Here is a 230,686-nt window from a genome sequence, read left to right as displayed (position 1 = left end):
GAACAAATGAAGAAACAGATGAAAGAGGATTCAAACAAAATGTATTGGATTGGCAAGCAAGATATGGCGGATCCATTTAAGAAAATTAAGCCGGATCAAAATTTCTATATCAATTCAAAAGGGAAGCTTGTGATTTCCTTTAATGAATATGATGTGGCGCCTGGCTACATGGGTGTTGTTGAATTTACGATTCCAACAAGCGTGCTAAAGGATATTCTCGTTAGTGATACGTACATTCATTAAAAAGAAGACAGACAAAAAAGACTGCTGAATGATTCAGCAGTCTTGTCGTGTTTTATTAAGAAAGTGCGTCTGTCAATGCAGGTACGACTTGTTTCTTTCTTGATACAACACCTTTTAGTAAAGCTGTGTTGTTTTCAAGCGTGACGTTAAATGCTTTTTCTACTTTTGCTGCTTCTGCACCGAGTGCAAGAGCAAGGGAGTCATTTTCTAAAATGTCTGTGATGACTAAAACAAATAGATCAAGACCTTTTGCTGCAATGACTTCATTGATTTTCGCTTCAATGTCAGCCTGTCTTGCTGTCACTTCAGCGATATCTACTGTATTGACTTGCGCAATTTCCACTTTGCTTTTGCCTAGTGCGAATTCTTTTGCATCAAGTGTAATTAATTCTTGAACTGTTTTTTGGCTTAGATCAGCGCCTGCTTTCAGCATGTCTAGGCCATAAACTTCTGGATCTACCCCTGCGATTTTTGCAAGCTCATGCGCAGCATCAATATCTTGCTGTGTGCATGTTGGGGATTTGAATAGTAAGGAATCAGAAATGATCGCAGATAAAAGCAAACCAGCGATTTCCTTTTCAATCGTCACTTGGTTTTCTTTATACATTTTGTTTAAGATCGTTGCTGTACAGCCTACAGGCTCAGCACGATAGTAAAGAGGTTCACTTGTTTCAAAGTTGGCAATACGGTGATGGTCAATGACCTCAGTTACTTGTACTTGATCAATATCGCTTACACTTTGCTGGAATTCGTTATGATCGACAAGAATGACTTGCTTTGTTTCATTTGCAGCCGTTTCAATGAAACGAGGTGCTTCTTGTTTAAAGAAATCTAATGCGTATTGTGTTTCTCCATTGATTTCTCCAAGTCTGACGGCTTCTGCCTCAGTGCCGATTTTGTTTTTCAAATCAGCGTAAGCAATAGCAGAACAAATCGTGTCTGTGTCAGGATTTTTGTGTCCGAATACGAGTGTTTTTCCCATGTGAATTCTCCTTCTTACTTTTATTGATGATGTTTCTATTCTAACAGCTTTTGACCTTGAATTCAGGGTTTATAGCTAAGAATTATCTTAAAAATTGTAACATGCTGTTTGAAAACTTGCATGTACGATTCCATATCGGTGTTCCACGTGAAACGCTCCCAGAATAGCCTGCATTTTACTTGAGATTTGCCGCTATGGTAAAATAAAGGTTGGGGCAAGACATGATGGAGCTTACATCGTACGTATACATAGAAGTACACATTGAGCAAGATATAGACAAAAGGATTGGATAGAGGTGAAGGTGTGAAACAAACAAAAGCGTTAGTAGAGGGCGCAATCATGATGAGTATTTTCTCGGTCATGATGCTGTTTTATTTGTATGTGCCGCTATTATCCATTATTTTCTTTCTAGCTGCTCCGATTCCGATCATCCTCTATACAATCAGGCACGGCTTGAAAAAAGGAATTGCTGCTGGCGCTATTGGCATAGTGATCAGCTTTTTAATTGGGTCTATGGCTGGACTCATGAGTGCACCTATTCTGATTGCTGTCGGATTAGGCATGGGTTCTTTCTACAGCAGAAGGCAGCCTAGGAATGCCATCATTACAGGTGCGCTGATTTATTTATTCAGTTTTCTCATCTCCTTTGTTGTCAGTGTTCAGCTCTTTCAAATCGATATCATGAATATGGCGAAAGAGTCGATTGAGCAAATGATGCCGATGGTAGAGAGTGTTTTAAAGCAATCCGGGGCTTCTGAAAAGGACATAGCCAAACAGCTCAAACAGTTTAAAGAGATGCAGGATATGGCATTAAGTGCTTTACCTGTAGCGCTTTTGATCGCTGTTACTTTGATGGCTTTTGTGAATCATTGGTTCGTGCGGCCTTTGCTCAAACGGTTTGTTTCAGACATGCCGGCTTTGAAGAAATTTAAGGATATGCGGCTGCCAAAAAGCATGGTATGGTATTATTTACTCACATTGCTTTTGATGCTGATTCAGACGGAAAAAGGCAGCTTTTTATGGCTCGTTCAAACGAGTGCGTTTCAAATTTTATTTATACTGGTGCTTATTCAGGGATTTTCTTTTCTCTTTTATTATTGCCACGAAAAAAACATCTCAAAAGCGGTACCCATTTTCGCTGTCGTGTTAACGGTTTTCTTTCCGCCGGTCGGTGTGATTGTGCGAATTATAGGGATTGCTGACATAGGCTTTGATTTAAGAGAAAAAGTAAAAAACAAATAATTCACTCTGAATGTTGAGGAGTTGATATCAGTGCCAAGCTTCTATAGAAAACCTGTCATCAAGTATCCGATCATCGCGTTAATTGTCCTTGCGGTGGTCACAGTCCTCCTCAACCTTTATTTTAATTGGATCATAGGAGCGGTTGGTCTTTTCGTCCTTGCAGGTGTGCTCTACTTCTTAAAGTGGGCAGATACGCAAGTGCAGAAAGAGATTGATTCATATATTTCAACATTATCCTATCGAGTCAAAAAGGTTGGAGAAGAAGCATTAATGGAGATGCCGATTGGTATTATGCTGTTTAATGACCAGTATTATATCGAATGGACGAATCCATTTCTCGCTTCGTGCTTTCATGAAAGCACACTTGTCGGCAGATCCTTGTACGATACATTTGAGTCCATTGTGCCTCTTATTAAACAAGAGGTAGAGACCGAAAATGTAACGCTGAATGACCGGAAATTCAAAGTCATTATTAAACGATCAGAGCGCCTTTTATATTTCTTTGATGTCACGGAACAGGTGCAGATTGAACGACAGTACGAAAATGAACGAACGGTTTTATCTTATATCTTTTTAGACAACTACGACGATGTCACGCAGGGCCTTGATGATCAAGTGCGTAGCGCGATTAATAGTGAAGTGACGTCTCTTTTAAACAATTGGGCACAAGAATACGGAATTTTCCTGAAGAGAATTTCGTCTGAACGATTTATGGCGGTCCTAAATGAGAGCATTTTAGCTGAGCTTGAGGCGTCGAAATTCTCCATTTTAGACGAGGTCCGTGAGAAAACAGGGGCACATAGTGCTACGCTTACTTTGAGTATCGGGATTGGTGCGTCCGTTCCTTCTTTGAAAGAGCTTGGAGCACTTGCGCAGTCGAGTCTTGACCTTGCCCTCGGACGAGGCGGGGATCAGGTCGCCATTAAACAGCCGAATGGAAAAGTGAAATTCTACGGTGGAAAAACGAACCCAATGGAGAAACGGACACGCGTACGCGCACGGGTCATTTCTCATGCTTTAAAGGAAATTGTATCTGAAAGCGGTAATGTCATGATCATGGGTCATAAGTTCCCAGACATGGACTCAATCGGTGCATCCATCGGGATTTTAAAGGTCGCTCAGGCCAATGGAAAAGAAGGCTATATTGTCATTGATGCCAACCAGATTGGCGACAGTGTTCAACGCTTAATTAGTGAAATTAAAAATTATGAAGAGCTTTGGTCACGTTTTATCACGCCAGAGGAAGCAATGGAGCTTGCAAAGGATGACACATTGCTTGTCGTCGTGGATACACATAAACCGTCTCTCGTCATGGAGGAACGACTACTGAATAAGATTGAAAACGTCGTGGTCATTGACCATCATAGACGAGGCGAGGAATTTATCCGTGATCCTTTACTTGTTTATATGGAGCCGTATGCTTCATCTACAGCAGAGCTTGTGACAGAGCTCTTAGAGTATCAGCCGAAGAAATTGCGGATTAACATGATTGAGGCGACTGCGCTTCTTGCTGGGATCATCGTGGATACGAAGAGTTTCTCTCTGAGAACGGGGTCAAGAACGTTCGATGCAGCATCCTACCTTCGTGCAAAGGGAGCAGATCCTGTCCTTGTGCAAAAGTTTTTAAAAGAAACAGTCGATCATTACATCAAACGGGCAAAACTCATTCAGCATACAGAGCTGTATCAAAATCAGGTAGCCATTGCTTCATTACCGTCTGATAGGTCGGAGTATTATGATCAAATAACGATTGCCCAGACGGCTGATTCACTGTTGTCAATGAGTGAGGTAGAAGCGTCATTTGCTGTCGCTAGACGAGATGACGATACGGTATGCATTAGTGCCAGATCATTAGGGGATATCAACGTTCAAATTATTATGGAAGCACTAGACGGCGGCGGTCATTTAACTAACGCTGCTACCCAGATTTATGGTATAACCATTGAAGAAGCGGTAGGGAAGTTAAAGGCTGCCATAGACGAATATTTCGAAGGAGGGGTTCAAAGATGAAAGTCATCTTTCTAAAAGACGTAAAAGGCAAAGGGAAAAAAGGCGAAGTCAAGAATGTAGCTGACGGATACGCTCACAACTTTCTCATCAAACAAGGGTTAGCTGTTGAAGCAACTCCAACGAACCTAAGTGCATTGGAAGGGCAGAAAAACAAAGAGAAAAAGAATGCCATCCAAGAGCTTGAACAAGCAAAACAACTAAAAGAAACACTTGAGGCGTTAACAGTGGAACTCACTGCAAAATCAGGTGAAGGCGGCCGTTTGTTTGGCTCGATTACCAGCAAACAAATCGCTGATAAATTGCAAAAAGATCATCAAATTAAACTCGATAAGCGCAAAATCGAGCTGAATGACGCCATCCGTGCGTTAGGTTACACAAATGTACCGGTGAAGCTTCATCCAGAGGTACAAGCAACGTTAAAGGTACATGTGACAGAGCAGGCATAAGCAGAAAAGAACCCGTCTCACGAGAGGCGGGTTCTTTTTTTATGAAGGATCTGAAATATAGACACTGCGTCCGGCACGCATACCGGATAAAAACATGAAAAATAGGATGATGATAAAGATGATAATTGCTGGTGTCCATGTCTGTGTGGAATCAAAAAGAATACCAATCATGAACGGCCCAACGGCAGCTAATAAATAACCGAGAGACTGCGCCATTCCAGAGAGGGCAGCTGCTTGTTCCATATTGGTTGTACGTAATCCGATAAATGTGAGGGCAAGACTGATACTGGCCCCTTGTCCAATGCCGATCAATAGAACAGAGATGACAAGGATAGGCGTCGATCCTCCGAGAAGAAGTCCAATCATGCCGAGTAAATACACAAGGACAAGGCCGGCGACAAGCGGTCTTTGTGTTTTTAATTTTTCTGCAAAAACGGGCGTTAAGAAGGTGGATGGCAGCCCAGCAAACTGCATAATGGACAGCATCCAGCCAGCTGTCGACAGGTTCATTCCATGTGATGTTAAGATATCAGGAAACCAAGCGATACTGCTATAAAAAAGGAATGATTGCAGGCCCATAAAAAAGGTCACTTGCCATGCGACACGTGAACGCCATATCGGCTGCTCTGTGAGCGAGATGCTTTTGACGGCCACTGTATTCTGATGAAGAAGCTGCGGCGCCCAAACCATCATGGCGAGAAGGGCAAGTCCAGCCCATACAAGGAATGATGTATTCCAGCCGCCAGGCATTGTATGACTGAGCGGAACACTGACACCTGATGCAAGTGCAGCAAAGACGGACATTGAAGTCGTATAAACACTTGTCATCAATCCAGCATGTGCAGGAAATTTATGCTTCACAAGCCCCGGTAAGAGCACATTACAGATCGCAATTCCAACGCCGACTAGTGCCGTTCCAATCATTAAGAAGGTGATGGTGCCAAATGAGCGAATCACAATCCCAAAGAGAAGGACAGCAAGTCCAAGCCAGAGGGTTCGTTCATTGCCAAGTCGTTTTCCGATTTTAGGTGCAATTGGAGAAAGCAATGCGAATGAAAGCAGTGGTAATGTCGTGAGAAAACCTGCCAGTCCATTTGAAAGCTGTAAATCGGAACGAATCGCGCCGATCACAGGGCCAACGGATGTAATGGCAGGCCGAAGATTAAATGCAATGAGCAAAATCCCAGCAATCAGCAGGATGGTTTGTCCTGTACTGCGAGGATGTAATGTTGATTTTTCTAGTTGTTGTTCCATGAATGTAAACTCCTTTATTTCTTTAAGAAGAACGATCTTTTTTCTGTTCAAGCTCCGCTAATTTAGCTAATAAGATATGCTGCGGCATATGCATAATTTGTTCTAACGGTACATTGAGTGATGCAGCAAGCTTTTGTGCGGTATCGGCTGAGATTTGTAAAGGTCTCATGCGCAAATCCCTCCTCTTTCAATCTATACGTTCCAATATATCATATCGGCTTTGTGCCATGCTGATAAAAAATTAGCGTTCTCTTTTATAAAACCATTTTAGGGCGGATAAGAAATTTTTTTGAAATTGTTTCAGATGATGGCCCTCCCCTTGTTCGATGTGATATTGCAGCTGCCTTTCTTGCATCCCTTTCTGTAATAAAAGGTCATGTAGTTGTTTGGTGAATAAAGGCATGTGCTGTTGAGCAGATGTTTTGCCTTTCCCTTCTTCACTGCCTACAGACAAATAAATAAAATGATCTACACACTGAATGCTTTGTTGTTTAGCAAACGGTAGAAAATCTTCATACCAAAATGACCCTGAGATCGATGCGATGTTTTTAAAAAGATCAGGGTGCATGAATAAAGTATAAATAGCAAATAGCCCGCCTAATGAAGCACCTACGTGGCTATGCTCATGACAGGTCTCTTGAACTGGGTATTCTCTTTTGATATATGGGAGCAAGTCATTCGCTAAAAATGACACATACGTCTGTGCCTCGCCTTTAAAGTCAGGAAACCCAGATTGCAGTGATGACGCCTTCCATGGTGTATATTCGTCAAGACGATTGAAGGGGTGTATGCCGACAATGATGATTGGTGAGATGGTTTTGGTTTCGATCATTCTTTCGATCTCTAGCAGGTGTGTTCTAAACAAAGAAGAGCCATCTTGTACAAAGACAGCTGGAACATGAATAGAGGTGTCCGGTGGTAGGTAAATATCAAGCTGACGCCCGTTAAACTCGTCATATAGAAACGTTCCGTTCATGTGTCATCTCTCCTCCAAGTTTTCAAGCTCCGCTGAAAAGAAGACAAAGGGCTAAAAATAAAGATCATTTTAGCCCTTTGTCATTCGTCACATCTTTTTTAGTTGTTTTGATCTAACCATTTGACGGCCTTATCAAGGAAGGTTGTTTTGCTTAGTGCTGTTCCTCCTTGAAGCATAGGATCAACGGCATTTTCATTGATGTGCCCATTTTTCACAGCTTTTAGGCTTGTCCAAATTTTATTTTTCTCTAAGTCCTTCAATGCGTTCGGATTCGATGAGTTTTCCTCTTTAGAGAACTGAACAAAAATATAGTCAGGATTGAGTTCTCCTAGGCGCTCCAATGAAATCAATGCCTGTGCTTTGGCTTTTTTGATATCACTTGGTGCTGTAAAACCTAAGTCTCCATATAAGGTAGAGTTGAAGTATACGTCTTCAGGGTACACGTACAAGTCGCCCTGTCTAATGCGTAAAATGACAGCTGTTTTGTTGTTGCTTTTGTCTTTCAGGGTTTCTTTCGCTTGTTTGAGATCTTTCTGATAATCAGAGATGATGTTTTTGGCTTCTTTACTTTTTCCAGTCAGTTCGCCGAGTAATAATAGATTGCTTTCCCAGTCAGAAGAGACATGGGATACTGGGATCGTTGTTTTGACTTTATCTAGTTTTTTAATTGTTGCAGGCGGGAACTTGGTTGATCCGAGTATCACGTCTGGTTTTAGTTTTAGGATTTTTTCTAGGTTCGGTTCTGTTTTTTCCCCGATGCCTTCTGTTTTCGCTGTGATGTCTTTAAATAATTCAGGGAAAGTGCCGCCTACAGTAGAAGCACCAATAGGCTCGATACCAAGTAATTTTGCATCTTCCATTGATTCTAGGCTTCCAGCAATGACGATTCGTTTCACTGGTGTTTTGAGTTTGTACGTTTGATCTAAGTATTTGATGTTTGTTTCAGCTGCTTCAGCTGACTTGCCTTTGGTTGTGTTTGAAGCAGGTTTATTTTCTGCAGCACCACAGGCTGATGCGATGATCGTCATGATACAAAGGATAAGCAATGCGAACCATTTTTTCATTTGTTTTCTCCTTTAACTGATAATTGTTCTCAATTAAAGATTGTAGTAGTCTTTCGTCCTTTTATCCATAGACAATGATCTGTCATATGATGGACTTTTTACGGAAAAAAAGATAAAAGGTCCTGAATGACTCGTTGATGACTGGCTGCTGTGTATTCACGCCAAGGGTCAGACGTAAGTGGATAGACTGCTTGCTGCGTCACAGCCTTGAGATTTTGCCAAGCCTCCTGCTGCTTTAATTTTTGATAAAAAGCAATGGTTTTTGGCTCCTTATGCAGGAAAAGGAAGATGGTGTCTGGATCTAGCTGTTGTATAGATCGAATGCTGATTTCTTTTTCTATTAGCTGGCCGTCATTCTGAAAAGCTGGCTGAAGACCAATGTCTTGAAAAATCACTTCTGACATGGTGCGATTCACAGACAAATAGAGCTGATCTTGAAAGATACGAAGAGGCAGGACGGTTTTTGGTGGATGATCAAAAAGGCATGCCTTTTTCGCTTGAATGACGAGTTCCTCGTAATGAATCAGCCATTCTTCTGCTTCCTTCGCTTCGTTTAGGAACATAGCTGTTTGTCTGAATTGAGTGCGCCAATCCAATTGTGTGAATGGAACAAAGTGAACAGGACAGATGGTTTTTAACACTTGTTTTTCTTCCTCTGTCACATGATCATTGACAATGATCAGCTCAGGTTTTGTTTCCTTTAATAGCTGTAAATTGGCTTCAGCGTGCTCGTTGATCCGATGTGCACTCAGGTGAATCGGAATTTCTTCTGCATAATGCTCAAAATCATGTGCTGTCCATTTAGGGTGAAGAGGGGCAGCATATGGGATGATATGAATGGGTGTGAGCTGGCCGAGTATGGAATGGCCATAGGCTGCAATTTTCCGATGCCGGCTTCTCATATAAGTAGAAGGGGTCATTCCCGTTTTTTTCTTAAAGATGCGGCTGAAGTAATACGGATCTTGATAGCCGATTTCAAGTGCAATGTCTTTGAGTTTTGCGCTGCCTTTTGCCATTAATTGTTTCGCTCTAGCCATCCTTTTCTTGGTGATATAATCAGTCACACTCACATCAAAATGCTTTTTAAATAGCTCACTGTAATGATTAGAGCTGATGCCAGCCATATGAGATAGACTTGTCAGGCTGAGAGGTTCTTCGGAATGTTGATCGATATATTGTTTTGTTTTGAAAAGGGCATGTGCCGTGTCACAAATATCTTCTTTATGCAGTGTGAAAAGCTGCATAATGAGCTGCTGAAAAAGAGTTTGGCTTCTAAAAAAGCTAATGGATTCAGGTCTTTGCCATTCCTCTGTCATATCGGACAGTAAAGAATGAATTTGTTCAATCGAACTAATATCGATAAATTGCCATTTATTCAGTAAAGAACAGGCATGTTCCGTTGATACTTCTCCTATGTTTTGATCTTGCAGCGTGTAGAGCTGAAAGCGAAACAGATAGAGCTCGTGTTTTTGATAAGGCTCTGTTTTCAACATAAATGTTTCCCCAGGCATGATCGTATAGAGTGTCAGATGTTTCAATCGCCATTTTTGATCGTTCAATGTGAGTAAACCGCTGCCGCTTATGCTGAAGAGGAGGCAGAATGTATCTGATAGCTGCTGCTCTGTATGTGGAAGCTCTGCATTATTTATTTTTTCAGTATATGTTAATCGATAGATGAATTGTTCGGCATTTGCCAATGTACGTAATTGATTGTTGTTTCCCATAAAACCACCTGATCTCTTATTGATTGATAAACATTCTCAATTAAATTGTAGCAGAAAGAGCTGAAAGATGGTGATGTTTATTCTGTCAAAAAAGCACCCTGATGGAGATCAGGGTGCGCAGCGTGTAGACAAACCCTCGCATTCGCCCGCAGGTCTGCGCGTCGGTACTCACGAATGTCAAATTCGCTCCGTTCCGATGCTCGCCCTTCCTAGACTGCAAAGGTTTTCTATCACGCTGAAAAGAAGACAAAGGGCTAAAATCAAGATCATTTTAGCCCTTTTGTCAACAATCATCGCACCCTGAGTGAGATCAGGGTGCAATGATTTATTCCGTTTTTCCATGTGCTAGTGCAGGTTCTTTTGTTAAGCTTAATGGCCGCAAGTCCTGCCAGTGTGTCTGGATATAATCGATGCAGGCATTTCTAGTGTCTTCACCAAAGACCTTTTCCCATCCATCTGGCACTGGTGCAAATGATGGCCAAAGTGAATGCTGTCCTTGTTCATTGACCAGCACAAGAAATACACCGTCTTCACGATCAAAGGGATTTGTCATTTGTCATCTCTCCTTTATTCTTAGTGCTTTTGTTTGACCCGATGCAGTGCGTTGTCTAAGATGACACCAATTTCTGCTAGGGGTTTAGGCTGGCACATGTCTTTGTGCCGGCAATGAATGTCGTGCTGTTCGATTGTTCCGTTGATATAAGGTGCCCATGCTTCGGGATCAATTGGTGTAAACCAATCTGGGATAATGGTAGATCTAAAGAATAATATGTCTCCCTGATAAGTTTTTGGCTGATATTCTCCGAGCAATCGAACTGAATTCACATAGGTTTCTTTTAGATTTCTAATGGCATCTTCACTTAAGCTTGCTAGTGCACTGCCATCTTTTTTCAAAATGTCGACGGCACTTTTCATCGTGAGCGGTTCACCTGTTAAGGTATCTGGATCATAACCGCCGAGCGCAAGAAGAGCGATTAGTGCTTCTTCTTCATCAGGTGCTTCTTTAATCGGTAAGAAATGGTTCGGATAGGCATCCAGCATCGCAACGAGTGCGATTTCTTCACCTTGCTGCTGGAGCTGTGTAGCCATTGCTTGTACAACGTTTCCACCTAATGACCAGCCAAGAAGATGATAAGGGCCTTTTGGCTGAATTGTTTGGATGTGCTTGATGTAATCCGCAGCCATATCATCTAGTGTGTGCGGGTAGTCATCTTTTCTTGCGATTCCTCGTGCCTGTAATCCATAAATAGGGATGTCTTTCTCTAATGTATTCAAGAGGCCGGCATAGCACCAGCTAAGACCACCTGCTGGGTGAACACAGAAGAGAGGATACCTTTCTCCATTTGTTCGCAGCGGCAGTAAGATTTCTAGTGCATTTTCATCGCTTCCTGTTTCTAGTTTCTCTGCTAAACTTGCTACATTTGGTGCTTCAAACAATGTTCCGATACTTAGTTTGACACCAAGTGCATCACGAATGCGGCTGATTAAACGAACCGCAAGCAGTGAATGTCCGCCAATGTCAAAAAAGCGATCGTCTATGCTGATTTTAGGCAAATCAAGCACCTCTTCAAAGAGATGACATAGGATTTCCTCTTTCGGATTTCTTGGGCCGCGCCCATCCGCTTGCTGTAAATGCAATTGAGGGGCCGGCAGTGATTTTTGATCAAGCTTCCCGTTTGCTGTAAGCGGCATGGCGTCAATCTGTACATATGCTGCGGGCACCATGTAATCAGGAAGACTGGCTGCTGCAAAATGACGAAGGGCTTCAGTATCGAAATAGTCTTCTTCCGTTGTGACGATATATGCAACTAAGCGCTTGTCGCCAGGCTGATCCTCTCGCACCATGACGGCCACTTGTGCAACTGCATCATGGCGTGCCAGAACGGCTTCGATTTCTCCAAGTTCAATACGGAATCCGCGTATTTTAATTTGATGATCAGCTCTGCCAATGTAATCAAGCGCCCCTTCTTCTGTCCAGCGCGCAAGGTCGCCTGTACGATACATCCTTGTGCCAGGTGCTCCATAAGGATCAGCAGGGAATCGATCTGATGTCAGGTCAGGTCTGCCTAGATAACCTCTTGCAAGGCCAGCTCCAGCTACATACATTTCACCTGTTGTCCCAGGGGGAACAGGCTGCAGGTATTCATCAAGTACGTAAACGTGTAAATCAGGAATCGGTTCGCCGATTAAACTGCTGGAGTTCTTTGTGATTATGTCTCGATTGAGTTCATTGTACGTAACGTGTACGGTGGTTTCTGTAATGCCGTACATGTTAATTAGCTTTGGCTTACAGTCTGAGTGACGGCTGTACCAATCTTCTAATCTGCTAAGCTCTAATGCTTCACCGCCAAAGATGACATAGCGGAGTGATAATGCTTGGCCTAGTGTTTGTTGTTCCTTGTCTATCTGCATGAGCTGATAGAAGGCAGAAGGTGTTTGATTAAGCACAGTTACCCCTTCCTCGACTAGAAGCTGCAGCATCTCTTCAGGAGAGCGAGAGATGGTATGAGGTACAATGACAAGCCTGCCGCCATATAAAAGTGGTCCCCATATTTCCCATACTGAAAAATCAAAGGCATATGAATGGAACATTGTCCAAACATCCTCTTCATCAAAATGGAACCAATGTTCAGTAGATGTCAGAAGACGGATGACATTTTGATGTGGGATGACCACTCCTTTTGGTTTCCCTGTAGAACCGGATGTATAAATAATATAGGCCGGATGCAGAGAAGATAGCGGTTCAATTCTGTCTATATCAGCCGGATTATGATTTGGCATAGTCAGCAATTGATCGCTCGTTTCTTTTTCGTCTAACAAAATCAAATCGCAATCAGCAGGGAGATGCACTGCATCTGCTTTTGTTGTGATGCTGCAAACTGGTTTGGCATCTTGTATCATGTATGCCAGCCTGTCTGCTGGATAGTCAGGATCAAGCGGAACATAGGCTGCGCCTGCTTTATGAACGGCTAACAAGCTTACGAGCATGTCGATTGATCTAGGCAGGGCAAGTGCAACGAACTGTTCTGGTCCAACGCCTCTTTGTATTAATAAATGAGCAAGACGATTGGCTTTGTAGTTTAACTCACCATAGGTAAGCTGCTTATTGCCATACGTTACAGCCACTCGATCAGGATATTGCTGTGCCGTTTTTTCAAATAAGGCTGGGAGACTATGTGCTTGATCTAACTGAGCGAATGTCTTTTTATCAGGGAGAAATGTTTGCCGTTCTTTATCTGATAAAATGTTCACTTGGCCAATCGGCACGTGTGGGCGCTCAGTCACTTCAGTTAAAAAGCGCTTCATTCTGTCAGCGATTGCTCGAATGGTGCTTTCTTTAAACACATCTGTACTGAATTCAAACAAACCTGTTAATCCTGCTGCTGATCCAGTTTCAGTTCTTTGTTCTGTCAATTCGATGGTCAGATCAAATTTAGCTGACCCTACTGGTTTCACGTAAAGGTCTGAGTCAAGCTGTGTCAGCTTCATTTCTGCCTTCGGTGTATTTTGGAAGGCAAGCATGACTTGGAACAATGGATTTCGTGATCTGGATCGGGTAGGATTTAGGATTTCGACTAGCCGTTCAAATGGCAGATCCTGATGCTCATAGGCTGCTAAGTCAACGTCTCGCACTCGCTTCAATAGCTCACTAAAGGTTGGATTACCATCTGTATTGGTACGTAATACTAGTGTGTTCACAAACAAGCCCACAATATCGTCAAGTGCATCGTCATTGCGTCCAGCAATCGGACTGCCGATTGGGATATCTGTCCCTGCTCCAAGGCGTGTCATTAATGCTGCAAGTGATGCTTGAAGCACCATGAACAAACTCACTTGATGCTGCTTGGCAAGCTCAAGGAGGTTCTGATGTAAAGCGGGTTCAATCGTAAAGTCTATCGTCGCACCGTTGAAGCTTCCTTCCTGTGGACGCGGGAAGTCATAAGGCAGCTCAAGTTCTTCAGGCAAGTCATGTAAGGCACCTTTCCAATAGCTGAGCTGCTTGGCAAATAGACTATCCGTCTCTTCTTCACTACCCAACAGCTTCTGCTGCCAAATAGCATAGTCAGCATATTGAACAGGTTCTGCTGGCAAGGAGATGGATTTTCCTTGTATACGGGCTTCGTAAGCAGCAGCTAAGTCTCGCGTCAATGGTGCAAGTGACCAGCCATCACCAGCGATATGATGCAGCAATAGAAGCAGGACGGATCGGTTTGCATCAAGCGTGAATAACTCTGCTCGCAGTGCAGGTTCTTCTTCAATTTTAAAGCTATAGCGAATGGCTTCGTTTAACTGACTCTCAATTTGTTGATCGGTTGAAGTTGTGACATGGAGTTCAGGCTGAACACTTTTCGGATGTAAAATGACCTGTCTTGGCATGCCGTTCTTATCTGGAAAAATGGTTCTAAGGGTTTCATGTTTTTCAGTGATATCTGCCAGAGCACCAATTAGAGCTGTTTGATCTAGTGTACCTGTCAGTTGAATGACAAGTGGAATATTGTAAGTTGGACTTGGCCCTTCAAGGCAATGAAGGAACCAGAGCCGTTTTTGGGCAAAGGATAATGGAATTTCATCTGGCTTGTCTTCAACCTGAAGCGGCGGCCGAATGTCCTTCGCTTTGTCAATATGCTGCGCAAGATCAGCAACCCGAGGCGATTCAAAAATGGTACTCATGCTTAGGTCTGCGCCAAGTGTATCGCGTATACGTCTAAGCAGGCGAGCGGCGAGTAAGGAATGTCCTCCTAAGTCAAAGAAACTATCATCTATGCCAATTTGAGATACTCCAAGGGTTTCTGCAAATAAACTACATAACATGTCTTCTTGTGGTGTTCTAGGTGTCCGCTCAGAACTAACTAAAGACATATTTGGTATTGGTAATGCTTTGCGATCGATTTTGCCGTTTGGCGTAAGTGGAAGTTCTGGCAAAACGACAACAGCAGAAGGTACCATGTAATCAGGAAGTAATGAAGCCACAAACTGTCTGAGCTCTGAAGGGTGTAGAGAAGAGCCATCTGTCAGCACAACATATGCACAAAGCAGCTGCTGCCCAGGTTGATCTTCACGAACGATAACAGATGTATGCTTAATGGCTTGGTGCTGCATAATCACGGTTTCGATTTCACCTAGTTCAATACGGAAGCCGCGGATTTTAATTTGATGATCGGCACGGCTGATATAATCAATCGAACCATCTTCACGCCATCTGGCTAAATCACCAGTACGATACATTCTCGTGCCGCTTGTGCCGAATGGATCAGCGACAAAACGTTCAGCCGTTAAATCATATCGTCCAAGATATCCTCTAGATACTCCTTCACCAGCAATATAAAGTTCACCGATTGACCCTGCTGGGACTGGGTTTAGTCCTTCATCTAAAATATAAACGCTCGTATTCCAAATGGGTTTACCGATTGCCGGCCCGCTATTCTCTCGATGTGCTGTGACATTTTCCATCGTAGACCAGATCGTCGTTTCTGTAGGTCCGTACAAATTGGTAATGTCGCATTGAAGAGATTGCAAGGTATGCAAAAGGGAGGCAGGGAGTGCTTCTCCTCCAACAAGAACTCGCATACCTGTAATCACGTCAGGATATTCATCTGCCAACGCATGCCACAACGTTGGTGTTGCCTGCATGATGGTGACATGATAAGAACGAATCATATCTGAAAGTTTTGCTGGATCTTGTATGGTTTCTTTTTTTGCCAATAAAATAGCAGCTCCATGTAAAAGCGGGAGGAACATTTCGAGCCCGGAAATATCAAAGGCAATGGTCGTTACGGCTAATAGCTGGTCTTCTTGATCTAATAAAAACGAATCTTGCATGGACAATATAAAGTTGATCACATTTCGCTTTGTTACAACAACACCCTTTGGTTTGCCTGTCGATCCTGACGTGTAGAGGATATAAGCCGGGTGATGCGGAGAACCCTCGCTCCAGGTCGGATTGAGATGAGAACTGCCTGCTATCTCCTGATGAACAGCTGCATCATCCAGTTGAACAATGTGCGGATGGTCCAAACCGTCTGCTGTCTCTTTGACTGTGAGCAAGCACGCCGGTTTGGCATCTTCTAGCATATAGGCGACTCGATCGTTAGGGTAATCAGGGTCTAATGGCAGATATGCAGCTCCCGTTTTGACGACGGCTAATAGACTTACGACCATATCGATGGATCGAGGCAGAGCAATGGCGACAAATTGTTCTGGTCCAATACCATGTTTTTTCAAATAATGAGCTAATTGATTAGCCCGCTGATTCAACTCTTCATAGGTCAAAGTGATTCCTTCAAACTGTAATGCTTTTGCTTGTGGCGTTTTGCTCACCTGTTTTTCAAATAGTTCCCGTAAAGATTCCTTTGGTAATTCTCGTTTTGTATCATTCCAGTGCTTGAGAATGGTCTCTTTTTCTTCAGACAAAAGAAGGTTGAATTGACTGATCGTCTGATCTTGCTCTAGTCCGGTTATTTCTTCCAGCAATTGAAGGAAACGCTGCTGATGAGCGTCAACTGCTTGCTCTTTGTAAACTGCAGGGTTTGCATCAAAGTCGATTTGAAATCCGTTCCCATCCGCGCGGTCGTATATGTTGATCGATATATCATCTACGGGTCCTGCTGAAAGATTATGTGCTTGACCCATGCTCTGATCGAATATGAGATCATAATCAAATGGCATGATATTGATCTGCGGGCCAAATAATCGCTGATTTCTTCCGATAAGTTTAAAGTCTCTCCGCATGTCCTCGTGACGATATCTTTGATGAGGGCGAATGGCTTTTAGTTCATCAGATACTTGGCGAACAAGTGCTGAGAGCGTCATTTCTGGTTTGCATGTTAAACGAAGCGGTACCAGGTTCATGACCATTCCGGGTGTTTGTAAGGCGCACGATCCAAGGCGCATCATCACAGGTAATCCTAAAACAATATCATGTGCACCAGTCATACGATGCACATATAAAGCGGATGTAGCAAGGATCATTTCATGCCACGTACCACCGAAGGCTGGAGCATTTTTTTTCATTTTGCTTACCTTTGCAGCATCGTAGCTAGCTGTTTTTCGTATAAAATGATCCGACGTTCTTGGGGCAAGCTCAGCAAGGCTGACAATTTCAGGTTGATCAGCAAAGCGATTTTTCCAAAACGCTTGATCATCTTCATATCGATTGGACTGTTGATAGGTGAGCTCCTCTTGGACTACGTCATGTAAGGATCCAAATGTTTGAGGGGGCATAGGTGTCCCTTTCGATAGGGCTGTATAGACCTCAGCAACACGACGCGCAATGAGCGAAAAGGCGAATCCATCAATGGCAATGTGATGAATGCGCTGATACCAGATAAATCGATCGTCAGCAAGTTGAAAAAGTACTTCACGGAATAATACATCTTTCTCTAAAGAGACTGGCGTTGAAAGATCTGCCTTCATCCATGCTTTAGCCGCATCAAGCGGCTGTTTTTCATTTTGTAAATTGATCAATTGGAATGGAATCTCGTTCTTAGATGAGAACCATTGCTTTGGACCGTCAGTATCCTCAACGAATCGCATATACAAAGAATCTGCTTCTAAGACAGTTTTTCTAATGGCTGCTTCAAAGTGTATGGGGTCAATAGGACCTTTAATATCTATATACTCAGCTGTATTGAAAATAGGATTAGATGGATCAAGCTGCTGCGCATACCAAATGCCTGATTGGGCACCGGTTAGTGGAAATGAATCGACTGACTGGATCGACAAGGGTCTATACCTCCTTTACAAGTAATCGATATTTGGAATAGATGGCTGTTTGTCTGGGAAAAGAAGAGTCCGCCAATGAGCGAGTGTTGGATTTGCTGCAAGCTCAACGAAATTGACTGTCGCTCCTTGCTGTCTCCACTTTTCCGCTAGGCTCATCATTCTAATAGAATCAAGTCCAAGGTAGACGAGATTCTCGTCAAGCGGTATTTCATTCGGCTCCATTTGGAGATACTCAGCTACTTGCTGAAGAATGGCCTCAAAGGATAGGTCATCACTTTCTGCTTCCTGTCCTGTTAAACGACCAATGATTTGATTTGTTGTTGTGGTGACCGCACAGCGTTCAGCTGCATAGGTCATGGCCATTTTGTGATGTTTCAATGAAAAGTCAGCGACGGCATCTGCGACAAAGAAGGTTTCAATATCGAGCATGAATGCTTCTGCGGCTGTCAGCATACAGCCAATATGTGCATATACGCCAGTAATGATCAGTTGATCACGCCCGCCTTCTTGAAGAATATCCAAAAAATTAGATTTTTTAAATGCGCTATAACGCCATTTTGTCAGCATTGTATCTGTTTCAGATGGAGCAAGCTGATCAATGATTTTTGTCAATGCTTCATCATCACCAAGTCCAGGTCCCCAAAAATCTGTTAATAGGGCACGATCCTTCGGGTCTTGGTCGCCAGGCTGTGCTGTATAAACGACTGGAATGCCAAGTTCATTGCATGTATCACGTAATTGTTCAATATGCTGAACTAACTCTGTGATCGGTGATGTATCTTGTTGAAATGCATTTAAAAAATATTGCTGCATGTCATGTATCAGCAGAACAGCACGTTTCGGATCTGGTATCCAGTTCACTTTATTTTCGGGTAAATCTTGTGTGCTTGGCATTGGATATGCAGGAATAGTAGGGATTGCCATGGTTTTCACTCCTCTTTTTTATACGTTGGCAGTATGGGTTGCAGCTAGTTCTCTTAATGCTTTTTTACTGACTTTGCCTACACCTGTTTGTGGGAACGCATCGATCCATTCAATGCGGTCAGGAATTTTATAGGCTGCGAGCCCGCGTTCTCTTAGAAATGATTTTAAGACGTGCGGTGCTGGTTTGTTGTTTCCTTTTGCAATGACAAAGGCACATGAGCGTTCGCCAAGAAATGGATCTGGCATGGACACCATGGCGGCATCATGAATGTCAGCATGCGCAAGTAAATGGTTTTCAACTTCTTCAGCGGCAACCTTTTCGCCGCCACGATTGATTTGATCCTTGTCTCTGCCTTCTACAACAACATTTCCTTCTTTGGTTAATCGCACGATGTCACCTGTTCTGTAAAAGCCATCGGGTGTAAATGCTTTTTTGTTTTGTTCATCGGCTTTATAGTAGCCACGAATCGTATAAGGTCCTCTTGTTAAAAGATGTCCAGCCACTTCATGCGGGACGGGCTTGTCCTCATCATCAACCACTAGTACCTCATCATATTCAGACATCGGGCGTCCTTGTGTATGAATAATGACATGTTCAGGATCATCTAATCTGGTATAGTTGACCAGACCTTCTGCCATACCAAAAACTTGCTGTAACTTACATCCAAGGGCAGGCATCACTCGTTTTGCTGCCTCAGCACTGAATTTAGCACCGCCGACTTGTAAGACTTCAAGACTCGATATGTCATCTGATCGATGAGGAGCGGCCTCTAGCCAAATCAATGCGATAGGTGGAACGACAGCGGTAATGGTCGTCCGTTCTTTTTCAATGAGTGGAAAGACGACATCAGGACTTGATCCAGGTGCAAGAACGACTCTTCCGCCTGCGTATAACGTCCCAAGGACTCCAGGCGAGCTTAATGGATAGTTGTGCGCAACTGGAAGTGTAGCTAGATACACACTTTCTTGTGTGAGCTCGCACACCTCATTGCTTTTCCAAAGACTATAAATATAGTCATCATGCGTGCGAGGGATAAGCTTAGAAAGGCCTGTGCTGCCTCCAGATAACTGAAGAAATGCAATATCGCTTGCCTCTACATGAATTTGGGGATCAAGTGCTGGGTCCTTGCGCAGATCATCTAAGCCAAGGAATTCCTCAGCTTCCCCTGCAACAATGACATGAGATAATGAGGGAAGCTTTTCTTTCACTTGACGCGCGAGTGATCGATAATCAAAGCCGTCAGCGATATCTGGTATGACATATGCGTCTGCTTCGGCAAATTCAATAAAATAAGTGATTTCACTGCTTCTATGAGATGGCAGCGAGAAGACGGGTAAAGCACCGATTCGAAATAAAGCGAAAATGACTTCAAAAAAAGCAGGAATGTTCGGAAGCTGCACGACAACTCGACTTCCTTTTTGAATGCCAAGCTGATGAAAACCGGCAGCAAGACTGCTGACACGCTCATCAAGTTCTTGGTAGCTCATATGCGTATCAGCGTATGTAATCGCTGTTTTATTTCCTAACGATGCGGCGCGTGCACGAAGCATACCGCCAAAGGTTTCCCCACGCCAACAGCCGTTTTCACGGTAGCGTTTTGCAAATTCTTCTGGCCATGTAGGTGGTTGAACGAACATGTTTTTGTCATCTCCTATTTACTTTTATAGCTGATGGATGCCCATCGCATGAAGCATCGTGTTGAATTTTGCAGATGTTTCAGCTAGCTCATCCTCTGCTTTTGATCCTTTGACCACTCCTGCACCAGCAAAGAGGCGAAGGGAGTGACCCTCAGCTTCTGCACAACGAATGGTGACAATCCAATCACCATCACCATTTGTATCTGCCCAGCCGATCATTCCTGTAAAAAATCCTCGATCGAAGGGTTCAATCGCTTGAATGGCTTCACGTGCATCTGCTGTAGGTGTTCCGCATACTGCAGGTGTTGGATGAAGGCTAAGCGCTAAATCAATTGAGGACACACTAGAATCTGTTAATTCACCTTTGACCACAGTAGACAAATGCCACATCGTTTCTGTTTGTATGACGGATGGTGATGCAGGCACATCTAATGTGTGACAGTAAGGAGTAAGCGCTTTAGTGACAGCTTCGACAACCACTGCGTGCTCGTGTAAATCCTTCGCTGAAGTAAGAAGTTCATCGCGGCGGCGCTGGTCTTCTACTGGATCTGAACTGCGCGGCCGAGAACCAGCGAGTGGATTGGAAATCACAGATGAACCAGTTTTTGAAAGTAGCAGCTCAGGGCTTGCCCCAAGAAGTGTGCGCTTTTGGGAAGCCTTCGGGTCAGCTATATTTGCAGCAAACGTATAGCCAGTCGTATTATGACGAGCCAGTCGTTCGAGTATTGTTTTCGTATGAATATCTCGATTTGCTTTGAGATGGAGAGATCGAGAGAGTACGATTTTGCTAAGCTCTCCGTTCTCAATTTTAGCTAATCCTTCGTTCACACCTTCCATGTAGACATCTGGAGCAGGGACAGGTGTCACCTCATAGGATGGCGATACCGCTTCTGACTCCTCATCACCTTGTTGAAATTCGAGTGGATCACTAAACTGTACATGGACTGGAACATTTAAACGAACGGGCTGCGCCGGATCAAATGGGACAGCACCAGCCACAATCGGTGCTTGAATACCAGCTTGTTTGGCAGCGTCAAATACGTGCGCTACCTTTGTGGATAGTTCATTTAGTTGATTGGTTTCAATATGCTTGAATATCCCTTCGGCAAGTATCGTGCGTTTAGGGGAAGCAAGGAAAAAAGCGCCTGGCTGATAGTCTTGAAGCAACTGTACTTTTTCTTCTGACGACAATAATGAATGTTTCATGAAAAGGCCTCCTTTTGATTGAAATGCTAGATTCCGAGTGTTGCGCCACCATCAATTGTGAGATTCTGCATCGTAATATGATTGGATTGCTCAGATGCAAAGAAAATGACTGCATCAGCGATGTTTTGAGGATCAGCGATTTTTTGTAAAGGAATACCGGTTTTATACGTCTCTAATGAGCCTTTAATCACCTGATTTTCTCCTTGTTCATCAGCCCATAAAGCCCATTGCATAGGTGTTGCGGTAGAGCCGGGAGAGACGACGTTGCATCTGATCCCGTAGGCTGCCAGCTCTAATCCAAGCGTTTTTGTAAAGGAAGTAGCTGCTGCTTTTGAAGCGGCATAGGCAGCCATATTCATTCTAGGAATGGCACCTGCGTTAGAGCTGACAGTCACAATGACCCCTTCTGATCTTTTCATCATGTATTTGGAGACAGCTTGAGATACGTAAAAGACACCATGTGTGTTGACTGCGAAAGTTTGTTGCCAGTCATCTGCACTAAGCTGGTCAATAGAACTGATTCGAAGAATGCCTGCTACATTGACCAGTAAATAAATGGGTCCAAGCTGCTTTTCAATTTGATCGACAATGTGCTGAACAGAAGCTTGATCGGTGATGTCCCCTGGATAGGCAAAGGCGCGTATGCCATCATCATTCATTTGCCTGACGGTGCTTTGCAGCTGCTTTTCATTTGCGTCAACTGCTGCAATAATCGCACCTTCCTCGGCTAGTCTTTTAGCGACTGCTTGTCCAATACCTTGTCCTGCGCCTGTAATAAGGGCAATTTTTTGAGATAGACCACTATGTTTCATGTGTTCACTGCCTTTCCTTCATGTCTGTGGTTGTGAAAGGATCATCATGATAGAGTGCAAAACGAAAAGCGTAATTCATTAGCACTGGTAAAACGGACGTATGTCCTTCTTCAGGGAACTCGTGATAGGTCGTATGCAAGCCATATGAAGATAAAGGCAGCATCCGATTTGCTAGTGCATGTGCATGATCATTCATTTGACATGGATGATGTTTTTCTAATTCACCTACACCTACAAGCAGCCTGGCATCCATAGACAGCTGACGTATATGATTGGTGAATTGGTGTTCTTTTTCTAGAAATAAATCTTTGTTCCAGTGGATAGAAGGACTGCCCGCAATATATGTCTGATAAGCATCAGGGTGCTCAAATAGTGTGTGTAATACAAAAAGACCGCCAAGAGAGTGCCCAAACAGTGTTTGACGACTCTGGTTGATCGGAAAGCGCTGCTCGATATAAGGCTTTACAATCTTTTCTAAAAAAGAAAAGAACGCAGAGGCGCCGCCATATGTATGGGTGGAGAAGTCCTGTCTTTTGCCACCAATGGAAGCATCAGGGCCGGTTAGAGTGAGATCATAATGCCTGAGCGGATGATAGGGTGCTTCTGTCTGATAGCCAATTCCAACAATGATGGCAGGTACGACACCTGTTTTTTCAGGTCTTCTCGACTGTAAACGAAGTGCTTCGACCATTGTGCCAAAAAGTGAATTCCCATCAAGCACGTACATGACTGGAAAACCAGCCGCTGGAGGAGTAGTATTCGGTTTAAATATAAAAAGTCTGTATGGGTGTGCTGTGATATCCAGTTGCTCCGTCCCCGGTATAAAAAAAGGCCGGCTTTCTCCGAAAAGTGAATCCTCAGTACCCATTCCTTCAGGGCGTTTGGACATGTGTAAAAATCCCCTTCCTCAAAATGACTCTCATACGATGATAAAAGCAGGCTTGCGGATATAGGATGAGTGTAGTAATAGAATTGAAATGAAAATGATTCTCAATTATCACGCAAGCAAATCAAATGATAATGGTTATCAATTATGAAGTCAAATGTTCATTAAGTCGTGTAGTTGATCATTTAATCTAAATATTATGAAAATAAAGGACTAAATAACTACCAAATGAATGGAAATAGGGAATGCCGGACTGAGTCATTTAAAAAGAGGAGAAATGCCAAAAGACCTTGACCGTCTCGGGATATTTACCATTTTCTTCTGTTTGATTCAGGAATATATATAGGTTTTTCTTCTTGAAATCATTTTGAGGAAAAATAAGTCTATAGACCTTCTTGTATTTTTAGGAAAAAAGAGGAGAATTTTTCGAAAAGCTGGTGATCATATCTCACAACTTATTCAATATTATACGTAAATTCATATACAATTTACTAAGGAAGACAAGATCGAAGGGAATGTGGGCAGAATGAAAACTTCATTAGGAAAGCTGAGGCTAAAACTGCATGAAAATCAGCTCAAACTGACAAATACGTTTACAGTGGAAGAATATCATGAAATGAAACAGTCATTACATGAAATACGGATGTCATTTGCGGCCTATGAACAATGGGATTTATACCAGCGGGCCACCGATATGATCACCGTCCTCCTCTTTCAACACGCCCTCAAGCAAAAACCCCAATAATTTCTTATGAAAGGACGGTGCTGTTTTAAGAGTGGCAAAAGATCATATAGCATCAAAAATGCGGCAATTAAAAAAGTAAGGGATGTCCCCTTACTTTTTTTCTGCAAACACCATTCAATTAAAATCCATCTGTGACATCATATTCGTAACGAATATCGGCTTTGACATTGCTCATAGTAGATCTCGCAGTAGCCTTTGCGTTGTACTTAAAGCTCCATTTTTGCGCAACTTTTAATTGATCATCCAGAGAAATATGGTAAGAACCACTTGTTGCAGATGAAAAAAGTGATTGGTTCCAAATCTTGTTTTCATCAGCCATCAGTTTGTGTGTGACATTTCCTTGGTTAGGCGATTGGGTACTAGTTGTTGAAATCGATTTAACGATTGCATTTTTAGGTATAGAAGAATTGTTCGTTAAATCCATAGTAATGATAGAAGAATCAACTCCTAAAAAATTTAAAGAAGAATTCCCCAAGTTGGTAGCAGTCCCCGTAAAATTGAATGTCCCATTTCCAGATTTGATACGATCTTGGATAGAAACAGTAAAGTACATATTCCCTGTATATGTACCACGGGTCACTTTCACAAAGTAAGTTTCTGAAGTTGAAGTAACTTCATCAGTATTAGCAAAAATGAAGGGTGTAATTGAATCAGGGTTAATGACTCTAGATCTCCCATCAGAATATTTCGAATTATACACCTCGATTTTCATCCCCGTATATTGCTTATCATATGAACTTCGTACATAAACCCTTTCACCCTTATTGATCGTGAACTGATAATACGCTTCATTTTCACCTTCAGGTAAGATTGTCGTATCTGGACGACTATATTTCCAATATCCCATTGAGCTTGCTGTGTTAGGACTGTTATTCCCCGTAATCGCTGCTTCTGCTGAATGAGGTGCAAAAAAACTAGTAATAAGCACTAACAATAATGCAGGTAATAAAAAACGTTTGAAAATAGTATTTGTCATATTTTAACCCTCCTTGTAATAATTACTATATCGGATCAAAACTAACAAATTTTAACTGAATTGCCGATATATTTAATAATCACTATTTTTTAAAAAAGGAGAATCAAAATGAATATTAATACGTCGTACACGGCAGGTGCTTCAAACAGTCAGAACCGAATAGACTATAAAGGTCAATCAGCTATTAAAAGTACAAATGAGGTGATGACCGAAGCTGATAGACGAATGAAAATACTAGATGAAAAATATCAAAAAATAAATGAACAAAATAAACGTTTCAAAGATCCTCATGGCCATATATTTGATAAGTATCGAAATCCAAACTCCCCTTATTTCAGAAATGACTTAACCAAACCGGAAAGAGAGGCGGCTTACTCTATTGAAATTGGATGGGCTAATAGTGGAACAGGAGGGCATTATAATTCTAATGATGCCGCCTTCCGTAATGAAAAACGGTACGATCCTACGCAAGAAAGTGTAGAAAAGAAAATACTCAATCGTCAAAAGGTCAACGAACAATTACAAGATTTATTCTCTAAAAACGGTATAACCATTCCTAAAAACACAAATTTAACTTTTACCATTGACCCGAACAATTTTAAATTAGTGGTAAGTGGTTCAAAAGACGAATCGTTGATGAAACAGATAGAAGACCTATTAAATACAACCAACAATACAAGAGAATTATTTTTCCATATCATGAAAAGCAGAAATGATGATTCTACTCAATTCACACCTGATTCTCTAGCAAAGTTCCATCTTGTCAATCAAATCAAAACGGTGACAGGCTACAATTTAAAAGATTTAAGCATTGTAAACGGTCAATTTGTAACGGATAACGGAGCGAATATTTTTGATCTATACAAAGAAGAACTCCTGAAAAATCCATATACAGCTGAAAATGCACGTATTGCCGCTTCACATTATGGTGCACAGCTCTTTGATCTAGCCAAAAATGGGTTTGATTCTATTCCTGATTTGGTGCTATCTATTGGTTACCAAAACGGCTCCTTATATGACATTGGACAAAAGGTGAATTACGGAGTATCAAAGTGAAGATAAATACATCTAACACGACAGCCATTCTAAATAAGCAGAACCTTCCGGACTTCAATAGCCATTCAGCTATTAAAAGTACAAATGAGGTGATGACCGAATCTGATAGACGGATGAAAATATTAGATGAAAAATACGAAAAAATAAATGAACAAAATAAACGATTCAAAGATCCTCAAGACCATATATATAATAAGTATAGAAACCCTTATTCTTCTTATTTCAGAAGTGATTTAACAAAACCGGAAAGAGAAGCTGCTTACATTATGGAAATGAGTTGGGCAAGGAATAATAAAGGAGGTCAATATGACTTTAATGACGCCATCTTCCGTAATGAAAAACGGTACGACCCTACACAAGAAAGTGTAGAAAAGAAAATACTCAATCGTCAAAAGGTCAACGAACAGTTACAAGATTTATTCTCTAAAAACGGTATAACCATTCCTAAAAACACAAATTTAACTTTTACCATTGATCCAAACAATTTCAAATTAGTGGTGAGTGGATCAACAGACGAATCGCTGATGAAACAAATAGAAGACTTATTAAATACAACCAACAATACAAGAGAATTATTTTTCCATATCATGAAAAGCAGAAATGATGATTCTACTCAATTCACACCTGATTCTCTAGCAAAATTCCATCTTGTCAATCAAATCAAAACGGTGACAGGCTACAATTTAAAGGATTTAAGCATTGTAAATGGTCAATTTGTAACGGATAACGGAGCGAATATTTTTGATCTATACAAAGAAGAACTCCTGAAAAATCCATACACAGCAGAAAATGCGCGCATTGCCGCTTCACATTATGGTGCGCAGCTCTTTGATCTAGCCAAAGATGGGTTTGATTCTATTCCAGATTTGGTGCTATCTATTGGTTATCAAAATGGCTCTTTACAAGACATTGGACAAAAAGAGAATTATGGGATTAAGAGAACAATAGATTAACAAAACGTGGACGACAACAGGTGCAAAACCAGATACTGTTAATAAAGGACTCTATAACAATTTATGTTACAGAGTCTTTTCTATTGAAGTGCGTTGTTTTGCTGTTCAACGAAACATCCTCATGGTAATTTTGACTATAGTCGATGTTTTTCACTTTTTTATTGATGAAAATGTTAAAATGATGAGTAGCGTATTTTTTTATGAAAGGACGGTGCTTGGCATGACGGAACTTCTCGATGACCGGCTGCCGCCGCAAAATATAGAAGCCGAGCAGGCCGTATTAGGTGCTGTTTTTTTAGAACCATCTGCGCTAACGCTCGCTTCTGAGGTATTAATTCCAGAGGATTTCTATAGAATGTCGCATCAAAAGATTTACAATGCGATGCTTATCCTTGGCGATAGAGGAGAACCGGTCGATCTTGTCACGGTGACATCTGAGCTTGCTAATACAGATTTACTAGAAGAGGTAGGCGGGATTTCGTATTTAACCGATATTGCGAACTCGGTCCCAACTGCCGCAAACATTGAATACTATGCAAAAATTGTAGAAGAGAAATCCATTTTAAGACGTCTGATCCGTACGGCGACAACCATTGCACAGGATGGGTACACGCGTGAGGATGAAGTAGAAGACTTGTTGAGTGATGCTGAAAAGACCATTATGGAAGTGGCTCAGCGTAAAAACTCAGGAGCCTTTCAAAACATTAAGGACGTTCTTGTTCAAACATACGATAATATTGAACAGCTTCATAACCGCAAAGGCGATATCACAGGGATTCCAACGGGTTTCTCTGAGCTTGACCGGATGACAGCTGGATTCCAGCGAAATGATTTAATCATTGTAGCGGCTCGTCCATCAGTAGGGAAAACCGCCTTCGCATTGAACATCGCCCAAAATGTCGCGACCAAAACGGACGAAAGTGTCGCCATCTTTAGTTTAGAGATGGGTGCGGAGCAGCTCGTCATGCGTATGCTTTGTGCAGAGGGGAATATCAATGCACAGAACCTAAGAACCGGTAATCTGACAGAAGAGGACTGGGGCAAGCTGACAATGGCGATGGGCTCGCTGTCAAACAGCGGAATTTTCATTGACGATACACCTGGGATCAGAGTAAGTGAAATTCGTTCGAAATGCCGCCGCTTGAAGCAAGAAAATGGTCTTGGCATGATCCTGATTGACTACTTGCAACTCATTCAAGGAAGCGGACGATCAAGTGATAACCGTCAGCAGGAGGTTTCTGAAATTTCTAGGGCCTTAAAATCGCTGGCAAGGGAGCTTGAAGTTCCGGTTATTGCTTTGTCTCAGCTTTCCCGTGGGGTAGAGCAGCGTCAGGACAAACGTCCGATGATGTCTGATATTCGTGAATCAGGAAGTATCGAGCAGGATGCCGATATCGTGGCATTCCTTTATCGTGATGATTACTATGACAAAGAATCAGAGAATAAGAACATTATTGAAATCATCATTGCCAAACAGCGTAACGGTCCAGTTGGTACAGTATCACTGGCGTTCGTCAAAGAATATAACAAATTCGTCAACCTGGAAAGAAGATTTGATGATGCGGGTGTTCCGCCCGGTGCTTAAAGCCCAGCTCAAGAAGCTGGGCTTTTTTTGATTGATCTACATCGAAAGAATGATTGAAAAAACAGTCAATATGAGGAGGAGAGAGAAAAAGAGAAAGCGTATACTAAAAGGAGAAAAGGAGTGAAGACTGATGAAATTTCAACAGTTTGAAGCCGCTCAATTACGTATCGCACGCCCAACCGTCAACATGAAAGAGGTTGTTTCCTTTTATGAAGAAGGCTTAGGGCTCAAACGAATAGGCTCATTTGATCAGCATGAAGGGTACGATGGTGTGATGCTCGGGCTGCCTCACCAGCATGTTCATTTAGAAATCACCAAACATGAAGAAGAAGAAAGCCTGCCCGTCCCGCATCCAGAACAGCTGCTTGTTTTCTATATTCCGGATGCAGAGGAATTTCAGCAAATGAAAGAGAGATTGATTTCATTTGGCGGACGGCATGTCACCTCAACGAATCCATACTGGGACCGGGGAGGAGCAACCATTGAAGACCCAGATGGGTACCGGGTTGTGCTGATGAACACAGATGGTATTACACCGGTTTAAAAAAGACGCCCATTGCTGGGGGTCTTTTTTATGTTGATGAACAGCTGGAAACGATAAAAAGTTGTTTTTTATCAAAATCTCCATTTCCAAGCGCTAAAGAAGTGATTAAAGCGCTTTTCTTTATATTTAAAGCGAACAAAATTTGATTTCGAGATATTAATGTTCGGATTTCGCGTTGACTTTTTCGTTGTGCATTGATAAAATAAATGTGTTTGAAAGAGATAACGTTTTGAAAGGTTAACGGAGGTGCACGATATGTCTTCAGTAGTCGTAGTAGGTACGCAGTGGGGTGACGAAGGGAAAGGGAAAATTACCGATTTCCTTTCAGAAAATGCAGAGGTGATTGCCCGTTATCAAGGGGGAAACAATGCAGGTCACACGATCAAATTTGATGGAGTGACATACAAGCTACACCTCATTCCATCCGGTATTTTTTATAAAGAGAAAACTTGTGTCATCGGTAATGGAATGGTGGTTGATCCTAAAGCGTTGGTCACTGAGCTTGCGTATCTTCACGAACGGAATGTGAGTACAGATAACCTCAGAATCAGCAATAGAGCCCATGTTATTCTGCCTTACCATTTAAAATTGGACGAGGTAGAAGAGGAGCGGAAAGGGGCTAACAAGATCGGCACGACGAAAAAAGGAATCGGACCAGCTTATATGGACAAAGCAGCTCGCGTCGGTATCCGTGTCGCAGATCTATTAGATCGTGAAGTATTTGAAGAGAAGCTTGCACGTAATCTAGAAGAGAAAAATCGTCTTTTAGAGAAAATGTACGACACAGAAGGCTTCAAGATTGAAGATATTTTAGACGAGTATTATGAATATGGCCAGCAAGTGAAAAAATATGTCGTAGACACATCTGTTGTTCTGAATGATGCACTAGATGAAGGCCGCCGCGTGCTATTTGAAGGAGCACAAGGAGTCATGCTTGATATCGATCAAGGGACATACCCATTTGTGACGTCATCTAACCCAGTAGCTGGAGGAGTGACGATTGGTTCTGGTGTAGGACCAACGAAAATTCAACATGTGGTCGGCGTGTCAAAAGCGTACACAACACGTGTTGGAGATGGCCCATTCCCGACAGAACTCCATGATGAAATTGGCGATCAAATTCGTGAGGTTGGCCGTGAATACGGTACGACAACTGGACGCCCGCGCCGTGTCGGCTGGTTTGACAGCGTTGTTGTCCGTCATGCACGCCGTGTGAGCGGAATTACAGATTTATCTCTTAACTCAATTGATGTACTAACAGGGATTGAAAAGTTGAAAATCTGTGTTGCTTATAAATTGAACGGAGAAATCACAGAGGAATTCCCAGCAAGCCTAAATGAATTAGCGAAATGTGAGCCTGTCTACGAAGAAATGCCTGGATGGACAGAGGATATTACAGGTGTGAAGAACTTAAGTGAACTGCCTGCAAATGCTCGCCATTATTTAGAACGCATTTCACAATTAACAGGTATTCCACTTTCCATTTTTTCAGTCGGGCCAGATCGTTCACAAACGAACGTTGTCCGCAGCGTGTACCGTCCATAAGAATAGATTGATGAGACACCAGTAAAATCTTGCATTTTACTGGTGTTTTTTTGTTTAAATATTCCTTAATTTCAGTAGAACGGACTTCCGATCATTACCAAAATATGATAACTGTATAGAGGGAAGGAGCGTTCTAGTGAAAGAAAGAATACGATTATTAGATATTTTACGAGGTTTTGCCATACTAGGCACATTGGGAACGAACGTCTGGTTTTTTGCGTACGCAGGGGATACCTTTGCGACAGATCAGATAGCGGATGAATATGAAAATGGCAGTTTTCTTGAAAGTCTTGTCTCCATGTTCGTTTATGGAAAAATGCTCTCGCTGCTCACGATCATGTTTGGTGTTGGATTGGAGCTGAAATACCAGCAGGCAAAAAGGAAAAACACGCCTTGGCCGGGTACTTATTTATGGATTCTTTTATTTTTATTTATCGAAGGCTTTGTCCATTTTGCGCTCGTGATGGAATATGATGTGCTTATGAGTTATGCCGTTACTGGGCTGCTTGTGGCTTACATTGTACGGGGAGGCAGCAGGCGTATCAAAAAGGGCATGATGGTCTCAGGTGTGATTCATCTACTTGTTATGTCAAGTTTGATGGTGTACTCCCTCTCTGAAATGGAGTCAGCGGCCGATGATCAAAGCGTTGAACCGGCGCTGGAAGAGCAGCTGCCAGAGACATGGATCTCGCAGGTTCAAGAACGGTTACAATACTTTTTCATGTACCGAGAAGAAGCGATCTTTATCATTCCAATGAACACATTTCTGTTTTTATTAGGTGTGCGGATGATGAGAGCCGGTGTATTTTATGCAAATGAACGCGGACAATCTCTCCGGAAAATATTGTTCCGAATCGGACTGTGGGTTGGTCTGCCGCTGAATGCACTAGTCTTCGTTCCGAACGATCTAGTGGAATTTGTGGTGCGCTACGCCTTTTCACCATTCCTCTCTATTTTCTATATAGCTGTCATTGCGAAGCTCCTCGCACGCACGGAGTCATGGTTCATGTGGAATTGGTTTGAATATGTAGGGAAAATGGCGCTTAGCTGCTACATCCTGCAAAATGTCATCTGCTCCATTCTTTTTTATAGCTGGGGATTGGGTCTTGGCGGTCAAATCAATGCGCCCCTTATTGTATTGGCATGGCTGTTGATTTCACTTCTGCAAATCGCGATTTCAGCAGTTTGCCTAAAGGTTTGGAGAATTGGACCAATGGAATATATCCGTTCACGGGCACTTCGCAGGGTGACGATGAAAAAAGCATCATAAAGGGGATAGACAATATGTTTTTTAAAAAAATGACGAAAAAAGAACAAGCGAATGCACATCAAGCGGCTGTGCCGGCATTTGTCTTTTATCTTCTGGCATTAGGAGGGCATGCGTTGTACGCGTATTTCCAAGGTGACAGGCCACCGGTTACTTTTGTCATTTTAATGGCGGGACTCCTTGTTTTTTTCTCCGCTGACTGGCTATTTAACAAAAAACATTCATAAAGAAGCCCTCATCACGAGGGCTTTTTCCTTACTTCAGGCTTTTATATTGGCCTCTTAAGTTTTTACGGATGTACTGAATGATTTTGCGTAGTTCGTTGGCATGCGGTCTGCCAAACGGACTTGTTTGTCTTTGCTGATAGAGCACTTGCCCTTTTTCATTTAATAAGAAATAGGCGGGTTCACCGTGCACCCCGTGGTCTTCATATGGGGCATCCTCCCCGTGATAGTGGACTTCATATGCTTTTAATGACGTGAGGTCATGGTCATACATGATCGGGAAGGATAGTCCCTCTTTATCCGCAAATGCCTTCAAGTCATCAGGGTTATCGGTTGAAATCGCCATTAAGTGAATATCCTTGTCCTGAAAATATGACTGCTGCTGTTCGAGCTCTTTTAATTCTTCTACACATACCGGACACCAAGATCCTCTAAAGAAAACGATCAGGTGCCAGCTTTGATGCTCCTCTAAATGTTTGTCGAAATCAATGTGATCGCCCTGTATTGTTGGAAGTGAAAAGTTGGGCATTTTATCTCCTAATTTGAATGAACTCATACTGCTTCCTCCTTTTTCAATGACAATGTCACTTGTTTCATGTATAGCCATTTTTGAGCGGCCTGAAACGTGTCTATGTGTTTGAATAGGCAGAGATCATGCGGAAAGACGTGTGAAATGAAGGCGGTTGCAGAAGTGGAGGCTTTGAAAGCAGATTTGACATCCGACACTTTTTTTAAAAAAATGTCGAAAAACGTATTGCCATATGTAATTATTCTATGATATTATAAATCTCGTTGTTGCAAAGGTCTCTGAAACTTGTTAGGATGCGATGTTCCAGCTTTTTTAAAGCGATTGGTTTGACGCAATACAACTTCTTCAGATTTACTTTTCACAAACCGAGAGCCATTAGCTCAGTTGGTAGAGCATCTGACTTTTAATCAGAGGGTCGAAGGTTCGAGTCCTTCATGGCTCACCATGTATTGGCCCGTTGGTCAAGCGGTTAAGACACCGCCCTTTCACGGCGGTAACACGGGTTCGAATCCCGTACGGGTCATTGATTTACTTTAGCGTTAAGCTAATTTTTTCCTCACTTGCTTGAAGGAGCACCACGATTGCTTTTTCGGGCAAGTTACTGAGGTCCGGTAGTTCAGTTGGTTAGAATGCCTGCCTGTCACGCAGGAGGTCGCGGGTTCGAGTCCCGTCCGGACCGCCATTTAATACATATTCATCTTTTTGATGATGGCTCGGTAGCTCAGTTGGTAGAGCAACGGACTGAAAATCCGTGTGTCGGCGGTTCGATTCCGTCCCGAGCCACTTCCAAACGCATCTGCAATCGCAGGTGCGTTTTTATTATGAAAAGAAGGCATAAAAAGGGAGAAGCCGGACCTAGGTAGGGCCCGGCTCCATAAGAAGAAGACGTTACATCTTTATAGACGGTTGATGATTGGAAAAGTTTCAATAAAAAAGGAAAAAGTTATCAATTTTTTCGAGCGGCGCATTCCTATCCAACGTTTACTAGAAAAGAAAGCCGTTATTATTTTTATCTTTGCCTCGTAAAACGTTATAATAGACAGTGAGCCTTTTTTTCGTAAACGGAAAAGGCGTAATGATACATGCAAAATGGAATGACATAGATGCTAAAAATGCAGGAGGAAATCACAATGGAAAAAAAGATTCTTGTCGTAGATGATGAAAAACCGATTGCTGATATATTGGAATTTAATTTAAGGAAAGAGGGCTATGAGGTTCATTGTGCATATGATGGAAACGAAGCCCTTGAAATGGTAGAAGAAATTAAGCCGGACATTATTCTGCTCGACATTATGCTGCCGAATAAAGATGGTGTTGAAGTATGCCGTGAAGTGAGAAAGAAATACGACATGCCAATTATCATGCTGACAGCAAAAGACTCTGAAATTGATAAAGTCATCGGCCTTGAGCTTGGCGCAGATGATTACGTGACAAAGCCTTTCAGCACGCGTGAGCTTCTTGCCCGCGTGAAAGCGAATTTGAGAAGACAAACCGCTGCTCCGCAGACGGAGGAAGAATCTGAATCAAATGATATTGAGGTGGGATCACTCGTCATTTATCCGGATGCGTATGTAGTGTCTAAGCGTGAGGAAACGATTGAATTGACGCACCGTGAGTTCGAACTGCTTCATTACTTAGCGAAACATATTGGACAAGTCATGACACGTGAGCACTTACTGCAAACCGTATGGGGCTACGATTACTTCGGAGATGTCCGTACAGTAGACGTCACAGTCCGCCGTCTTCGTGAAAAGATTGAAGACAACCCTAGCCATCCGAGCTGGATCGTGACAAGACGAGGCGTCGGCTACTATTTAAGAAACCCAGAGCAGGACTAAGATTCTTATGAGTAAAGTAGGTTTTTTTCGCTCGATTCACTTCAAATTGACCTTGATTTACGTGCTGCTGATCATTGTCGCCATGCAGATCATTGGCGTGTACTTTGTGAAGCAGCTAGAGCAGTCCTTAATTAATTCATATGATAATTCCTTGAATCAGCGAATCTACTCGTTATCGTATTACTTAGAACAAGATTCATCGAAAAGCAAGGCAGAATTAAAAGAGGATGCTCAAAAGATATTGAACGATTTTAACAACAAAGATGAGTCTAATGAAATCTCTGAAGTCAGCTATATTGACGAAAGCAGAGAGGTCATTGCCTCTGTCAATAACGGCAGCCAAGAGATTGCCGGCAAGAAAATCACTGATCAAATCATTAGCCGTATTTTCGCGGTTGGCAAAGACTATGAGAAGAAATTCTATGACCCTGAATCAAATAAAAGGGTGCGTATTTCTGCGACAGCCGTAAAAAATGAGAACCAAGAGACCGTTGGCGTGATTTATGTTGTGTCTTCAATGGAAAGTGTGTTTAACCAAATGCGAACCATTAACACCATTTTGGCAACTGGGACACTGATTGCACTCGGGACGACTGCTCTACTTGGTATTTTCATCTTCAGAACGATCACTCATCCTATTTCAGATATGAGAAAGCAAGCGATTGAGCTTGCCAAAGGGAACTTCTCCAGGAAGGTCCGGAAGTATGGGCATGACGAGATTGGCCAGCTTGCGACAACCTTTAACCATCTGACGAGAGAGCTGGAGGAAGCTCAGCTGATGACGGAGGGTGAGCGGAAAAAGCTTTCTTCTGTTATTGCCTATATGACGGACGGCGTCATCGCAACGAATCAAAACGGTGCAATTATTCTATTAAACAGCCCCGCATTAGAGCTGTTGAATGTTTCACGTGAAACAGCATTAGAGATGCCGATTACGTCTTTACTTGGCTTAGAGGAAACTCATACATTTGAAGATTTAGTCGAAAATCAAGATTCCATGCTGATAGAAATTGAACGCGAAGATCAGCTGGCTGTTTTGCGTGTGAATTTCTCTGTCATTCAGAAAGAGCATGGGAAGATTGACGGTTTAATTGCGGTCATTTATGACGTCACAGAGCAGGAGAAAATTGATGCTGAACGCCGTGAATTCGTCGCAAACGTATCGCATGAGCTACGCACACCGCTGACAACGATGCGAAGCTACCTTGAGGCGCTGGCTGAAGGTGCGATTGGTGATAAGGAGCTTGCGCCAAGATTCCTTAGTGTCACACAAAATGAAACTGAGCGCATGATCCGGCTTGTCAATGACCTGCTGCAGCTGTCTAAGTTCGACAGCAAGGATTATCAATTCAACCGTGAGTGGACGAACTTTATCAGGTTTATCTCTCTCGTCATTGATCGTTTTGAAATGACGAAGGAGCAGCATGTCGATTTTATCCGTAACCTGCCGCAGCGTGAAGTATATGTGGAAATCGATCAAGATAAAATTACACAGGTGCTCGATAATATCATTTCCAATGCCATGAAATACTCACCAGAGGGTGGACACATCACGTTTACCGTCGATTTGGATGAGGAGAAAGGCCTTGTGTTATTCAGCGTGAAAGATGAAGGAATCGGTATTCCGAAGAAGGATATGGATAAAATCTTTGAACGTTTTTATCGAGTGGATAAAGCAAGAACAAGGAAGCTGGGCGGAACCGGCCTTGGTCTTGCAATTGCAAAAGAAATGGTTCAGGCTCATGGCGGAGATATTTGGGCTGACAGCATTGAAGGAAAAGGAACAACGGTGACCTTTACCCTTCCGTACAATGAAGAACAAGAGGATGATTGGGATGAAGCGTGAGACCTTTAAAACCATAATATTGACAATCCTAATTGCGATCAGTCTTGTATTTACGTGGAATATCTGGATGTTCCAGCCCGTCATGCAGGATCAGGCTGAAACCGGCACACAGGTCGTTGAAACGAAGAAGATTTCAAGCGACGAGCCTAGAAGTCTCATTGATGTCGTGAAGCCGCGCGAGATGTTTATCCATTCAAATGGAGAGCATTTTAAAGTGGATCAAAAGGAACTCTTTCAAAACTTTTGGAATGATGTGAGCCTTTGGGATGTCAAAGAGGTTAATGATGTGTCGGATCAATATTCCGAGCAGAAATTTAAGAATTTCTTCTATGGACGTGAAGGACAAGGGAAGACATTGGATCTTGTATTCAATGATCCGATTCCGATTGATATTTTCCAAGCGCTCTTTAAATGGCCGAACAAGTCCATTGAATACAACTCGTTTGATCGGATGATCGTGCCGTTCGCTCAGCAGGATAAGGCCAATAAGAAAGTTTACCTGGTCTCATACAGCAAGGAAACGGTGCTGGAGCTGACAATTGAGTCCGCCAACTACCGTAATCTAATGGACAGTATCGCTGCCGCTCAAAACGAGATGCCGCGCTATGATCTTTATACATTCTCTACGAATTCTAAACGAGATTTCCTTCTTCCGAGAAAGCAAAAGCAGCTTGAAGCGAAAATGTTCTTTATCGAAACGATTAAGACAAACAAGTTCAAAGACGCTTTGTTTACGGACCCGAGTCTTGTCGGTGAGGAATCTAATTTAAACCGGACGGTGTACACAGATGGCACAAGCCGCCTTGAAGCCAATCAAAAAGACCACCGCATTCAATATCAGCATCGCAATATCAATTCCAGCACTGTTTTCCAAACGGGGGATTTGATCAAGCGAAGCGTGAAATATTTCAATGATACGGGAAGCTTTACTGATGACTACCAATACTTTGGCATCAACAGCAACCAGCAGCTGTCCTTCAATATGTTTATGGACGGTCTGCCGATTGTGAACAGTACAAAGCATCCATTTGGGATGACCTCCCTTGAAGTCCAATGGGCGAATGATGACATTTTGAATTACAAGCGTCCAAACTATATTCTTGGCAATAAAGCGAGTCAAAGTGAACAGGTCAAGCTGATGAACGGGACAGAGCTGAAGGACTTGATCATCAAGCAGACGAAATATGATGACTTGGAGAAAATTGAACAGATTTTCCCGGCATATCAAGCTGTTTCAACTGCATCAGATCAAGATCAAGGGATGTTTGTCTGGCTGGAGCCTGTATGGTGTATGAAGTATAACGGCAAAACCGTGATTCTATCGAATGATCTTTTGACAGAGGGGAGCGAGAATCATGGAGTGGAATAAGACCAAAACGATCTTTATCCTAGCCTTTCTCGTTCTCGATATCTTTCTAGGTTTTCAATACTTTGAAAAACGGTCAACCGATCATTTTGCGATTATCGAAAAAACGGATACGCTGGAAGAAATGAAGGCAGACGGGATCAAATATGGCAATCTATCAGATGAAGCGAAGATTGGATACCGCATTACAGCTGAAAAGAAGCAATATACAAAAAAGGATGTCGACGGATTAGCTGATCAAAAGGCGAAAAGCACATTCCCGAAAACAGACAAAGATGATCCTGTCACGCTGCTTGAAATGACCTTCAATAAACCAGTTGCCTTGCCGAAAAAGGATATCAAAACAGCGGCGACGAACCTTGTGAACCAGCGATTGCTGGATGGGAAGAATTATAAGCTGTGGAATATAGATGAAGAGACAGGGAAAATTGTCTTTTTCCAAACGTATAAAGGGAAATACATCTTCCAAGAAGGCCTGGATGACACCGAAACCATCGGGAAAATCACCTTAAATCTCAACGAGCAAAACGAAGTTGTTTCTTATCAGCAGTCAATGGTGACGTCGATTAATGAAGTGAGAAAAGAAACACTTGTCCCAGCACTTGAAACCGTGAAGGACTTATATACGCAAAATATGCTGAGCCAAAACACGACCGTGAAAAAGGTAGAGCTTGGTTACTATACGCAATACCCGGGGGCAAGCACGCAAGTCATGGTTCCTGTGTGGCGTGTGGAGCTTGAAGGCGTATCAGCAGGTTCAAAGAAAAAGACAGAGGAAGAATATTTGATCAATGCCATCGATGGCTCAACACTTGATCATATAGAGAAAGATGACAAATCTTCAATGGAGTGAGAGAACATGAGCTTGCAGTTCAGTGTACTAGCGAGCGGAAGTACGGGGAACGCTTTTTATTTAGAAACAGACGAGCATGCCTTTTTGGTCGATGCTGGTTTAAGCGGCAAACAGATGGTCGAGCTGCTTGGCCAAATCGACCGCAAGCCTGAAGACTTGGACGGCATTTTTGTGACACACGAGCACTCCGATCATATTAAAGGGCTTGGTGTCATGGCAAGAAAGTACAAGCTTCCTGTCTATGCAAATGCGAAAACATGGAAGGCAATGGAGTCTCATATCGGAAAAATTGATACAGAGCAGAAATTCCATTTTGATATGGAGACCGTTCAATCCTTTGGCGGTCTTGATGTCGAGTCATTTGGCGTTTCACACGATGCGGCAGAGCCCATGTTTTACGTATTCCATTATGGAGGGCGCAAACTTGCGCTCATGACTGATACAGGCTATGTGAGTGACCGCATGAAAGGCATTATTAAGTCAGCCAATACGTTTGTGTTTGAGAGCAATCATGATGTCGGTATGCTGCAAATGGGCCGATACCCATGGAGCATTAAGCGTAGAATTCTGAGCGATGTCGGACATGTATCAAATGAAGATGCGGCTCTTGCGATGACAGATGTCATTGGAGATGCCACCTCACGCATTTATTTGGCTCACTTGAGTCAAGACAACAACATGAAGGATTTAGCCCGTATGGCGGTCCAGCAGACGCTTGAAATGAAGGGCTTTGTTGTTGGGGACGGCTTTGATTTATTTGATACGGACCCGAAAAAAGCAACCCCGCTTTGCGCCGTATGATTTTTACAATCGTATGATTAAGATAAGAGCTTCTTACCAACACTATATACATCATCTATTCACTGAAAGGAAGGAAACATAGTGGATTATCGCGATGTAGAGTGGAAGCCGAGACGAAGCAGAAAAGGATATTTTCTTTCTGGTTTGATCGGTGTATTGGTAGGAGCTTTTTTAATGGGATTCTTTTTCCCCTATGTATCTGGACAGAGCGGCAGTCCTTTTGGATGGCAGCAAAACGGTGATGGACAAACATCTCAGGGCCCTTTAAAAACTGTGAATGTAAACGTCAATGATGCTGTCACGAAAGTGGTGTCTAATATGTCAGATACGGTGGTCGGCGTCATTAATATCCAAAAGTCGAGCTTTTGGGAGGAAGGCGGAGAAGCAGGCAGCGGGTCAGGTGTGATTTATAAAAAAAAGGGTGACACGTTTTATATTGTCACAAACCATCACGTCATCAAAGGCGCCAACCAGCTTGAAGTGAGCCTTCATGATGGGACAAGAATTGGTGCCAATCTTGTCGGCAGTGATCAGCTTATGGATTTAGCAGTTCTCACTGTCAAAAGTGATAAAATCAAGAAAACGGCAGCCTTCGGTAACTCAGATCATGTGAAGCCGGGTGAGCCAGTCATCGCCATTGGAAATCCATTAGGGCTTGAATTCGCAGGCTCTGTCACACAAGGGGTCATTTCGGGCACGGAGCGAGCCATCCCTGTCGACTCAAATGGAGACGGACAAACAGATTGGAATGCAGAAGTACTGCAAACAGACGCCGCTATCAATCCTGGAAACAGCGGAGGTGCTTTGATCAACATGGACGGAAAGGTGATCGGCATCAACTCAATGAAGATTGCTGAATCAGAGGTAGAAGGAATCGGGCTGTCTATTCCAGCGAATCTGGTCATCCCTGTCATAGAGGATTTAGAGCGCTACGGAGAGGTAAAGCGTCCGTATCTTGGCGTCGGCATGAAATCATTAGCGGATATTGCGAGTTACCACTGGCAGGAAACATTGAAATTGCCATCCAAGGTCACATCAGGAGTTGTCGTCATGAGTGTTGAGCCGTTATCTCCAGCAGGAAAAGCAGGACTAAAAGAGCTGGATGTCGTGACTTCTTTTGATGGCAAGAGTGTACAGAATATCGTGGATCTTCGTAAGTATTTATATCAAAAGAAGGTCGGCGACAAGGTGAAGGTGCAGTTTTATCGAAGCGGAAAGAAAAAATCAGCAGAGATTAAACTTTCTCAAACCGACCAATATGGCGGCTAACCAGTTCCAGCAAGGGACTGGTTTTTTTTGCATGCACATCATATGATAAAGGAAAGGGGGCGGTACGATTGGTTACACTACAACGGATGTCACAAACCGATTACGATGTATTGATGGAGAAGGCCATTCAGCGGTACGCTGAAGAAAAGGTACTCGCAGGGACATGGGAAAAGGAAGAATCACTTGCGAACGCAGAAGAACAATTTGACAGACTCCTTCCAGAAGGACTTCAGACGGAGCATCATGAGCTGTGGAATTTCTTAAATGGGGAAGAAGCGATTGGCTGGGTTTGGCTTTGCTATGATCCGAATCACCCGCAACACGAAGGATTTATTTATAACTTTATTTTGTTTGAAGCTTATCGAGGAAAAGGCTTTGCAAAGCAGGCCATTGCTGCATTAGAGGAGCAGGCAAAGTCATTAGGTGTGCAAAAACTCTCGCTCCATGTCTTTGCTCACAATCAAATCGCCCGTTCGCTGTACGAGAAAACGGGATTTGCAGAAACCGGTATTTATATGAGTAAACCTTTATAAAAAAGAAGAAGTACCGTGCAGAAAGCGTACGGTACTTTTTTATGAGGACATCATGGCATCCTGAGCCGTGACTCTGTATAAATCGACTTTGCACTTCACGAAAGCGCGAATGATCGCTGGAACTTGAGCTTCTGAACGAATTAACAATGAGGTCTCGTCATCACTGATCACAAGATCTGTTCCGACAGTTTGTAGGTACTGCATGAGAACAGGTTTCACCTCATCATCAATCCATGCATGCTTGAAGGTTGCACGTATGTTTGAGGATGTGATGGTTTTCTCTTGAGGATGAGTATGTGGGGACACTAATTTTCCTTCAGAAATGAATGCAGTTTTGGTACAAATACTATTGGTGAACCTTGGGCGGTCAGCTGTTAAAAATACGGTTTTTCCTTCATCCTTTAATGCTTCAATGACCCGCTGAATGTGGAAAATCGAATCGGCATCAATATCGGCAAAAGGCTCGTCGAGTAAAATAAATTCCGGCTGATGGGCGATGGCCTGCGCCATTCCAAGCCGCTTTTTCATACCAGGTGTGAAGGCACCGACCTTCTCCTGATGATCGTGATGTAAGCCGACAAATTCGAGCAGTTCTTCATAATCACTCGTTTTCTGGCGTGTTCCGGTGATTTTTGATAAATAGGCAATATGCTCAAGAGCCGTAAGACCTTCATATAAATCCGTATATTCAGGCAGAACACCGATATGCTGCCTCACTTTTTTTAGCGAAGGCTTATTCATCACTGTAAACGTACCAGAGGTAGGGCGGGAGATTCCGGTAATAATATTGAAAAACGTCGTCTTACCAGATCCCTTTGGTCCAATGAGACCGAAGATATCGCCTTGATTGACATCAAGATTAATATCATCTATTGCGACTTTTGTACGATATTTTTTTGTAAGCCCTTTTGTATGAAGCATCTACACATCCCTCCTTTGAAACAGCAGTGCAGTTCCAATGAGTAAGATAACGGTCAATGCCGTGTTCATTAGGACGTAGGTCAGCGGTTCACTCCAGCGCGCATAATAATAAGGCGTCATATATTGGAACCAATGAATCATTCGTTCTGAAGAAAGAACAGAAATCATACTGACGATTGGGAAAAGAAAGGAAAATAACATGCCGACAAACATTGATTTCTGCGGTGTTGGAAAGAGCATGGACAAAAATAAAGCACATGAGATACCGACACTGATAAAGGTTAAGATTTTTAACGCATCAGAGAACAGAAAACGGTGTGAAATCACCATATTCAGTACATATGTCGTCATAATACAGCTAAGCCAAAACAGCATCAGTCCAAGATATTTCCCGATGATGATGTTCAAACGAGTTGTTTTACTGACGAGAAAACGAATGGTTTTCAAATGAATTTCACGGCTTAAAATATCATGAGACAACAAAAAAATAAGGAAGAAACCAAATAAAGAAATCACCAGTTCATTCCCAATAGAATAAGGATCCTTTGCCAGTTCCCATTGTTCCTGATGAGCAGCGATAAACGGAAGACTTGAAACAAAAGTAGATAAAATGAAAATAATAACAATTGTTAAAATAGATTTTGTGCTTTTGAAGAGCTGCTTAAACTCATTCATACAGATGGTCCACACACGCTGTACCTCCCTTCACCTTTATTATACCCTTAGAATAGAAAGACACCATATCTTGCTCTTTAACATTTGTTTAAATTTCATAAAAAGAAGACTCTTCCAGCACCAGTTGACTCATTTTTAAAAATGTTCAGAAAAATATCTTGATTTATGAAAAAACATCATGTATGATAGCTTTAATTCAAGATAATTATACAGGCAATGACGAGAGAAAGTACAATCATCAATTTTTCCACAGAGAGCTTCGGCAGCTGAAAAGAAGCAAAAATAATGATTCGAAAAATGGTCTCTGAGCCTCGTGCTGAACATATCTATGATATTAGTAGGTGACGACGAGAGTTGGTACTCGTTATCAAAACCACAGTATATGAGCCAGATTGGAGCTTTGTACTTGTAGAGGCTGTTTAGCGCGAGCAAACAGTAAATAAAGGTGGTACCACGAGACAAATACCTCGTCCTTATGATTCAAAGATAAGGATGGGGTATTTTTTATTGTCCACTTTTTTTCATACAATTGTTCAAATGTTCCACGTGAAACACCACATCCATTTTTTCAAATGAAAGGGAGATTGACATGAGTGAACATGCATTGGTTTTACAATCAGATTTCGGCATTGATGATGGAGCTGTCAGTGCAATGTACGGAGTGGCAAATACGGTCAGCAGCAGGATCCGCATTTTTGATTTAACACACAATATTCCGCAGTATGACATTTGGGAGGCATCTTATCGCCTGCTTCAAACCGTCACATACTGGCCGGAAGAGACGGTATTCGTTTCTGTCGTTGACCCAGGTGTTGGGTCAGAGAGAAAAAGTCTTGTTGTCAAAACGACAAGCTCACACTATATCATTACCCCAGATAACGGCACAATCACACACGTCGCGCAGGATATTGGCATTGTGGAAGCCCGTTATTTAGATGAAACCATTAACCGGCTGCCAAAGTCGGGAAAATCACATACTTTCCACGGGAGAGACATATACGCTTATACAGGGGCGAGAATTGCATCAGGTGTGATTTCTTTTGAAGAGGTTGGGCCAAAGGCGAATATTGATGATATTATCCATCTTCCAGTCGTACAGGCATATGCGGAAGAAGATGTGATCACAGGGACGATTGATATTTTAGATGTGAGATTCGGAAACCTATGGACAAACATTCATCACACGCTGTTTGAACAGCTTTCAATTAATTATGGGGATGCAATAGAAGTTACCATTGCCAACGGGCCGAAAAATGTGTATAAAAATATCATGACCTATGGACGATCTTTTGCCGACTTAAAGGTAGGCGAACCACTCGTATATGTCAATTCACTAGACCATTTAGGCGTGGCGATCAATCAAGGGTCATTTGCAAAGGCTTATAACATCGGTACAGGCACAGGCTGGCGCCTTTCGATTCGCAAAGCTCCGCGCATTATATACGAATAAGAGGAGGATACATCATGGCAGGAAAACAACTTTCAACGAAAACTGTCGTTGCTATTGGAATTGGCGCAGCCGTCTTTGTGATTTTAGGACGATTTGTCTCCATTCCAACTGGAATTCCGAATACACAAATTGAAACCTCATACGCATTCCTTGCATTAATGGCCGTGCTATTTGGTCCTGTTGCAGGCGCACTGATTGGTTTTATTGGCCATCTCATTAAAGATGCGACCACATTTGGCCCTTGGTGGAGCTGGATTATTGTTTCGGGTGTAGTTGGTTTATTGATCGGCTTCATTTCTAACCGTTTAAAAGTAGAAGAGGGAGACTTTGGCTGGAAGAAAATCACGCTTTTCAACGCCGTACAAGCAGGCGCACAGGCATTAGGCTGGTTTATCATTGCTCCTGTGCTCGACATTGTGATCTATGCAGAACCTGCGAACAAAGTATTTGTTCAAGGCATTGTGGCAGGAATTTCGAACATCATCACAGTTGGTGTACTAGGAACCATCATCATTGCAGCCTATGCAAAAACGAGAAGCAAAAGCGGCAGCCTATCGAAAGAAACATCATGAAGCAAGGTGGAACACATAAATGAAGAAACCGATGATTCAATTCGAACATTTCGGATTCAAGTATCGCAGTCAGGCAGAACCAACATTAAAGGATATCAACCTGACCATCTATGAAGGAGAAAAAGTTCTCATCGCAGGCCCGTCTGGATCGGGAAAAAGCACACTAGCCCATTGTATCAATGGGCTAGTTCCTGCGTCTTATAAAGGTTCTATGGAAGGAAGTCTTCACATCGGCGGGAAAAATGCAGAGAAAGAGAACATTTTCTCCCTCTCCCAGCTTGTTGGAACGGTGCTTCAGGACCCCGATGGACAATTCATCGGGTTGACCGTTGGAGAAGATATCGCGTTCACGCTTGAAAATGATCAAGTCATACGCGAAGAAATGAAAACACGTGTCGAGAAAGCGGCAAGATTAACAGAGGTAGACGGCAAGCTGGCATCGTCCGTGCATGAGCTGTCAGGTGGACAAAAACAACGTGTCGCCATTGCGGGCGTACTGGTCAACGATGTCGACATTTTGCTGTTTGATGAACCACTTGCAAGCCTTGATCCCGCAACAGGTAAAGAAGTCATCGACCTCATTGACCGGCTGCAAAAACAAACGAAAAAAACCATTGTGATGGTTGAGCACCGATTAGAAGACGTCCTCTTCCGTCATGTGGACCGCATCATCGTTGTCAATGAAGGAACGATTGTAGCGGATATGACACCAGATGAATTGCTCGCCTCAAATGTTCTAGAAGCGGCGTATTTGCGTGAGCCTTTATATGTAAAGGCGATGAAATACGCAGGCATTCCGGTTGCACCGGGGGATCAGATCGCTGATTTACAGCGTCTCACTCTAAACGACGAAGCAAAAGAGAAAATCGAGCAATGGATGGAAGCATCTGAACCATCAGTAGAGCAGATTGCAGCACAGGATTTACTAGAAGTGCGCGAGCTGAGCTTTGACTATCCAACAAGACCAAACACGCTGAGCAACATCTCTTTTACCGTCAAAAAAGGAGAAATGATCAGCATCGCAGGAGCCAATGGCGCAGGCAAGACGACATTATCTAAGGTGCTTTGTGCATTTGAAAAGCCAACGAAAGGGTCAATTCTTTTAAATGGTGATGACATCACAGGAGATACGATCAAACAGCGCTCCGAACGAATCGGCGTCGTCATGCAAAACCCCAATCAAATGATTTCAAAACAAATGATCTTTGATGAAGTCGCACTCGGTCTCGTTTTAAGAGGGGTAAAGGAAGAAGAGATCAAGGAACGGGTGGAGCGGGTCCTGAAAGTGTGTGGGCTGTACCCATTTCGGAACTGGCCGGTCTCAGCGCTCAGCTTTGGACAGAAAAAACGCGTCACCATTGCGTCAATTCTTGTATTAGAGCCAGAAATCCTCATCCTAGATGAACCAACCGCAGGACAGGACTTTAAACATTACACAGAGATGATGACGTTTTTAGAGCAATTAAATCAGCAGGGTGTCACGATTTTCATGATCACCCATGATATGCACTTAATGCTCGAATACACAACAAGAACCATTGTCATTTCAGATGGAGAAAAAATCGCAGATGATACACCAGCCAAAGTGCTGACAGATCAGCTGCTTGTCCAAAAGGCGAGCTTAAAGGAAACATCGCTGTATGAACTGGCGCTGAAAGCAGATTGGCCGAATCCAAATGAACTCGTGGATCGCTTCATTGAGGTTGACAGAAAGGAACGAATGACATGGCTGTAGACATGCTGTCCTATATCGACCGCCCGTCGCCGATTCACCGGCTGACAGGTGCAACCAAACTCATTTGCTTTATCCTCTGGTCATCCGCAGCGATGCTCACGTATGATACAGGCGTTTTAGTGTTTATGTTAGCCGCCAGTATCGTGTTCTTTCAGCTATCAAACGTACGATTTCGTGATATTTCCTTCGTAGTGATCGTCCTGGCGATTTTCCTAGCGATTAATAACATCGCCATTTACATCTTTGCGCCTCAGCAAGGTGTCGCCATCTACGGAGCAAAGCATGAGCTGTTTCATATTGCCGGCTGGTACAACGTCACACTTGAACAGCTTTTCTATCAGTTGAACATTACGCTAAAATACGTGACCGTGATGCCAGCAGCGCTTTTATTTATTGTGACAACAAATCCAAGTGAATTCGCCTCATCGCTCAGCAGAATTGGGGTCAGCTACCGGATTTCCTATGCGGTAGCGATTGCCTTGCGCTATATTCCAGATATTCAGCGGGATTTTCGCACGATCGCGATTTCTCAGCAAGCAAGAGGGATTGATTTATCGAAGAATGAAAAGCTGGGAAAACGGATCAAAAATGCGCTGTCGATTGTGATGCCGCTGATTTTTTCCAGCCTAGAGCGGATAGAGACGATCAGCAATGCGATGGAGCTGCGGGGGTTTGGGAAACATAAAAAGCGTACATGGTTTACGGCGAAAGACTTTCAAAAAGCAGATTATGTGGCGTTCATATTTGTTGGTGTGGTACTGATTGTTTCGTTAGTGATTACATTTGTTAGAGGAACGAGATTTTATAATCCGTTTCTATAGAAGGAAGCCTTCACAGGAGTGGAGGCTTTTTTATTTGGTTTGTGGATAAAAGGTGTGGAAAATGGTAAAAGACTATTAACATGTGAATAAATCGGTTATATTGAACAATGAGCGAAACACTTGTGAATAACGAAACAACCTATTGGAGGAATTAGAAACTTATGAACAAATCACTTTATGCTTGTGCAGAACACATAGAAACCGTATTAGACATGTACATAGATGATCACGAAACGCCGCCAGAATTCAGAAAAATCGAACATACACACAGTTTATCCACAACCTGTGAATTGTGCGATAAACCTGCAATATATATAGTGGGGAACGAATGATCGGACACAAAATACACAAATTTTATCCACAATTGTTGATAACTTATATGAATAACTTGTTCTTAAGGTGGGGATGACCTGTGAATATATCAATTATCACAGTAGGAAAATTAAAAGAGAAATATTTAAAGCAAGGCATAGCCGAATACACAAAACGATTACAGGCTTACGCAAAAATTGAGATCATTGAGCTCGCGGACGAAAAAGCACCCGAGAATCTCAGCGATCAAGACATGAAAATCATTAAAGACAAAGAAGGCGAACGCATCCTAAGCAAAATCAACCCAGACGCCCACGTCATCGCCCTCGCCATCGAAGGAAAAATGAAAAGTTCCGAAGAATTAGCTGATACAATAGATAAGCTAGCAACATACGGAAAAAGCAAAGTATGTTTCGTCATAGGCGGATCCCTCGGACTAAGTGATGCTGTCATGCAGCGTGCGAATGAGAAACTGTCATTTTCGAGGATGACGTTTCCGCATCAGTTGATGAGATTGGTGCTTGTGGAGCAGATTTATCGGGCGTTTCGGATTGTTCGGGGGGAGCCTTATCATAAGTGAGATTTATCAGGGCGATAGAATTTACTATTGAAATGGGTAAGATTAGAATAATAGTCGATTTAAAGCGTAATTAAAATGGTAAGAGAATAGTTTGATTTTTTAGAGGAGAACTTAAATAAAATCACCAAATATTATACATTACTTAATTATCAAATGGTATACTAATTTGAAGAGCCTTTATAGTTGGAAAGAAGTGAAAATAGATGTTAAACCCTTCTCCTTTAAGATACCCTGGAGGAAAATATAAAATTTATAATTTTGTAAGTAGGTTAGTAAAACATAATAATTGTTATACTTATATTGAGCCCTTTGCAGGTGGTTCAGCAATTTCACTTGCCTTATTATTTAATGGAGTAGTTAATCGAATAATGATAAATGATTACGACTATTCAATTTATTGCTTTTGGAAAAGTATCTTGAATAATACAGAGTCATTTATCAAGTTAGTTGAAGATACTTCAGTAACCATAGACGAATGGTATAATCAAAAAAGGATTAGGGAAAATATATATGAATATGATCCCTTAAAAGTAGGTTTTTCAACCTTTTATTTAAATAGGGTTAATAGATCTGGGATAATAGATAAAGCTGGGCCAATTGGTGGCATGAATCAAAATGGAAATTATTTAATAGATTGTAGATTTAATAAAAATGATCTTATTAGTAAAATATATAAAATATCAAAATATAGAAATGCTATTAAATTATCAAATATGGATGCTATGGACTTTATAGAATCTGAGATAATTAAGACTAGAAATTCTTTTACATTTTTTGATCCTCCATACTACAACAAGGGGAAAGGACTTTATACCAATTTCTATACTCATGGCGATCATGAAAATTTAGCAAAAACAATTTCCCAATTTATGAAAAATAGAAAATGGATTGTTACTTATGATACAGCAGAGGAAATTAGAGGATTTTATTCAAATTTTAATTATATCACTTTCAATCTTTCTTATACTCTTCAGGAAAAAAAGAATGGATCAGAATTTATGTTTTTCTCAAAGAAAGTCCAACGTTTTAATAATGAAAATGATGTACTTAATATCCAATAAATGAAGTCTAGTCAATGAAATCAGGGGTGTTTAGTATGAGTACGAATAAGGAATATAAAATAGTGAATGTATCTGAGATTTTAAATTATTCAGAGAATCCTAGACATGATATAGGAACAAATGAGCTTGATACTCTAAAAAAGTTGATTAATAAAGTAGGTTCTCAGTATATGTATAATCTTGCTGATGATATCTATAAAAATGGATTACTAGGTGCTAACTTACCCACACTTGTATATAATTCAAAGAAAGAAAAATATATTGTATATGAAGGAAATAGAAGGGTGGCTTGCATTAAATTCTTAAAAGATCCTACTATCTTAGAATCTATAGACAAAGCTTTAAAGCAGAGAATTGAAAGATTAATAAAAACAGAGAAACCAAAATACTCCAGTGATATCTTTTGCTTAATAACTAGCGAAGAGGAAGCCTATACTATTATGGAGAGGATACACTCAGGCGAAGATAAAGGGAGAGGACTTAAAGCATGGACACCTAAAGAAAAAGGTGTTTTTGATAGTAGGTTGAAGAATAAAGTTACTATTGAATTAGTTATAGCTGAACTTTTTAATAAATATTTCAAGGAAGATATCACCAACAAAATAGGATATACTACAATTCGGAGGTTCTTTAACAATAGAGAAGTGAAAAAAGCACTAAATATCAATTCGGATTTTTCTAATATTACTAAAGACAAAATAATACTTATCAAGTTTTTAATAGATAAGGCTATTAATAAGAGTACAATGGAAAATATGGCTGTAACTCGCTTATTTAATAGAGCAAGAGAAATTGAGGATTTTTTTGTACCCCTTATTAAGAGATATTACCAGGAAGATTTGGATAACAAAAATCTTCCTGAAAGCATTACTAAGAATATTGGCGAAAACATTAGTAATATAAATGAAAAACAGATGACAAACAATAAAATTTTAGAGAAAGACGAAACCAATGATACAAAAGAAGAAGATGCAATGAGGTTTAATTTAATTAAAGATGCTACAAATGTTACTTATTATACTGACCAAACTATAAACCTTTTAGATAAATTGGAAATTAATTCATATTACGATTCTAACTTATTGGAAATGGATTGTAAGGGATTGAAGGTAGTGGAGGGTATAATTCAACCGAATAACTTGCCGGGTGATTATAAAGTAGTCTATAAATATTATAAGGATTCTTCTAAAACTACAATCCTTTGGCAAGATAGTTTGTCTTTTAATATAAAGGCAAAAAAAGTTTCCTATTCAGTCCAAAAACAACAAACCGTCCTAAATAATACATTTTCCATCAAGTACATAGAAAAACTACAAATCGAACATGGTGAAAAGCTTAAATCACTGATGCTCTTTTTGAGTAACGAAAGTAAATATGGTAAATACTCATATCTACTTAATATTGTGAGTCGCATGTTCCTAGAATATACATTTCGAATGTATGCATCAAAAGTTTTAAAAGAAGATAACCAATCTATTGACAATAAAAGCAAATCTTTACAAGGATTTATTGATTATTGTTGCAATAAGATTGAACAAGTAGAACCTAAAAAATTCATAAAACATATCCAGCGTGGTCGTAGAGATGCAACAAGTAAAATTGAACTTTTACAAAAGAGTATCCATTATTTTGATGTATCAATATCTAATGAAGATATACAAATTATGTTTACCAACCTTAATATTTATTTAGAATATGTTTTTGATAAAATTATTGAAGAATCAATTCAATCAGTTGGAAATTAATTTAAATCCATATCAAACACGAAAGAAGAAGTATCGTGCTAAAGAGTATTTATCAATATCTTATTCAGGTGTTTCATCGTTTACTAAGTATTTTGAAGATGTAAAGGGTAAAGAGCCGATATTAGACTATAAATAAAATTCGAAGCTTATTAAGAGATTTTTGTTTATTGAAGTGGTGTGTCTAGGAGTTTTTAAATATGAGGAGATGAATTTATTCATCTCCTCTAGCACATCCCAAAAGGTTCCTATTGTTTCTCTTTTACCAGCTTGATGGTAAGAAAGAAAAGAATGAATAAGATAAAATAATTCATTGGATTTTTAAATATGCTCATCTCTAGTGAAATCTGTAATAGAATCCAGAGAAAAAAAATGATTAGTATAGATGGAATGATGATTTTATACACCATGATCACCTTCCCTTTAGGATAAAAAGAGAGTACCCTTTTTGCTCTTCATTAAAAACAAGAAGCAGCAGCTCCTGTCATTGCTCCACCAACAGTACCTGTGATTGCACCAACTGCACCAGCGCCTACAGTTCCGATACCAGGTATCGTGACAGTCCCTACAGCAGCACCAGCAAGACCAAGTGTACCACCTCCGGTTACTGCCCCACCACTAGTACCAAGAATACATTTTCCAACAGAGTGAGTACTGATTTTCCCGCTTGTTTTTTCACTCACAACTTTAATCAAAATCCCATTTTTAATTTTTTCATAATGCAAAGTTGCAGGATGATCGTTTTTATCGGTCGATGTTTTAGGAAGAACTTGTTTTTCATTCGTTATTTGATCTTCCAATATCGCATTTCCTTTAGAATCGATATGAACATCAGCATGATCGAACGTCATCTTTAATTCACTATCATTAAGGTTCTCCACTTTATATGTGGCTTGTGACTTTGTGGCATTTGCATCTGTAGGTGAAATTGGTAAAGCCACGGCGCTCAACAGAAATAGAGAGGCTGCCAATTTGATTAGGGTGCTTCTTAATTTAATATTCATCACTTATCATCCTCCTTTGGATGTCATACTAACATAGCTATACACGTTGTTAAATGATGAAAAGATAAATTAAGTAAATAATAATGTTTTAAATGAAATTTAATAATGACTTTTTTCCTATTTTTATAAGTTTATTATTTAAAGATTTTCTTTATTAAATATCGTATTATATAAAATGAAAGCAAATATTAAAAACATAGTAGTAACAACATTCACTGATCATATTCTTAGCAATAAATTACTTAAGGAGACTTCCATGGGTTTTAAAGCTGACTATAAACGTGAAATGCGTAACGTAGTACAAGACGTAAAAAAGGAAATACATAAAACGTGGAAAATTGATTACAAAGGGCATTCTATAGAAATTACAAGCCAAATAAAAGAAGAGCAACTAATCATTTAAAGGCATCACGGTGAGCCTTATCATAAGTTAGTGAGGGGTGAGAAGATCTCCAACAACACATGTTGACATATCGTTATTTATCGATATAATGGGGTGTATGGAGCCAATAGAAGTTTTCAAAGCCTTATCCAATGAATCCAGATTGCAAATTTTACAATGGTTAAAGGAACCTGATCGTCATTTTACACCCCATGAAGGGATTGATATGAATACTACAGGGGTATGTGTTAGTCAAATAACAGATAAATTGAAAATGACGCAATCAACCGCATCTCAATACCTTTCAATTTTACTACGAGCTGGATTAATTACGACAGAGCGTATAGGTAAATACACGTATTATAAAAGAGATGAAAATGCCATAAAACAAATTGCTGAGATTCTAGAAAAAAATATTTAATAAATGAACTGAATTCATACATCAGAATTCAGTTTCATTTATTAAATACAAATCGACTTATCGTAATATGTTTTTTTGTCCATACATATTAACAATTCTAGATATGTAAATGCATTATATATAAGGAGTGATCTACATTGTCAAACACTGTAAAGATTTACATTTTAGCTATTGTCAGTTTTTTAGTTGGTACATCAGAGTATATCATCTCTGGTATTTTGGATAATATTTCTGAATCATTAGGGATTACGATAGCTGCAGCTGGCCAGTTAATTACGATTTTTTCTCTTGTGTATGCCATCTTCACCCCAGTATTAATGGCTTTAACATCGGGAATGAATAAACGCAAGTTAATGTTATTTTCACTTAGCGTTTTTATTCTAGGTAATATTCTTGCATTCGTCCTCCCTGGGTATCAATTATTTATTGTGTCAAGAATTATTATGGCTCTTGGAGCGGGGATGGTCGTAGTTACTGCATTAACAATTGCTGAAAAAATTGCACCAAAAGGTAAGCAAGGTACAGCTATTGCTACAGTAGTAATGGGATTTACAGCATCATTGATCATTGGAGTCCCACTTGGCAGAATGACTAGTGATTTCTTTGGTTGGAAGGCTGTATTTGGAGGAATAGCCTTACTCGGATTATTAGCCATGGTGATCATTTCTCTTACGATTCCAAAAATCCAAGGGGATAAACCTGTACCTTTAATTCAACAACTCGCTCTTTTTAAAAAACCAAAAGTAGTGTTGGGATTAGCCATCACCTTTTTCTGGCTTGGTGGTTATTCAATTGCCTATACCTACCTATCCCCTTACCTTTTAAATATATCCGGTGTAAGCAGCAAATTGCTGAGTGGAGTTCTCCTTGTATTCGGGATTGCTAGTCTAGTTGGGTCAAAGTTTGGTGGATTTAGTACCGATCGATGGGGTGTGAATTTTACTCTGATTAGTGGAATGACATTACATGTCATCATGCTCATATTGCTCTCACTAGTTACGCATTCTTATGTTGGAGTATTGCTCATTTTAATATTATGGTCATTTGCTGCATGGTCTTCTGGCCCGACTCAACAATATCACTTAGCTACAATGGAGCCAGAGTCATCAGGTATACTATTAGGTCTCAATCAGTCAATGATGCAATTGGCGATGGCCGCAGGTGCAGCTATTGGAGGTATCTTTGTAGAGAGGGTTTCTCTATCTTCTGTTACTTGGGCAGGTGCTTTAGGCGTTGCAATAGCGATCATTGTCACAATATTGGCTTCGCGTGCTACTTCGAGTAATGAAATTCGATATACTTAAACAGTAGAACGATGGGAAAAAACGTGATTCAATTTAAAAAATAATGACAGAAAGTAGGAAGCACCTTTGCACTCAATTAAAAAAATAGGTCAGAGTTTTTGGTACATCACACCGGTATCACTTACCGACCGCCCCATCCTAGGTATGGTCGCAGGCACTAACAAAACATTAATGATCGATGCGGGTAACTCAGAAGATCATGCGAACTATTTCATCCAAAGAACTTTAAAACACGAGAACACCAAGCCCGATCTCGTTGTCCTCACGCATTGGCATTGGGATCATATTTTTGGTCTGCCTGCGCTGCCTGATTCGCTTTCGATTGCTTCTGCAAAGACAAGAAAGGAAATGGAGAAGCTTGTTCCGTTTTCGTGGTCAGATGAGGCGATTGATGAGCGGGTGAGGGAAGGAACGGAGATTGAGTTCTGCGCGAAGGCCATTAAGGAAGAATATCAGGGTCATCGAGATATTCAGGTGGCTTTACCGGATGTCACGTTTGACCGTCGGATAGATATTGATCTTGGCGGCGTCACTTGCATCGTGCAGCATGTTGGAGGCGATCATGCGGCTGATTCAGTGATCGTGTATGTGAAAGAAGAGAAAATCCTGTTTCTTGGTGATTGCATTTATCCGAAAATGTATGCTGAGAGAGTACATTATACAGTGAAAGAAATATTGCGTCTTTTAGATGAGTTAGAAGCTTTTGATGCCGATACGTATATTCCTTCACACCAAAGACCGTGGAGAAAAGAGGAGTTTCGTCAGGAAACAGACAAACTTCGGATGATAGCGAAATTCACTGATCAATGTGGTGGAGATAAGCAGAAAATCACGAAAGAATATCAACATTACGTGAACAGAGAACTGAAAGAAGATGAATTAGAGACGATTGCTTATTTTGTAAATGGTTATTAAGTGATTCCGGTTATTCACTGATAACATTACCTATTTTCTAAGCCAGCTATAGTTAAGCAACAAAATCTCTCTTCTTTCCCTTTTAGCCTTAGCAGAAGGTATTGTAGCAGAAGAAAACATGATTATAAATACTACAACTAGTCCCCTCCACTAAGTTTGAGGGGCTTTTTGTTAAACTTAGGCATTTAATCAAATGTAAGTTGAAGATAACTTTTGATGTCATGTTTAGTTGGTAGATAAATGGAATAAATTTAATATAATAATGATGAAGGGTGTGAAAAGTATGATCAATATGAATTTGAAAAAAATGCGAAAAATACACAGATTTACACAAGAAGAAGTGGCTGAGAAAATTGGTGTTTCAAGGCAAGCTGTTGCGAAATGGGAATCGGGGGAAACTGTGCCGGATATCAATAATTGCAAGGCTTTGGCTGAATTATATGGCATTGCTTTGGATGATCTCGTGAATAATTTGGATGGTACAGAAATGGCAGGGGTGAAACCAAAAGGAAAACACATATTTGGACTTGTAAAGGTTGGCGAACGCGGGCAAATTGTCATCCCTAAAAAAGCGAGGGAGGTATTCAGTATCTGTCCTGGAGACAGCTTGTTGATGTTGGGCGATGAAGCTCAAGGAATTGCCATTGTAAGAAATGAGGACTTCCTGCAGTTTGCTGACGAGATATATAAGGCACAGGAAGGTCAGGAGGATGAAGAATGATTGCGATTCAAACAAAGAATCTAACCAAGAAATTCGAAGAAAAGATTGCAGTCGATTCTCTTAATCTTTCAATTGAACAAGGCGAACTTTTTACGTTACTTGGAGTGAATGGTGCAGGTAAAACGACAACGATTAAGATGTTGACCTGTCTTAGCACCCCTACAACCGGTGATGCGTCGATTCTGGGTAACAGTATTGTTTCTAATCCCTACGCAGTAAAAGAACAGATTAATGTTTCACCACAGGAAACGGCAGTAGCTCCTAATTTATCCGTGAAAGAGAATCTTGAATTAATCGCTCAAATATACGGGTTCCATAAAACAAAGATCGATATAAAAGTCGAAGAAATGCTCGGTACGTTTAGTCTGACGGAAGTATCTAAAATGAAGGCTAAAACCCTATCCGGAGGGATGCAAAGAAGACTCAGTATTGCAATGGCACTCATTACAGACCCCAAAATCCTTTTCCTTGATGAACCTACTCTTGGTCTTGATGTCATCGCAAGGCGTGAGCTATGGAGTGCTATTGAGAAATTAAAGGGGAGCATGACCATCATTCTCACGACACATTATATGGAGGAAGCAGAAGCCCTTTCGGATCGAATAGGCACGATGGCGAAAGGAAAATTAAAGGCAGTTGGAACAGCAGCCGAATTGAAGGAAAGCACCAACACCAAATCACTTGAGGATGCGTTTGTGTCATTAGCTGCTAAAGAGGAGGTCGTAAGATGAAATCACTCGCTTTTGCTTCACGTAATGGTAAAGAGATTTTAAGAGATCCTTTAAACGTAGCTTTTGGTATAGGCTTTCCGTTAGTTATCTTATTATTGCTTCATGCTATTCAAACGAATATTCCATCTGATGTATTTGCTATTGATCAACTTATTCCTGGCATAGCTGTTTTTGGTCTTTCTTTTATCTCACTATTCGCTGGAATGTTAATAGCTAAAGATCGAAGTACCTCATTCTTGATGAGATTGTTTACTACACCCCTTTCTGCCTCAGACTACATTGTAGGGTATATTGTGCCACTCCTACCTATTGCGATTGTTCAAGTTATCATTAGTTTTATCACAGCTTTTTTCTTAGGTTTACCTTTTAATGCCAATGTTTTGTTATCTATTCTTGTCCTTTTACCAACATCTTTACTATTTATCGGCATAGGGCTCTTAGTAGGGAGTATATTTAACGATAAGCAAGTTGGTGGTATTTGTGGAGCGCTACTAACGAATATGAGCGCATGGTTAAGTGGTACATGGTTTGATTTGAATTTAGTTGGAGGCTGGTTCAAAAATATTGCATACGCACTACCATTTGCTCACGCAGTAGACGCTAGCAGAGCTGCCTTATCTGGAGACTATGCATCAATTTTACTGCATTTTTGGTGGGTGATAGGATATACAGGTATTATTGTAGCTATCGCCATTTTTGCTTTTAAAAAGAAAATGAATGGGGAAAACGATTAGTTTGGTACAGTTTTTGGTGAAGAAATTTACAGCTGGGTTACCTGTGTCTTTTTCTGTATGATAAACTTTAATGAAGTTGTCATTTGAGTAGAGGGAGGTACATATGAAACAGCTTTACATGAAGCAAAAAGTACTTAGTCTTAGCGGCAGGTTTATGGTAAAGGATCAACAGGAGAATGATGTATATGTGGTCGAAGGCAGCTTTATGAAGATGCCGAAGACGTTTACCATTCTGAATACAGAACGAGAAGAAATTGCTGTGATTACGAAGAAAATATTTAGCTTTTTACCGACGTTTTTAGTAGAAGTTGGTGGTCAAGAGATATTGACGATCAAAAAAGAGTTTACGTTCTTTAAAGCAAAATATTCCATTGATGCTGCTGGGATCGAAGTGCAAGGTAACTGGTGGGATATGAATTTCCAGGTGCTCCAGAACGGCGAAGTGATCGGTCAGGTGAAGAAGGAATGGTTTACTTGGGGTGACAGCTATAAGGTTGATATTCTGAAAGAAGAAATGGAGCCTGTGATGATTGCGCTCGTTGTTGCGATTGATTGTGTGAAAGCTGATGAAGCAGCGTCTAGGTCTTCATCGTCGTCGACGACGAATTAGTTAAATATATTCTTAAAGTATAATGAAATGAAGAAGAGTGATAGGACATTACTCTTCTTCATTAAAAAGACGAATCATGTTTCATTACTTATCAATGGGATATTTCTCTCCATTTTTTATTAATTTTTCTTCAATTATTTCTTTCACATTTAGATGAAGATCTGAGCAAAGCATTAGTGAATATATTAAGATATCGGCTATTTCCTCTCGGATGTTTTCTTCGTTCGCCTCAAGAGCTTCTTCATTACTTTTCCATTGGAAGTCTTCAAGCAGTTCAGCTGCTTCTATCGAGATTGAGATGGCCAAGTCTTTTGGGTTATGATATTGTCTCCAGTTTCGATCATCTCTAAATTGGTTAATTGAATGTATTAAATCTTTGATCTCCGTCATATTTGCCTCCCTCTTTTATCTCTTGTAATTTCCTTCTCAATTTTTCATCTGTTGCATAAATATAAAGCCCATGAATGCCTCGCTTCATCAGAACGTTAATCGAGTTTAGTATAATCTTTTCTTTTGCCTGTTTGATTTCCTCTGGAGACATGTCACTTCTTGATGTGAATGCACCTGTGTCTTTATAACTTGACGTGTCTATGAGAAGTTCATCCTTGTCTTCATCATAACTGATAGAAGGACCAAGTATGACACCGACATAATTTAAATCAAATCCTTGAACCGTATAGATTGAGCCGACTTCTCTAATTGAATCTGCATGTTCAGCCCATGTCCATTTATCATTTGTAAAATTCCAAGGCATATTAATACCAGCTTCATCTACGATATAGGAAGCTCCATCTTTTTTATGTAAAAAGTCAAAGGTAGATACAATGCGGGATAGGCCTACTTCATCATCTTTCTGCTTAATGGCAGTTTTAAATTCCTCCGGCTCCTCAAAAATTTTAAGTTCGAAAGAATCCTGTTTTATAGGCAGAGGTAACAATTGTTTTGACACAAATTGGTCAATCCATTTCAACGTATCAGTATCAGCATGCATACGCATCTGTTCTGTGAGTTTTACAGTCTTGGCATGATATCTATTTGTAATTTCCTCGAGTAATTTTTCATTCCAGTAGCTTTTAATTTTGAGTACCTGCTTTGGATCAAAAATGACAATTGTTATTTTACTTCGTTTGATAATTTCTTCTAGTTGGTTTTGGTAATGGAAGTTATTGTACTTATCATCTTTTGTTAATAAAAGATGGGCTTCATCAATTAACACGATGTCAGCCATTTCACCTGACTTTGTCATCTGATTGATAAACGAGGTTGGTCTCATAATTTGTTTCTTTTTCAGGTTTGGCAGACTCTTTGCGATGTTTTGATATGTTTTAAGCATTTCCGCATGATTTACAAGTAAATAATTGTTCTTTTTGTTTAAAACAGAGTCCATATCATTTGATAAATCTTGAATTGTATTAAAAAGAGAACTCAGTAAAACACTTTTCCCAGTTCCTGCATCACCTTCTATCGAAATCACATGGTGACCTGACTGTTTGATATGCTCTTTACAAAAGGATAAGATTTCATGCTTAATTTCTACTTGTTGAGGTGATAATTCTTTATAGGGAGAAAGTTTATAAATATCTCTATTTTTTAAGGTTTCAATTGAATTACTAACGATCTTTTCTTTTTGAAGTTGCTCCCATATCTCTTTAAAAACAGTTTCATTGTAAAAATCTTTTTGATAATAATGATGCATTTCCCTCGATCGTGTCTGACTAACATTTTTTAATTGGAAACGATTTTCTGCAATAAAGTAGTTTATGAGATTTGTCTCAATATTGTAAGAGGCGGATTGATGAAATCGTTCATGTCCAATCAGAATTGTTTTAGTTAATTTGTTCTTTTTTGGGTCTTTTAAATGCTGCTTCAAACGTCTGCTAGCTTGGACTGACTGGCCAATATAAGCAGATGGTTTCTTCTTTTCATCATAGAGAATGTAGACAATAGGTTGATTATGGAATAAGGTTGTTCGTAAAGAAAGAATGTGATTTGTATTAAAATCGCGTTTTTCAATAAAAAGTTCACTCATTTAGCTAGCCCCTGTAGTCTTTTTACCTATTATCGTATCATAAATTTAGCAAAATATCTCAGTGATCATAAGTGAATATTGAATTACTCGATTTTCATAGAGAGATAGAAGCCTTTGATTTACTTGTAATTGTGGGAAAACCCAAATGAGATTTATCATATGAACAACGAGGTGAGCACACTGATCACATTCCAATACAAAGTATTTCTAACAGTCGTCGAATGCGGGAGTTTTACAAAAGCCGGGGAAAAGCTTGGGCTGACGCAGTCTGGGGTGAGTCATAATATTGCGAAGCTTGAGTCGGAACTCGGGATTGTGCTGCTTCGACGGAATCGAAACGGGCTGTCGTTGACAGACGCAGGAGAGCGGGTGATACCGCATATCCGGCAAATCATGCATCATGCGGCATTGCTTGAGCAGGAGGCGGCGCTAATTCAAGGGATGGAAGTGGGGGGCATCAAGATTGGGACATTCCCTAGTTTTTCTTCAAATGTCCTTCCACGCCTTATTCATCGTTTTACGCAAAGCTATCCGCATATCAAGCTGGAGTTATATGAAGGCGGTTATGAGGAGATCGAGGAATGGATCGCTTCAGGCACGGTTGATGTTGGTTTTTTAACGCAGTCATCGAGGGAATTCGAGACTGTTCCACTTTTTCAGGATGAATTGGTGGTGCTCATACAAGAGAATCATCGCTTTCATACGAAGAAAGTGATTGAAGTTGACTCGTTACATGATGAAGCCTTTATCATGCCGAAAGCGGGCTGTGACATACTCGTTAAGAAGCTGTTAAAAGAAAGAGGCAGCGTGAAGCCTCATGTTTTGTTTGAAATTGAAGACAACAATACGCTTATTTCTATGGTTCAAGAAGGGCTTGGGGTCACAATCATTCCAAAATTAATTTTGCCGCCGCACATACCTCATACGAAAGTCATTCCACTAGAGACGAACGTCTATCGTGAGGTCAACCTGGCGCTCAAATCATTCAAAGCAGCTTCCCCATCGGCGAAAAGATGGATTGAAACGGTCAAAAGTCATTTTAAATAGAATCAGCTTGAACAGGAGGTCTCCCATTCAAGCTGGTGTTTTATAAAGTCAACACGCCTCGGATCGTGATGACAGCTGCGCCTGCCACTTTGATCACCGGCTTTGATTCATTTGGAATGACTGTGATACGAAGCAAGCCAGGTCTACCGATGGCATCGCCTTGGGCAATGTTCAGGTGAGTGATTTCTTGCTGAGAAATGATGCCCTCCAAATAAAGATATCCAGCCAATGCCCCGTTTGCTGCCCCTGTCACAGGATCTTCGGGTATACCAATCCCAGGTGCAAAATCTCTCGTATAAAGTTCGCATTCTTTTGAGGTGTGGAACGTATAAAGGTGGGTTGTCGAGATGCCATGCTCTTTATTCATTCTAGCTAAAGCCGCTAAGTTCGGTGCCGCTTGATCAATGTCCTGTTGGTCCTTCATCGGAACAAGAAGATGCCAGTTACCGGTGTTTGCTAATTTGATAGGAAAGGATGGATCAATGCGGTCAATGCTCACACCAAGCATGTCACTAAGCTCTTCTAAATCAATGACAAAATCTCGCGTCTTCGGTTTCACCTGAGTCATTTCCACATCAACGACCTTGCCATTTTCTTCGTGCCATCCGACAGGAACATTGCCGATCTTTGTTTCTAACACGACCCCTGATCTCTCTTTAGCCAGCCCTATCTCCGTCGCCAGAAGCCAAGTCAATCCAACAGTCGCATGCCCGCAGAAATTGACCTCTTCTGTCGGCGTGAAGTATTTGACCCGATAATCGGCTTCCTGATCATGGGCAGGCAGCAAGAAGACGGATTCCGGTAAATTCAACTCCTTGGCGATGCTCTGCATGTCATCTTCTGTTAAAAACTCACCATCCAACACCACCCCAGCGGCATTTCCTCCAAATTTCTCAGTTGTAAACGCATCAACATGATATACTCTAATGTCTCTCATCTGACGAACCCTCCTATACATTCTTGTAACGTTAATCATAAGTTTGCCTTGTGCATTCGTAAAATGAATCTTTTTGATGTTTTAAATCGGAAATGTTCATGTAATAGAGGGAGTTTTCGCAGAATAATAGTTTGAATAAAGTATAATGAAAGAAAAAATGAAGTGAGGGATGCGACATAGCTCTGGGTGGATACATCAATATCGGACTTGTTTTTTATGAGACCATTCATATACCAAATACTTTTCGTCAATTGATTGATTATCTAGCTCAAAAAGACATGTCTATTACAAAAGTAAAGTTTAGTCAGGACCCTGACGGAGAAAGATGGATTGAACACGTTGTTAAAGAGAATACCATCAAAGATGATGACTTTTCAGGTTATTATATAGAATTTGAATTGTCGGGGTCGAAGCTAAATGATATGACCATTAACATACAAAAAGAAGCAGGTTATGTAGGGTTCGTTATCTGTTTAAAGTGGACAGAGGTTGTTTCTCATGATGTCATTCATCTTCAGCAGGAGATCATACGCTGTCTTGTGGATCTTTATCATACGAGAACGTTTGAATATGCGTTCATTGGACATGAAATTGAAGTCGAGATTCATCCAGATAAGTTTGAAAAGTGCCTGCAAGGCCAGCATGCTTTTCCAGTTGCTCTAATTGGGAAAGGAAAGCACATAGATATTTATTATGGTGATGTGGCGATTGATGATCTTTCTTCTCAAGAAAGAAGGATAGAATGTTTAAAGGTTAAAAGCTAATAGTAAAAAAGCCTCCTGATACTCTCAGGAGGCTTTTTCCGTCCATCACCCATAATAATTATTCGCTTGAATAAAAAATTGGGATTGTGTGTAGTTATATGTGATCTTCGAAAAGTCGAAGGGCTGGCCGTTTGTGAGGTGAAAGACCGTCTCGACGCGGAGAGCGGGATCGTCTTGTTTGAGGCCGAGGTGCGTCGCTTCGGTTTCATTCAATTTGCCTACTTGTAAGTACATATCGGAGAAACCGACTTTGAGCCCCAAACCTTCACTGACGAATTTAAAAACAGAATCGGCGGCAATTTCTGTGTTGAGATAAGGAATAATCGTTTTTCGGTAATAGGAGTCTTCTAAACATAAGGTTTGTCCGTTGATGTAACGAATGCGTTTAAGGTAAAAAACATCTTCATCTTGTTCAATGTTCAAATTAAGTGCAGCTTCTTCGGACGGCTTGATGGTGTCTAGCATTAAAACCTCTGATGTCAGTTGAAATTCCTCTAAGTCTTTTTTAAACCCTTGGTTGGATAAAAGGCTGATGTAGCCCTTGCGCCGGTGTCTTCGAACAAAGATGCCGCTGCCCCTCACTTGATAGATAATTCCTTTTTTTTCGAGTAATTCTAACGATTTGATAATGGTACTCTTGCTCACAGCAAATTGGCTCATGAGTGTTTCGAGTACAGGGAGCTTATCCCCTTGTTGCATCTCATGGGTGACAATATATTTTTCAATATCGCTCGCAATTTGTTGATACTTTAACATGGCTATTCCTCTTTGTTTTCACGATTTATTGTCTTTGTATTATAGCACATACCAAATTTCCTTTGATATGCTATTTAAAATTATATATGTATTGATAAATTGTACCGGTATAATTATAATGTACATATACTAGTAGTGATAAAGGGGGGGTTTTATATGTCAAAAGTGAGGGACTATCAAAAGCTTGCAGAAGACCTCTTAGAGGCAGTTGGCGGAGAAGAAAATGTGGTGAGTGCTACAAGATGCGCCACGCGGCTGCGTTTGGTCTTAAAACGTTCGAATCCAAAGGCAAAGGAAGCAGTCAATGCGATGCCTGGCGTCATTACCGTGGTGGAAAATGGCGGTCAATTTCAGGTCGTTATCGGTCAGCATGTTGGTGAGGTATATGGGCATTTTTCAAGCCTTGTTCAGCTGCAGCCGTCTGATGATGATCAGCCAAATGAAAACAAGGGAACGGTGCTGAACCGTGTCATCGCGACCATGTCTGCTGTGTTTGCGCCATTTGTGTATATTTTGGCAGCAGCAGGTATTTTACAAGGTGCACTTATCCTCATTAATTTATTATTTCCAAGCTTCTCGAAAACGGGAACGTATGAAGTCTTTAGCTTTATTTCATGGGCACCGTTTACGTTCTTGCCTATCTTTATCGCCATCACAGCAGCCAAGCATTTTAAAACGAATATGTATATCGCCGTAGCGTGTACAGCAGCGCTTGTCAGTCCAGCTTGGACGGAGATTGCTGGACGCGTGGCATCAGGGGAAGGCGTTACTTTTTTAGGCATAGCGTTATCTGAAACAGTTTATACGTCATCTGTTTTGCCGCCGCTATTCTTGGTATGGATCCTTTCATATGTAGAGAGATTTTTAAACAAACGCATTCACGAAGTGGTCAAACCGTTATTTGTGCCATTTATCTGTATGGTTGTCATGGTTCCGTTAACGATTCTATTAATTGGTCCTCTTTCGACAGCCGGTGCAAATGGGATTGCAAACGGATACAATGTCTTAGCGGAAAATGTACCAGCTTTAGCAGGTGCTATTATCGGAGGATTCTGGCAAGTGCTTGTCATTTTCGGTGTTCACTGGGGCATTACACCAATGGTGCTCGCCAACTTTGAACAATATGGACGTGACTCCTTCCAGGCATATCAAACCATCGCTGTTATCGCTCAGGTCGGCGCAGTGTTAGGGGTTATTTTAAAAGCAAGAAACCGCGAAACACGAAAAGTCGGGGTTTCAGCGGGAATCACGGGTCTCTTTGGAATTACTGAGCCTGCGATTTATGGGGTTACCCTGCGTTTCAAAAAACCATTTATTTTCGGATGTATATCTGGAGCGGTCGGTGCCATTGCTGCCAGCTTCTTTACGCCTTATTACTTTGCGTATGCAGGTTTGCCTGGTCCACTGACGATTGTAAACGGAATTAGTTCAGATTATCCAACATCGATCATCGGCATATTGATTGGTGTCGCAATTGCGCTGATCTTACCAGTTGTGCTTATTCAAATGTTTGGTTATGGGGAAGATACAGTGGAACAGACAGCCGGTGCAACGTCTGATAAAGAGCAAGTTGGAGAAAAAATGAATGCTTCGATGAATAATGAAGAAACCATTCCTGCACCGCTTGCAGGGAAAGTGATCCCGTTATCTGAAGTGCCAGATGCCGTATTTAGCTCGGGGGCGATGGGCAAAGGGTTTGCGATTGAACCGACAGACAACAAGCTGTATGCACCGTTTGACGGCAGTGTCGTCATGCTTGCGCCAACAAAGCATGCGATTGGACTGCGTTCAGAATTCGGGGTGGAGTTACTAGTTCATGTAGGAATTGATACGGTTTCCCTAGATGGCTCAGCATTTACTCTGCATATCAAAGAAGGCAGCAAGGTGAAGAAGGGTGACTTGTTGATGACATTTGATCAAGAAGCCATTGAAAGCAAAGGATTAAAAACAATCACACCAGTCATCATCACCAATACACAAGCGTACGAAGATGTGATTGTAGAGAAACGTGAGACATGTCAGCCAACAGACGTCATGATCACAATTGTTAAATAGGAGGAATGAATAATGACATTACCAAAAGATTTTCTATGGGGCGGAGCATTAGCTGCACATCAATTTGAAGGTGGATGGAATGAAGCTGGAAAAGGCCCAAGTGTTGTAGATGTGATGACAGCAGGTGCTCATGGAGTACCGAGACAAATAACTGAAACGATAGAAGAAGATAAATTTTATCCGAATCATGAAGCAATCGATTTCTATCATCGATATAAGGAAGATATCGCGATGTTTGCCGAAATGGGTTTGAAATGCTTACGTACATCGATTGGCTGGAGCCGGATTTTCCCTAAGGGAGATGAAGAAGAGCCGAATGAAGCAGGTTTACAATTCTATGATGATGTATTCGATGAACTGCTCAAGCACGGCATCGAGCCTGTGATTACGCTATCTCACTTTGAGATGCCGCTCCATTTAGCAAGAGAGTACGGCGGGTTCCGCAGCCGAAAAGTCGCTGAGTATTTCGCGAAATTCGCAGAAGTATGCTTCAATCGATACAAGGACAAGGTCACATACTGGATGACATTTAATGAAATCAATAACAAAATGGATGTCAACAACCCGCTGTTCCTTTGGACAAATTCAGGGGTATCAGTCAAAGCAGGCGAAAATGCCAAAGAAGTCATGTATCAAGCAGGACACCATGAATTACTTGCAAGTGCATGGGCAGTAGCCAAAGGAAAAGAAATCAATCCTGCTTTCCAAATTGGAGCGATGGTGTCTCACGTGCCAATCTATCCATATTCCTCAAACCCTGAGGATGTCATGCTGGCAGAGGAATATATGAGACAGCGCTATTTCTTCCCAGATGTACAGGTGCGCGGCTACTATCCGAGCTATGCATTAAAAGAATTCGAACGCGAAGGCTATCACATTCCATTTGAAGAAGGCGATGAAGAAAGCTTAAGAAAAGGGAAAGTGGATTATCTAGGCTTTAGCTACTACATGTCGACAACGGTTAAAAGTGATACGGTGTCTGATCACAACGGAGACATTGTCAACGGAGCCCTGCCGCATGGTGTAGATAACCCTTATATCAAATCAAGTGACTGGGGCTGGTCCATTGACCCGACAGGCTTAAGATATACATTGAATCGTTTTTACGATCGCTATCAAATCCCGTTATTCATCGTAGAGAATGGATTTGGTGCAATAGATCAAGTGGAAGAAGACGGTTCTATTCACGATCCAGAAAGAATTCAATATCTCGCTTCTCATATCGAAGCACTGAAAAAAGCCATTGAATACGACGGTGTCGACCTTATTGGCTACACACCTTGGGGCATCATTGATATCGTGTCATTCACAACAGGAGAAATGAAAAAACGCTACGGCATGATCTACGTTGACCGCGACAACGAAGGAAACGGCTCAATGAAGCGCCTCAAAAAAGATTCGTTTACTTGGTATCAAAACGTCATCGCAACGAACGGTGAAGAAGTGTAATAAAGGAAAATAGAAGCCCGGACGAGCGTGGTATATGCTTGTTCGGGTTTTTCATTGTTTATGTTTTATTAATGCCTGAATACAAAGAAAAAAGAGAGTAATAGCGACAAAATAGTTCATTGGATTGAGAAAGATCTTAATGTTCAAGGATATTTGAAGAAGAATCCAAAAGCCGAATATCACCATAACAGCAGGAATGATTTTTTTATACACATTGATTCTCCTTTCGAGAGTAGTTTGTTTTTAATTGGCATTGTCTCATATCATTGCAGAGATTGAAAATGAGATAAAGATATTAATAGGCTCTATTACACCATTTGGTATAATTGATCTATAAAAGCGATAAATGGTAGATAAAGAATAGGAGCTGTTGAAATGAATCAAACTCTGCAAATGGGTGCCAATACCGTACTAAACTCTCCAAAGGGACAAGTATCTATCAGTTATGAAGTATCATCTGCAATTGATATTTCTTTAACAGCGTTTCTCTTAACAGATTCAGATCTAGTTCAAGGAGATAATGGCATTATTTTTTACAATCAGCCGGAGAGTGCCACGGGTGTCGCGACACTTTTACCAGCAGAGATATCAGGTCAGTTGAAAAGGCATCAATTGAATTTTGATATGAGCAAAGTGCCTGCTGGAATCACAAAGGTGGCGATTACACTAACAGAGGATCAAGGCATTGGTTTTTCTCAAGTGAAGAATCTGCAAGCAGAAATTCAAACAGGCGATGAGGTACTATACCTTACACCAGTAAGCTTTACAAATGAAAAGGGTATTGTCTTAGTAGAGCTATATATCAGAAATGGTGAAACGAAAGCACGATCCATCTGGCGTGGCTTCGATTCTGGATTAGAAGGGCTATGCAAGCTTTTTGGGGTAGAGGTTGAACCTTATGAACAGGATGTTTCTACACCTCCTCAAATGACTTCTGAAAAACTAATTGATGAGCCTGCTCCAATGAAGCCAGCTGCTAAAGAGAAAGTCGCTGCACCAATTAGCTTAGAGAAAGTTCAAGGTAAAATTAGTCTAGACAAAGGTCATAAACCAATCATCATTGAAAAAACGCCTGAGATTACAGCTACAGTATCCTGGGAGTCTGGAACTGATTATGATATTTATGCATTGGTCTATACGAAGTCAGGAAAACAAATAGATGTGGCCATGTTTGGCGCAAAAGGTGTTCCTGCTCTCAAAAGTTACGGTAACGGAGCTGTAGAGCATATGGGAGATGTCGGTAGAGACCGTGAATTGATGAAAACAGAAGTCATTAAATTACGGTTAAATGACGATATCCTTGCTATCGTTCCGGTTGTTTATTCTGCTCAATCAAACGGAACAGGTTCCTTTTATAGATATAGGGTATCTATGAGTATCGATAATCACCAAGGAACATCTGTGACAATTCATGCCAAACATGCGAATGATAATGATCGGATTTATTCTTGTGTGCCGGGTATGCTTCAAAATACAAATGATGGTGTGATCATCCGTCCGCTAGAGCTTTACAGCAAACCAAATTCCGAGCGCAGACCTAAATTAAAAATGAAGTCTTCTAATGAAATTGATGTTTTGATGGATAAAGGACCAATCAATGATTATAAATAAAACGAATGTATGGCTAGACAGAGCAAAGTCCATTGTCTAGCTTATTTTATTTAACTTTTAAATAGAGAGCCTATTCCATTATTTATGTTATTTAGCCTATTTTTCCGTTTTGAGGGGCACGGTAAAATAGACTTTATGATCAATAATGGAGGGAGTGACTTCTTCTGGGCAAGATACTTGATGCAAAAGCACTAACAAGTGCCATGGACACAAGGGCAAAACACTATCAGGAACTCCGCGAACAAATGGTAGATTTAAAAAAGGCATTACAAGGTGTGGCCAACCTCGGTGATGATTTTACTGGGAAAGGTGCCGATAACATTAAAAGCTTTTATAAAGAGCTCGCCGGAAATGTAGACATGTTTATCAGCTTCATCGATAAGCAAAAAGCCTTTCATGAAGGTGTTTCTGGGGCACTTGATGATACGAGCTTTGGTGGCGATACCTTTGTAGAAGAACACTTTTTAGACAACGCAGTACATATGGGCATTAAAAATGCCAAAAGCATTGTAAAGGATCAAAAAAAGGCACTCAAAACGATTTTTCAAGACATTGATGATCTCATTTCACTAGAGGTATTTGATAGCCAAAACTTTGACGAAAAAATAGAAGATGCGGAAGATGAACGAAAAAAGACAGTCAAAGATCTAAGAGAGCTTGATCAAAATTTAAAAGATGAATATGCTTTGTCAGAGACGGAGCAGCAAGCTACAATGGCATTGTACGCTGAAATGATGAATGCGACAAATGACGGAAAAGCGATTTCGCCTATGAATTTTGACAAGAAAGCGTATCAAAATAGCGAAATCTACAAGGCAAAAAGTGATATTGAAAAGCAAACTTCTGAATATCTGAAAATCAAAAAAGAACAAGAAGAAGCCCGCGAGATCGCAAAGGAACAAGAAGCCCTCGCCAACCGTCCTTGGTATGAAAAAGCGCTCGATTACGGTGGAAATATCGTCAATGAACTGACTGGTGTGAACGATGCAAAACGTGCCGCAACAGGTGTTGATCCAATCACAGGTGAGGAACTCACCGCAGGCCAGCGAGTCGCGGCAGGAGGCATGGCAGCAGCAGGCTACATCCCAATCGTCGGCTGGGCAGGCCGCATTTTCAAAGGCGGAAAAGCTGTCTATAAAACCACCCAAGCCACATCAGCCGCAGTCAGGGCAGTTGACATCTACAAGACATCACAAAAATCCTTTGACGCCTTGAAAACATCTCAAAAAGGCTTATATGGCCTCACCGCCACCAACGGCTTCAGCGAAGCGATCACTGGCCGAGATATGTTTGGAAATAAAATTTCTAAAGAACAGCAGGAAGCGAGTATGAACACGGCTCTGGGGATGCTTTTGCCGTTTGGTAAAAAGAGCTTCAATGGTAGTCTGAGGATCGGTGAACAAAAAGTTGCTGAGAATATTATAGCAGAAAGAACCAAGGGATTAGATTTAAAGAAGCACCCTATACAAAGAAAGCAGTTAAGCGCTAAGAAGATGAAAGAGTTGAAAGACAAATTTGAGAATAGGACGATTACGAAATTAGAATACGAAAATTATAGATGGAATAAAAAGTTTGCCAAACATAGAAACACTGGTGTGAATGAGTTTTGGTATCAGGAACGTCAAAGGATTTTGAATAAAGAGGGTCCAACCAGAAACTGGGATAAGCAGCAATTAAGTGATATTCTAAATGGTAAGAAGCCTAAAGTAGATGGAAAAACTGTGCAAGGTCACCATTCTTACAGTGCATCACAATATCCACATTTAGCGAACAAAGGTGAAATTATATATCCAGCCACACCAAATGAACATTTTAATGGTTGGCATGGAGGTAATTGGAAGAACAGTCTGCCTGGAGAAAGAATTAAACCTATTGACGATTTCTAAACTATGGAGGAGAAAATAAATGCCTAAAATAAAAATGCGAATAGAGAAAGATGATAATCAAATCAAATATATCTCGATTCTAAGAAAACTTACAGATAAAAGTATTTCTGAAATAAAAGAAGCAATAAATAAAAATGATTTTATTTTATCTTATAATTTATTAGATATTGATGAATTGAAAGAGATGAAAAAAATTATCAGTTTACTAGAAAAAGCCGGAGCTAAAATGCATATTTATGAAGATAGTCGAGAGGTTAGTGTTGAATTTTTAGATAATCTTATTGAATCTTATTTGGATACAGAAAAGTATCTAGAAGAAGTTGACGAGCAAATAAATGATGATTAAATTTTGTGGCTTTGAAACAGATGATGAGTTGGACTGTATAAATTAGTCACTATAAACCTTAAGTATGAAGGTGATTAACTTATATGGAGTATTCATATGAATTTAAGGAAGATCAATTTGGTAACTTAGCAATAATACTCCCAGAAGAAATAAGTATTTTCGCAGATTTTATACAAGATATTTCAACAACAGAAGAAGTTGATGAGTATTTAGGATATATTCAAAATGTTATAGATGGAGAATACGTAAACTTTGAAATTACATTGAATGCTACAAGTGTAATTATCAAAAAAAATGAAACAACAGTTGAACATCATTATAGGATTGAAGAACCAGGAATTCATAGAGCTGTTGTTGATTTGGAAAGAAAAAATACCAGAAATATTTGAAGATTAAATATTATTATTGACGAGTAGAAAAATAATGATTCAGGCACTTGATTAGTCCTTCAGGCTACAAGTGCTTTTGTTTAATTAGAAATCTGAAGATGTTTGAATACAAAAAGTACGGTAACTCTAAAATGGTGATTTCTATGAATAACAACAGAAACCCAAAAATCAAAACCTTAAAAAGAAAAAGCAGAAGAAAACACTTAATGAACGAATTAAGCTATATGACACTTCCAGAAAACCCCTTTTTAGATATCGAGGAAAATCAATTGTTTTGTCAGAAGGTGTTTGCTTTCCTTCAATCGAGAGAACATAAAATTGCAATACATGGAGAACACTATCGAGAGCATATTGAAAAGTCTGTACAATGTTAAAGGAATGGATCAGCTAGGTGAAAGTAACTCCTGCACAAGCGCGATTAATGTTTTTTCGAGAGCATGAAATTGAAGCACTTAAAGTGAATGTGAATGAAGTCTTTATTCATTTAAATCACCTTCTTGAGCAAACAAAATTTTCAAGTGGGTATGGGGATTTTATTTTTGGCAGAATATTTCCGTTTTGGATTATGCATCGAGAGAACGGAATATTTTTATGAGCTAAGTATTTGGGGGCTGCGATGAACAGAATTGAGACATCACTTAAGGAGTGGAATGAACCACTCCTTTTTTCTATCGATGGTGTCATACGCTTGATCGATGAATTCCCCTCAAATTTAAGCAATTCACTATCTTTACCTTTCGCATTCGTATAAAATAAGAGCAGTGAAAAATTGAAGAAATGCTTGATACATGAAGGGCGTGTAAGCTGTGAGCTGCATGACATGATGAGATGTATGAACGTGAAGGCTGCAAAGCTGTTCTTCCTCACATATGAGATCTTGTAAGCGTAACCATTATTTGTCACTTCATTGCGATGGTGTTGAGGGGTGTGTCAGGATGAGGAATCCGTATGTGAGAACGGCTTCTAGTCTGTATATTAATTACTTTTTATTAGGTATGGTCAATATTATTTTGGCTTCAAATATGCCATTTTTAATCGAACAATTAGATACCAATAGTGCGGGAATTAGTTATATGATTTCGGCGCTTGGCATTGGCAGGGTGCTCACGTATGGTTTATCAGGCGTACTGTCAGATCGTTTTGGGCGGAAGCCGGTCATTTTGGTTTCTGGTGTGCTGATGGCGGTGTTCCTCATCGGAATCCCATTGTCTCCGAATTATCAAATCGCGTTTGCGTTTGCGATTTTGGCAGGGGTCGCGAATTCGGCAATGGATGCAGGAACATATCCTGCGTTAATGGAGGCTTTTCCGCAAAACTCGGGATCTGCGAATGTGATGGTGAAGGCCTTTATCTCCATTGGGGCCACCATTTTGCCACTGGCGATTTTCTTTTTAGCAGAGCATGATTTGTTTTATGGAATAGCATTTTTTGTTCCTGCTCTGATCTATCTTGTGAATGTCGTGATGCTGTGGACCTTGCCATTTCCGAATCATCGCAAGGTGGAGCAAGTCCAGGTAACGGAGCATGATGGACTTCCGCGCTTCTCGACAGAGCCTACATTTTGGAGGGAAGGGATCGCACTCATATTGATCAGCTTTACGTCAAATGGGCTGTATGCACTGCCGCAAATTTGGCTTCCTACATACGGTGAGGCCATCTTGGGGATGGCATCGGGCAGTGCTGTGAAACTACTCAGTTACTATAGCATGGGCGGGCTGCTGTCTGTTGTGATGCTCGCATTTCTGCTGCGCCGTTTTGTCCGTCCGGTCACTGTGCTGCTGATCTATCCAATCATTACACTTGTTTCTATTTGTGTGCTCTTGGTCGTGAAATCGCCAGTCATAGGAACCGTCAATGCTTTTGTATTGGGATTTTCAACAGCAGGAGTTTTTCAGCTGACGTTAACTGTGATGGCTGAATTCTTCTGGAAAAACAAAGGGACGATGACTGGGATTATCTCTACAGCGGGCGGCGTGTCGGCTATCGTCATCCCGGTCGTAACAGGTTTAATTCAGAGTCACGCGTCCATTTTACAAATCTTTATGTTCGATGCAGTGGTGGCTGTTGCGGCCATTATCGGCGCACTGTATATCCTGTATCGCTACCGCCAAGTTATGGTACATGATTAAAAAAAAGACGACCTCCGCTTAGGAAGTCGTCTTTCTTTTGTTTTAGAAACGGTCATTTTCAAAAAGAATTTGTTTTACTTGATCAACTGGCATATCTTCACCAGTAAAGAGTTTGTAAGCAAGTGCTCCTTGCCATAGCATCATTCCAAGACCGTTAATCGTTTTGGCACCAGCTTCTTGTGCTTGTGCAAGAAGCTTTGTTTTTTGCGGGTTGTATACGACATCTGTCACGATCAAATCTTTACGAAGTACATCAAGTGTATCATCGATAATACTGAGCTGATCTAGTGGTTTCATGCCAAGGCTTGTCCCGTTTGCTAGGATCGCACTTTCTGCTACTTCACGGCGGAACGCGTCTTTGTCTTCAAGTGGGAAAATGTTTGCTTTGACACCGAAAGATTTCATTTCGTTGTTGATGTAATTTACATTTTCTTCTGCTTGAACAAAGTATTGGTCATTACGAGCAAAAATACTAATTTCACGAATGCCGGACTGTGCAAGCTGAATCGCAATCGGAGTTGCCGCGCCGCCAGAGCCAACGAGTGTGACTTTTTTGCCGGCTAATTCAACGCCATGCTCAATCAAGTTTCTCACATATCCAAGACCGTCTGTGTTGTAGCCGATGAGCTTACCATCTTTGTTTACTACAGTGTTACTAGCACGTGTATATCTTGCAGAATCATCTAGTTCGTCTAAGTAATCTAGTACTTTCATTTTGTTCGGCATAGAAACGTTAAATCCAGCTGCACCCATTGCTTTCATACCGCTTACGGCTGCTTCTAGTTCATCATTCCCTACTTCAAATGCGAGGTAAGCATAGTTGATACCTGTTAGTGTATAGCCAAGGTTATGCATACGTGGTGAAAGGCTGTGTCCGATTGGTGTAGCAAGAAGACCGACTAATTTTGTTTTTCCATCAATATTTCGTTCATGTATGTTTGTCATGATTGACATCTCCTTTAATTATCTAAATAATTTTTTCATGCGTCCAAGAACAAAGACCGCTAGTAATACGCTAATAACCGCAATGATCATATCGAAGAATAACGTCATTTTAATATCGTACGTGCTGACCAACCCACTTGTAATGAGCGGCACTAGAATAAACGCTGAGCTTGCCGCAATGTTGACATAGGATGAAGCCGTTGCTTTGTTTGTCGGGAACAATTTCATCATGATACTCATCGCAAGCTGGAAGATCCCTGCTGTAAATAGTCCTAAGAAAAACGTGCTGACAATGACAATGCTGTACGTTTCGATTTGGAAAAGTGAAAGCATTGCAAGGAACGCCCCGATTGGATAAATGATTGCCACCATAATCGGTGAAATGAATTTATCTAAGACGATCGAAAGCAAGAGAACAGATACCAGTGCACCAATACTAAAATAAGATAGAAGCTGTGTGGCTTGTTCTGTGCCAAGTCCGATTAATTTCAACCCGAGCTGCGGAAGCCATGTCTGCCATACGACAAACAATGCAGTCGATGTGAATCCCATCAGTACAACAGCTAAACCTTCGCCAAGCATTTTTGGTTCTTCCTTAAGCTGATCCTGTACTGGAAGAGCGTCTTGTGAAGAAACTTGCTTATGGTTCGGGAATGGCATAAAGATTAAGTAAATTCCTACAAGTAAATAAAGAAGCCCTAGTCCAAAGAACGCCCAGCCCCAGAAGATGTCATGTGCCACTAGGAACGCCAAGATAAATGGAAGAACAGTCGCCCCAATGGATACAGACGCTTTTACTAAAACAGAAGCCGAACTTGCTTTTTTAGGAAATGACTCTGACAAAGCAGGATAGGTTCCTGAATCAAGCAGTGAGTTGGCAATACCTGCTGAAATCGCAAAGATAAATGCCAGTGTATAACTTGTTGTCGTTGGAATACCGATTAAGAATAATAAGTAAAGAAAATTTCCTGTAATAATGACAGGCTTACGTCCCCAGCTGTCGGCTAACCGGCCTGAGAAAAAGAGCGCAATGAGTTTACCAATTCCGATCGCCGATACAAGCAAGCTGATTTTCGGAATATCTACCTGGTAGCGTTCAGATAAGCTGTCCATGTTGGAAGCTACAATAATATTGATCATGCCAAGCATGAAGTAATTTAAATACATGCCAAGTGACGATTTTATATAAGGATTTTTCATGTTCCCACTCCTATATTTGAAACCCCTTTAAGGTCAAATTCTTTGTATACCCTTTGTTATTGTTTCCTTCAAAATTAAGAATACGAAGCCCATCACAACACCCCTTATTGATGAAAAAATAATGAATATTCATCTGTTCTCCAATTAAGTATATCGTTCTACTAAAATGTAAAAAATAATAACAGCCTTATATAGGAAGTGAGACTTCATGATTTGATCAGAATCATGAAAAATCACTTTTAACTGTTTTTTGATAGAAATAACGATATGACGAAATAGGTATAACGATATACTAAAAGAAGCAACGAGATAAATATACTCCTGCATTTTAAATGTGTCAAGTTTATGACTTTGTGATTTAAAAAAAGAAAAATGAAACAAAGAAATTGTTGACTTGACCAATAAAAAAAGAGAATTGCTGCACACAATTCTCTTTTTCATCATGATGGAGAGGTTTCTCTAATATGAAGTTGAGGCTTTAAAATCAACCGCTGCAGCTCTTCATCCTGTTCGTTCATTTTATGATATAAAAGGTTCGCTGCTTTTACCCCGATGGATCGGGGGAAGGAGGAAACAGTGGTGAGCGGTGGATGGTACATCTCCGCCTCGGGAACATTATCGAATCCAACCACATCAATATCTTCACCAGGCTGGATGCCCCGTGCTGACAGTGCTTGAATGACTCCAAAAGCGACTAAGTCACTAAAACAAAAAATAGCAGTAGGGGGCTCGGGCTGATCCATCACTTGGGCGAGTGCTTCTTTACCGCCTTCACGAGTAGGTTCTATATCAATAATAAGAGAATCATCAATCGTCACATTTTCTTCGTCATGAGCTCTTTTGAAACCTTTCATTCGTTCAATCCAAGTCGAAGAGGTCTTGATGCCGCCTAAAAAGGCAATGCGCCGATGTCCCTTTTGAAGAAGATGATGAACCGCCATCCAAGTACCTTGTTCATAATCAACACCGACATAATCACATTGCACATCTGATAGTTCGCGATTTGCCAGTACTTTTGGGGTGCGAATTTGATTTAATTGTTTGGCCGTTCGAGCCGAGCTTTTCGAAGCTAGGTTCAAAATGATTCCGCCAACTCGGTGCTCTACCATGGTGGAAATGAGGCGCTCCTGTTTATCGACACTGTCAAAGGTCGTACCAAGTAAAACGGTATAGCCTAGAGATTCAAGCGTGGTTTGTACGCCAATTAAAAACTCCGAAATAAAGGTGTTAGAAATATCCGTAACAATCACACCCACGATATTTGAGCTTTTTGACCGCATGTTGGCAGCAACGCGGTCGTATACGTATCCTAAGTCCTCCATGGCTTGCAGTACTTTGTTTCGAGTGGCTTCAGAGATTCTAGGATTATTTCGAACAACGAGTGATGCCGTTGAAGTCGAGACACCGGCATGCTTGGCGACTTCCTGTAATGTGACACGCTGTTTGTTCATTTTTTTCATTTGTCTTCACCAACTTCAATGGATTGCCTAACTTTGTTCATGATCAAGAGGGATTTCTCCATCAGACGAGCCGAACATCTTTTGATTTATTATACATGAATCAGGGGGGATTGATGAAGTGAAGACATATGAGTAACGCCGTAAATCATAAAAGATTACCATTGACAGCTTTCTGATTGAGGCGTAAAATATAAAATTATTCAGAAATAGCAACATTTTAATTAAATAACGAAGGCTATGATTGCTGTGGGTCACACTATAGCAGGAGCAGCTTCTGGAGAGACCGCATGTATGTGCGGCGCCGAAGGGTTCACAATCTCAGGCAAAAGGACAGAAGAGTACGAAATATTGTATTTGTGGTGCATGGATGATGCCGTGTATTACTTTTCTCTATTTTGCTATTCTTTTATGACCATGAGATTGGAGCGCATCCAATCTCTTTTTTTATGGACTTTTTGAGGGGTTCATTATTTCAGTATAAGATCGTGTCGTAGGAGGTCGTTAGCATTGGCTCAACAAGAATTAAAACGAGATTTATCAAACCGTCATGTGCAATTGATTGCCATTGGCGGAACCATCGGAACAGGCCTGTTTCTAGGCTCTGGAAAAGCCATTCAATTGGCAGGTCCATCAATTATTTTTGCTTATTTAATTGTCGGAATGGCCATCTTTTTTGTCATGAGGGCACTTGGAGAATTGCTTTTATCGAAGGCGGGTTATCAGTCATTAACCGATATTGCGGAGGACTATCTCGGCCCGTGGGCATCCTTTGTGACAGGGTGGACATATTGGTTTTGCTGGATTATGACAGCGATGGCGGATGTCATTGCGGTCGGGGTGTATGTGCAGTATTGGTTTGACATCCCGCAGTGGATTCCTGCCATCATTTGTTTGTTGATTTTACTAGGATTTAATTTGTTAACAGTGAAGCTTTTTGGAGAAATGGAATTTTGGTTTGCACTCATTAAAGTGATTACGATTCTATTATTGATCGGTGTTGGAATTGTTCTTTTAATCATTGGTTTTCAAACAGATGCCGGACCGGTGACAGTAACGAATTTATGGTTTCATGGTGGGTTTTTCCCGAATGGTGTCACAGGCTTCTTGCTGTCATTCCAGATGGTGATTTTTGCGTATGTGGGAGTTGAACTGGTTGGTGTATCCGCAGCAGAAACAGCCAATCCGCAAAAAAACATCCCCTCTGCGATTAATAAGATTCCATTAAGAATTCTATTTTTCTATGTAGGTGCGATCTTTGTTTTACTATGTATCAACCCATGGACTGAGCTCAGTGCATCAGAAAGTCCTTTTGTGAAAACCTTTGGACTCATTGGGATACCAGTAGCAGCGGGGCTTATCAATTTTGTTGTGTTGACGTCTGCGGCATCAGCTTGTAATAGCGGCATGTTCTCGACAAGCCGTATTCTGTATAATCTCAGTCATCAAAAGCAGGGGCCAGCTTCCTTTGGACGTTTGAACAAGCACGCTGTCCCTAGTAATGCGCTATTCGTTTCAACGATTGTAGTATCGGTCGGTGCTCTTTTAAGCAAGCTGATTCCCGAACAAGCCTTTGGGATTGTTACCACGATCAGTGCCATTTGTTTCATTTGGGTATGGAGTATTATTTTAATTTGTCATTTGAAATATAAAAAAACACGGCCTGAACTGCATGCAGCATCTACCTTTAAAGCACCGTTCACACCTTTTGTGAATGTTTGCGTTCTTGCGCTCTTTGCTGCCATTCTCGTGATCATGCTCTTCGCAGATGCAACACGTCCAGCGCTGCTATTGACACCGGTATGGTTTGGTTTCTTATTTTTGATTTATGCACGAAAGAAACGCCGTGCATCGTAACGTACGGAAAAAGCACAGCCTTTTGACAGAGCTGTGCTTTTTATCATTTAACGATTTCTAATCCTCAACACATAATTTGCATTCAAAATGATCAAAACAACCCCAATGACCACGATCGAGAAGAGTTGAGAGTGATTGGCTCCGAGGGAATACACAATCAAAATAAACATGGCACTGGTCAATAGGATATTCATCATTTGATACGTGTGAAACAGTCCGCCAAGCATGACATGCTTTTCCCCTTCGTCTGAAATGGCGAGCAGCTTTTTACTATAGTCTTTGTCGGACGGATTTGGCAGATTGCGATTAGGATAGACAAGTTTGAGGACGGATATCGCTGCATAAGAACTGATAATGGTGACGATAAATAAAGCAGCATTGACCAGAATCAACCAGAGTGGCTGCTCGGTGACGATGGTTATACCGATGGCAATAATGGACAAAATCGTACTCACCGTATTGGCTAATGTCGAATCAGTAAAGGTCCGATATTGCTTTGCCTCCAGTTCATCTTCCTCATCTCCAGAGACCGAAAGAGACACTCTTTTTTTCATACGTGAAATCCCTGAAAAACAATAAATAATCAATAAAATCGTCAATCCACTGATGACAAGAGTTGCTTCAAATGCAATATCAAGAAGTGTCATCTCAAATTCGGCTGCCAGCAGACAGTAAGCACCGAGAAAGCCAAGGAGAGCACCTAAGAGCATTTTGTATACAGTTTTCATGATAGTTCATCCTCCTCGAATAGAAAAATACGTTCAATGGGTTCCTGAAAAATTCGTGAAAGCTTAACAGCGAGCAAGAGAGACGGCATTAATTCATCTCGTTCCATTAAGCTGATGGTTTGACGAGAGACCTTTGCACGCTTTGCAAGCTCAGTTTGGTTTAAACCATCACGCGCACGAAGCTCTTTTAACCGATTTTTCATTCTGTCACCTCAAGTTTTGATTGAAATCTTTCCTTGATTGTAAAGCATTATATTCATTTTGACAAGTAAAGTTGTCAAAATGATAAAAATAATTGTCAGAAAGATCATCTTTATTCAAAAGGTGAACCATGATACGCTAAAGGAAAGAGAAACAGAAAACAGGTGATGGCCGTGTTCATTGATCAATTAAAAAATGACTTACATCAATCACAACCGTTGTTCATTGGAGAAGAGACAGCGTTCAAAGCAGCAGTCCTTATCCCTTTAGTACAAGTAAATGGAGAATGGCATATATTATTTGAGGTACGATCACTGTCGATGAGAAAACAGCCGGGGGATATTAGCTTTCCTGGGGGCAAGCTCGACGGCAGCGAAACAGCACAGGAAGCTGCACTGCGAGAAACACATGAAGAGCTGGGCATCCCGCCAGAATCGGTCGAAATCCTTGGACAGCTCAGTCCTTATATCGCTTCTCCATCCTTTGTCGTATACCCATATGTCGGTATCATTGATGAGCAAAAAGTGAAACACTCCTATAATCAAGAAGAAGTAGAAGAAACCTTTACCGTGCCTCTATCATGGCTCAGCCAATATGAGCCGTACCTACATCATGTATCCGTTCAGCCAACACCAGGAGAGGACTTCCCTTATGAAAAAATCATGAATGGTGAAAAATACAGCTGGGGGAGCCGTTCGATTGAGGAATGGTTTTATGATTACGAAAACTACACCATATGGGGATTAACAGCCCGCATATTAAAGCATTTTGTGACCGTTGCAAAAGGAAATTCCTAGAGAATCGTTCTCTAGGAATTTGTTGTATTCAGACGTTCCTTCGCTGTTTGTTTTTCTTTACCAATTGGAATAGGCGCTCTCGCTTGGCTCAGTCCGTAGGAAGGCATGTTCACGTAGACGGATTCATACGAGCCGGCTTGAATTTGGTATGTTTCATGATAAATGCCGACTGCATCATTATTTCGTGCCATTTGGTTAAATCTTTTCCAAGCAGCCAAATGCTTCTCCATCTTGGCATAGGCAAGGAGGTCATCTGTTGATTTCCAATATTGAATCATTGCTGTCGTACGTAATCCAAAGTAATTTTCTGTCCCAAGAAAACCTAGCTCCTCTTGATGGGTATACAGCTCCTTGATCATGCCAGGCATCGCCATGAACACAGGCATCCATTGATGAATGGCCCAGCGTTTGTTGATTCTCATTCCGATAATGAACACAACAATCGGATCAGAATTGTCCGTTGTAAATCTGCCAGCACGTATGTCTTTTTTCATTATTTACCCTTCCTTCTTCATCGAATGGAATGTCTCCACGCAGCAATCAATTCCTGCTTGAGCCACTCTTTTCCCATAATCTAAAGTAAACAGCCAATACTTCGCATCCGCTTCATTTGGTAAAGCTCTTGAATGTTTTGTTCAATCGCAACATATGTCTCATAACGAATACGGAGCTGCCTCTCATAATCCTGTAAAAGCGCTAGTTTCTCCTCAAACGAAAGATATTGACCGAGATGCAACATCAATTAAATGTTCTTTTAAAATGGCAGGCGGTACAATAGAATTTAAAGCTATCACGAAAGAGGAATATCAAAGAACAAACGGAAGCATTCAAAAAGCAGGCTGAAGAAAAAATAGATGATGATAACCAGATGGGTCATTTTAAACTTATCTGTTTTTTAAACGAAAATAGTTTTTGGTGATGACAAAAGGAAATTTATTGTATAGAAAAGTGGGAGGTTACTTCAACTATGAAAGAAGAGCAATTTAGGTATATAGACCTTTATAATTTTTAGAAAAATAAATGTTGACGCTTTCATATAATACATATATACTAAAAACAAATCCAATATGAATAAATTAGACATGTGACTGGTCATGCAGGCAGGATCTAAAAACGATGAATTTTTCTTTTATTTGTCGTTTTAGGTCCTTTTTTTATTGCCGAAATATAGGTCTCGTGTATGAGAAAAGGGGGAGAAGAAATGAATTACACACAAGTTGCCAAAGACGTTTTACAGCATGTAGGTGGCAAAGAAAACATTGCGCACCTTGAGCATTGTTCAACAAGACTTCGCTTCACACTAATTGATCAGCAAAAAGCAGATGTACCAGCACTGGAAAAAACACCGGGTGTCATAGCTGTTAGAATGACAGGACAATGCCAAGTAGTCATTGGGAATGACGTCATTGAAGTGTATCAAAAGGTAACAAGTTTAATAGGCAGCAGCTCATCAAGCCAAGACGTGCCATCCAATCAGCCAAAAGAAAAAAGAAATGCAGGCACAGTTTTGTTAGATTTCATTGTCGGTGTCTTCCAGCCGCTTGTACCAGCTATCGCAGGCGGAGGAATTTTAAAATCATTTCTTCTCCTTTTCTCTTTATTAGGCTGGATGGATGCAAAGGGACAAACCTATCAAATACTGAACATGGTAGGTGACGCACCACTTTACTTTCTGCCTTTACTAGTTGCTGTAACGACGGCGAATAAACTAAAAGTAAACCCACTGGTCGCACTATCAGCAGTCGGTGCGCTTCTTCTGCCGAACATGACGGCGATGCTTACAGAAGGTGCACAATTACTCTCATTCGATGTAAAAAATATAGCTTATGCGTATCAAGTGTTTCCGGCAATCCTTTCTGTATTGCTTTACGCGCAAATGGAAAAATTCTTTACACGGTTTTCACCAAAACCAATTCGGATTTTCTTCGTTCCGATGATGTCATTGGTCATTACTGTACCAGTTACGCTACTTCTGTTAGGACCGATTGGTTTTACAGCGGGGCAAGGTTTTTCATCTATTATTCTTGCGATGTTTAATACGGTAGGCTGGGTAGCTGTCGCCATTTTAGCAGCGGTCCTCCCATTCATGGTTGCATCGGGCATGCATAAAGCAATGGTTCCTTATGCAGTCACAACGATGGGAACCCTTGGGAAAGAAGCACTTTACTTACCGGCATCACTTGCGCATAATATTGCGGAAAGTGGAGCGTGTTTCGCTGTGGCACTTCGAACAAAAGACAAGGTACTTAGATCAACAGCCATTTCGGCAGGGATATCAGCCTTTTTTGGCATCACAGAGCCAGCGCTGTATGGTGTGACACTGCAAAATAAGCGAGTTCTAGGAAGTGTCATGATTGGTTCGTTTGTTGGCGGAATTTTCATTGGATTAGTTGGTATACAAGCCTTTGTGCTTGTTGGTCCTGGTTTAGCAAGCATGTCGATGTTTATATCAGATGAGCTCCCGCGAAATCTGATGTTTGCTATCATTGGAGCAGTGATTTCGTTTATTGTCGCCTTTATCGCTGCTTTTGTATTAGGTAAAGATCGAACAATAGAAGAAAAGACAAAGGACCAAGCTGGGTTTGCTGAAAAAATTGGAGCAGGAGAAACATTCAAGAGCCCTGTGATTGGCCAAATGATCTCTCTATCCGAAGTGAAAGATGATATTTTCTCTTCAAAGGTCATGGGAGAAGGAATTGCCATTGTACCTTCAAAAGGAGCACTTTATGCACCTGTAGATGGGGAGGTAACCTTGCTGTTCGAAACAAACCATGCACTTGGTATGAAAACGGACCATGGAGTTGAAGTATTATTCCACATCGGCATTGACACCGTTCAGTTGGAAGGGCAGTATTTCCATCCAAAAGTACAGGCTGGTGATCGTGTTCAAGCGGGTGATTTATTGATTGAATTTGATCTAGAAAAAATCATGGAAGCAGGATATGATCCAGTAACACTTGCTGTAGTCACAAATACAGATCAATATGATATTAAGGTACAGCCATTACAAGAGGTCAATCGTCAAGATACATTGATGGTTGTTACACAATTAGGAGGCTAATCATATGACAAAAATCAAAGGTTTTCCAAAAGGATTTTTATGGGGCGGCGCCATTGCTGCTAACCAGGCAGAAGGCGCCTGGAATATAGATGGGAAGGGACCGTCTGTTGCAGATATTGCAATGTACCGTTCCAACTTGAGTGTAGAAGATTATGAAGGTCATCTTGCTGTTACCACTGAAAATATAGATCGTGCGATGAAAGATCCAGACGATAAAAAATACCCAAAACGCAGAGGGATCGATTTTTATCATCACTATAAAGAGGATTTGGCTCTCTTTGCTGAAATGGGATTTCAAACACTTCGAATTTCTATTGCATGGAGTCGTATCTTCCCTACTGGGGAAGAAGCTGAACCGAATGAAAAAGGGCTGCAATTTTATGATCGTGTCTTTGCAGAAATGAAAAAACACAACATAGAACCGATCGTGACTCTCTCTCATTATGAAATGCCTTTAGCCCTTAGTGTGAAATATAACGGCTGGGTTGAAAGAAAAGTAATCGACCTCTTTGTGAAATTCGCCAATGTTTGTTTCGAACGTTATAAAGATGATGTGAAATATTGGCTTACCTTTAATGAAATTGATAGTATTCACCGCCACTCTTTCATTACAGCGGGAATTATCCCTGATCGCTGCCCAGAAGGAAAAGTAGAAGAGACGGTGTACCAAGCACTTCATCATCAATTTGTCGCATCTGCTCTCGTAACAGCAGATTGCCATCGTATCATCCCAGGCAGCCAGGTAGGATGTATGCTGACAAAATTGACAACGTATCCGCATACGTGCCACCCGAATGATGTAGAACAAGCTTTGAAACAAAACTTAGAAAACTATTTCTATGCAGATGTGCAGGTGTTTGGTGAGTATCCGCCGCTGATCAAGCGCATGCTTGAGAGAAAAGATATTCATATTCAAATGGAAGCAGATGACCTTACCATTTTAAAAGAAAACACAGTAGATTTTATCTCATTTAGCTACTATATGTCTTTAACGGAATCAGCCCAAGATGGATTAGAAGAGACAGAAGGGAATACCATTCGTGGAGTCAAAAACCCTTATCTTCCTTCAACGGAATGGGGCTGGCAAATTGATCCGGTTGGTCTGAAAATTTCTTTGATCGAACTGTATGATCGCTATCAAAAACCTCTTATCATTGTCGAGAACGGCATGGGTGCAAAGGATGTAGTTGAAAGTGATGGCTCAATCCATGACGACTATCGTATTAACTATTTCAAAGAGCATTTCCGTCAAATGAGAGAAGCCATTGAAGAAGGCGTCGATCTCTTTGGATATACGAGCTGGGGCTCTATTGATATTATTAGTGCAGGTACATCGCAAATGTCAAAACGTTACGGCTTCATTCACGTAGATCAAGATGATGACGGGAACGGGACATTAAAACGATCTCGAAAAGATTCATTTTATTGGTACCAAAAAGTCATTGAGACAAATGGTGAATCGCTTGATTGAACACCACAATCATGAAAACAGGTGATGACGATGTTTAAAATCAAAAAAGTTTTAAACTCGAGCGTGGTCCTGGCTGAAGATCAGAACCAACAGGAGGTGGTTTTGTTCGGCCGTGGAATTGGCTATGGCCAGAAACCAGGTCAAATGATAGAAGAGAAAAAAGCGGACCAAGTCTTTATGTCAGTCGATAACATGAGAGCAAAAGAATTTCTTCAATTGTTAGATTCAATGCCTCAGGAGTTTATCGATTTAACTCAGCAAATTGTCAAATATGCAGAAAAACGTTTAAACTCAACTTTAAATTCAGGTGTTTATTTTACCTTAATGGATCATTTGAATTTTGCAGTGGAACGTCATAAAAAGAATATTAATATTACAAATCGTGTGTATTGGGAAATCAAAAATTACTATACAGAAGAATTTGAAGTAGGGAATTACGCACTTGAGTTAGTCAATGACACATTGGGCATACAATTACCAAAAGAAGAAGCTGCCAATATTGCTTTTCACTTAATTAATGCATTAGGTGAAGAGTCCGAGTCGAAAGATGGTATGAAATACGCCAAGATGATCGGAAGTATTGTTAATCTTGTGCGCTATACGTTGAATATGAAAATGGATCAAGAGAATATTCATTACAGCCGGTTCATTACACATGTGAAATTCTTTGTAGAAAGATTTTATGCTGATAAATTATTATCAGATCAAGAAAATGAGTTATTTGAACAAATTGCACATTTATATCCTCAAGCGATGGATGTTGCTTTTAAGATCAAAGACTATATTAAACAGGTGCATAGTATCGTCATTCCTAATGATGAGCTTACTTATCTTGCGGTACATATACACCGCCTCATTTCTTATCAGCAACTAAAATAAATGTGGAACCACTTGCCTTGATGAGGCGAGTGGTTCTTTATTTGGCAAATGTTTATATTAAGTTCCGATAGGTCGTTCTGTAGTACCATTTTCATCATTTAATGAATTGAAAGTCCCTGTGTGTCCTAAAACAACGATGGTCAAAGTGATAATCAATAAACTCATTTTTTTCATTAGAATTCCCCCAGTCAATGATAGGATGTTTCATGCGATCAGCTTCCTTTAGAAAGAGATAGGCTTGATGAATTGCTCCCAGCTCTTCAAAGTGTTTTGCTGCTAATGCACTTAATTCACAGACTCCTTCAGCATCTTTTAATTTTTTAAGAATGCTGATTTCATCGAAACAGGCTTGAGCTTTTTGAGCCATATCTTCAGTGAAATATAGATGGTAAAGCAAATTCATTTTTGCTGTATAGATGGGGCATTTCTCTGATTCATGTTTTTGGTTAACCAATTCGAAGTAATAGAGAGCTTGTGTTCTTTCATCGATAGAAAGCAGCTCTTTCATTAACATGTACATGGAGTGATGGAAGTAGCACGATGAGAGATAGTCTTCGTCACTAAGAGCCTTTTCTAGGGCATCGATACATTTTTTTGATTCGCCAGCTTCGGCGTACAAAATACTGATATTATGATAAAGCTGTGATGTTAGAAAATGATCGTTTAGACTGTCTGCGATGTGTAATGCTTTTTTGTAGTAATTTTCTGCCCTTATAAAGTCGCCAATGTCCATATGATTAGCAGCGGCGATGACAAAGGCTGCAGCTAGTCTTCTTTCATATCCTTCATGGCTTTTGAAAATATCAATAGCATTCTGAATATAGTGTAGAGAAATTAGGCTTTGACGAAGCAGCATATATAAGTTGGCGATTTTCGTATGGAATTCTGCTACTTCTATTTCATCAGGAATGTGTTGTAGTTTTTTCTCAGCAATTTTAAACAGTCCAATGGCTGATGCATAGTCTCTTTTATATGACGCGTAAAGGGCTTTGTATAGGTAAAAATAGTATTCAATTAAGTCGTTTGTTTTAGAGAGGCAATCTGGTTCTGTCTGTTCCTTCAGTTTTGTACCTCTTCGTTCATATAACATGAGCTTATACTTGCCTTCTAGCAATGAGTAATAGGTCAAGACCTCCTGATTCTCTTCCATTTTTTGAAGTAATTCCTTTACTTCTGAATACATTGCTTTTGCACTGTGTACATCATGCTTGCGAATTGCAATTCTCCAATCATTTAAACGATTCCCCACCTGTTCAGCAGAAATGATAGCCATGGAAATTTCACCTCTTTAAGTTCCTTTCACCTGTTTCATAAAAAACGATATCACAATTTTTGGTAAAATATAATCGTTTCGGTGAGGTGATTGACAAGAGGTAATAAAAAGGACCTAAGGTCATGCCATGTACGACATTGTAAGGGTGATTGCTTGTTAACACAAATGAATAAAATCTCTTTTTGGAAATCTAAAAAAGGGATATATACAATGGATTTTATGATAATGAACGGAAATATCACTCATATATTTGGAATAAAGAAGTTTTAGCTATTTCAGAGGGAAAATGAAAGGTCGATCTAGGAAAGAAAATCAGGTATGATGTTGCTAGATCATGAGATAAGAAACTGATAGATGACGACAAAAGTAAGTATTAAACACAAAATCCGACCTTTTAGAAAGGATGTTGAAATGAAAAAAAGATTTCAAAGCTTAAACAGACAAATCACAGTCATTATCACGACTCTATTATTTGTTTTAGTGACTCTATATATGTCAAAGAGATACTTTTATAGCAAAGAAATTGAGCTGATGACAGAATCTTGTCAACAAGCTGGCGGCAAAATTATCTTAGAAACAAATAGTTTGTCTATGGATTACTCGTTTGAGTGTCAGAAAAAGTAGAACAGGCAGTTTCCTGCCTGGTTTTACTCAAATTAAAAACCTAAATTTTGCAGCCATTGATTTAATCTCATTTCTCGGTTCTCGGCAGTTGAACGATCATATCTTCCTAATTGTAAACTGTCTGCCATTTCTCCGTCATTCATAAACATGATTCTTTCAGAACGAAGAGCCACCTTGGGGTCATGTGTGACAAGTAGCAGTGTTGCTCCTTCAAAGTGGATTCTTGAAAAAATATTCATCACTTCCTTTGTTGTACTGGAATTAAGAGCACCTGTTGGTTCATCAGCGAAAAGTATGTCTGGTTCATTCATGAGCGCTCGGCAGATAGCGGCTCTTTGAAGCTGTCCTCCCGATACTTCTGTCAAATATCTATTTGCCAAATGATCAATTTCAAGTTTTTCCATTAAATATTGAGCTCGTTCATTCACTTCTTGTCTTGGCTTTTTCTTTGCTAAATAAGCTGCTGCAATGATGTTGTCAAATAGATTAAGATTTTTTAATAAGTGGCTGTGCTGAAAGACAAATCCCATCTCAGTTAAGCGCAGAGCACTTAACTGTTTTTCTGTCATTTCTGATAGTGATCGGCCTTTATATTTGATCTCTCCTGTTGAAGCTGTTTCTATGCCGCTAAGCTGATAAAGTAAGGATGTTTTTCCACATCCAGAAGGTCCCATAATGGTCACGAATTCCCCGCGCTTTATCGATAAATGAATATCCTTAAGAATCGTTTGTTTCTGTCCTTTTAATGAATTGATATGCAATGACAATCGCTTCGTTTCAATCAAGTGTTCCATGTGAAACATCTCCTTATAAAAGTGTATGCCTTGTCGTTTGACTAGAAAAAAACGTCTTCAATAACCAGGTGATCAAAGCTAAATTGACAATAAATAGTGTGAGTGGATACACAACCGACACCCATTGCGGTGAGAGCCACTGAAGGCTCGACGCCCCTAATGAAGCTCCACCGACACTCATCAAAGCAGGACCAATTGTATTGACCGCGATTGTTCCAATAAAGGCGCCAAAAGAGAGAACAACGATAAAACTTGTTATATATTGTGCTGTTATATCTGTTATAGAAAATCCAATTGTTCTTAACATGTTGTTCCGGCTTGAATCTTTCGCCTTTAACATGTGCAGAAACATGAAAAGCATTAAGCTGGCGGTTCCAAAGGCAGCTAATGCAGCAAAAAATGCAACGACTTTTACGATAGCTGCTGTGCTGCCGATCGTTTGATGAACGTATTCTTTCATATCTGTCACTTTTGCAGGAGATGCCTTTTTTTTAAATATTACCTTTTTATCTGCAATATTTACTCTTGGTTTTAGTTGGATTTGAATGGTTTTCCAAAGAGCTGATTGAGGAAATGGCTGTGATATTGCTTTTGCTGTTTTGCCTCCATTGGTGACGTCCTGATAAATACCTGTCACCGTTCTTTGCGTTTCATGCCCGTTAGTTACGAGAGTGATTCTTTCTCCTATCTTTTTCTGAAGTGAATCCGCATTTAACACGGATAAGGCAATTTCATCATTCTTAAAAGGCTGCCGCCCTTGTAAATAGGTTAGTGGAAATGCTGAGAGCTCACCTGTTTCTAAGTAGAGCGTTTCTAATGTGTTCTCCTTTGATTTCGCCTGAAGAGAAGTAGTTTCATAGATGGCTGCTGTTTGAATGCTCTGATCCTCACGAATCATTGATTCTATTTCGTTTGTATTTTTCGCTAGATGATTTCCTTGGCGTATATCAATTCGAAGGTCACTTTTACCAGAGCCAAGGTAGGTGATGAAATTCGGTGATTGTAAGGTATGCCATAGCTGAATAGGCATCAGCATTAAAAATGTACAAAGTGCAATAATACAAGTAATCGTTGTGTACAACTTCTTTCGTGATATCAGGTCTTTTAAACCAAGCCAAATATGGATCGGTATAAACCTGCTTTTCTTGAGGTGCATAGGTGTTTTCTTCTTATGATTCGGTGAATTGATACCACCTTGAAGGGCTTGAGCAGCTGATATTTGACCAAACTTTCTTAGGACAGCATAGCTGCAAGAGATGACGATCATTGCCGTCATAATAGAAACAAAAAGCGGGATTAACAAATGAATAAAAGAAGGCTGATTCCCCATGTATTGCTGAATATTGGCCGTAAACATATCACCAAATATAAGTGTTAACACATAGCCTGCTATACATCCTGCACAAGCAAGCACGGCATACTTTCCAACGTATAATTGCTTAATTTTTGTTAAAGGAATCCCAATTACCTTCAGTATGCCAATTTCACGTTCATCTTCTTCTATAGAAGCTGTCATAGCAAGATGGAGTGAGAGAAGGGCTATACTAATGAGCAGCAGGCAAACAAGCAGGAGAATGGCAATCACCATTCCATCTGTTAATGCATTCAGCATACGCAGCAAAGGCAGTGTGACAACTGGGCCTTGTTGTGGCAGCTGTGATGATTGGTAGATTGCTTGAAAAGCATCTGTCTGCGCGGCATCATGCAGTAAAAATTCGATTAAGTACTCTTTTTGTTGAAACACTTGATTTATTGCATCCCAATCCTCGTTATGAAGAAGAAATCTTTTTGAACTGACAAGACTGGGGTTCATTTGTGCATCTCGCAAGAACGCTTTGATGCGAAAGGTGAATTGATTCGCCCCTTTCTCAATCAGTAACGTTTCACCTATGTTGAGATGATACTTTTGTTGGAAATAAATTGGGACAGCCACTTCACCTTTATTGACAGTGAGCTTTTCGTTTTGGTGATTTAAAAGAAAATCAAAATTGCGATTTTGCTTCACAAATAAAAGATCCATCACACCTGCTTTGGCAGGCTCATGTCCGAACCTGATGTTTGCATGTTCAATTGGTATCATTGGGACGATTTGATGAGCTTTTACCATGGACTGCTTCCTTGAAAATGCTTCAATGTCTTTTTCATTTAGGTCGCCGTCATGCATTTGGACAAAGTCTGGCGCTTTAGCAGAATGGAGCAGGCCAGAAATGGACCCATTCAGCTGTACTGTCATTTGAGCTGCACTTGCTGCGAGAAATGAAGTCATCATGATACAAATAGTTAAACCAATTGAAATAAGACGGTGGCGGGTTAAGTCTTTCTTTATAAAGGCGAATCTCATGAGGCTGATTCCCCTTCATGTTGAAGCATATTTTTTGTTAGATAGGCTAGGGCAAACATGAAAATACTGACGATTAACACAGTCACATACATGTTGGCTGAAAACGTATTGAACAAGAACCCATACATCATTTGACCAAGAGGAACTGCACATTGAGAAACCATTGTTAGGTTGGCCATCACTTTTCCTAATTGGTGATTTGGTGTTTTCTTTTGAATATGTGATATCACAACGACCGAGATCATTGTAAGCAGCACAGCAATTGGAACACATCCTGCCAAAAAGAGGAAATAAGCTGGATAAGTGCCAAATTGTAGAGCCATAGTCGATGTTGAGAACGCCACAGGCAGCAGGATGATGGCGATGACAAGCATCCAGCGATATAAAGTAGGAATGCGCCAATGCTTCGCTACAAGTCCAACTAGCAGAGCACCTGCGATGACAGCGAACTCAATCAAGCCCATTCCTACTCCATACATGATGTCACTGGTTTTCATTGTGATCCTTAAAATGATTGGGCCACCTACGATAAAAAATGGTGTAAGGATGAAATTTAACATTGCAGCAAGCAGCATGGTTCTTTTTAGAAACGGCTGGCTGCCGATATAAGAAAATCCTTGTTTCATATCTTTTATGAGCACTTTGCCCATAGAATCTGTCAGCGGACTAGAGGAGAAGGGTATTTTTAAACGTAAGAGCATGCACGCAGATAGGAAAAATACGATGGCACTGGCACCTATAATGAATTGACTTCCAATCATTCCGTATAGAACTCCGCCGATAACAGGTGCGAGAACACCAGAAAGTGCCTGAACGCCATTGACGATGCCGTTGGCTTGTTCTAATTGATCTTCTTTCACTAGCTGTGGAATGCTGGACATCACAGTAGGTGCATAAAACGTACTCATCACACCAAGAAGTATCATGACAGCTCCTATCATGTAGAGTGAATCATTTCCAGATAATAACCAGAAATAAAAAGCCAGAATCATGATACCGGTGAGGACATCAAATAAAATCATCAAGTTCCTTCTGTTAAACCGGTCAGCGACTGCACCAGATAATGGAGAAAGGAGAAACGGGATATTGGATAAAGCGAAAAGTAAGGCAAATAAATCAACTCGTTGTGTCATATCCAGCACATGTAAAGATAGAACAAACCGAATGAGAGAAGATCCGAAAACGGAAATAATCTGTCCGAGGACGAGGTAGATAAAGTGGGATGAATCTCTTTTGAATAATACATTCATAAATATCACTCTCCTTTTAGACCGACCGTCAGTCTATAATGTATGCAGGATTGGTATTGAAGTGACCAATCACTGATTATTTTCATCCGGCTCTCCAGATAATCGCTTCAGCAGGAAGGAAAAGCTTCCCTTTTCTGCATGCAATGAGGATTCGAGTATATCGATAAAAGCTAAAGCGCGTTGTATACTTTCTTCGGCTGACCATTGAAAGAGGCCTTCATCAAATATGACCTGTGCAGAAGCAAGAAGGAATTCAACCGTCTCTTGCGGATACTTCGTTTTGAATGTCCCTTCCTCTACACCTTGCTGAATGACATCTGCCAACACTGGTGATAGTTCTTTAATGGCTTTGATTAAGCTTTTTTGATGCATTTCTGCATTAGAAGGCTGATGGAACTGATCGATCATCCCCTGTTTATGGCTTCCTTGCTGAGGTGATTGCGCCATGATGATACGAAATAGTTTGTCAACGACTGGAAGGTCTGGATTAGCGGCAATACGCTTTGCCACGATGATATCTTCTTTGATGATCCTGTCAATAATGGCATCCATTACTTCTTCTTTGGATGCAAAGTAGTAATAAAAGGTGCCTTTGGCAATGCCAACGGCTTTTAATATGTCAATAATCGTTGTTTTCTGATAGCCTTTGGTTGAAAAAAGCGCTTCTGCTGCGTTTAATATGTCATTTTTACGTTCCTCAGGATGTTTAACGGTTCTCATAAAGCCATCCTTTCTTTTAACTAGACTGTCGGTCGGTCTTTGATTTGATTAAACACTTTTTAGGGTGTCTTTGTCAATGGGCTGGTTAAACACTTTGCATTTATTGTTCGAAGACACTATGATACATTGAATGAAAAACACCTTCAGGAGAGATGCCTCATGCAATTTTTAACCAGTGAATTGGCTCAAGAAATGGTTGAACGTACGATGCATATTTTACATAAAAACATCAATGTGATGAATGCAGCTGGTGTCATTATTGGTTCTGGTGAACGAAACAGGATCGGCCAGAAACATGATGGTGCACGACTTGTGCTGACAAGCGGGAACAGTGTGGAAATTGACCAGGAGACCTCCTTGCGCTTAGAAGGAGTGAGACCGGGGATCAACCTGCCTATTTGCTTTCATGAACAAGTAGTTGGTGTGATTGGGATTACTGGTGAGCCAGAGGACATTCGGCATCATGCCGAGCTGGTGAAGATGGCAGCTGAACTGGTGTTAGAGCAATCTTTTCTGCTCGAACGGGTTCAATGGCGTCATCGAATAGAGAGTGAAATTGTCAATCAGTTGATTTCATATTCTGATGTTGGGGATCATCAGCTGAAAAATCGAGCTGCTTGGCTGGGAATGGATTTAGACAAGCGCCGAAGGGCTATTGTTTTTCAGCCAGTTCCATCCTCAGAGGATGCTGTTCATAAATTGATGCATGCGATTCAATATGATAAGAAGGCGGATGATTTACTTGGTATGACCTTTTGTCATGAATTGATTCTTTTAAGTCATTCCATACCTGAACATCAATTAAAGCAGGTGGCAGGTCACCTGCAAAGAACAATGCAAAGAGCAATAGGAGGCCAAGTGTTAGTGGGGATAGGGACTGTCGCTGACGACATCAGCCAGCTGCCAATTTCTTTTCAGCATGCGAGAGAAGCTCTGAGATTAGGGAAGGCTCTTGATCCGGAAGAAAGCATGTATTTCTTTGAGTCTTATCAGCTGGAAAGCGTATTTATGATTGCGGGAATTGCTGAAAAGAAAAGTCGATGGACTGACTTTTACAAGCCGCTGACACAAGAAGCAGAGCTCGCCCATACATTAAGGGTTTACATTCAAGAGGGCGGTGATTTGCAGAGCATTGTTGATCGTTTATTTATTCATCGGAATACATTGCGTTATCGTTTAGACAAAATTCAAGAATTGACCGGAAAAGACCCTCGTCATGTAAAACAGTTAATCGAGCTTTATATGGCGCAGTTAATGAATCAATTATCTTGATTGTGCAAATGCACAATTGAGTAGAGCGATAAATGCAAAAAGTTCATCCAGATTCACAACACAATCCCTTTGGGTAAACGCTTACAATTGGAGAAAGATATTTTTGGGGGGATTGAGGATGAGTGGAGATGTAACGGTAAGTACTCTGGGAGCTATGGCGGCGCTTTTGATCGCGATTGTTCTCATTCTAAAAAAAGTATCACCTGCTTATGGCATGCTGGCAGGTGCATTTATAGGCGGCTTGGTTGGCGGTGTAGATATTGTTCAGACCGTCAACGTCATGATGGAAGGTGCTAAGGACATGATTCCGGCTGTCCTTAGAATTATGGCGGCAGGTGTACTGGCTGGTGTTCTCATTGAGTCGGGTGCAGCGTTATCGATCGCTGAGGCCATCGTGAGAAGGCTTGGTGAGGCGAGGGCACTATTAGCACTCGCACTTGCAACGATGATTTTAACAACAGTGGGCGTTTTTGTAGATGTTGCGGTTATTACGGTAGCGCCCATCGCACTTGCCATTGCCAAACGCGCAACGCTCTCAAAAACAGGAATTCTTCTTGCTATGATTGGAGGCGGGAAGGCAGGAAATATCATGTCACCGAATCCGAATGCCATTGCCGCTTCAGATGCTTTTGGTGTACCTCTGACTTCAATGATGGCTGCGGGTGTCATTCCAGCTGTGTTCGGGCTGGCGGTTACATATGTATTAGCTAAAAAGCTTGCAAACAAGGGGACACCCGTTCTTGAAGAGGAAACCGGGCAAAGTAAAGTTCAAATACCTGCTTTTTTTCAAGCACTGGCTGGTCCGCTGGTTACCATTTTATTGTTGACTTTAAGGCCGCTTTTTCAAATCAATATAGATCCAATGATCGCCTTACCGATTGGAGGGATTGTGGGCGCTCTTTTCATGAAAAAAGGGAAATTTCTCAATGATTATGCGATGTCGGGGCTTCATAAAATGTCAGGTGTCGCGATCATGTTATTAGGGACAGGTACATTAGCAGGAATCGTATCGAATTCTTCCTTAAAAGATGTGTTTATTCAGGCACTGGATGCATCGGGTTTACCTCCATATTTACTTGCACCAACTTCAGGGATATTTATGTCAGCCGCTACTGCTTCGACAACAGCAGGAACGGCGGTAGCGAGTGGTGTGTTTAGTGGAACACTGATTGGGCTTGGTGTGTCTGCTCTTTCAGGGGCAGCCATGATTCATGCCGGCGCAACAGTGCTTGACCATATGCCGCACGGAAGCTTTTTCCATGCAACAGCAGGAAGTGTTCAAATGGATATTAAAGAGCGTTTGAAGCTCATGCCTTTTGAATCGTTAATCGGTTTGACGTTAACCGTTATATCGACCATTATTTTTGGCGTTTTCCAGCTGTTTGGCTGAGGACATGATAAGAAATGAGGGGCTGATAGGATGAAAATTGTGATCGCACCAGATTCATTTAAAGAAAGTTTATCTGCTTATGAGACAGCATGTGCCATTGAGCGAGGATTTCGTTCTATTTTTCCAAACGCAGAGTATATCAAACTGCCAATGGCAGATGGCGGAGAGGGGACTGTTCAATCGTTGGTTGATGCGACGGGCGGGCACATTGTTCATCAAGTGGTGACGGGCCCGCTTGGTGAGCCTGTGGATGCTTTTTTTGGCATGTTAGGAGACAGTCAGACTGCTGTCATTGAGATGGCTGCAGCCTCTGGATTACATCTTGTGCCGCGAGAAAAACGTAATCCGTTATGGACGACTTCGAGAGGAACTGGTGAATTAATACTTGCAGCGCTGGATAAAGGAGCGAAGCATGTGATCATTGGGCTTGGCGGAAGTGCAACAAATGATGGCGGCGTTGGAATGATGCAAGGATTAGGTGCAGCTTTCCTAGATAACACAGGACATTCCCTGACGTCAGGCGGCGGGGCACTTCATCAATTAGCTTCAATTGATTTATCTGGACTCGATCCAAGACTGCAATCCGTCCGTCTGGAGGCGGCTTGTGATGTGGATAATCCTTTAACAGGTGAGAGAGGAGCGTCTGCTGTTTTCGGCCCTCAAAAGGGAGCAGATGAAGAAATGATTCAAGTATTAGACAAGAACCTTGCTCATTTTGCACGAGTAGCTGAAAAGCAGTTCAATGTATCCTTTAGAGAAGCAGCAGGGGCGGGAGCGGCAGGAGGACTTGGCGCAAGTTTATTAGGCTTTTTACAAGCCGATTTGCAAAGAGGAATCGATATTATGCTGAAGGCTGTTCATTTTGATGACGTTATCAAGGGGGCAGACCTTGTCATTACGGGAGAAGGCCGAATTGACCGGCAGACCATTTATGGAAAAACGCCAATCGGTGTAGCCAAAGCAGCGAAGCAGTATAATCTGCCCGTGATTGGCATTGCAGGCTCTCTTTCAAAAGACAGTGCAGTCGTACATGATCATGGAATTGATGCACTTTTTAGTATCGTTCCAGGTATTACCTCTCTTTCTGAGGCGATACGCGATGCGGAAATTCATGTAGAAAGAACGGCTCGGAATATCGCAGCTGTGTTAGAATTTGGAATAAAAAAGTAAACGATGAAAAATGTTTCCTTTTCTATCACATTCTTTCTATAGAAATGTGGTAAAATCGATATAAATGATGTAGAAAGTTGGAGGAAACAAAAAATGTCTAATCTACCGAATTGTCCTTCGTGCAGCTCACCTTATACATACGAGGACGGCAGTCTGCTGGTTTGTCCTGAGTGTGCGCATGAATGGTCACTTGAACAAGAACAAGCGGCAGAGGAACAGCTTGTGGTCAAAGATGCGAATGGGAACTTGTTAAGTGATGGGGACACGGTCTCTGTCATTAAAGACCTAAAAGTAAAAGGTTCTTCATCCGTTTTGAAAATAGGAACGAAGGTCAAAGGCATTCGTTTAGTTGAAGGCGATCATAACATTGATTGTAAAATTCCTAGCTTCGGCGCAATGAAATTAAAATCAGAGTTTGTGAAAAAGATATAATAAAGCATTAGAACTAGCCGATGTAGGCTAAATCTGAGCAAGAAATAAGTATAAGAATGTTGCTGTTGCGCAAAAAACACCTAAATTGTTAAAGGAAAACATATCCCTTAATAAATTAGGTGTTTTATATTTTTATGCAGTTTTTAAAATAATGAGAAACTATATAAAGGAATATCCGTAGATGTTATTGGAATAATTTAAATTTATAACTTCATAAATTAATTGAGCCTAAAATATAAATGGGAGATATGTATGGAAATTGGATATTTTAAGAAGCCAGTAATCAAAAAAACGACTAAATGTATACCAATTATTAATAAAGATGATATCAACATTGGATTTATAAAAAGATTTTATACAAATAAAGTTGAAAAGTTGATTGATCATATATTTGATGAGTTTTTTGTGAATGTTGAGGTAATGGATTCGAATGCTAATATAATTGTAAAGGCTATTGAAAATAAATCCCTCCATTCAATGTTTCGTGCAAACTGGGTGATAGAATGTAGAGATAATGGAAAGTTATTATTAGAAGATAGAACTAAAACCAAAATAAATCCAACGATGAAATTCATAATAAATGATACTATATATTATCTAAAGAAGGATTTTGCGAATAAACGTGTTAGAGTAGAAAACTTAGAGCAGACGATAGCTGAAATTACATACGATAAAATATTGCCTCCTGCAACAGTTAGTATTGAAAAAAAGGAAGGTGACTTATCTTTACATCTTATTGCATGCCTCTATTATATATTTATGTTAAGAGATTGAGCGGGCTCCCATTTTGAATCCCACGGTCTTTAAGCAATATAGAATTAGAGTATTTTAAATCATTACCTTAACTCTACCTTAAAAAAGGCAGATGATTCGCTAAATTTTGGCTAATCCCCTTCACAACTTTTGGGCATTGCTGTACCATATGGAAGTATTCTTCTATTTTTGACGGATCATGGTGTTTATCAGGAAATAGAATGATAGATGATACTTAGACAAAGAAGGAGAGGTAACGTGACGAACGTTTTAGAACTGCATAATGTATCTAGGCATATTCGCGGGAAAAAGATTGTTCAAGACTTGAGCTTTTCTGTCCAAGCGGGCGAAGTCTTTGGCTTCTTAGGACCAAATGGTGCAGGGAAAACCACAACCATTCGTATGATGGTCGGTCTTTCTCCCATTACATCTGGTGACATTCTGATTAATGGTCATAGTATTCAAACCTCCTATCAGCATGCCATCCAAGATGTCGGTGCCATTATTGAAAACCCAGAAATGTATAATCACTTAACGGCAAGACAAAATCTTGTTCACTTTGCCAGAATGAATGGGAAAGTGGATGAAGCGCGAATTGATGAGCTGTTAGAGCTAGTCAGCTTACAGCATGTTAAACATAAACGTGTGAGTACATTTTCATTAGGAATGAAACAGCGATTGGGCATTGCGCAGGCACTCATACATAGACCGAAACTGCTAATCTTAGATGAACCAACCAATGGACTTGATCCTGAGGGGATTCGAATGATACGAGATTACTTAAGAAGGCTCGCAAAGGAAGAAGGGCTGGCAGTTATTGTTTCAAGTCACCTCATGTCAGAGATGGAATTGATGTGTGATCGCTTTGCGATTATCCAAACAGGAAAGCTAGTTGCCATTGAGGATCAGCGTGCTGAGACGAAGCAGGATGATTTGGTTAATTATCGAATGAAGGTAGCAGCTGGGGAGCTTGAAGAAGCAAAGAAGCTCATTGGTGCATTTGAGGAAGGCGTCACTGTTAGAGACGAGGAGCAGTACTTATTCTTCTCTGTGCTAGAAGAAAAAATGCCAGAATTAATTCGTCATTTGAGCAGCGCGTCTATTCATTTGTACGAAATCAAAATCGAAAAACAAACCTTAGAAGATAAGTTCTTAAGCTTAACAGGTAAAAAGGAGGCAGACGTATGATTCGCCTCATTCAAAACGAGTGGATGAAGATCAGTTATCGTGTTGGTACTTGGATTATGGTTGGGCTTCTTGTATTAGGTATGGTTGCCACGCTGATCTTTGCAGTGAAAACAAATGACAAAAATCAAGCTTCAGGTGATTGGAAGACTGAACTGCAAGCGATCAATAAAGCAAATAAGGAAGAATTGAAAGAGGATAATATAGGATTTTATAAGAGATCCCTTGAAAGCGAAATAGCAATCAATGAGTATCGAATCAAGCATAATTTACCTCCTGTAGATCAATTCGGTAAAAATGCATGGACTTATGTGAAGATCAATGCTGATTTGCTTCAGCTGGTCGGTGTATTTGTGATTATCATTGCAGCGACAATTGTCTCGGCTGAATATAAGCATGGTACAATTAAATTATTACTCATCCGTCCACCATCAAGAATGAAAATTCTTTTATCTAAATACTTTACCGTTCAACTTTACTCTCTATTTCTGATCGCGGTCCTATTTATCCTGTCATTTATTCTAGGTGCGATCTTCTTTGGACTCAATCATGATTATGTGTACTTGTCCTATCAAAATGGTAAAGTCATTGAACAATCTCAGCTTGCAAATATGGTGTCATATTATTTGGCACATTGTGCTATGTTTGTTGTATTAGGGACACTTTCTTTTGCCATTTCAACGGTATTTAGAAGTGAGGCCCTTTCTATTGCGATTAGTGTGTTAGCTTATATTGTTGGAGCATCCATCACAAGCATTTTGATGTTCTTCTTTGATTGGGCAAAATACTTATTGTTTGCCAACGATCCTGCACAATATTTCGCGGAAACACCTACTTTTATCGAAGGTATGTCTCTAGGATTCTCTTTAATCGTCCTAGTCATCTATTGGGCTATTTTCTTAGCCATTGCCTTAATCGTCTTCCAAAAGCGAGAAGTGAAAACAGGTTAATTTAACTATTTAGGAGGTTTACACATGATTAAACGTAAAGGTGAAAAAATTATGGGGATTATTAGTATTGTCCTCAATGCCATTGGTGTTGGGTTTGGGGCATTAATCCTCTCCGTGGGTCCATCTTTTTATGATGAAATCAATGAAGTGTTAAAAGAGGAAGGAGAAACATTGCCGATCGAAACGCTTCAGGCTTCGGTTCATGCATTTGGTACTCAGTTCATGGTCGTTTCCGCAATTGCTGCTGTGCTGTCGATTGTCGGTGTGATTTTCTTGAAAACTGACCGCCGTGCCGTGCTATCAGGTATTCTTTTCTTGGTTTCTGCTGTGACTCTTTTAATTGGAACAGTTGGCCTTGCATTTGCTCCAATGGTTCTATTGTTTATCATTGGATTAATGTCTCTTATTAGAAAGCCGAATACAGACATTCACACAAGTGAATATCCTTCATAATGATTGAAAAGACATGCGCATATCAGCGCATGTCTTTCTTTTTAAATGATGCCAATCAGCATCGCCGCGAACAGAAGGATAATACTGAATCCCCACATCCAAAAGAAAGAGTAGCGGATGTGTTTCCCCATATCAACCCCTGCAAGACCTACAGCGAGCCAAACAGCGGGAGCAAGCGGGCTGACAAAGGTTCCGATAATGTTCCCAATCATCATGGCATATGCCGCAGAAGTACCTGGTACGCCAACTTCAGATGTAATGGATTCAACAATTGGCAGAAGGGCGTAATAATAGGCGTCTGTACTTGTCAGCATATCCAGTGGTACCCCAAACATCCCGACAATGATATGTAAAAATGGAAGCAGGAAAGCAGGTAGAATCTGAATGCTGTCCACAGCGATAGCTTTTAGCATTCCCGTTCCTTCGAGAATTCCTAGAAACGAACCTGCGGAGAAAATAACAGCGGCCATCATGAGTGCACTAGGTGCATGCGCCTTGATTCTCTCCATTTGTACATCCACTTTCGGATAGTTAATTAATAGTGCGAGAGAAAGACCAATCATAAACATATAACTAGCCGGAATCACGTTGAGTACAAGAAGGACAACAACAGCTATAAACAGAATGAAATTCACCCAAATCAAGTGATAGCGTTTTAAAGCAGCATCACCTGTCTCGCTAATGGATTGAATAGCCCGGTCCCAATCTGCGCCTTCTAATTGAACAGCAGCGATTTCATTTGCGGCGATTTTGACCCGAATGCGTTTTTCTTCTCTTTTTCCTAAAATAAATGCCATTCCTAATACGAGAACGACCCCAATGAGCTGAATGGGAATGAGCGGCACCCAAAGTTCAGATGGGTCCATATTAAGGACACTCGCTGCCCGTCCTGTGGGTCCAGCCCACGGCACCATATTCGTTAAGCCAGCACTTGTCCCGATCAATAACAGCAATAAGTACGGACTCATATGTAATTTTTTGTAAAGTGGAAGTAGTGCAGGTACAGTTAATAAAAATGTAGTCGCTCCTGCTCCGTCTAAATGAGCGATGACTCCTATTAGAGCTGTCCCCATCGCAACCGTGACAACATTTCCCTTTGTCAGTTTAATCAGCGTTTTTATTACAGGTTCAAAAAACCCTGTATCTTGTAAAATGCCAAAAAATAAAATGGCGAAGATGAACATGGTCGCCACTGGCAGTACTTTGATAATCCCTTCTTCAAAGAATGATTGAATGTCATTAATCCCAAAGCCTGCAATGAATGCCCCAATTAAAGGCACCATGACCATGGCGACAATTGGACTTGCTTTCCCCCAAATCAGCAGCACAACAATCGTTAAAATAATCATCAAGCCAACAAACGTTAACATAAGCCCCTCCCCCTGCAAATAAACCGTTTACATTTATCTATACTTTCCATCCAATGCATTCCCACAGGTGCATTGAAAAAAAAGAGTATCAAATTTATGAGTATGAAGCAACCGCTTTCATACCTATACAATGGTAAAAAAGGATGGAGAGACCAGTCGTGGTGCGGTATCAAATCTTGTAAAAAATTTATATAAAAAATAACGATTAAATTTTATCATATTTAATATGGGTATTTAGACTTGTTTAAATCAAAAAACGCCCAATAAATGGACGCTTCTTTCAATTATTTTTTCAAGATGACGTACTCGTAAGGATCAAGTTGAAGCTGCTCAGGCACTTGCTGGCCAGTCAGTATATTCTCATAGCTTGCCTCTGAATCTAGTGACATGTTCTGCTGCTCTTCTGAAAAATTCATCAAAAACACATAGTCCTGCGTACCGTCTGTTCGTTTTTGTACGCTTACTCCTTCTGGAATTGCAGTGGATAGGACGGGCTGTATGCCAATGCCTGCGATAAGGTCTTCGTAAAACTCATCATAAAAAGCCTGTTCATTTTCTGAGGCCATATAGTATGCCTTCCCTTTTTCTAATGAACGGACAGTCAGGGCTGGCTGTCCTTCGTAGCAGCCATTCTCAAAATGCCCTAGCACAGAGGCCGTTTCAGGATGTATGGATTCGCAATATTGTCCGACATGATAGGTGCGTCCATTTCCTGTCGTCATTAACACATGTTCATCTGGCATCAACGTGTTGATTTCCTCTGCCCAAATGCCAAGTACATGGCGGAGAGGACCAGGGAAACCTCCGAGGAAACAGAGATCATTTTCATCGACCATGCCGCTCCAGTAAGTCGCAATAAAAATGCCGCCCGCTTTGACAAAGGCTTCAATTTTTTCTGCAACGCCTGGTTTGATCATGTAGAGCATTGGCCCAATGAGCACACGATAGGATGAGAAATCCTTTTCCATTCCGACAATGTCAACAGGGATGCCTTTTTTCCAAAAGCTTCGATAGTGAGTTTGACAAGCTTCTACATAGCGTTTGTTTGTATTATTTAAGCCTTGCGCATCATCAATGGCCCAGTGGTTTTCCCAATCATAAATGATGGCAACCTCTGGCTGAACGGATGTGCCCGCAATTGGCTGCAGCTGCTCCAGTTGTTTCCCTAGATCAGCAACCTCTTGAAACACGCGCGTATGTTCATGACCAGAATGATCGACAACGGCACCGTGGAATTTCTCGGAGGCGCCTCGGCCTTGCCGCCACTGGAAATAAAGTACGGAGTCTGATCCGTGGGCAATTGCCTGCATGGCAGAAAGGTGTGCCATGCCTTTATGTTTCACCTTGTTCACTTCATGCCAGTTCACAAGGCTCGGCGTACTCTCCATGACGAGAAACGGCTGTCCGTCCTTTAAGGAACGATACAAATCATGTACAAAGGCAACGTTTGATGCTAATTCAGCAGTTGTTTCTCTGCCGCTATGCCAAGCAGGATAGCTATCCCATGAGATCACATCGACCTCTTTAGCAAATTGATGATAATCCAGCCCAAGGAATGGACGCATATGCGGATAGTCGCCCATAAAATTCGTGGTTACTGGGATATGAGGCGTCAATTCTCGCAGCGGTTCAATTTCATTTTGATAAAAATTAATCGTTTGTGCTGTAACAAAGCGCTTCCAATCCAAGTTCATGCCGTGAATCATATGCTCCCCGTGTGGTGCAGGTGACTCGATTTGTGACCAATCACTATACGTGTGGCTCCAAAATCCTGTCCACCATGCTTGATTCAAAGCTTCAAGATCATGATTGTATTTGTCTTTTAAATAGTCTCGAAATGCTTCCTGGCAAAGGTCGCAATGACACTCGCCGCCGTACTCATTCGAAATGTGCCACATGATCAGTGCTGGATGATCCTTGTAGCGTTCCGCAAGTAGCCGGTTGAGTGTATTCGTTTTTTCTCGATAAACAGGAGAGGTGAAGCAATGATTATGGCGCAGTCCATGTAAGTTACGTTGACGATTCGCTTCGACGCGCAATACTTCTGGATATGTTTGTGACAGCCAAGCAGGTCTTGCTCCGCTTGGCGTTGCGAGAATGGCGTGTGCCCCCTGCGCTGCCAAGCGGTCCATGATGTCATCCAGCCATGCAAAGTCATACTGACCTTCTGCTGGTTCTAGCTTACTCCATGCGAAAATGTTGATGGAGAATGTTTGACAGTGTGCAAGCTTCATTAATCGAAAATCTTCGTCTATGATCTCTGGCATATGGAGCCATTGATCTGGATTGTAATCGCCACCATGCAAAAAGCCTTTCACATTTGGGTGAACGAGTGGGTAACGCTTTCCCATTTTGTCACGTCCTATCCTTTTAGTTACGGTGTCATTTGTTTAAATACATCAAGAGAAGGCAGTGCTTTTCCGTTGAAATCAAACATCGCTTGATTTTCCCACGCATTTCCGACAGTACCGGTGGTTTGGATATAAGCGAGCCCGTATTGACTAGACCACGGAGCACCTTTCGCTGGAATCCAAAGCGGCTCCCAATAAAAGAACCCTTTTCCGCGGTTGTTGTTTACTTTTGAAATCTTTTCGGATAGATCTCGTATAAAAGATGCCTGGCCTTGAGGTGAGGCTGGATAGCCGGCTGTGTTGACAGAGTCTTGATTAAATGAGTTATCTAGGTTGTCACCGTTTGCTGTCGTAAAGCCGTAAGCAGTTTCCACCACGATGACGTCTTTGTTATAGCGGGCGCTAATATCATTCATATTGGAGGTCAGACCGCTAAAGCCGCCGTCCCAATACGGGTAATAAGATAAACCGATCGTATCGAATGAGACGCCTCGTTTTGTGATTTCATCAAACCACCAGCGGGATGCACCATTGTCCCCGCCATGTGCAAGGTGAAGCATGATTTTGATGTTTGAATCAACAGAGCGGACGGCATTTGTGCCAGCCTTTAGCAAAGCAGCGAGCCGGTCAAATTCACCACCGCCTTCACCCCAGCTTTTTCCGTTTGGCCACAGCATACCTGAGTTCAACTCATTCCCGACCTGAACCATGTTCGGCAGAGCATTTTGCGCTCTCATCGCTTTGAGCACATCGCCTGTGTAAGTGCCGACTGCTTTTTCTAAATCACTTTGTGAGAGGGACGCCCACGCTTTCGGTTTGAATTGTTTACCAGGATCGGTCCAGAAATCACTGTAGTGAAAATCAAGCAGCACTTTCATATTTTGTGCTTTTGCACGTTTCGATAAAGCGATGGCTGTATTGAGATCATTTGTCCCGCCGTTATAGGCACGACCTTGATTGTCATATGGATGGTTCCACAGTCTGATACGCACATAGTTGACGCCTTTATCCTTTAATAGCTTGAGCGGATCAACCTGCTGTCCGTTCTGGTTGTAGTATTTGCCTCCGCTTTTCTCTACTTCTGCAAGCATAGAGATATCGGCTCCTTTGATGAAATCACCTTGCAATCCATTGATCGGCTGAACAGAAATCGCATCTGCCTTAGCTTCAGGCAAAACACCTAACCCTATCAGAAAGAAAACGACAACAGTGACAAGCAACCATTTCTTCATCAAATCTCCCCTTATCCTTTTGTCCCGCCTTGTGTAAGACCGGATACAAATTGTTTTTGTAAAACAAGAAACAATAAAGCAACTGGAATTGCAATGAGTAAAGCCCCGGCTGCAAAGGTCGTGTAGCTGGCACCCATTTTATCTGACACAAGATTGTACAGACCGATTGGGAGCGTATACATTTCGGGTGAGCGGACAATGACACTGGAGATGATGAAATCACCCAGTGGACCTGTAAATGAGTTGATTGCGACAACAGCTAAGATGGGCTTAGCGAGCGGCATAATAATTTGGATGAAAATCCGGAAATGCCCTGCACCATCCATTCTGGCTGATTCGTCGAGATCCTTCGGAATCGCATCAAGATAGCCTTTCATTAAATACGTATTCATCGGAATTTGTCCACCTGCATAAATCAAAATCAGGGCAAGGTGGCTGTTAATGAGTCCAAGCATTTGAGCAAGAACAAAAATCGCAATCAGCGCTGAAAATTGAGGAATCATTTGCAGCAGCAAAAAGAGCATCAGCCCATTTTTCCGTCCTTTGAAGCGGAATCTGGAAAAGGCATAGCCTGTAAAACTAACAAGAATCAGCGTTAAAACCATTGTGGCAATACTGATCTTCATTGAGTTCCAATACCATTTTGCATAAAGTGCTCCCTGACCGAAGAACAGCTCGGTGAAATGGCTGAACGTTGGATTCTTCGGAAACATACTGGTACTCATCAGGCTGTTCCCAGGATTAAAGGAAGCACCGATCGTCCAAAGCAGTGGATATAGAATACAAATGGAGGCAATGAAAAGGATAAAATAAGTGATGCTCAGGCGAATGAGCTTGTTTTGTTTTGATCCCATATCACATCATGTCCTCCTCTTTGAATGAATTCGTTCTCTTAAACTGCCAGAGTGCAATGGCGATGACAAAGATTGAAAGTAAGATCGTGACTGCGGCAGCAAGTGCATATTGAGAAGACTGCATCGTGAGTTTGTAAATCCAAGAAACCAAGATGTCAGTTCCCCCAGCAGTTGAGCCAGCCACAGGCGGTCCTCCGCCATTAAATAAGTAGATGATATTAAAGTTGTTAAAGTTAAACGTATATTGCGTGATTAATATAGGCGCAATGGAATAAAGGACAAGCGGTAACGTGATGGACCGGAATTTCTGAAAGAAGTTTGCCCCATCGATGGTCGCAGCTTCGTATAGATCCTCTGGAATCGCCTGCAAAACACCGGTTGTCATAATGAAAACAAAAGGGAATCCAAGCCAAGTCTGCATCGCGATGAGGGCAATTTTGCTCCAAAATGGATCTGTCAGCCATGGTTTTGGATCAATCCCAATCGATGCAAAAAGTGTGTTGTTAATGGCTCCAAATGTATCGTTGAACAGTCCGGCAAACACCAAAATGGTCACAAAACCTGGAACAGCCCAAGGAAGAATCAAAATCGTTCTAAAAAACCGTTTTCCCTTTAAATCCTTCTGGTTGAGCAGAACTGCTAGAAAGATGCCAATGGCACATTGAAGGGTCGACGCAGCCAACGTCCATACGACGGTCCAGCCAAGTACATCAATGAAAGTGTCTCTCCAAATATCAATTGAAAAGATATTTTGAAAGTTCTTGATCCCAACCCAATCAATCAGATTGGCAGGAGGTGAGTGGTATAGATCGTAGTTCGTAAATGCCAGCGCAAAGCTGAACATAATAGGAAAGACAACAGAGAATAGAAGTAAAAAGAAAGCAGGAGTGCTCATTAAGTAAGGAAAGCCTTGGTCGATAAGCTGATGATATTGAGCTCGGATGGAATGGAGCGGAACCCCTTGATCACGTTTTTTTCCGTTTATAAAAGCGTCACGCATCATGAGTACGTAAAAGCCGATACCAAAACCAGCTGTTAACAGCGCAATAATCCCTTTTGCCAAAAGGAAAACAGAGTTGTCACGAGGCAGCATCGTACCTAGTGTGAACAGCCCCCAGAAGCCAATATTGAATAAATCATAAAATACGATGAAAAAAGAGACGCCGAATAGGAAAAAAAGTGCCCCTTTACCGTACTGTTTATTGTATATCTGCCCCATCCCGGGTATTAAGGAGAACATTAGCGCCCGTCTCCGGTGTGTCTTTGATTCCATTATGTGTGTGCGGTCTAGTTCAAGGTTACCCGTCACGTCTAACACCTACTTCATATGAAATTAGATCAAATACGGGCAGCTCGATAGACTTAAAGGCTACCCGTGTTTGATGATTATTTAGAGTGATTTGCTTTAATTTGAGAGTCGATTTGATTGACCGCATCATCAAATGCCTTTTTCACATCTGTTCGTCCGGTTGCAATGAGACCTAATGCACTGTCAATCGGCTTCCACACCTCTGCCATTTCAGGGGTATTCGGTGTCAGCGTGGCATATTTCGTTTGTTTTGAAACAGCATCTGCATTTGCGTTTTCAGTAATAATTGGATCCTTCATCAGCTTTTTCACTGGTGGAATTTCCTCTGTCACTTCGAATCGTTTCTTCGAATTTTTTTCATTCGTGATAAACTCAACAAATTTCTCAGCAAGTTCTTTATTTTTAGAATAAGAGGAGACGTTGTAGCTCTTTACACCTAAGAATGAGCTCATATGCTTTCCGTTAGGGAGTGTTGGCAGCTCTGTTACGCCATAGTCAATTCCAGCTTCTTTATATGGACCAAATGACCATGGACCAGAAATGACAGCTGCCGCCTTTTTCTCTGTGAATAAGGAGTTGAGGACATTGATTCCTTGTTCACCAATGATGCCTTTCGGGAAAAGTCCTTCGCTGAAGAATTTTTGAATGTATGCTCCGCCTTCGATGGCGCCATCGTTGTTAAGGCCAATATCATTCACATCATAGGAGCCATTGTTTTTTTGTTTGAAAATATAGCCCCCTGATCCGCCTAACACACTTTGTGCATAGTAAATTTCATCCCATTTCGCAACAAAACCGTATTTCCCGTCTTTTGTCAGCTTTTTCGAAAGGTCATACCAGCCATCAAGTGTAGTTGGTGCCTTTTTGACAAGGTCTTTGTTATAGAAAAGCACGGTTGTTTCAACGGATTTAGGAAGTCCATACAGCTTGCCGTCTACCGTTTGTGATTGAATGGATTCGTCTGTGAAGGAATTGATCACTTTTTGATCAGGCTTGATTTCCTGTAACAGCCCCTCAGTGACAGCTGATCCAATTTGATCGTGAGGCATCGTAATGACGTCTGGACCTGTCCCGGCTGCTCCATCAAGACGGAGAGCTTCGATTTGGTCGGCATACGCTTTTTCGACTACTTTGATTTTCACATCGTTTTGTTTTTCGAATTCTTTTACAGCGTCTTGAATCCCATCAGACTTTTTGACATCCTCCCATACTAGTAAGGTCTTTGTACCTGTAGATGCTGGCTGAGTCCCGCTTGAATTGTCATCTCCTGGCCCGCATGCTGAAAGCAGAAGCACAGCAGTACCAACGACTGCTGATAATGTCGCCCATTTTCCCTTTTTCATTGGTAATCCCCTCTCGTTCTTTTTTCACAGATGATAAGAAAACGCTTTCTTAATGTGAGAATATCAACTTAAGTAAAAAAAGTAAACATATTTTATTAAATTTATTAAGTAAAATTTTTTACTCATATAGAGAGAAAAGAAGCCCTCCATATTAGGAGGGGCTTCCAGTTGATTATATGGTGCTTTTTCGAAAAACAGGCTCTGAGGCAATCAGAACAGTTTTAGGCAATGTTCTGCCGTCCACAAGTCTTTCTAAAAGTAAATCGATCGCTGTCTCACAAAGTAATGACGTATGGATATGATACGTGGTGAGCGGTGGCGACACATATTGAGATACATGAATATCGTTGATACTAAAAACGCTGACGCGATTCGGCAGAGAAAATCCACGCTCATTTAATGCTTGTAAGCAGCCGATGGCAAGAGGGTCACTAGCGACACAAAAAGCGGTGGGCAGATCATCACCAAGCTCATCAATTGCCTTCATCATGAGCGCATAGCCTTCATCGACTGAGAAATGGTGGCCGATATAGACCAATCGCTCATCAAGCATATGGCGGGCAAGCATGTATTCACGGAAAGTCGTTTCACGAATATCTGGAATGTGCACGTTCGTATTTAGATCAAGGTCTGTGCCTCCTATGAATCCGATGGATTGGTGTTCTTTTTCGATAAAAGAATCGATGATCTTTTCTACAATTCGTTTCAGGTTCGGCTTTACAGAATCAAAACGGTCTTCATCTGGCGTTGTATCAATAAAGACAATATGCTGAGTAATTGCATATAATTGGTCAAGCTCTGACGTTTTAAATCGGCCGATGGCGATGATCCCTTCTGTAGCAGGATCAATGGAATGAAGGCCATCAGACGGATTGTAAGCGGTAACATTTAAACTCCGAGTGTTAGTTAGTTCCTCAATGCCTAGTCGAATGGATTTAAAATAAATATCTTCAAGCTCTTCCTTTTCGGTCATCCAATAGAGAAAGGCGATTTTTTTTAATGAATGTTTGAATGTCTTCTTTTGGTAGGACAAAGCTTCTGCGGCGGCATATACTTTTTCGCGTGTTTGATCGGTGACAGATAGGTTGGGATCTTGATTCAGTACGCGAGATACCGTTGCAATGGATAAGCCTGCTTTTTCTGCAATGTCCTTTATTTTAGCTGCCAAATCAGCACCTCCTATAGAAAATATCTCCTCTTAGTATAGAGTCTTTAAAAAAATTAGTAAATATTTTTATTAAATTGTTTTTGTTTAGGCGGTTCTTTACGTGCTGGAAAGGAATTAGTAAGATATATATATGTAAGGTGTTGGATTAAGATTTCTGATAGGAGAGGGACCGATGTATTACGATGCACTGAAGACTTTTGTGACAGTGGTGGAGGAGAAGAACTTTACAAAAGCAGCCCAAAAGCTGCGGATTTCTCAGCCAAGTGTCAGTCTTCATATTAAGAACTTGGAGCAGGAATTCCAGACCGTTCTGCTGAATCGTTCGCCGAAGCAATTAACCGTTACACCAACTGGGGATATGCTGTACCATCGATCAAAACAAATCATTCGTCTCTATGAACAGGCGAAGCAGGACATTTATGAGCATCATCATTTGGCAAGAGGAAAGCTGACCATTGGGGCGAGCTTCACAATTGGTGAGTATGTGCTGCCGCAAATATTGGCGGAGTTTCATCAGCTCTATCCGCATGTTGATATTGAGGTGGTCATTGATAATACAGAGGCGATCGCCGGACATGTCCGTTTATTCCATGTCGATATCGGTTTGATCGAAGGACAAACCAATGACAAAGAGCTTTCTGTAGAAACTTTTCTAGAGGACGAGCTGTATATTGTGGCGCCATTAGATCATCCTTTTGCCAAGAAAAAAGATGTCACCATTGATCAATTACAAAACGAAACATGGATCACGAGAGAAGAGGGATCAGGGACAGGAGAATATTTACAGCATGTCCTGAAATCAAATGGACTGAAAGCACGAACCTTTGTGACCTTTAGCAGCAATCAAGCCATTAAAGAAGCTGTGATCCACGGAATGGGTCTTTCTGTTTTATCTAAATATGTCCTCCAGCGAGGCAGCATTGGCGGTGAATTGGCTGTTATTTCTGTGAGAGGCATGGATTTCAAACGAAAATTCTCCTATGTCGAGTCACCGATGACTGGGGGAAATAAAAATAAGGAATTGCTCGTTGAATTGTTAAGGAAAGAGAAAAAAGGAGCTTCTCCACAATAGGAGAAGCTCCTTTTTTTATAACCCTTTGATTTTGATTTCATCGACTGGAAGGAAGATTTCACCTGTATCTGTATATTTCATGGTGACCTGATCGCCCTCTTTTAAATAGATGACGAGAGGTTCTTTTTCAGATGACATAGTGTAGCTTTTTCCATCGTCTAGCAGGAAGGTGACGGTTGTATAATCACCGGTCTTTTCTTTGTAGACTCGTTTGACCTTCCCTGCTGCTTCTTTCTTTTCTTGCTTAGAGGAACTGTTAACGGTACCGCCGCCTTTTTGCAGAGCTGTTTTATAGGCTCTCAGTGCTTCGTTTGGTGTAGACGCGTACGCAGCGATTTCTGGATTGGCTGCAGAAACAATAAAGTAGTTTTGCAGGAATCCATTTGAATCGAGAACCGGTGTGAGCCAGCTGGCTTCACCATAGAAATTATAGAGAATCGGCATGCGGCCTTTCCATTTCTTCTCGATGAATCGTTTCTCAATAATTTGCAGAGCGCCCTGAGAATCCATATAGGATTCTTCAAGATTTCCGGTATAATAAGTCGCTTTTCCTGTCCGGGCATTTGTCAGGGCATATCCGAGCATGGAATCAACGCCCTCTTTCGGACTTGTGAAATCTGTAAAGTAATACATATCTCCTTTTGAATCAAACACCGGGCTCACATTGGCTTCCGTTCCTTCATCGGAAGGCAGCTTTACATCTGACTTCCCAAACATACTGTTCCAGAACCCGTGAATATAGTTTCCGAAATAGCTGTTTTGCAGACTGACCGCTTCTGGTGAAACAGCACCGTCGATAAAGGCAGGTACTTGATCTAGAGCATATTTCTTTGTTGCACCCGTTTTGGCATCAACAACGACCACACCGGAAGCTTTAAAGCCGTTTCGGGCAGAAATGAAATCGCCATACGTTTGAATGTAATAAGGCTTGCCGTCATCATTGATTTCCAGCTGTGTGCCGCCGTAGAAAATCAAATCTGGGTACTGGAGACGGATATGCCGCTCAATTTCTTTGTTGAAATAGGAGGAAGGCGTATAAACCATCTCCGTCTTCACGAACTTTGGATTAGCAGATGAGTCGGTCGCGCTTAATGTAAAGTAACCCGGCGTGCTGCCTGCACGAATCCATTTAAAGAAGTCCGAGAATTCCACCGGAGCGATGTAAACATACTCACCGTTGACCTTCTGAATTTGCAAGCTGCCAAGCTCATAGTAGCTTGTATTTGGAACCTGTCCGAACGATTTCTTCATTTTATTACGGGCAAATTGAGGCGGTACACTCGCAGGTGTTTCTGTCTCTTCAAACGCCTTGATTTCTACTTTTTGCTCCATTTTGGAGACATCGAATTTCTCATTCGCATTGAATAGAAAAGCTGTCGCCATGTAAACACCGAGCAGCAATAGAATAAGAAACAGCACGCCTTTGATTTTACGCTCCAATCCAACTGACAAAAAGGCGCCTGCTGCTGTCACAACAAGACCAATCAGCCATAGGGAGGAAGGATTCCGATCTAAATTGGTGATGTAATAGAAAACAAAAATACCGATCATAAACAGCAAAGCAAGGCCTGCAATCCACATGAACGGCACCTGCTGTTCTGTTCCTTTCTTTCTTATAATCAACCTAATTGGTGTGAGCAAAAGGGTCAGGACAAGACCGATCACAACCGAAAATAACAGAATATATCCCACAAACAGATCTCCTTTCAAATCAATCACTCTTTTAGTATATACGAGTGAGGCAGGGAAAAGATTCATCGGATGGAAGGTTCATCTAAATGCCAATCGAGTTGATGGCGGAACGAACATCTTCTTTCAGTTCGTAAAACTTGAGTCTTTGTTCAATTTTTTCTATTAAGGCATCAATGGCTTGACCTGACATATGTGTTTGGATGCGATTTTGATGTGTATACACTTTGATCTGAAGTTCATCGATTAGCTTTAAAATTTTTTCCGCTTCTTGACGGTCATCTGCAAATTCATTTTGAAGCTGATGCCGGATGGCTCTGATAAGTGCTGTTTTCTGTTCTTCTTTAATCTTTGCTTTCAAAGCTGCCAGCTCTGCTGGTGTCATGTCTTCCGTGTCAAAGTTTGCTTTTGAGAAGATGGAGCTTGATGTATGCGTATCTGTCATTCTTTGCAAAAAACGATCTGCATCTGTTGGTTGTTTCTTTGAAAATTCCATTTATCGTACTCCTTAAGAAATACCCATGTTCTTTGCCAGGGCTGTATCTGCATCGTGGTATTGTTTTCCAAGATCGCTCATATCATCTGATATTGAGACCATCCACCTTTTCATATTCATAGCGCTATCAATCGCTGTATCATACTTTTTGACCGAATAGAACTCATTTTCAAGACCCTCTGTTTTTAAGTGTCGAATCACGGCATCTACATCTGAAGCCGTTAGCTGATCATACGAACCGAAACCGACAATTTGTTTGTATCTCGAACGAACTCGTTCTACCGATTGATCTACTTTGTCATCGAGTTTCTCAATTTTGCGAATGATTTGCTGCATATGGTGATCGGCATATGTCGAGAATTTACGCCCTGTGTTCATGAGAACGTGGGACTTAATTAAAATCGCCACTACACTATGCGGATCAACATTAGATTGACCCAACTGTTGTAACATGGCCGTGGTAAGAGAAGGATTTTTTCTCAACATATCATCAATGGTTTGAACGGAGCCATCTGGCGAAAAGGTATAACGATCTAATCCATGGCTGCCAGCGAGTGCTTCAAGAAATAAATTCGCATCCAGTGAAGGATTCACACTCATTGCCCGATTGAGGAGGTCTTTTATGAATTGGACGGCTTTTGAGGAGTCCTCGGAGTAATCGACGCCTTCAGGGAGAGCGGCATCATACATCACTTTCACTCGGCCGATTTCTGTCGTATGCCGATTTAAAAGAGAAAGCCCGTCATTGAGATTGATATATTCTGTTAATCTACTGCGGTAATCGCCTTTTAATGCTTTAGCCTGTAGGCCATCCGATAGATTTGGGTAAATATTCGGATTCTCAAAGGTGACCCCTCCTTGAATAAAATCATTTTTGACAAGAACATAGGAAGCATTTGACCCGCCGAGTGAATGCCCTGTCACATACATCTTCGCATTCGGCATTTTCTTATGGATTTCTTTCGCATATCGATCCGCTTGAACCATTTGATTCTCTGCACCATGCTCAAATGGGATATTTTTAATCAGATACTTTGTATCCGAAACCATCCAATCTTGAACAATTTCATTTGTATAGGCGGTTGTGCCTGTTGTCAACTTAGTCGTCACTTCCTGTGAACCCTTCGACCGACTAAAAGGAGGCAGCTTCGTCAAAATGGTAGAAAGAAGATCATCTGACTCTTTTTTTCCATGTTTTTTAATGGTATCTTTATATTGGCCTGCACCAATCGGTTCTGAGCCACGGTATGCGATGACTGCGTTTTTGATTTTGGTGAGGTCTTTGCCTTTAGCTGAACGGATAAAGTCATCTTTTGAGACTAGAGTTAGTGAGTTAAGCCCTTTTTCTGTTTCTTTATAGTCAACGACATACATTTTTCTACCATTGCTTATAACTATGTCACTAGACTTCTTGTAATTATCTATTTTATAAGATGCATTCGAAATAAAATTATAGTCTTTGTCATTAAGCTGAAAGCGGGATGTGTTTTTAGACAAAATTGTCACTCCTGTAATATTTATCTTAAATATTATAAGTTAAAATATAATAAATATCTATAAGAAGAGCGAATCTATCAATTAAAATATTTAAAGGTGGATATTTTTTAATGAAAAACACATTGAAAATTGTATTTATTTTATTTACTATCGTTATCATTTTGGTAATGGTACTTATACTACAACAAGTTAAGGAAAAAAAATCAAGTGATTCAGGAGGTAAGAGTACCGTGCAAGAGAAGAGCGATCAAGAAAAGGCCGAAGAATTCGCAGAAAAGATGAAACCAAAAATTGAAGAACGTTTACACGAAGAAGATATTCACAATTTTATCAAAACCATCACATTTAAAAAAAATGTATCTATAAGCCCAATGGGTTATGTCACAGTTGATGGATATATAAATAATGAGCCTGATAAATACCATTTTTCTGCATCATTAATATACAAATCTAATGAAATAGGTTCGATGAGTCATTCCCCTGATTTATCAGATCGCTTTATAGACTGGGATGAATATAAAGATGAACCTAAAGTTAAAGAGGATTATCTTAAAAGTTTCACCGAAAAAGAACGCGAACAGTATCTCAAAGACATTGGAGAAAAAGAGTAATAAGATCAACCTGCTAATATTCCCCAAATAGTTGAAGCAGGCATATGCTATCATTCACCTAACAACACTTACAAACAAGGGAGAGATTTCACCCATGGCAAATACAAAGAAATTGATCTTGGATGTAGATACTGGAATTGATGATGCGATTGGGATTTTGCTGGCAGTGAAAAGTAAGCAGTTTGATATGTTGGGGATTACAACGGTGTGCGGGAATGTGTCTGTCGATACCGCTGCTTTGAATACGTGTAAAGTGCTTGAGCTGGTTGAGGCAGATAACATTCCTGTCATCAAAGGTTCAGCAACCCCTCTTTTAAGAGCACCTCATTATGAACATCGGGTACACGGTGAGGATGGAATTGGCGGCGCTTTAAAGGACGCCCGGCCTAAGAAGACCGCAGATGCTGGTTTTGCGCCTGATTTTATCATTGAACAAGTGCTGAAGTATTCGAAGCAGGTCACGCTTGTGTTGACAGGGCCTTTAACGAATTTAGCCCTTGCGGTAAAAAAATGCCCTGAGCTGATTCATCATGTGAAAGAGGTCATTTTTATGGGGGGAGTCGTGCAGGGACAGGGGAATGTCACACCGGTTGCGGAATTTAATACATATGCAGATCCAGAAGCGGCAAAATTGGTGCTGGATGCTGGGTTCCCTTCATTGACTCAAGTGGGACTGGATGTCACGAGACAGGTCTTGTTAACGGATGAGAGAATCGATGCCATTCAAAATGAAACGTTGGCAGCTTACATCAGAGAGAGTACAAGCATTTACCGCCAGCGCTATTTTGAGCGCAATGGTGTGTGGGCGTGTGCCATGCATGATCCGCTTGCTGTAAGTCTTGCCATTAACAAGAAGCTTGTAAGCACACAGGCTTATCATGTAGAAGTGGAGACGAAGAGTGAGTTTTGTGACGGTCAAATGATCTGTGATTTTCAGCACCAATGGGAGAAAGAGCGCAATGTCCAAGTGTGTATGGATGTAGATGCTGAAGCTTTTTTTGATTTATTGATCAAAACGATGAATTCATAAAAAAGAAGTCTGTGCAAACAGGCTTCTTTTTTATAAGATGGGAACATGAGGAAATGTATGCGCTCACATGATTAAGGAAGGAGTGAAGTCAATTGGCTTCTGTCAGTTTAAGTAGTATTGAAAAAATACGAGCAGCAAGCAGAGGATTGCCGCCAAAGCTGAAAGGAATTGCAGAACATATTACGAGTGAACCTGGCGACATTATTCATTTGTCTATTGTCGAGCTTGCCAAAAAGACAGCTAGCTCAGAGGCAACGATTTTTCGTCTTTGTAAAAGGCTTGGATTTGAGGGCTTTCAAGACTTGAAAATTGCAATTGCCCAGGAAATAGATCAAACAAAGCCTGATTATGTAGACGAAGAAATGAGTCTTGATGATGATACGGCCGTTTTTATGCAAAAGGTTTTTCAGGCGAATATATCCGCATTAAAGGATAGCTTTCAATTGTTGAATCCAGAGGATGTAGAAAAAGCCATACAAATCATTCATGAAGCACAGCGCTTAGAGTTTTATGGGAGTGGCGGGTCTGGCCTCATTGCAACAGACGCTTTTCATAAATTTATGAGGACAGGCATCAACTGTATTGTTCATACGGATTCTCATTTTCAAGCGATGTCTGCCGGTCTTCTAGACCAGCACAGTACAGTGATCGGTATATCTCATTCTGGCCGGAATAAAGATTTACTCGATGCGATGAAAACAGCAAAGGAAAAAGGCGCGAAAACCATCGGTATTACAAGCTATCAGCGTTCTCCATTGAGCCAGCTTGCTGATGTCACGTTGTATACATCGACGCAAGAAACGGCCTTTCGAACAGAAGCGATGTCTGCAAGACTTGCTCAGCTCACTGTCATTGACGTACTATACTTTGCACTTGCTCACTTAAGGCAGCAGGAAACTTTATCGAATTTAAAACAAATGAGAGAAACCATTTCACAAAAAAGGGTGTAATGGTTTCAAAAATAAATTTTTCTATTAATGAAAAATGCTGTTGTGGTAACGATTGTGAGCTTTTAAGTGAAAAAAATTTTCTTTTCAGTCGTTGAATGTCGAAAAAATTATTCCTATAATGGGATTTAACAGGTATAAGAAAACAATAAATATGATTTCAAATCAATGATTGGGCGTGATACAGATGAAGGGAAACCAGGCGGTAATTGGTTTGGATATTGGAACAACAAGTACAAAGGCGGTTCTATTTGGACCACAGGGGAAAGTGATAGCAAAGCATTCGGTTCCTTACGATCTCATTCAGCCCCAGCCAGCATGGGTTGAACAGGACCCTGAACATATATTAGAAGCTGTCATTTCAAGTGTAAGAGGTGTGTTGACGAAAGCAGCATTTGATGCAAAACGTCTCATAGGCATCGGAATTAGTACAGCGATGCATTCCTTGATTGTGATGGATAAGGATGGCAAGGCGTTAACAAACAGTATCATTTGGGCAGATAACAGAAGTGCAGAACAAGCGAAGCGAATCATTTCGGACATGGATGGCTTCCAAGTTTATAAAAGAACCGGTACACCGATCCATCCAATGTCACCGCTTTCAAAAATAAGGTGGTTCAAGGAAATGGCACCTGATGTCTTCAAGAAGGCAGCGAAATTTATTTCCATTAAAGAATATATTCTTTATCATTTCTTTGGCCAGTATGTGGTCGATTATTCAATTGCTTCTGCAACAGGGCTGTTCCGATTGGAAACGCTTCAATGGGATGAAGAGGCGCTTCGTATTACTGGAATTAAAGCCAATCAATTGTCTGAACTTGTTCCGACGACGCATCAGCTCAGAGGTCTTCAGCCAGAGATCGCCCTGCGAATGGGTATTGCGGAAGATACACCATTTGTGGTTGGTGCGAATGATGGGGTTCTCGCGAATTTAGGTGTGGGAGCGATTGGAAAAGGTGAGGTGGCTGTCACGATTGGGACAAGCGGTGCAGTCCGTACGGTCGTGGACAAACCAATCACAGATGAACAATCAAGAACGTTCTGCTATGCGTTGACTGAAAAGCATTGGGTGGTTGGAGGACCGACAAATAATGGCGGAATCATGCTGAGATGGCTGAAGGATGAATTTGGTTCCTCAGAGGTGGAGGTAGCAAAGCGCCTTGGAGTGGACCCTTACGATCTGATGATTGATATTGCGAAAAAAGTTCCAGCCGGCTCAGAGGGACTGCTGTTTCTGCCATTTTTAACAGGTGAACGTGCACCTTATTGGAATCCAAATGCGAGAGGCACTTTCTTTGGGATCGGTCTCCAGCATAAGCGGGAGCATTTTATAAGAGCTGTGTTAGAAGGCGTCATTATGAGTGTTTTCTCAATCGGTGTTGCCTTAAGGGATTTAACCGGTTCAGCAAAGGATGTCAGGGCTTCGGGTGGATTTGCACGATCTCCGCTGTGGCGGCAGATTTTAGCGGATACGATGGGCAGGGAAGTACTTGTCCCAGAAAGCTACGAGGCGTCAGCACTTGGGGCAGCTGTCCTCGCACTTCATAGTTTAGGTTATATGGAAGAGATAGAAGAGGTTCAAGATTGGATTCGAATCTCTGCCCGTCATGAACCAAATATGGAGAACAATGAAACATACATAGAACTGTTTTACTTATATGAGCGCCTCTATGACAAACTCAAGGATGAATTTAATGTCATCAGTGCGCTTCAATTAAAACAAAATCATTAAACATCAGGGAAAAGGTGGGAGAGCATGCTTTTATTCATCGTGATTGCAGCAATTGTCCTTTTACTCATCCTCATAACAGTTGCTAAGTTGAATCCGTTTGTGAGTTTAATTATTACTTCTATGTTAGTCGGCTTTGCCACAGGGATGGACCTGCAGGAAATCATTCAATCCATTAAAACGGGGTTAGGCAATACGTTATCATTATTGGCCATAGTTCTAGCGCTTGGCACCATGCTTGGGAAAATGATGGCTGAATCAGGTGGAGCTGAGCGGATCGCTCACACATTAATCGGGCGGTTTGGGACAAAAAATGTGCATTGGGCTATGATGTTTGTTGCCTTTATTGTGGGGATACCTGTCTTTTTCCAGGTCGGATTCGTTCTTCTCATTCCTTTATTGTTTACGATTGCGATTGAAACGGGCATCTCGCTCGTGACAATTGGGATTTCGCTCATTGCTGGCTTGTCTGTCGTTCATGGTCTTGTGCCGCCTCATCCAGCTGCCATGGCGGCTGTCGGCATCTATCATGCCAACGTGGGGAAAACCATTTTCTTTTCCATTATTGTCGGTTTACCGACAGCTATTATTGCTGGGCCGCTGTATGGGAAATGGATTGGAAAACGGATTCATAAACCAGTTCCAGAGCTGCTGAGAAAGCAATTTACTGAACGCAATGAAGATCGAAAACTTCCCGGCTTTGCAAATACGATGTTGACGATTTTAGTGCCCGTGATTCTAATGCTCCTTGCCACACTGGCAGATATTATTTTACCAGAGGACAGTTTATGGTTTCAGATATTCAAGTACATTGGAGATCCAATTACAGCACTGCTGATTGCAACCGTGTATTCTTTCTTCAGTCTTGGCTTTGTGCAAGGGATGAGCCGTGACCGGGTGCTTTCCTTTAGTAATGAGTGCTTAGGTCCGATCGCTTCCATTCTGCTTGTCATTGGAGCAGGCGGGGCTTTCAATAATGTGCTTATCGATTCAGGTGTCGGTGATTATATTGCAGATTTAGCCAAACACTCGCCGATCTCGCCAATTTTGCTTAGCTGGCTGATCGCTGCGGTTATTCGTGTGGCAACAGGATCTGCTACGGTCTCCATGATGACCGCAGCTGGTATTGTCGCACCGATTGCTGCATCTATGCCGGATGTGAGCAGAGAGCTTCTAGTGTTAGCTACAGGGGCGGGTTCATTGATTTTGTCTCACGTCAATGATTCTGGTTTTTGGCTGATTAAAGAGTATTTTGGTATGACCATTAAAGAAACTTTTTTGACATGGACGGCTATGGAGACGATCATTTCTGTTAGTGCTATTGCATTTATTATGATCATTAATATGTTTATATAGCGAAACACAACAGCCTGGTTCTACGGAATTGGGCTGTTTTTACTTTTATCCATACCTCCTTTTTCAGATTGGGGTAAAATGAAGATATTGAAAAGCGGGAGGCGGACACGATCGAACCATTAAAACATGTTTATCATAAATTATTTATTGAAGAATTAGCGGAGAAACTTGCACAAGCGTCGACTGGATTTGATGCTGAAGAATTCCAGCGGCTTGTGCTCCAAAAGGATTGGGAGCAGCTGGAGTTAAAAGGCAGAATGAGAAGAGTCACTGAATCAATGCATGCCTGTCTACCTAAGGATTATGAGCAGGCAATTGAGGTGCTGCGTCAGACAGCCCCGCATTTTTCAGGACTTAGTGCGCTTGTATTTCCAGACTACGTCGAGACGTACGGTCTAGCACATTGGGATATCTCGATCAAGGCGCTCGAATTCTTTACACCTTTTTCCACTTCTGAATTTGCTGTTCGGCCTTTTCTGATTCAGGATCAAGATAAAATGCTGGCGCAAATGCTCGTCTGGTCACAGAATCAAAATGAGCATATCCGGCGGCTTGCTAGTGAAGGATGCAGACCACGTTTGCCATGGGGATTAACTGTTCCTGCGCTTAAAAAGGATCCTTCGGTTACGCTGCCTATATTAGAAAACTTGAAGTCGGACCCAGCGCGGTATGTGCAAAAAAGTGTAGCGAACCACTTAAATGATATTTCTGCAATTCAGCCTGATCTGATGAAAAAGATGGCTAAAAAATGGTATGGAACGAATGAACATACGAACTGGATCATCAAACATGCATCCCGTACATTACTAAAAAAAGGCGATCCAGATATCATGGCTTTGTTTGGTTATGGGGACGATCCATCTGTTCAAGTAACGGATTTGAAGGTAGTGCAAAATCCCATTCGTATTGGAGAGAAAATGACCTTTCAATTTATACTTCAAGCTGTTAAGCCCCTAAAGCTGCGTGTAGAGTATGCCATAGACTATGTCAAAGCCCGGGGTACCCGCAATCAAAAGGTATTTAAAATCACAGAGTTTGAAACAAGTGCAGCGTTACATAGAGAATTCGTCAGGTCACAGTCCTTTCAAAATATGACGACGAGAAAGCACTATGAGGGAGTCCATACTTTAACGATTATCATCAACGGCATCCCAAAAGCATCGGTTGATTTTGAGGTAACAGAAGATAGCAGCTCATGAAAAAACCCGCCATTTCGGCGGGTTTTGGTGTTTAAGCCTTCTTTTTCATTAAGAATGAAGCGATGATGGCAGCGACTAAGAAGCCGATGCTGATAATGGAGCTAGGCAGGTTTTCTTGTCTGAATAGGAACAAAACAAAGCTCAAACTGAGTACAAGACCTGCAAATAAAGTCAAATACGGAAACAGCCATACCTTGAAATACGGCTCCTGTGGATATTTTGGACGCAGCTTTAGATGAGCCATACAAATGCTGATCCAAATGAGTGAAACCGCAAAACCAGGAATAGCCAGCATATAGCTGAAAATTTGCTCTGGATATAAGTAAGCAAAGAATGTTCCAATGAGAAGAAATAGAACGGTGACCCATAAACTCAAAATGGGTACGCCTCTTTTGTTGACCTGTGCCAGCTTTTTCGGACCGCCATCTGATTTAGAAAGAGAATGAATCATTCTCGTCGTTCCATAAATTCCAGAATTGGCCGCAGATAGAACGGCTGTAATCAAGACGAAATTAATGAAGTGAGAGGCGCCTTGCATACCAGCAGCAGAGAAGACTTGGACAAAAGGACTGTTATTTGGGTCAATTTGATTCCAAGGAATGAGTCCGCAGATGATCAAAATCGGCAATGTGTAAAATAAAATAATCCGCCACATCATACTTTTGACTACTCCAGGCAAGACCTTCTCTGCATCCTTTGTTTCAGTAATGGTCAGCCCGATCAATTCAGAGCCTCCATAAGAGAAAATAACCACTAAAAGTGATGCAAAAATCGCACCCCATCCGTTCGGGACGAAGTTTTGATAGTTGGTAAGCGCTGGTGAGCTTTGTTCGTTTGGAATGATCCCAAATAATAATGCTGCACCGAGAATAATAAAGACAATAATAACGAAAATCTTCATTCCAGCGAACCAAAATTCAATTTCACCAAAGTATTTTACATTATTTAAGTTAATTCCGATGACTAAGAGTGAGCAAAGTAAACATAGAGACCATAGAGGTACGTTCGGCAGCCAGTATTGAAGCAGGCTACCAGCTGCAATAATCTCAATGACACATACAGTGAGCCACATAAAACAGTAAACCCAGCCGACGACAAATGAAAAACGTTGACCAAGCGCAATTTGTATAAGGTCGCGAAGATTATTTCCCGGATACACAATGGCCATTTCGGCTAATGCTGCCATCACAATGAGGAGCAGCAATCCGGCAAATACATAGGAAAAGATGACCCCAGGACCCGCTAAACCAATTGTATCGGCACTTCCTTTAAAGATTCCTGTACCAATGACCCCGCCCATCGCAATCATGCGGATGTGACGCGGTGATAAAAGCTTTTTTAATTCTTGTTGCTCCTGATTCGCGCTCATGACGTTCTCCTTTTTTAAAAATGCTTATGTTCCATTTTCTTTTTTCAAGACGTCAGTGTCAATATAAAAAAAGAGATTTTTCAGACAAAAATAGAGGTTAATTCTATCAAAATATATATTTATATCCATAATTACCTTATTTCATCCATATTCTAAAAATGAAACTTCAAATAAATGAACAATTGCCTTATTTATGACATAAACAATTTTCAGTTTTTGTCGATATATCATTTGTATTACTAAAGTCCTAATAGAGAATTATTTATAACTGTAAAATATTTCAAAAACGTTAAAGTTGAAAGGAGATATGAAAGATGTTTAAGAGAAAAGGAAATGATTCATCGTCTGAAATCCTTCTGAGTGAAAGCAGCCAATTAATAGAAAGAATCGAAAAAGGAGACCTTTCAGCAAGACTAGACACTGCTGCATTCTCTTCAAGCCAAACGATAGAAGCGGTAGCGCAAATTAATGAAGCTTTGCAAAAGATGCAAGAAGCAAATGAAAATATTCAAATGCGGGTGGAATTAGTGACAAAAGCCATTAAAGTTGGCTTATGGGATATGGTCGTCATCGCTGGAGACCCGGTCAATCCAAAAAATGAATTCACATGGACAGATGAATTCCGCAAAATGCTCGGCTTTCAAAATGAGCACGATTTTCCAAATCTATTAGATAGCTGGGCATCTCGAATACATCCGGATGAACAAGAATATACATTAGACGCATTTTCTTCGCATTTATTGGATCATTCAGGGCGTACGCCGTATGATATCGAATATCGCTTAAAGTTAAAAAACGGAGATTATCGCTGGTTCAAAGCAACTGGAACGACCGTTCGTGATCGAAATGGTGTCCCTCTTCGTGTGGCGGGAGCTCTTTTTGATATTCATGATCAGAAATTGAAAGAAGAAGAGCTGCAAGCATTCGTCACAAGATATGACTTAATCAACCGTGCGCTTGTTGAAGCTCCTTGGGACATGGTGGTAGAGGCCGGTGATCCAGTCAATCCAAATAACGAATTCTGGTGGTCTCCGCAGTTCAGATCAACTCTTGGCTTTACGGATGAAAAAGATTTCCCAAATGTTCTGAGCAGCTGGAGCGACCGCCTGCATCCTGAGGATCAAGAAATGGCTCTCCAAGCTTTTGCGGATCATTTAAATGACCACTCTGGCCGCACACCATTCGACATTGATTACAGATTACAGAGTAAAAATGGTGAGTACCGCTGGTATCATGCGGGTGGTGAAACCATTCGTGATGAAAAAGGTGTTCCTCTTCGTGTGGCAGGAACTATTCGTGATATCACGTTAGAAAAAAACAAAGAAAAAACAGCGAATGAAATGGCTTCACAAGTAGAACAGCTTTCAAGCTCTATTAGCGAGATGGTCTCGGGCATTAGTTCTGTGACAAATCAAGCACAGGAGCTTGCTGTTGCTCAAGAGCAGTCAACGTCTGCTGCAAATCTAGCTAAAAACAGTGCTGATGAGACGAAAAATATTTCTGACTTAATCAAAGAAGTGGCGAACCAAACGAACCTGCTTGGTCTAAATGCTGCAATTGAAGCAGCTAGAGCTGGAGAACAGGGCCGCGGATTCTCTGTCGTTGCTGATGAAGTACGAAAGCTGGCGCTGCATAGTGCCAATGCAACTGAAAATATTGAATCTAGTTTAGCGGAAATGAAAACACAAATTGATGAAATTCTTGATAATATTTCGAATATGACAGCTCTGACGCAAACACAGGCTGCTTTAACAGAGCAGGTGAATGCTGCAGTTGATGAAGTGAATCACATGTCTCAGCGTCTTGTGGCGTATTCAAAGAGTATTTAGTCGTCAAAAACCGCCTTCTCGAAGAAGGCGGTTTTTCATTAAAATTGATCTGCTGGGAAAACAATACCTGCATCTTTTCTTGCAGCGTCAAGGACTTTCATCACGGATAGACTTTCATCAAGCCATGCATAGCACTGTTCATGATTTTTTGTTTCAATGATATGCTGGAAAGCTTCTGCCTCATAATACAGACGGTTTGGATTCGTTTGTGCATTGAGTGAGATGACCCTGTCATCAACATGCAGCAGCACTTCCTCGCACCCATTCGCCCCATTTTTCACATGAATAAAGCCTTTTTCTCCTTGAATCAATGCAAAGTTCATGCTGTTTGTATCCTTACTGCCGACACTTGTCGCAATGAAATCATTGTAAGTGAACGTTAAAACACCAGATGTGTCAATACCGTTTGGATGGCGATTTGCCTGATACCGTACCTGCTCTGGTGATCCAAAGAGGTTCATGATGAAATGGACATTATAGATATTAATATCCATCAGCGCTCCTCCAGAGAACTCAGGGTTAAAGACATTTGGCGTTTCGCCGGCTAGCAGCTGATTATATTTGCTTGAATATTGACTATAGTTGCATTGAACCAGTTTGATTTTACCTAATTGAAGAAGATGCTTTTTGATTAAATGATAATTTGGCATATGAACGGTCGTAATGGCTTCAAATAGGAGAAGCTGCTTTTCCTTTGCGAGAGCGATTAAGGCTTGCAGTTCTTTAACATTTGATGTGAAAGGCTTTTCGCATATCACATGTTTTCCGTGTTTCAATGCAGCCGTTGCATGCTCGCTATGTAAACGATTCGGTGATGCGATGTAAACAGCTTCTACGTGAGGATCTTCTAGCATAGCGGTTAGATCCGTATAAGTTGTCTGCACTCCAAATTTGTCTGCGAGCTTCTTTGCCGTTGCTTCCTTTCTTGAATAGACAGCGTGACAAGAAGCACCTTCGAGCTGTTCAATCGCTTGCAGGAAGCCTTCCACAATGATACCTGTTCCAATGGTTGCGATGTTCATTCTCCAAAACCCCTTCCACTCGTTTAAGCTGTCTCTAGTATAACCGATGTTTTCATTGGACGTGTAATGAGATACCTGAGCGAAGGTGTGCCAGTGACCAACACCGGCACACCTTTGGCAGCCGTTACAATCAGCTGATGTTTGCTAATGTTTGCTTTGTTAACAATTGAATGGCAGCCTTCCGCTTTTTTAACTCTTGAATAGAGTGTTGGATATCTTCGACTTTTTGTTCAAGCAGCTGTTCAGCTTCTGTTTTTGACTGTTTTTCGAAAAGTGATTTGATAATTTCACGAATTTCTTTAAGCGAGAAATCTAGCTTTCTCGCTTCGGTGATAAATGATAGCATGAGTACATATTTTTTATCATATAGACGATAGCCGTTATGTGCTCTCTTTGGTTCTGGGAGCACCCCCTCATTTTCGTAAAAACGAATGGTTTCAATATGTACTCCAGACATTTTTGACAATTTACCTCTCGTAAACGTAATCATTCCCTGCACCTCCTTTCTTTGCTATCCATCATACAATTAGATTTGCTAGTTTCAAAACATTCTATAGTGGGGAACAATTGTACTATTTTACTTGTTGTAAATGGGGGATCAGCACGATGAATAGAATACGTTATAATAGAGTAGACTCATGTGATATTTGTTACAGATGTGAACAAGTAGACAGCGTGAAGAAAAAACGATAGGCTAAAATAGGTAAATAGTAATGAAATAACCTGTCATCATGGTAATGGTGGCTCAAAATAGTGACAGCACGTTTTTGCTGAGAAAAGGGGACCAGTGAATGTATAAATTAGTTGCAATTGATATGGATGGTACGTTATTAAATGATCAACATATAGTGCCGGATGAAGTGTTTGAAGCCATTCAACAGGCAAAGGCAGAAGGAATTAAAATTGTTTTATGTACAGGCCGGCCAATTGGCGGGGTAAATCGTTATTTAGCTGATCTTCACCTTGATCAAGAGGGAGATTATGTGATCGCCTATAATGGAGCGCTTGTTCAAAGCAGCCATACAAATGAAGTGGTGTCAGAGCTGACATTATCCTATGATGACTTAACTTCTTTATATGAATTGAGCCGTCAGCTGGATACACCGATGCATTATTTCGATTCAGCCAATTTATACACACCGAATCGCGATATTAGTGAATACACAGTGCTTGAATCCTACTTAACAAAACTGCCGCTGAAATATATGCCTGTTGAAGAGGCAGATTCATCGATGAGACTTCCGAAAATGATGTATATTGATCAGCCAGAACGTTTGGAAAAAACGATACAAGCCATCCCATCTGAAGTGAAGGAAAAGTATATGATGGTGAAAAGTACAGATTTCTTCCTTGAAATCCTGCATCCTGAAGTGAGTAAGGGAAATGCTGTGAAGCTTCTAGCGAAGGAGCTGGGAATTCCTCGTGAAGAAGTCATGGCTATTGGTGACAATGGGAACGACGTATCAATGCTAGAGTTTGCGGGCTGCGGCGTCGCTATGGGAAATGCCATTGATGATGTCAAAGCCGTAGCAGATGTTGTAACAAAATCTAATAATGAAGCCGGAGTAGCACATGTGCTGCATGAGCTGGTTTTAGGAAAATAAGAAAAGAGCGGTCTACCAGTACGGTAGCCGCTTTTTTATATATTGGAGAAAAAGTAAACAAGCATACGTCTGCTGCTTAAATTCGTCTTTTGCAGCATCGCTTTCACATGATCATGAACGGTATGGGGGGAAATAAATAACGTGCTCGCAATTTCCTTTGTCGACTGGCCCTTTAATAAGCAGTCGAGGACGTTCATCTCTCTTTCTGTCAGTCTGTACGTTTTCGCCGCATAAGGAAGGATATCATTTGTTTGGGCTCGTTTGATGTGAATCATGATAGCCTCCTCCTGCCTATCAGCCTGCGCTAATCGAAAGGCTTGAAGAGAGAGGAACAACCCCGTAGGCAATCTCGTCATGCTTGCCGTTGTTTGCTCAATACCGCCATATAAAAGTTTTGCCCCTAATGCTCTAAACGGGCGTGGCATGGTCGCCCTGTCATGGATTTGTTCAAAGGCTTGAAACGTCTGAAGCCAATGAAGACCTGTCTCATTTCCATAAAGAAGCTTGTAGTCGTGCGAAAGAATAAGGAAGCCTTGTTGCTCCGCCGCCGCGTCTTCTTCAGTATCTCTTTTCTTGAAAAGTTCATCTCTTAGCTTGGCTGCGAGTCTGGGCGTTTGTTCGATGACCGCTTGGATATCATTTTCTTGAAAAGGTTCCTTGTCCTTTAGACGATAGAGGCTGGCCATCCCCCAGCATTCCCCTTGAATCACAAGAGCTGCCCGCAATTCATCAGACCATCCTTTAGGTAACAAAATGTTTTGGTAGCGCTCACTGCTAAGGTATTCTCCGCTTTGGACTAGGCTCGCAGCATGAACTGGGCCTTTGGCTAGAAACTCATGCTGATGTACGTCCCTTTTTAAAAACTCATTTTGAAACAGCTGGTCATGAATTTCTTCAATCGGTTCATCTGTGAAGGAACCTGTCGAGAGGAGAGTGGCTGGATCAATGGTCGTGATACAGGCGGCATCAAAATCAAGGACGGCAGCAAGTTCGTCCCGAATGTGTTGTCTCAGCTGCTGAAAATGAGTGGCTGGATTGGTCACATGATCTCCTCCTCAAAAATCCCCACTTTTAGGGATCGTGTTTTATGGTGTCTCTTTTTACAATAAAGATGTCATATCGTTAGTGTACAGGAAACGATGGAAAGCGGAAAGGAACTGGAGGAGAAGGACATGAAAGAAAACCAGCATTGGCACGATCCCGTTGCTGAGTCATATGCAGCGACGATTGCCTATAAAGTACCCGGCTATCAGCTATTGCATGAGTTGACAATAGATGTATTAGAAACTGAATTAAAGGGAGCGGTTCCCCGCATCCTGACTGTTGGAGCGGGTGGGGGCGAAGAGATCATCAACATGTTACAAAGAAAAGAAGACTGGCTCATCACAGGGGTTGATCCGTCACCTTCTATGCTGGACATGGCGAAACAGCGAGTTGCAAAGCTAGAAATGGAGGCGCGTGTCACATGGCATGAGGCCTCATTAGATACGGTATCAGCTGAACCTGTTTACGATGCGGCAGTGAGCTTGCTTGTCATTCATTTTATAGAAAAGCGCCAGCTCTTTTTAGACGAGGTTGCCCGCAGGCTTCAACCAGAAGCACCGTTTATGTTGGCCTTTATACAAGGCGAGATGAAGTCCCATGCGTTTCAACAGGAGCTTCACATGCTTTCTCTTTTCATGCAGCGGCAAGGCCTGGAAAAAGAGGTGTTTACGTCCTTTAAAAACAGGCTGGGACACACGACACACCCTGTTCCTGAGAAAGAAATAAAAGAGCATTTAATCAAAGCAGGATTTGAAGACATCAGACCCTATTTTCAGGCAGGAATGATCAAAGGGCTTGTTTGCAAGCGGAATCGTAGAGAGGCGGATGAGAAATGAGAACACAGGTGATGGTGATAGGCGGCTATGGACATGTTGGACAGCAAATATGTCTTCAGCTAAGTGAAGTGTATCCCGGTCAAATTGTTGCAGCAGGCAGAAGCTATGAGAAGGCAAAGAAATTTTCACGCCAGACAAAAGGGAAGGTTCTTCCCTATCAACTTGATGTCAGTGAGCCGTTATTTTCGGACTGGGTGGATCAAACAAAGCTGGTGATCATGTGTCTCGATCAAGAAGACACGACATTTGCTGAAACCGTTCTGCGGGCAGGCATTGATTATATCGATATTTCTGCAAAGGGGGCGTATATGGAGCAGATGGCACAGCTGGATCAGCAGCAAATCGGTGCGACGGCTTTGCTCAGTGTAGGTCTCGCACCCGGCCTTACGAATTTATTAGCTGCGAAAGCATCATCTATGCTCTCATCAGTGAATCAAATAGATATAGGGATTATGCTTGGGTTGGGTGATCAGCATGGAAAAGCCGCCATTGAATGGACGCTTGACAATGTCCATACTGACTATGTGCTTACTGAGCATCATCAACGTAAAAGAGTCAAAAGCTTTACTGGAGGCAAGCGTATAGATTTTGGGGTGAAACTTGGAAAGAGGAAAGCCTATCAGTTCCCCTTCTCTGATCAGCAGACATTGCCTTTGACACTCAGTGTGCCTTCTGTGACAACAAGACTTTGTTTTGATTCTCGCGCGGCAACGCGGGCATTTGCCTTCACAAGGAGCCTTGGAATGACGTCACTTCTCACTGTTCCGAAAATCAAGGGAAGAGCCATTTCCATGATTCAATCGGCTCAAATGGGAACAGATCAATATGCAGTGAAAGTGGAGGCGACAGGAATGGAGAGGAACAAGATTCATCAAGCAGCGCTTGGAATAAAAGGGCATGATGAGTCTCAAGCAACAGCTCAAGTCGCCTCTGCTGCAGCACTACATTTATTGAGCAGGCGGTTTCAGACAGGTGTGTTTCATATCGAACAATTATTTTCATTAGCGTATGAGAATGGAGAATTTGCGTTGGTGGATCAAAACACGAAGGAAAAGCGTGTTTTAGCGCTGAAAGCCAACCTTTTAACCGCATAAAAGAATACGAACATAGGGTGATTCAAATGGAGGGTTGTAGACGGGAGTGATAAAAAGGTTACGTTTTGCAAATAAATTTCAAGTGGGTGGTGTTTACAAGTGTTAAATACAGAACAAGATATAATTAAAAATTATATAGATTCACCCCAAAAATTATATAAACGAGTATTGTTCGTTGTTAGTCTATCGCAAATATTTGGAGGGGCTGGACTAGCCGCAGGGATTACGGTAGGTGCCCTTTTAGCTCAACAAATGCTTGGAACTGAAGCCTATGCAGGAGTTCCAATGGCTTTATTTACTTTGGGGTCGGCTTGGGCAGCTTTCATTGTAGGAAAACTTTCACAACGTTATGGACGACGCATCGGTTTATCGACAGGTTTTGTAATTGGAGGAATCGGAGCAATTGGCGTTGTGATTGCAGCTATGATGAATAGTGTCATTTTATTATTTGCATCGCTCTTCATTTACGGTGCGGGAACAGCCACAAATTTACAAGCTCGTTATGCTGGGACTGACTTAGCGAACTCTAAACAACGTGCAACGGCCATTAGTATGACAATGGTCATGACAACATTTGGGGCTGTAGCAGGTCCGAATTTAGTTGAAATGATGGGTAAATTCGCCGTATCAATTGGTGTTCCATCACTTGCGGGTCCCTTTATTTTATCAGCCGCAGCATTTATTGTAGCAGGTCTTGTCCTTTTTATTCTGCTGCGTCCTGATCCGTTAGTTATTGCTCAAAGAATAGCAGCTTACAAAGCAAAACATGAGCATGGAAATCAACCAGATTCTGTTGATAAAAAAATAGATAAAAAAGGGATTACAGTAGGTGCCACGGTTATGATCTTAACTCAAATTGTCATGGTTGCACTCATGACCATGACACCGGTACATATGCAGCATCATGGTTATGGATTAGCCGAAGTGGGAATTGTTATTGGTTTTCATATTGGTGCAATGTATCTTCCTTCACCTATCACGGGTGTACTTGTAGATAAATTAGGACGAACAACTATGAGCATAGCGTCGGGCATAACATTGTTACTTGCTGGTTTATTAGCAGCATTCGCACCAAGTGATTCAATGATTCTATTAATCATTGCTCTGTCTTTACTTGGATTGGGTTGGAACTTTGGTTTAATTAGTGGTACTGCTCAAATAGTTGATTCTACAGAACCATCAACCCGGGCCAAAACCCAAGGAACACTCGATGTTTTTATTGCGTTAGCAGGTGCTGCTGGCGGTGCTCTTTCAGGAATGGTAGCTGCGAATACGAGTTATGCTACATTATCTTTAAGCGGAGGAATTTTATCTTTATTTCTCATACCTGTAATAGTTTGGTCATTTAAAAGTAAAACATAATGCAGCTCCGTGCTGCATCACAAAAAAAGACATGACCCCCATCATGGGAGAGCATGTCTTTTTTAATCCTCCATAAAAATACGTTTTGCTTCATAGTAGAGCACCTGCATAAATTTCTTCACATTAACAAGCCGGATGCTAGTTTTAGTTTTTTTATGATGATGTCGACACATCCCCTTTTTTCTTGATGCTCCCTGTGATGAGCTGTGTCAATGTGTCAGAACCTTTTTTTGAAAGGTGAACACCATCAGGCTGGAAATAGGATGGCTGTCCAGTAGCGGCTGAATGCCAATCAACCAAGGTGACATTTTGATCTTGATCGGCCACTCGCTGAATTACCGCATTCACATCATTTTCCCATGACCTCGGGACCCTCGTATTCACTAGGAAAATATGTGCCTTTGAAAAGTTTTGAATGAATGCTTTCAGCGTGTCCTCAGTAAAATAACCATTTGTGCCAAGTTCAATGATAACAGCGGCATCAGATTGATTAAATGATTTGTATTGAGGGGCGATGCTGATGGCTTCGTTCATCTGTCTGCCAACCTTCCCATCGATAGTGATCTGTTTATATGCTTTTTCAAGATTCGGCGCAATGTCTAACATGACAGAATCACCAATGGCAAGAATTTGGTGAAATTGTTTTTGATCAGCTGCTTTTTTCTCGTGCTTTTCTTTCTTTTTCTTCGCTTTTGATTCCGAAGGTTCGGCTGTTTTTTTCGGTGCTGTCTTAATTTGCGTCACTTCCTTCACATGTGGGGATGAAGTGGACGAATTAGACATGCCAATGATAAATAAGATCAAAAGAGCTGCGGTGATTCCAAGGAACACCTTATTAGATGTAGACCATTGTTTGATTCCTTTTTTCCAAATAGACCAAGAGGCAAAATATTGTCTGAAGCCATGCTGGCGGATTGGCTGTTCGATGAAGCGATAGGAAGCCTCAGCAACTAGTAAAATGGCGATGAACTGCATTGTGACACGCGCGATGGAAGGCTGTCCAATTTCAATGACCGGTGTGGTCAGTACGATAATGGGATAATGCCACAGATAAATACCATAAGACCGCTTACCAAGCCAGACGAGCGGCTGAAAGGACAGCCATTTCCCTATAAGACTTGCAGGGTGGCAGACGCACGCAATTAAAATGGCAGCATTCAGACAGAATAAAAGCATGCCGCCCTGATAGAGAAAGGCATCGAAATCGTCCACTGCATAAACACAAAGAAGGAAAATCGCAAACGAACCGAACCCGGCAATATGTAAAATACGTCTGCCAACAGGAAGTAATTTCTTGCTGGATAGTCTTTGCATAGGCCACACAAATGCCAGACTGCAACCAATCAGGAGCGCAAATGCACGAGTATCTGTTCCATAATAAACCCTGCTTGGATCGGTATCTGGTGAATAAAGAATCGCCATCCATAAGGCGGAGACAAGTGCTAGGCCAAAGGTGATCATAGGCAGATGGGATCTGTTTTTTATCCATTTCAGCCCTGCAATCAACAGTACCGGCCAAACGATATAAAATTGCTCTTCAATTGCCAAAGACCACAAATTTTTCAGTGGAGATAGGGCATTGAAGCTATCAAAATATGAAAGCTGGTGAAAAATATACCACCAGTTACTGACATAAAAAAAGGACGATAGGGCATCGCCACGAATGGACAATAATGCGTTTGAACCAGCAATCGCGCACCAGCTGACGGTTATAAAAATCATGATGTAAGCAGCTGGAAGAAGCCTCCTGATCCGTCCCATCCAAAATGGCAAAAGCTCTTGATAGCCTAAATCCTGCTTATGTAACAAGATCGTTGTAATCAAGTAACCAGAAATGACAAAAAATAAATCAACGCCAAGAAACCCGCCACTTGCGGGTCCGATATGTAAGTGATAAGCAATGACTGCCAATACAGCAACGGCTCTTAGTCCATCTAATCCTAAAATATAACGAAAACGATTTTCCTTGCTGTTCATGAAAATGAATCCCCCATCAATGTCAAACGCTTCTTTTTGTTGTTCATTCAAAAGAGCAACGATTCTTTTATTTTATATAAGATTAGACGAATCAGCATTACATTTTGTTGGCGAATTTCTGTCTTTTTTTAAATTTTTTTCATACGAAAAAAGAATTGGTGGGTGAAGAGATGTCGAATTTGATACTCAAAACCAAAATCCCTGTCATAATAAAAGAAGAAGGAAAGGGGATGTGTTGAATGAGAACGATCGAAAATGATCAGTTATTGGTTCAGATTCATGAAAAGGGAGCGGAAGTCAGGGAGGTGCTTGACAAGGAAAGCGGGCGTCACTATATGTGGTCTGGAGATCCAGCTTATTGGGGCAGGGTGTCGCCTGTCTTGTTTCCGATTGTTGGGCGATTAATGAATGATCAATACAAGATTGACGATCAAACCTTTGAGCTCACGCAGCATGGATTTTTGCGTGATGTCAATTTTGATTTATATGAAGAAACGGATCATACGGTGACCTTTCAATATGAATCAAGAGGCCGGCACGTGAAGCAATACCCATATGAATTTACAGCACGAATTCGTTATGAACTACTGGAAAATGGACTGAAGATTTCCTGGGAAATTGATCATGACGGAGATGATACGATGTATTTCTCCATTGGAGGGCACCCAGCATTTCGTGTTCCTCTCGTTGAAGGCGAGCAAGCAGCAGATTATTCACTCACATTGACACCTTCCACTGAACATCTCCCTGTGCAATATGAACTGCGGAATTCACTTGTCAGAGAGAAAGGAAAAGGAATTGAGCTTGAGCCGATCCAGCTTCGGCCAGAGCTTTTTCAGCATGATGCGATGATCTTGAGCCATATCAATCGAGTGTCATTGACTTCCAATGCAGGTCACGGAGTTGAGGTCGATCTCACTGGCTTTCCGTTCGTGGGCATTTGGTCGCCTTATGATCAAGAAAAAGGAACGATGGCTCCTTTTGTTTGTATTGAGCCGTGGTATGGCATCGCCGATATGGAAGGGACGAATGGGCAGTATAAAGAGAAGTTTGGCATTCAAACATTAAAAAAGAATGAGACCTTTCATGCTGCTTATACAATTTTCTTCAAATGAACATTTGTGCATGATGAGTTGAACAATTTGTTATGATAGAAGAAAAAAGGGGGCTTATGAATGGATCGAGAGAAACAACAGCTGAGTATTGAAGCGGCAAGGCTTTACTATTTGTCTGATTACAGCCAGCAGGAAATTGCCAAGCAGCTGGACTTGTCCAGACCGACTGTATCTCGGCTGCTTCAATATGCGAAAGAGAAGGGGTATGTCCAGATTACTGTGATGGATCCGTTTGAGGATTTAAATGAGCTTTCTTCATTGCTCAAGGAAAAGTATGACCTGCTCGAAGCTCATGTAGTGTTTTCGCCAAAGGACGACTATCCAACCATCACCGATTATTTGAGCCGATTTGGTGCAGATTACTTGCAAGAGACGGTGAAAGACGGTGATATCGTTGGCGTGAGCTGGGGAACGACTATGTATCAGATTGCACAAAAGATGCAATCTAAACAGGTAAAAGGTGTAGAGGTTGTCCAGCTCAAGGGCGGAATCAGCCATTCTCATGTGAATACATATTCTGCGGAAACCATTCAGTTGTTTGCTGAGGCCTTTCAAACAGCACCGCGCTATTTGCCGCTTCCTGTTGTATTTGATAGTGCTGCTGTCAAGGAAATGGTTGAGCAGGACAGACACATTCAGCGAATTATTGAAATGGGCAAGCAGGCAAATATCGCTGTGTTTACTGTTGGAACGGTAAGAGATGAGGCACTTTTGTTTAGACTAGGTTATTTCCGTGAAGAAGAAAAAGCGCTACTCAAGGCATCCAGTGTCGGAGACATTTGCTCGCGTTTTTATGATCAAGATGGACGCATTTGCAGTCAAGCCATTAACAATCGCACAATTGGCGTGGAGCTAGATGATTTAAGGACAAAAGAACGATCCATTCTTGTCGCTGGCGGTCATCGAAAGGTGGCTTCTATACACGGCGCACTAAGAGGAAAATATGCGAATGTATTGATCATCGATCAGCACACAGCGAGGGCTCTTTTAAATGTCACAAAATAGATGAACAAAATTTCATAACCGTGTTTACAATTGTTCATTCGTCATATATGATGAAAGTATCATAATTAAAAGGAAGTGTGAAGCATGACGATAGCAAAGCTCATTGATCATACAGCACTAAAACCAGATACAACTAGAGCTGCCATTATGCAGTTACTTGAAGAAGCAAAGACTCATCAATTTGCATCTGTTTGCGTGAACCCAACTTGGGTATCTCTTGCGTCAAAAGAACTAGCAGGAACAGGTGTTGATGTATGTACAGTCATCGGTTTCCCGTTAGGTGCGAACACAACAGCGGTGAAAGCATTCGAAACAAAGGATGCGATTGAAAACGGTGCAACAGAAGTGGACATGGTCATCAATGTTGCCGCATTGAAAGACGGCGAATATGATGTGGTTGAACAAGATATTCGTGCAGTTGTAGACGCAGCAAAAGGAAAAGCATTAGTGAAAGTCATCATTGAAACATGTTTACTTACTGATGAAGAAAAAGTCAAAGCTTGTGAGCTTTCAGTGAAAGCGGGCGCTGATTTTGTGAAAACATCGACTGGATTTAGTACAGGCGGTGCAACGGCTGAGGACATCGCATTAATGCGTAAAACAGTAGGACCTGACATCGGTGTGAAAGCATCAGGTGGCGTGAGAACAAAAGAAGACGTTGAGGCAATGACAGCTGCAGGTGCTACTCGTATTGGAGCTAGTGCAGGCGTTTCCATTATCAAAGGGGATCAATCAGCTCCTTCGAAAGACTATTAATTCATACGATCCTATGGTAGGATAACATTCATGACTCATAAATGATGAAAAAGTCATATGCGGAAGGAACTCACTTCTGGGAATTTCTTCCGCGTTTTGTTTACGAAATAGGGTTTGTTCCATACAAGCGCATTAATGTAAACGAATTCATTCAAGGAGGAAAAACATGAAATATGTGATTGGTATCATCGGTTTGCTAGTGATTCTCGCCATTGCATGGCTGGCTAGTAATGGAAAAAAACGAGTGAAATTCCGTCCAGTAATTGTCATGATTGTACTGCAATTTATTTTAGGTTATATTCTGCTCAATACAGGTGTTGGAAACTTCCTAGTCGGAGGCTTTGCAAAAGGATTCCAAATGCTTCTAGGCTATGCCGGCGAAGGAATCAACTTTGTATTTGGCGGGTTAATGAATGATAAAGCGTCCACTTTCTTCATCAATGTCTTACTGCCGATCGTCTTTATCTCGGCGTTAATCGGTATCCTGCAGCATTGGCGTATTCTTCCGCTTATCGTACGCGGAATTGGATATTTGCTTAGTAAAGTAAACGGTATGGGGAAACTAGAATCTTACAACGCAGTAGCGTCTGCGATTTTAGGTCAATCAGAAGTCTTTATTTCTATTAAGAAACAACTTGGATTATTACCTCAGCAGCGTCTTTATACATTATGTGCATCTGCAATGTCGACGGTATCGATGTCGATTGTTGGTGCGTACATGCAAATGATTAAACCAGAGTACGTGGTTACAGCACTTGTGCTGAACCTATTTGGTGGATTTATTATCGCATCGATCATCAATCCATATGAAGTGTCTAAGGACGAAGACATGCTTGAAGTCGTTGAGGAAGAAAGACAATCCTTCTTCGAAATGCTTGGCGAATACATTATGGATGGCTTCAAAGTAGCGATTGTTGTTGCTGCAATGTTGATTGGATTCGTTGCATTAATTGCGATGATTAACGGTATCTTTACAGCAGTCATCGGTGTTTCTTTCCAAGATGTACTTGGATATGTCTTTGCTCCATTTGCGTTCATTGTTGGTGTTCCTTGGAGCGAAGCGGTACAAGCAGGAAGCATTATGGCGACCAAAATGGTATCGAACGAATTTGTGGCAATGCAAATTCTATCCGGTGATGCTTTCCAATTCAGTGCTCGTACAGAAGCGATCATTTCTGTATTCCTTGTATCATTTGCGAACTTCTCTTCTATCGGTATCATTGCTGGAGCAGTCAAAGGCTTAAACGAAAAGCAAGGAAACGTAGTCGCACGCTTTGGATTAAAGCTGTTATTCGGTGCAACTCTTGTCAGTTTCTTAACAGCAGGCGTTGTCGGTTTGATTTACTAATTTAAAAAAAGGAATGGTGAAAACAATGAGAATGGTAGATATCATTGCGAAAAAACGTGACGGAAAAGAATTATCTTCAGAGGAAATTTCTTTCTTTGTCAAAGGTTATACGGACGGAACAATTCCTGACTACCAAGCAAGTGCCTTGGCTATGGCAATTTTCTTCCAAGATATGACGGATCAAGAACGTGCAGACTTAACACTCGCTATGGCGAACTCAGGAGATACAATTGACCTGTCTGCCATTGACGGTATTAAAGTAGACAAGCACTCAACAGGCGGTGTAGGTGATACAACTACGCTTGTACTCGCTCCTCTTGTTGCGGCACTAGATGTACCTGTTGCGAAAATGTCTGGGCGCGGCCTTGGGCATACAGGCGGTACAGTGGACAAGCTTGAAGCGGTCAAAGGCTTCCACGTAGAAATTACAAAAGACGAATTCATCGAGCTCGTGAACCGTCATAAAGTAGCGGTCATTGGCCAATCAGGCAACCTGACACCAGCTGATAAAAAGCTGTATGCTCTTCGTGATGTGACAGGAACTGTTAACTCAATCCCGCTTATTGCAAGCTCCATTATGAGTAAGAAAATTGCTGCTGGTGCAGATGCGATTGTACTCGATGTGAAAACAGGCGCAGGTGCTTTCATGAAAACACCAGAAGACTCAGAGAAGCTTGCAAAAGCCATGGTGCGCATCGGAAACAACGTTGGCAGACAAACGATGGCGGTCATCTCTGACATGTCTCAGCCGCTAGGATTAGCGATTGGAAATTCCCTTGAAGTGAAAGAAGCGATTGATACGCTTCGAGGCGAAGGTCCTGAAGACTTAAACGAGCTTGTGCTCACATTAGGTAGTCAAATGGTCGTTCTTGCGAAAAAAGCAGACACACTTGATGAAGCAAGAGAAAAGCTGATTGAAGTGATGAAAAACGGCAAAGCACTTGAGAAATTCAAGGAATTCTTAGAAAACCAAGGTGGAGACAGCTCCATTGTAGATCAGCCTGAAAAACTGCCGCAAGCACCTTACAAAATCGAAGTACCTGCCAAAGAATCAGGTGTCGTAGCTGAAATTGTCGCGGACGAAATCGGTGTTGCAGCGATGATTCTTGGAGCAGGACGCGCAACAAAAGAGGACGATATCGACCTATCTGTCGGCATCATGCTGAACAAAAAAGTGGGCGATCGTGTTGAAAAAGGAGATTCACTTGTGACTCTGCATGCGAATCGAGAAGATGTTGCAAATGTCATGGAGAAAATTTATGACAACATCCGCATCGCTGATCATGCCGATGCACCAACATTGATCCACACAGTCATTACTGAATAAAGAAAAAGGACAAAAGTGATTCGTCGCTTTTGTCTTTTTTTATGCTCGTCATTTTCTATTGAAATAAAAAAATTCACTTTATGAAACAAACCTCTTGCAATCATCAAACAATGGGTGTATATTAATTGACGAGTCAATGATTGATATATCAAGTAATTGATTTCTGAATAGAAAAGAGGGGATGGCATTGACTGCATTTTGCTCTGAAGAGGCAGAGGTATTATATCGTTTGCAGTGCGTGAACCGTATGATGGGCGTGAAGTTCGAAGCATGCACGGGCATCAGCCAATCAAGACTTGAGTTGCTATCGCTGTTATTCCAAGCCGATGAAATCAGCCAAACAGATTTGCAGAAAAAAGTAAATATTGATAGTGCAGCTGTGACCCGTCATTTAAAACAGTTAGAAACAAAAGGAATGGTCACACGCAGAAGAAAACCAGAAGACAATCGAGTCACACTTGTTCGCTTAACAGACGAAGGCAGAACAAGAATCGAAGCTTCTAAAATAGAAAAAGAACGATTTATCTCAGAAATGCTTGAAAACGTAAGTGAAGAAGAACGAAGGCTTCTCACTGATGTGCTCATCCGTATACAACAAAACATCGAAAAGATTCAAACAACCTAAAGGAGTGTTACACATGGCTACAACATTAAAAACAAACGATTTTATGGAAATTATGAAAGGGCGCCGCTCTATTCGTAACTATGATCCATCTGTGAAAATCAGCAAAGAAGAAATGACAGAGATTTTAGAAGAAGCAACAACTGCACCATCATCAGTGAATGCACAACCTTGGCGCTTCATGGTGATTGACAGCCCAGAAGGAAAAGAAAAGCTTGCACCACTTGCAAAATTCAACCAAACACAAGTGTCAACATCAGCAGCTGTCATTGCAGTTTTTGCAGATATGAAAAGCGATGAATACTTAGAAGAAATTTATTCAAAAGCAGTAGAGCATGGCTACATGCCGCAAGAAGTGAAAGAAAGACAAATTGCAGCATTAACTGCACATTTTGAGGTTCTTCCCGAGCAAGTGAACCGCGAAACAATTTTAATTGACGGTGGGATTGTGTCTATGCAGCTTATGCTTGCTGCACGTGCACACGGTTATGATACAAATCCAATTGGCGGATATGATAAAGAAGTCATTGCTGAAACATTTGGCTGGGATAAAGAACGTTATGTACCAGTCATGCTGCTATCAATTGGGAAAGCAGCTGACGAAGGCTATGCATCTTACCGTTTACCGGTTGATCGTATTGCTGAGTGGAAATAATATCTTTTCAAAAGGAGACGATCAAATGATTATTATTCATGCAGGGATGACCATTCATCCAGAAAAAGAAAACGTATTTTTAGAAGAAATCAACGAATTAATGAAAGCTTCACAGGCTGAAGAAGGCAATGTTTCCTACAAGCTGTTCAAGGATACAGATAAGGAAAATACCTTTTTAATGGTAGAAGTGTGGAAAGATGACGCTGCGGTTCAAAGCCATAATGCAAGTGCTCATTTTCAGGCTTTCGTAGCGAAGGCAAAAGAATTCTTAGCCGCTCCACTTGACGTGGTTGCCTTTCAAGGCCAGCAGCTTTCATAGAAAAACAACAAACACCCTAGGCGGTTATCGCCTAGGGTTCTTTTATTTTCGACATATGGTTCCACCTATTTCGTTCACGTATTGTGCATTTTCCACAAAATTTCTGAAAATAAAATGTTTTTCGACTTAACTATATTGGAATATGCTAGAATTAGATATTATTTATTACCAAAATAGGGAGGAACCAATATGAAAAAAGGGAAATGGACGAAAATTGCACTAACCGCTGTGCTAAGTTTAGGCACATTGACAGCTTTCAGCACCCCTCTATCTGCCCACACCACAGAAAAATCAACATCCTCTGACGGCGGTCATTATTCAGGTATTCCATTTGACTCAAGCGTCGTAAATGAAGACCGTCTCGTCAAAGCCTTGAAAAAACAAGGAAAGATCAAAAAGAATGCCAATGAGGCAGAAACCCAAAAAGCATTAAAGAACTATCTAAAGAAAAAAGAAGAATCGGCAATGAAACAAAGTGCCAGCACTTTAACAGAAGAGCCTGAATTCCTCAAAGAATACAAACAAGAGGTACATAACAAACTTGCCAAAAAGAAAAAGTTAAAGAAGCATAAAGGAAAAGAAGGCAATCAAGTAAAACCGGTCAAAAAGGAAAAGTATAAAGGTGACGTCCGCAATGATAAGGTATTGGTTTTATTAGTAGATTTTAAAGATTATAAGCATAATAGTATCAAAAAAGAAGAGACTGATATGTATTATGACAAGTTTGATCAACAGCATTATCAAGATATGCTTTTCGGAAAAAATGGCTACATCGGTCCAGATGGGAAACGAAAAGTATCCATGAAGCAATATTATGAAAAGCAGTCCGGCGGCAGTTACACAGTCAGTGGAACAGTTGCAGGATGGTATACAGCGAAGCATGAAGCTGCTTATTATGGCGGGAACGTACCTGACGATTCAGGCAGTGACGGCAGACCGCGCGAATTGGTAAAAGAAGCACTCGAAGCAGCAGCAAAAGATCCAAATGTTGATCTCGGCGAATATGATCAATGGGACCGCTATGATATTGATGGCGACGGTGTTTATAACGAGCCAGACGGCATCATTGACCATCTGATGGTCGTTCATGCCGGTGTAGGTGAAGAAGCAGGCGGCGGACAACTTGGCGCTGATGCGATTTGGTCACACCGCTGGTCACTTGGTGATGTATTTGAAATTCCGGATACTGAATCTGAAGTCGGACAAGGCGGGAAAATAGGCGCTTTGGATTACACTATTGAGCCTGAAGATGGCGCAGCAGGTGTGTTTACACATGAATTCGGACATGATCTTGGTCTTCCTGACGAGTACGATACACAGTACACAGGCAACGGAGAGCCCGTTTCTTACTGGTCGATCATGTCAAGCGGAAGCTGGGCAGGTAAAGTGCCTGGTACGGAACCAACAGGCTTTAGCCCATATGCGAAAGAAATGCTTCAAAATCTGCATGGGGGCAACTGGCTTTCTGGACAAACCATCGATGGTAAAACATTAAAGAAAAGCAAAACCGTCTTAATTGATGAAGCAGCAACAAAAGGAACAAACCATGATGCCGTTCGAGTCGATTTACCAGATAAAGAGATTGTCGTCACGACACCTGCTCAAGGAAAATATTCGTACTTCAGCGGAACGGGTGACAATTTGAATGCAACCATGACGACAACAGGTATTGATTTGTCAAAAGGAAGCAAAGCAGAGCTGACATTTAAAGCATGGTACGATATTGAAGAAGATTATGATTATGCGTATGTCGAAGTGCGTGAATCAGGGACTGATCAATGGAAGACCATCGCGGGTAACATCACGAATGATCGAAATGAAGCAGGTGCAAACGAAGGCAATGGCATCGACGGAAAATCAGACGGCTGGGTAGATGCTAACTTTGACCTGTCTGCTTATGCAGGGAAGAAAATCGACCTGCAATTCCGTTACACAACCGATGCAGGCTATTCACTTCCAGGTTTATTCGTAGATGATCTGAACGTCAAAGCAGATGGAACGAACGTATGGTCAGATGATGCCGAGGATACATCTACTTTTACCTTTAATGGATTCTCAAAATCTAATGGAAAACAATATGCAGCACAATACTATTTACTAGAGTGGCGCTCTTATGCTGATGTCGATAAAGGCTTAAAGCATATTAAACGCGGGGCAAGTCTGATGAGCTATAATAACGGGTTGGTCGTTTGGTATGTCGATCAATCATACAGTGATAACTGGGTAGGAAAACATCCGGGGAACGGCTTCCTTGGCGTAGTAGATGCAGATCAGAAAGTATTAAAATGGAGTGACGGTTCCATTGCCGCAACAGGGTTCCAAGTACATGATGCAGCATTCTCTTTGAATCCAAGTACGAAGCTGAATATAGATTATACAGCAACAACGGGCTTAACTTTGCAAGATCGCTACATTCGCCCGGCTCGTACATTTAGTGATAAAAAGAACTATGTGAATCCAAACAACCCAGATGCAGGACGCGATGTACCGACATATGGGTTATCCTTTAAAGTCGTTGGACAAAGTAAGGATCGTTCTGTTGGAAAGGTGTTAATTTCGAAAAGTAACTAAATAGAAAGCCGGATTCTACTATTGAATCCGGCTTTTTGATATGTGAGAAAAGGAATGTGAGGGCACGATTGTTTTTTTAAATCGAATGTCTGTTCTTTTTTATTTTGATATCCGAATGAAACCATTATATAATAGAGACTGGAAGGTTTTTCTTTCAACCATGATTCTTTTTAGCTGTTAAAACAAAGGAAAGGATGAGCGTTACCAATGAGTTGTGTCACTGCCAAGCAATTAAAGGTGATTCGAGGGACGATGCAGACTTTTTGCAGCCATTTGGAGTATGATGGCCACGGTAAGCTTCATATCAATACCATCATGGCTTTTATTAAAAAGGAATTCGGCGTGAGAAAAATGAAAGACATTCCACAAAGTCGCTTTACAGAAGCGCTAGAATTAATACAAGACTTTGATTTATACACGGACAAAATAGAGATTCGTGACCGTCTATCAGAAAGGAATTAACTAAATTGAATATTTTAGCAATGATTTTAGTAGGAATTGTCGCATTAGAACACATTGTCATCATGTTATTAGAAATGTTTTTTATGGAATCAAAGATGGCGAAGCGATCTTTTAAGCTGCCAGAACACTTGCAAAAAGATCCAAATGTCAAAGTAATGTTTGCCAATCAGGGGCTTTATAACGGGTTTTTAGCTGCAGGACTCATTTGGGGGCTCATTCTTGGATCGAATACCGTTGGATATATGATTCAGCTGTTTTTCATTCTTTGTGTACTCATCGCAGCAGTATTTGGCGGTGTAACATCCAATAAATCAATTATCATCAAACAAGGAGTACCAGCGCTGCTTGCACTCATTGCACTGATGCTGGCGATCTAACCTTAAATAAAGCCGCCTCTAGTGAGGGCGGCTTTATCTTTTTCGAAGACCCATTAAACGAATAATGGAAGTTAGACAAAGGGCAACGGCAACGGCCAAAATGATTTTTCCGTACATGACCCCCGTTAGGTTCATCAAAAAGACGGCCAATATAATACAGAGCGTGATGATGATCATCACAATCGAATAGGTTTTCACTCTTTTCCACTCCTTTAAAAATCTCCTCTTGTGACGAGAGGTCTGTCAATCTTTCCTCATATTATATCACTCAATGACAATTTTACATGAAATTCCCTACCAATAGAATGTGACATATTGATTAGATTTGGAGTCATACCATATTTTTTAGAAAATCGGGTATAACATAAAGAGCTGACCTGATGAAGTCATATTGCTTGATGTTTAATTGTGCAAAATATAAAATAACCACATGATAAATCGAAAGGATGATCAATATGAGTAAGAAAGTGTTATTAGTATCGACAAGCAGCCCAGAAATGAATGGACATCCAACAGGCTTATGGCTAGAAGAGTTAGCAGAGCCATTTCATATTTTTAAAGAAAATGAACTAGAAGTACAAATTGTCTCTATTCTAGGTGGCACTGTACCAATTGACAAAAATTCAATTCCTGAAGGTGTCCCAGCGCAATATAAAGATGTGTATGAACTACTTCAAGATACAAAGGCGCTTACAGATGTGAATCCAGCTGATTATGACGGCATTTTCTTTGCTGGGGGACACGGCCCTATGATCGACTTTGCGTCTAATCAATTGGTAGCGGATGCGATCTTAGCGGTTTCAGATAAAAATGGTGCGATCGGAGCCGTTTGTCATGGTGTTTCAGCATTCGTTGATGTGAAGGACGAAAATGGCAAATCATTTATCGAAGGCAAAAAAATCACAGGCTTCACCAACGAAGAAGAGGAAGCCGTGCAGCTGACATCAAAGGTTCCATTTTTATTGGAAACAAAACTTCGTGAGCAGGGGGCAGCGTTTGAAAAAGGCGATGCTTTTGCGCCATTTGCTGTCGTTGACGGACAAATCATTACTGGACAAAACCCAGGATCAAGTGCAGAAACAGCACGTTTGTTTGTCAAAACCATTGCATAAAACGATCAAAAACCAGCCGTTACTCATGCGGCTGGTTTTTTGTTATAAAAATGTCCCAAAAAAGACCAAAACAATGAATGGAATAATGGTAAAATTATCACAGGTTAAAAAACCCAAATGAAGAAAAGGGGATGTTCCTGTGAGAGCATTTTATGTCAAAATCACTGCAGCTTTACTGTCTGTTTTACTCGTTGCAACAGGTTTGTTTTCACCAGCATTAAAAGCAGAAGAAGCACCAAAATCAAGTGGGAAACGATCACCACTGACAGAAAAAGCGATTCAGCAAGTGCAAGAGTCGTTTTTGAAGCAGGATGAAGGAACCGCTATCCAACAGAAGCAAGTGAAAAAATCATTTAAAGTGAATAAGAAGAAAGGAATCAGTATCAAACGAAAAGCTGCTAAAGATGGTAAAATGCGCACGTCTGCCGTTCGCTCCATTGATGGACTAGCCATAAATCAATCGGCTGTCTTAACAGAGGACGACCCAGTTGATCTATGGTTTTTAAGCACATCTTCACCTCAGGCACTCATCAGCCGGATTACCTCTTCAAACCCTGATTATTTCGTTCAATTGTTTGTTGTTGATTATGAAACAGGACAAGCCTATCCAACGGATCTTATTCAACCGGCAGGCAGTCTGCTTGCGTTAAGCAATTTACCAGCGGGTGATTATGCGTTTGGTATTACCAGCGGTGGAGAATTTGGAGACTCATATACATTACAGGTGAATGCAAAAAACCCACCAAATTTCACAGGTGCTGAATCCCTGTCATCAACATTGCAATACTTTGTCGCTACGTATGCCAATGGGGATGTTTTCGCAAACGGTACAAAAGTGTATAACAAACAATCTAAGACCGCTGATTATAAATGGGAGCGTGTGTTTTACTTCTCATATGATGGAAAATATGAACAGAGAACTCATTCTGTTGAAAGTGTGAAGGTGAAAAGTATTTCAGCACCAGTGTCGTACTCTGCTCCATACGCAAGTTCCTCAGAGGCCATTCTCGTCTACTTAGATGTGGAGACATTGTTTATGTACCATCAATCGTCTTATGCAAGCGGGCAATATTACCATGATACCTTTGTAGATACACTCGGGAAGACAACACCAAGACGCTTAGATATTGATGATATGACAAATTACGGTGATCATATTTTAGCTGTAGATTTAAAAACAGGAAAGCCGATTGATTTCTTCAGCGTGCTGAATTTCTACTATGCTGCAGGGATCGAGAAGCTGCCAACAATCAGAACGTTGAATTAAGAAAGGCGGTTGACATCAAATCGCCACATGTGTAGAGTAAAGATAATTAAATGACAAAAGTCCACTAGGGGAGTCATGTATGACTGAGACAAGAGAAAATCTTGGACCCTTTGAACCTGATCTAGTTCGTACTAGCGGAGGGAAGTGGAGCTGGACCTTGTCTTATTCATGATTGAATCGATAAGAAGGCCGCTCCATTTGGGGTGGCTTTTTCATTTATTCAACTGAAAAAGAGGAGGCTTTTTTTATGACATTTTCTACGCAATTAAGGAAAGAAGCAGATTCGTTATTTGAAGCTATTTATCAGCATCCGTTCGTCAGAGGCCTGGCAGCAGGAAAGCTGGAAAAGGAACAGATCATTCATTATGTCAAACAGGATGCAGAATACTTACAAGCATTCATTAAAATTTATGCAGCAGCGCTCAGCAGATGTACAGGCAGAGAGGATATTGCGTTTTTTCATCAGCAGATTGCGTTTGTACTAGATAGTGAAACGCACCCTCATCAAAACCTTTGCCGAGTGGCAGGAGTAGCATATGATGAGCTTCAAGGTGCTTCTTTGGCTCCGAGTGCTCATCACTATATTCATCACATGCTGCAAGTCGCACAGGAAGGTACACTTGGTGAAATCATCGCTGTCCTCCTTCCATGTCCTTGGACATATTGGGAAATAGGGAAACGAATGCTCACAGATGTGCAGCCAGACCCGTCACATCCGTTTTATGAGTGGATCACGTTTTATGGAGGATTAACCGATTCTGTCACAGGTGAGCTTTGCAAGCGGCTCGATCAATTGGCGGAAGCAGCAAGTGAGAAGGAAAAGGAAAAAATGAAACAGCATTTTATCTTAAGCTGCCAGCTCGAGTACAAGTTTTGGGAAATGGCCTTTACTGTTGAAGAGTGGCCAGTTCAACTGGAGGTGCATTCATCATGACATGGAAGATGAAAGAAGTCGTCCTTGCCGTGATTTTATCCGTTGCGTGCGGTGTGATCTATTTAGGGTGGTCCACACTTTACTTACCAATTACAGCACTTGTGGGCCCAGCAGGAGGCAATATCATGTTTGGAATATGGGTCATTGCCAGTCCAATCGTTGCGTATATCATTCAAAAGCCGGGGGCTGCCCTGATTGCGGAAACAGCTGCCGCGGCTGTGGAATTATTGACAGGCAGCCACTTCGGACTTTCAGCTCTGCTGATTGGTGTATGCCAAGGGCTTGGGGCAGAAATCGCCTTCGCTCTTTTTGGGTATAAACGATACCGCATGTGGACACTGATGCTGTCTGGTGCCTTTGCCGCTATCGGAGCGATGGCGTACAGTCTCGTGGCAAATGGCTTTAGTTATTACACACCTCAAGTTTTACTTATGACCCTTGTGACTCAAATTATTAGCGGAATGATACTTGGCGGCTGCCTTGCGAAAGTGGTGGTGGACGCACTATCCAAAACAGGTGTACTGAATCAATATGCCATCATGAAAGAAAAACGAAACAAAGGTGAACAGCATGAATTCATTTCTCGCGTGCAATGATCTGACTGTCCGTTTTTATGAACAGCCTAAGCCTATTTTAAATCAAGTCTCCCTGACGATTCAAAAAGGGGAAAAGGTGCTTATTTTAGGGCCGAGCGGAAGCGGGAAATCCACGCTCATTTCGGTTCTGGCTGGAATCATTCCAGAGCATGTGGAAGCAGACATGCAGGGTGAAGTGGTATTACAAAGACATACAGGCGTCATGTTTCAAGATCCAGACTCTCAGTTTTGTATGCACCGCGTCAATGAAGAAATTGCCTTTAGCTTAGAGAACCGTTCCGTCCCTCGTGAAGAGATGGATGATATCATTCAGCAGATCATGCAAAAAGTCCAGCTGAATGTTGATCCGCATACAGAGATTCACACTTTATCTGGCGGCATGAAGCAGCGATTGGCACTTGCCTGTTTACTAGCATTACAGCCGGATGTTCTATTCTTTGATGAACCAACCGCACAGCTTGACCCAGCAGGTAGATTGGACATATTTCAACTGTTGCAGCAGCTTGCAGCCGATCAGCAGCAAACCATGATTTTTGTAGAGCATGTACTTGACGGAGTCATCGAATGGATGGATCGGGTGATTTTATTAGATGACCAAGGTAGCATTTTAGCAGATGGAGCTCCAAAAAATGTGCTCGTAACATATGAGAAAGAAATGAAAGAGGCAGGAATTTGGCGGCCAAAATTATTTCCCGAGAAATGGTCCACGATTATTCAAGATCCATTTCATCCACTGAGTCAAACCTTTATGCAAACCTATGAAGCAAGAAAAGCGCAGCATGAAAAAGTGGCATCATTCGAACGAGAGACAATGATTCGTACAGAAAATCTTCAATTAAGCTACGGGAAAAAAAGGATTATGAGTAATCTTCAGCTTGATATCAAAGCAGGAGATTGGGTGGCGATTATTGGAGAAAATGGGAGCGGAAAAAGTACGTTTCTCAAACATTTGATCCGCTTAGAGCCAGCTAAAAAAGGTCATATTTTCTTAAAAGAAACAGACCTTAAAAAATGGTCTGACCGACTACTCTATGAAAAAGCAGGCTTTGTGTTTCAAAATCCGGAGCTTCAATTTATACAAGACACAGTATTCGATGAAATTGCATTTGGCGGCAGACAGCGAAACTGGCCAGAATCAGTAGTACAAGAAAAAACGGTTCAGCTGCTGAAAGAGTTCGGTTTAGAGAAGCATGCAAAAGCACATCCCTTCACCTTAAGTTTAGGGCAAAAAAGAAGATTGAGTGTTGCCACGATGCTCCTTTTTGATCAAGATGTATTGCTGTTAGATGAACCGACTTTCGGGCAGGATGAAAAAACAGCGAAGGAATTAATGAGACGTTTAAAAGAGCGTCAGCGCCAAGGCACAACCATTGTGATGGTCACACATGATATGGAGCTTGTCGATGAGTGTGCCGATCAAGTGCTTCTTTTTCATCAAGGGAAGCATGTGTATGATGGCACCCCTTATGATTTATTTTCAAATCAGGAACTTGTCGATGCTTATCAGCTGAGAGCTCCTTTACATTATCGCTATGTGGCAGAAAGAAAGGACGTGCTGACGATTGCAAAGTAATCATTCCTTTCTTTCTACTGTGAATCCAGTCATGAAATTACTCGCTCACCTGCTTGCGATGGGCTGCCTCATGGCGATATCTGATCCTAAAACAACCTTTATCATCTGGCTGTTTGCTCTTGGCATTGGACTTGTTTTAGGTGGATGGAATATGAAGTATCTCATCACAAGGCTTGTCCCTTATCTGCTCTTTTTTATTCTCGTCTTTTGGATGATGGCGGCCTTCGGCAAGGGGGATCATACTGTTTGGAAGTGGGCGTGGTTTCATATCACGGAGGAGAGTTTAAGAAATGGTCTCACCATCGCTTTCAGAATGCTTGGATTTGTAACATTTGGCCTCCTTTTTACGTCCACAACAGATTTGACGGCATTTATGATGAGTTTGATTCATCAATGCCGAATGTCTCCAAAATGGGCGTATGGAATGCTTGCCGGCTTCCGGTTTATTCCGTTATTTCAAAGTGAATTAAAACAAATGAAAGCTGCACATAAAATCAGAGGCTACAAGCAAAAAAACAGCTGGAAAGCGTTTATGCGTTATGCATTGCCCCTTTTTACGCAAGGCGTACGAAAATCAGAACGCTTAGCGATTGCAATGGAAGCCAGGGGCTTCACAGGGACGAGAGAGCGAACGTATTATCATATCATCAGCACCTCATGGATTGACTATATGTATCTTTTTCTCATCGGTATTAGTGTCTTCATGTGCATTTACTTTGTTTAAAAAACACCCACATTCTCTTGATAGAATGTGGGCTTTTTATATGTCTTAGGTCATTAGATTGATATTAGTGCACATTACAGGCTGTAATAGATCATATAACGAACCGATAAAGAAGGTGTACTGAGAAAAAGAGAGGATGAACGTAAGCGAATGTCACAGAGAATTGATAACATAATAGACGCTTTACCAATCATTGGACTTGCTATGAGAGAACAGCTAACCTTTTCTGTTTTAGGGAAAGAGAAGGTTCTTTATTATCAGCAGCATGGGAATATTGATTTAGGATTTAAAGCTGGTGATACAGTAGATGCTGGATTCCAAAACTTTGCGATGCTGAAAAATGGGAGAGAACCATCGTTTATCCAAATTCCGAAAGAAGTATACGGGATTCCAATGGATATCGTAGCCGTTCCAATTACTGATGAATCAGGTCAAGTGGTTGCTGCCTTCTGTGTGGCCTATGACCAAACCAATCAACAACGATTAGAGCACATCATGACGGAGAGCAACGAAGCTTCCGAAAAACTAGTCGCAATGGTACAGCAGGTTGCCGCACATTCAGAGGAACTACAAGCGACAAGTGAACAAATTCTTCAAAATACGAAAACCACTGTCGAAAATTCCTCTAAAATCAATCAAGTGTCTAATCTCATTAAAGGTATCTCTGATCAAACGAACTTACTTGGACTTAACGCATCAATAGAAGCAGCAAGAGTAGGAGAAGCAGGAGCAGGCTTTGGAGTGGTCGCAACAGAAGTGAGAAAGCTGTCAACTCATGCGAAACAGGCGACGACTGACATTGAAACAGCCCTAAAAGATGTGCAGGGCTCAATCAAAGGAATGGAAGAAGAAATTGCGCAAATTGTCGCTTCCTCTGAGCATCAGGCAGAACTTGTAGGCACTTTTACAAAAATTATTGAAGGCCTTCACGAAACAAACGAAACGATGAAAGCATTAGCAAACGACTTAGTAAACTATCAAGTGAAATAAAAGAACGACAAAACCTCCAGCTGAATTGGAGGTTTTTTTATCATTTCAAGGTGAGAAACTTGTTAGGATTATGACCGTTTTATCGCTGACAGGCAGGATACACTTCTGTATGATAGAAAAAGAGAGACTAGTTTTGTCATTAGACCTATTCATAAGGAGGAAGATCATCGTGACACAATCAGCGAAGCTGCAAGAAATACTTGCACCCTACCGTCCGTTGTTAGATGAAACGGAAAAACCAATGATACGATTGCAGATGAAACAAGGAAAAATAGGACCATACGACAGCAAAATAGCTGGTGATCCTTACTTCCCCAAAAATGACGAATATCCTGTTGACGGCGAAGGACATCCTATGAAACTTTTGGCACAAATTAATTTCGGCCAGCTGCCAAAGCTGAAGGATTATCCAGAAACAGGGATTTTGCAAGTCTTTATTTCTGTGCATGATGATCTTTATGGAATGAATATCGACCATAAAACAGAGCAAAAAGATTTTCGAATTAAATTTATTGAGGAACCTTTCTTGGCAGAAGAAGAGTTATTGACTGATTTTTCTTTTGTGAAAATTCCAGACGATTTTTATTTTCCTGTAACGAAGGAAGGCGCAATTACAGGTGAATTAGCAAGCGAAACGATCAGTGTAGGAGATTTCCGCTTTGAAAAAGTCACAGGAAAAAACAGCTGGGACCTATTCGAAGATGCAGATGGCGTTAATGGCGATGAAGCAGATGCCCTGCTGGATGAATTTTATGAAACAGCGAGTGGCTTTGGTCACAAATTGGGCGGGTACCCAGGGTTTACACAAGAAGACCCGCGTACCTATGTAGATCAAGAACATACCGTTTTGTTATTACAAATTGACTCAGATGACGAAGTAGATTTGATGTGGGGAGATTGTGGTATTGCCAACTTCTTTATCAAACCAGAAGACCTCAAACGAAAAAATTTCGAGAATGTCGTCTATAATTGGGATTGCTCCTGATTTTGTAAAAAACACTCTTTATAGAGTGTTTTTTTGTGTATGTTTTTAGACTTTTTTGCCTCTATTTCGTCATTTTTGAGAGGTAATTTGTCATTCTTTCTAGTTGACCGGATCAAAAAAAAATGTAAAATCATCTTAAAGTCCTCTTTTTTGAAAATAATAATAACAAGACATATGAATCAACGATAAAATGCTCGGAAAAGTGGAATGTACTGGGGGGTATCAATTGATTATTTCGAAAGTAATTAATAATAATGTTGTCAGTGCATATGATGACGAGCAGCATGAGCTGGTCATTATGGGCAGAGGGATCGCGTTTCAAAAGAAAAGCGGAGACCTAATTGACGAAGAACGTATCGAAAAAGTATTTTCTATTCAAAATAAAGATATATCAGAAAAATTCAAAACCCTGCTTTATGATATTCCAATCGAGTATATGCAAGTGTGTGAGGCAATTATTGAGCATGCGAAAACAACCCTTAACAAAAATTTAAATGACAGCATCTATGTGACGCTGACGGATCATATCACCTTTGCCATTGAACGTCATCAAAAAGGAATGGACATCAAAAATGCCTTGCTTTGGGAAATCAAACGGCTGTATAAAGATGAGTTCAGATGTGGTTTAGAAGCTATTCGGATCATTGAGGACAAGCTGAGCATCCATCTTCCTGAGGATGAAGCCGGCTTTATTGCCATGCATATTGTCAATGCAGAGCTCAATGAGGAAATGCCAAATGTTATTCAAATCACCAAACTCATTCAAGATATTTTAAACATTGTTAAGTATCACTTTCAAATTGATTTGGACGAGGAATCATTAAATTATTTCCGTTTTGTCACGCATTTGAAGTTTTTTGGGCAGCGTCTGTTTAACGAAACACAAATGGAAAATCAAAATGAGTTTCTGTATGAAGTGGTAAAAGAGAAAAACACTGCAGCTTTTCAATGCGCAGAAAAAATTAACGAGTATGTTCAAAAAGAATACAACCGAAGTCTCATAGAAGATGAAATGCTATATTTAACTTTGCATATAGACAGAGTAATAAAAAGAAAATAAATTCAAAAAGAAAGCGTTGACATCACAAAATTAACATGATAATTTATAACTATAAACTAAATAACCCACAATCTTTTAGGATTGTTACTGGTCAAGCAGGCAAAACCTAAATCATTGTCCCTATCTTTGATAAGGCATGATTTAGGTTTTTTTATATCTAAAGACTTATAAAAATTAAATAACGATCAATCGCTATGAAGGATTGTTACTGGTTAAGCAGGCAAAACCTAAATATCGATTAATGTCTGAATCGCTATTTCTCGGACATTAATGGATGTTTAGGTTTTTTCTATATCAAGATGAAATCGACGATTGGAGGGTAACACAATGAACCACAAACAAACAGCAAAAGAAGTGCTAGAACTTGTCGGCGGTGAAAAAAATGTTAAGCAAGTTACACATTGTATGACAAGACTTCGCTTCAACTTATACGATGAAAGCAAGGCAGATAAAGAAAAGCTGCAATCAACAGACGGCGTCATGGGCGTGAATCAAAGCGGAGGTCAATATCATGTCATTATCGGCAATGATGTCTCAAATGTCTATCAAGCGATGATTGCTGACTCTGGCCTATCAGCAGATGTAAAATCAGGCGGTACAGAAGAATCGTCAAAACAAAATGTGATATCAAAGCTATTCGATTTTATCTCTGGTGTCTTCACGCCGATTCTTCCAGCGATCGCTGGAGCTGGTATGATCAAAGGAATATTGGCACTACTGCTCACATTCCAGTGGATATCAGATAAAAGCAGTACGTATATAATTTTAACAGCCATCGGAGACGGAGCCTTTTACTTCTTACCGATTTTACTAGCTGTAAGCGTAGCCAAAAAAATTGGCACAAATCAGTATATCGCAGCTGCCATTGCAGCAGCAGCACTGCATCCGCAGTTAACCGCTTTACTGGGCGCAGGAAATACAGAATTTCTCGGCTTGCCAGTGGTTGCCGTTGTGTACTCTTCATCAGTGATTCCAATTCTACTCACTATCTGGCTCGGCTCATATGTTGAAAGATTCGCAGAAAAATATAGTCCGAAATCATTAAAGATCATCCTTGTTCCAACGGTCACACTTCTTGTCGTTGTACCAATTATGCTCATCGCGGTTGGACCGCTTGGTGGAATTATCGGAAATGGCCTTTCAGGTGGAATTGATTTATTGTTTAAACATGCAGGTATTTTGGCCGGACTCTTGATCGGCGGATTCATGTCACCATTGATCATTACGGGCATGCACTATGCACTGCTTCCAATCATGATCAACAACATTACGTTAAACGGTTTTGACTACATTCTTCCAATGATGTTTGTAGCGAATATGGCACAAGCAGGCGCAGCATTCGGTGTCTTCTTAAGATCAAAAAACAAAACATTCAAATCATTGGCGATGTCTACAAGTATTACAGCTTTAATGGGTATTACTGAACCTGCTATGTATGGTGTGAACATGCGATTGAAAAAACCGTTCTTTGCAGCGCTCATTGGTGCAGCAGCAGGCGGCGTGTTCATGTCGATCTTCAAAGTAAAATCATATGTGGTGTCTGGGTCAGCAGGTATTCCAGGTCTCCCAACATTCATTGGACCAACATTTGTCTACTCTATCATAGGCTTAGTGATCGGTTTTGTCGTAGCAACGATCATGACACTTGTTCTAGGATTCAAAGATGTACCAGTAAAAGATGATAAAAAAGCAGACAAACCAGAAGAAAAAAAAGACACAGAAGCGCTTCAAAATGAAGTGGTACAAAGCCCGCTTGAAGGTCAACTAAAGCCGCTCAATCAAGTAAATGATGCAACATTCTCTAATGAAATCATGGGTAAAGGTGCAGCCATTGTACCAACTGTTGGACGAGTTGTTGCACCGTTCAACGGCAAGGTTGAAACCATTTTTCACACAAAACATGCCATTGGCTTGAAGAGCGACCAAGGCACAGAACTTCTTATTCATGTCGGGATTGACACGGTAAAGCTTGACGGAAAGTATTTCACAAGTCATGTGCAGTCCGGTGATCTTGTACAAGCAGGGGATGTGCTGGTTGAATTTGATATCAAGGGTATTCAGAAAGAAGGCTATGATGTGACCACACCTGTTATTGTTACCAACACGAATGATTATGCTCAAGTTGATGCGAAAACAGATGGAGCGATTACAGGGAAAGAGACACTGCTTACAGTCAGTGTAGAAGATAAAGAGGAGGGTATTCAACATGAACAAGTTAGAAAAAACATTTCCTAAAGGTTTCTTATGGGGCGGCGCTGTTGCAGCCAACCAAATTGAAGGCGCATATAATAAAGATGGAAAAGGCTTATCGACAGCTGATGTATCGCCAAATGGTATTATGCACCCATTCGATGAATCAATGAAAGACCTTAACTTATATCATGATGCCATCGATTTCTACCATCGCTATAAAGAAGATATTGCACTCTTTGCAGAAATGGGATTCAAGTGCTTCAGATTATCCATTTCTTGGCCGCGTATTTTCCCAAATGGCGACGATGCGGAACCGAATGAAGCAGGCCTCGCTTTTTATGAAAAAGTATTTGATGAACTGCATAAGCATGGAATTGAGCCAGTTGTCACCATCTCTCACTATGAAATGCCGCTCGCACTTGTGAAAAACTACGGCGGATGGAGAAACCGTAAGCTTGTGGATCTTTATGAAACATACGCTAAAACATTGTTTACTCGCTTTAAAGATAAAGTGAAATATTGGATGACCTTCAATGAAATCAATGTTGTATTACATGCGCCTTTCACTGGCGGCGGACTTGTATTTGAAGAGGGTGATGACGAGAAAAGCATTCAATATCAAGCAGCGCATCACCAATTTGTTGCAAGTGCTTTAGCTGTCAAAGCAGGACACGAAATCATTCCTGATGCGAAAATCGGCTGTATGATTGCAGCAATGACAACTTATCCGTACAGCTCAAGACCTGAAGATATGTTTGCTGCAATTGAGCAAGATCGTAAAACATTGTTCTTCTCAGATGTACAGGCAAGAGGCTATTACCCAGGTTACATGAAACGTTATTTCCTTGAAAATGACATCAACATTGAGTTCCAAGACGGGGACGAAGACATTTTAAGAAACCATACAGTTGACTATATTGGCTTCAGTTATTATATGAGTTTTGTGACGAGTACAGATCCAAAGGTCCTTGAACAAGTGACTGGTGGTAACTTATTTGAAGGTGTGAAGAACCCATATCTGGAAGCAAGTGATTGGGGCTGGCAAATTGATCCGAAAGGACTTCGTACAACACTGAATCAGCTGTATGACCGCTATCAAAAACCATTGTTTATCGTAGAAAATGGATTGGGTGCTGTCGATCAAGTAGAAGAAGACGGATCAATTCAAGACGATTACCGAATTGATTACCTCAGAAGCCATTTGCTAGAGGCGAGAGAAGCCATCGCAGACGGAGTAGACCTGATCGGTTATACAAGCTGGGGCCCAATTGATCTTGTCAGCGCATCAACGGCTGAAATGAAAAAACGCTACGGCTTCATTTATGTTGACCGTGATAATGAAGGAAACGGTACATTAGATAGAAAGAAAAAGAAAAGCTTCGATTGGTATAAACAAGTGATTGCGACAAATGGTGAACATTTGGATGCATAAAAGAAAAAGACAAACCGCTCATACTGCGGTTTGTCTTTTTTTCGTCTCTGAGGGACTACGCAGTCCACACTTGATCAGCAATCTCAATCACATGACGCAGCTTTTCCCATTGCTGCTCTTCTGTTAACAGGTTGCCTTCCTCTGTTGAGGCGAATCCGCATTGTGGACTCAAACAAATTTGGTTAATATCCACATATTGAGCCGCTTCCTCAATGCGTTTTTTAATCTGTTCAACTGGCTCAAGCTCTCCGTATTTTGAAGTGACAAGGCCTAGTACGATTTGAAGGTTTGGGTTCTTCACATATCGAAGAGGCTCAAATCCGCCAGAACGATCGTCGTCGAATTCTAAAAAGAGACCATCAAGATCTAAGCCGGCGAAAATTGTTTCTGCCGCTGCTTCGTAACCACCTTCAGCTGCCCATGTCGATTTAAAGTTACCGCGGCAAATGTGCATAGTAATCACCAAATCCTCTGGGCGATCAGCAACAGCTTCATTGATTGTTTTCGCAAACGACTCACGAAGTTCATCTTCTTCACGGCCAAAGGCTTTGATTTGTTCGTGGCCTTTTTCAGAAAAGAACACCGCCCATGCCGTATCATCCAGTTGCAAGTAGCGGCAGCCTGCATCATAAAAAGCACGGATGGCTTTCTTATACGCCTGTGCCACATCATGGTGGAATTCCTCTAAGCTGTCATACACTCCTTCTTCAAGCCTTCCACGGAAAAAGAGCATATTCGGACTTGGAATCGTCATTTTAGCCGTATGATCACCAGCGATGCTGTGAAGGAAACGATAATCCTCCAGCATTGGATGATCTGAAAAATCGATCTTGCCTGTTACCTTGATCCCTCTTGCTTTTGTCGTCGTGTTATGGAATTGAATGCCCTGATCTGCTTCAAATCCTTCAACCCCATCGAGTCCTTCCAGAAAGTCAAAATGCCACCATGCACGTCTGAACTCACCATCTGTGACAACCTCTAACCCAATTTCTTTTTGCTTCTCTACAATACGTGTAATTTCTTCGTTTTCAATTTGTCGGAGCTGCTCTGCTGTCAGCGTACCTTCTGCCTTTTGCTTGCGTGCTTCCTTGATGCGTTCTGAACGAAGTAAGCTTCCTACTTGATCTGCGCGGAATGGCGGTTTCGTTGTTTTCTTTCCAATGGTTTGTACTTGTGTCATGCTGAATCCCTTCTTTCTTCAGGTTAAAAAATCAAATAAAAAAGCTCTTCCTTGGATAAGGAAGAGCATCATATACTGTGAGAACTCTGCCTTATCTTCAAACAAGCATCTGCTTGCTTAAGGAATTAGCACCATTCTGTTCCTAGGAACAGCGGTTGCCGGGTTTCACAGGGCCAGTCCCTCCACCACTCTTAATAAGGTTACCTTTTGATTAAATTTTCTTAATAAACACAATTATTCAACGTTTTCAGGGAAAAGTCAATGGTTTTTACAATTTAATTTCCTACATGAACAAGTCAGCAACAAGAACACCAGCAAGTCCGACAAGTGAAAGCACGGTGACCATCAATGTCCACGTTTTAAAGGTTTGAGCCATCGATAGGTTAAAGTATTCTTTATAAATCCAGAAACCTGCATCATTCACATGAGAGAACGTGATACTGCCGGCACCTGTTGCGATCACCATTAATTCAGGGCTGACACCCGTCAGGCCAATCAGTGGTGCAGAAATGCCAGCCGCCGTGAGACCGGCGACAGTCGCTGATCCTAAAGAGACACGAAGGACAGCAGCAATGAGCCAAGTCAGAAGCAGGGGAGAAAGTGTGCTTCCTTGCATGATCCCTGCAATGTATTGATCGACGCCGCTATCAATGAGCACCTGTTTAAAGGCTCCGCCGCCCGCAATAATTAATAAAATCATGGCAATAGAGCCGATAGAATCCGTGATGGACTTCATCACGTCCTGCATGCTCTTTCCTCTTCCAAGCCCAAACGTGTAGATGGCAAGCAGCACTGAGATTAATAGTGCAATCGCCGGTTCGCCTAAAAACTCAGCGGTAGGCAGCAATAGGGAGGAAGGGAAGAAAATTTCTAAAAATGCTCTGAATGTCATAAGCAATACAGGCAAAACAGCGGTGAAAATGCTAATGCCGAAGCTAGGCATTTCTTCTTCTGTGAATTCCTTTGGATTAAATAGGTTCTTTGGGATATGTGCGTGCAACTGGTCTTTTTTAAATAGTTTTGTAAACAGAAGTCCACCTACTAAAACAGCAGGAATCGCTAAAATAATCCCAACCAATAAGGTTTGTCCCATGTTTGCTTGAAAGACATTCGCAATGGCAGTCGGCCCTGGGTGAGGAGGGAGGAAGCCGTGTGTGGTGATGAGAGCAGCGACAAGCGGCATGCCCACATACAGCACAGGAAGTCTTGCAGCCTGAGCGATCGTAAAGACTAATGGAATTAAAATAATGAATCCGGTTTCATAAAATAGAGCAATTCCAATCACAAATCCAGTCAGCATTGTCGCCCATTGGATTTTTCCGATGCCAAATCGGTCAATGAGTGTCATCGCGATACGCTGAGCACCGCCAGAATCAGCCATCAATTTCCCAAGCATCGCTCCAAAACCGAGAACGAGTGCCAGGTGTCCGAGCGTACTGCCAAGTCCTTTTTCGACGGAAGCAATCGCTTCTAGCGGTGTCATTCCTTCTAACACAGCAACAATTAAAGAGACAATAATCAAAGAAATGAAAGCGTTTAACTTAAAGACAACCATGAGTAAAAGTAATAACAAAACGCCAAGTCCAATAAACACTAACGACATGATCTTTCCTCCTTTGTGGTGCATAAGGGGGCGCAAACACCCCTATGCCTTATCCTTCAAGTATGTCTACAGCTTCTTTTAACGTATCCTTTGACCCAACATTTCCCGGGAAAATCACATAAGACATGAAAGGGAATTTACTTTCTTCTCCTGTTTGCCAAACAGGGATCCCTGGTTTGATTTGACCTGCCACGGTCGCACGTCTTACGCTAAGTCCTCTTGTCCCAATATCGCTGGAAGTAATTCCGCCTTTGGCAATGAGATACTTAGGACGAATGGTGAGGCGCTGGACAATACTTGTCACAGCATCACTAATCTGTACAGAGAGCTTTAATTCTTCCTCTTGGCGATCATCCCCAAGATCAAGCCGTTCTCTTCTTGTATAAACAGCCACAGATTGACCTGCTGCCAACAGTGCTTCAGTTTGCTGGATGACGCGATCAATTTCTTTGCGAAAGGCATCGGACTCTAACACGAGGTGGGTATTAAATTCAATAAAAGCCATCTCTTTATTTTGCTCAAGCGCTTTTAATTGTTCTGTTGTTTTTTTTACATGAGAACCGATCATAATGAGACCACCATGCGGGCTTTCTTCTTGTATCAAGTCACCTCTTGTTAATAAGGCTTGATCCCCTATACCGCCAAGTACTTTTGTGAGCGCCGCCGCACTTCTGAACATCAGCTGCTGTCCTGCTTGAATGGCTTCAATGAGAGCGGTGACAAAGACTTTGACATCGTCATAGTCCACTGCGTTTACAACCACCTTTTTGAAATCTTTCACACCCATGAGCTGTTGTTTGATTTGATCGATGCGTAAAGCCCGCAGATCAGCTAACGAAATGTAGGTCGTGTTCTCTTTTGTGAACAATCCCTCTGACTTTTCTTCAATCCATTCTCCTAGATGAGAGGATTGAAAGCCGAATGTACGGTCTCTTGCAAATTCTGTGGCACCAGCAGGAATTAATTTGTGTCCTTCCTGTACGTAATGAATATTGTCGATCGTAAAGCGTCCGCCTTCTTGGAAAAAGGGAAGAAGGATTTCTCCATCGAACTGGCGGGAGCTTTGCTGTTCAATGGTCGTTTTGAGTACCTCAGTTTCAAGCGGAAAGTGTCCGCGAAGAGTAGAATCTCCTCGGCTGACAATGATGAATTCCTGTTTAAGCCGTTCAGCCACCTTTACAATGGTTGCAGCAATTGTTTCGTGTGCAGCGGTAGTTTCTTTCTCAGTCATACTGCGAGAATTAGTCAAAATAAAGAACATGCGGCTCTCTTCAAGAAAACCAGCCTCAATGCTTTCTTCTGACCAATTGGTGAAAACAGAGACGCCATGTACGGTTTGAATCCCTGTTGGATCATCATCTAAAACAATGACTTTATGCTGAAAGCTGCTGAGTGCTTGTTCGTATGCTGATTGAATGGCCTTTGAATCTGCTTTCGGAATGGCATTCAATATGTCAGTGCTTTGCTTCATGACCATCTCACCCTTTCTTTACTTCGACATGAGCCATTTTTTCGTAATATTGAACGATGCCGCCATGATCAAGCCCGGATTTTCCGTCTGCTTTGAGGGCGTGGAAGATTTCAAGCAGCTGGCTAGAAAGCGGAAGAGGAACACCGATATCATGAGCAGTTTCCATGACATTGGTTAAATCCTTTAAGTTGATGTCGATGCGTCCGCCAGGTTCAAAATTTCGTTCTAAGATGAGAGGAACTTTTGCATCGAGAACGGCACTTCCTGCCAGTCCGCCGCGGATGGCTTCATACATCTTATCAATGGCAATGCCTGATTTAGCGGCTAGAACGAGCGCCTCGGACATGGCCGCAATATTTAAGTTGACGATGATTTGATTGGCAAGCTTAGCTGTTGTCCCGCTTCCATTTGTCCCGACTAATACGACCTCAGTGCCCATCGCAAGCAGGACATCCTTCACTTGCTCAAAGATGGATTCTTCGCCGCCAGCCATGATGGCTAGTGTTCCGTCTATTGCCTTCGGTTCTCCGCCGCTGACAGGTGCATCGATAAATTCCACCTGATGCTGTTTGGCAAGAGCAGCTAAAGCCCTAGAGGTTACAGGAGAAATTGAGCTCATATCTACGATGACAGTGCCAGGTGCGGCTGTCGTTAAAATGCCTTGATCACCTGAAACGACTGCCTCTACATGCTCTCCTTTAGGAAGCATTGTGAAGATGATATCGCTTTCAGAAGCTGCCTCAGCTGCTGAAACAGCACCTTTTGCTCCGGCTTTCTGTAACGATCGAATCGCTTCCTCATTTAGGTCAAAAACCGTTAAAGTATGACCGGCTTTTAATAGATTGAGTGCCATAGGTTTTCCCATAATACCTAGTCCAATAAATCCAATCTTCTTTGTCACGTTGTCCGCCTCCTATATAGAAAACCCTTACAAAAAGCGCTTTCTTTTCATTATGTTAGTATATATACTATCTTTTAAATTTAATAGTAGGAAATAAACTATTGTTCACTTAATGTACATGACGTGATAGGAACGTGTCAACGGAAAATATGAAAAAAGTCACAAAAAAAGACCGGAATCAGCTCCGGTCTTTAGCGTTTATGTTTTATTTTTAGCTACGGCTAATCTAGATCGTTTCACGTTTTCAATGGCATTTGATCCTAGCTCTAAAACAGCGGCGACGTATAGTACATCAATGATCACAAGCTGGTTGATACGGGAGATCATGGAGTCCGATCGATAGGTTGTCTCTCTGGAAGAGCTAAGCAGATGAAAATCAGACCGTTTTGCGAGCTCAGATTTCGGATAGCTGGTAATAGAAGCAACCCTTGCCCCCTTTTCTTTTGCAAACTGTACGGCGTCAAGAATTTCTCTGCTTTCTCCTGAATGGGAGATTGCGACGATAAAATCGTGTTCCGTGGCGTGTGTTGCAATCATATTCATCATATGCGGATCACTGCAGAGGCTCACTTCAAAACCAAGCTGCAGGAACTTATGGTAAGCATCACCAGCAATAAAGCTGGACGCACCTGCTCCAAAAAAGACGGTTTTATGTGCCTGTTTCATGTGTTCAATGAATTGTGTGACGGCATGATCCTCTAAAATATGCTTCATATCTTGAATAGAGTTTGTTGTTAACTCTATGACCTTATGTTTAATGTCAGCTACACTATCGGATGCCTCGATCTCGCCGTATATGGATTGAGGTGTATTGGTCGCGATATCCTGTGCAACATGGACACGAAACACTTGATACGATTCATAGCCAATTTTTCTTAGAAAACGAAAGATCGTCGTTTCACTTGTGCTGCATTCAGCAGCGAGAGCACTGATAGAATGAAGCACAACTTTCTGAGGGTTTTGTAAAATGTAATTGGCAATCTTTTTCTGGGTTGGGGACAAACTATGAAACGTCGTCCGAATGTGACTAAAAATATTCTCTTCTATGATAAACACCACACTTCATCTAGCATTCTACATTAAGCATACAGGAACTTATGAAAACGGTAAACAAACCAGATGTGGAAAAATGAAGAATAATATGGAAAAAATACTTCTTTTGGTTCTTTTGTCATGGTACACTCATTTGGTAATAGACAAAAATGGGGGTTTTTACTATGACAATGAAAAAAGGCCTAACGATCAGCCTGCTTATTTTCTCACTGATTGTTTCCTTGTTTGCGCCAGTTGGATCTGTGGATGCCAAACAAGCAAAAAAAGCAAAAGTAAGCACACACTATTATAAAAAGAAAAAAACGTTCAAATATGCACAGGTGAAAAACCTAAGCAAGGCGCATATGAAAACCATCAATCGTGATTTAAAAGAAGATATCGCTTTCTCTTATTCTACTTACTTGTTCTTAAAGGATGAAGCGAAAAAGGAAGGCTTTGGGAAGATCACGTACGAGAGATCGTTTAAAACGAAATTTAACAATGGGAAGAAACTAAGTATCTTAAACTATGACTACATGAATGATGGCAGCATGCATGGAGACACAATGGTTTCCAGCATGAACTATGTGTTAACAAAGAAAAAAACAAAGCAGCTGTTCTTGACTGACGTTGTGAAAACAAAGAAAAAGCGTACGAAAGTAAGAGATTATATTTATAACTACACAAAGAAACATAAAAGTAAATTCTATGCGAACCTGAAAAAAAGTGACATTGAAATCAACTACAACACACAGTATTACTTCACGAAAAAGGGAATTGCTGTTGTCTTCCAGCCATATGAAATTTCACCTTATTATGTTGGAATTCCTATGATTCAAGTTCCTGCGAAGGTATATAAATAAAAAGAAAAACGACCAGATTCAGTGGTCGTTTTTTGCTGTTTATGCAAACAAAAAAGAGCCCCTCATGAGGCTCTTTTATTTGGATTTATACTTGTTTAGGTGCTTCGTTTAGTGGGTGACGGCGTTTTCCGTTGTAGTGGCGGCGCATACGAAAGATTTCAAACTCCGAAAGCTCTGCGCTTTTTCTTTTTTGGGTGCGGTTATCTTTTTTGAAAGAGAATAGTAAGTAGCAGCAAAGTGAAGCGATAATCAATAAAATCATCATATGACATTCCTCCAATTCATCCTATTCTTTAAGTGTAGACAGGGTGAGTGATGTTTATAACTGAAAATAAGCAGCAGAATCGGTTTAGTCCTTAAGGTTCATTTGATCTGCTATTTTAGGTCTAAAATACCGGTTGTTTTTAACTATTATATTTCCAGTTATTTCACTCGTCAAGAAGAATTTTTTCTGGGGTTGTCTCTATTAGTACGAATAAGTGTCATAAAAGTTTCAGAAAATTGTAAACTTTTATTAAAAAACCGTTCCCGAACAGGAACGGTTGTAAACATGTCTATGCTTTTTCTTCAAATAGACGGGCAATTTCAACGATAACTTCGGTTGCTTTCACCATGTTTTCAACGGAAATAAACTCATATTTACCGTGGAAGTTTTCCCCGCCTGTAAAGATGTTTGGCGTTGGTAGACCTTTATATGAAAGCTGGGAGCCATCTGTACCGCCGCGGATTGGTTCAATGACCGGTGTGACTGAGCGATTTTCCATGGCTTCATGAGCTATGTCCACAATATGTTTCACCGGCTCAATTTTTTCTCTCATATTATAATATTGATCCTGAATGCTGAGGGTGATGCTGTTTTCTCCGTAGGTGGCTTTTAAGTCATTTGCGATATTTTCAAACAATGCCTTGCGATTGTTGAATTTCTCTTTATCAAAATCACGGATAATATATTGCAGCTCCGCCTCTTCTACTTCCCCTACAAATTTCGTCAGGTGGAAAAAGCCTTCGTAGCCTTCTGTATACTCCGGAGATTCGTCAGAAGGAAGTTTGTTGTGAAAGAGCATCCCGATTTTCGCAGCGCTGACCATTTTGTCCTTAGCTGTTCCTGGGTGGACGTTGTTTCCTTTAATGGATACTTTCGCACCTGCTGCGTTGAAGCTTTCATATTGCAGCTCGCCAAGCGGTCCGCCGTCAATTGTGTAAGCATAGGAAGCGCCAAAGGCATCAACATCAAACTTGTGCGGCCCTCTGCCAATCTCTTCATCTGGCGTAAAAGCGACGCGGATTTTTCCATGCTTGATGTCTGGGTGTTCGATTAGGTAATGCATAGCTGTCATAATTTCTGCGATACCAGCTTTGTTATCTGCACCAAGCAGGGTTGTGCCATCTGTTGTGATCAGTGTATGTCCTTGGTACTTTTGTAAATTTGGAAACTGTTGTGGAGATAAAACGATATGTAGATCTTCATTTAAGGTAATGTCGCCGCCTTGATAGTTCTCATGAAGCTGCGGTTTTACATTTTTGCCGGTGAAGTCAGTGGCTGTGTCGATATGAGCCAAAAAGCCAATGGTCGGCACGTCTTTGTCTGTGTTAGATGGGATCGTTCCCATGACATAGCCGTTTTCATCCATTGTCACTTCTTGAATCCCGATGGATTTCATTTCTTCAACAAGCTGTCTCGCCAGGTTCAATTGTCCTTCAGTAGATGGGCAGCTTCCTTTTTCTGCATCTGACTGCGTATCTACCTTCACATAACTTGTGAAACGCTGAATCATTTCCTCTTTCATCTATACGTCACTCCTTTTGTAGAATACGTCCATTTTATCACGTCTTGAATGCGCTTCATAACAAGAAAGGCTTTCTCTGGCAATTAGAGAGGAAAAAGACCCACTTTCATTAGGTAATGTGCTGAATGGTTCTTTAGGGTGATTTTTTTAGGTGTCTTTTTATTTATAATGAGGACATATAAAATCATCCATTTGTACGTTAAATTGGGAGGAAGGGGTGCGAAAGTTGGATTCTAGTCAAACGCTGGCACTCGCTCAAAAGTTTCAGGAAGCGGCTGATGAGATTCGGCAGTCAAAGCAGCTGCTGGAGAATCGGCTAAAGGCAGTAGGATCAGGCTGGCAGGGAGAAGCAAGAGATAAATTTGATCAAAGCTTTGAAGAAACAACGGCACGCTATGATCAATTTGAAAAGGATTTGCTTGAAACAAGTCAGGAACTGCGGGATGCAGCGGTCAAAATAGAGGAGCGTAAAGCTGAAATTGCCAGAATGGAAGAGCTTGAGCGAAAGAGAAGAGAAGAACGGAGAGAAAGAAACCGAGAAGGGAGATGATGTGATGGCACGTGACATTGTGGTTGATCCAGATCAGCTGACAGGGCTGGCGAATGATTTTGTAGGCGAGCTGTCAGCCATTGAAACGAAGCACCGCGATTTACATAGTGAACTGGACGGGCTGATTTTAGGCTGCGATCCTCGGTATAGAAGCTGTTTTTCTGGTGTCGGGGATGCATGGGGAGCAGGACAAGCGTTAATCAGCAAATTGAGCAGCGATGATATTGCCATTCGTCATGCAACAGATAAAATGGTCGAAGCAGATGATATATTGCGGAAATTGTACAGCATCTATGATCAATATGGTACACTCACGAGCTTAGCAGGTATCGTGATGATGCAGGCGAAATATTACGGGCTTGGGATGACGACCTTCATTAAAGAGAATGGCCGATATGCAGCGCAGCATTCAAAGCTGCTGCTTGATCTGACCAGCCGGGTAGAAGGAACGAGATTTGACCGGTTAGCAAGGATTTGGCTGAGTAAAAAAGAATTATTAAAACGATCGAACTGGCCGATGGCTGACTTGGTCCATAAGAAATTCACAAAATTTTATCCTGACGATACAGTTGCGTTCACAAACAGTGTCCGTGATTTTACAAAAGGAAGTATTAATTGGAAGGACACAGCTGCGATCAAGTCTGTTCTGAAAAATGGTGCAAGGTTTGCGAAAGGAAATGCCATCATTGCAACAGTTGTCACTGGTGCAACAGAAACAGTTGGCTGTGGATTGAAAATTGCCGAGAACTATGCAGAATTCGGTGATCAGCCAGAAGTCCTTAAGCGTGAAAATGCAAAGGCTGTTGGAAATGCAGTGAACAATACGGTCTTTATCGCTGGCGGTTCTGTCGCAGGTGCCGTTGTCGGCGGCGCTCTTGGAAGCTTTGCAGGTCCGATTGGAACCGTTGTTGGCGGAGCCATTGGTTCAGCAGTAGGTGGATTTATTGGAGAAAAAGTCGCCAAGCTGACATCCGGTTTTGCTGAACAGATGGCAGTGAAATTAAAGGACCCGATTCATGCGGTCGTGGATAACGGGAAAAAAGCATTCGAACTGGCGGGTCAAGGTGTGAAAGCAGTCAATGATACCATTGATCAGGCGAATCAGGTGATACATAAAGGGATAGAAAAAACAAAAGAAACCGCAGATTCGCTCATAAAGGGTGCAGGCGATTTCTTTAAAGGTGCATTTTCTTTTGGATAAGGAGAGATCAAGTTGGATCAGCTAAGTCTAAGTATTGAGGAGCTCATCTTTAGTTTTTACAGTGAAGGCTATTTTGAACAAGGCATGTCCTTAAAGGAAGCGTATTATCCTGATGTTGAGGACGAGCGCCTTGGGTTTTTATTTGAAATTGCGTGCCGTTCTTTGCTCGCAAAAGGTGTACTGGAATTTCGAAACAGACAATACCGTTATAAAGCGGAATACCGTCATTTCATCCAGGCGATGAATGATGCCTCTTACACCGTCAAGGCGTCTAGATTTGGAGATTTAGACGAAGAAGTCAGCACCTCCTTTCACACAACTCAGGCGGGTGTATATGCGCATCATACGCTTTATGATCAACAAGTGCATCAGATTCGTAAACTGAGCGGCGATCAGCAGGCAGAAGAGCAAGTGACAGCCTTTTTCAACATACAGATGAATGATCACCCTGAACCTGTCATCAGCCTCCAGGCAGAGGAATTTGAAATGCTGTTAGAGCAAGCAAGCGAAGCAAAAAATGAGTGGCCATCCTTTCTGAATCAAGCAGAGAATCAAGAGCTCGTGAAGGCATTTGTTTCTGATGTACAGACGAGAAAAGGAAAGATGGATTCCCTCATGAAGGTCGTCTATGACAAAAATAATACGCCTGATGTGGAGTCCATGATATTTGTGATTCCAGGTGAGAACCAATCGTGGCTTGTATCAGGAATAAAAGAAAATGAATTTCGCATTGAGACGGCTCATCAAGACGGGTTCCGTTCTATATTCTAATGGAGAAAAGGAGAATGACGCTTGAATCCAAGTGAAGTAATAGAAGTAAGGAGCAGACCTTTTTTAAGAGTATGGGCATTCTTAGCAACGGGCGGCTTCGGTATCATCGGTATTTGGTTATTTTCAGAAGCTCTTACATTTGAATCGAACTATACATTGTTTTTATTTTTAGGCGGACTTTTAGGTATTGTCTATGGCTGGATCTCCTTTTTAATGATTTTGCCTGCTTTTACGAAGAGGGGAAATGTGATTTTTCGCATTCAGCGCGGAGAGAATGGGGCTGTGATGCATCGGGAGCGAACGATCCCTTTTCAAGATATTCAATCAATCGACATGCGCAGGCATCGTTACAGTATAAGAGGATTTCTTTTCATGGATGTGCTCATTCGGAAAGTAGATGGGAAATTGATCAAAATTCCGGCGTACAGCATTTTAGATGAAGAAGTATTTGAGCAGACCGTCAAACAGGAGATCTATCCATATTTACATCAGTCAGCCCAAGAAAATTGGAGACAGCAGCATGGTCAGGGAGAAGAGAAGACCGACTAAGCTGTTTTTGTCAGAATTCTATAGGGTGAGACGCCACTTTTTCGAAGAAATCGTGTATGATGTCAGTAAAGACTTCGGAGAGGTGATGAGAGATGGATAAAGAGATGGTAATCGACCTCGTCACAGAACAAATGGCACGAATTCGAAAAGAAAAGGATTATACGCAGGATCGTATGGCGGAGGTACTTGGTCTATCGAAACGGCATTTACAGCAGGTTGAAAAAAACAGGCTGCGTCTCAACTGGACGCAATCCGCGGCCGTATGTGCATTATTCAGGGATAGTGACATTCTGAAAGGGACTTTAGGGGATGACCCGCTCGAGATTTTGGAAGTTGTGGCACATGATGAATTACATCTATCAGTAGATCGCACGATTGGCGGAAAGGTTTGGTGGAGGACGTCTATCAAAAAAGGCACGTTTCGCCTTCAGCAAAATGTACTTAGTCAGCATTACCGCATCTTAGATGAGGAGAATTATCGCTATTATAGTTCGTTTAATAAAGAAGAAGCGAAGCGGCGGCTAGAGGAATTAAGCCAGCTGTCTTCTCCATATTGAGATTGGAAAAGGAAAGAGAGGCACCTTTTTGATAGGTGCCTCTCTTTTCTGTGTTTATACTTTTAGAGTGTTTTTCGCCCGAATAAAGGCAACAAGCTGTTTGATTTCTTCATCATTTAGGGGAACGCCGTCTACATGAATGGTGCCTTCTTTTGCTTCCGTCAGTTCAATTTTGATATCAGAGATTTTACGTTGTATCTCTGGCTCGTCCGTTCTACCAAGTAAAAAATCAATGGACGTATCATACAAATCAGCCAGCAGCTTCACTGCTTCAAGCGAAGGTCGTCGGTACCCAGATTCGTAACCGGCATAGGTGCTTTTGGCGATACCTAGGCGATCTGCCGTATGCTGGAGAGACCATTTTTTCTTTTTTCTAAGAGTGGTTAAACGATCGAGTATCATACATGAACGCTCCTTTATTTACAACAACAGTATATCATATTTTGACATAGAATGTACGCGTTATGCGTAACAATTTCTTGATTAATTCGCGTTATGTGACTATAATGGCAATGAAGGTACGCGTAAAGCGTATATTATAGAATAGCACAAGCTAGCTTATAATATGTGTGACAAACGGAGTAATTTTACGAAAGAGGTGGACCTGTTGAAGAAATTATTGCTTTTAACGACTGGTGGGACGATTGCATCTGTAGAGAGTGAAAATGGTTTAGCTCCAGGTGTTAAAGCTGAGGATCTTTTGAGCTATTTAAATGAAATTAATGCAGAATATACAATGGACACAAAGTCCCTAATGAGTATAGATAGTACAAATATGCAGCCTGAATACTGGGTTGATATCGCAACAGCCATTTATGAGAATTATGATCAGTACGACGGGTTTGTCGTGACTCACGGAACCGATACAATGGCCTATACATCAGCAGCGCTGTCTTATATGCTGCAAAATCCTGATAAGCCGATCGTGATTACAGGTTCACAAATTCCGATTACTTTTAAGAAAACAGATGCGAAGAAAAACATCACAGATGCGATTCGCTTTGCATGTGACGGTGTTGGCGGCGTGTATGTCGTGTTTGATGGCAGAGTCATCCAAGGAACACGTGCGATCAAACTAAGAACGAAAAGCTATGATGCATTTGAAAGCATTAACTACCCATATATTGCATCAATTGAAAACCATCAAATTGAATACAATAGCAAAGTAAAAAGAACACCAATGAAACCGCTTAAATTAGATGCATCCTTGAACACAGATGTGTGTCTGTTAAAATTGCACCCAGGCCTGAAGCCTGAGTTTTTAGATGCAGTCAAAAGCCTGTACAAAGGCGTCGTCATTGAAAGCTACGGCAGCGGCGGAATTCCTTTCGAAGGAAGAAACCTTTTAGAAAAGATCAACGAATTACTGGAAGAAGGCATTTCTGTTGTCATCACCACTCAGTGTCTTGAAGAAGGCGAAGACATGAGTGTATATGAGGTAGGACGCAAGATCAATCAAGAATTGGTGGCACGTTCAAGAAATATGAATACAGAAGCTATCGTGCCGAAACTGATGTGGGCACTAGGCAAAACAACAGATCCAAGAGAAGTCAAAAAGATTATGGAAACGCCAATCGCAGAAGATTTAGTGATTTAACTATTCTATAGAAAGCAGGTCATAAGAGATGGTTCAAGCAACTTATCGCTATGAGAAGGATTTTCTTGGTGAAAAAGAAATTCCAGCAGACGTGTATTATGGGGTTCAAACCCTTCGTGCGAAAGAGAATTTCCCAATTACAGGCTATCGAATGCACGAGGAACTAATCAGAGCCTTTGCCATCGTGAAAAAAGCAGCAGCTCAAGCCAATATGGAAGTTGGACGTTTATATGAGGGAATTGGAAATGCCATCGTTCAAGCGTCTGACGAAGTCATTGAAGGCAAGCTTCACGAGTACTTTATTGTCGATCCAATTCAAGGCGGCGCAGGAACGTCCATGAATATGAATGCTAATGAAGTGATTGGAAACAGAGCATTAGAAATCATGGGACATCAAAAGGGTGAATACATCCATTTAAGTCCAAACACACATGTGAATATGTCGCAATCAACGAATGACTCATTCCCAACGGCGATCCATATTGCTGTGCTCAAGCAGTTAGACATTCTGCTTGAAACAATGCAAGCCATGCAGGACGTCTTTCAAAAGAAAGCAAAAGAATTCGATCATGTGATCAAAATGGGTCGTACGCACCTGCAGGATGCTGTTCCAATCCGTTTGGGACAGGAATTTGAAGCTTACAGCCGCGTGCTGAGCCGTGATATTAAGCGGATCAACCAATCAAAGCAGCATTTATATGAAGTCAATATGGGTGCGACAGCTGTTGGGACGGGCTTAAACGCAGATCCTCGTTATATTGAGATTGTTGTGAAGAAGCTCGCTGATATATCTGGTCTTCCTCTTGTAGGCGCAGAGCATCTTGTGGATGCAACGCAAAATACAGATGCGTACACAGAAGTATCCGCCGCTTTAAAAGTATGTATGATGAACATGTCTAAGATTGCCAATGACCTTCGCTTAATGGCATCTGGTCCGCGTGCAGGTCTTGCTGAAATTGCATTGCCAGCCCGTCAGCCTGGATCATCCATTATGCCTGGGAAAGTCAATCCAGTCATGGCAGAGCTCATTAACCAAATCGCATTCCAGGTTATTGGGAACGACCACACGATCTGTCTTGCCTCTGAAGCAGGTCAGCTTGAGTTAAATGTGATGGAGCCTGTTTTAGTCTTTAACTTGCTTCAATCTATTAGTATAATGAATAACGGATTCCGCTCATTCACAGATCATTGCTTAGTGGACATTGAAGCAAATGAAAAACGTTTGAAAGAATATGTAGAAAAAAGTGCAGGCGTGATCACTGCCGTGAACCCTCACTTAGGCTATGAAGCAGCAGCTAGAATTGCAAGAGAAGCCATCTTAACAGGTCAATCGATCAGAGATCTTTGCTTGCAGTACGATGTTTTAACGGAAGAAGAACTTGATATTATCTTAAATCCATACGAGATGACAAAGCCTGGCATTGCGGGTGCAGAGCTCCTAGAGCGATAATAATATCAAAAATTTTATTTTATTAATATGTGGAATTGCCTGTGAAAAAGAGAAAAACAGGCAATTCACTTTCTTTCGAATTGACACACTTTTTTAACAGGAATTTGAAAACGCTTAACGCACGCACAAAGGGAGGAAACAACATTGAAATCACCACGTCTACCGTCTATTTTAGAAGTCGTGTCTGTACTTGGCTTGTTTTTAGCAATTGTTTTATCTTTTACTCTTTACTTCAAATTAGATATTCAGTTAGCATTGTTTATCTCATGGTTTATGGTTATTGCTTTAGGTATTCGATTAGGGCATTCCTATAAGGATCTCCAAAATGCGATCACAAAAGGGATATCGAATGGGTTAGATGCTATTTTGATCTTAATTGCAGTAGGTGCACTTGTTGGAACATGGATTGCAGGTGGAGTTGTTCCTACGCTCATCTACTATGGTCTAGAGTTTATTCATCCTAATATTTTCTTATTAGCTACACTTGTCATCTGTGCAATCATGTCCATTGCAACAGGAACTTCTTGGGGGACGGTTGGAACGGCTGGGATTGCGATGATCGCAATTGGTGAAGGTCTAGGTATTCCACTTCCAATCGTTGCAGGGGCCGTCCTATCTGGTGCTTATTTCGGAGATAAATTATCTCCACTATCAGATAGTACAGTGCTCGCTTCTTCTCTTTCAAAAGTGGACGTGCTGGCGCATGTTCGAGCAATGATGGTTTTATCCATACCAGCCTTTGTCATTACGGCAATCATGTTTACGGTTACAGGCTTTATGTATGGAGGACGCAACATTGATCAAGATAAAGTGGAATTTTTGAAAAATGCTCTTCATGATACATTCACAATCAACATTTGGATGGTTATCCCAGCAGTAGTGGTTGTCTTACTGCTCGTATTTAAGAAACCTTCATTGCCTGTTATTGCCATTGGTGCTCTTTTAGGATCGATATGGGCCATGGCTTTCCAAGGAATGAATCCAGCAGACGCGATTGGTTCAGCATACAATGGCTTCTCTATTAATTCTGATGTAGATTTCTTAAATACGCTGTTAAATCGTGGCGGTATTGTGAATATGCTTGGATCTTTAGTTGTGATTATTCTTGGACTTGGTTTTGGTGGAGTGCTTGAATATCTAGGTGTTTTAAAAGTTATTGTCGCTTCTTTCGAGAAGAAATTATATAATGCAGGAAATGTCACCCTATCTACACTGGTTGTGGCGTTCTTCGCAAACATTTTTGGCTGTGCGATGTATGTTTCATTAATCCTCACACCAAAAATTATGGAAAAAAGCTATGATAAATTAAAAATAGACAGACGTGTCCTATCTAGGAACGCTGAGGTTGGTGGAACAATGACGTCTGGTATGGTTCCATGGTCAGATAACGGAATTTACATGGCAGGGATCCTCGGCGTATCGACATTCTCTTATTTACCATTTATGTGGTTGAGCTTTGTCGCCATTGGTCTTGCGATCATTTACGGATATACAGGAAAATTCATTTGGTACGTAAAAGATCAAGAGGAAAGAGAAGAAACAGCTTCATAAGCCTTTGCAAAAGCCGCTCCTGCACGGGGCGGCTTTATTTGTCCTAGGACCGAGAGACTATATGTGACATAAAGCAAATGAACGGGAATTTAGACCTCCTATAAAAGAGGTCGAAAGGGGCAGTGTAAACCAGAATGAAAGCATATTTATCCCATAAAAAGGGCGTAAATACCTATTTAAACATGAGTCTTTGAACCTTATAATAACAATATTGGAAAAAGTGCTATTCACCTTACGCTCGTTTAGAGGGACTCTAAGCAGCGTTTTTATTTTTTGACAGGAGGAGGAACCCATATGAGCTTATCGGATATGCTGTCTGCCCTTAACGGTGGCATTTCAAATAAAAAAGCAGAAATTGAAGAGAATATCGCTCGGCTTAAAAAGGCTAAAAGCAAGGTTGAACGTGAACAAGATGCGGCAGAAACAGATTTAAAGCAAATCAAGCAGCCAAAGCTTGGGACCTCTTGGAAAGGTGAGCGAAGCCAGGATTTCAAATCAGACCGAAATGAAGCCCATGATGCGCTGCAAACGATCGTGAACGATAAATACCCACGCTACGTGAGCCGTATCGAATTCAAAATCAGTACATTAGAAGCAGAACAAGCTGCGTTATCCTTTGCCAGTTCCTTAGCTGGTGACGCCGCACGTCTTGCTGAAAAAGGAGAAGACGCAGTAGAGGACGCAAAACGCTTGATCTCAAAAGCATGGAGCAGCTTGTAAGCAAGATTCATGCTGAACAAATCTGGAGGATATCACAATGGGACAAATTAAGTTAAACTACCAAACAGTCATGGATAAACTAGATGAAGTCTCCCAAGCAGTCGAAGCTATAGCGATGAAAAAAGCAGCAGATAAAGCGGGTGAAAACAGCCTTGAATTTGTAACTAAGTGGACGGCACGTGAAGCAGAAGTGAGCGAAATGGTCTCAAACTTTAAAGAAGCCTTAATTAAAAATGTTCAGGATACACGTTCTAACGTGAAAACATTAAAAGAACAAGACGAAGCGATTGCTGCAAAATAATCAGCACAATCGCTTTTATTTATGGGTACGACGGAGATAATATAAATATGATATTAAAGACTCATATAAAATCCGGGGTGTAAGACCTTGTATTATTCCTTTTTTCTTCCAAGCGCGTCGATAAAAGGACACCTTTTCCCTATTTAAGCCTGAGGCTTTTCACCTTATACTATACTTAATGAAAGCGGAACGATAGAAATGTCAGGATTGGAAAAATCAAGTGAGTCGATGTTTCCAAAGGCGCTCACGCCGTGCTTTCGTATGAGGTCAGATAGAGGTGGATGACATGAGTTTATCCGAGATGCTGCACCATCTGCATATGGGAATTGAGAACAAACGTGCAGAATTTGACGAAATGATCTCTCGGTTAAAGACAGCCAAAAGCAATATTCGAACAGAACAAGATCTTGCCCAGTCAGATATCAAAGAAATCAAGAAGCCTGCTCTTGATTCGTCATGGAAAGGCGAGAGGGGAACCGACTTTCATCGCCACCGGAAAGACGCTTACAGCGTGATGCACGACATCGTTAATAATGAATATGAAAAGTATATAACAGAGATTGACCAAAAAATCTTGCACTTTGAATTGAAAAAAATGGAGCTGGCTGTTGCCAGTAATTTTGCAGGAAGAGCTCAGGACGTGATGGAAAAGGGCGAGGATTTTGCAAAGGATGTTAAACATTTGATTGAACGGGGCTGGAAAGCTCTTTAAAACCATAAATGAAACAGCCGTCTCATAAAATGACGGCTGTTTTTTTGTTTAGTCACATCCACCACCGCCGCTATCACCTGAATCACTCCCGCAGGAGGCATCAGAAGCGTGATGGGTATACGAATCAGTATATGTACTTGTCGTTGAACTATGATGTGCAGAACGCTTAGCAGATGCACGTTTATCCTTTGGTGTGAACAGGTTAGCACCGATGGCTCCTAAAGAAGCTAATATGATAATGACAACAAACATAAAAGTACCCATAATGCATCCCTCCTCTAGTTTCATATTCATACGAATGAGCCATATCAAGGTTCCCGATTTGAAAGAAATACTGGGCAAAGAGTTCTATTTTCGTTTATGATGATAGGCAAAAGTAAATGCCAAGGGAGGAGAGCCCATGCTATCTCTACGTCAGGAGGAGCTTCTGAAACGATTGATGCAAGCGGAGCAGGAACTGACAAGTGAAGAACTTGCCCGTGTGATCGGAGTCACATCCCGAACTATTCGAACAGATATGAAAGCGCTTAAAATGATCTTAGAAGAACATGGTGCCGCACTGCATATTAAACGCGGGGCAGGGTATACATTGAACGTTGAAGATTACGGGGCATTTCGTACATTTTTGAAAAAGTCACTGAGAGAAAGAAATGAGAAAAAGGAACAGTTCATTCCTAATCAGCCTGAGGACCGTACGGCTTATCTATTGAAAAGGCTGCTTCTGTCAGAAGACTATATCAAATTAGAGGGATTGGCAGAGGAATTATTTGTGAGTGAATCTACAGTGAAAAATGATTTGAAAGCTGTCAGGCACTTGTTTTCATTGCATGGACTTTCTATCTCGCATCGGCCTAAATATGGCCTTCGTCTGACAGGCGATGAAATGAAATTAAGATATTGTATGGCAGAGCATGTGTTTCAGCAGGAGCATGCGAATGCTGCATTGTTACCTGAAGAAACGTATCAATTGATTCAGGACATCGTGCGTTCACGTACAAAAACTACCGGACTTCATCTATCAGAAATCGGTTTAAGCAATTTAGTGACCCATATTGCCATCGCATGCAAACGAATAGAAGAAAAAAAGCTGGTTCAGATGCCAGAAGCGGAATTGAGAGAAATTCAAGTGCAGCCAGTTTTCCAAATAGCTCAACAAATGACTGAAGATATTCGCCGCGTATTAGCGATTGATTTTCCGTTATCTGAAATGGCGTACATTGCAATTCACTTAATGGGGGCAAAGATGATGGCATATGGAGAGGCTGGCCATACGCTATTTCATCTGCTGGACGAAGATCATTTTCGTTTCACTCACCAATTGCTTGCTTATGTGGAGGAGCATATGTCACTTGATATTCAGTTTGATAAGGAGCTGATCGTTGGTTTAAGTCTTCATTTGCGTTCCGCCATTCATCGTTTTAGATACGATATGAATATTCGAAATCCCTATTTACCAGACATTAAAAGGCATTATCCCATTGCGTTTGAGGCGGGTGTTTATATGGGCAGGTGGTTGAAGGAAAAAGAGGGTGTTGAGATTCCTGAGGATGAAATCGGATACTTGGCACTTCATATTGGAGCTGCAATCGAGCGGACAAAATCACAGCATGTGAGAAAGACATGTCTTATTGTGTGTGCGACGGGTGTCGCCAGCAGCCAGCTTCTTCTTCATAAACTTACGGCGGCTTTTAGCGGAAGGCTGGAGATCGCTGGAACTGCAAGTGTCGGGGAACTTCCTTCATATGATTTGAGAAGCATTGATTTTATTATTAGTACCATTCCGCTTCAGAATACATTGCCGGTACCAGTAATTGATGTACATACGATTCTAAGTGACGATGATATTGTCCGGCTAAAACGATTTGTGCAAAATTCACAGGATACAGGGGTTTTACGGTATGTGAGTCCGGCGCTGACATTTTTTCAGCAAGACCTTCAATCAAGGGAAGAGGTTCTTCAATTCTTCGTGAACGTGTTAAAGGAGCAGCATCGAATCTCAGACGATTTTGAACAATTATTGCTAGAAAGAGAACAAGTGTCACCCACATCTTTCGGTCATTTGGTTGCAATTCCTCATCCAATTAAGCCGGCAACGGATGACACGTTTTGTGCAATCTGTACGTTGAAAAAGCCGGTGCTGTGGGGAGAAGATCGAGTACAAGTCGTTTGCTTGTTAAGCATCCAGAAGACGTATCAGAAAGAATTACAGTCGCTTTATCAATTTCTTGTGCGGCTGACAGAACGGAAGGAAGTGGTGGAACAGCTCATCAAAGCCTCTTCATTTGAAGAACTGACAGCAGCACTTCAAGTATTGGAGCAGCCAAATGAAAAAACGAGACACCCATTTCCGCATCTGTGAGGAAAAAGATTAGATGTTAATGAAAGCGCTTTTAAAATAACATCAAAAAGGAGGATGATCACGAGTTTGTGCAAAGGGGGAGACGGATCATGAGCTTCAAGGAGAAAGCGGCAGATGTCATGGGGCATGTGGCTTATCGCATCACTAACCAGAAATATATTATGGCGATTAAACAGGCATTTGTCACACTGATGCCGATCATCATTACAGGAGCTTTTGCTGTACTGGTGGCGAATATGATCATGAGCCCTGAAACAGGGCTTGCTCATTTTGAGATATTCAGGTTTTTAGCAGAGCTTCAGCCTATTATGAAGGCAATCAATTATGCCACGCTGAACTTTTTAACCATTGGGGCTGTGTTCCTCATTGGGATTGAGCTTGGGAAAATAAACGGGCACAAATCTCTGTTCCCAGGGTTGATGGCATTGATTTCATTTATATCTGTTATTCCAACGACACTTCTTCTTGAAGTCGATGGATCGATGCGTGAGGTTGTAGACGTGTTGGCAAGACAATTTTCCGATCCAAAAAGCTTATTTTTAGGGATGATCATTGCGATCGTATCTGTGGAAATTTTTTGTAAGCTGACCAAGGTGAAATGGCTTCAAATCAAGATGCCGGATTCGGTTCCGTCGAATGTGGCGACATCTTTTTCATCACTTTTCCCATCGATCATTACAATTACGATCATTAGTTCATTCGGCTTTGCATTTCATCGTTTGACAGGCATTTATTTGCATGAAGCAGTGTATAACGTGGTGCAGCGTCCGCTAGAAAGTGTTGTACAGGGGCTTCCTGGGATTTTAACGTTAATGTTTGTGGCGCAATTTTTCTGGGTGATCGGCATTCATGGCAACCAGATGATTAAGCCGATCCGGGAGCCGCTCTTATTAGGATCGATTGCAGTGAATATGACAGCATTTCAAGAGGGAAAAGAGATCCCGAATATTATCACGATGCCGTTTTGGGATGTGTATATGAGCATCGGCGGTTCAGGTGTGACCATTGGTCTTTTGATTGCGATTTTTATTGCTGGGAGAAGGGAAGAGATGCGAAGCATTGCCAAGCTCTCATCAGGACCCGGACTGTTCAACATCAATGAACCTGTTATTTTTGGATTACCTGTGATGCTAAACCCTGTGATGGCGATCCCATTTATCGTCACACCGCTTGTGACAGGTACGATTGGTTATATTGCGACGGCTACAGGATTCGCTGGAAAAGCGGTCGTGATGGTGCCGTGGACGACACCGCCGCTTGTGAATGCATGGCTGTCCACTGCTGGCAGCATGGGAGCCGTCATCACACAGCTTATCTGCATTGTGGTTGCTGTTTTCATCTATTTACCGTTTGTTCTCTTGTCTAACCGCAAGCCAGAAGCAGCACCAGAATCAGAATAAACATTTAGACGAAGAAAAGGGAGGCGGAGACATGAACAGCATTGAGATTCCAAGAGATTTTATCCTAGGTGCTGCGGCTTCTGCATGGCAGACGGAGGGCTGGAAGGGAAAGCGGGCGCATCAGGACTCGTACATCGATTTATGGTATAAGGAAGGGTATCACGTGTGGCACAAAGGCTATGGGCCGGCCGGTGCGACGAACTTTTACGAGCGCTATCCTGAGGATGTAGCCTTAATGAAAGAGATTGGGCTGACACATTATAGGACATCGATCAATTGGTCGAGATTTCTCATAGATTACGAGAATGGGATAGTGGATGAGGCCTACGCTCGTTACATTGATGATCTGATCAATGAATTAATCGCAGCAGGTGTAGAACCGATGTTTTGCTTAGAGCATTATGAGCTTCCTGCCGTTTTGCTTGAGAAGTACGGCGGATGGTCATCAAAGCATGTCGTCGATCTGTTTGTTCTCTATGCAGAAAAAGTGTTTGAGCGCTACGGAGACCGGGTCAAGCATTGGTTTAGTTTTAATGAACCGATTGTTGTTCAGACACGTGTTTATCTAGATGCGATACGATATCCGTTTGAGCAAAATACGAAGAAATGGGTGCAGTGGAACTATCATAAAGCTCTGGCAACAGCAAAAGTGGTGAAGCTGTTTCAGGAGATGGGTTTGAAGGAATCGACAGGAGCCAAAATCGGCGTGATTCTCAATCCAGAAGTGACGTATGCAAGATCGTCTGCTCCGCATGACCAAGAAGCGGCACGTATGTATGACTTGTTTTTTAATCGAGTGTTCTTAGATCCTTCCATCAAAGGGGAGTATCCAAAGGAACTGATCGATGTGTTGAAAAAGCATGATATTCTTTTCGATTCCACAGAGGAAGAGCTTCAGATCATCAAGAATCATACGGTGGATGTCGTCGGGCTCAACTTGTACTATCCGCATCGTGTCAAGGCGCCGAGTAAGGCCTGGAACAAAGGGACTCCTTTTCATCCATCCTATTATTACGATATGTTTGAGCTTCCAGGGAGAAAAATGAATCCTTTCAGAGGCTGGGAAATCTACCCGAAGATTGTCTATGATATGGGGATGAGGATAAAAGAGGAATACGGAAATATTGAGTGGTTTGTGGCCGAAAACGGCATGGGTGTAGAAAAGGAAGAACGGTTTAAAACAGAAGACGGCATCATTGATGATCAGTATCGTATTTCATTTATCAGCCAGCATTTGAAGCGGGCACTTCAAGCGAAAGCAGAAGGATCAAATTGCACAGGCTATATGCTTTGGGCATTTACAGACAATGTCTCACCGATGAATGCCTTTAAAAACCGCTACGGCTTAGTCGAAATCCAGCTGGAGAATGAACGAAATCGTCAGCTGAAAGCATCTGCGTATTGGTACCAGACATTAATCAAAACAAGGGAACTGCAGGTTGAAACAGAAGTCATTTATCAATAGGAGTGATGGGATATGAAACGAATCATTCTCGCTTGTGCAGCAGGAATGTCGACGTCCATTGTGGTGTCGAAAATGAAGGCTGCTGCAGAAGCTAAAGGGCTGGATTACTATATTTATGCTATACCTGAAGGAGCCATTGCGGATGAACTAGAAGAGCATGGAGAGGATGTACAGGCGATTTTACTTGGACCGCAAGTAAGCTTTATGAAAAAAGCAGCAGAAAAAACAGCGGCACCCTATCAAATCCCTGTCGATGTCGTCAATGTAAGATTATACGGAACAGCAAACGGAGAAAAAATTCTAGAGCATGCACTGAAACTAGCAAATGAATCTTGAATAATTGGAGGAGAAGCAGATGACGGTATTAGAGGAAATGCAGGGAGCAGCCTTTCAAATCATTGCCCATGCAGGCGAGGCAAGAAGTCATTATGTAGAAGCGATTCGTCTAGCAAGAGCTGATGATTTTGAAAAAGCGCAGCAGTTGATCGAAAAAGGAGAGGAAGCGTTTCGAAGCATCCACAACCTGCATCTGTCGCTGATTCAAAAAGAAGCGGCAGGTGAACAGCTTCCGTTTTCTTTACTGCTGATACACGCAGAAGATCAAATGCTCACAACAGAGACCATTCATCTGCTCGCCATCGAAATGATCGAAATGTGTAAAAAAATGAATACCCTGTCAAAATAGATGTCAATGAATAACCAATTTCTGTTATAATCATTCGGTAGATATAGAGAAAGCAGGATTGGTGAATGAAGAAAACATGTATATGGCTTGCAGTTGGTCTAGTCATGCTGCTCATTTCGGGCTGTATGGGTACGAAACAGCAAACAGAAGGAAATCAGCAAGCCGTCAAAGAGGAAAAGGGTCCATTACAAACAAAAGACATTCAGCAGAAAAAAGAACCAGCAGTGATAGCGACACAAAACTGGATGAAGCAAAAGGAGCCGGTCGAGCTTCCGATTTTGATGTATCACAGTATCTCAAGCGGTAACTCGTTACGTGTGCCAAAGAGCGAATTTGCAGCTCATATGAAATGGTTGAAGGACAACGATTATGTCACACTGTCGCCAGAAGAGGCGTACCGCGTTTTCATAACAAATTCGATGCCAAGTAAGAAGAGTGTCCTCATTACATTTGATGATGGATATACGGATAACTATACAAAGGCATTTCCGATTTTAAAGCAGTATGGAATGAAAGCAACAATTTTCATGATTGAGCAATCCATTGGCCGTCCAAATCACTTATCGGATGAGCAAATGGATGAGATGATGGCACATGGGATCTCGATTGAGAGTCATACGATTCATCATTTAGAGCTCAATCGATTATCAAAGCAGCAGCAGGAAGAGGAGTTAAAAGGATCAAAGACATTCTTCGATCAGCGATTTTCTCAGCGTACGAGAATGGTCAGCTATCCTGTCGGGCGCTATAATGAAGAGACGTTGAAGTTGGCGAAGGAAGCCGGATACCAAATGGCTGTCACCACTGAACCAGGACATGCAAAGAAGGAACAAGGCATGATGTCCTTGCACCGCGTCCGCATTTCACCGGGGCTTTCACCAGAAAGCTTTGGCAGGCTGGTCGAAGGGAAGTAACGATCAATGTTTCACATGAAACATTTTACGACAAGTTTCATCAAAATGAATCATGATATATCTTGGTTTCAAATGTCATGACAAGAGACAATTAGATGGACAGAACTTTCATACCATGGGAGTTCTGTTTTTGAAAAAATACCGCATTGTCATTCAAACCATACATCGTATGAAACACCTCAAAGAAAGTCACCAAGTATCAAACCCACCAATGAAGTAACAATCAAATTTGTTCAGCATCATAAAAACTGAAGAAACACTACATTGAAAAACCAATTGAGAACAGAAAGGGAGAGGGAAATATGTCAAACTTTTTTGGAATCGACCATGTTCAACTAGCTGCCCCAAAAGGCGGTGAAGAGGAAGCTCGTTTGTTTTTTGGCGAAATTTTAGGGATGAAAGAAATACCTAAGCCTAGTAATTTAGCTAAACGTGGAGGAGTCTGGTTCCAATGCGGTCATCATCAGCTTCACATTGGCATTCAGGAACATTTTCAAGCTGCAAAGAAAGCTCATCCAGCTTTTCTTGTAAAGAGCCTATCGGAATTAAAAGAGGTATTATTGAAGCATCAGATTAGTATAAAAGAAGATGAGCCATTGGAGGGAGCCAATCGGTTTTATGTAGAAGATCCATTTGGGAATCGAATTGAGTTTTTAGAGAGAAGAGACTAGAAGACAAAAATAAGGCTGTCGAGGAAATCTCGACAGCCTATTTGTTATTGATAAACGGGATAGCCCGTCATTTTGATATCTTTCCCGAGTGGTTCCACGGCGAGTTGATCCAGTTCAATGGCATCACTCATGAGTCGTATGCCCTCGCCCCCGAAAAAGGAAGGGGAGAGTCGTCCGCCAATGAGCTTAGGCGCCATATAGATGACCAATTTATCTACAAGCTGCTGTTCTAAGAATGAGGCGTTAATCTGGCCGCCGCCTTCAATCATGAGAGAGGAGATATTTTTTTCTCCAAGCACTTGAAGTACTTCTTGGAGTGGCACCCGCGTGTCGCTGTTTGTCATAAAGACACGGACGCCAGCTTCTTCTAAAGCCGCTCGTTTTTCCTCATCGGCTTGCTTTGTTGTAAAAATCCATGTAGGTGCCATCTGATCTGTGACGATCTTTGCTGTCAGTGGTGTAGACAGCTTAGAGTCTAAGACAATTCGAATCGGATTGTTTCCATTTGGAATCCGCGCAGTTAATGAAGGATCATCGTGAATGACAGTTTGAGCACCGACCAAAATCGCATCATTGATACTGCGGATATGGTGAGCATCATAACGGGATGTCTCAGATGTAATCCACTTGCTGTCAGACGTGGCAGAGGCGATTTTCCCATCTAAGGTAATGCCCGCTTTGAGCGTCACGAAAGGTGTTTTTTTCGTAATAAAGTGATTAAATACTTCATTCATCAAAATGGATTCCTGTTCAAGTACGCCCGTGATAACTTGGATGCCCGCGTCTTGTAAAATGGCAATCCCGCGGCCAGCGACAAGTGGATTCGGATCAAGAGCTGCGACGACAACGGTTTCGACGCCGGCTTTCACAAGTGCTTCGGCACAAGGGCCTGTGCGCCCATGGTGGGAACAAGGCTCAAGGGTCACATAAATCGTGGCTCCTTTTGCCTTGTCTCCAGCCATGTTGAGTGCATGAATTTCAGCATGCGGTTCACCGGCTTTCATATGAGCGCCGACTCCAACAATCTCATTCTCTCGCACAATCACAGCCCCAACGAGCGGATTCGGAGATGTCTGACCTTTCATTGCCCGTGCATTATCAAGGGCTAGCTTCATATATCGCTCATGATGTGGCAATCGTACGCACCTCTTGCTCCGCCTTCATGTGACCTGAGCGGTTGATTTTTGTCTGCAAGTATTTCTCGTTAAATTCAGAGACATCTCCCCAAAGCGGAATGCGTCCAGAAAGAGATAAACCTGCATGGCTGATCGCATCTGTCTTTTTCGGGTTATTGGTAATGAGTCTGACCGGCTTTGTACGAAGTGTTTGAAGAACGGCAATGGCTTCTTCGTATTGACGTGTGTCATCTTCAAAACCAAGTGCTTCATTCGCTTCTACTGTATCATAGCCGTTTTCTTGAAGAATATAAGCCATGGCTTTACTGAAAAGACCAATGCCGCGGCCTTCATGATTGGCTAAGTAAAACAGGGCTCCTGCTCCATTGTCCTCAATCATTCGCATAGACTGCTTCAATTGGAATCCACAGTCGCAGCGCTTGCTTCCGAAAATATCGCCAGTGTGGCAAATGGAATGCATACGGATAAGAGCTTCGTCAGCGTGCTCGAAATCCCCATACACAAGAACGCTTGACTGCTGATGATCAGCCAGCTGGCGGGACGAAAGGCTTTCAATTAAAGCTTCATCTGACAGTGGCTCTTTTCCATCGTCTTTTAACCATGAATACCAGTTAAACATCACGGTTCTGCCGTCTAAATTCACTGGCAGTTTAATGGGTCCAGTGATATAGATATACCCGTCTTCTTGCTGTACTCGTTTGATTTTATCTTTTAATATGGCTGTTTTAAGCTCTGTGTGTTTGTCCATATTCTGCACCTTCTTTTTAGTCTGTTTCTTCAATCTGTAAACGAACGAGAACGCCAAATGGATCAACAAATTCGCTGCTTTTTCCTGTCGTGTTGACTTGAGTGCCTGCTTTTGTCAGACGTTCGACGACGGATTGTCTGTCTGCTTCTTCTGGGAAAACCAGTGTATAGCTTCTAATTCCTGAAAAACGTGGATCAATGGCTCCTTTTCGTCCGCGTCCCCATGCATTAAAGGCAAGGTGGTGGTGGTACAAACCAGCGGCGATAAATACGCTTGCTGGTGGAGCCATTCGGATATGAAAACCGAGCGTATTGACATAAAAGGAATCCGCTTCTTCTGGGTTGAGATGGAAATGCAAGTGTCCCATCACTGTACCGGCAGGGAGTCCTTCCCATGTGGTATCAGCAGCTTCTTGCAGGAGTCCATCTCCATCAAGCGGTGCATTTCCGCCACCTTTCAGTTCTCCATGCTCACCGACCCAAATGTCCTGAGGACGGTCAGCATAAATTTCTACGCCAATGCCGTCAGGATCACTTAAATAAATGGCTTCACTGAAAAAGTGATCGCTTGCTCCAATTAAAGGATAGCCTTTTTTGATTACATGTGCCAGCCATGTGCCCAGGTTTTTTCTGGTAGGTAATAAAACAGCAAAATGATAAAGTCCTGGCTCATGATCAGGCTTTTCTTTGAGTTGTGCATCTTCTTTTAACAAAAGAATCGGTTCCTTTGCATTGCTGCCAAGTGTTACCGTGGAATCTGTCTTTTCTAATATAGAAAATCCTAAAATGTCTGTATAAAAAGGTAAAGAACGATCAAAGCTGGACACATGTAATTCTGTTACACCCAGCCTTAGCTGCTCAATTGTCTTCAAGCTCGGTCATCTCCTTCATGATATATGCATCGGCATGTTCAAATGTTTTTGAAAATATATAAAAAATGAATACCTTGTTACTTTTAGTAACTAAACTATATAATAGTTAGTGACTTATTTCAAGTAATTAATTGTGTTATAATAAAAAAAAGAGAAAAAAGCAGGAGGGAGTAAGATATGGCTCAGGTAGATGGCTGTCCAATTACAGATGCCATGGAGATTCTAGGCAAGAAGTGGGTCATTCTCATCATCAATCAGCTTCTGACCGGACCTAAGCGTTTTTGTCAGCTTGAAAATGAAATGAACATCAGCGGAAGATTACTATCAGAAAGGCTGAAGGATTTAGAAGCTGAGGGACTTGTTGAGAAAAAAGTATACCCCGATATTCCAGTGCGGATTGAATACGAATTAACAGTTCAAGGGAAGAAAATTGAACCGATTATTCGTGAAATGTATGCTTGGTCTTTAGATCGTAAAAATAGCAAAATAGAGGAACATGTTTCATCTTAATCCATTTCGATCAGTGTGTCTGATCGAAATTTTTTTGTGTGATTTTCCAGAAAACTAAGACAATAGTATGAAAAATGATGTTGACAATCATTTCATGCATTATATAATATCAAGGAGAAGAGGGTTCTTTTCCCTGTAATGGAATGGAGGTTATGCCATGGTATTATAAATGGGACAGATAGCCTAAAACTCGTATCAATCCATCATTTAGAAGCAGACATCTTTGACTTTTAGGAAGCAAAGATTTATTTTTTTAACTCAATTGATAATGATTATCATAATCATCTATAAGTGTGTTCCAGCACTTGTGAAGGTTATTTTTTTTATTGTCTATTGAGAATAATTATCAATATCATTTAGGAGGGTTCACATGAAAGTCATTCGTTCAACATCACCCGTATTATTATTCCTTAGTTTTGTTCTACTATTTGCTCTAGCTCCTGTTAGCTCGGCCTCAGCAGCTGGCTTAGCAGATGGTCAATATTCAGCGCAATATGTGGTATGGAAGGCTGATAGCGATTCGACTTCAACAGCGAATACGTATTTTGAAAAACCAGCCAAGCTTGTCGTAAAGGATGGAAAAATCAAAGCACAAGTCACGTTAACGAATAGCTCTTGGATCACAAGCTTTAAAACGCTCGATCAAGGTGTCTACAAAGATGCGAAGGTGATCAGTACAAATACAGCTGCAAATAAGAGAACCGTAGAATTCAATGTGAACAGCCTGACTGAGGTTGTACCAGCAAAAGTGAGTGTGACTGTACCGGTCATCGGATATACAGGTAATTATGACATTCGCCTCAAGTTTGATGCGGCATCTGTTCAATAGAAAGGGAGGAAATTCGCTTGATGAAAAAATGGATGAGGCTGCCAGCCTTCATGGCCGCTTTTTTACTGGCACTTATGCTGCCTTTTTCAAACGCACAGGCTGCCGCATTAAAGGATGGTACATACTCCGTCAATTATACAGTGCTAAAAGCTGAAGGAAATGCGGTCTCAATGGCAAATGATTACTGGTTGAAGCCAGCAAAAGTGATAGCGAAAAATGGAAACCTGACAGTACAAATGACGATTAAAAATAGCAGCTGGGTAACGGAATTTAAAGTGCCTGGAAATGGCGGCTATGTCGACACAACTGTTCTCTCAACGAATAAAAAAGCGAATACAAGACTCGTTCAGTTCCAAGCTCAGAGCCTGTCTAAACCGATCAAGTCAAAAATTCACGTCACTGTAAAATCTGCTGATTATGATCATGATTACACCATTCAGCTGAAATTTGATGAAAGCAGTATGAAATCGCTATCGTCTAACAGTGCAAATAAATCAACGGGTGCACAAGAAAGTCAGCAGCCATCAAAAGAATCAACAAACAAAGCTGATACATCCACAACGAAACAACAAGAAGAGAACCCTCAAACTGGTGATACAAGCCAAATAGGGTGGCTCCTTGTGCTTGTCTTATGTTCTGGCGGGTTTTTAGCAAGAAAGTGGATCATCAAGCATTAACGGAAGGAAGTGTCACCATTTGAAACGTCTTTTTCATCTAAAGGCAGCCATTCTGCTTGTTTTATTCAGTTTGTTGACTGCGTTTCAGATTCCTCAAGGAACAGCTCAAGCGGCTTCATTCGTTGATGGTGAATACACAGTCGGGTTCACCATTTTAAAAAATGGCAGCACAGAAGCGTCCATGATGGATACCTATACAGAAAAGCCAGCTAAGCTGATTGTGGAAAATGGCAAGAAAACAGCCTATGTCACACTGAAGCAAAGCAAAGAAATAACAGATTTCAAGGTTGAACAAAATGGTGCTCTCGTTACCACTGAAACGGTCAGTGAGGACGAAACAGCCAATACACGTGTGATCAAATTTGATGTCGCCGACTTATCAGCGAAATTAAACGGCTGGGTGAAAATTTACTGGGATTTAGGCGGCTTTATTTATGACGAAGCATATGACGTACAGCTTGCATTCGATCAAAGCAGCCTAACACTCGTTACGCCTGCAAAACCAGACGATAACGAAACAAAACCAGATGATCAAAACGGTACAAAGCCAGACGACAATGAAACTAAACCGGATGACCAAAACGGTACAAAGCCAGATGACAATGAAACTAAACCGGATGACCAAAATGGCACAAAACCAGACGATCAACCGACAACACCAGGCAATAACAATGGCACAAAGCCAGATGATTCTGCGCAAAATCAATTAAAAGATGGCGTATATCGTATCAATTACAGTGTGCTAAAAGGGGATACGGATGAAGCATCTCGAATGAATCAATACTTCTCACATCCCGCATCCTTAACCGTCAAAAATGGAAAGCAGACCATTTCCTTTACAGTGAAGGATCATAAGTCTGTCGCTTCTTTGAAAACAGAGAAAAACGGTTCTTATCAAGAAGCAAAGACAGTGAGCACAGATGAAGCGAAGAATACAAGAGTGGTTTCATTTGATGCTGCTGATTTGAAAAAAGCGGTGAAAGGAAAAGTACACATTGTAGTAGCAGCCGCTAACTATGACCAAACCTACGATATTCGTTTTCAATTTGACTCAAAGAGTATCGCTCCAGTGAAGGACGGGCAGGTGGTAGAGGAAGAAACACCAGCTACACCAGAAACGCCAAAACCAAATACACCATCACCAGAAACAAATAACAGCGGAGCTGATCAAGAGACTACTCAGCTAAAAGATGGTGTATACAAGCTTCCTTTCTCAATGAAGAAAGCAGACAAGGATGAGCTTTCCCGCATGAACGATTACGTCGTGAGCCCTGCGACACTGGTTGTGAAAAATGGCCGCCATTTCGTTTCATATAAAGTGAAAAACAGCTCAGCCATCACGTCATTCCAAGTAGGAACAGGCGGAAAATTTGAAGAGACACTTGTCGCGAAAACAGATCAAAAAGCAGATACACGTGTCATTCAATATGAAGCAAAAAGTTTAAGCAGTGCTCAGGCTGCACGCGTAAAAATTGATATTCCAGCTGCGAACTACCATGAGCAGTACGATGTCAAACTTGTCTATGACACAAAAGGAATCGCTCTCGGTGAGGGAAGCGGCATTTCAACGGTCATTGGAGACGATGAGAGTATCGGATTTGTCAAAAATCCAAATGATCACGATTCTCAAACAACTCAACTTGAGAATGTAGCACCGGAGGAAACGGGTGCGGAGCAGATGACATTTACGCCATCAGATGATCAAACCAAATCTGAGTCTGGACAGCTGAATCCGAAAACGGGAGATACCTCTCTTCTTTGGGTGTATATTCTTTTATTCGGCGGTTCGTTATTCGTACTCGTCAGAAAATATCAAACACGGACAAGATAGTTCGTTTTATTTTAAGTGAGATGCGCCTTTTTCCTCGGCGCATCCACTCTCTTTTTTCGAAAGGAGGCTTCTGTTTTTGAAGCATCGAATGTTAAGTACCTTGATCGCTGCCTTCAGTGTGTGCATGATCTTATCGGGCTGCTCACAGTCAGCTGAAAGCTCAGCAAAAGGCAAAAAAAGCGCTGAATCAAGTGAGCGTATTGTAGCAACGACTGTAGCTGCTGCGGAGATCATGGATGCTTTAGAGGTGGATCTTGTCGGGGTGCCAACAAGTCAAAAATCCTTGCCCACTCGTTACAAAGGACTGCCAGAAGTCGGCAATCCCATGAGCCCGGACATGGAAATCATCCAATCACTTCAACCGACAGATGTCCTGTCTGTCACAACCCTTCAATATGATTTAGAGAAACCCTTTCAGCAAGCAGGTGTCCCTGCCACATACTTAAATCTCGAGAGTATGGCCAACATGGAGAAGGTCATCACGAAGCTTGGGGATCAGTATGACAGGAAGAAGCAGGCTGAGCGCATTGTGTCTGCGTTTGAGCAAAAAAAGAAAGACATACAAGAGAAGGCAAAAGGAAAACGCAAGCCGTCCGTTCTGATTTTGCTTGGTGTGCCAGGAAGTTATTTGGTGGCGACAGAAAATTCATATATTGGTGATCTTGTACGTATCGCAGGAGGAAAGAACATTGTGGAAGGCGAGAAAATGGAGTATTTGGAATCCAATACGGAGTATTTACAAAAAGCCAATCCAGATATCATTCTCCGAGCCGCACATGGGATGCCGGATGAAGTCGTCAAAATGTTTGATCAAGAATTTAAAACAAATGACATCTGGAAACATTTTAATGCGGTCAAACAAAACCGGGTGTATGACCTCGAAGAAAGCTTATTCGGGACAACAGGCAATTTAAAGGCAGCAGAGGCATTAGATGAATTGACTCGTATGTTGTATCCGTCATAAGTTTGCGAATCTTAATGATAAAAGGACGTTCAAGATGAAAAAAACAGGATTTTTATTTCTGATAGTCAGTCTCTTACTGGTCTGCGTGTTTATTTATTCAGCCATTACTGGGAGCATTCATGTGACCCCAATTGAATTATTAGAAGGGCTCATCACCGGTCAACATGCACAGGTAGAAATCATTAAAGATTTGAGAATCCCCCGCGTGCTCATCGCGATGTTTACAGGGGCCGCCTTATCTGTCTCCGGTGTACTGCTGCAGTCGGTCATGAGGAATCCATTAGCTGATGCCGGCGTCATTGGGATTTCATCAGGAGCCAGCTTCTTTTCATTAATGGCGATTACAGCGCTTCCTCAATTTTATTTCTACTCACCTTTATTTTCGGTATTAGGCGGGGCGATTGCGTGTTTCCTCGTATACGTTCTATCTTGGAAGGGTGGTTTAAGCCCGATCCGCATGATCTTAGTTGGGATCGCCATCAATGCCATGTTTACTGGGATGGCTGAAGCATTTGTGACCATTTGCAGCTATTTCAATATCACAATTAATCAGTCAGGACAGTCGAATCTCACGATGAAAACGTGGGGAGATGTCCGTTTAATCGGTGTCTATGGTGTCGTCGGTCTTGTCGTTGCACTCTTCTTCAGCAAATGGTGCAACCTCCTGGCTCTTCAAGACAAGACAGCGAAAAACTTAGGATTGCGTGTGACCAGAATGCGCCTTTTGATTTCCATCACAGCCGTTTTACTTGCGGCGGTGACAGCTGCAGTAGCGGGCGTGATAGCCTTTGTCGGCTTGCTCATTCCGCACATTTCAAGAAGGCTTGTTGGCTCGGATCACCGGGTACTGATTCCATTTTCTGCGTTAAGCGGGGCTTTGCTTATTTTGACGGCTGATACGCTTGGCAGGACGCTTGTGGCGCCAAATGAGATTCCTGCTTCTACGATTATGGCCGTGATTGGCGGGCCGTTTCTGATCTTTTTATTAAAAAGGGGGGACCGTCTCCATGGACATTCGTGAGGTGTCATTCTCATATGACCAGCAGAAGGACATCGTTCAATCGGTCACAACACAGATTGAAAAGGGGAAAATCACAACCATTATCGGTCCAAATGGCTCGGGAAAATCCACACTGCTCTCCTTAATGGCAAATAATCATTGTCCAAATAAAGGGCAGATTCACTTAGATGGGCAAGCGCTGAATGCGTTCAAGCCAAAGGAGCTGGCAAAAAAGTTAGCTGTCGTCCATCAGCAAAATGAAGCACCGCTTGATTTAACGATCGAACGGGTCGTGGCATTCGGCAGAACGCCGTACCAGACAATGCGCGGAGGAGACAAGGAAGAGGATGAGAGAGCGATAGAGTGGGCGCTGTCCAGTACAAAGCTAACGGACAAACGAAAGGTGCCGCTCGCCTCACTGTCAGGTGGAGAGCGGCAGCGTGTATGGATTGCGATGGCACTTGCGCAAAAAACACCGATCCTTTTCTTAGATGAACCGACAACTTATTTGGATATCTACTATCAATTTGACATTCTTGAGCTGATTCGTGAGCTGAATGCCATGCACGGATTAACCATTGTCATGGTGCTCCACGATATGAATCAGGCTGTCCGCTACAGCGATATCATCATAGCGATGAAGGATGGACAGATTATCAGTGAAGGACAGCCAAACGATGTGTTAACAGAGGAAAACGTACGGCACATTTATGATGTGTCCGTGACGATTAGACAGGATGCAGAAACAGGGATGTACATCGTGCCTGTTGGTATATAAGCTGGGCAAAAAGCAGGTGAGACAGTGTGAAACGAGGAAAACGGCTTTGGCAGCGGATGCTGACGATCGTTTGTTTAGGAGTGTTTATTTATAGCGGTACAGCCATCGGTTTCGAACTTTTCGGTTATTATCAAAATCGCCAGGTGCTTGCAAAGGCCCAGACGATGTATGGACTTGAAGAAGAAATGAATGAAAAACGGGAGCCGGGAAAGATCCGTTCGTCATTTGATGAGCTGCGGAAGGTGAATGAGGACATTGTCGGCTGGATCAATATGAAGGACACGATGATTCAGTATCCGATCGTTCAATCTCGCGATAATGCGTTCTACTTAACTCGCAATTATTTAAAAAACGACACCCGGGCAGGCAGTATCTTTATGGATTATCGTAATGATGTCCTGCATGAAAGCCCAAATACAGTGGTGTACGGCCATCGGATGAGGGATGGATCCATGTTCGCTGGACTCACAAACTATCTAAAAAAAGATTTCTTCCAAGAGCACCGGACATTTCAGTACGATACGCTGTATCAAAGCTATGAAGCGGAGATTTTTGCTGTGTATGAAACGACGGTTGACTTCGACTATATTCAAACCGATTTTCAAGATCTTGGCGAATATGCGCACTACTTGCAAGCTGTGCGGAAGAAATCAATCTATCAAACAAAGACAGACGTGTCCACAGATGACCTCATCCTCACCTTATCGACCTGTGATCATGTGCTTGCACCTAAAAACGGGCGTCTCGTGGTACAGGCAAAGCTAAAGAAAGTTTACTAGAAAAGGAGAGACAGGCGGTTGAAATTTTCACATGTGATCTTGGCAGGACTCGTCTTGATGCTTCTCCTCAGCGGATGCAGTCAGGCAGCACCTGTAGAGAAAGAAAGCGCGGCAGGAGCGCTGAAGATAAAGGATTTTACCGGAAGAACGCTGTCGTTTGATGAATCCCCTCAGCGTATCGTCGCCTTGTCGACCGGGGACATGAGCATTCTATATGCTTTAGGCGGTGAGGCGGTCGGCAGGCCAACTGCCGAGTTACCAGACAGCTTACAAAAGGCAAAGTCCGTACAAACGATTGGCACAACGCATCAATTTGATGTAGAGCTGATCACAAGCTTAAAGCCTGATGTTGTGCTTGGAAATGAACAATTAAACAGCAAGGACATCTCTACAATAGAAGGAATTGGTTCACAGCTTCTTTTGACAAGCGCCAATTCTGTGAAGGACATCCAGCGCCAAATATCGTTATTTGGGGAGTTGCTTGGGAAGCAGCAAAAGGCTAAAGCACTCAATGATGAAATTGATGAGCGGAAAAAGCAGGTCAAGCAGCCTAAGAAAAAAGTAAAAACACTCGTTGTGTACGGTGCACCCGGCACATATATGGCGGCGCTTCCTCAATCCTTGAGCGGAGATTTACTGCATATCGCCGGGGGTGCAAACATTGCTGAGAAAGAACCGGCACTCGAAAAATTCCCCCAATACGCCCAAATCAATGCAGAAAAGGTGATCGAAGCCGATCCTGATCTCATTCTGCTCATGACACACAGCAATCCTGAAGATGTGAAAGCGGGCTTTATGAGTGAAATGAAACAGAATGCAGCATGGCACGACGTATCAGCTGTCAAAAATGGCCGCGTGGAGATTCTGCCTAGTGATTTATTCGGGACGAATCCAGGCGCAGACGTCATCAAGGCGATTGATGAACTAGAGAAGAGATTGAAGCGATTGAAGCGATTGTCATCATGAAGGTGAATGCAGAGTTAGATTTTCAAAAAAGACAGTCGAGACGAAGATGGCTGATACCGGGACTGCTTCTTTCGCTAGGTGTGGGCATATGTCTAGGGCTTGCATTAGGTTCTGTTCAATTATCGCTGCCAGATTTGATCGCTGCTTTGACGGGATCAGGCCAGCCTGTCCATGAAAAAATCGTCATGGATTTACGCCTGCCGCGCGTTCTCATAGGCTTCATCGTCGGGGCCTGTCTCGCAGCATCAGGAGCGATTTTACAAGGAGTCGTCCGAAATCCACTCGCTGACCCTGGCATCATCGGAGTGACCGCCGGCGGTGGATTAGCGGCTGTACTCAGCATGATTGTGTTTCCACAATTCACATATCTGCTTCCAGCAGCTGCCTTCCTTGGCGCTTTATTAGCGGCACTCGTTGTGTATATCCTGTCGTTTGACCAAGGGGTTTCGCCACTGAAATTGATTCTGGCGGGAGTGGCAGTCAATGCCCTGCTTGGTGCGGTCATGAATGGGTTGATGGTGCTTTATAGTGAGCGTGTGCAGGCTGTTCTGCCTTTTTTATCGGGAGGATTAAATGGACGGAGCTGGCATCATCTGAGCTTTGTGTCACCCTATGCGCTTGCCGGTTTGTGTCTTTGTTTTTTTGCGATCAAGCCCGCAAATCTTCTTTTACTTGGTGATGAGTCAGCGCAGCTGCTCGGCCTTAGAGTCGAGCGAACCCGTTTTTTCTTAATTGCACTGGCGGCGCTTTTGGCGGGTGCGGCGGTAAGCGTGAGCGGTTTAATTGGATTTGTCGGTCTTGTCGTCCCTCATTTTATCCGCCTTTTAATTGGAGATGACTACCGGTACCTGCTTCCGATCTCAATGCTGGGCGGCGGCGTACTTGTGGTCTTTGCAGATACAGCGGCACGGGTATGGTTTACACCGGTTGAACTGCCTGTGGGTATTCTGCTTGCCTGTATCGGTGCACCTTTCTTCCTCTATTTATTAAAAAAGAAAGGGAGGGGTTAAGTTGGATGTGATTGCGATGAATGACGTGAGTCTCAGTCAAGGAGGCTTTCGATTGTCGTCTATTTCAGCAGTTGTGCCTAAAGGGAGTGTAACAGGAATTATTGGACCGAATGGGTCAGGGAAGTCGACGTTAATTAAAGCGGCCGCACGCCTTACGTCGATCGAAAGCGGCATGATTTATATTCACGATATCCCGCAAAAAGAAATGACAGCGCAGGAGATTGCACAGGAAATCGCCGTTCTAATGCAGACGAGAACTGCCATCCCATCGATGACAGTACGTGAGCTGGTTGCACTTGGACGCAGTCCGCATCGTTCGATCTGGAAAAAGAGCTCGCAGGCAGATCAGGAAGCGATAGAGTGGGCGCTTGATGTGACAAATAGCCGCGTAAATGAAAACAGGATGCTGCATACATTGTCAGGCGGAGAAAGGCAAAAGGCGTATATTGCAATGGCACTGGCTCAGAAGACAGAGACGATTATTCTGGATGAGCCTACCACTTTCTTAGATATTGCGCACCAGCTTGATTTACTGGAGCTGCTCAAACAGCTGAATGAAACGCATGGGATCACCATTTTAATGGTTCTTCATGACCTGCAGCAGGCAGCAAAATATTGTGATCGCCTGATTGCGATGAAGCGTGGTCAGGTTTACCAAATAGGGACACCAAACGAAGTATTAACAGAAAACTTTTTCAAAGAAGTCTTTGGGATTCAGGCAGAGGTTCACTTAGATGGAGAGCATCCGCTCATTATCCCAATCGCTTCGATCCAACAACAAAAGGGAGATGAATCAAACATGATCATTGTAAACAACCAGGTTAGAGTAGAAAAAGGCAGTGCAGACCACCTCGTTAAGCGTTTTAACAAGCAGGGACAAGTAGAATTCATGGAAGGATTTTTAGGCATGGAAGTCTGGGTCACACAGCAGACAACCGATTACGATGAAGTGACCATTCATACCCGCTGGAATCGAAAAGAAGATTTTGTGAACTGGACAAAATCTCAGGCATTTGGAGATGCACACGCTCACGGAAAAGCAAAACCTGAAGGCCTTTTAAAAAATAAAATTACGTATTATGAAGTGCAAGTCACAAGACCTGCATTACAGAAAAAAGCCTAAAAAAGAAACATAGCGTTGCGGCCCACATGCAGCGCTATTTTTTTCGCTTTTTTATTTTCCGTCACATATTTTTGACAAAGTATTCAAACAACTGACACAATACCATCCAATTTTTAGGTAAAATTTACTTTATTTTTGAAGCGTATGGGTGTAAAGTACAGGTATAAATAACTAACCGAATGAAAATCAAGAGTAAAATTTCACCGAGTGAACCATTTCAAATGGACTTTTATTTGTGAATCATTGAACAAATAGTGAACATTTTGTGAAATGGTGAGCATGAATCATTCGGCATGTGAAAGTAAGGGAGGATGTAAGGCTGTGAGTGAGCTGTTTTTAGCAAGATTTCAATTTGCTTCAACGACATTATTTCATTTTATTTTTGTTCCTATGTCAATAGGTTTGGTGTTTATCGTCGCATTGATGCAGACCCTTTATGTCGTCAAGAAAAAAGACATCTATAAAAAGATGGCGAAGTTTTGGGGTCACCTGTTCTTACTTAACTTTGCAGTAGGTGTGGTGACAGGGATTCTGCAGGAATTCCAGTTTGGGATGAACTGGTCAGATTATTCAAGGTTTGTCGGTGATGTCTTTGGTGCACCGCTTGCCATTGAAGCGCTTTTGGCCTTTTTCCTTGAATCTACATTTATTGGACTTTGGATATTCGGCTGGGATCGTCTGCCGAAGAAAATTCATTTATTGTGCATTTGGCTTGTTTCCCTTGGTACGATCTTTTCGGCGTTTTGGATTTTACTCGCCAACTCATTTATGCAGGAGCCAGTTGGATTTGCCATTAAAAATGGTCGTGCAGAAATGAATGATTTTGGCGCTCTTGTAACGAACCCGCAGCTTTGGGTTGAATTCCCGCACGTTCTGTTTGGTGCACTGGCAACAGGAGCTTTCTTTATTGCAGGAGTTAGTGCCTATAAAATGATTAAAAAGCAAGAAATCGCCTTTTTCAAAAAGTCATTCCAGATTGCGATGGTCCTCGCTTTAATTTCTGGCTTAGGTGTGGCGTTCTCTGGACACGATCAAGCGAAGCATTTAATGAAATCACAGCCAATGAAAATGGCAGCAAGTGAAGCCCTTTGGAAGGATAGTGGAGATCCAGCGGCTTGGACACTATTTGCCAACATTGACACAGATAAAAAAGAAAACTCTGCGGAGATCAATATTCCGTTTGCCTTAAGTTATTTGGCTTATTCGAAGTTCAGCGGGGATGTTCCAGGTATGCTGACACTTCAAAAAGAATATGAAGCCAAGTTTGGTCCCGGGGACTATATTCCGCCAGTGAAAACAACATTCTGGAGCTTTAGAATCATGGTCGGTGCAGGCATGCTGATGATTTTTGCTAGTATGATTGGCTTGTACTTAAGCTTTAGAAAGAAACTTGAAACAAACAAATGGTATTTACGCTTCATGGTATGGATGATTGCGTTCCCGTTTATTGCGAACTCAGCCGGCTGGATCATGACTGAGATCGGGCGTCAGCCGTGGACCGTCTTTGGCATGATGACGACGGCTCAATCGATTTCACCGAACGTATCGTATGGCATGCTGTTATTCTCAGTCATTAGCTTTACGGCGATGTATCTGATTCTTGCTATTGTGCTCGCTTACTTATTCATTCGAGAAATTAAAAAAGGTGCACATTCTGAAGAAGATACAGATCAAAAGGATGAAACGGACCTGTCTACAGATCCATTTGATGGAGGCGCATATCATGGCATATCTTAACGAGATTTGGTTTATTCTTGTCGCAGTATTGTTTGTTGGATTTTTCTTCTTAGAAGGATTTGATTTTGGTGTCGGGATGTCCATGCAGCTGCTTGGAAAGGACGCGCACGAGCGCCGCATTTTAATCAATACGATTGGTCCTTTCTGGGATGCGAATGAGGTCTGGCTGATTACAGCTGGCGGCGCTATTTTCGCTGCATTTCCTCACTGGTATGCCACGATGTTCAGCGGATACTATATTCCGTTTGCGGTTCTCCTCTTAGCGCTCATTGGGCGCGGGGTCGCCTTTGAATTCCGAGGGAAGGTTGAGAAAGCCTCTTGGATCAAGGTGTGGGACTGGGTCATCTTCTTTGGCAGTCTGCTTCCGCCATTTTTACTAGGTGTATTATTCACGAGTATTTTACGCGGGATGCCAATTGATCAAGACATGAACATGTACGCTGGTTTTACGGACTTTGTGAATCTTTATTCAGTGATCGGCGGGGTAGCTGTGACAGTTCTTTGCCTGTTGCATGGCTTGATTTTCGTCACACTTCGTACAGAGGGTGAATTAAGAGATCGTGCAAGAAAACTGGGCCAGCGTGTCCTGCTTATTGCACTCCCTGTTCTTGTTATTTTTGTCGGTGTGTCCATCATAGAAACAGACATTTATACCGTACGCCCGATCATCACCATTCCGTTAACTGTGCTGATTGTGGCTTGTTATATAGCTGCTCTTGTTTTGATGAGAAAAGAACGTGATGGCTGGACATTCTTATTCACAGGCGCAGGCATCATGGTGACGGTGTCCATGCTGTTCACTGCATTGTTCCCGCGCGTCATGATTAGTTCAATCAGCCATTCATTTGATCTCACGATTCAAAACGCTGCATCTGGATCTTATTCACTGACGGTCATGACGATTGTGGCCATTTCTTTGCTGCCCTTTGTGCTTGGGTATCAAATTTGGAGCTATTACGTCTTCCGTAAACGTGTAAGCGGTAAGGAGCCAATGACCTACTAATGGATAAACGTTTGCTTCAACTAAAAGGAATGAGAGGGCTTCTTGCCCTCTTAGGTATTGTGTCACTCATCCAAGGAGCAAGTATTATTTTCCAAGCACAGTGGCTGGCACATGCCATTACAACGCTGTTTGACGGGAAAAGCCTCTCGCAGGCAACGCCATATGTCCTGCTATTTCTTGCTGCCTTTCTTGTGCGGCACGGTCTCACCTTGATTCGGGAGAAGGTCATGTTTACGTACTCTTCCCGAATTGGAGCAGACGTCAGAAAGCAGCTGCTAGACCAACTTTTTCGATTAGGGCCTGCCTTCGCAAAGAAAAAAGGGACAGGAAAGCTTGTCACATTAGCAATGGAAGGAATTGCTCAATACCGTCAGTATTTACAGCTGTTTTTGCCGAAAATGGTGAACATGGCAGTGATTCCGGCAATGGTCCTTATCTATGTGTGGACATTAGATGAAACATCGGCCGTCATTTTAATTGTGACGCTGCCTATTTTAATTATTTTTATGATTTTGCTAGGCCTTGTTGCTCAGCGTAAAGCGGCCAAACAATGGAGATCGTATGAGAAATTATCCAATCATTTTACTGACTCTCTCCGTGGCCTTGAGACGCTTCGTTACTTAGGTATCAGCAAAAAGCACTCCCGTAATATTGCAGAGGTGTCAAAGCGATATCGAAAAGCGACCATGAGCACACTGAAGGTCGCCTTTCTGTCATCGTTTGCGCTCGATTTCTTTTCCATGCTATCAATTGCAACCGTCGCTGTTTTTCTTGGCTTGCGATTAATTGAAGGAGAGCTTCTCTTATTGCCGGCTTTGACGGCGCTTATGCTGGCGCCAGAGTATTTCCTGCCGGTACGTGAAGTAGGAAATGATTATCATGCGACGTTAAATGGAAAAGAAGCGAATGAAGCTATGCAGGTCATTTTAGAAGAAAAGGGCTTCCGCACGCAGGAGACACAATCAGTGCAGCTGGACAAGTGGGATGAACAATCCGTGCTCACGCTGCAAGATGTTTGTGTCCAGCATGATGAACATGCCCCTTATTCCATTCAGGATGTAGATCTCACTGTAAAAGGGAAGAGAAAAATCGGCATCATTGGTGCCAGTGGTTCAGGGAAATCGACGTTAACCGATGTCCTCGGCGGCTTTGTTGAACCGTCTTCGGGTCAAATCACGCTAAACGGCCAGCCGCTTGTTCATTTACAGATGAAGGAATGGCAAAAGGAAGTTGTCTATATGCCGCAGCATCCCTATTTATTTCACATGACATTAAGAGAAAACATTCGTTTTTATGAACCGAATGCAACAGATGAAGAAGTGGAAAGAGCTGTGCATGAGGCTGGTTTAACTCAGCTTGTCACGCAGCTGCCAAATGGCCTGGATGAGGTCATTGGAGAACAGGGAAGAGGGCTAAGCGGCGGACAGGCGCAAAGAATTGCCCTTGCTCGAACTGTGCTGGGCCAGCGGTCGATTATGCTGTTAGATGAACCAACGGCGCATCTCGATATTGAAACAGAGTACGAATTGAAGAAAACAATGCTTCCACTGTTTGAACATAAACTTGTGTTCTTAGCGACACACAGACTCCATTGGATGCAGGACATGGATGAAATCATTGTCATGGATCAAGGAACCGTCGCAGAAATGGGGACACATGAATCATTAATGCATAGAAAAGGCGTGTATTATCAATTGGTACAGGAGCAAATGGGGGCGGTCACACATGATCAGTAAAGGCTGGTTTATACCTTATATCAAGGAGAATCGAAAGCTGTTTGCCTTGGTTTTATTTTTAGGAGCCATTGCGGTATTCTCTGCTTCTATGCTGATGTACACGTCGGGCTTTCTCATTTCAAAAGCCGCGACAAGACCTGAGAATATACTCATGGTCTACGTCCCAATCGTGGCTGTACGTACCTTTGGTATTTCGCGCTCTGCTGCCCGCTATGCAGAAAGGCTGGCGAGCCATCAACTCATTTTGACAATGATTGAAAAAATGCGTGTGCGTCTGTATGACATGGCTGAACGAAGTGCCAAACAGACAAAGCTGGGGACAGGTGAAATGCTTGGTCTCTTGTCAGATGATGTGGAGAGACTGCAGGATGCCTATTTAAAAACCATCTTTCCATCCATCGGTGCACTGCTTTTATATGCCGCATCCATTGGAGCACTTGGCCTTTTCTCATGGCCTTTTGCTGGACTGATGCTGCTTTATATGGCACTTCTCGTCTTCGTCTTCCCATACGTCACAGTGCTTGTGAACCGGGCAAGACAAATTCAAATGAAAAAAGGCAGAAATGAACTGTACAGCCATTTAACAGATGCAGTCATGGGCGTTAGTGACTGGCTGTTCAGCGGCAGGCAGAAAGATTTTGTTGATGGTTATGAACAAAAAGAAGCGCAGTTGTTAGCGCTTGAAGCAGCCAAGCACCGGTTTATCCGTCTGCGCCAATTTTTTGCACAGCTGATCATTGGAGGAGCTGTCGTGCTTGTCGTGTATTGGAGCGGATCGGTTGTTCAGTCAGGATCCATGTCACACACCCTGATTGCAGCCTTTGTACTTGTGCTGTTTCCATTAACAGAAGCCTTTCTTCCGCTGTCAGATGCGGCAGGTGATATCCCTGTCTATCAGCATGCTGTCAGCAGATTACATCATTATGAAAAGCAGTCATATGAAGGAGAAACTGAGAGCGAAGCAGTGGATCAGTCAACCCTTTCTCACGATGAAGCTGTTTGTTTCGATCAAGTGTCCTTTCGGTATGACACGCATCAATATGTACTTCAAGACCTGTCCTTTTCTCTGAAGCAAGGGGAATCACTCGCGCTCTTAGGTAAAAGCGGTGCAGGCAAATCGACCATTTTAAAATTGTTAGAAGGGGCAGTCGTTCCAAATCAAGGAGCTGTCAGCATTCAAGGAAAACCGGTTCAAAGCATTCAAGAGAAGGTGTCTGCCTATGTGTCTGTGCTCAATCAACAGCCTTATTTATTTGATACGTCTGTTATAAACAATATCCGTTTAGGATCTCCAGAGGCGACAGAAGAGCAGGTAAAAGAAGCAGCTAGACAAGTGCAGCTGCATGATTACATCGAGTCTTTGCCAGAAGGTTATCACACAGGTGTTCAGGAGACAGGGGTTCGATTTTCAGGTGGAGAAAGACAGCGTATGGCATTAGCTCGGATTTTGCTGCAGGATACGCCGGTTGTTGTATTAGATGAACCGACCGTCGGGCTTGATCCACGGACAGAGCGTGAATTGCTTGAAACCATCTTCCGTGTGTTAAAAGGGAAAACAGTTATTTGGATAACCCATCATCTGACTGGCTGTGAGGCGTGTGACCGCATCATGTTTATTGAAGACGGACGCATTGAGATGCAGGGTCAGCATCAGGATTTACTAAAAGAAAACAAGCGTTATCAAAAACTGTACGAAATGGATCGTCCTTTTTCTACAATATAAATGAAATGACAAGAACGTTCGGACAGGAAATCTCTGCCCGAACGTATTGTGGTTTAAGGGTTTACTTTACCAACACCTGTATTTGAGATCACTTCTGATTTCACATTGTTCACGTTAAGCAAAGAGTAGTTATAAGGAGGGTTATACGTACCTGTTGAAGATGTTGGCAGACTGCCTGTGCTGTTAATATAAGAGTTGTTGATGACATGCCATGTTCCTACTTGACGGCTGTCCCAGCTTCCAATGGCATTATTGGTGTTTTCAAATACGTTGTGTTCAATTCTCATCTTTGCGCCCATACGTGAGTTAATCGCTGTTGCCAAGATGCCTTTGTAATAGTTGTTATAGACATGTCCTTCCCCGAAGCGCATAGACGGTACACGAGAGTTCAGGTTTTCAAAACGGTTGTTGTGGAACGTAATTTTTCGATTGTAGTTATCGTTATCGGAGCTGCCCATGAGCATTGTTTTCCAGCTGTCATGTACATAGTTCCACGAGAAGGTAATATAGTCAGAGTCATTTTTCACATCAAATAAACCATCGTAGTCATCCTTCCCAGAATTCAATGTATTGTACAGTTCATTATGGTCGACCCATATGTTTTTAGAACCGCCTTCGATCCCGATCGCATCTTTGTCACCGATTTTGCTGTGGTGGATTTTCAAGTTGCGGATGATGATGTTATTGGCACGCCATACTTTAATACCAATCCCATTAAATTCGCCGTTCGTCCCTTTACCGACGATCGAAACATTATTTGTATCTTTCACATCGATTTTATTGGCTGATGTATTAGAAGGGCTAATCGTCCCGTCTACTACAATTTTTAATTTTTCGTTTGTTCCTTTATTTTTGAGGGCAGCCAATAATTCATTTCCAGTTTTGACTGTGACGGTTTTACCGCCTTCACCGCCTGTTGTGCCGCCATTTAATGTGGAGAAGCCTTGTTGATTAAAGTTGGCCATAATAGAAGGGCTTTCTGGGTATTTGGCTGCTGCTTTTGCCTCCCCGTTTGGTGCAAATAATGAAGTGACGAGACCAACAGCTAATACACCGGCTAACATTGGAACTTTTCTCTTCAAAGTCAACATCTCCATTCTTTATTTTGTTTTAATGAAAACGTTTCCAAAATAAGCTGTGATTCACCCAATCCTCCTTCCTTCACAAGCATCGCCTCATTCGGAATGTAGGAAGAGCATAGCATGCAAAAAGGTATCATCGGCTAAGGATAGGCGCAGCGTATTCCATGATTTTCTAGGAAGCTAAGCCAATGATTATTTTATTTCATCTTCATGAGATAAGGACCATTGTCGATAGGTATGAGGATGACATCATGATTATGGAGAGAAGGCTCTCCATTTGGTAGAAAATCAAAACGCATCATTTTGTTAGAGAAGAAGGAATGCCATAATCATTACATAAGAAAAAATGGCATATAAAATGGGTTTCATAGAAGTTATGCTAAAAAATAAGGTCTATTTTAAACGGTATTGTCATTCGTGTCGTCTCATGAGTAAGAGAAGAAAAGGAAGGAGGGACGTGTTTGGAGCAGACAGAAGAGACATTATTGATTCAGCGGGCAAAACAGGGCGATGATGCCGCGTTTACGGCTCTTTATCGGCATCATTATTCCTTTCTTTACCGATATATGTTGAAGCTGACCCTTCAACAAGAGCTGGCAGAGGAAATCATGCAAGAAACGATGCTGAAAGCGTATATGAAACTTTCTTCATTTAGAGGAGATGCCTTATTTTCAACCTGGCTCATTTCGATTGCATCTAGGCAATTTTTAGATCACCAGAAGAAAAGAAAACGTGAACAATTGAGAGAAGGAAAAGCCAATCAGGAGGCCATACGCCGTTTCAAATGGGACGTTCAGCAAAAGGGGAACACATGGCATGACATGTGGGATGCTTTAAATGAATTAAAGGCTCAGGAGCGAGCACCCATTATTCTGCACTATTATTATGGCTTTACCTACCCAGAAATGGCTTCAATGCTCGGAATGAGAGAAGGCACTGTGAAATCGAGGGTTCATCATGGATTAAAGAAAATTCGAAAGGAGTGGGATGTATGAAGGAAGATCGTTTGACCGAACGTTTAAAAGAAGAGCTGCAGCAGCTAGATGAACAAATTGAAGTGGAACAGCCAAGTGAGCAGGCTGTCATGATGATGTTGAAACAGGCGAAGGAACAAGAGAAAAGGCGTTTTAAACAAGAAGTGCTGGCATACGTTTTGATCAGTTTGACCATTCTGGCCCTCTTTGCAGCTGCCATTACCCATTTGCCTATCATCTTCATTCTTCTCCAAATAGTGAGCGTACCCATCTGCTTTATTGTTGGCTACAAGGAATATCAACATATCAAAGGAGGGTCTTCCTTATGAGTCAGACGGAAATGATCATCTTATTGTGCGTCTTGCCGTTATTGTTTGCACAGGGCTTTCTTTTATTTATTGATGCAAAGAAAAGAGGGCGTTACAAGTGGTTCTGGGGTATTGTCGGTCTCATTAACTTTCCATCGTCTTCTATTCTATATTGGCTTTGTGTCGTGCTACCTGATCGAAAAAGAGGCGGGAAGCTCCGAAAAGATTGAGTGCATCCGATCAAACTTTTGACCCTTTTTTCGTTGGAAAACAAGCTAGAAATTCATCATGATTCATGTATTTGTCAAAGAAAACGGGACGAGAAACATCCGCTTGTTCGTTTCTAGCACATTAGTCATTCCTTGAGCGCTTATTTTTAAAGTCAATTGCTGCGGCTGCTTGATCTATCTCAATTCGGCATCATTTTCATCTGTTATCAATATTGATCAGATTTTACAATTGGTGTTAAATTAATCTCAATATGCGTTAGAAAATCTAACAATTAAAAGTGTGGAGATATCTACAAGGAGGCAGATGCGACATGTTGACCTTAGATCGAGCAGCACAAACAGCACAAAGCTACATCCACCGTGTGTTAGAAGAGGTGGAAAAACGAAATCCCGGCGAGGAGGAATTCCAGCAAGCGGTAAAAGAAATTCTGGAATCACTCGTCCCAGTTTTTGCGAAGCATCCAGAGTATGAAAAACAGGGCATTTTAGAACGGCTCATTGAGCCTGAGCGGCTTGTGGTATTTCGAGTGCCATGGGTAGACGATGAGGGCAAAGTACAAGTCAATCGAGGGTTTAGGGTTCAATTCAATAGTGCCATCGGTCCTTATAAAGGAGGCATTCGTTTCCATCCAACCGTCAATGCAAGCATTATCAAGTTTTTAGGGTTTGAACAAATCTTTAAAAACGCACTGACTGGTATGCCGATCGGTGGAGGGAAAGGTGGATCGGATTTTGACCCTAAAGGAAAATCTGATGGAGAAATCATGCGTTTCGTTCAAAGCTTTATGAGTGAACTCGGCCGATATATCGGACCTGATCAAGATGTGCCAGCAGGTGATATTGGTGTAGGAGCACGCGAAATTGGCTATATGTTCGGACAGTATAAGAAAATGCGCGGTGCTTATGAAGCGGGTGTACTCACGGGGAAAAGCCCTGGATTCGGAGGCAGCTTAGCGAGAAAAGAGGCGACAGGCTACGGACTGGTGTACTTCATGGAGGAAATGCTGAAAGCACATGGGCTCCAATTTGAAGGGCGTTCAGTTGTTGTGTCGGGCTCAGGAAATGTGTCTATTTATGCAATGGAAAAGGTAATGGAATTAGGCGGTAAGGTTGTGGCTTGCAGTGATTCAAGCGGAGCAATATATGATCCTCAAGGGATATCACTTGAGACCATTAAGCAGCTGAAGGAAGTCGAGAATCAGCGGATTGGGGCATACATTGACATTCACCCGCATGCTGAATTAATTGAAGATTGCGAACAAATTTGGTCCGTTCCTTGTGATATTGTGCTGCCATGTGCAACACAAAATGAAATATCAGAGGCGCATGCACAGCAGCTTGTGGCAAATGGTGTCATCGCTGTTGGAGAAGGAGCCAATATGCCGTCCACTCTTAAGGCGGTCAAAGTATTTGAAGAGAATCGTATTTTGTTTGCGCCGGCAAAAGCGGCGAATGCTGGCGGAGTAGGTGTCTCAGCACTGGAAATGGCGCAAAACAGTGCAAGAATGTCTTGGACATTTGAAGAAGTAGATGATCAGCTGAAACAAATGATGCAGTCTATTTATCGTCAGTGTACAGAGACAGCGGACGAATATGGACACTCAGGGAACATCATGGTTGGAGCAAATATTGCAGGATTTCGTAAGGTGGCAGATGCCATGATCGCACAAGGCGTGATTTAACTCCTGCTCTCCCGCACCTGTTTATTTCATGACAAGATGGGGAATCGTCCTTTAAGAATGACAATAAGGAGGCGCGGGAGAAATGAAAAAATGGCTGAAACAAATTGTGAAATGGGCACCTGTGATTTATCCAGTGGTGAGGAAAATATATAAAGAGCGAAAAGCATCTAAACGTCGTAACGTATCAGCCGGATAATCCGGCTTTTTTTTATGCAAACATACAGATCCTGTGTTGTAAAAAAATAATAGAATCGAATGATCCATTTCATCCCTCTCTCCGTTAAGTACATAACAAACGGAAAGAGGAGGAAATAAAAGATGAACATGAAGAAAGCAATGTTAACCATTCCACTGAGCGCAGCGTTACTATTCCCAGCGGCTCATAGCGCAAGTGCACACGAAGGACATATGCATGGGGAGGCGAAGAAGACGTCTTCGTCACAAGAGGTTTCAAATAAAGCAACAGATCTTCGAGCAGCACTAGATCAGCTGTTTTCAGAGCATGCCTATTTAGCGGTGATCACGATGCAAAAAGGAATTGACGGCAGTAAAGACTTCGATCAAGCAGCGGCGGCTTTAAATGACAACACGAATGACTTATCAGATGCAATAGCCTCTGTGTATGGTAAAAAAGCAGGCAAACAATTCAAAGACATTTGGTCAAGTCATATCGGCTATTTTGTTGACTATGTACAAGCCACAGCGAAAAAAGATGATGCAGGTAAAAAGAAAGCGATCAAGCAGCTTGACCAATATCGAATGAAACAAGCCGATATGCTCGATCAAGCAACAGACGGCAGACTGAAAGCAAGTGAGCTTGAAGAAGGCTTGAAGATGCATGTGAACGAACTGTTAAAAGCGTTTGATAGCTATAATGAAAAGGATTTTGATACGACCTATGAAACGGTGAGAAAATCCATTCATCATATGTTTGAGGTAGGAAAAGGCGTGTCATGGGCCATCACAGATCAATTTCCTGGGAAATTTGATCAAAAGTCAGTGGATACACCAGCAGCGGATCTTCGTGAAGATTTAAACTACTTGTTCTCAGAGCATTTGGCACTCGCAGTAGTTGCCATGCAAAAAGGAAATGATGGCAGCAAGGACTTTGAGCAAGCAGCAGCGGCTTTAAATGAAAACACAAATGATTTATCTGATGCAATTGCATCTGTTTATGGTAAGGATGCAGGCAAACAATTCAAAGACATTTGGTCAAGCCATATCGGTTACTTAGTTGATTATGTCAAAGCGGATGCATCAGGGGATCATCAAGCAAAAGAAAAGGCTGTCAAAGATTTAGATGCGTATCGAATGAAGCAAGCGAAATTCCTAGATCAAGCGACAGATGGACGTTTGAAGGCAGCTGATTTAGAAGCTGGTTTGAAAACACATATTGATGAGCTGATCAAAACATATACGTCTTATCATAATGGTGAATATGATCAGCTTTACCCGACAGTGAGAGAGGCTTATGGTCATATGTTCATGGTTGGTCAGGATGTCGCAGCAGCGATTGTTGATCAGCATCCTGAGCTGTTCAAATCGAACATGCCTAATGAAATGCCGAAAACAGGTATGGGGGGCACAGCCGGTCCTTTAGGCATGTCCTATGAAGCATTTGTGGGAATGATCGCAAGTTTGATCCTCGCAGGCGGCGTGGCAGGTGCATTCTTCCTTAATCGCCGTAAGGCATCAAATTCTAACTCATAAAGACAGACGGGAACGTGCACAATCGTGCCGTTCCTTTCTTCAAAAGGAGGCCGGCTTAGATGAAGAATTGGCTGCTCAGCATTCTTTCATTTCTCATCATCACAGGCTGTTCATTACAGTCAATGGATGAATCGTCATCCTCAAAAAACATATCAGCTTCTAAGGAAATGACCACACATCAAGCTGAGAAACAGAACCACTCACACGATACATTAAAAGACGAGCCATCTGGTATAGTACCAGCTGAAATCGCCATTCCCGCTATTGATGTCAAAGCAAAAGTGGAGAAAACAGCTTTATTAAAGGATGGCAGTATGGGTGTCCCTCAGGATACAGACAACACGGCTTGGTTTGAAGATGGTCCAAAACCGGGGGATAAAGGGAATGCCGTCATGAATGGCCATGTAGATAATAAATGGGGGCCATCGGTATTTTATCGATTAAAGGAGTTAAAAAAGGGAGACAAGGTGATCGTCACGTCCTCATCGGGGAAAAAGCGAAGCTTTGAAGTCATAAAAGTTAGAAGCTATCCGCGTGAAGAGAAGCCTAATGCGTTTTTTGGATACGCCTTTACACGGAATCTCAATTTAATCACTTGTACAGGGACATTTGATCATGCAGCAGGCACGCATGAAAAAAGATTGGTTGTCTTTACCCAGATGATCTCTTCATAAAGAAGGCGGATACACGATGGTGTACGCCTTTTTTTCGTGGTTTTCGCAAGTATCTTTCAAAAAGATTCATAGGACATTAGATATGGTTAGTTGTATAAATAGGGGCATTTGTCATATAAATGAGTTGGCAATTTTTATTTCTTTTCAGTAGAATATGAGTAATGAAGAGAACTGCAAGCGTATACAACCTGTCCAGACAAGGCAGATTCTCCACCCCTACATAAGGAGGCCGATCTGATGCTGAGTAAAAGACTGGCGCACATCTTAAGTCAGCTCATGGCAGCTGAGACCCCGCTCACAAGCGCTGCACTATCTGCCAGTTTACAAGTGACAAGCCGCACCATTCGTACAGACATAAAGGAACTGAACGACCGTCTTGCCCCTTATCAAGCGGCTGTAACAGCTGTAAGAGGAGCTGGCTATGAGCTGTTGATCAACGATGAGAATGCCTTTCGCCGTTTTATGAAGGAGGAGGTTGAGCAGGAAGAGCCGCTTGCTGTGCTGCCAGAGGAGCGAGTTCGGTTTATTTTAAAAAGGCTTCTTTTGGCAGAATCCTATGTGAAGCTGGAGGATTTACAGGAGCAGCTGTTTATTAGTAAATCGACGATGAGCAACGATGTGAAATCGGTCAAACGTAAGCTGGAGCCCTTTGATCTGAAGCTGGAAGCGAAGCCGAGCAAAGGGTGCCGGATCAAGGGATCAGAGATGAAAATTCGTTATTGCATGTCAGAATATTTATTCAATGAACGTCGTTCTTATCAAACGATGCTGAACACAGCGGTCACCATTTTGCCAAAGCATGAACTCGAATTGCTTCAGAAAACAATGATAGATTATATCAATGAGGAAGGCATGAATCTATCAGACATTTGCATGAATAATTTAATCGTTCATGTTGCTATTGCCTGCAAACGAATTAGACACGGAAACTATGTATCTGTTCTTCCAGAGGAAATCAGCGAAATTCCGCGGGCAAAGGAATACAGGGTCGCTAAAAAAATGGTGGAGCGTCTTGAAGGGCTGCTGGATGTCTCATTTCCACAAGAGGAAATCGTCTATATCACCATTCATTTACTAGGAACAGCCAAAATGGTACAGTCCTTTTCCTCGAGCGGTCAAAAACAAATTGTCGATGATGACACGAGTCGGCTTGTACAGCTCATGCTGAAGGCCATTGATCAAAAATTGCAGCTTGATTTAGCCGGCGATACGGAACTAATGATTGGATTGAGTCTGCACTTAAAGCCTGCCATCAACCGATGTAAATATGGAATGAACTTAAGAAATCCGATGCTTGATGAAATAAAAGCGGGGTATCCACTTGCCTTTGAAGCGGGGATTATCGCCAGCAGGGTCCTTGAAGAAGAGGAGGGGCTGAGTATTCATGAGAATGAAATCGGATATATGGCGCTTCATTTTGGTGCGGCTTTAGAGCGGAGGAAAATGGAGATCCCGCCGAAGCGATGTCTCATTGTCTGTGCGTCTGGTGCAGGAAGTGCGAGGCTGCTGCAGGATCGTTTGCGGTCTCAATTTGGGTCAAAGCTGACCATTTTAGGAACAGCAGAGCTATATTCGCTTCCGCATGTCTCTTTACATGCACTGGATTTGATTATTACAACCATTCCAATTCATATGGAATTACCGGTTCCAGTCATTCAAGTGAACACCATTTTGGGAGGCGGCGATTTTTTAAAAATTGAAGAAGCCCTGACGAGTGAAACAAGGGTGACATTGGCCTCGCAATATATGAAAAAGGAATTGGTTTTTACAAAACGCGCCTTTCACACAAAGGAAGAGGTCATCACCTTTTTAACGCAAAAAGTCATCGATATGGGATTAGCGCCAGCTGAGCTCACACCATCTGTCATGGAAAGAGAAGAGGCTGCCCCTACCTCTTTTGGACATTATACGGCGATTCCGCACCCGATGACGCCGCTGACAGATGAGACGTTTTGGGCGATATGTACATTAGAAAAACCAATCATTTGGGGAGAGAAAAAGGTTCAATTTGTCTGCCTGCTTTGTGTCGAAAAAGAGAATGCCAAAGATTTAAAAGGCATGTACCGCCTGCTGGGGGAGCTTGTGCATAATGTGAAATTCATTCAGCACCTGATCGCCTGTGATACATTTGAAGACATGCTTGATATCATGTATAAAAAGGCTCCTTCGTACAAGAACTAACTGTGTGATATTAACTTTTTCCGCTTCCTAAAGGAAAAAGTATGGGTGTTTATGAAAGCGGTTTCATAATATGATGAATGTGTAAAGAATAGCTTCACACTTTGAAAAGGGGGCGTTTACACATGAACATCTTATTGGTTTGCGCAGCAGGTATGTCTACAAGCTTACTTGTCACAAAAATGGAGAAAAGCGCACAAGAACAAGGAAAAGATTATCGTATTTGGGCAGTATCTGGAGATTCTGCGAAAAATCATATTGATCAAGCCGATGTGCTTTTATTAGGACCTCAGGTTCGATATTTATTACCGCAAATGAAAAAGCTCGGAGAAGAAAAAGGAATACCAGTAGACGTAATTAATACCGTGCATTATGGCGTATGTAATGGCGCCGAGGTTTTAAAATCTGCTGAACAGCTAGTGAACGGATAAAGGGGGCGGAGGGGATGAATGGATTCAACCGATTTCTAGAAGAGAAGGTCATGCCGTTTGCAGGGAAGATTGCCGCTCAAAGACATTTACAAGCATTGCGTGACGGAATTGTTTTAACGATGCCTCTCATTATTGTCGGTTCACTGTTTCTCATTTTAGCCAACCTTCCGATCCCAGGATACAGCGATTTTATGGCAAGTATCTTCGGAGCAGAATGGGCCACGAAACTATCCTATCCTGTTAATGCAACCTTTGACATTATGGCACTTGTTGCAACCTTCGGGATTGCTTACAGGCTGGCTGAAAAGTATGCCGTTGATGCACTATCATCTGGTGCGATCGCTGTTGCGGCTTTCCTGTTGGCTACTCCATATCAAGTACCTTTCACACCTGAAGGCTCAACAGAAGCTATCCTAGTAGGCGGGGGCATTCCTGTCACACTGATGGGCAGTAAAGGCTTATTCGTTGCCATGATTATTGCCATGCTTTCAACCGAAATTTACCGCTTTATTGTACAGCGGAATATCGTCATCAAAATGCCTGATGGTGTACCGCCAGCAGTCAGTAAATCGTTTATTGCACTTATTCCAGGTTTTGTGGTCATCACACTGATCTGGGTCGCTAGACTTGTGATTGAGATGACACCTTTTGAGAGTATTCATAATATCATCACCGTCTTAATTGGCACACCGCTTTCCATTCTTGGTGGCAGCTTAGGCGGCAGTATCGTTGCGATGGGTGTGCAAATGCTCCTATGGGCATGTGGTATTCACGGAGCAACCATTGTCGGGGGCGTCATGGGGCCAATTTGGCTCGGTGCAATGGATGAGAACCGTCTTGCATTCCAAGCAGGAGAAGTGCTGCCGAATATTTTCACAGCGCAGTTCTTTGAAATCTTCATCAACGTCGGCGGAAGCGGTGCAACGCTTGCTTTGGTGCTGACCATGATCTTACGTGCCAGAAGTAAACAAATGAAACAGCTTGGCCGCCTTGCCATTGGGCCAGCCATCTTTAACATCAACGAGCCGATCATTTTTGGAATGCCGATTGTGATGAACCCAATGCTTCTCATTCCATTTATCCTTACGCCAATCATGATGATCATCACCACATATATCGGAATGAGCACAGGGCTTGTGGCAAAACCTGCAGGGATTGCTGTTCCATGGACCATGCCGCCAATCATTTCAGGCTATCTCGCCACAGGAGGCAAAATCTCTGGTGCTGTCATGCAGCTGATTAACCTTGCGTTGTCATTTGCTCTATACTACCCATTCTTTAGAATGTGGGATAAGCAGAAATTGAAAGAAGAAAGTGAACTAGAAACAAAAGCATCAGCTGATGAAAATGTTGTCAGCATGTAATAGAGGGAACAAGGGGGATGCGGCCGATGGAAATGGAACAAATTGTGTTTCAACTCATCCTGCACGGCGGAAATGGCAGAAGCTCAGCGATGGAAGCCATTACGTGTGCAAAGCAAGGTAATTTTGATGAGGCGAAGCAAAAAATGCAGGAAGCACAAGACGCGTTAAATGAGGCGCATCACGCACAGACAGAGCTGATCCAAGGAGAAATCAGGGGCGAAAAGACGGATATTAGCCTCCTCATGATTCATGCGCAGGATCATCTCATGAACGCAATGACCGTTAAGGAGCTCGCAGCAGAAATCATTGAGCTCCATGAAAAAATGAAGCAACTCGGAGGTGTCAATTCATGAAAGAAGGAATCAAAATTGTCACAATAGGCGGTGGATCGAGCTATACGCCTGAGCTCATCGAAGGGTTTATTAAACGATATCATGAATTGCCTGTAAAGGAATTATGGCTTGTGGATATTGAAGCGGGTCAGGAAAAGTTAAACATCGTGGGCGCTCTGGCGAAACGTATGGTCGAAAAAGCAGGTCTGCCGATTGAGGTACACCTGACTCTTGACCGCCGGGAAGCCTTGAAGGACGCAGATTTTGTGACGACACAATTTCGTGTAGGACTACTGGAAGCACGGGCAAAGGATGAGAGAATACCGCTTAAATACGGCGTCATCGGTCAGGAAACGAACGGACCAGGCGGTTTATTTAAAGGCCTTCGGACCATCCCAGTCATTTTAGACATTGTAAAGGATATGGAAGAGCTTTGCCCAGACGCATGGCTTGTGAACTTTACGAATCCAGCCGGCATGGTTACAGAAGCTGTTTTACGCTACACGAATCTAAAAAAAGTCGTCGGTCTATGCAATGTGCCGATTGGGATCAAAATGGGAATCGCTAAGGCGCTTGAAGTAGATGTAGAACGCATTGAGGTGCAGTTTGCCGGTCTCAATCACATGGTCTATGGATTAGACGTATATTTAGACGGGGTCAGCATTATGGATCAAGTGCTTGATGAACTAGGAAATCCGAACAGCCAGTGGTCCATGAAAAACATTGAAGCGAAAAACTGGGAGCCTTCTTTTGTGAAAGGATTAGGGGTCATCCCATGTCCGTATCACCGCTATTACTATAAAACGAAAGATATGCTGGAAGAAGAACAAAAGGCGGCTCAAGAAAAAGGAACTCGAGCGGAGGTTGTACAGCAGGTCGAGCGGGAACTATTTGAGCTTTATAAAGATCCTGATTTGTCGATTAAACCACCGCAGCTCGAAAAAAGAGGCGGAGCCTATTACAGCGATGCGGCTTGTAACTTAATCAGCTCCATCTATAATGATAAGCACGACATTCAACCAGTCAATACAGTGAACAGAGGGGCGATTGCCAGCATTCCGGCTGAATCAGCTGTTGAAGTAAACTGTATCATTACGAAGGACGGACCAAAGCCAATCGCGACAGGTGATCTGCCTGTAGCTGTCAGAGGGCTCGTTCAACAAATCAAATCATTCGAGCGTGTGGCAGCTGAAGCGGCTGTAACTGGAAATTACGAGACGGCTCTTGTTGCGATGACAATCAACCCGCTCGTCCCATCTGACGAGATTGCAAAGCAAATTTTAGATGAAATGCTTGAAGCGCATCGTGAATATTTACCGCAATTCTTCAAATCAGTCAATGCTTAACACATATTGAATGACCCCTTTTATGGGGTCATTTTTTATGATTTCTTCATATGGAACTGGAGAAAGAAGTGTATGATAGAAAAAACAGCATGTATGGCTTCAAAGAAAGGACTGTTGGAATATGGTTGCAATTGGTTTAATGCTTTACGGGTTTGTCGTACAGCCTATCATGAGTTATGGCACAGTGATCTTGTTTTTGTATGGCCTTATTGCTTCATTTGTTGGTCTCATTCGGCATAAGGGCTATGTGTGGATCTATGTTCTCCGTCTGCTTGTTTGTTTCACCATTCCAGTGACCAACCTATTGATGTATTTCGCAACGATTGGAGGAGATGCAAGAAAGTTTGATTTCCAGCCGATGCCGCTTGTTTACTATCTTGTCTTTATCCTAGAAATCATGATCATCTTTTTGCCAGAGATTTTTTTACTGATCGAAAGAAAGCGGAGCATCAAGGGGAAACAGTGGATATACGTCGGGGCAATTGTTGCGGTATCGGTCTTGTTTTGGTGCACGATTTGATGGTAAGCAGACGAGTCAACTAAGTCTTTTTCGCCTTTTGTTTCTGTAACTTCTTTCGTCTAACCTTTACAAAAGAGATGGAAAGAGCAAGGATAGAAATCCCAAGCGCCTTAAATAGAAATCGGGTGAGGAACGGTGAATCGTCGAAGCCAGTAGCGACAATCATCGATCCGATACAGATCCCAATGAACGCTAATAGATAAGTAAAAAACATACCATCCCTCCTTAATTTATTACCATTATAAGGTATATTGGAGAGGTTAATAAACAAAAAAGAACCCTTCGTGAATGAAAGGTTCTTTTACATGATTATGCTTGCTTGACGACCGAGTCAACTTCAACTGTCCAGCCGAAGATGTCTGGCTGTGTTCCTTTTTGGATGCCAGTAATGGCTTCATACAATTTCTTGGATACTTCGCCTGTTTGACCATTTTGGATCACATATGGCTGATCATGATAAATTAATTCCCCGACAGGAGAGATCACGGCTGCCGTTCCAGTCCCAAAGATTTCTTCAAGCTCGCCAGATTGATGTGCTTCAATTAACTCATCAATTGAAATTTTGCGCTCTGTGACTGGAATTCCCCAATGCTTTAACAGCTCAAGTACAGAGTTACGTGTGATGCCTTCTAAAATGCTGCCGTTCAATTCAGGCGTCACGATTTCTCCGTTGATTTTAAAGAAGATATTCATGCTGCCGACTTCTTCAATGTATTTTTTCTCGACTCCATCAAGCCAAAGAACTTGTGAAAATCCTTTCGTTTCAGCCACTTGCTGTGCTTTAAGGCTTGATGCATAGTTTCCAGCTGTTTTGGCATTTCCTGTTCCACCCTTAACGGCACGGACAAACTCATTTTCAACAGCAATTTTGACCGGATGAATGCCTTCTTTATAGTATGATCCCACTGGAGATAAGATAATGATCAGCTTATACGTGCTAGACGGTGCAACGCCTAAATACGGCTCAGTGGAAATAATGAATGGACGAATATACAAGGAAGTGCCCTCTGCATCAGGTACCCAATCCTTATCAATGCGAATGAGTTCATTTAAGCCCTCTAATACTGTTTCTGAATCAATTTGCGGAATACACAGGCGGTCATTGGATCTGTTTAAGCGTTCCATGTTCTTTTCCGGACGGAATAAGAGAATTTTTTGATCCTCAGAAACATAAGCCTTTAAGCCTTCAAAAACAGATTGACCATAATGGTAGACCATCGAAGCTGGGTCCATTGGAATAGCCTGATAAGGAATGATTCTTGGATCATACCAGCCTTTATCAATTGAATAATCCATCACAAACATGTGATCTGTGAAGATTTTTCCGAATTCAAGTTGATCAGATTGAGGTTTTGGTTTTTTTGTTGAACTAAGTTCAACGCGGATGGGTTGTTTTGGCATTGTAAATCTCCTTGCTGTTTGATTATTTGAAAATTCTAATAATATGAAATAATTATGATTCTATTCTATACCTTCACAAAATATTAGCAATAGGTTTTCTGGAATTCAGACAAGAAAAATCTGTTAAAGCGCTTTCCTTCTCTCTGCTGTCAGTTTGGCTCATATCCCCCCTTTTTAAAAAAGAAATAAAATCCAAATACATTATTAACTGATTAATCTGACAATTTAAAAACGAATGGTTTTCCTGTAAGATATTCTTTCAACCATACACCTTTTGACTAGTACATTGCAAGGGACATTGTCATATTTTAATCCTCTTTTTTTTAACCGATAAAGGAAGAAGAGAAGGGAAAGGAGCAAACAACAAGATGAAACGAGTGATACCAAGCATTTTACTCATTGTATTCATGTCCATGATCAGCTTTGGCTGTCAGGCGATGACAGAGGAAGCTGGTGCTAAGCAAAGCACAGCTTATTACGTAGCGGTAAACGGAAACGACAAAAACCCGGGAACAAAGCAAAAACCTTTCCGCACGCTGAAAAAAGCAGCAAGTATGGCGAAGGCTGGGACAACCATTTACATGAGAGGCGGTACATACAAAGAGAAATTGATTGTCCGTTATTCCGGAACAAAGAAAGCACCCGTTGTCTTTCAAGCTTACGGAAAAGAAAAACCTGTGATTAGTGGGGCATCCCTTAAAGGAAATCAAGCCGATGGCGGTCTTGTCACGGTCGATCAAAAGAGCTACATCACCCTCAAAGGCCTCACTGTAGGACATCTTAAGACGAATAAAGAAGATTTAACACCAGTTGGTATTTTCATTAAAGGAAGCGGTAAAGGCGTAAAACTGCTCAATAACCGAGTGTATGACATTCAGACGAAACATGAAAATGGAAATGCACATGGAATTGCTGTCTATGGGACAAAAGCTCCTGCAGCAATAGAAGACATTGAAATCAAAGGAAATACCGTTGAAAAATTAAAACTGGGCTTCAGTGAAGCGCTTGTGCTAAATGGAAACGTCAAAAAGTTCCGTGTGACACATAACACGGTCCGGCACACTGATAATATTGGCATTGATTTAATTGGTTTCGAGAACGTAGCACCCTCTAAAAAGTATGATCAAGTTAGAAATGGAGTCGTCTCTAGAAACAAGGTATATGAGATTACGAGTGCAGGGAACCCAGCCTATGGAAGCGACATCTCCGCTGGCGGAATTTATGTTGATGGCGGAAAAGACATTGTGATCGATCATAACATCTCACATCACAATGACCTGGGGATTGAAGTCACAAGCGAACATAAAGGAAAAATGGCAGATCGCATCCGCATCGAACACAATCAAGTATATTTAAACCGTTATACAGGCATATCTATTGGCGGCTATGATACGAAGCGTGGCGGTACAACCAATACGACGATTTCACATAATATTTTGTACAAAAATGACACAGCCGGCTTAGAAGGCGGCCAATTGCTAATGCAGTATCAAGCAGTGAACAATCGAATCACGAATAATATCATGACGGCTAGCGCCTCGCATTACTTAGTCGTGAATCTTTATCAAGTGAACCAAAAGAATACCTTCCAGAAGAACGTTTATGATGATCGCAAAGGTGCGAAAGCATCACAGTGGATTTGGCGCGGGAAATGGATGGAAGGCTACAAAACCTATCTCTCTAAAAGCGGTCAAGATAAAGGATCAGCCCATCTCAACCCACAATTTGTGAATGAGAAAAAATATGATTTCCGTCTGAAGAAATCATCACCTGCTAAGAAAATTATCGGAAGCTGATGATATTTTAGAAATTTTCAAAAAAGTCATTGACATTGATGTGACATCACATTAAAGTAAAGAAGACATTTCAACGAAAACAAATTTCATAACGGATCTCTTATCAAGAGAGGCAGAGGGACTGGCCCTATGACGCCCAGCAACCGTTTCTATTGTAGAAATTGGTGCTAATTCCTGCAAAGCTGTTACAGCTTTGACAGATAAGAGAGGAAGACTTCCCGATACATGTTTCATGCAACGGTGATCAAGCCTCTCTTTCCAAGAGAGGCTTTTTTTCGTCTCTTTTTCGAATCAAATGCCTGTTTGACAGGCGTATTTCCACTTTTTTACCTAGTTTTCCGATGTGAAAAATTTAAAACAACTTGAGGAGGAACAGCAATGAAGCGTAAGCATTTTACATCATTTCTTGTCTTATTAACGGCATTAACCGTCCTATTATCTGGCTGCGGCACTGGATCAAGTGCAGGCTCAAAGGCAAATGCAAACGAAAAAGTCTCTTTTGACAATGTACCGAAGCGATTTGCAAAGGGACAGGGGGCTAAAATTAAAGTGATCCGCAAAATTGGAGGAGACGATCATACAGCTCAATTTTTAGCTGGAACGAAGGCAGAAGGTGAAGCACTCGGCTTTACGGTAGATGTCTACACCGCAAATGGTGATACAGCAAAATTCCATGATGCCATCTCTCAGGCGCTGGAGGAAAATTATGATGGCTTTATCATCTCTCACGGGGACGACGAGGCGACAGTCGCTGATGTGAAAAAGATCACAGCGAAAGGCATTCCAGTTGTAGCATTTGATTCAAATCCTAAGCTAAAGGACATCAAAGGAGTCACAGTGACGTCTCAAGATGACGAACAATTAGCGAAAAAATCATTAGACGCGCTCGTGTCTGATTTTAAAGGAAAAGCAAATATTGCGTACCTGTGGGTAGATGGATTCCCGCCAATGGTGAGACGAAACAAGGTCTATCAAGAAACGCTTAAACAACATTCAGGGATCAAGGAGCTTGACCGCTTTGGTGTAGCCTCTTCTGATACGTCTGTTCAAACGCAAAATGCAGTAGCAGCCATGCTGAATAAGTATCCAAAGGGCAAACTGGACGCTATTTTTGCCACATGGGATGCCTTTGCCATTGGGGCAGCAAGAGCGTTAAAGGAAGCAGGAAGAACAGAAGTGAAGATTTATGGGATTGATGTGTCAAATGCTGATCTTCAAGAAATGACAGCGAAGGACAGTCCATGGAAGTACACAGCAGCGGTTGATCCGAAGCTCATCGGCGCAGTCGACGTGAGGATTCTTGCGAAGAAAATAGCTGGTGAGAAAACACCATCTTCCTATGACCTTGAGGCCTCTCTCATCTCGCAAAAGCAGCTTCAACAAGCAGGAAAAGCCATTAACATGGTCAATCTTGCAGACGAAGTGAAGGGATTCGGTTCATCGACTGCTTTTGAGGAAGATTGGATGAAGACCTTGAAGAAGCATTATACAAAATAAGCGACGTGCACTCTCTTTCCATAGAGGGTGTTTCGTTTTTCAGATGATATCAAGAGAAGGAGGACACCTATGACAGCGCCGCTTGTTCGTATGAAAAATATTTCAATTGAATTCCCAGGGGTCAAAGCTTTAGATCAAGTGAATTTCACATTAAAAAAAGGGACGGTCCATGCACTAATTGGAGCAAATGGTGCTGGGAAGTCCACGTTAATGAAGGTTCTTTCTGGCGCTCATTCCCACTTCGACGGAACCATCCACATCAATGGCCAGGCGGCAACCATTCAAACCCCAAAGGATGCATCCTCATATGGTGTGCAGACGGTCCATCAAGAAGTGGATACGGCTCTTGTTCCCTACTTAAGTGTTGGCGAGAATATGATGATGCATGAGATTGAGAAAAAAACATTTGTCAGCTGGAAAGAGCTGCATCGCAAGGCGGCTCAGCTATTAAAAGAAATGGACATCGACATCTCCACAAAACGACTTGTCAGCGATCTGACCCTTGCTGAAAAACAGATGGTGCTCATTGCTAAGGCCGTTTCCATTCAATGCAGCATTTTAATCTTAGATGAACCAACAGCTCCGCTTAGTCATGCAGAAACAAGCAAATTATTCTCCATGATTGATCGGCTGAAACAGTATGGGACAGGGATCGTGTTTATCTCCCATCGCATGCCCGAAATTTTCACCATCTGTGATGAACTGACAGTGATGCGAAATGGAACGGATGTTGCAGCCCACCTTGTCAAAGACACAAATCCGCAGCAAGTCATTGAAGAAATGCTAGGTGCGCCATTAGAGGAGCAATTCCCGTCTCGCAGGCCACTGAAAGATGCACCTATTGTGCTGGAAGTGAAAGAGCTAAACGATCAACACAAATTAAACAACATTCACTTTTATGTCAAAAAAGGAGAAATTCTCGGGATCGCAGGACTTGTCGGTGCTGGAAAAACAGAATTGTGCAAAGCCCTTTTCGGTGCCACAGAAAAAAAGACGGGGATCGTGCAGCTGCATGGTCAAACCATTCACATCACATCGCCTCATCAAGCTGTGAAAGCTGGAATAGCCCTTGTGCCTGAAGAGCGGAGAAAAGAAGGGGTTCTGACCGAAGAGAGCGTGGGGTGGAACTTAACGGCTGCAAGTCTTCAATCATTTTCACGGATATTCAGCTTCTTACATCGTTCGAAGGAAAAGCAGGAAGCAGGCGACATCGTCAAACGGCTTGGTGTCAAAACGCCGTCTCTTGAAGCAAAGGTGAAGCACCTATCTGGTGGAAATCAGCAAAAGGTTGCCATCGGAAAATGGCTGCTGGCTGAGGCAGATGTGTATCTCTTTGATGAACCAACTAAAGGTGTAGACGTTGGAGCGAAAAAAGATATTTTCACTTTGATCGCAGAGCTTGCCGCCCGCGGAAAATCTGTCATTTATGCGTCGAGTGAGCTGTCAGAGATTGCAGGTATCGCTGACCGAGTATACGTGTTATATGATGGCAGCATTGCCCGGGAAATGACTGCACCGACGACTGAAGAGGAGCTTTTATATCATTCAACAGGAGGACAATCATGAGCGAACAGCAAATTCCAGCCCCTGTGCAGCAAATCAAAAAACAGCGGCCATCCTTTCATCTGTTTGATTTCTTTTATCGATATGGGACGATTTTAACCATTGTCGTGTTAATTGTGGTATTTGCGGCAGCGAATCCAGCGTTTTTGCAATCGGGAAATATCATCAATATTTTACGGTCTATCTCAATTGTGACCATCATTGCGGTGGGCTTAACCATCTCATTGGCAGTAAACGGTTTTGATTTATCAGTTGGATCAGTCGCTACGCTGTCAAATGCTATTGTCATTTCGATGTTCGTATGGTTCTCGCAAAACCCACTGATTGCAATCCTTTCTGCACTAGCGGCTTCTCTCATTGTTGGATTGTTAAATGCATGGATGATCGTCAAAATGAAAATTCCAGATATGCTCATGACATTAGCCATGATGTTTATCATTCAAGGGCTGGCTCAAACGTATACGAAAGGGGCGACCATTTCTGAAAATATGGTGCTGCCCGATGGCACGTTTTCAACGGGAACGATCCCTGCCTTTTTTAGCAAAATCGGACAGGTGCCATATATCATTCTCATTATGGCTGCCATTGTTCTATTTGCGCATGTTTTCATGACCTACACAAAGCATGGCAGATTCATGTACATCATCGGTGGGAATAAGGAAGCGGCTCGATTGTCTGGCATTCATGTGAACAAATACAAAATTGCGGCCTATCTGCTTTCTGCGTTATTTGCAGCGATCGGAGGTATCGTGCTGGCATCAAGGGTGATGACAGCAGAAATTAATGCTGGTGCACCATATTTAATGGATGGAGTAGCGGCTGCTTTTATCGGCTTTTCGGTCATGGGAGCAGGTAAGCCAAACGCATTTGGTACTTTTATCGGGGCTGTACTCATCGGGATCTTACAAAATGGGCTTGTGATGATGTCTGTTCCTTATTATGCAATGGATATTGTGAAAGGTTCTGTGCTGGCTCTTGCACTGGCGCTGACATATTACAAACAACGAGGCTAACTGCTTTTTTTTAAAACCATTCGAGTCCTCTCTCCGTCTAGTAAACGGAAAGCGGTGCAGCTGCCGTTTCCCAAAAGGAGATGACAAAGAAAATGAATATGTCAGCAACTCATGTTGAAGATTTGAAAAATGTCATGGAAGACTGGAAAAATGAACTATTAGTATATAAATTTGCATTAGATGAAATGGATACAAAGTTTTCGATTATCAGCCAGGAGTATAATTTAATCCATGGACATAACCCTATAGAGCATACAAAATCACGGATCAAATCCTTTGAAAGCATAGTGAATAAACTAGCAAGAAAAGGATGCGATATCACGACACAATGTGCCAAGGAGCATATCCATGATATCGCAGGTGTCCGCATCATCTGTTCTTTTATTCAAGATATCTATAATATTATGGATGTTTTGAGGCAAAGAGAGGATTTAAAGATTCTTGAAGTGAAGGACTACATTCAACATCCGAAACCAAATGGCTACAGAAGTCTTCACTTAATTGTTGAGATACCTGTTTACTTAACGAATCGAGTGGAGTATGTAAAGGTTGAGATTCAGGTGCGGACCATAGCGATGGATTTTTGGGCGAGTCTAGAGCATAAAATCTATTATAAACTGCAAAACGATGTTCCTCATCAACTGACTGATGAACTGAAGGAAGCCGCAGATATTGCCCATTACTTAGATGAAAAAATGCAAAATATCAAACGAGAAATTGATTAACACATAAAAAAGCAGCTGTGATCAAAACAGCTGCTTTTTTCATATTAAGGATTGGTTCCACGGTCTCTTTGTTGAATGATATCTTGAGATTGTGCAGTTTGGCTGTCTTTTTGAATGGAAGTACCAACAGAAACACCTGTTATCAAGAGGGTTAAAATCGCACTTGTGATAAGCCATTTCTTCATCATACATCACTCCATTTTCTTAACAAGTTTTTAAGGACAACGCCTTGTTTCTAAAATAAGAGGATTCTTCATGAAGTCCAAGATCCATTAAGTAAGCAGCTGCATCCTGACAAATAGCTTCAAGGTCAACAAGGAAATTCATCGATTCTAATTGATCACAATAAGACTTGATTTGCTCAATCATGTTGTCTGGCTGAATCATAAGTGTTTCTAAAATGGATAATTTAAGTGAAATGTTTCGTTGTTTTAAATTTTCTGCTTTTTGAAGTGAAAGCTGTACATAATAGTGGAACAAACCTGGCTTTTTCAGCTTAAATAGTGCTTTTGTGTAGGCGTACATGGCAAGTAAATAGCCGCCTGGAGAAGAGGTTTCGAATGTTTCTATCATTAAAGCCTTTTCTAGGAGTGGCACAGCTTCACTGTATTCATTTCTTAGACTTTTAATAAAGGCTGCATTGCAATAGGCGTGTCCAAGTAAATCTGGATCTTCTATCTGTTCTAGTGAATGAATTACTTCTTCGAACAACGATTCTGCCTCATCATATTTCGACTGATCCGCATAATTCAAAGCAAGCATCATTTGACAGCTGATTGATTTTTTCACATAACATGGATCTGCGTCGTAAATAGATGAAGCCATCTTTAAGTGGTGGATAGAGAGAAGCGTGGACCTAATATTATAGTAAAGACACCCTGTTTTATAATGAAATTCGGCTTTTTCAATGTCATCGTGCACGAGATCTAATTTATCCTCGGCCAATTTTAAATGGTGAAATGCTGTATCCTGATTGCCTCTGCGCATTTCATACATCCCTTTAAAGAAATAGAAATAATAGCTGAGCATATCATCCGTACGGATGGCATTTTCATCAACAAAAAGACTATGATCTAACGAAGCTGTATCTTCTATTAGATCTTTAAAACGGTACTCTAGCAGTTGATAGTAAAGTAAGACGTCTTGATTTTCTTCCATTCGATCAAACGCTTGAAGAATGTCTTCTTTTAACTGGATGGCACCTTGTATCTCTCTTTTTTTCATCATGACATACCAATCATTGAGCATATTTGCTACATCAACGGACGACAAAACACCTGCTTCTGCCAATTCATATCCTCCTTTCTTCATCTATCAAAATCCGTTCTTTTGAATCAACTTTCCATATTCCAGTATCTTCTTATATTTTAAGCTCTCTCATGCAGTTTGTAAAACATGTTTTTTGATGTAAATTCAACCAGTAGTGAAAGAAATAGGGAGACAGTGACATTTTGTATACGCTTACATATTTTTAGGTAAAAAGAGGGTTTTGAAAAAAATATACTACAATATCAATAAAGAGAGGAAGCCGGTTGTTGAGTTTGCTTTCGTATACTAGAAAGAAACATCATTTATCAAGGTGCTGCCTCATTTTTTGTAAGATTATCTTACATTATAATTGTGAATGACTCTTCTTTTAGAATAAAATGAGTTATTCGCAAAAAAGTAAAATTTAAAGAGACTATTGATCTAGAATTGTATGGATCTTTGGTATTGATAAAAAATATCACACACTATAGCTTTAGCGTGTTATAGTATTATTGTTATTGCGAATATTTAGACAAAACTGACAATGGGGGTCGTGTTTTATGAAGAAATCGATGTTATTGATCATGGGACTAATTGTTGTGCTTGTCATGGCAGCCTGTGGATCAAAGTCGGACAGTGGTTCGGGAGAAGGCAAAGGCACATATAAAATTGGGATAGATACAACGTATCCGCCATTTGAATTTGAAAAGGGCGGTAAATATGAAGGCATAGACGTTGATTTAATTAATGCAATCGCGAAAGATCAAGGCTTCAAAGTGAAGCTGGAAGCTATGGACTTCTCAGGTATCATTCCAGCAATGCAGGCAGGACAGCTTGATGTTGGAATGGGCGGGATGAGTATTACAGATGAGCGTAAGAAGAAAGTAGATTTCTCAGATCCTTACTTCGACGCTGGGCTGACAGTTGTTGTGAAAAAGGACAGCAGTATCAAATCAATTAATGATTTAAAGGGGAAAAAGCTAGCTGTTAAAAACGGGACGACTGGTGCAAAGTTCGCATCTGATAACGCAGATAAATATGGGTATGAAGTCGTTCAATTTAATGACAGCCCATCTATGTTCCAGGAAGTATCAAACGGAAATGCAGATGCCTTAATTGAGGATTATCCTGTCATTACGTATGCGATCGCACAACAAGATTTAAAATTGAAAACAGTTGGAGACCGCTTGAATGGAGACCAGTATGGTATCTCTGTCATGAAGGGGAAAAATCAAGACCTATTGAAGAAAATCAATAAAGGTCTGGAGAACCTAAAGAAAAACGGTGAATATGACAAAATTATTGATAAATATTTGAAGTCATAACACAAGCGAGGCGCGCTCCGAGCGCGCTTTCTTTATGTGTCAGCCGTATGTGAATTAGGGAGGGAGAAACATGGATACAATTATTAATGCATTTCCATATTTAATGGATGGTTTGCAAACCACTTTATATATCTTTGTTGTTGCCATCATTTTAGGTTTTATCATCGGGTTAATTGTGGCATTATTCCGTCTGTCACCATTTAAAATTTTAAATTTCATCGCACTCGTCTTTGTGAATGCCATTCGAGGCACACCATTTATCGTACAGCTATTCTTCATTTATTTTGGTTTGAATACACTTGAATTCATTTCGCTTGATCGAGTGCCCGCAGGTATTATTACAGTAGCGATTAATGCAGGCGCTTATTTCTCAGAAATTATTCGTGCAGGGATTCAGTCCATTGATAAAGGGCAAACAGAAGCTGCGCGCTCATTAGGCTTTACAGGGGGACAAAACATGCGCTTTATCGTCCTTCCGCAGGCATTCCGCCGCATGCTCCCAGCGATTACAAACCAGGCCATCATCAGCTTGAAGGATACATCTCTCTTATCTATTATCGGGATTGCCGATATTATGCAGCGAGGACAAGTTCAAGCATCGGCTACATTTGATCCATTGAATGTCTGGCTCATTGTCGGTGTCATTTATTTCGTGATCATTTATTTACTTTCTCTACTGGCTAGCTACGCAGAAAGGAGATTTGATATCAAATGAGTATGATTACGGTGAAAAACTTAAAGAAATCCTTTGGCGATCACGAAGTCTTAAAGGATATTAATGCAGTCATCGAGGAAAAGGAAGTAGTGTGTGTCATTGGTCCTTCTGGATCAGGGAAAAGCACGTTTCTAAGATGCCTCAATAAATTAGAAGATATCACTGCTGGAGAAGTCATTGTCCACGGACACACGATTACGGACCCAAAGGTGAATATCAATAAAGTACGACAAGAAGTAGGCATGGTGTTTCAGCACTTTAATTTATTCCCTCATAAAACCGTTTTAGAAAACATTACGATCGCACCGATAAAGGTAAAAGGCATTGAAAAGAAGGCAGCGGCCGAAAAAGCGTTAGACTTGCTTGAAAAAGTCGGCTTAAAAGACAAAGCCCAAAGCTACCCTAACCAATTATCCGGTGGACAAAAACAGCGTGTCGCCATTGCAAGAGCATTGGCAATGGATCCGAAAGTACTATTATTCGATGAGCCGACATCAGCTCTTGATCCTGAAGTTGTGGGGGATGTATTAGCTGTAATGAAACAATTAGCTGTCGAAGGCATGACCATGATTGTGGTGACACATGAAATGGGCTTTGCAAGAGAGGTAGGAGACCGTGTCATCTTTATGGATGGCGGATATATTGTCGAGGAAGACAAACCGGAAGCCCTCTTTGGAAACCCGCAGCATGAGCGTACAAAATCATTTCTTAGTAAAGTGTTATAAAAAGAGTAAGGGCATTGTATATGCTCTTACTCTTTTTTATGAATAAATGGGAGATAGATTTCCTAGGAAATATTAGCGCTGGAAGAATTCGATCCATTCTTGGTCTGGTCCTCTGAAAAAGAAGTAGCAATATCCATTTGGTAATGTCGTGATTTCTTCATCGATTAATTCAATTTGCAGCTTTTGAATACGATTGAATTCAGCGTGAATATTGTCTGTTGTGAAGGCGAGATGATGGACCTTCCCTTCAGATGGCAGGTCACTGCTGTAGCCTTGGATGAGCTCAATTTCCGTTTCGGTTTCATCTTTAAAACCGAGAAATGCAAGCTCAATCACTCCATTTGTATGAGTGATGCGGTCCTTTAATTTCATCCCCACCACTTTTTCATAAAAATCAATCGATTGATCAATATTCGAAACCATAATACCTGTATGATCTAAGCGTAATGTCGTCAAAAGAAGTGCCTCCTCTATGTCATGTTGATATTTTTCTCCTCATCTTATCATAATAGAAGTAACGTATACATTCATATGGTAGGATAGAGAGAGTCAATTTAGGATAAGGATGACACAAATGAAAAAAATCTCATTAAAACAAACATTTGCGGAACAAGTGAAAAAGGGATATCCGCTCATTTCCAAAGATGCGGTATCGCATGTGAACGGTGTACGGGAAGGCGAGCTCATTGAATGGGTGGATGAGCGAGGCGCTTTTTTAGGAAAAGGGTATTATGGTGTACAAAATAAAGGAATAGGCTGGGTTCTAACCTTTGATGATAACGAAAAAATAGATCAAGCTTTTTTTGTCTCTAGGCTTGAGCAGGCAGCGAAAAGCAGAACGCATTTATTTCGTGATGCACAGACGACTGCTTTTCGTGTGTTCAACGGAGAAGGGGATGGTATTGGCGGTGTCACGATTGATCATTATGACGGATTCTACCTCATCCAATGGTATAGCGAAGGAGTCTATACATTAAAGGCAGAAGTATTGGCTGCACTCGAGCACGTCTATCCAGACTATAAAGGTATTTATGAGAAGAAACGATTTGATACGTCTGGACAGTATATAGAAGATGATGATTTTGTGAAGGGAGAGAAAGGTGAATTTCCTCTCATTGTGAAAGAAAACGGCATGAACGTAGCAGTTTACTTAAATGATGGTGCGATGACGGGCATTTTCCTTGATCAGCGTCATGTGAGAAAAGCGATTCGAGATCGTTATGCAAAGGGAAAGACTGTGCTCAATACGTTTTCTTACACAGGTGCTTTCTCAGTAGCAGCTGCGCTTGGTGGAGCGAGCCGTACGACAAGTGTGGATGTTGCAAATCGCAGCTTGAAAAAAACATCTGAGCAGTTTGAAGTCAATGATATTGATGTGGACGGGCAGGATATCAAAGTCATGGATGTCTTTAAATATTTTCCGTTTGCAGCTAAAAAAGGCTGGACATATGATCTCGTCATCTTAGACCCGCCTTCCTTTGCACGAACGAAAAAGCACACATTCAGTGCGGCGAAGGATTATAAGAAGCTATTAAAAGAAGCCATGCAAATCACAGCTGAGAACGGCGTCATTGTGGCATCAACGAATAGCAGTGCATTTGGCATGAAGAAATTTAAAGGGTTTATTGCGCAGGCCTTTAAAGAATCAGGGCAAAGCTATCGGATACTTGAAGAATATACACTTCCTGAGGATTTCCGTACAACGAAGAATTATCCTGAAGGAAACTATTTAAAGGTTGTCTTCATACAAGCATAAGAAAAAGCCATTTCCGATAAGGAATGGCTTTCAGCGTGTAGACAAACCCTCGCATTCGCCCGCAGGTCTGCGCTCCGGTGCTCACGAATGTCAAATTCGCTCCGCTCCGGTACTCGTCCTTCCTAGACTGCAAAGGTTTTCTATCACGCTGAAAAGAAGACAAAGTGCTAAAATAAAGAACATTTTAGCACTTTGTCAACAATCTAAAAGCTATTTCCTATAAGGGAAATAGCTTTTTTTATAAGGCAAACGACATGAGGATCGGCGCTGCACATAATGTAATAATGGCTGAAATAATCATCGATACACTTGAGATCGTCCCTGAGACGGAGCTCATTTCAAAGGCTTTCGATGTTCCTGCACCGTGTGCACCTGTTCCAAGCAGGACGCCCATGGCAATGTCATTATCGATGCGGAAGTAACGGATCACCATTGGACCGATAATCGATCCAAACAGTGCGGTTAAAATGACAAAGACAGCCGTAACGGACGGCATGCCGCCGATCATTTCTGACACACTCATTGCTACAGGTGTTGTGACCGATCTTGGGACAAGGCTCTCAATAAGGCCTGTGTCTAGATGAAATAACTTGGCGATAAATGCCGTAGATAAAATCGCAATGATAGAGCCGCAAGCCACATTCAAAAGAATTTCCACTGCATGCTTCTTCAGGATATGAAAATACTTATATAAAGGAATGGCAAAAGCAACAGTCGCAGGCTGCAGCATATTCGTGAGCCATTTCCCGCCTTGATTGTAAGCATCGTAAGGAATGTTGACGATTAACAGCAAGACGACAAGAACAAGCGGAGTGACAAGTAATGGTGAGACATAAACCTTTGGATGCCGTTTGTACACCGCTTTTGATCCGAGATATAAAAGAACAGTTAAAATCAGAAATAGTCCGCCAACTAACATAGCTTTTTTCGCTCCTTTCGTTTCGCAATCATTTGCGTCATGATACCAGTTGAAAGCATGACCACAAACGTACTAAGTAAGACGACAAGGACAATACTTGTGCCAGATTGAGAAAGCAGTTTTCCATAATCAATGACACCAACTGCTGATGGAATAAAGAAAAGCAGCAGTTCTCCGAGCAGCCATACGGCGCCAAGTTCTATCCATTTTAATTGAATGATCTTAAAATGAAGTAATAAGAAAATGACAAGAATGCCTAAGATCGTGCCCGGGATTCTTAAATGCAAAAAGGCCGCC

At 41.7% G+C, this 230,686-nt stretch carries 219 protein-coding genes, 4 tRNA genes, 3 pseudogenes, 4 riboswitches and 1 other annotated feature (2 of these 231 only partly in view); of the genes and pseudogenes, 155 read left to right on the top strand and 71 right to left on the bottom strand.

What is annotated here, in order from left to right:
* Positions 1-243, top strand: partial view of a DUF3298 and DUF4163 domain-containing protein gene (locus ACP69X_RS04695; protein WP_041089401.1) — the 3' end only. 615 nt of this gene lie to the left of the window's left edge; only the last 243 of its 858 coding nucleotides appear in the window; its start codon lies beyond the left edge, outside the window; the stop codon is at positions 241-243.
* Between the two features lie 55 nt (positions 244-298).
* Here ACP69X_RS04695 and ACP69X_RS04690 read toward each other — a convergent pair whose 3' ends face one another.
* A complete protein-coding gene (locus tag ACP69X_RS04690; protein WP_073979340.1) occupies positions 299-1,225 on the bottom strand; it encodes a manganese-dependent inorganic pyrophosphatase in 927 nt (308 codons plus the stop codon).
* 303 nt (positions 1,226-1,528) lie between these two features.
* Here ACP69X_RS04690 and ACP69X_RS04685 point away from each other — a divergent pair, with 303 nt between their 5' ends.
* The 3 genes from ACP69X_RS04685 to rplI are packed head-to-tail and all read left to right on the top strand — an operon-like array spanning position 1,529 to position 4,923.
* Entirely contained in the window at positions 1,529-2,467 is a 939-nt protein-coding gene (locus ACP69X_RS04685; protein WP_426052475.1) for a YybS family protein, read from the top strand.
* A gap of 30 nt (positions 2,468-2,497) precedes the next feature.
* Positions 2,498-4,477 carry a DHH family phosphoesterase gene (locus tag ACP69X_RS04680; RefSeq protein WP_039182890.1) on the top strand — a complete coding sequence of 660 codons (1,980 nt, stop codon included), beginning with the start codon at positions 2,498-2,500 and terminating at the stop codon, positions 4,475-4,477.
* The gene (rplI, locus tag ACP69X_RS04675; protein ID WP_008359128.1) at positions 4,474-4,923 is read left to right on the top strand and encodes a 50S ribosomal protein L9; all 450 of its coding nucleotides are present in this window, start codon (positions 4,474-4,476) and stop codon (positions 4,921-4,923) included. Before ACP69X_RS04680 ends, rplI begins: the two co-directional genes overlap by 4 nt.
* A 39-nt stretch (positions 4,924-4,962) precedes the next feature.
* Here rplI and ACP69X_RS04670 read toward each other — a convergent pair whose 3' ends face one another.
* From ACP69X_RS04670 to ACP69X_RS04615, 12 genes are all read right to left on the bottom strand, one after another.
* Positions 4,963-6,177, bottom strand: a complete 1,215-nt coding sequence (locus tag ACP69X_RS04670) for a CynX/NimT family MFS transporter (protein ID WP_426052474.1) — start codon at positions 6,175-6,177, stop codon at positions 4,963-4,965.
* A 22-nt stretch (positions 6,178-6,199) separates the two neighbouring features.
* Positions 6,200-6,346 (bottom strand): YycC family protein, encoded by a 147-nt coding sequence (locus tag ACP69X_RS04665; protein ID WP_064498621.1) that lies wholly within the window; start codon positions 6,344-6,346, stop codon positions 6,200-6,202.
* 72 nt (positions 6,347-6,418) lie between these two features.
* Entirely contained in the window at positions 6,419-7,153 is a 735-nt protein-coding gene (locus ACP69X_RS04660) for an alpha/beta hydrolase (RefSeq protein WP_426052473.1), read from the bottom strand.
* Positions 7,154-7,251: 98 nt separating this feature from the next.
* The gene (locus ACP69X_RS04655) at positions 7,252-8,217 is read right to left on the bottom strand and encodes an iron-hydroxamate ABC transporter substrate-binding protein (RefSeq protein WP_426052472.1); all 966 of its coding nucleotides are present in this window, start codon (positions 8,215-8,217) and stop codon (positions 7,252-7,254) included.
* 98 nt (positions 8,218-8,315) lie between these two features.
* Entirely contained in the window at positions 8,316-9,941 is a 1,626-nt protein-coding gene (locus ACP69X_RS04650; RefSeq protein ID WP_426052471.1) for a helix-turn-helix domain-containing protein, read from the bottom strand.
* Positions 9,942-10,266: 325 nt separating this feature from the next.
* Complete coding sequence (locus ACP69X_RS04645) at positions 10,267-10,494, bottom strand: MbtH family protein (protein WP_025093680.1); 228 nt, start codon at positions 10,492-10,494, stop codon at positions 10,267-10,269.
* A 20-nt stretch (positions 10,495-10,514) separates the two neighbouring features.
* Positions 10,515-17,663, bottom strand: coding sequence for an amino acid adenylation domain-containing protein (locus ACP69X_RS04640; protein ID WP_426052470.1), 7,149 nt, complete (start codon positions 17,661-17,663; stop codon positions 10,515-10,517).
* 15 nt (positions 17,664-17,678) lie between these two features.
* Positions 17,679-18,587: an isochorismatase family protein gene (locus tag ACP69X_RS04635; RefSeq protein WP_039182873.1), complete on the bottom strand. Its 909-nt coding sequence runs from the start codon at positions 18,585-18,587 to the stop codon at positions 17,679-17,681.
* An 18-nt stretch (positions 18,588-18,605) separates the two neighbouring features.
* Positions 18,606-20,225: a (2,3-dihydroxybenzoyl)adenylate synthase gene (locus ACP69X_RS04630; protein WP_426052469.1), complete on the bottom strand. Its 1,620-nt coding sequence runs from the start codon at positions 20,223-20,225 to the stop codon at positions 18,606-18,608.
* 24 nt (positions 20,226-20,249) lie between these two features.
* Positions 20,250-21,431, bottom strand: coding sequence for an isochorismate synthase DhbC (gene dhbC, locus ACP69X_RS04625; protein ID WP_260775080.1), 1,182 nt, complete (start codon positions 21,429-21,431; stop codon positions 20,250-20,252).
* A 26-nt stretch (positions 21,432-21,457) separates the two neighbouring features.
* Positions 21,458-22,243 (bottom strand): 2,3-dihydro-2,3-dihydroxybenzoate dehydrogenase, encoded by a 786-nt coding sequence (locus ACP69X_RS04620; RefSeq protein WP_144489701.1) that lies wholly within the window; start codon positions 22,241-22,243, stop codon positions 21,458-21,460.
* A 4-nt stretch (positions 22,244-22,247) separates the two neighbouring features.
* Positions 22,248-23,132 (bottom strand): alpha/beta hydrolase, encoded by an 885-nt coding sequence (locus ACP69X_RS04615; RefSeq protein ID WP_426052468.1) that lies wholly within the window; start codon positions 23,130-23,132, stop codon positions 22,248-22,250.
* A gap of 523 nt (positions 23,133-23,655) precedes the next feature.
* Here ACP69X_RS04615 and ACP69X_RS04610 point away from each other — a divergent pair.
* Positions 23,656-23,874, top strand: a complete 219-nt coding sequence (locus ACP69X_RS04610) for a hypothetical protein (RefSeq protein WP_039182857.1) — start codon at positions 23,656-23,658, stop codon at positions 23,872-23,874.
* Positions 23,875-23,992: 118 nt separating this feature from the next.
* Here ACP69X_RS04610 and ACP69X_RS04605 read toward each other — a convergent pair whose 3' ends face one another.
* Positions 23,993-24,850, bottom strand: coding sequence for a hypothetical protein (locus tag ACP69X_RS04605; RefSeq protein ID WP_151284982.1), 858 nt, complete (start codon positions 24,848-24,850; stop codon positions 23,993-23,995).
* Between the two features lie 108 nt (positions 24,851-24,958).
* Here ACP69X_RS04605 and ACP69X_RS04600 point away from each other — a divergent pair, with 108 nt between their 5' ends.
* From ACP69X_RS04600 to ACP69X_RS04570, 7 genes are all read left to right on the top strand, one after another.
* Positions 24,959-25,906 (top strand): DUF4885 family protein, encoded by a 948-nt coding sequence (locus ACP69X_RS04600; protein ID WP_426052467.1) that lies wholly within the window; start codon positions 24,959-24,961, stop codon positions 25,904-25,906.
* Positions 25,903-26,859 (top strand): DUF4885 family protein, encoded by a 957-nt coding sequence (locus tag ACP69X_RS04595; RefSeq protein WP_269102941.1) that lies wholly within the window; start codon positions 25,903-25,905, stop codon positions 26,857-26,859. Before ACP69X_RS04600 ends, ACP69X_RS04595 begins: the two co-directional genes overlap by 4 nt.
* Before the next feature lie 220 nt (positions 26,860-27,079).
* Positions 27,080-28,444, top strand: coding sequence for a replicative DNA helicase (dnaB, locus tag ACP69X_RS04590; protein ID WP_024424034.1), 1,365 nt, complete (start codon positions 27,080-27,082; stop codon positions 28,442-28,444).
* A 130-nt stretch (positions 28,445-28,574) separates the two neighbouring features.
* Positions 28,575-28,988 (top strand): VOC family protein, encoded by a 414-nt coding sequence (locus ACP69X_RS04585; protein ID WP_073980031.1) that lies wholly within the window; start codon positions 28,575-28,577, stop codon positions 28,986-28,988.
* 255 nt (positions 28,989-29,243) lie between these two features.
* A complete protein-coding gene (locus ACP69X_RS04580) occupies positions 29,244-30,533 on the top strand; it encodes an adenylosuccinate synthase (protein ID WP_024424032.1) in 1,290 nt (429 codons plus the stop codon).
* 136 nt (positions 30,534-30,669) lie between these two features.
* Positions 30,670-31,803, top strand: coding sequence for a DUF418 domain-containing protein (locus ACP69X_RS04575; protein WP_075612215.1), 1,134 nt, complete (start codon positions 30,670-30,672; stop codon positions 31,801-31,803).
* A 14-nt stretch (positions 31,804-31,817) separates the two neighbouring features.
* The gene (locus ACP69X_RS04570) at positions 31,818-32,027 is read left to right on the top strand and encodes a hypothetical protein (protein ID WP_039182844.1); all 210 of its coding nucleotides are present in this window, start codon (positions 31,818-31,820) and stop codon (positions 32,025-32,027) included.
* Between the two features lie 28 nt (positions 32,028-32,055).
* Here the strand turns inward: ACP69X_RS04570 and ACP69X_RS04565 are convergent, their stop codons facing one another.
* The gene (locus tag ACP69X_RS04565; protein WP_041089443.1) at positions 32,056-32,580 is read right to left on the bottom strand and encodes a peroxiredoxin family protein; all 525 of its coding nucleotides are present in this window, start codon (positions 32,578-32,580) and stop codon (positions 32,056-32,058) included.
* Positions 32,581-32,922: 342 nt separating this feature from the next.
* On the opposite strand from ACP69X_RS04565, the gene ACP69X_RS04560 reads away from it, so the two are divergent.
* The 11 genes from ACP69X_RS04560 to ACP69X_RS04510 all read left to right on the top strand — a co-directional run bounded on the left by ACP69X_RS04560 (position 32,923) and on the right by ACP69X_RS04510 (position 41,059).
* A tRNA-Lys gene (locus ACP69X_RS04560) sits at positions 32,923-32,998 on the top strand.
* Positions 32,999-33,004: 6 nt separating this feature from the next.
* Positions 33,005-33,076, top strand: a tRNA-Glu gene (locus ACP69X_RS04555).
* Positions 33,077-33,158: 82 nt separating this feature from the next.
* A tRNA-Asp gene (locus tag ACP69X_RS04550) sits at positions 33,159-33,235 on the top strand.
* Positions 33,236-33,263: 28 nt separating this feature from the next.
* Positions 33,264-33,336 (top strand) — tRNA-Phe (locus ACP69X_RS04545).
* A gap of 347 nt (positions 33,337-33,683) precedes the next feature.
* The gene (gene yycF / locus ACP69X_RS04540; RefSeq protein WP_024424030.1) at positions 33,684-34,391 is read left to right on the top strand and encodes a response regulator YycF; all 708 of its coding nucleotides are present in this window, start codon (positions 33,684-33,686) and stop codon (positions 34,389-34,391) included.
* Between the two features lie 7 nt (positions 34,392-34,398).
* Positions 34,399-36,237, top strand: a complete 1,839-nt coding sequence (walK, locus tag ACP69X_RS04535; RefSeq protein WP_426052466.1) for a cell wall metabolism sensor histidine kinase WalK — start codon at positions 34,399-34,401, stop codon at positions 36,235-36,237.
* A complete protein-coding gene (yycH, locus tag ACP69X_RS04530) occupies positions 36,227-37,606 on the top strand; it encodes a two-component system activity regulator YycH (protein WP_041089445.1) in 1,380 nt (459 codons plus the stop codon). Before walK ends, yycH begins: the two co-directional genes overlap by 11 nt.
* Positions 37,593-38,456, top strand: a complete 864-nt coding sequence (locus ACP69X_RS04525) for a two-component system regulatory protein YycI (RefSeq protein WP_041089447.1) — start codon at positions 37,593-37,595, stop codon at positions 38,454-38,456. Before yycH ends, ACP69X_RS04525 begins: the two co-directional genes overlap by 14 nt.
* A gap of 6 nt (positions 38,457-38,462) precedes the next feature.
* Entirely contained in the window at positions 38,463-39,257 is a 795-nt protein-coding gene (locus ACP69X_RS04520) for an MBL fold metallo-hydrolase (protein WP_024424026.1), read from the top strand.
* A gap of 78 nt (positions 39,258-39,335) precedes the next feature.
* Positions 39,336-40,526 (top strand): S1C family serine protease, encoded by a 1,191-nt coding sequence (locus tag ACP69X_RS04515; RefSeq protein ID WP_370334023.1) that lies wholly within the window; start codon positions 39,336-39,338, stop codon positions 40,524-40,526.
* A gap of 68 nt (positions 40,527-40,594) precedes the next feature.
* Positions 40,595-41,059 (top strand): GNAT family N-acetyltransferase, encoded by a 465-nt coding sequence (locus tag ACP69X_RS04510; protein ID WP_041089451.1) that lies wholly within the window; start codon positions 40,595-40,597, stop codon positions 41,057-41,059.
* Positions 41,060-41,098: 39 nt separating this feature from the next.
* On the opposite strand, the gene ACP69X_RS04505 is transcribed toward ACP69X_RS04510, so the two are convergent.
* Positions 41,099-41,980: an ABC transporter ATP-binding protein gene (locus ACP69X_RS04505; protein WP_041089453.1), complete on the bottom strand. Its 882-nt coding sequence runs from the start codon at positions 41,978-41,980 to the stop codon at positions 41,099-41,101.
* On the bottom strand, positions 41,981-42,670 hold the full coding sequence (locus tag ACP69X_RS04500; RefSeq protein ID WP_039182821.1) for an ABC transporter permease subunit: 690 nt from the start codon (positions 42,668-42,670) through the stop codon (positions 41,981-41,983).
* A 192-nt stretch (positions 42,671-42,862) separates the two neighbouring features.
* Positions 42,863-43,133, top strand: a binding site (T-box leader).
* Positions 43,134-43,244: 111 nt separating this feature from the next.
* Between ACP69X_RS04500 and ACP69X_RS04495 the strand changes: the two genes are divergently transcribed.
* From ACP69X_RS04495 to ACP69X_RS04460, 8 genes are all read left to right on the top strand, one after another.
* A complete protein-coding gene (locus ACP69X_RS04495) occupies positions 43,245-44,105 on the top strand; it encodes an SAM hydrolase/SAM-dependent halogenase family protein (protein WP_039182818.1) in 861 nt (286 codons plus the stop codon).
* Between the two features lie 14 nt (positions 44,106-44,119).
* Positions 44,120-44,677 (top strand): ECF-type riboflavin transporter substrate-binding protein, encoded by a 558-nt coding sequence (locus tag ACP69X_RS04490; protein WP_024424020.1) that lies wholly within the window; start codon positions 44,120-44,122, stop codon positions 44,675-44,677.
* A gap of 19 nt (positions 44,678-44,696) precedes the next feature.
* Complete coding sequence (locus ACP69X_RS04485; protein ID WP_064498723.1) at positions 44,697-46,412, top strand: ABC transporter ATP-binding protein; 1,716 nt, start codon at positions 44,697-44,699, stop codon at positions 46,410-46,412.
* Positions 46,403-47,233 (top strand): energy-coupling factor transporter transmembrane component T family protein, encoded by an 831-nt coding sequence (locus ACP69X_RS04480; RefSeq protein ID WP_073979569.1) that lies wholly within the window; start codon positions 46,403-46,405, stop codon positions 47,231-47,233. The genes ACP69X_RS04485 and ACP69X_RS04480 overlap by 10 nt, the downstream gene beginning before the upstream one ends.
* 161 nt (positions 47,234-47,394) lie before the next feature.
* Positions 47,395-47,565, top strand: coding sequence for a CxxH/CxxC protein (locus tag ACP69X_RS04475; RefSeq protein ID WP_073979568.1), 171 nt, complete (start codon positions 47,395-47,397; stop codon positions 47,563-47,565).
* An 80-nt stretch (positions 47,566-47,645) separates the two neighbouring features.
* Complete coding sequence (gene rlmH, locus ACP69X_RS04470; RefSeq protein ID WP_003214880.1) at positions 47,646-48,125, top strand: 23S rRNA (pseudouridine(1915)-N(3))-methyltransferase RlmH; 480 nt, start codon at positions 47,646-47,648, stop codon at positions 48,123-48,125.
* A gap of 203 nt (positions 48,126-48,328) precedes the next feature.
* Positions 48,329-49,186 (top strand): DNA adenine methylase, encoded by an 858-nt coding sequence (locus ACP69X_RS04465; protein ID WP_426052465.1) that lies wholly within the window; start codon positions 48,329-48,331, stop codon positions 49,184-49,186.
* 35 nt (positions 49,187-49,221) lie between these two features.
* Positions 49,222-50,931, top strand: a complete 1,710-nt coding sequence (locus tag ACP69X_RS04460; protein WP_426052464.1) for a hypothetical protein — start codon at positions 49,222-49,224, stop codon at positions 50,929-50,931.
* 245 nt (positions 50,932-51,176) lie between these two features.
* Here ACP69X_RS04460 and ACP69X_RS04455 read toward each other — a convergent pair whose 3' ends face one another.
* The gene (locus ACP69X_RS04455; RefSeq protein ID WP_025093698.1) at positions 51,177-51,335 is read right to left on the bottom strand and encodes a hypothetical protein; all 159 of its coding nucleotides are present in this window, start codon (positions 51,333-51,335) and stop codon (positions 51,177-51,179) included.
* A 51-nt stretch (positions 51,336-51,386) separates the two neighbouring features.
* Positions 51,387-51,932 (bottom strand): Pathogenicity island protein, encoded by a 546-nt coding sequence (locus ACP69X_RS04450; protein ID WP_426052463.1) that lies wholly within the window; start codon positions 51,930-51,932, stop codon positions 51,387-51,389.
* A gap of 256 nt (positions 51,933-52,188) precedes the next feature.
* Here ACP69X_RS04450 and ACP69X_RS04445 point away from each other — a divergent pair, with 256 nt between their 5' ends.
* The 8 genes from ACP69X_RS04445 (at position 52,189) to ACP69X_RS04410 (ending at position 57,750) form a co-directional block, all read left to right on the top strand.
* Positions 52,189-52,335 (top strand): hypothetical protein, encoded by a 147-nt coding sequence (locus tag ACP69X_RS04445; RefSeq protein WP_426052462.1) that lies wholly within the window; start codon positions 52,189-52,191, stop codon positions 52,333-52,335.
* Positions 52,336-52,432: 97 nt separating this feature from the next.
* Positions 52,433-52,735, top strand: a complete 303-nt coding sequence (locus ACP69X_RS04440) for an ArsR/SmtB family transcription factor (protein ID WP_039182804.1) — start codon at positions 52,433-52,435, stop codon at positions 52,733-52,735.
* A 137-nt stretch (positions 52,736-52,872) separates the two neighbouring features.
* On the top strand, positions 52,873-54,039 hold the full coding sequence (locus ACP69X_RS04435; protein WP_025093702.1) for an MFS transporter: 1,167 nt from the start codon (positions 52,873-52,875) through the stop codon (positions 54,037-54,039).
* Between the two features lie 66 nt (positions 54,040-54,105).
* Complete coding sequence (locus ACP69X_RS04430) at positions 54,106-54,954, top strand: MBL fold metallo-hydrolase (RefSeq protein ID WP_073979563.1); 849 nt, start codon at positions 54,106-54,108, stop codon at positions 54,952-54,954.
* Between the two features lie 283 nt (positions 54,955-55,237).
* Positions 55,238-55,675: a helix-turn-helix domain-containing protein gene (locus tag ACP69X_RS04425; protein WP_073979562.1), complete on the top strand. Its 438-nt coding sequence runs from the start codon at positions 55,238-55,240 to the stop codon at positions 55,673-55,675.
* Positions 55,672-56,406 (top strand): ABC transporter ATP-binding protein, encoded by a 735-nt coding sequence (locus tag ACP69X_RS04420; protein ID WP_073979561.1) that lies wholly within the window; start codon positions 55,672-55,674, stop codon positions 56,404-56,406. Before ACP69X_RS04425 ends, ACP69X_RS04420 begins: the two co-directional genes overlap by 4 nt.
* Complete coding sequence (locus tag ACP69X_RS04415; protein ID WP_073979560.1) at positions 56,403-57,140, top strand: ABC transporter permease; 738 nt, start codon at positions 56,403-56,405, stop codon at positions 57,138-57,140. Before ACP69X_RS04420 ends, ACP69X_RS04415 begins: the two co-directional genes overlap by 4 nt.
* Positions 57,141-57,243: 103 nt before the next feature.
* Positions 57,244-57,750: an LURP-one-related/scramblase family protein gene (locus ACP69X_RS04410; RefSeq protein WP_075612208.1), complete on the top strand. Its 507-nt coding sequence runs from the start codon at positions 57,244-57,246 to the stop codon at positions 57,748-57,750.
* An 84-nt stretch (positions 57,751-57,834) separates the two neighbouring features.
* Here ACP69X_RS04410 and ACP69X_RS04405 read toward each other — a convergent pair whose 3' ends face one another.
* A complete protein-coding gene (locus ACP69X_RS04405) occupies positions 57,835-58,140 on the bottom strand; it encodes a nucleotide pyrophosphohydrolase (RefSeq protein ID WP_075612207.1) in 306 nt (101 codons plus the stop codon).
* The gene (locus ACP69X_RS04400) at positions 58,106-59,779 is read right to left on the bottom strand and encodes a DUF2075 domain-containing protein (RefSeq protein ID WP_426052461.1); all 1,674 of its coding nucleotides are present in this window, start codon (positions 59,777-59,779) and stop codon (positions 58,106-58,108) included. Before ACP69X_RS04400 ends, ACP69X_RS04405 begins: the two co-directional genes overlap by 35 nt.
* A 159-nt stretch (positions 59,780-59,938) precedes the next feature.
* Between ACP69X_RS04400 and ACP69X_RS04395 the strand changes: the two genes are divergently transcribed.
* On the top strand, positions 59,939-60,826 hold the full coding sequence (locus ACP69X_RS04395) for a LysR family transcriptional regulator (protein ID WP_423359957.1): 888 nt from the start codon (positions 59,939-59,941) through the stop codon (positions 60,824-60,826).
* A 40-nt stretch (positions 60,827-60,866) separates the two neighbouring features.
* Here the strand turns inward: ACP69X_RS04395 and ACP69X_RS04390 are convergent, their stop codons facing one another.
* The gene (locus tag ACP69X_RS04390; RefSeq protein ID WP_426052460.1) at positions 60,867-61,763 is read right to left on the bottom strand and encodes a PhzF family phenazine biosynthesis protein; all 897 of its coding nucleotides are present in this window, start codon (positions 61,761-61,763) and stop codon (positions 60,867-60,869) included.
* Positions 61,764-61,939: 176 nt separating this feature from the next.
* Here ACP69X_RS04390 and ACP69X_RS04385 point away from each other — a divergent pair, with 176 nt between their 5' ends.
* Positions 61,940-62,527, top strand: a complete 588-nt coding sequence (locus ACP69X_RS04385) for an Imm64 family immunity protein (RefSeq protein WP_117616640.1) — start codon at positions 61,940-61,942, stop codon at positions 62,525-62,527.
* Positions 62,528-62,572: 45 nt separating this feature from the next.
* On the opposite strand, the gene ACP69X_RS04380 is transcribed toward ACP69X_RS04385, so the two are convergent.
* Positions 62,573-63,283, bottom strand: a complete 711-nt coding sequence (locus ACP69X_RS04380) for a GntR family transcriptional regulator (protein WP_041089484.1) — start codon at positions 63,281-63,283, stop codon at positions 62,573-62,575.
* Between the two features lie 156 nt (positions 63,284-63,439).
* On the opposite strand from ACP69X_RS04380, the gene ACP69X_RS04375 reads away from it, so the two are divergent.
* The 10 genes and pseudogenes from ACP69X_RS04375 to ACP69X_RS04330 all read left to right on the top strand — a co-directional run bounded on the left by ACP69X_RS04375 (position 63,440) and on the right by ACP69X_RS04330 (position 73,148).
* A complete protein-coding gene (locus ACP69X_RS04375) occupies positions 63,440-65,338 on the top strand; it encodes a beta-glucoside-specific PTS transporter subunit IIABC (protein WP_041089485.1) in 1,899 nt (632 codons plus the stop codon).
* A gap of 9 nt (positions 65,339-65,347) precedes the next feature.
* Complete coding sequence (bglA, locus tag ACP69X_RS04370) at positions 65,348-66,787, top strand: 6-phospho-beta-glucosidase BglA (protein ID WP_117616641.1); 1,440 nt, start codon at positions 65,348-65,350, stop codon at positions 66,785-66,787.
* Positions 66,788-67,162: 375 nt separating this feature from the next.
* Positions 67,163-68,398: a TerD family protein gene (locus ACP69X_RS04365; protein ID WP_426052459.1), complete on the top strand. Its 1,236-nt coding sequence runs from the start codon at positions 67,163-67,165 to the stop codon at positions 68,396-68,398.
* A gap of 203 nt (positions 68,399-68,601) precedes the next feature.
* The gene (locus ACP69X_RS04360) at positions 68,602-70,284 is read left to right on the top strand and encodes a T7SS effector LXG polymorphic toxin (protein ID WP_411264170.1); all 1,683 of its coding nucleotides are present in this window, start codon (positions 68,602-68,604) and stop codon (positions 70,282-70,284) included.
* A gap of 19 nt (positions 70,285-70,303) precedes the next feature.
* A complete protein-coding gene (locus ACP69X_RS04355) occupies positions 70,304-70,630 on the top strand; it encodes a hypothetical protein (protein ID WP_041087420.1) in 327 nt (108 codons plus the stop codon).
* An 83-nt stretch (positions 70,631-70,713) separates the two neighbouring features.
* A pseudogene (locus tag ACP69X_RS04350) lies at positions 70,714-71,026 on the top strand (tRNA-Val4).
* A gap of 91 nt (positions 71,027-71,117) precedes the next feature.
* Positions 71,118-71,393: a YxiF family protein gene (locus ACP69X_RS04345; protein WP_426052458.1), complete on the top strand. Its 276-nt coding sequence runs from the start codon at positions 71,118-71,120 to the stop codon at positions 71,391-71,393.
* Between the two features lie 47 nt (positions 71,394-71,440).
* Positions 71,441-71,500 (top strand): annotated as a pseudogene (locus tag ACP69X_RS04340) (YxiF family protein); the annotation flags it as partial.
* A 43-nt stretch (positions 71,501-71,543) separates the two neighbouring features.
* Positions 71,544-71,639 carry a YxiF family protein gene (locus tag ACP69X_RS04335; RefSeq protein WP_423231207.1) on the top strand — a complete coding sequence of 32 codons (96 nt, stop codon included), beginning with the start codon at positions 71,544-71,546 and terminating at the stop codon, positions 71,637-71,639.
* Positions 71,640-71,954: 315 nt separating this feature from the next.
* Positions 71,955-73,148 carry an MFS transporter gene (locus tag ACP69X_RS04330; RefSeq protein WP_041087422.1) on the top strand — a complete coding sequence of 398 codons (1,194 nt, stop codon included), beginning with the start codon at positions 71,955-71,957 and terminating at the stop codon, positions 73,146-73,148.
* A gap of 42 nt (positions 73,149-73,190) precedes the next feature.
* On the opposite strand, the gene ACP69X_RS04325 is transcribed toward ACP69X_RS04330, so the two are convergent.
* The 3 genes from ACP69X_RS04325 to ACP69X_RS04315 form a co-directional block, all read right to left on the bottom strand.
* Positions 73,191-74,093, bottom strand: coding sequence for a shikimate dehydrogenase (locus ACP69X_RS04325; RefSeq protein ID WP_041087424.1), 903 nt, complete (start codon positions 74,091-74,093; stop codon positions 73,191-73,193).
* 18 nt (positions 74,094-74,111) lie between these two features.
* Positions 74,112-75,293 (bottom strand): MFS transporter, encoded by a 1,182-nt coding sequence (locus ACP69X_RS04320; protein ID WP_041087426.1) that lies wholly within the window; start codon positions 75,291-75,293, stop codon positions 74,112-74,114.
* 440 nt (positions 75,294-75,733) lie between these two features.
* Entirely contained in the window at positions 75,734-76,753 is a 1,020-nt protein-coding gene (locus tag ACP69X_RS04315; protein WP_426052457.1) for a LacI family DNA-binding transcriptional regulator, read from the bottom strand.
* 264 nt (positions 76,754-77,017) lie between these two features.
* Positions 77,018-77,097: riboswitch (glycine riboswitch) on the top strand.
* Positions 77,098-77,260: 163 nt separating this feature from the next.
* Between ACP69X_RS04315 and ACP69X_RS04310 the strand changes: the two genes are divergently transcribed.
* The gene (locus tag ACP69X_RS04310) at positions 77,261-78,607 is read left to right on the top strand and encodes an amino acid permease (protein WP_426052456.1); all 1,347 of its coding nucleotides are present in this window, start codon (positions 77,261-77,263) and stop codon (positions 78,605-78,607) included.
* A 47-nt stretch (positions 78,608-78,654) separates the two neighbouring features.
* On the opposite strand, the gene ACP69X_RS04305 is transcribed toward ACP69X_RS04310, so the two are convergent.
* Both ACP69X_RS04305 and ACP69X_RS04300 read right to left on the bottom strand, forming a co-directional pair.
* Positions 78,655-79,335 carry a DUF3169 family protein gene (locus ACP69X_RS04305; protein ID WP_041087434.1) on the bottom strand — a complete coding sequence of 227 codons (681 nt, stop codon included), beginning with the start codon at positions 79,333-79,335 and terminating at the stop codon, positions 78,655-78,657.
* Entirely contained in the window at positions 79,332-79,538 is a 207-nt protein-coding gene (locus ACP69X_RS04300; protein WP_003215336.1) for a helix-turn-helix transcriptional regulator, read from the bottom strand. The genes ACP69X_RS04305 and ACP69X_RS04300 overlap by 4 nt, the downstream gene beginning before the upstream one ends.
* Before the next feature lie 171 nt (positions 79,539-79,709).
* On the opposite strand from ACP69X_RS04300, the gene ACP69X_RS04295 reads away from it, so the two are divergent.
* A complete protein-coding gene (locus ACP69X_RS04295; protein WP_041088583.1) occupies positions 79,710-80,333 on the top strand; it encodes an NUDIX hydrolase in 624 nt (207 codons plus the stop codon).
* 11 nt (positions 80,334-80,344) lie between these two features.
* On the opposite strand, the gene ACP69X_RS04290 is transcribed toward ACP69X_RS04295, so the two are convergent.
* Positions 80,345-80,827 carry a DUF4188 domain-containing protein gene (locus ACP69X_RS04290; RefSeq protein WP_269102916.1) on the bottom strand — a complete coding sequence of 161 codons (483 nt, stop codon included), beginning with the start codon at positions 80,825-80,827 and terminating at the stop codon, positions 80,345-80,347.
* Positions 80,828-80,907: 80 nt separating this feature from the next.
* The gene (locus ACP69X_RS04285) at positions 80,908-81,072 is read right to left on the bottom strand and encodes a hypothetical protein (protein WP_269102914.1); all 165 of its coding nucleotides are present in this window, start codon (positions 81,070-81,072) and stop codon (positions 80,908-80,910) included.
* A gap of 462 nt (positions 81,073-81,534) precedes the next feature.
* Here ACP69X_RS04285 and ACP69X_RS04280 point away from each other — a divergent pair, with 462 nt between their 5' ends.
* From ACP69X_RS04280 to ACP69X_RS04270, 3 genes are read left to right on the top strand one after another with little or no spacing between them, the layout of a single operon-like run.
* Positions 81,535-83,394: a beta-glucoside-specific PTS transporter subunit IIABC gene (locus ACP69X_RS04280; protein WP_426052455.1), complete on the top strand. Its 1,860-nt coding sequence runs from the start codon at positions 81,535-81,537 to the stop codon at positions 83,392-83,394.
* Positions 83,395-83,398: 4 nt separating this feature from the next.
* Positions 83,399-84,865, top strand: a complete 1,467-nt coding sequence (locus ACP69X_RS04275; RefSeq protein ID WP_041087441.1) for a glycoside hydrolase family 1 protein — start codon at positions 83,399-83,401, stop codon at positions 84,863-84,865.
* Positions 84,866-84,895: 30 nt separating this feature from the next.
* Entirely contained in the window at positions 84,896-85,744 is an 849-nt protein-coding gene (locus ACP69X_RS04270; RefSeq protein WP_269102911.1) for a PRD domain-containing protein, read from the top strand.
* A gap of 94 nt (positions 85,745-85,838) precedes the next feature.
* Here ACP69X_RS04270 and ACP69X_RS04265 read toward each other — a convergent pair whose 3' ends face one another.
* Positions 85,839-87,017: a tetratricopeptide repeat protein gene (locus ACP69X_RS04265; protein ID WP_426052454.1), complete on the bottom strand. Its 1,179-nt coding sequence runs from the start codon at positions 87,015-87,017 to the stop codon at positions 85,839-85,841.
* Positions 87,018-87,428: 411 nt separating this feature from the next.
* On the opposite strand from ACP69X_RS04265, the gene ACP69X_RS04260 reads away from it, so the two are divergent.
* Positions 87,429-87,641 (top strand): hypothetical protein, encoded by a 213-nt coding sequence (locus tag ACP69X_RS04260; RefSeq protein ID WP_411264168.1) that lies wholly within the window; start codon positions 87,429-87,431, stop codon positions 87,639-87,641.
* A gap of 32 nt (positions 87,642-87,673) precedes the next feature.
* Here the strand turns inward: ACP69X_RS04260 and ACP69X_RS04255 are convergent, their stop codons facing one another.
* From ACP69X_RS04255 to ACP69X_RS04240, 4 genes are all read right to left on the bottom strand, one after another.
* Entirely contained in the window at positions 87,674-88,435 is a 762-nt protein-coding gene (locus tag ACP69X_RS04255; RefSeq protein ID WP_041087447.1) for an ABC transporter ATP-binding protein, read from the bottom strand.
* 13 nt (positions 88,436-88,448) lie between these two features.
* Complete coding sequence (locus ACP69X_RS04250) at positions 88,449-90,776, bottom strand: FtsX-like permease family protein (RefSeq protein ID WP_426052453.1); 2,328 nt, start codon at positions 90,774-90,776, stop codon at positions 88,449-88,451.
* Positions 90,773-92,026 (bottom strand): MFS transporter, encoded by a 1,254-nt coding sequence (locus tag ACP69X_RS04245; RefSeq protein WP_269102907.1) that lies wholly within the window; start codon positions 92,024-92,026, stop codon positions 90,773-90,775. The genes ACP69X_RS04250 and ACP69X_RS04245 overlap by 4 nt, the downstream gene beginning before the upstream one ends.
* A gap of 69 nt (positions 92,027-92,095) precedes the next feature.
* On the bottom strand, positions 92,096-92,746 hold the full coding sequence (locus ACP69X_RS04240; RefSeq protein ID WP_411264165.1) for a TetR/AcrR family transcriptional regulator: 651 nt from the start codon (positions 92,744-92,746) through the stop codon (positions 92,096-92,098).
* Between the two features lie 159 nt (positions 92,747-92,905).
* On the opposite strand from ACP69X_RS04240, the gene ACP69X_RS04235 reads away from it, so the two are divergent.
* From ACP69X_RS04235 to ACP69X_RS04200, 8 genes are all read left to right on the top strand, one after another.
* Positions 92,906-94,018, top strand: coding sequence for a CdaR family transcriptional regulator (locus tag ACP69X_RS04235; RefSeq protein ID WP_305961112.1), 1,113 nt, complete (start codon positions 92,906-92,908; stop codon positions 94,016-94,018).
* A gap of 118 nt (positions 94,019-94,136) precedes the next feature.
* Positions 94,137-95,408 (top strand): GntP family permease, encoded by a 1,272-nt coding sequence (locus ACP69X_RS04230; RefSeq protein ID WP_073979547.1) that lies wholly within the window; start codon positions 94,137-94,139, stop codon positions 95,406-95,408.
* A 30-nt stretch (positions 95,409-95,438) separates the two neighbouring features.
* The gene (locus ACP69X_RS04225) at positions 95,439-96,578 is read left to right on the top strand and encodes a glycerate kinase (protein ID WP_411242487.1); all 1,140 of its coding nucleotides are present in this window, start codon (positions 95,439-95,441) and stop codon (positions 96,576-96,578) included.
* 93 nt (positions 96,579-96,671) lie between these two features.
* On the top strand, positions 96,672-97,010 hold the full coding sequence (locus tag ACP69X_RS04220) for a zinc ribbon domain-containing protein YjdM (protein ID WP_024423969.1): 339 nt from the start codon (positions 96,672-96,674) through the stop codon (positions 97,008-97,010).
* A 252-nt stretch (positions 97,011-97,262) separates the two neighbouring features.
* Entirely contained in the window at positions 97,263-97,784 is a 522-nt protein-coding gene (locus tag ACP69X_RS04215) for a tubby C-terminal domain-like protein (protein WP_269102905.1), read from the top strand.
* A gap of 237 nt (positions 97,785-98,021) precedes the next feature.
* The gene (locus tag ACP69X_RS04210) at positions 98,022-98,951 is read left to right on the top strand and encodes an ABC transporter ATP-binding protein (RefSeq protein ID WP_041087465.1); all 930 of its coding nucleotides are present in this window, start codon (positions 98,022-98,024) and stop codon (positions 98,949-98,951) included.
* Positions 98,948-99,898 carry an ABC transporter permease subunit gene (locus ACP69X_RS04205; protein WP_426052452.1) on the top strand — a complete coding sequence of 317 codons (951 nt, stop codon included), beginning with the start codon at positions 98,948-98,950 and terminating at the stop codon, positions 99,896-99,898. Before ACP69X_RS04210 ends, ACP69X_RS04205 begins: the two co-directional genes overlap by 4 nt.
* 24 nt (positions 99,899-99,922) lie before the next feature.
* Positions 99,923-100,351 (top strand): DUF4064 domain-containing protein, encoded by a 429-nt coding sequence (locus ACP69X_RS04200; RefSeq protein WP_041087470.1) that lies wholly within the window; start codon positions 99,923-99,925, stop codon positions 100,349-100,351.
* 41 nt (positions 100,352-100,392) lie between these two features.
* On the opposite strand, the gene ACP69X_RS04195 is transcribed toward ACP69X_RS04200, so the two are convergent.
* The 7 genes from ACP69X_RS04195 to ACP69X_RS04165 all read right to left on the bottom strand — a co-directional run bounded on the left by ACP69X_RS04195 (position 100,393) and on the right by ACP69X_RS04165 (position 109,978).
* Positions 100,393-101,721 carry a CitMHS family transporter gene (locus ACP69X_RS04195; protein ID WP_041087472.1) on the bottom strand — a complete coding sequence of 443 codons (1,329 nt, stop codon included), beginning with the start codon at positions 101,719-101,721 and terminating at the stop codon, positions 100,393-100,395.
* 284 nt (positions 101,722-102,005) lie between these two features.
* On the bottom strand, positions 102,006-104,072 hold the full coding sequence (locus tag ACP69X_RS04190; protein WP_041087473.1) for a beta-galactosidase: 2,067 nt from the start codon (positions 104,070-104,072) through the stop codon (positions 102,006-102,008).
* 23 nt (positions 104,073-104,095) lie between these two features.
* Positions 104,096-105,304, bottom strand: coding sequence for a glycoside hydrolase family 53 protein (locus ACP69X_RS04185; RefSeq protein WP_338527896.1), 1,209 nt, complete (start codon positions 105,302-105,304; stop codon positions 104,096-104,098).
* A gap of 11 nt (positions 105,305-105,315) precedes the next feature.
* Positions 105,316-106,158, bottom strand: coding sequence for a sugar ABC transporter permease (locus ACP69X_RS04180; protein WP_041087477.1), 843 nt, complete (start codon positions 106,156-106,158; stop codon positions 105,316-105,318).
* Between the two features lies 1 nt (position 106,159).
* Positions 106,160-107,431: a carbohydrate ABC transporter permease gene (locus ACP69X_RS04175; RefSeq protein WP_052468267.1), complete on the bottom strand. Its 1,272-nt coding sequence runs from the start codon at positions 107,429-107,431 to the stop codon at positions 106,160-106,162.
* 113 nt (positions 107,432-107,544) lie between these two features.
* A complete protein-coding gene (locus ACP69X_RS04170) occupies positions 107,545-108,810 on the bottom strand; it encodes an extracellular solute-binding protein (RefSeq protein ID WP_041087482.1) in 1,266 nt (421 codons plus the stop codon).
* 172 nt (positions 108,811-108,982) lie between these two features.
* Positions 108,983-109,978: a LacI family DNA-binding transcriptional regulator gene (locus ACP69X_RS04165; RefSeq protein WP_041087484.1), complete on the bottom strand. Its 996-nt coding sequence runs from the start codon at positions 109,976-109,978 to the stop codon at positions 108,983-108,985.
* 172 nt (positions 109,979-110,150) lie between these two features.
* Here ACP69X_RS04165 and ACP69X_RS04160 point away from each other — a divergent pair, with 172 nt between their 5' ends.
* A complete protein-coding gene (locus ACP69X_RS04160; protein WP_041087486.1) occupies positions 110,151-111,050 on the top strand; it encodes a LysR family transcriptional regulator in 900 nt (299 codons plus the stop codon).
* 15 nt (positions 111,051-111,065) lie between these two features.
* Here the strand turns inward: ACP69X_RS04160 and ACP69X_RS04155 are convergent, their stop codons facing one another.
* From ACP69X_RS04155 to ACP69X_RS04145, 3 genes are all read right to left on the bottom strand, one after another.
* Positions 111,066-112,742, bottom strand: a complete 1,677-nt coding sequence (locus ACP69X_RS04155) for a hypothetical protein (RefSeq protein WP_426052451.1) — start codon at positions 112,740-112,742, stop codon at positions 111,066-111,068.
* A gap of 82 nt (positions 112,743-112,824) precedes the next feature.
* Positions 112,825-113,235, bottom strand: coding sequence for a hypothetical protein (locus tag ACP69X_RS04150; protein WP_426052450.1), 411 nt, complete (start codon positions 113,233-113,235; stop codon positions 112,825-112,827).
* A 12-nt stretch (positions 113,236-113,247) separates the two neighbouring features.
* Positions 113,248-114,741 carry a lipase family protein gene (locus tag ACP69X_RS04145; RefSeq protein ID WP_426052449.1) on the bottom strand — a complete coding sequence of 498 codons (1,494 nt, stop codon included), beginning with the start codon at positions 114,739-114,741 and terminating at the stop codon, positions 113,248-113,250.
* Positions 114,742-114,842: 101 nt separating this feature from the next.
* On the opposite strand from ACP69X_RS04145, the gene ACP69X_RS04140 reads away from it, so the two are divergent.
* The 6 genes from ACP69X_RS04140 to ACP69X_RS04115 all read left to right on the top strand — a co-directional run bounded on the left by ACP69X_RS04140 (position 114,843) and on the right by ACP69X_RS04115 (position 121,604).
* On the top strand, positions 114,843-115,343 hold the full coding sequence (locus ACP69X_RS04140) for a DUF1433 domain-containing protein (RefSeq protein ID WP_073978776.1): 501 nt from the start codon (positions 114,843-114,845) through the stop codon (positions 115,341-115,343).
* Positions 115,344-115,437: 94 nt separating this feature from the next.
* Positions 115,438-116,373, top strand: a complete 936-nt coding sequence (locus ACP69X_RS04135; protein WP_426052448.1) for a nucleoside hydrolase — start codon at positions 115,438-115,440, stop codon at positions 116,371-116,373.
* Positions 116,374-116,465: 92 nt separating this feature from the next.
* The gene (locus ACP69X_RS04130; RefSeq protein ID WP_041087503.1) at positions 116,466-117,323 is read left to right on the top strand and encodes a MurR/RpiR family transcriptional regulator; all 858 of its coding nucleotides are present in this window, start codon (positions 116,466-116,468) and stop codon (positions 117,321-117,323) included.
* A gap of 184 nt (positions 117,324-117,507) precedes the next feature.
* Complete coding sequence (gene gntK / locus ACP69X_RS04125; protein ID WP_041087505.1) at positions 117,508-119,052, top strand: gluconokinase; 1,545 nt, start codon at positions 117,508-117,510, stop codon at positions 119,050-119,052.
* A 24-nt stretch (positions 119,053-119,076) separates the two neighbouring features.
* Positions 119,077-120,405 (top strand): GntP family permease, encoded by a 1,329-nt coding sequence (locus ACP69X_RS04120; protein ID WP_041087507.1) that lies wholly within the window; start codon positions 119,077-119,079, stop codon positions 120,403-120,405.
* 110 nt (positions 120,406-120,515) lie between these two features.
* Entirely contained in the window at positions 120,516-121,604 is a 1,089-nt protein-coding gene (locus tag ACP69X_RS04115) for a DNA alkylation repair protein (protein WP_426052486.1), read from the top strand.
* 31 nt (positions 121,605-121,635) lie between these two features.
* On the opposite strand, the gene ACP69X_RS04110 is transcribed toward ACP69X_RS04115, so the two are convergent.
* Positions 121,636-122,973, bottom strand: coding sequence for an amino acid permease (locus ACP69X_RS04110; protein WP_073978779.1), 1,338 nt, complete (start codon positions 122,971-122,973; stop codon positions 121,636-121,638).
* A 314-nt stretch (positions 122,974-123,287) separates the two neighbouring features.
* On the opposite strand from ACP69X_RS04110, the gene ACP69X_RS04105 reads away from it, so the two are divergent.
* Complete coding sequence (locus ACP69X_RS04105; RefSeq protein ID WP_041087510.1) at positions 123,288-124,802, top strand: methyl-accepting chemotaxis protein; 1,515 nt, start codon at positions 123,288-123,290, stop codon at positions 124,800-124,802.
* A gap of 38 nt (positions 124,803-124,840) precedes the next feature.
* Here ACP69X_RS04105 and ACP69X_RS04100 read toward each other — a convergent pair whose 3' ends face one another.
* Both ACP69X_RS04100 and ACP69X_RS04095 read right to left on the bottom strand, forming a co-directional pair.
* The gene (locus ACP69X_RS04100) at positions 124,841-125,824 is read right to left on the bottom strand and encodes a Gfo/Idh/MocA family protein (protein ID WP_073978780.1); all 984 of its coding nucleotides are present in this window, start codon (positions 125,822-125,824) and stop codon (positions 124,841-124,843) included.
* A gap of 130 nt (positions 125,825-125,954) precedes the next feature.
* Positions 125,955-126,314, bottom strand: a complete 360-nt coding sequence (locus ACP69X_RS04095) for a MerR family transcriptional regulator (RefSeq protein WP_039182663.1) — start codon at positions 126,312-126,314, stop codon at positions 125,955-125,957.
* A gap of 301 nt (positions 126,315-126,615) precedes the next feature.
* Between ACP69X_RS04095 and yidA the strand changes: the two genes are divergently transcribed.
* A complete protein-coding gene (gene yidA / locus ACP69X_RS04090; protein ID WP_041087516.1) occupies positions 126,616-127,428 on the top strand; it encodes a sugar-phosphatase in 813 nt (270 codons plus the stop codon).
* 35 nt (positions 127,429-127,463) lie between these two features.
* Here yidA and ACP69X_RS04085 read toward each other — a convergent pair whose 3' ends face one another.
* The gene (locus ACP69X_RS04085; RefSeq protein WP_075612172.1) at positions 127,464-128,471 is read right to left on the bottom strand and encodes a helix-turn-helix transcriptional regulator; all 1,008 of its coding nucleotides are present in this window, start codon (positions 128,469-128,471) and stop codon (positions 127,464-127,466) included.
* Positions 128,472-128,600: 129 nt separating this feature from the next.
* Between ACP69X_RS04085 and ACP69X_RS04080 the strand changes: the two genes are divergently transcribed.
* From ACP69X_RS04080 to ACP69X_RS04070, 3 genes are all read left to right on the top strand, one after another.
* Positions 128,601-129,308: a class I SAM-dependent methyltransferase gene (locus ACP69X_RS04080; protein WP_073978782.1), complete on the top strand. Its 708-nt coding sequence runs from the start codon at positions 128,601-128,603 to the stop codon at positions 129,306-129,308.
* On the top strand, positions 129,305-130,402 hold the full coding sequence (locus ACP69X_RS04075) for a saccharopine dehydrogenase family protein (RefSeq protein WP_075612171.1): 1,098 nt from the start codon (positions 129,305-129,307) through the stop codon (positions 130,400-130,402). The genes ACP69X_RS04080 and ACP69X_RS04075 overlap by 4 nt, the downstream gene beginning before the upstream one ends.
* A 99-nt stretch (positions 130,403-130,501) precedes the next feature.
* Positions 130,502-131,764, top strand: coding sequence for an MFS transporter (locus ACP69X_RS04070; RefSeq protein WP_426052447.1), 1,263 nt, complete (start codon positions 130,502-130,504; stop codon positions 131,762-131,764).
* Between the two features lie 153 nt (positions 131,765-131,917).
* On the opposite strand, the gene ACP69X_RS04065 is transcribed toward ACP69X_RS04070, so the two are convergent.
* Positions 131,918-133,741: an acyltransferase family protein gene (locus ACP69X_RS04065; RefSeq protein WP_269102885.1), complete on the bottom strand. Its 1,824-nt coding sequence runs from the start codon at positions 133,739-133,741 to the stop codon at positions 131,918-131,920.
* A 239-nt stretch (positions 133,742-133,980) separates the two neighbouring features.
* Between ACP69X_RS04065 and ACP69X_RS04060 the strand changes: the two genes are divergently transcribed.
* From ACP69X_RS04060 to ACP69X_RS04010, 11 genes and pseudogenes are all read left to right on the top strand, one after another.
* Positions 133,981-134,856, top strand: a complete 876-nt coding sequence (locus tag ACP69X_RS04060) for an aldose 1-epimerase family protein (RefSeq protein ID WP_073978784.1) — start codon at positions 133,981-133,983, stop codon at positions 134,854-134,856.
* 60 nt (positions 134,857-134,916) lie between these two features.
* Complete coding sequence (locus tag ACP69X_RS04055) at positions 134,917-135,861, top strand: sugar-binding transcriptional regulator (RefSeq protein ID WP_041087524.1); 945 nt, start codon at positions 134,917-134,919, stop codon at positions 135,859-135,861.
* A gap of 84 nt (positions 135,862-135,945) precedes the next feature.
* Positions 135,946-136,617: a deoxyribose-phosphate aldolase gene (deoC, locus tag ACP69X_RS04050; protein WP_024423938.1), complete on the top strand. Its 672-nt coding sequence runs from the start codon at positions 135,946-135,948 to the stop codon at positions 136,615-136,617.
* 166 nt (positions 136,618-136,783) lie between these two features.
* On the top strand, positions 136,784-137,965 hold the full coding sequence (locus ACP69X_RS04045; RefSeq protein ID WP_024427552.1) for a NupC/NupG family nucleoside CNT transporter: 1,182 nt from the start codon (positions 136,784-136,786) through the stop codon (positions 137,963-137,965).
* Positions 137,966-137,990: 25 nt separating this feature from the next.
* The gene (locus ACP69X_RS04040; RefSeq protein WP_041087525.1) at positions 137,991-139,292 is read left to right on the top strand and encodes a pyrimidine-nucleoside phosphorylase; all 1,302 of its coding nucleotides are present in this window, start codon (positions 137,991-137,993) and stop codon (positions 139,290-139,292) included.
* Between the two features lie 140 nt (positions 139,293-139,432).
* Positions 139,433-139,917 (top strand): annotated as a pseudogene (locus ACP69X_RS04035) (MarR family winged helix-turn-helix transcriptional regulator).
* Between the two features lie 13 nt (positions 139,918-139,930).
* Positions 139,931-140,569: a nitroreductase family protein gene (locus tag ACP69X_RS04030; protein WP_039182629.1), complete on the top strand. Its 639-nt coding sequence runs from the start codon at positions 139,931-139,933 to the stop codon at positions 140,567-140,569.
* A gap of 25 nt (positions 140,570-140,594) precedes the next feature.
* Complete coding sequence (locus ACP69X_RS04025; RefSeq protein WP_039182626.1) at positions 140,595-140,888, top strand: putative quinol monooxygenase; 294 nt, start codon at positions 140,595-140,597, stop codon at positions 140,886-140,888.
* Positions 140,889-141,077: 189 nt separating this feature from the next.
* The gene (locus ACP69X_RS04020) at positions 141,078-143,459 is read left to right on the top strand and encodes an immune inhibitor A domain-containing protein (protein WP_041087527.1); all 2,382 of its coding nucleotides are present in this window, start codon (positions 141,078-141,080) and stop codon (positions 143,457-143,459) included.
* A gap of 207 nt (positions 143,460-143,666) precedes the next feature.
* Complete coding sequence (locus ACP69X_RS04015; protein ID WP_012011773.1) at positions 143,667-143,921, top strand: ORF6C domain-containing protein; 255 nt, start codon at positions 143,667-143,669, stop codon at positions 143,919-143,921.
* A 5-nt stretch (positions 143,922-143,926) separates the two neighbouring features.
* Positions 143,927-144,298, top strand: a complete 372-nt coding sequence (locus ACP69X_RS04010) for a DUF1304 domain-containing protein (protein ID WP_024423930.1) — start codon at positions 143,927-143,929, stop codon at positions 144,296-144,298.
* A gap of 33 nt (positions 144,299-144,331) precedes the next feature.
* On the opposite strand, the gene ACP69X_RS04005 is transcribed toward ACP69X_RS04010, so the two are convergent.
* Positions 144,332-144,496, bottom strand: a complete 165-nt coding sequence (locus ACP69X_RS04005; RefSeq protein WP_003214630.1) for a hypothetical protein — start codon at positions 144,494-144,496, stop codon at positions 144,332-144,334.
* 257 nt (positions 144,497-144,753) lie between these two features.
* Here ACP69X_RS04005 and ACP69X_RS04000 point away from each other — a divergent pair, with 257 nt between their 5' ends.
* From ACP69X_RS04000 to ACP69X_RS03950, 11 genes are all read left to right on the top strand, one after another.
* On the top strand, positions 144,754-145,410 hold the full coding sequence (locus ACP69X_RS04000) for a type 1 glutamine amidotransferase domain-containing protein (protein ID WP_426052446.1): 657 nt from the start codon (positions 144,754-144,756) through the stop codon (positions 145,408-145,410).
* A gap of 139 nt (positions 145,411-145,549) precedes the next feature.
* Entirely contained in the window at positions 145,550-146,677 is a 1,128-nt protein-coding gene (locus ACP69X_RS03995) for a hypothetical protein (RefSeq protein WP_041087534.1), read from the top strand.
* A 56-nt stretch (positions 146,678-146,733) separates the two neighbouring features.
* A riboswitch (TPP riboswitch) is annotated at positions 146,734-146,837 on the top strand.
* A gap of 87 nt (positions 146,838-146,924) precedes the next feature.
* Positions 146,925-147,611, top strand: coding sequence for a thiaminase II (tenA, locus tag ACP69X_RS03990; protein ID WP_041087536.1), 687 nt, complete (start codon positions 146,925-146,927; stop codon positions 147,609-147,611).
* The gene (locus ACP69X_RS03985; protein WP_075612165.1) at positions 147,608-148,207 is read left to right on the top strand and encodes an ECF transporter S component; all 600 of its coding nucleotides are present in this window, start codon (positions 147,608-147,610) and stop codon (positions 148,205-148,207) included. The genes tenA and ACP69X_RS03985 overlap by 4 nt, the downstream gene beginning before the upstream one ends.
* The gene (locus ACP69X_RS03980) at positions 148,182-149,780 is read left to right on the top strand and encodes an ABC transporter ATP-binding protein (protein ID WP_411242496.1); all 1,599 of its coding nucleotides are present in this window, start codon (positions 148,182-148,184) and stop codon (positions 149,778-149,780) included. Before ACP69X_RS03985 ends, ACP69X_RS03980 begins: the two co-directional genes overlap by 26 nt.
* Complete coding sequence (locus tag ACP69X_RS03975) at positions 149,770-150,504, top strand: energy-coupling factor transporter transmembrane component T family protein (RefSeq protein WP_426052445.1); 735 nt, start codon at positions 149,770-149,772, stop codon at positions 150,502-150,504. Before ACP69X_RS03980 ends, ACP69X_RS03975 begins: the two co-directional genes overlap by 11 nt.
* 150 nt (positions 150,505-150,654) lie before the next feature.
* Positions 150,655-151,494: a methyl-accepting chemotaxis protein gene (locus ACP69X_RS03970; RefSeq protein WP_075612162.1), complete on the top strand. Its 840-nt coding sequence runs from the start codon at positions 150,655-150,657 to the stop codon at positions 151,492-151,494.
* A 169-nt stretch (positions 151,495-151,663) separates the two neighbouring features.
* The gene (locus ACP69X_RS03965; protein WP_426052444.1) at positions 151,664-152,479 is read left to right on the top strand and encodes a YwqG family protein; all 816 of its coding nucleotides are present in this window, start codon (positions 151,664-151,666) and stop codon (positions 152,477-152,479) included.
* Between the two features lie 226 nt (positions 152,480-152,705).
* Complete coding sequence (gene licT / locus ACP69X_RS03960) at positions 152,706-153,539, top strand: BglG family transcription antiterminator LicT (protein WP_426052443.1); 834 nt, start codon at positions 152,706-152,708, stop codon at positions 153,537-153,539.
* Positions 153,540-153,866: 327 nt separating this feature from the next.
* On the top strand, positions 153,867-155,774 hold the full coding sequence (locus ACP69X_RS03955; RefSeq protein ID WP_411264148.1) for a beta-glucoside-specific PTS transporter subunit IIABC: 1,908 nt from the start codon (positions 153,867-153,869) through the stop codon (positions 155,772-155,774).
* On the top strand, positions 155,746-157,164 hold the full coding sequence (locus ACP69X_RS03950) for a glycoside hydrolase family 1 protein (RefSeq protein WP_041087552.1): 1,419 nt from the start codon (positions 155,746-155,748) through the stop codon (positions 157,162-157,164). The genes ACP69X_RS03955 and ACP69X_RS03950 overlap by 29 nt, the downstream gene beginning before the upstream one ends.
* Before the next feature lie 55 nt (positions 157,165-157,219).
* On the opposite strand, the gene ACP69X_RS03945 is transcribed toward ACP69X_RS03950, so the two are convergent.
* The 5 genes from ACP69X_RS03945 to ACP69X_RS03925 all read right to left on the bottom strand — a co-directional run bounded on the left by ACP69X_RS03945 (position 157,220) and on the right by ACP69X_RS03925 (position 163,375).
* The gene (locus ACP69X_RS03945) at positions 157,220-158,344 is read right to left on the bottom strand and encodes a 5-methyltetrahydropteroyltriglutamate--homocysteine S-methyltransferase (RefSeq protein ID WP_073978793.1); all 1,125 of its coding nucleotides are present in this window, start codon (positions 158,342-158,344) and stop codon (positions 157,220-157,222) included.
* A gap of 88 nt (positions 158,345-158,432) precedes the next feature.
* Positions 158,433-158,545, bottom strand: a riboswitch (SAM riboswitch).
* A gap of 82 nt (positions 158,546-158,627) precedes the next feature.
* The gene (locus ACP69X_RS03940; protein ID WP_342499832.1) at positions 158,628-159,947 is read right to left on the bottom strand and encodes a gluconate:H+ symporter; all 1,320 of its coding nucleotides are present in this window, start codon (positions 159,945-159,947) and stop codon (positions 158,628-158,630) included.
* 49 nt (positions 159,948-159,996) lie between these two features.
* On the bottom strand, positions 159,997-161,418 hold the full coding sequence (locus ACP69X_RS03935) for a four-carbon acid sugar kinase family protein (protein ID WP_269102874.1): 1,422 nt from the start codon (positions 161,416-161,418) through the stop codon (positions 159,997-159,999).
* A gap of 7 nt (positions 161,419-161,425) precedes the next feature.
* Entirely contained in the window at positions 161,426-162,319 is an 894-nt protein-coding gene (gene garR, locus ACP69X_RS03930) for a 2-hydroxy-3-oxopropionate reductase (RefSeq protein ID WP_426052442.1), read from the bottom strand.
* A 198-nt stretch (positions 162,320-162,517) separates the two neighbouring features.
* Entirely contained in the window at positions 162,518-163,375 is an 858-nt protein-coding gene (locus ACP69X_RS03925; RefSeq protein ID WP_175297110.1) for a MurR/RpiR family transcriptional regulator, read from the bottom strand.
* 161 nt (positions 163,376-163,536) lie between these two features.
* Between ACP69X_RS03925 and ACP69X_RS03920 the strand changes: the two genes are divergently transcribed.
* A complete protein-coding gene (locus ACP69X_RS03920) occupies positions 163,537-164,214 on the top strand; it encodes a DUF3298 and DUF4163 domain-containing protein (RefSeq protein ID WP_305960560.1) in 678 nt (225 codons plus the stop codon).
* A gap of 85 nt (positions 164,215-164,299) precedes the next feature.
* Here ACP69X_RS03920 and ACP69X_RS03915 read toward each other — a convergent pair whose 3' ends face one another.
* Positions 164,300-164,479 (bottom strand): hypothetical protein, encoded by a 180-nt coding sequence (locus tag ACP69X_RS03915; RefSeq protein ID WP_039182574.1) that lies wholly within the window; start codon positions 164,477-164,479, stop codon positions 164,300-164,302.
* 289 nt (positions 164,480-164,768) lie between these two features.
* On the bottom strand, positions 164,769-166,001 hold the full coding sequence (pepT, locus tag ACP69X_RS03910; RefSeq protein WP_426052441.1) for a peptidase T: 1,233 nt from the start codon (positions 165,999-166,001) through the stop codon (positions 164,769-164,771).
* 226 nt (positions 166,002-166,227) lie between these two features.
* Between pepT and ACP69X_RS03905 the strand changes: the two genes are divergently transcribed.
* The 5 genes from ACP69X_RS03905 (at position 166,228) to ACP69X_RS03885 (ending at position 169,629) form a co-directional block, all read left to right on the top strand.
* The gene (locus ACP69X_RS03905; protein ID WP_024427532.1) at positions 166,228-166,551 is read left to right on the top strand and encodes a WXG100 family type VII secretion target; all 324 of its coding nucleotides are present in this window, start codon (positions 166,228-166,230) and stop codon (positions 166,549-166,551) included.
* A 4-nt stretch (positions 166,552-166,555) separates the two neighbouring features.
* Positions 166,556-167,752, top strand: a complete 1,197-nt coding sequence (locus ACP69X_RS03900; RefSeq protein WP_041088592.1) for a DUF6861 domain-containing protein — start codon at positions 166,556-166,558, stop codon at positions 167,750-167,752.
* A gap of 12 nt (positions 167,753-167,764) precedes the next feature.
* Positions 167,765-168,523, top strand: coding sequence for a hypothetical protein (locus ACP69X_RS03895; RefSeq protein ID WP_041087566.1), 759 nt, complete (start codon positions 167,765-167,767; stop codon positions 168,521-168,523).
* A gap of 21 nt (positions 168,524-168,544) precedes the next feature.
* Positions 168,545-169,072 carry a YfjD family protein gene (locus ACP69X_RS03890; protein ID WP_041087568.1) on the top strand — a complete coding sequence of 176 codons (528 nt, stop codon included), beginning with the start codon at positions 168,545-168,547 and terminating at the stop codon, positions 169,070-169,072.
* A 92-nt stretch (positions 169,073-169,164) separates the two neighbouring features.
* Complete coding sequence (locus tag ACP69X_RS03885) at positions 169,165-169,629, top strand: helix-turn-helix domain-containing protein (protein WP_041087570.1); 465 nt, start codon at positions 169,165-169,167, stop codon at positions 169,627-169,629.
* Between the two features lie 54 nt (positions 169,630-169,683).
* Here ACP69X_RS03885 and ACP69X_RS03880 read toward each other — a convergent pair whose 3' ends face one another.
* Positions 169,684-170,031 (bottom strand): helix-turn-helix domain-containing protein, encoded by a 348-nt coding sequence (locus ACP69X_RS03880; protein ID WP_039182556.1) that lies wholly within the window; start codon positions 170,029-170,031, stop codon positions 169,684-169,686.
* A 205-nt stretch (positions 170,032-170,236) separates the two neighbouring features.
* Between ACP69X_RS03880 and ACP69X_RS03875 the strand changes: the two genes are divergently transcribed.
* The 6 genes from ACP69X_RS03875 (at position 170,237) to ACP69X_RS03850 (ending at position 175,960) form a co-directional block, all read left to right on the top strand.
* Positions 170,237-171,226 (top strand): asparaginase, encoded by a 990-nt coding sequence (locus ACP69X_RS03875; RefSeq protein ID WP_041087573.1) that lies wholly within the window; start codon positions 170,237-170,239, stop codon positions 171,224-171,226.
* A gap of 28 nt (positions 171,227-171,254) precedes the next feature.
* Positions 171,255-172,676 (top strand): aspartate ammonia-lyase, encoded by a 1,422-nt coding sequence (gene aspA / locus ACP69X_RS03870; RefSeq protein ID WP_041087575.1) that lies wholly within the window; start codon positions 171,255-171,257, stop codon positions 172,674-172,676.
* Between the two features lie 144 nt (positions 172,677-172,820).
* Positions 172,821-174,227: a Na+/H+ antiporter NhaC gene (gene nhaC / locus ACP69X_RS03865; RefSeq protein ID WP_041087576.1), complete on the top strand. Its 1,407-nt coding sequence runs from the start codon at positions 172,821-172,823 to the stop codon at positions 174,225-174,227.
* Positions 174,228-174,521: 294 nt separating this feature from the next.
* Positions 174,522-174,947, top strand: coding sequence for a YwqH-like family protein (locus tag ACP69X_RS03860; protein ID WP_426052440.1), 426 nt, complete (start codon positions 174,522-174,524; stop codon positions 174,945-174,947).
* A gap of 37 nt (positions 174,948-174,984) precedes the next feature.
* Positions 174,985-175,248 (top strand): YwqI/YxiC family protein, encoded by a 264-nt coding sequence (locus ACP69X_RS03855; RefSeq protein ID WP_041087580.1) that lies wholly within the window; start codon positions 174,985-174,987, stop codon positions 175,246-175,248.
* Positions 175,249-175,534: 286 nt separating this feature from the next.
* Positions 175,535-175,960: a YwqH-like family protein gene (locus ACP69X_RS03850; RefSeq protein ID WP_041087582.1), complete on the top strand. Its 426-nt coding sequence runs from the start codon at positions 175,535-175,537 to the stop codon at positions 175,958-175,960.
* A gap of 48 nt (positions 175,961-176,008) precedes the next feature.
* Here the strand turns inward: ACP69X_RS03850 and ACP69X_RS03845 are convergent, their stop codons facing one another.
* Positions 176,009-176,224, bottom strand: coding sequence for a hypothetical protein (locus tag ACP69X_RS03845; RefSeq protein WP_231120168.1), 216 nt, complete (start codon positions 176,222-176,224; stop codon positions 176,009-176,011).
* Between the two features lie 136 nt (positions 176,225-176,360).
* Between ACP69X_RS03845 and ACP69X_RS03840 the strand changes: the two genes are divergently transcribed.
* The 7 genes from ACP69X_RS03840 to ACP69X_RS03810 all read left to right on the top strand — a co-directional run bounded on the left by ACP69X_RS03840 (position 176,361) and on the right by ACP69X_RS03810 (position 183,454).
* Positions 176,361-178,319 (top strand): BglG family transcription antiterminator, encoded by a 1,959-nt coding sequence (locus tag ACP69X_RS03840; RefSeq protein WP_426052439.1) that lies wholly within the window; start codon positions 176,361-176,363, stop codon positions 178,317-178,319.
* 89 nt (positions 178,320-178,408) lie between these two features.
* Positions 178,409-179,719, top strand: a complete 1,311-nt coding sequence (locus ACP69X_RS03835) for a PTS sugar transporter subunit IIC (protein WP_426052438.1) — start codon at positions 178,409-178,411, stop codon at positions 179,717-179,719.
* 31 nt (positions 179,720-179,750) lie between these two features.
* Complete coding sequence (locus ACP69X_RS03830; protein WP_426052437.1) at positions 179,751-181,184, top strand: glycoside hydrolase family 1 protein; 1,434 nt, start codon at positions 179,751-179,753, stop codon at positions 181,182-181,184.
* A gap of 12 nt (positions 181,185-181,196) precedes the next feature.
* Positions 181,197-181,520: a PTS sugar transporter subunit IIB gene (locus tag ACP69X_RS03825; RefSeq protein ID WP_024423899.1), complete on the top strand. Its 324-nt coding sequence runs from the start codon at positions 181,197-181,199 to the stop codon at positions 181,518-181,520.
* A 19-nt stretch (positions 181,521-181,539) separates the two neighbouring features.
* A complete protein-coding gene (locus ACP69X_RS03820; RefSeq protein WP_024423898.1) occupies positions 181,540-181,869 on the top strand; it encodes a PTS lactose/cellobiose transporter subunit IIA in 330 nt (109 codons plus the stop codon).
* A gap of 65 nt (positions 181,870-181,934) precedes the next feature.
* Positions 181,935-182,783 (top strand): polysaccharide deacetylase family protein, encoded by an 849-nt coding sequence (locus ACP69X_RS03815; RefSeq protein WP_426052436.1) that lies wholly within the window; start codon positions 181,935-181,937, stop codon positions 182,781-182,783.
* Between the two features lie 302 nt (positions 182,784-183,085).
* Positions 183,086-183,454, top strand: a complete 369-nt coding sequence (locus ACP69X_RS03810) for a VOC family protein (RefSeq protein ID WP_041087595.1) — start codon at positions 183,086-183,088, stop codon at positions 183,452-183,454.
* A 44-nt stretch (positions 183,455-183,498) separates the two neighbouring features.
* Here the strand turns inward: ACP69X_RS03810 and ribD are convergent, their stop codons facing one another.
* The 3 genes from ribD to ACP69X_RS03795 are packed head-to-tail and all read right to left on the bottom strand — an operon-like array spanning position 183,499 to position 186,209.
* Complete coding sequence (gene ribD / locus ACP69X_RS03805; RefSeq protein ID WP_073978799.1) at positions 183,499-184,590, bottom strand: bifunctional diaminohydroxyphosphoribosylaminopyrimidine deaminase/5-amino-6-(5-phosphoribosylamino)uracil reductase RibD; 1,092 nt, start codon at positions 184,588-184,590, stop codon at positions 183,499-183,501.
* Positions 184,577-185,338, bottom strand: a complete 762-nt coding sequence (locus ACP69X_RS03800; RefSeq protein WP_024427515.1) for a GTP cyclohydrolase II — start codon at positions 185,336-185,338, stop codon at positions 184,577-184,579. The genes ribD and ACP69X_RS03800 overlap by 14 nt, the downstream gene beginning before the upstream one ends.
* A 16-nt stretch (positions 185,339-185,354) precedes the next feature.
* Positions 185,355-186,209, bottom strand: a complete 855-nt coding sequence (locus tag ACP69X_RS03795; RefSeq protein ID WP_041087600.1) for a VOC family protein — start codon at positions 186,207-186,209, stop codon at positions 185,355-185,357.
* A gap of 177 nt (positions 186,210-186,386) precedes the next feature.
* Here ACP69X_RS03795 and ACP69X_RS03790 point away from each other — a divergent pair, with 177 nt between their 5' ends.
* The 15 genes from ACP69X_RS03790 (at position 186,387) to cydC (ending at position 202,875) form a co-directional block, all read left to right on the top strand.
* Positions 186,387-186,719 carry a winged helix-turn-helix transcriptional regulator gene (locus ACP69X_RS03790; protein WP_073978800.1) on the top strand — a complete coding sequence of 111 codons (333 nt, stop codon included), beginning with the start codon at positions 186,387-186,389 and terminating at the stop codon, positions 186,717-186,719.
* Positions 186,720-187,089: 370 nt separating this feature from the next.
* Positions 187,090-187,548: an NEAT domain-containing protein gene (locus ACP69X_RS03785; protein ID WP_212043628.1), complete on the top strand. Its 459-nt coding sequence runs from the start codon at positions 187,090-187,092 to the stop codon at positions 187,546-187,548.
* A gap of 20 nt (positions 187,549-187,568) precedes the next feature.
* On the top strand, positions 187,569-188,225 hold the full coding sequence (gene isdC, locus ACP69X_RS03780; protein ID WP_305960555.1) for a heme uptake protein IsdC: 657 nt from the start codon (positions 187,569-187,571) through the stop codon (positions 188,223-188,225).
* Positions 188,226-188,244: 19 nt separating this feature from the next.
* On the top strand, positions 188,245-190,056 hold the full coding sequence (locus ACP69X_RS03775; RefSeq protein WP_426052435.1) for an NEAT domain-containing protein: 1,812 nt from the start codon (positions 188,245-188,247) through the stop codon (positions 190,054-190,056).
* Positions 190,057-190,132: 76 nt separating this feature from the next.
* The gene (isdE, locus tag ACP69X_RS03770; RefSeq protein ID WP_041087611.1) at positions 190,133-191,020 is read left to right on the top strand and encodes a heme ABC transporter substrate-binding protein IsdE; all 888 of its coding nucleotides are present in this window, start codon (positions 190,133-190,135) and stop codon (positions 191,018-191,020) included.
* Positions 191,021-191,054: 34 nt separating this feature from the next.
* On the top strand, positions 191,055-192,041 hold the full coding sequence (locus tag ACP69X_RS03765) for a FecCD family ABC transporter permease (RefSeq protein WP_041087613.1): 987 nt from the start codon (positions 191,055-191,057) through the stop codon (positions 192,039-192,041).
* Positions 192,028-192,798: an ABC transporter ATP-binding protein gene (locus tag ACP69X_RS03760; RefSeq protein ID WP_041087616.1), complete on the top strand. Its 771-nt coding sequence runs from the start codon at positions 192,028-192,030 to the stop codon at positions 192,796-192,798. The genes ACP69X_RS03765 and ACP69X_RS03760 overlap by 14 nt, the downstream gene beginning before the upstream one ends.
* A gap of 26 nt (positions 192,799-192,824) precedes the next feature.
* On the top strand, positions 192,825-193,577 hold the full coding sequence (gene srtB, locus ACP69X_RS03755) for a class B sortase (RefSeq protein WP_426052434.1): 753 nt from the start codon (positions 192,825-192,827) through the stop codon (positions 193,575-193,577).
* Positions 193,578-193,595: 18 nt separating this feature from the next.
* Positions 193,596-194,543: an ABC transporter substrate-binding protein gene (locus ACP69X_RS03750; protein WP_426052433.1), complete on the top strand. Its 948-nt coding sequence runs from the start codon at positions 193,596-193,598 to the stop codon at positions 194,541-194,543.
* Positions 194,540-195,553 (top strand): FecCD family ABC transporter permease, encoded by a 1,014-nt coding sequence (locus ACP69X_RS03745; RefSeq protein WP_047202949.1) that lies wholly within the window; start codon positions 194,540-194,542, stop codon positions 195,551-195,553. Before ACP69X_RS03750 ends, ACP69X_RS03745 begins: the two co-directional genes overlap by 4 nt.
* A gap of 7 nt (positions 195,554-195,560) precedes the next feature.
* Positions 195,561-196,676, top strand: a complete 1,116-nt coding sequence (gene isdG / locus ACP69X_RS03740; protein ID WP_426052485.1) for a heme oxygenase — start codon at positions 195,561-195,563, stop codon at positions 196,674-196,676.
* A gap of 321 nt (positions 196,677-196,997) precedes the next feature.
* A complete protein-coding gene (locus ACP69X_RS03735) occupies positions 196,998-198,413 on the top strand; it encodes a cytochrome ubiquinol oxidase subunit I (protein ID WP_039182485.1) in 1,416 nt (471 codons plus the stop codon).
* Positions 198,400-199,416, top strand: a complete 1,017-nt coding sequence (cydB, locus tag ACP69X_RS03730) for a cytochrome d ubiquinol oxidase subunit II (protein ID WP_039182483.1) — start codon at positions 198,400-198,402, stop codon at positions 199,414-199,416. The genes ACP69X_RS03735 and cydB overlap by 14 nt, the downstream gene beginning before the upstream one ends.
* On the top strand, positions 199,416-201,152 hold the full coding sequence (cydD, locus tag ACP69X_RS03725; RefSeq protein WP_426052432.1) for a thiol reductant ABC exporter subunit CydD: 1,737 nt from the start codon (positions 199,416-199,418) through the stop codon (positions 201,150-201,152). The genes cydB and cydD overlap by 1 nt, the downstream gene beginning before the upstream one ends.
* Positions 201,142-202,875 carry a thiol reductant ABC exporter subunit CydC gene (gene cydC / locus ACP69X_RS03720; RefSeq protein WP_426052431.1) on the top strand — a complete coding sequence of 578 codons (1,734 nt, stop codon included), beginning with the start codon at positions 201,142-201,144 and terminating at the stop codon, positions 202,873-202,875. The genes cydD and cydC overlap by 11 nt, the downstream gene beginning before the upstream one ends.
* Positions 202,876-202,928: 53 nt before the next feature.
* On the opposite strand, the gene ACP69X_RS03715 is transcribed toward cydC, so the two are convergent.
* Entirely contained in the window at positions 202,929-203,966 is a 1,038-nt protein-coding gene (locus ACP69X_RS03715) for a pectate lyase family protein (protein ID WP_426052430.1), read from the bottom strand.
* Positions 203,967-204,418: 452 nt separating this feature from the next.
* Here ACP69X_RS03715 and sigY point away from each other — a divergent pair, with 452 nt between their 5' ends.
* The 13 genes from sigY (at position 204,419) to ACP69X_RS03650 (ending at position 215,706) form a co-directional block, all read left to right on the top strand.
* Positions 204,419-204,952, top strand: coding sequence for an RNA polymerase sigma factor SigY (gene sigY, locus ACP69X_RS03710; RefSeq protein WP_064498827.1), 534 nt, complete (start codon positions 204,419-204,421; stop codon positions 204,950-204,952).
* Positions 204,949-205,260 carry a YxlC family protein gene (locus ACP69X_RS03705; RefSeq protein WP_106025452.1) on the top strand — a complete coding sequence of 104 codons (312 nt, stop codon included), beginning with the start codon at positions 204,949-204,951 and terminating at the stop codon, positions 205,258-205,260. Before sigY ends, ACP69X_RS03705 begins: the two co-directional genes overlap by 4 nt.
* Positions 205,257-205,469, top strand: a complete 213-nt coding sequence (locus tag ACP69X_RS03700) for a transcriptional regulator (RefSeq protein WP_106025453.1) — start codon at positions 205,257-205,259, stop codon at positions 205,467-205,469. The genes ACP69X_RS03705 and ACP69X_RS03700 overlap by 4 nt, the downstream gene beginning before the upstream one ends.
* A gap of 311 nt (positions 205,470-205,780) precedes the next feature.
* Positions 205,781-207,151 carry an NADP-specific glutamate dehydrogenase gene (gdhA, locus tag ACP69X_RS03695; RefSeq protein ID WP_247543937.1) on the top strand — a complete coding sequence of 457 codons (1,371 nt, stop codon included), beginning with the start codon at positions 205,781-205,783 and terminating at the stop codon, positions 207,149-207,151.
* Positions 207,152-207,233: 82 nt separating this feature from the next.
* Entirely contained in the window at positions 207,234-207,347 is a 114-nt protein-coding gene (locus tag ACP69X_RS03690) for a hypothetical protein (protein ID WP_223250414.1), read from the top strand.
* A 122-nt stretch (positions 207,348-207,469) separates the two neighbouring features.
* Entirely contained in the window at positions 207,470-208,861 is a 1,392-nt protein-coding gene (locus ACP69X_RS03685; protein WP_426052429.1) for a copper amine oxidase, read from the top strand.
* Between the two features lie 59 nt (positions 208,862-208,920).
* On the top strand, positions 208,921-209,535 hold the full coding sequence (locus tag ACP69X_RS03680) for a class F sortase (RefSeq protein ID WP_247543933.1): 615 nt from the start codon (positions 208,921-208,923) through the stop codon (positions 209,533-209,535).
* Positions 209,536-209,772: 237 nt separating this feature from the next.
* Positions 209,773-211,716, top strand: coding sequence for a BglG family transcription antiterminator (locus ACP69X_RS03675; protein ID WP_426052428.1), 1,944 nt, complete (start codon positions 209,773-209,775; stop codon positions 211,714-211,716).
* A 122-nt stretch (positions 211,717-211,838) separates the two neighbouring features.
* A complete protein-coding gene (locus ACP69X_RS03670; protein WP_003214824.1) occupies positions 211,839-212,144 on the top strand; it encodes a PTS sugar transporter subunit IIB in 306 nt (101 codons plus the stop codon).
* A gap of 14 nt (positions 212,145-212,158) precedes the next feature.
* Entirely contained in the window at positions 212,159-213,508 is a 1,350-nt protein-coding gene (gene celB / locus ACP69X_RS03665; RefSeq protein WP_041087651.1) for a PTS cellobiose transporter subunit IIC, read from the top strand.
* A gap of 26 nt (positions 213,509-213,534) precedes the next feature.
* Entirely contained in the window at positions 213,535-213,861 is a 327-nt protein-coding gene (locus ACP69X_RS03660) for a PTS lactose/cellobiose transporter subunit IIA (protein WP_039182451.1), read from the top strand.
* Complete coding sequence (locus ACP69X_RS03655) at positions 213,858-215,186, top strand: 6-phospho-beta-glucosidase (RefSeq protein ID WP_426052427.1); 1,329 nt, start codon at positions 213,858-213,860, stop codon at positions 215,184-215,186. The genes ACP69X_RS03660 and ACP69X_RS03655 overlap by 4 nt, the downstream gene beginning before the upstream one ends.
* Positions 215,187-215,307: 121 nt before the next feature.
* Entirely contained in the window at positions 215,308-215,706 is a 399-nt protein-coding gene (locus tag ACP69X_RS03650) for a hypothetical protein (RefSeq protein ID WP_047202963.1), read from the top strand.
* Positions 215,707-215,725: 19 nt separating this feature from the next.
* Here the strand turns inward: ACP69X_RS03650 and ACP69X_RS03645 are convergent, their stop codons facing one another.
* Positions 215,726-215,920 carry a hypothetical protein gene (locus tag ACP69X_RS03645; RefSeq protein WP_039182442.1) on the bottom strand — a complete coding sequence of 65 codons (195 nt, stop codon included), beginning with the start codon at positions 215,918-215,920 and terminating at the stop codon, positions 215,726-215,728.
* A 95-nt stretch (positions 215,921-216,015) separates the two neighbouring features.
* The gene (locus ACP69X_RS03640; protein WP_039182437.1) at positions 216,016-217,107 is read right to left on the bottom strand and encodes a branched-chain amino acid aminotransferase; all 1,092 of its coding nucleotides are present in this window, start codon (positions 217,105-217,107) and stop codon (positions 216,016-216,018) included.
* A 368-nt stretch (positions 217,108-217,475) separates the two neighbouring features.
* Here ACP69X_RS03640 and ACP69X_RS03635 point away from each other — a divergent pair, with 368 nt between their 5' ends.
* From ACP69X_RS03635 to ACP69X_RS03615, 5 genes are all read left to right on the top strand, one after another.
* The gene (locus tag ACP69X_RS03635) at positions 217,476-218,903 is read left to right on the top strand and encodes a DUF1565 domain-containing protein (RefSeq protein WP_426052426.1); all 1,428 of its coding nucleotides are present in this window, start codon (positions 217,476-217,478) and stop codon (positions 218,901-218,903) included.
* 97 nt (positions 218,904-219,000) lie between these two features.
* Positions 219,001-219,110: riboswitch (SAM riboswitch) on the top strand.
* 171 nt (positions 219,111-219,281) lie between these two features.
* Entirely contained in the window at positions 219,282-220,400 is a 1,119-nt protein-coding gene (locus tag ACP69X_RS03630; RefSeq protein WP_041087658.1) for a sugar ABC transporter substrate-binding protein, read from the top strand.
* 69 nt (positions 220,401-220,469) lie between these two features.
* Positions 220,470-221,966: a sugar ABC transporter ATP-binding protein gene (locus ACP69X_RS03625; protein ID WP_426052425.1), complete on the top strand. Its 1,497-nt coding sequence runs from the start codon at positions 220,470-220,472 to the stop codon at positions 221,964-221,966.
* A complete protein-coding gene (locus ACP69X_RS03620) occupies positions 221,963-222,976 on the top strand; it encodes an ABC transporter permease (protein WP_426052424.1) in 1,014 nt (337 codons plus the stop codon). The genes ACP69X_RS03625 and ACP69X_RS03620 overlap by 4 nt, the downstream gene beginning before the upstream one ends.
* A gap of 92 nt (positions 222,977-223,068) precedes the next feature.
* Positions 223,069-223,701, top strand: coding sequence for a GTP pyrophosphokinase (locus ACP69X_RS03615; RefSeq protein ID WP_039182427.1), 633 nt, complete (start codon positions 223,069-223,071; stop codon positions 223,699-223,701).
* A 44-nt stretch (positions 223,702-223,745) separates the two neighbouring features.
* Here the strand turns inward: ACP69X_RS03615 and ACP69X_RS03610 are convergent, their stop codons facing one another.
* A complete protein-coding gene (locus ACP69X_RS03610; RefSeq protein ID WP_175297111.1) occupies positions 223,746-223,886 on the bottom strand; it encodes a hypothetical protein in 141 nt (46 codons plus the stop codon).
* 19 nt (positions 223,887-223,905) lie between these two features.
* The gene (locus ACP69X_RS03605) at positions 223,906-224,991 is read right to left on the bottom strand and encodes a Rap family tetratricopeptide repeat protein (protein ID WP_041087661.1); all 1,086 of its coding nucleotides are present in this window, start codon (positions 224,989-224,991) and stop codon (positions 223,906-223,908) included.
* A 518-nt stretch (positions 224,992-225,509) separates the two neighbouring features.
* Between ACP69X_RS03605 and ACP69X_RS03600 the strand changes: the two genes are divergently transcribed.
* The 3 genes from ACP69X_RS03600 (at position 225,510) to ACP69X_RS03590 (ending at position 227,714) form a co-directional block, all read left to right on the top strand.
* Positions 225,510-226,274: a transporter substrate-binding domain-containing protein gene (locus ACP69X_RS03600; protein ID WP_024423857.1), complete on the top strand. Its 765-nt coding sequence runs from the start codon at positions 225,510-225,512 to the stop codon at positions 226,272-226,274.
* 70 nt (positions 226,275-226,344) lie between these two features.
* Positions 226,345-226,989: an amino acid ABC transporter permease gene (locus ACP69X_RS03595; protein WP_024423856.1), complete on the top strand. Its 645-nt coding sequence runs from the start codon at positions 226,345-226,347 to the stop codon at positions 226,987-226,989.
* A complete protein-coding gene (locus ACP69X_RS03590) occupies positions 226,986-227,714 on the top strand; it encodes an amino acid ABC transporter ATP-binding protein (protein ID WP_041087662.1) in 729 nt (242 codons plus the stop codon). Before ACP69X_RS03595 ends, ACP69X_RS03590 begins: the two co-directional genes overlap by 4 nt.
* 72 nt (positions 227,715-227,786) lie before the next feature.
* On the opposite strand, the gene ACP69X_RS03585 is transcribed toward ACP69X_RS03590, so the two are convergent.
* Complete coding sequence (locus ACP69X_RS03585; protein WP_024423854.1) at positions 227,787-228,170, bottom strand: VOC family protein; 384 nt, start codon at positions 228,168-228,170, stop codon at positions 227,787-227,789.
* 118 nt (positions 228,171-228,288) lie between these two features.
* On the opposite strand from ACP69X_RS03585, the gene ACP69X_RS03580 reads away from it, so the two are divergent.
* Positions 228,289-229,470, top strand: a complete 1,182-nt coding sequence (locus ACP69X_RS03580; RefSeq protein ID WP_041087663.1) for a class I SAM-dependent rRNA methyltransferase — start codon at positions 228,289-228,291, stop codon at positions 229,468-229,470.
* Positions 229,471-229,708: 238 nt separating this feature from the next.
* Here the strand turns inward: ACP69X_RS03580 and ACP69X_RS03575 are convergent, their stop codons facing one another.
* Both ACP69X_RS03575 and ACP69X_RS03570 read right to left on the bottom strand, forming a co-directional pair.
* Positions 229,709-230,389 (bottom strand): CidB/LrgB family autolysis modulator, encoded by a 681-nt coding sequence (locus ACP69X_RS03575; protein ID WP_039182414.1) that lies wholly within the window; start codon positions 230,387-230,389, stop codon positions 229,709-229,711.
* Positions 230,383-230,686, bottom strand: the 3' portion of a protein-coding gene (locus ACP69X_RS03570) for a CidA/LrgA family holin-like protein (protein ID WP_081378132.1). Its footprint extends 80 nt past the window's final position; the window shows 304 of its 384 coding nt (coding positions 81-384); the start codon falls outside the window, past its right edge; it ends in the stop codon at positions 230,383-230,385. Before ACP69X_RS03570 ends, ACP69X_RS03575 begins: the two co-directional genes overlap by 7 nt.

Source organism: Bacillus sp. DC4300-2b2, from assembly GCF_049895685.1.
GTDB lineage: Bacteria > Bacillota > Bacilli > Bacillales > Bacillaceae > Bacillus > Bacillus safensis.
This window is presented reverse-complemented; position numbering and strand designations above follow the sequence as displayed.

Coding starts and splice junctions, on each gene's coding strand:
- dhbC (WP_260775080.1), bottom strand. CDS start 21,431: ATGAAACATTCATTATTGTCGTCAGAAGAAAAAGTACAGTTGCTTCAA.
- ACP69X_RS04600 (WP_426052467.1), top strand. CDS start 24,959: ATGAATATTAATACGTCGTACACGGCAGGTGCTTCAAACAGTCAGAAC.
- ACP69X_RS04375 (WP_041089485.1), top strand. CDS start 63,440: ATGTCAAAAGTGAGGGACTATCAAAAGCTTGCAGAAGACCTCTTAGAG.
- ACP69X_RS04045 (WP_024427552.1), top strand. CDS start 136,784: ATGAAATATGTGATTGGTATCATCGGTTTGCTAGTGATTCTCGCCATT.
- cydB (WP_039182483.1), top strand. CDS start 198,400: ATGGCATATCTTAACGAGATTTGGTTTATTCTTGTCGCAGTATTGTTT.
- ACP69X_RS04360 (WP_411264170.1), top strand. CDS start 68,602: ATGGACACAAGGGCAAAACACTATCAGGAACTCCGCGAACAAATGGTA.
- ACP69X_RS04330 (WP_041087422.1), top strand. CDS start 71,955: ATGAGGAATCCGTATGTGAGAACGGCTTCTAGTCTGTATATTAATTAC.
- ACP69X_RS03685 (WP_426052429.1), top strand. CDS start 207,470: ATGAACATGAAGAAAGCAATGTTAACCATTCCACTGAGCGCAGCGTTA.
- ACP69X_RS03690 (WP_223250414.1), top strand. CDS start 207,234: ATGAAAAAATGGCTGAAACAAATTGTGAAATGGGCACCTGTGATTTAT.
- ACP69X_RS03790 (WP_073978800.1), top strand. CDS start 186,387: ATGGCTCAGGTAGATGGCTGTCCAATTACAGATGCCATGGAGATTCTA.
- ACP69X_RS04030 (WP_039182629.1), top strand. CDS start 139,931: ATGGCTACAACATTAAAAACAAACGATTTTATGGAAATTATGAAAGGG.
- ACP69X_RS04285 (WP_269102914.1), bottom strand. CDS start 81,072: ATGTTGCATCTCGGTCAATATCTTTCGTTTGAGGAGAAACTAGCGCTT.
- ACP69X_RS04200 (WP_041087470.1), top strand. CDS start 99,923: ATGATTAAACGTAAAGGTGAAAAAATTATGGGGATTATTAGTATTGTC.
- ACP69X_RS04345 (WP_426052458.1), top strand. CDS start 71,118: ATGTTTGAATACAAAAAGTACGGTAACTCTAAAATGGTGATTTCTATG.
- ACP69X_RS03955 (WP_411264148.1), top strand. CDS start 153,867: ATGAACCACAAACAAACAGCAAAAGAAGTGCTAGAACTTGTCGGCGGT.
- yidA (WP_041087516.1), top strand. CDS start 126,616: ATGTATAAATTAGTTGCAATTGATATGGATGGTACGTTATTAAATGAT.
- ACP69X_RS03630 (WP_041087658.1), top strand. CDS start 219,282: ATGAAGCGTAAGCATTTTACATCATTTCTTGTCTTATTAACGGCATTA.
- ACP69X_RS04630 (WP_426052469.1), bottom strand. CDS start 20,225: ATGTTCGTTCAACCACCTACATGGCCAGAAGAATTTGCAAAACGCTAC.
- ACP69X_RS04520 (WP_024424026.1), top strand. CDS start 38,463: ATGAGCTTGCAGTTCAGTGTACTAGCGAGCGGAAGTACGGGGAACGCT.
- ACP69X_RS03680 (WP_247543933.1), top strand. CDS start 208,921: ATGAAGAATTGGCTGCTCAGCATTCTTTCATTTCTCATCATCACAGGC.
- isdC (WP_305960555.1), top strand. CDS start 187,569: ATGAAAAAATGGATGAGGCTGCCAGCCTTCATGGCCGCTTTTTTACTG.
- ACP69X_RS03980 (WP_411242496.1), top strand. CDS start 148,182: ATGAATTCATTTCTCGCGTGCAATGATCTGACTGTCCGTTTTTATGAA.
- dnaB (WP_024424034.1), top strand. CDS start 27,080: ATGACGGAACTTCTCGATGACCGGCTGCCGCCGCAAAATATAGAAGCC.
- cydC (WP_426052431.1), top strand. CDS start 201,142: ATGATCAGTAAAGGCTGGTTTATACCTTATATCAAGGAGAATCGAAAG.
- ACP69X_RS03635 (WP_426052426.1), top strand. CDS start 217,476: ATGAAACGAGTGATACCAAGCATTTTACTCATTGTATTCATGTCCATG.
- ACP69X_RS04275 (WP_041087441.1), top strand. CDS start 83,399: ATGACAAAAATCAAAGGTTTTCCAAAAGGATTTTTATGGGGCGGCGCC.
- ACP69X_RS04565 (WP_041089443.1), bottom strand. CDS start 32,580: ATGAGTTCATTCAAATTAGGAGATAAAATGCCCAACTTTTCACTTCCA.
- ACP69X_RS04355 (WP_041087420.1), top strand. CDS start 70,304: ATGCCTAAAATAAAAATGCGAATAGAGAAAGATGATAATCAAATCAAA.
- ACP69X_RS04400 (WP_426052461.1), bottom strand. CDS start 59,779: ATGAGTGAACTTTTTATTGAAAAACGCGATTTTAATACAAATCACATT.
- ACP69X_RS04195 (WP_041087472.1), bottom strand. CDS start 101,721: ATGTTAACGTTTGTTGGCTTGATGATTATTTTAACGATTGTTGTGCTG.
- ACP69X_RS03640 (WP_039182437.1), bottom strand. CDS start 217,107: ATGCCAAAACAACCCATCCGCGTTGAACTTAGTTCAACAAAAAAACCA.
- ACP69X_RS04335 (WP_423231207.1), top strand. CDS start 71,544: ATGGGGATTTTATTTTTGGCAGAATATTTCCGTTTTGGATTATGCATC.
- ACP69X_RS04015 (WP_012011773.1), top strand. CDS start 143,667: ATGAGTTGTGTCACTGCCAAGCAATTAAAGGTGATTCGAGGGACGATG.
- gdhA (WP_247543937.1), top strand. CDS start 205,781: ATGTTGACCTTAGATCGAGCAGCACAAACAGCACAAAGCTACATCCAC.
- ACP69X_RS04645 (WP_025093680.1), bottom strand. CDS start 10,494: ATGACAAATCCCTTTGATCGTGAAGACGGTGTATTTCTTGTGCTGGTC.
- ACP69X_RS04300 (WP_003215336.1), bottom strand. CDS start 79,538: ATGAAAAATCGGTTAAAAGAGCTTCGTGCGCGTGATGGTTTAAACCAA.
- ACP69X_RS03620 (WP_426052424.1), top strand. CDS start 221,963: ATGAGCGAACAGCAAATTCCAGCCCCTGTGCAGCAAATCAAAAAACAG.
- ACP69X_RS04110 (WP_073978779.1), bottom strand. CDS start 122,973: ATGAGCGCGAATCAGGAGCAACAAGAATTAAAAAAGCTTTTATCACCG.
- ACP69X_RS03625 (WP_426052425.1), top strand. CDS start 220,470: ATGACAGCGCCGCTTGTTCGTATGAAAAATATTTCAATTGAATTCCCA.
- ACP69X_RS04690 (WP_073979340.1), bottom strand. CDS start 1,225: ATGGGAAAAACACTCGTATTCGGACACAAAAATCCTGACACAGACACG.
- ACP69X_RS04215 (WP_269102905.1), top strand. CDS start 97,263: ATGGAAATTGGATATTTTAAGAAGCCAGTAATCAAAAAAACGACTAAA.
- ACP69X_RS03920 (WP_305960560.1), top strand. CDS start 163,537: ATGACAATGAAAAAAGGCCTAACGATCAGCCTGCTTATTTTCTCACTG.
- ACP69X_RS03815 (WP_426052436.1), top strand. CDS start 181,935: ATGAAGAAAACATGTATATGGCTTGCAGTTGGTCTAGTCATGCTGCTC.
- yycH (WP_041089445.1), top strand. CDS start 36,227: ATGAAGCGTGAGACCTTTAAAACCATAATATTGACAATCCTAATTGCG.
- ACP69X_RS03645 (WP_039182442.1), bottom strand. CDS start 215,920: ATGTTTTTTACTTATCTATTAGCGTTCATTGGGATCTGTATCGGATCG.
- aspA (WP_041087575.1), top strand. CDS start 171,255: ATGGTTCAAGCAACTTATCGCTATGAGAAGGATTTTCTTGGTGAAAAA.
- ACP69X_RS04420 (WP_073979561.1), top strand. CDS start 55,672: ATGATTGCGATTCAAACAAAGAATCTAACCAAGAAATTCGAAGAAAAG.
- ACP69X_RS04245 (WP_269102907.1), bottom strand. CDS start 92,026: ATGAATGTATTATTCAAAAGAGATTCATCCCACTTTATCTACCTCGTC.
- ACP69X_RS04665 (WP_064498621.1), bottom strand. CDS start 6,346: ATGAGACCTTTACAAATCTCAGCCGATACCGCACAAAAGCTTGCTGCA.
- ACP69X_RS03880 (WP_039182556.1), bottom strand. CDS start 170,031: ATGATACTCGATCGTTTAACCACTCTTAGAAAAAAGAAAAAATGGTCT.
- ACP69X_RS04450 (WP_426052463.1), bottom strand. CDS start 51,932: ATGAATATTAAATTAAGAAGCACCCTAATCAAATTGGCAGCCTCTCTA.
- ACP69X_RS04180 (WP_041087477.1), bottom strand. CDS start 106,158: ATGGGATCAAAACAAAACAAGCTCATTCGCCTGAGCATCACTTATTTT.
- ACP69X_RS04190 (WP_041087473.1), bottom strand. CDS start 104,072: ATGGGAAAGCGTTACCCACTCGTTCACCCAAATGTGAAAGGCTTTTTG.
- ACP69X_RS04240 (WP_411264165.1), bottom strand. CDS start 92,746: ATGAGAACCGTTAAACATCCTGAGGAACGTAAAAATGACATATTAAAC.
- ACP69X_RS03900 (WP_041088592.1), top strand. CDS start 166,556: ATGGCACGTGACATTGTGGTTGATCCAGATCAGCTGACAGGGCTGGCG.
- ACP69X_RS04480 (WP_073979569.1), top strand. CDS start 46,403: ATGGCTGTAGACATGCTGTCCTATATCGACCGCCCGTCGCCGATTCAC.
- ACP69X_RS04225 (WP_411242487.1), top strand. CDS start 95,439: ATGAAAATTGTGATCGCACCAGATTCATTTAAAGAAAGTTTATCTGCT.
- ACP69X_RS03830 (WP_426052437.1), top strand. CDS start 179,751: ATGAACAGCATTGAGATTCCAAGAGATTTTATCCTAGGTGCTGCGGCT.
- ACP69X_RS04105 (WP_041087510.1), top strand. CDS start 123,288: ATGTTTAAGAGAAAAGGAAATGATTCATCGTCTGAAATCCTTCTGAGT.
- ACP69X_RS03705 (WP_106025452.1), top strand. CDS start 204,949: ATGAAGGAAGATCGTTTGACCGAACGTTTAAAAGAAGAGCTGCAGCAG.
- ACP69X_RS03915 (WP_039182574.1), bottom strand. CDS start 164,479: ATGATGATTTTATTGATTATCGCTTCACTTTGCTGCTACTTACTATTC.
- ACP69X_RS04060 (WP_073978784.1), top strand. CDS start 133,981: ATGAGAACGATCGAAAATGATCAGTTATTGGTTCAGATTCATGAAAAG.
- ACP69X_RS04570 (WP_039182844.1), top strand. CDS start 31,818: ATGTTTTTTAAAAAAATGACGAAAAAAGAACAAGCGAATGCACATCAA.
- pepT (WP_426052441.1), bottom strand. CDS start 166,001: ATGAAAGAGGAAATGATTCAGCGTTTCACAAGTTATGTGAAGGTAGAT.
- ACP69X_RS04150 (WP_426052450.1), bottom strand. CDS start 113,235: ATGGAATTTTCAAAGAAACAACCAACAGATGCAGATCGTTTTTTGCAA.
- ACP69X_RS04230 (WP_073979547.1), top strand. CDS start 94,137: ATGAGTGGAGATGTAACGGTAAGTACTCTGGGAGCTATGGCGGCGCTT.
- celB (WP_041087651.1), top strand. CDS start 212,159: ATGAATGGATTCAACCGATTTCTAGAAGAGAAGGTCATGCCGTTTGCA.
- ACP69X_RS04320 (WP_041087426.1), bottom strand. CDS start 75,293: ATGAAAAATCCTTATATAAAATCGTCACTTGGCATGTATTTAAATTAC.
- cydD (WP_426052432.1), top strand. CDS start 199,416: ATGGATAAACGTTTGCTTCAACTAAAAGGAATGAGAGGGCTTCTTGCC.
- ACP69X_RS03675 (WP_426052428.1), top strand. CDS start 209,773: ATGCTGAGTAAAAGACTGGCGCACATCTTAAGTCAGCTCATGGCAGCT.
- ACP69X_RS03845 (WP_231120168.1), bottom strand. CDS start 176,224: ATGGGTACTTTTATGTTTGTTGTCATTATCATATTAGCTTCTTTAGGA.
- ACP69X_RS04445 (WP_426052462.1), top strand. CDS start 52,189: ATGGGTTTTAAAGCTGACTATAAACGTGAAATGCGTAACGTAGTACAA.
- ACP69X_RS03610 (WP_175297111.1), bottom strand. CDS start 223,886: ATGAAGAAATGGCTTATCACAAGTGCGATTTTAACCCTCTTGATAACA.
- ACP69X_RS04650 (WP_426052471.1), bottom strand. CDS start 9,941: ATGGGAAACAACAATCAATTACGTACATTGGCAAATGCCGAACAATTC.
- ACP69X_RS03765 (WP_041087613.1), top strand. CDS start 191,055: ATGAAAAAAACAGGATTTTTATTTCTGATAGTCAGTCTCTTACTGGTC.
- ACP69X_RS04205 (WP_426052452.1), top strand. CDS start 98,948: ATGATTCGCCTCATTCAAAACGAGTGGATGAAGATCAGTTATCGTGTT.
- ACP69X_RS03670 (WP_003214824.1), top strand. CDS start 211,839: ATGAACATCTTATTGGTTTGCGCAGCAGGTATGTCTACAAGCTTACTT.
- ACP69X_RS04065 (WP_269102885.1), bottom strand. CDS start 133,741: ATGAACAGCAAGGAAAATCGTTTTCGTTATATTTTAGGATTAGATGGA.
- ACP69X_RS03760 (WP_041087616.1), top strand. CDS start 192,028: ATGGACATTCGTGAGGTGTCATTCTCATATGACCAGCAGAAGGACATC.
- ACP69X_RS04255 (WP_041087447.1), bottom strand. CDS start 88,435: ATGGAACACTTGATTGAAACGAAGCGATTGTCATTGCATATCAATTCA.
- ACP69X_RS03950 (WP_041087552.1), top strand. CDS start 155,746: ATGAACAAGTTAGAAAAAACATTTCCTAAAGGTTTCTTATGGGGCGGC.
- ACP69X_RS04260 (WP_411264168.1), top strand. CDS start 87,429: ATGAAAAAAAGATTTCAAAGCTTAAACAGACAAATCACAGTCATTATC.
- ACP69X_RS03945 (WP_073978793.1), bottom strand. CDS start 158,344: ATGACACAAGTACAAACCATTGGAAAGAAAACAACGAAACCGCCATTC.
- ACP69X_RS03660 (WP_039182451.1), top strand. CDS start 213,535: ATGGAAATGGAACAAATTGTGTTTCAACTCATCCTGCACGGCGGAAAT.
- ACP69X_RS04235 (WP_305961112.1), top strand. CDS start 92,906: ATGCAATTTTTAACCAGTGAATTGGCTCAAGAAATGGTTGAACGTACG.
- ACP69X_RS03935 (WP_269102874.1), bottom strand. CDS start 161,418: ATGAAGCAAAGCACTGACATATTGAATGCCATTCCGAAAGCAGATTCA.
- ACP69X_RS04620 (WP_144489701.1), bottom strand. CDS start 22,243: ATGAAACATAGTGGTCTATCTCAAAAAATTGCCCTTATTACAGGCGCA.
- ACP69X_RS04220 (WP_024423969.1), top strand. CDS start 96,672: ATGTCTAATCTACCGAATTGTCCTTCGTGCAGCTCACCTTATACATAC.
- ACP69X_RS04505 (WP_041089453.1), bottom strand. CDS start 41,980: ATGCTTCATACAAAAGGGCTTACAAAAAAATATCGTACAAAAGTCGCA.
- ACP69X_RS04580 (WP_024424032.1), top strand. CDS start 29,244: ATGTCTTCAGTAGTCGTAGTAGGTACGCAGTGGGGTGACGAAGGGAAA.
- ACP69X_RS04610 (WP_039182857.1), top strand. CDS start 23,656: ATGAAAACTTCATTAGGAAAGCTGAGGCTAAAACTGCATGAAAATCAG.
- ACP69X_RS03745 (WP_047202949.1), top strand. CDS start 194,540: ATGAAGGTGAATGCAGAGTTAGATTTTCAAAAAAGACAGTCGAGACGA.
- ACP69X_RS04055 (WP_041087524.1), top strand. CDS start 134,917: ATGGATCGAGAGAAACAACAGCTGAGTATTGAAGCGGCAAGGCTTTAC.
- ACP69X_RS04140 (WP_073978776.1), top strand. CDS start 114,843: ATGAAAAACACATTGAAAATTGTATTTATTTTATTTACTATCGTTATC.
- ACP69X_RS03820 (WP_024423898.1), top strand. CDS start 181,540: ATGACGGTATTAGAGGAAATGCAGGGAGCAGCCTTTCAAATCATTGCC.
- ACP69X_RS04250 (WP_426052453.1), bottom strand. CDS start 90,776: ATGAGATTCGCCTTTATAAAGAAAGACTTAACCCGCCACCGTCTTATT.
- ACP69X_RS04495 (WP_039182818.1), top strand. CDS start 43,245: ATGAGTGAACATGCATTGGTTTTACAATCAGATTTCGGCATTGATGAT.
- ACP69X_RS04095 (WP_039182663.1), bottom strand. CDS start 126,314: ATGATTACGTTTACGAGAGGTAAATTGTCAAAAATGTCTGGAGTACAT.
- ACP69X_RS04465 (WP_426052465.1), top strand. CDS start 48,329: ATGTTAAACCCTTCTCCTTTAAGATACCCTGGAGGAAAATATAAAATT.
- ACP69X_RS04175 (WP_052468267.1), bottom strand. CDS start 107,431: ATGGAATCAAAGACACACCGGAGACGGGCGCTAATGTTCTCCTTAATA.
- ACP69X_RS03590 (WP_041087662.1), top strand. CDS start 226,986: ATGAGTATGATTACGGTGAAAAACTTAAAGAAATCCTTTGGCGATCAC.
- ACP69X_RS04025 (WP_039182626.1), top strand. CDS start 140,595: ATGATTATTATTCATGCAGGGATGACCATTCATCCAGAAAAAGAAAAC.
- ACP69X_RS03810 (WP_041087595.1), top strand. CDS start 183,086: ATGTCAAACTTTTTTGGAATCGACCATGTTCAACTAGCTGCCCCAAAA.
- yycF (WP_024424030.1), top strand. CDS start 33,684: ATGGAAAAAAAGATTCTTGTCGTAGATGATGAAAAACCGATTGCTGAT.
- ACP69X_RS03600 (WP_024423857.1), top strand. CDS start 225,510: ATGAAGAAATCGATGTTATTGATCATGGGACTAATTGTTGTGCTTGTC.
- ACP69X_RS04585 (WP_073980031.1), top strand. CDS start 28,575: ATGAAATTTCAACAGTTTGAAGCCGCTCAATTACGTATCGCACGCCCA.
- ACP69X_RS03615 (WP_039182427.1), top strand. CDS start 223,069: ATGAATATGTCAGCAACTCATGTTGAAGATTTGAAAAATGTCATGGAA.
- ACP69X_RS04160 (WP_041087486.1), top strand. CDS start 110,151: ATGTATTACGATGCACTGAAGACTTTTGTGACAGTGGTGGAGGAGAAG.
- ACP69X_RS03835 (WP_426052438.1), top strand. CDS start 178,409: ATGAGCTTCAAGGAGAAAGCGGCAGATGTCATGGGGCATGTGGCTTAT.
- ACP69X_RS04410 (WP_075612208.1), top strand. CDS start 57,244: ATGAAACAGCTTTACATGAAGCAAAAAGTACTTAGTCTTAGCGGCAGG.
- ACP69X_RS04280 (WP_426052455.1), top strand. CDS start 81,535: ATGAATTACACACAAGTTGCCAAAGACGTTTTACAGCATGTAGGTGGC.
- ACP69X_RS03655 (WP_426052427.1), top strand. CDS start 213,858: ATGAAAGAAGGAATCAAAATTGTCACAATAGGCGGTGGATCGAGCTAT.
- ACP69X_RS04185 (WP_338527896.1), bottom strand. CDS start 105,304: ATGAAGAAATGGTTGCTTGTCACTGTTGTCGTTTTCTTTCTGATAGGG.
- rplI (WP_008359128.1), top strand. CDS start 4,474: ATGAAAGTCATCTTTCTAAAAGACGTAAAAGGCAAAGGGAAAAAAGGC.
- ACP69X_RS03715 (WP_426052430.1), bottom strand. CDS start 203,966: ATGTTGACTTTGAAGAGAAAAGTTCCAATGTTAGCCGGTGTATTAGCT.
- ACP69X_RS03855 (WP_041087580.1), top strand. CDS start 174,985: ATGGGACAAATTAAGTTAAACTACCAAACAGTCATGGATAAACTAGAT.
- ACP69X_RS04020 (WP_041087527.1), top strand. CDS start 141,078: ATGAAAAAAGGGAAATGGACGAAAATTGCACTAACCGCTGTGCTAAGT.
- ACP69X_RS04395 (WP_423359957.1), top strand. CDS start 59,939: ATGAACAACGAGGTGAGCACACTGATCACATTCCAATACAAAGTATTT.
- ACP69X_RS04655 (WP_426052472.1), bottom strand. CDS start 8,217: ATGAAAAAATGGTTCGCATTGCTTATCCTTTGTATCATGACGATCATC.
- walK (WP_426052466.1), top strand. CDS start 34,399: ATGAGTAAAGTAGGTTTTTTTCGCTCGATTCACTTCAAATTGACCTTG.
- ACP69X_RS04305 (WP_041087434.1), bottom strand. CDS start 79,335: ATGAAAACTGTATACAAAATGCTCTTAGGTGCTCTCCTTGGCTTTCTC.
- ACP69X_RS04415 (WP_073979560.1), top strand. CDS start 56,403: ATGAAATCACTCGCTTTTGCTTCACGTAATGGTAAAGAGATTTTAAGA.
- ACP69X_RS04380 (WP_041089484.1), bottom strand. CDS start 63,283: ATGTTAAAGTATCAACAAATTGCGAGCGATATTGAAAAATATATTGTC.
- ACP69X_RS04170 (WP_041087482.1), bottom strand. CDS start 108,810: ATGAAAAAGGGAAAATGGGCGACATTATCAGCAGTCGTTGGTACTGCT.
- ACP69X_RS03985 (WP_075612165.1), top strand. CDS start 147,608: ATGACATGGAAGATGAAAGAAGTCGTCCTTGCCGTGATTTTATCCGTT.
- ACP69X_RS04485 (WP_064498723.1), top strand. CDS start 44,697: ATGAAGAAACCGATGATTCAATTCGAACATTTCGGATTCAAGTATCGC.
- ACP69X_RS03885 (WP_041087570.1), top strand. CDS start 169,165: ATGGATAAAGAGATGGTAATCGACCTCGTCACAGAACAAATGGCACGA.
- ACP69X_RS04265 (WP_426052454.1), bottom strand. CDS start 87,017: ATGGCTATCATTTCTGCTGAACAGGTGGGGAATCGTTTAAATGATTGG.
- ACP69X_RS03580 (WP_041087663.1), top strand. CDS start 228,289: ATGAAAAAAATCTCATTAAAACAAACATTTGCGGAACAAGTGAAAAAG.
- tenA (WP_041087536.1), top strand. CDS start 146,925: ATGACATTTTCTACGCAATTAAGGAAAGAAGCAGATTCGTTATTTGAA.
- ACP69X_RS04615 (WP_426052468.1), bottom strand. CDS start 23,132: ATGTCCAAACGCCCTGAAGGAATGGGTACTGAGGATTCACTTTTCGGA.
- ACP69X_RS04440 (WP_039182804.1), top strand. CDS start 52,433: ATGGAGCCAATAGAAGTTTTCAAAGCCTTATCCAATGAATCCAGATTG.
- ACP69X_RS03840 (WP_426052439.1), top strand. CDS start 176,361: ATGCTATCTCTACGTCAGGAGGAGCTTCTGAAACGATTGATGCAAGCG.
- ACP69X_RS04670 (WP_426052474.1), bottom strand. CDS start 6,177: ATGGAACAACAACTAGAAAAATCAACATTACATCCTCGCAGTACAGGA.
- ACP69X_RS04605 (WP_151284982.1), bottom strand. CDS start 24,850: ATGACAAATACTATTTTCAAACGTTTTTTATTACCTGCATTATTGTTA.
- gntK (WP_041087505.1), top strand. CDS start 117,508: ATGAAGGGAAACCAGGCGGTAATTGGTTTGGATATTGGAACAACAAGT.
- ACP69X_RS04460 (WP_426052464.1), top strand. CDS start 49,222: ATGAGTACGAATAAGGAATATAAAATAGTGAATGTATCTGAGATTTTA.
- ACP69X_RS04635 (WP_039182873.1), bottom strand. CDS start 18,587: ATGGCAATCCCTACTATTCCTGCATATCCAATGCCAAGCACACAAGAT.
- ACP69X_RS04290 (WP_269102916.1), bottom strand. CDS start 80,827: ATGAAAAAAGACATACGTGCTGGCAGATTTACAACGGACAATTCTGAT.
- ACP69X_RS04270 (WP_269102911.1), top strand. CDS start 84,896: ATGTTTAAAATCAAAAAAGTTTTAAACTCGAGCGTGGTCCTGGCTGAA.
- ACP69X_RS03800 (WP_024427515.1), bottom strand. CDS start 185,338: ATGGACAAACACACAGAGCTTAAAACAGCCATATTAAAAGATAAAATC.
- ACP69X_RS03825 (WP_024423899.1), top strand. CDS start 181,197: ATGAAACGAATCATTCTCGCTTGTGCAGCAGGAATGTCGACGTCCATT.
- ACP69X_RS03575 (WP_039182414.1), bottom strand. CDS start 230,389: ATGTTAGTTGGCGGACTATTTCTGATTTTAACTGTTCTTTTATATCTC.
- ACP69X_RS04000 (WP_426052446.1), top strand. CDS start 144,754: ATGAGTAAGAAAGTGTTATTAGTATCGACAAGCAGCCCAGAAATGAAT.
- ACP69X_RS03940 (WP_342499832.1), bottom strand. CDS start 159,947: ATGTCGTTAGTGTTTATTGGACTTGGCGTTTTGTTATTACTTTTACTC.
- deoC (WP_024423938.1), top strand. CDS start 135,946: ATGACGATAGCAAAGCTCATTGATCATACAGCACTAAAACCAGATACA.
- ACP69X_RS04490 (WP_024424020.1), top strand. CDS start 44,120: ATGGCAGGAAAACAACTTTCAACGAAAACTGTCGTTGCTATTGGAATT.
- ACP69X_RS03850 (WP_041087582.1), top strand. CDS start 175,535: ATGAGTTTATCCGAGATGCTGCACCATCTGCATATGGGAATTGAGAAC.
- ACP69X_RS04365 (WP_426052459.1), top strand. CDS start 67,163: ATGAATCAAACTCTGCAAATGGGTGCCAATACCGTACTAAACTCTCCA.
- ACP69X_RS03595 (WP_024423856.1), top strand. CDS start 226,345: ATGGATACAATTATTAATGCATTTCCATATTTAATGGATGGTTTGCAA.
- ACP69X_RS03700 (WP_106025453.1), top strand. CDS start 205,257: ATGAGTCAGACGGAAATGATCATCTTATTGTGCGTCTTGCCGTTATTG.
- ACP69X_RS04080 (WP_073978782.1), top strand. CDS start 128,601: ATGAAAGAAAACCAGCATTGGCACGATCCCGTTGCTGAGTCATATGCA.
- ACP69X_RS04120 (WP_041087507.1), top strand. CDS start 119,077: ATGCTTTTATTCATCGTGATTGCAGCAATTGTCCTTTTACTCATCCTC.
- ACP69X_RS04135 (WP_426052448.1), top strand. CDS start 115,438: ATGGCAAATACAAAGAAATTGATCTTGGATGTAGATACTGGAATTGAT.
- ACP69X_RS03650 (WP_047202963.1), top strand. CDS start 215,308: ATGGTTGCAATTGGTTTAATGCTTTACGGGTTTGTCGTACAGCCTATC.
- ACP69X_RS04075 (WP_075612171.1), top strand. CDS start 129,305: ATGAGAACACAGGTGATGGTGATAGGCGGCTATGGACATGTTGGACAG.
- ACP69X_RS04325 (WP_041087424.1), bottom strand. CDS start 74,093: ATGACAAACATACATGAACGAAATATTGATGGAAAAACAAAATTAGTC.
- ACP69X_RS04525 (WP_041089447.1), top strand. CDS start 37,593: ATGGAGTGGAATAAGACCAAAACGATCTTTATCCTAGCCTTTCTCGTT.
- ACP69X_RS04425 (WP_073979562.1), top strand. CDS start 55,238: ATGATCAATATGAATTTGAAAAAAATGCGAAAAATACACAGATTTACA.
- ACP69X_RS04475 (WP_073979568.1), top strand. CDS start 47,395: ATGAACAAATCACTTTATGCTTGTGCAGAACACATAGAAACCGTATTA.
- ACP69X_RS03860 (WP_426052440.1), top strand. CDS start 174,522: ATGAGCTTATCGGATATGCTGTCTGCCCTTAACGGTGGCATTTCAAAT.
- ACP69X_RS04405 (WP_075612207.1), bottom strand. CDS start 58,140: ATGACGGAGATCAAAGATTTAATACATTCAATTAACCAATTTAGAGAT.
- ACP69X_RS04315 (WP_426052457.1), bottom strand. CDS start 76,753: ATGAAAAAAATGAACAAACAGCGTGTCACATTACAGGAAGTCGCCAAG.
- ACP69X_RS03970 (WP_075612162.1), top strand. CDS start 150,655: ATGTCACAGAGAATTGATAACATAATAGACGCTTTACCAATCATTGGA.
- ACP69X_RS04660 (WP_426052473.1), bottom strand. CDS start 7,153: ATGAACGGAACGTTTCTATATGACGAGTTTAACGGGCGTCAGCTTGAT.
- ACP69X_RS03785 (WP_212043628.1), top strand. CDS start 187,090: ATGAAAGTCATTCGTTCAACATCACCCGTATTATTATTCCTTAGTTTT.
- ACP69X_RS04040 (WP_041087525.1), top strand. CDS start 137,991: ATGAGAATGGTAGATATCATTGCGAAAAAACGTGACGGAAAAGAATTA.
- ACP69X_RS04390 (WP_426052460.1), bottom strand. CDS start 61,763: ATGAGAGACATTAGAGTATATCATGTTGATGCGTTTACAACTGAGAAA.
- ACP69X_RS04100 (WP_073978780.1), bottom strand. CDS start 125,824: ATGAACATCGCAACCATTGGAACAGGTATCATTGTGGAAGGCTTCCTG.